The sequence below is a fragment of the Celeribacter sp. genome, from assembly GCF_048270365.1.
In the GTDB taxonomy this organism is placed as follows: Bacteria; Pseudomonadota; Alphaproteobacteria; order Rhodobacterales; family Rhodobacteraceae; genus Celeribacter.
Genome location: NZ_JBLWTA010000006.1, coordinates 1 through 227,019, shown reverse-complemented (window position 1 = coordinate 227,019; position 227,019 = coordinate 1). Strand labels below are relative to the sequence as shown.

Sequence of the window (227,019 nt, the reverse complement as noted above, 5' to 3'; positions counted from 1 at the left end):
GCACTGCTTGCCTTTACCCGCACCCGTCCGCAGGGCGAGATCGGTGACATCCTGATCCGTCGCGGCCGCTGACAAAATAAAAGAGGTTCCAAATGACCCAAGCCCCCCTTCTTGTCATCGCCGCTGGCGGCACCGGCGGACATATGTTCCCGGCGCAGTCTCTGGCCGAGGTGATGCTGGCGCGGGGGTGGCGGGTCAAACTTTCGACCGACGCCCGTGGCGCGCGCTACACCGGCGCCTTCCCGCAGGCGGTGGAGATCGAGGTCATGCCCTCGGCCACCTTCGCGCGCGGTGGCATTGCCGCCAAAGCGATGGTCCTGCCGCGCATCATGGGCGGCGTGTTCAAGGCCATGTCGAACTTCATGCGCGACAAGCCCGCCGTGGTGGTGGGCTTTGGCGGCTATCCGGCGATCCCGGCGGTGGCGGCGGCGACACTGATGAAACTGCCGCGCATGATCCACGAGCAAAACGGCATTCTGGGCCGGGTCAATCAGGTCTTTGCCAAACGCGTCGATAAGGTTGCCTGCGGCACATGGCCGACCACGCTGCCCGAGGGCGTCGAGGGCGTCTACACTGGCAATCCGGTGCGCGGCGCGATTTTGGAAAAATACGCAGCGCCCTACATTGTGCCCGGCGACTACCCGATGGAAATCCTGATCATGGGCGGCTCGCAAGGCGCGCGCATTCTCTCCGACGTGGTGCCCGAAGCCATCGCGCGCCTGCCGGAGCGGATGCTTGCCAACCTGCGCATCAGCCAACAGGCCCGCGCCGAAGACCTTGACCGCGTGGTCGCGTTTTACCAGACCCAAGGCATTCAGGCCGATGTGCAGACCTTCATCCACGACGTGCCGAAGCGCATGAGCGAGAGCCAATTGGTGATCACCCGCTCGGGCGCCTCGTCGGTGGCGGATGTCTCTGTGATCGGACGCCCTGCGATTTTCATCCCCTTCGCGGCGGCCACCGCAGACCACCAGACCGCGAACGCGCGCGGGCTCGTGGAGGCGAACGCGGCGATCATGATCCCCGAAAGCAAGCTGACGCCCGAGAGCCTCTCCGAGCAGATCGAAAACGTGCTGAGCCACCCCGACGGCGCCTTGATGATGGCGCAGGCGGCGCTTTCTGTGGCGAAGCCGCAAGCGGCCGAGGAATTGGCGGCGCTGGTCGAAGATCTGGCTTTCAAGACAAAATAACGATGCCAATTTAAGGCACGACAGACGAGTGAGACGATAAGATGAACGCGAGCGTAACCAAACTCCCCACCGAAATGGGCCCGATCCACTTTGTCGGCATCGGCGGCATTGGCATGTCCGGCATTGCCGAGGTGCTGTTGAACCATGGCTATCGGGTGCAGGGGTCGGATTTGAAGGCCTCGAAAATCACGGATCGTCTCAAGGAATTGGGCGCGGTGATCTATGAGGGCCAGCGCGCGGAAAACCTCGAAGACGCCGAGGTCGTGGTGATCTCAAGCGCGATCAAGCCGGGCAACCCGGAGCTGGACGCGGCGCGTCTCAAAGGCCTTCCGGTGGTGCGCCGCGCGGAGATGCTTGCCGAGCTTATGCGCCTCAAATCCAACGTCGCCGTTGCCGGCACCCACGGCAAGACGACGACCACCACGCTTGTGGCGGAATTGCTCGTGGCGGGCGGCATCGACCCGACGGTGATCAACGGCGGCATCATCCACGCTTATGGCTCGAACGCCCGGATGGGGCAGGGCGACTGGATGGTCGTCGAGGCCGATGAGAGCGACGGGACCTTCAACCGTCTCCCCGCCACCATCGCCATCGTCACCAACATCGACCCGGAGCATATGGAGCATTGGGGCACCATCGAGAAGTTGCGCGAAGGTTTCTACGATTTCGTCTCCGGCATTCCGTTTTACGGCCTCGCGGTCTGTTGCACCGATCACCCGGAGGTCCAGAGCCTCGTCGGCAAGATCACCGACCGCCGTGTCGTGACCTACGGCTTCAACGCCCAGGCCGATGTGCGGGCCGTCAATCTGACCTATCTGAAAGGTGTTGCGCAGTTCGACATCGTGCTGGCCGCCGAGGATATGGTGATCGAGGGCTGTACCCTGCCGATGCCGGGGGATCACAACGTGTCCAATGCTTTGGCCGCCGTCGCCGTCTCGCGCCATCTCGGTATGAAGGCCGAAGAGATCAAACAGGCCTTGGCCGCCTTCGGTGGTGTGAACCGTCGCTTCACTAAGGTTGGCGAGATCAATGGTGTCACGATCATTGACGATTATGGCCACCATCCGGTCGAGATTGCCGCCGTGCTGAAAGCCGCGCGTCAGGCCTCTGAAGGTCGCGTCATCGCTGTGCATCAGCCGCACCGTTATTCGCGTCTGCATAGCCTGTTCGACGATTTCTGCACCTGTTTCAACGAGGCCGATGTCGTCGGCATCGCCGAGGTTTACGCCGCGGGCGAGGAGCCGATCGAAGGCGCCTCGCGCGACGATCTGGTCGCAGGTCTCATCCGCCACGGCCACCGCCATGCGCGCGCTGTGACCTCCGAAGACGATCTGGTGCGTCTGGTGCGCGAACAGACCCGCGAGGGCGATATGGTCGTGTGCCTCGGAGCAGGGACGATTTCCGCCTGGGCGCACAACCTGCCGGAGCGGTTGTCAAAGGGCTGAGGGGCAAAAGGCTCAGCGCTGCTTTGTTCTGACGCAGAGACAGAGGGGCTGTTCCGGGCTAATCTTGGAACAACGTCTCTGGAGACCGCCATGTCCGACCATCTCAAACGCCGCATCGGCCCCGGATTGCTCACCGCTTACGGCGTGGGCGTCATGGTCGGTGCGGGGATTTATGTCCTCGTCGGTACAGTTGCGGCGCAGGCTGGGATTTACGCGCCCTTGGCCTTTTTGCTCGCGGGCCTGATCGCTGCGCCCTCCGCGCTGTCCTATGCCGAATTGTCCACCCGCATCCCAGAGGCGGCGGGCGAGGCGGCCTATGTCGAGGCGGGCACCGGATCGCGGGCTTTGGGCCTGATCGTCGGGCTTGCGATTGTTGCGGGCGGGACCCTGTCGGCCGCCGCCGTTCTCAGAGGTGGCGCGGGCTATCTCACGGGGTTCGTTGACATTCCCCTCAATCTCGCCGTCGTCGGGTTGGGCCTCATGCTTTTGGCCGTCGCCATCATCGGCGTGCTGGAAAGCCTCGCCATGGCGGCTCTTTTCACTGTGATCGAGGTCATCGGTCTGGCGCTCGTCGTCTGGGCCGGGTGGCAGGCGCCCGTGTCGCCGGATTTCACCGCCCCTGCCGCTCCGTATTTTTCCGGCATCGGTGTCGCTGCGACGCTCGCGTTCTTTGCCTTCATCGGCTTTGAGGACATTGTCAACATGGCCGAAGAGGTCAAACGCCCCGAGCGCAGCCTGCCCATCGCCATCATTGGCTCGCTGATCATCACCACGCTGCTCTACGCGGGCGTCACCGTCACCGCCGTGCGCGCCGTCCCGCTCGAAGACCTCGCCGCCTCCGAGCGTCCTTTGGCGCTGGTTTACGAGGCGGGTGGGGGGCATGCCGTCGTGCTGTCTGCCATCGCCGTCACCGCCGCCTTGAACGGGGTTCTGGCGCAGGTTGTGATGGCCGCGCGGGTATTGTTCGGCCTTGGTAAGCACGGCGGGCCGCTTGGGGTCTTCCGCCACGCTCACCCACGGTTCGGAACGCCGGTTCTGGCCACCGTCTTGATCGGCGCGGTGGTGATCGGCGCGGCGCTTGTGCTGCCGGTTTCCGATCTGGCGGGCGTGACGTCTACGATCCTTTTGGTGGTCTTCACGCTGGTGAACGGCGCGCTCATCCTTCTGAAACGCCAAAGTCCCAAAGCGCCCTTCCGTGTGGCCGCTTGGGTGCCCGTTGTGGGCCTGATCTTCGCGCTTTTGGCGCTCGTGGCGTTCGCCTTTGGGGCCGTCTCGTGAGGGCTTTGTCATGAAAGCCCTTGTTTCCTTCGTCGACAATCCCCTGATAGCGCTCGCATTATGGGCGCTTGCCACCATGGCGCTTGCTCCGTTACCCTTGCGCTACCAGATTCTCCCCGGATCAGCGCTTTTGCTCGTGCTGCCCGTGGTGCTCATCTGGACCGGGCTGACCTATGGGGTGTGGCCTGTGTTGATCGGTTTAGCTGCTGCCGTGTCTTTGTTTCGAAAGCCGCTCAAGGTGCTGTGGAGGCGTCTTGTGCGGGGGATCAAATAGGAAGTGGCCGCTATGACCCTGTCCCTCACTCTGGCCTGTTTTTGGGCCGTGCTCGCCAATGTGATCGCGATGTTCCCGTCGCGCCGCCACCATTGGCCCGCAGCCTATGTGCTGATCGCGCTGGGGGTTCCTCTTCTGGGATTTGTCACCTATGAGAACGGGCCATGGATCGGGCTTGTGGTGTTTGCCGCAGGCGTGTCGATCCTGCGCTGGCCTGTGGTTTACTTAGGCCGGTGGATCAGACGAACCTTGGCGCGAGGCCCCGCAGAATGACCTATCCCACCCCCCGTGGCAAACTGACCGAGAACCGTGCGCTCGCCGATCTCACATGGTTGCGTGTCGGCGGGCCTGCGGATGCTTTGTTTCAGCCGGCGGACCTTGAGGATTTGCAGAGTTTTCTCGCCGCTCTCGACCCCTCCGTCGCCGTCTTTCCGATGGGTGTCGGCTCGAACCTGATCGTGCGCGACGGGGGTATTCGCGCCGTGGTGATCCGCATGGGGCGGGGGTTTAATGGCATCGAGATCGAGGGCAATCGGGTGACCGCCGGTGTCGCCATGCTGGACGCCCATGTGGCGCGCAAAGCGGCGCAAGCCGGGTTGGACCTGACCTTCCTGCGCACCATTCCCGGCGCCATCGGCGGCGCTGTGCGGATGAATGCCGGGTGCTACGGGTCTTATGTGGCCGATCATTTCGTCTCCGCCAAAGCCGTGACGCGGGACGGCGATATGGTGACGCTCACTGCCGAAGACCTGAATTTCCAATACCGCCAGACCGACCTGCCAAAGGGCTATGTGATCGTCGAAGCCACGTTTGAGGCCGAACGCGGCAATCCCGCAGAGCTTGAGGCCCGCATGGTGGATCAACTCGCCCGCCGCGATGCCTCCCAGCCGACCAAAGAGCGCAGCGCAGGTTCGACGTTTCGCAACCCGGCGGGGTTCTCCTCGACGGGTAAGGCCGACGATGTGCATGATCTCAAGGCCTGGAAGGTGATCGACGACGCGGGCCTTCGGGGCTTTTCCATCGGCGGCGCGCAGATGAGCGAGATGCATTCCAACTTTATGATCAACACCGGTGAGGCCACAGCACAAGATCTCGAACTGTTGGGCGAGACGGTGCGAAAAAAAGTATTTCAAAACGCCGGTCTCGCGTTACAGTGGGAAATTAAGCGCATCGGCGAATTTTCTGGCGATCCGATCCCGGATGGCCTTGCCGAAGCACAGATTTCCGAGGCATAAGTGCCTTACGCGCTCAGGGCAGGGCGTGTTTTCCCGAAAGGGAGCAAATCAGACCCCGAAACGGGGCGATTTTTCAAAGGGTCACACAAGATGACCCGATATGAAAAGGGCCACATAAGATGGCCCAGTGTGTCACGGGTCGCGAAAAGACGATCCTGTAAATTTGAGGCGAGTGGACATGTCGAGCAGGCAGTCCCCGAAAGTCGCGGTCCTCAAAGGCGGTCCCTCTGCTGAACGCGAGGTGTCTTTGTCTTCCGGTCGCGAATGCGCAGAGGCGCTTCGGGGTGAAGGATTCGAAGTGGTTGAGATCGACGCAGGTGAAGACCTGTGCGCTGAGCTGACGGCGGCGGCGCCCGATGTCGTGTTCAACGCACTGCATGGTCGGTTCGGCGAAGACGGCTGTGTTCAGGGTCTGCTCGAATGGATGCGCCTTCCCTACACCCACTCCGGCGTGCTCTCTTCGGCTTTGGCCATGGATAAGGAAAAGACCAAAGAGGTCTACCGTGCCGCTGGCCTTCCGATCGTGCCCTCCAAACTGGCGTCCCGCTTTGAGGTCGAAGCCGGTCATGTGATGGCCCCGCCCTATGTGGTGAAACCCTATAACGAAGGCTCCTCGGTAGGTGTCTACATCGTGCGCGAGGGCTCCAACGCGCCGCGCCTGTCGGATGAGATGCCTGCGGTGGTCATGGTCGAGCAATATGCGCCGGGCCGCGAGCTGACCTGTTCGGTGATGGGCGACAAAGCGCTCTGCGTCACCGATATTCTCACCGATGGCTGGTATGACTACGAGGCGAAATACGCCACGGGCGGCTCGCGCCACGTCTGCCCCGCCGAAATCCCCGAAGAGATCGCAGCGGCCTGTCAGGACTACGCGCTCAAGGCGCATCAGGTGCTTGGCTGTCGCGGTGTGTCGCGGACGGATTTCCGTTGGGATGAAAGCAAAGGCCTCGACGGTCTGGTGCTTTTGGAAACCAACACCCAGCCGGGCATGACGCCGACCTCGCTGTCGCCGGAGCAGGCGCAAAAGAGCGGCATCACTTTTGGCCAGTTCTGCAAATGGATGGTGGAGGACGCCTCATGCGACCGATAGATCCCACTGAATTTGCCAAAGGCCCGACGCTTGGCGGCTCCGCCCGCGTGTCCGAAGCCGTTGCCCGCGCCATCCGTGCGCGCCGTGGTCAGGGCGGCGAGACGGAGAGCGCGCCGCAGCGTCCGCGTGACCCGGCGCCGTCGCGAACCGCCTACCGGATGAGCCGCCTCTGGCTCACGCCGTCGTTCCGCTTTTTCCTCCGCCGCATCGCGCCGATCGCGGCGGTCGCGGCCTGCATCGGGCTTTGGTTTGCGCCTGAAGACAACCGCGAGGCCTTCATGGGGCAGGTCATGGCGATCAAGGCCGAGGTCCAGAACCGCCCCGAGTTCATGGTCAAACTCATGGCCATCGACGGCGCCTCGGGCGAGCTGTCCGAAGACATTCGCGAAGTCATGGCCCAGGATTTTCCGGTGTCCTCCTTTGACCTCGATCTGCCGGGGCTTTTGGCGCAAGTCGAAAGCCTGGATGCGGTCGAAAGCGCCGGGCTGCACGTTCGTGCGGGCGGCATCTTGCAGGTCGACATTGTCGAGCGCACCCCCGCCGTGGTCTGGCGCTCCGATCTGGGGTTGGAGATGTTGGATGCCGAGGGGCACCGTGTTGCCGCCTTGGGCAGCCGTCTGGATCGTCCTGACCTGCCGTTGATTGCGGGCGAGGGGGCGGATCGCGTTGTGCCCGAAGCCATGGCGATCCTCAAATCCGCCGGTCCCCTGACACCGCGTCTGCGCGGGTTGGTGCGGGTGGGCGAGCGCCGCTGGAACCTCGTTTTGGACCGCGATCAGGTGATCCTCCTGCCGGAGGTCAAACCGCTGGGTGCGCTGGCGCAGGTGGTGGCGCTGGATCAGGCCAAAGATCTTTTGGGGCGTGACGTGGCCGTGGTCGACATGCGCCGTCCGACCCGACCGACCGTGCGTCTCACAGAGGCTGCACAAGACGAATTGAAACGCCTGCGGGGCGTCGAACTTGGAGTGTCTTATCGATGACCGATTTGTACGAAGCCCAACGGGCCATGCGGAACATGCGCAAAGCCGCCCTGCAACGCGGTGTGATTGCCATTCTCGATGTGGGCAGCTCGAAAATCGCCTGTCTGGTGCTGCGCTTTGACGGCGAGCGTTTCATGGGCGGCGATGGGGTCGGGGCCTTGGCCGGTCAATCGTCCTTCCGTGTCATCGGCGCCGCCACCACCCGCTCGCGCGGTGTGCGTTTTGGCGAGATCGAAGCCATGGCCGAAACCGAACGCGCCATCCGCACTGCCGTGCAGGCCGCGCAAAAGATGGCGCAGACCCGTGTGGATCACGTCATCGCCTGTTTCTCCGGCGGCAGCCCGCGCTCTTATGGCATCGCGGGGCAGGTCGAGGTCGAATATGACACCGTGTCGGAACAGGACGTCGCCCGCGTGCTCGCCTCTTCCGACGTGCCGGATTATGGCAACCACCGCGATGTGCTGCACGCCCAGCCGGTGAACTTTCAGCTCGATCACCGCTCCGGCCTCAAGGACCCGCGCGGTCAGATCGGCCAGAACCTCGCCGTCGACATGCATATGCTGACGGTGGACACGGCCACGATCCAGAACCTTCTCTATTGTATCAAACGCTGTGACCTCGAAGTCGCGGGTCTGGCCTCTGGCGCTTACGTGTCCGGCATTTCTGCTCTAGTGGAAGATGAACAGGAACTTGGTGCGGCCTGTATCGACATGGGGGGCGGCGCGACCGACGTGTCGATCTTTATGAAGAAACACATGATCTATGCGGATTCTGTGCGGATGGGCGGCGATCACGTCACCTCCGACATCGCGATGGGTCTGCAAATCCCGCTGGCCACCGCCGAGCGGATCAAGACCTTTTACGGCGGTATCGTCGCCACCGGCATGGACGACCGCGAGATGATCGAGGTCGGCAGCGATTGTGGCGATTGGGAGAAAGACCGCCGCACTGTGAGCCGTGCCGAGTTGATCGGCATCATCCGTCCGCGCGTCGAGGAAATCCTCGAAGGTGTGCGCGAATGTCTGGATGCTGCAGGGTTTGAACATATGCCCAGCCAACAGATCGTTCTGACGGGCGGGGCCTCGCAAATTCCGGGGCTTGATAGTCTTGCGCCGAAAATCCTTGGTCAGAATGTCCGCATCGGACGGCCTTTGCGGGTCCAAGGCCTGCCGCAGGCAGCCACGGGCGCGGCCTTTGCCTCCGCCGTCGGTCTGTGCCTCTTTGCCGCTAATCCGCAAGACGAATGGTGGGATTTTGAGATTCCTGCGGAACGCTATCCGGCGCGGTCCCTGAAACGTGCGGTGCGCTGGTTCAAAGACAATTGGTAAGCGGTTGCAGCCCCTATTGCAGGTCGTGCGGGGGCTGTGATAAACACTACATATAGGCAGAAGGCCCGGGAAACGGGTCGGTTAGACATAAGGCACAAGAGCAGTGCCCGGACATGACAGCGATGCTTTGCGGCATCTCAGGCCCTCTTTGTAGGGGGCGAGGGGGATCGCCTCTTTTTGTATGCCCGAATGGTTAACCGCTAAATCTGGCCTCATGCGCAAAATCCCGCCGAAAATAGCGGCATTATACCCCATATTTTGTGGCATTCCCGTGTTTTTGGGATGACGCCGTAGACGAAACCCCATAATATTAAGGGTGAATAGGTAAAGTTTGCCCCGATTCACGGGGCGGGGACATCGGGCGGTTTGGGCAGAATGTGCAAGCGCCCCGGCACGAGAGAAAGCAGGCGGTACACTCATGGCTTTGAATCTGACGATGCCCGAGCGGGACGAGTTGAAACCCAAGATCACGGTCTTCGGCGTTGGCGGCGCGGGCGGCAATGCGGTCAACAACATGATCGAAAAGGCGCTTGAGGGCGTCGAATTCGTCGTGGCGAACACCGACGCGCAGGCGCTGCAACACGCCAAGGCACAGGCCCGCATCCAAATGGGGCTGAAAGTGACCGAAGGTCTGGGCGCAGGTGCACGTCCTTCCGTGGGCGCCGCCGCAGCCGAGGAAAGCATCGAGGCCATCGTCGATCAACTGGCGGGCGCGCATATGTGCTTCATCACCGCCGGTATGGGCGGCGGCACCGGCACGGGCGCGGCTCCGATCATTGCGCAGGCCGCGCGTGAGCTGGGCGTTCTGACCGTTGGCGTTGTGACCAAACCCTTCCAATTCGAAGGCGCGAAACGTATGCGTCAGGCGGACGAGGGCGTCGAGCAGCTTCAGAAAATGGTCGACACGCTGATCGTGATCCCGAACCAGAACCTGTTCCGCCTCGCCAACGAGAAAACCACCTTTACCGAGGCCTTCTCCATGGCCGATGACGTGTTGTACCAAGGCGTCAAAGGCATCTCCGATCTCATGGTCCGTCCGGGCCTCATCAACCTCGACTTTGCCGATGTGCGTTCCGTGATGGACGAAATGGGCAAGGCGATGATGGGCACCGGCGAAGCCACCGGCGAAGATCGTGCCGTGCAAGCCGCCGAGAAAGCCATCGCCAACCCGCTTCTGGACGAGATTTCGCTCAAAGGCGCGAAAGGCGTGTTGATCAACATCACTGGCGGGCACGACCTGACGCTGTTCGAACTGGACGAAGCCGCCAACCGCATCCGCGAAGAGGTCGATCCGGAAGCCAACATCATCGTCGGCTCCACGCTCGACAACGACATGGACGGAGCGATGCGTGTGTCCGTCGTCGCCACTGGCATCGACGCCACCGTGGTTGCCGAAGTGCCGGTGCCGCGTCGCCGTCTGGCCGAGCCGCTGCAAGAGCCGACCGTTGTCGAGGAAAAGCTTGAGCAAGCCGCTCCCGCAGCTGTGGCTGCCGCCGCCGCTGTCGAGGCCGCTGCCTACGAAGAGCCGGCCCAGCCGACCCTTGATGTCTTCGATCCGCAGGCAACGCATGCCCGTACTGAGGTCCGCACCTCTGCGCCGGAAGAGAGCTTCCGTGCGCTCGACGACGATCTGCCGCCGCCGGCCTATCAGCCGCGTCCGCAGCCCGCGCCGCAACCGGCCATGCACGAACCGCAGGCCGATGCTTTCGTGGCACCCCGTGCGCCCGCTCCGGGCACGCCGTCGCCGGAAGCCATGGCCCGTCTTCAGGCCGCTGTCTCCAAACAGCCGCGCGCCGACGTGCGTCACGAGCAACAGCAACCGCGTTACGCCCAACCGGCGGCCCATCCCGCCGCAGAAGCCAAACCGGCCCGTTTCGGCATCAACTCCCTGATCGGTCGCATGACCGGCCATGGCGGCGAAGAAGAGGCGCGTCATCAGGCCGCTCTTGCCGCGCCCGCACCGCAACCGCAGCAGGCCCGTTTCGGTGCCCAGCCGCAGGTGCGTCCGCAGGTGCATCAGGCCTATGACGAGGATCAGGACCCGAACCCGGAGACTGACAAAATCGAAATCCCGGCCTTCCTGCGCCGTCAGGCGAACTGATATAAAGCTGTGATTGGGGGCCTTTGAGGCCGAATGACCCTAAAGCGTTTCTCAAAAAACTTGAGGCACTCAATTTTTGAGAAACGCAGCACTATCAATTCAGTGTGGCAACGTTTTTCGCTCAATCTGAAACAGATTAAACGAAAAACTCTTTAGGTCACAATCACAGATATTACAGACCCTAAAAGGCCGCCTTCGGGCGGTCTTTTTTATTTTAAAACAATGCATTGCCGCGTTGCGGCAAAATCCTGCGCGGTTTTTTGCCTCTGCTCAAAGGGAGATGTTTCAATCCGTTACAAAGATTGAGTTGAGGTGGGGCGGGGGGAATGGTTATTTCAATATCAACCAAGCCCGAAGTGTATTTGGGCAGAGGTGAATAAAAAGTTAAAACATGAGGCACAAAGTGCAGAGCACAGTCGCAAAAGAAATTCGGTTTGACGGGGTGGGTCTCCACTCCGGGACGCCTGCGTGCCTTGTGCTTTCGCCTGCACCTTCGGGGCATGGCATCGTCTTTGTGCGCTCTGATCTCACTGCTGACGTGAATGCCCGCATTCCCGCCCGCTGGGACGCTGTCGTTCCCTCGCAGCTTTGCACGCTCATTCGCAACGAAGATGGCGTCGAGCTGTCGACCATCGAACATATCATGGCCGCGCTGGCGGGCTGTGGCGTGACCAATGTCATTGTCTCTGTCGATGGTCCGGAAGTGCCGATCCTCGATGGTTCCGCTGCCCCCTTTGTCGATGGCATCTTGGCCACTGGCCTCGTGCGTCAGGACGGTCCGGCGCGGGCGCTGAAGATTCTGAAACCCGTCGAAGTTGAAACCGAGAGCGCCACCGCGCGCCTCGAACCTTCTGAGGCGATGGAAATCGAATTCCACATCGACTTCGCCGATCGCGCGATCGGTGTGCAGGACAAACATCTCGTGATGGCCAATGGCGCCTTCGTGCGTGAACTGTCGAATTGCCGCACCTTCTGCCGTCAGGCCGAGGTCGATATGATGCAGGCCAATGGTCTGGCTCTGGGCGGTGTCGCCGGTGAGAACGCCGTTGTCTTCGATGACGACAAGGTCAACGGCGGCCCCTCCGGTCTGCGCCATGCGGACGAGCCGGTGCGTCACAAGATGCTCGATGCTTTGGGCGATCTCTACCTTGCGGGTGCACCGATTCTGGGGCGCTACGTCGGTCAGAAATCCGGCCACGCTGTGACCAATGCGCTTCTGCGCAAACTCTTTGCCACGCCGGGGGCCTGGGCCTTTGTCACGGTGGACGCGAAAACCGCGAAACGCCTGCCGGGTGCCGGTGTCAGCCGCGCTGATCTGGCCTTTTGCGCCTGATCTTTCGGCTCATCTTTCGGCTTGGGCGAGCAACAGGATAGCCCCACATTCCCGCGCATTTTACGACGTGACGATCACGTGACGACTTTTCCCGTCTAAAGGCGTTTTGCCTCGGATTTTTCTGTGCTAGGAGTGTGGGCACGCCCCCAAGGAGGGGCGTGTGGAACGGTGAGGGTAGGGCCTTTCATGACGGCACGAAAAACAGGTCATTTCGCAGTAGTTGTTGGATTTTCCATGGCTTTTTTGACAGCCTGTGGGAACAATGCTCCGACGCGCGATTTGGAGGGCTACCCGGCCGAAGAGATCTACGCCCGCGCGGAATATGAGATCACGCAAAAAGATTACGGCGACGCTGCGCAGTATTTTGGCGAGGTCGAGCGGTTGTACCCCTATTCCGACTGGGCCAAACGTGCGCTGATCATGCAGGCCTTCTCCTATCACCGCGACAAGGATTACGAGAACGCCCGTGTTTCCGCGCAGCGTTTCCTCGATTTCTACCCCGCCGACGAAGATGCCGCCTATGCGCAATACCTTCTGGCGCTGTCCTATTATGACCAGATCGACGATGTGGGCCGCGATCAGGGCCTGACCTTCCAGGCGTTGCAAGCTCTGCGTGCCGTGATCGAGCGGTATCCCGACACCGAATATGCGCGCTCTGCGATTCTGAAATTCGATCTGGCCTTCGATCACCTTGCTGGCAAGGAGATGGAGATCGGGCGCTATTACCTCAAGCGCAAGCATTACGCCGCCGCCACCAATCGGTTCCGCGTCGTGGTGGAGCAATTCCAGACCACGCAACACACGCCGGAGGCGCTGCATCGCCTGGTCGAAAGCTATCTGGCGCTGGGTCTTGTGGAAGAGGCGCAGACCGCTGGTGCGATCCTCGGTCACAACTACCAGTCGACCGAGTGGTATCAGGACAGCTACAAATTGCTGACGGGGCAGGGGCTTGAGCCGAAAGCCTTTGAAAACAACTGGCTTGGCGCGATCTATCGTCAGATGATCCGCGGCGAATGGCTCTGAGGCTCACACAAAAATGCTAAGAAGTCTCGACATCCGGGACATGTTGATCATCGACCGGCTGGAACTTGAGTTTCAGCCGGGTCTCAACGTTTTGACCGGCGAGACCGGCGCGGGCAAATCCATTCTTCTCGACAGTCTCGGCTTTGTTCTGGGCTGGCGCGGGCGCGCCGATTTGGTGCGCGCGGGTGCCGCGCAGGGCGAGGTGACCGCCGTTTTCGACCTGCCGAAAGGCCACGATGCCGAAGAGGTCCTGACCGAACTGGGCATGGACACGGACGATGGCGAGCTGATCCTGCGCCGGGTGAATACGGCCGAGGGGCGCAAGACCGCCTGGGTCAATGACCGACGCGTGTCGGGCGATGTGCTGCGGCGTCTGTCCGAGGTTCTGGTCGAGCTGCATGGCCAGCATGACGACCGGGGACTGTTGAACCCGCGCGGGCATCGGGTGTTGCTCGACACCTTTGGTGGCGTGGACACGCTGTTGGCGGCGAGCCGGACTGCGTGGAAAACGCTGGCCTCGGCGCGCAAAGCGCTGGCTCTGGCAGAGGCTGAACAGGCCGCTCTGAAAGAGGAAGAAGAGTTCCTGCGCCACGCCGTGGGCGAGTTCGACGCGCTGGCGCCGGAGCCGGGCGAAGAGGCCAAATTGGATGCCGAACGCCGCCTCATGCAATCTGCGGAAAAGATCGCCGCAGATGTCGCCAAGGCGCATCAGGCGATCTCCTACGATGGTGGCGAGGGCATGTTGTCGGACGCGCTCAAATGGCTCGAAGGGGCTGCGGAAAAGGCCGATGGGCGGCTTGATAGCGCCATCGAGGCGCTTGGTCGGGCGCTCAATGAATTGGCCGAGGCGCAGTCTGATGTCGAAGAGTGCATCGAGTCCCTGCGCTTCAATCCGCATGAGTTGGAAAACCTCGAAGAGCGGCTTTTTGCCATCAGAGGCTTGGCGCGCAAGCACAATGTTCTGGCCGATGACCTGCCAGCATTGGGCGAGGAATTTCGCAGCAAACTCGCCGCGCTGGACAGTGGCGCAGGCGATTTGGCGGCGCTGGCCAAATCGGTGACACAGGCGGAAAGTGCCTATGATGCCGCAGCGTCGGTTCTGACCGAGGCACGCCAAAAGGCCGCGTCAGACCTCGACACCCTCATGGCCCGCGAATTGGCGCCTCTGAAAATGGAGCGCGCGGTCTTTGCGACCGAGATCAGCCAGGGCGAGCCGGGCGCGGAGGGCCGCGACGAGGTGTCCTTTACTGTTGCGACCAACCCGGGCGCACCGGCGGGGCCTCTGGGAAAGATCGCCTCCGGCGGCGAGCTGTCGCGGTTTTTGTTGGCGCTCAAGGTCTGTCTGACCCGTGACCAGACCGGGGTGACGATGATTTTCGACGAGATCGACCGCGGTGTCGGCGGCGCCACTGCCGATGCGGTCGGGCGACGCCTCAAGGCGCTCTCGGACGAGGGGCAGGTGTTGGTCGTGACCCACAGCCCGCAGGTGGCGGCACTTGGCGGCCATCATTGGCGCGTGTCGAAGCGGGTCGAGGGGGGCGTGACGCTCTCTGAGGTGACGCCGCTGGACGCGGGCGCGCGAGTCGATGAGCTGGCGCGGATGCTGTCGGGAGATACCATTTCTGACGCGGCGCGGGAGGCAGCGAGATCGCTTTTGGCAGGCTAAATCAGCAGCTTAACCACCTTAATCAATCTGTAGCATCTGTCTGTCACACTGGTGCCCGTGAAGGGTAGCGAGTTTTGGGCGCGGAGTTTTCCGCGCCCGTTTGCTTTTCCGGGTCTTCTTACGGCACCAACTTGCCGGGGTTCAGGATATTCGTCGGGTCCATCGCTGCTTTGAGCTGACCCATGATATCCCAGGCGGCGCCATGTTCTGCGGGCATCAGGCCCTTTTTGCCGATGCCGATGCCATGCTCGCCAGTGATGGTCCCGCCCAGTTTCAGCGCGCGTTCGGCCATCAGATGCGCCAGACGTTTGCCCTCTTTGATCTCGGCCTCGTCACTGGGGTCGACCAGCAGGATCGCGTGGAAATTGCCGTCGCCGACATGGCCCAAGATCGGCCCGTGAAGCGGCGAGGCGGCGATGTCGGCCCGGGTCTGTTCGACCGCTTCGGCCAGTTTCGAGATCGGCACACAGATGTCGGTGACCACCGCCTTCGCGCCTTGGCGTAGCGCCAGACAGGCCCAATAGGCATGGTGGCGCATGGTCCAGAGCGCGGTGCGATCTTCGGCCTTGGCGGCCCATTCGAAATCCGAGCCGCCGAAATCATGCACGATCTCGCCAAAGGTCTCGACCTGTTCGGCGACGGTGGCCTCTGAGCCGTGGAATTCGACGAAAAGATGCGGTTTCAGCGGGAAATCCGCGCCGGAATATTTGTTCACCGCATCGACACTTTCGGCGTCCAAGAACTCGATCCGCGCCATCGGCAGACCCATCTGGATCGTCGCGATCACGGCCTCGACAGCAGGGGTGATGTCGTCAAAGGCACAGACGGCGGCGGAGATTGCCTCAGGCTGACCATGGAGCCGCACGGTCATTTCGGTGATCAGCCCAAGCGTGCCCTCGGAGCCCACGAAAAGCGAGGTCAGGTCATAGCCCGCCGAGGATTTGCGCGCACGGCTTCCGGTGTGAATGATGGTGCCGTCGGCCAAAACGACCTGAAGCCCGATGACATTCTCTTTCATCGTACCATATTTTACCGCCGTGGTGCCCGACGCACGCGTCATCGCCATCCCGCCAAGCGACGCATTGGCGCCGGGATCGACCGGGAACATCAAGCCGGTGCTGCGCAGCTCGACATTCAACGCCTCGCGGGTGATGCCGGGCTGAACCACGGCGTCCATATCGGCGTCATTAACCCGCAGCACCCGGTTCATGCGGTTGAAATCCACCACCAGACCGCCGGTTGTCGCGAGTGTCTGACCCTCCAATGAGGTGCCCGCGCCAAAGGCGGTGACGGGCACACCATGGGCGTGGCAGATTTTCATGATCTCGGAGACTTCTGCAGTGGTCTCCGGATAGGCGACCGCTTCGGGTGGCGTGTGCGGGAACCAGGTCTCAGACAGGCCATGCTGATCGAGTTCGGACTTGGATCGGGTGAGCCGACCCTCTAGAACATGGGAAAGCGCGGCATAGGCTGTGTCAAACATGGGGACTCACTTGTCTGTTAAGGCCCGGCGACCATAAAGGAGGCGGGCAGTCAGGGAAAGCGGATGCGCATGGCTGGGCAGGTTTAGGTGACTGTCGTTGCCTCAGGTGCCGAAAGACACGCTGAAAGACAAGAGGGGGACAGCAGGCAGATGGCCGAAGACAAGACGGCATATCCGGCGAAAGCGTTTCAGGACATCCGTGAAGGCTTGATCGAGGCGCTCGATCTGATGCGCCGTCGTGGTCCGAGTCAGATTCAGTTCTGGTTCATCGCGCTTCTGATCGGGATTGCCTCGGGCTTTGCCGCGCTGTCGTTTCGCAAGGCGATCGATTATTTGCAGGGGCTGTTTTACGGCACACATGACCTACGCCACCTGCATAGTTTCGCAAGCGAGCTGCCTTGGTTCTGGGTGCTGCTTTTGCCAGTGTTTGGCGGGCTTTTGGTCGGCATCGTGTTGAACTGGTTCACGCCAGACGGCCGCGTGCGCTCGGTCGCCGATGTGATCGAGGGCGCCGCGATGAATGAGGGCCGGGTGGAGAAACGCGCAGGCCTTGCCTCCGCGCTGGCCTCTCTCATCACGCTTTCGACGGGCGGCTCTTCGGGGCGCGAAGGTCCTGTGGTGCACTTGGCAGGGGTGATTTCCACATGGGTGTCGAACCGGCTGCATGCCGATGGCATCACCGGGCGGGATCTCTTGGGCTGTGCCGTGGCCGCCGCCGTTTCCGCCTCGTTCAACGCGCCCATCGCGGGCGCCTTGTTCGCGCTCGAAGTGGTGCTGCGTCATTTCGCGGTGCATGCCTTTGCCCCGATTGCCATCGCCTCGGTGGCGGGCACGGTGATCAACCGGATGGAATTCGGCGGTGTCACCGAATTCACGCTGGCCGCCGAGGGCGCCCTGACGTTCTACGTCGAATTACCGGCCTTTTTGCTGCTCGGGCTTTTGTGCGGTCTGGTGGCCGTCCTGATGATGCGGACGATTTTCATGGCGGATGATTTCGGCACATGGGTGCAGGAAAAGCTGCACCTGCCGCCGGTGCTCAGACCCGCTTTCGCCGGGCTCTTGCTGGGCCTCATTGCCATCCAGTTTCCGCATATCATCGGGGTCGGCTATGAGACGACCTCCTACGCGCTCACCGGGCAGCTCTTGTTGTGGCAGGCGATGATTTACACGGTGATCAAGGTCATCGCCGTCTCCATCACCATGGCGGGGCGCATGGGTGGGGGGGTGTTTTCGCCGGCTCTGATGGTGGGGGCCTTGACCGGCCTGTCCTTTGGTCTTGTGGCGACCGCGATTTTTCCGACCGTCTCCGGCACTGCGACGCTCTACGCGCTTGCGGGCATGGGCGCTGTGGCGGCGGCCGTTCTGGGCGCGCCGATTTCCACCACTTTGATCGTTTTTGAACTCACCGGCGACTGGCAGACGGGGTTGGCCGTGATGGTCACCGTGTCCTTGTCCACCGCTTTGGCGTCGCGTTTGGTGGATCGCTCGTTCTTCCTCACACTTCTGGAGCGCCGCAACGTGCATCTGGCGGCGGGGCCTCAGGCCTACCTCCTGGCCACCGTCCGGGTGCATCAATGCTACCGCAAACCCGACGCCCCGCGTGCGGCCTCGGAAGACGCCTGCCGTGAGCTGATCGGGCAGGGGATTTACCTCTCGCCCAATGCCACGCTGGAAAAAGCCATGCCTTTGTTTGAAAAGAACAATCTGATCTTCATCCCTGTCGTGACCCTGCGCGAAGACACCGGCGCCGAGCTACACGGTGCTTTGTTTCAGGTCGATGCATTGCGGGTGTTTTCGCGTAAACTGGCGGAAACGGCGGCGGAAGAGCATTCGTAAACGCAAAACGCGGACCTTTTGGCCCGCGTTTTCAATGAGTATTTAGACCAAGAAAAAGCTCAAAGCTGTTCGACAGCGGCCTTTTGCGCGTAGAAGGCGATGTAGCCTTTGACCTCGGCGGCGACCTCATTGGGCTCTTCATAGCTCCAGGCGGCGTTTTCGATCACCACGGATTTGGTGTGAATGTCGAAATGCTTGGCCGTGCCTTTGAACGGGCAGGCCGCGACCGTGTCGGTCTCTTCCAGAAACGCCATGGCAAGGTCTTCGCGCGGGAAATAGATCACCGGCGGGTAATCGCCCTCGGTCAGCTCCAATGCATTGGCGGTTTCGCCCAGAACGGCCCCGCCCGCACGCACCACCCATTTGCCCGCAGCGGGGCGAATTTTGATGTGATCTCCCATGTCGTCGTCCTTTTTATTTGTGTTGCGCGCAGCTTAGCCCCTTTTGTCCCAAGCTGGAAGCCAGACGGGCCTGAAAACGTCCCGTCAAAACGTCTTATAAAGGGGCGCCAAAACGCAGTTTTGTCGGTTTCGACAAGGTTTTAGCAGGCTTTGCATGTCAGGTATATGTCAGACGGGTGCAACCGCTTGTCTCAGCCAGGTTTTGGCATGCTCTGAGACACGATCCTTGAGCTTGTCCCAGACCTCTTCGTGATAGGCGTTGATCCAATCCTGTTCCCAGGGCGCCAGCTCGTCGGCGAGGATCAGGCTACGGTCGATCGGCACCCAGGTGAGCGTCTCGAAACTTAGCATATCGCGCGGATCGGCATCGGTCAGCTCAGGCGCCTCTTGCACCACGATCAGGTTTTCGATGCGGATGCCGTAGGCCCCCTCGCGGTAATAGCCCGGCTCGTTCGACAGGATCATGCCTTCTTCAAGCGGCAACATCGAGAGGCGGGAAATCCGCTGCGGGCCTTCGTGGACCGACAGGTAAGCGCCGACGCCATGCCCCGTGCCGTGGTCAAAGTCGCGCCCCATCCGCCACAGAGGCGCCCGCGCCAGCGCATCGAGGTGCCCGCCCGCCACGCCGCGTGGAAAGCGCGCGGTGGAGATTGCGATCATGCCCTGCAACACGGCGGTGAAAGCGGCGCGTTCTTCGGCGCTCGGATCGCCCAAAGCAACCGTGCGGGTGATGTCGGTGGTGCCGTCCTGATACTGCGCGCCGCTGTCGATCAGAAGGAGTTCGCCCTCTTTCAGTGCGCGGTTCGTGTCGTCGGTCACCCGGTAATGCACGATGGCGCCATTGGGTCCGGAGCCGCAGATCGTGTCGAAAGAGATGTCCTTGAGTTTCCCCGTGGCGGCGCGGAAGGATTCGAGCTGTTTCACCACTTCGATCTCGGTCAGGTCCTCGGGCATCTGCTCGGACAGCCAGCTCAGGAATTCGACCATCGCAGCCCCATCTCTGAGATGTGCCTCGCGCGAACCGGCGATTTCCTCGGGCGTTTTGCAGGCTTTCGGCAGAATACAGGGGTCCGTGCCCTCAATGATTTCGGCGTGTTTCAGCATGGTCTTGACCGCGAAGGGCGCGCTACCGGGATCGACCAGCACGCGGCCCGTCAGCTCCTCCAACGCGGCCCCGAAGGCGGCACGTGGCAGGATGGAAATGCGCGGGTCCGGGCCGAGATGGGCATATTTCGTCGCATCGTCAAACAGCATCAGCCTCCCGGTCACGGTCAGAATGCCAAAGGCCTGCACCACCGGGTTATGCGCAATATCAGAGCCGCGAATGTTCAACAGCCACGACAGGCTGTCGGGCAGGGTAAGCACCACCGCCTCGGCGCCCTGTGCGGCCACCGCGTCGCCAATCTCCGCGAATTTCTCCTCGGAGGTTTTTCCCGTGAGCTCAAAGGGTTGTGTCGCCACCGGCTCAGAGGGACGTGCCGGGCGGTCGGTCCAGATTTTGTTCACCAGATTGCCCGTGGAAATCAACTCCTTGCCGCCGCCCGTCAGCATCTGACGCAGGCCCTCGACCTCACGGATCGTATGCAGCCACGGATCAAAGCCGATCTTTTCCGCCGTCTCGCCCAAAAGCCAGCCGCCCAAAGACGTCCCCGGCCAATCGACGTAATCGAAAATCTTCGGATCGCATTGCGCGCGCACCTGAACCGTATAACGCCCATCGGTGAACACGGCGGCGCGGCCCTTGAGCACCACGGCAAATCCGGCCGATCCGGTGAAGCCGGTGAGCCAAGCGAGGCGTTCATCACAAGGCGCGACATATTCGCCCTGATGCGCATCGGCACGCGGCACGAGAAAGGCGTCGAGCCCGGCCTCACTCATCTCTTGGCGCAGCGCGGTCACGCGCGGGGCGGCCTGGTCGGGGCGGGAGGTCACGTCAAAGCTTTGGAACATTTTTCAATGGTCCTTCATTGCAGTTAAAATACTCAAATAGCGCTCAAGAGGCGCGGCGCATGCCCATCACGCGCGCGCGGGCCCGCGGGTCGCTGTCGAACAGGGACGCGAGCTGCTCCGTCATCGCGCCGGCCAGTTGTTCGGCGTCGGTGATGGTCACGGCGCGGTCGTAGTAGCGCGTCACGTCATGGCCGATGCCGATGGCCAAAAGCTCCACCTGACGGCGTTTTTCGACCATGGCGATCACATCGCGCAGGTGTTTTTCCAGATAATTTGCGGGGTTGACCGACAGAGTGCTGTCATCGACCGGCGCGCCATCGGAGATCACCATGAGGATCTTGCGCGCCTCGGGACGCGCCGTGATCCGACGATGCGCCCATTCAAGCGCCTCTCCGTCGATGTTTTCTTTCAGCAAACCCTCTTTCATCATCAGGCCAAGATTGGCCCGCGTCCGACGCATCGGCGCGTCGGCGGATTTGTAGACGATGTGGCGCAGATCGTTCAACCGGCCCGGTTGTTGCGGGCGGCCTTGGCTCAGCCATTCCTCGCGCGCCAGCCCGCCTTTCCACGCCCGCGTGGTAAAGCCCAGCACCTCGACCTTGACGTTGCAACGCTCCAGCGTGCGGGCCAGCACATCGGCACAGATCGCGGCGATCGAGATCGGCCGCCCGCGCATCGAGCCGGAGTTGTCCAGCAAAAGCGTCACCACCGTGTCGCGAAATTCCGTGTCTTTTTCGACCTTGAACGACAGGGGCGTCGTCGGGTTCGCCACCACACGTGCCAGACGTCCGGCGTCCAAAATGCCCTCTTCGAGGTCGAACTCCCACGAGCGGTTTTGTTGCGCCTGAAGACGGCGCTGCAATTTGTTGGCCAGTCGCGAGACGGCGCCTTTCAGCGGCTCCAACTGCTGGTCGAGATAGGCGCGCAGGCGTTCCAATTCGGCGGGTTCCGCCAGTTCCTCGGCCATGATCTCTTCGTCATGCGCGGAGGTGAAAACCTGATAATTCGGGTCGGCGTCAGAGATGGGCGCGGGCTGCGGCGGCTCGACGTCGCTTTCGTCCTGCGGCAGCTCGACCTCTTCGGAAAATTCATCCTCGGCCATGTCGTCAGACGACGCGGTGGCCTCCTGCATGTCCTGCTGTTCTTCCTGGGTGTCCTCGGAGCTGGCCTCGTTCTCGTCCTCCTGCTCCTGCTCTTCGCCCTGGCTGTCCGGCTCTTCTTCCTGTTCCTCGGTCTCGGCGGATTGATCCTCTTCCGGGTCGGTCTGATCCGGGTCCTCGCCCAGCTGATCGCCATAGCCCAGCTCTTCGATCACCCGGCGGGCGAGGCGGGCAAAGCCTTTTTGATCTTCGAGCAGGCTGTCGAGGTCTTCGAAGGTGTCCGTGGTCTGGCCCTCGATGAAATCGCGCCACAGGTCGAGCACGTTGTCGGCGCCTTTGGGCATCTCCCGCCCGGTGGCTTTCTCGCGCAGGTAATAGCCCATCGCCTGGGCCAGCGGCGCGTCTTCGCGTTTGGAGATGCCGTCATAGCCACGACGCATGGCGTCATGGCCGATCTTGGCGTCGATGTTCTTGCCGGTGCCGGGCATGAACCGCGCACCTGCCGCCTCGCATCGCGCGGTTTCCAGCGCGTTGTAGATGTCATAGGCCATCTGTCCCGGGGGCGCGTAGCGTTGGAACGTCGCCTGATCGTGGAATTTATGGCGCAAAGCCAAAGCATCCGCCGTGCCGCGCGCAATCAGCACCTCGTCTTTCGACATCCGGCGCGACACCTGTGGCAGGCGCACGGTATCGCCAGAAATCCCCGAGGGATCCATCGAATAAGTGACGGTCAAATCACCATCGTCGGCAAGGACTTTCGTCGCTTCCGCGAGGGCTTTTTTAAACGGATCGGCAGGGTTGTCTGAGGACTTGGTCATAGGCTCGTTAAATCATGCGTTTCGAGGCCGGGCAAGTGAAAGCGGCGTGCAGCGATGCGACCGGGGATGCGCCGAAAAAAGCGCCAGTAGTCAAGGGCGTCGCAGGGGTGCACAGGCTTTGCAGCCCCCGCGCACACAATGCCGACTTGAAGCTTTTGTTCGTGCGGATTTATTTAGGGGCCAAGCCACATCACCTCCACCTCCTCCCAAGATGTGCGCATGTAAAAGGAAGTCCCTATGTCCAATCCGAAAATTGCCATTGTTATTGGCTCCATCCGTGATGCCCGTTTTGCCGACAAACCGGCGCAATGGCTGTTCGCAAAAGTGAAAGAACTCAGCACCGAGCTCGATTTCGATCTCGTCGATCTGAAAGATTACGAACTGCCGATGTTCAACGAGATGGCCTCGAACCTCTGGGTGCCGTCCACGGATGAAAAAGCCATCGCCTGGCAAGAAAAAATGGCTGAGTATGACGGCTATATCTTCCTGACGCCCGAGTACAACTCCTCGATCCCGGCGTCGCTGAAAAACGCGTTGGATCAGGCCGGCAAGGAATGGGTGCGCAAACCTGCCGCCGTCTTCGGCTACGGCTCCGTCGGTGGCGCACGTGCCGTCGAGCATCTGCGCGCTGTGGTGATCAACCTGCAGATGGTGCCGGTGCGTTCCGCCGTTTACATCTCCGGCTCCGACTTCTTCAAAGTTTCGCCGCTGGGCGCCAACGCCGAAATGTCCGAGATCGAAGCGGGCATTCTGCCCTCCGTCGAAGCGATGCTGGACGATCTGACCTGGTGGACCAAAGCCACGAAAACGGCGCGCGAGGCGTAAGACTTTCTAACGATGGTATAAACCACGCACATGTAAGGCAAAAAGGCCCGTCATTTTGGCGGGCCTTTTTACGTTTTGGGGGTAGGGGTTAGCCCCCGAGGAGCATTCCGCGACATTGCCGCATGTTCTCGGCGGCCAGCGCCTTGGCGCGGTCCGCCTCCTGCGGGTCAAAGGAAAACCGTGACACAGCCAGCAAGTCGCTCTGGGCCACATGGCCCGCGATGCGCAGCTCTTCATAGGCGGGCTCGGAGCCCGGCGACATGAGCGCCGCCAAAAGCTCCTGCATCGCCTGTTTCAAAGCATAGAGTTCCCGATCCTCATGATGTTGCGCCTCCGCCGACAGCCGTCCGGCGCAATAGGCGAATTGCCGGGCCAGAGGATCGTCGGCGGGCAGGGGGGCGGCACGCAGCGGTGCGGCAAAGGAGGCCATAAGACACAGAACCGCAGCCGTTTTTCCGATCCAGCCCAAGGGTTTGGAGCGGGTTTGGAAATGAGACACTGTGCGTGCGTGTCGTGTCATGGCCTTTGTCTGTCGTGGGAATGTTACATTGAGGCTAGGCGGGATTCGCCTTTCTGGCAAGAGTTTTGTATATACTTTGGCTATACCTTTCGGCTCAGCTCAAAATCAGGGCGCGGCACTGTGCGATCTCGACCTCGGCCCTTTGGCGGGCGATCGCGGCCTCTTCGGGCCGACTATTGAACCGCATCCGGGTCAGCAATTCGCTATGGGCAAATTTGGCGACCAGCCGCAAGTGCAGCACCTGGGCGCCCTCATCAACCGGGCTCACGGCCTCCAAAAGCGAGATCATCGCCAGCCGTTCGCGGGCGATCCGGTCGCTGTCCTCCTCGGCAAACATCCAACTGAATTCCAACTCCGCCGAAAACCGCCCGGCGCAATAGGCAAAGTCGCGCAACAGCGGGTCCGAGAGAGAGCTGTCCCGCGCCGTGAGGGCCGGGACGGGCTGGGCCGCAGTGAGGCTGATGACCAAAGCGGCGGTTATGACCGAGAGCCAACGCATGGGACCAGCGTGGCAGAAATTGGTTTCACGCCGATTAACCACAGCGTGCGTTGCGCCAATATCTTGATCCCAAAGAAAAAGCGGACCCGAAGGCCCGCTTTCAATCTCGAATATATGGCGCGTTTAACCCGCCACAGAGGCCGCCGACTCGGGCAGTTCCTCGTCAAAGCACCGCTGATAGAACTCGGCCACGGTCTGGCGCTCCAACTCATCGCATTTGTTGAGGAAGGTCAGGCGGAAGGCATAGCCGACATCGCGGAAAATCTCGGCGTTCTGCGCCCAGGTGATCACGGTCCGCGGGCTCATCACGGTCGAGAGATCGCCGTTCATGAAGGCCGTGCGGGTCAGGTCCGCGACGGTCACCATCTGGCTGATCGTCTTGCGGCCTTTTTCCGTGTTGTAATGCGGCGCCTTCGACAGAACGATGTTCGATTCCGCGTCGTGGCTCAGATAGTTGAGCGTCGCCACAAGGCTCCAGCGGTCCATCTGTGCCTGGTTGATCTGTTGCGTGCCGTGGTACAGGCCCGTCGTGTCGCCCAGACCCACGGTGTTCGCGGTGGCGAAGAGACGGAAATAGGGGTTCGGCGTGATGACTTCGTTCTGGTCGAGAAGCGTCAGCTTGCCGTCCGCTTCCAACACGCGCTGGATCACAAACATCACATCGGCGCGGCCCGCATCATATTCGTCGAAGACGATGGCGCAGGGATTGCGCAGCGCCCAGGGCAGGATGCCTTCCTGAAACACGGTGATCTGTTTGCCGTCCACGAGTTTGATCGCGTCCTTGCCGATCAGGTCGATCCGGCTGATGTGGCTGTCGAGGTTCACCCGCACCGACGGCCAGTTGAGGCGCGCCGCCACCTGTTCGATGTGGGTGGATTTGCCCGTGCCGTGATAGCCCTGAACCATCACGCGACGATTGTGGCTAAAACCCGCGAGGATCGCCATCGTGGTGTCCGGGTCGAATTTATAGGTCGGATCCATCGCAGGTACGCGGTCTGAGGCCTCGGCAAAGCCTTTCACCGTCATGTCGGTGTCGATGCCGAAAACATCGCGCACGGAAATGGTTTCGGTCGGTTTTGCGCTCGCGTCCATGATATTGCCCGTTCTGATTTCTCACTTACATGACTTCTTGCCCTGTCGAGGCGTCAGGTGCAAGGGGCAGTGCGCCGCAGAGTCACGCATTCTCCGAGGGCGCCCTGTGCAAAGCCTCACGACCCTGTGATGCGTTGTGATCTTCGCGCGGTGATCTGCCCTGTGATCCGTCCCGTAGCCTTTACAACCTCGACGCTGGGTCGGGGCATTTAAGGGAGAGACCTCATGAAACGCATTTTGATTGCCACCGCCACCGCGACGCTTCTGGCCACCACCGCATTTGCGGACGATCACATGGCCAAGAACCCGATGGTGGGCGGCGCCGAGATGTTCGCCGACAAAACCATCGTTGAAAATGCGGTGAATTCCGCCGACCACACCACGCTTGTGGCGGCCGTGCAGGCTGCGGGTCTTGTCGAGACGCTGTCGGGCGAAGGTCCGTTCACCGTCTTTGCGCCCACCAATGACGCCTTTGCGGCGCTGCCCGAGGGCACGGTCGAGACCCTCCTTGAGCCTGCAAACAAGGATCAGTTGACCAAAATCCTGACCTGCCACGTGGTCGCCGCTGACGTTATGTCCGAGGCGCTCGTCGGCATGATCGAAGACGACGGCGGCGTGCATGACGTGCCCACAGTCGGGGGCTGCACGCTCAAGGCTATGGTCAAGGACGGCATGGTGATGATCGAGGACGAACAGGGCAATGCCGCCACGGTGACCATCGCCGATGTGGATCAATCGAACGGCGTCATCCATGTGATCGACAAGGTGCTTTTGCCGGCCATGTAATCTCGCGCGGTTCATGCGGGGAGCGGGGTGCGTCTCAGGCGCATCCCGCTTTTTTATGTGCCTCTTTATGTGCTGCGGGTTGGCCTTTCGGGCGCTTCATGCCTACATACGTCCCAATGTAGTTTTTCTGTGGGGACAATGAGATGAGCGGTCTTCTGGCGCTTTTGGACGATGTCGCGGGGATCGCGAAAGTGGCGGCGGCCAATGTGGACGATGTCGCAACGCAGGCGGCGAAAGCCTCCGCCAAGGCCGCAGGCGCGGTGATCGACGACGCCGCCGTGACGCCGAAGTACGTCCATGGGTTCGCCCCCGCCCGCGAATTGCCCATCGTGGGCAAGATCGCTCTGGGCTCGATCCGCAACAAATTGCTGATCCTTCTGCCGCTGGCGCTTTTGCTGTCGAGTTTTGCGCCCTGGTTGATCATGCCGCTGTTGATGTTGGGCGGATCATACTTGTGTTTCGAGGGCGCCGAGAAGGTCTATCACCTGTTCAAACCCCACGCGCCCCATGCCGATGGCCAGCCCGCCAAGGGTGATCCGGCCCATCTCGAAGAGCAAAAGGTCGCGGGCGCGGTGAAGACCGATTTTATCCTGTCGGCGGAGATCATGACCATCATCCTCTCCGCCCTCGATCCGGGCCTTTCCATCTGGTTCGAGGCGGGCGCTCTGGCGCTTGCGGGCATCCTGATCACCGTGGTGGTCTATGGCAGCGTGGCGTTGATCGTCAAAGCGGACGACTTCGGGCTCTGGCTCGCGCGTGTCGGACGGCTCTCCGCCACCCGAGCCTTGGGACGTGGCATCGTGAAATTCATGCCGTTCCTGATGAAGCTTCTGATGATCGTCGGCACGGCGGCGATGATCTGGGTCGGGGGCTCCATCGTCATCCATGGCATGCACGAGCTGGGCCTGCATCGCCCCTATCAGGATATCCACGATATCGCCGAACTGGCCGCCCATGCGGTCGAAGGGGCCGCTGATTTCGTCAAATGGTTTGTCACCGCGTTTTTCGATGGCATCTTTGGCCTGATCTACGGGCTGATCCTGATTCCCATTGTGGCAAAAGTGATCAATCCGCTGATTGCGCTCTTCAAGAAAAAGCCCGCCACACCTGCCGGTCATTGATCTCAGGTCTTTAACGTCCTCCCCTTCAGTGCGGCGACGCTTGGGGGGAGGCCTGGTCTCACTTACAGGTCCTCGCGGAACTCGGGAATTTTCACCGCCTCGATGCGGGCTTTGAGAGCCGCTTTCTCGGCCGCTGCGGCCTCTGCGGGCATGGTGGAAACCATCGCCTCGAAGGACAGGGCATCTTCGGAAATTTCGAGCAATGTCGTGATCGCTTCGGCTTGCTCCGGCGTCAGGTCCTGCGCTGAGGGGGCGCGCATAAAGATCCTCATCTCTCCGTATAACCTCAGCATCGCTCTGGGATCCAAAGTGGCATCATTGAGCATATCCAAAAGCGTGTTGCGCATGAGAGAGGCGCAGGCTGTGCCATCATTGGCGTGGCACGGCAGGGAGCCGCGGGTGCTTTGTGACGTCGGCTTGACTGTTTTTAGGGTCGTACAGGCCAAAGCTCCGCCGCGCTGGCATTGATCCGTGAGCGTGGCGATCAAGGTGTCGGGGTCAGGATTTTGTGCCATGGCCTGACGCGTACAGCCCTCCATCACGCCAGCTTCACAAGACAAGCTCGCATAGCGCAAAGCTTTTGCATCGTTCTGCCGGGCCACGACACATTGCCGAGAGCCAGTGTACACGCCATTCTGTCTATAGACGTTGCATCGTCCAGTGGTCGTGGTCAGATACGTTTTGGCAACTTGCAGACAGGCCTCGCCATCGCTGTCGTTTTTACAACGCAAGATATTGGGACGAATGTTCTCGACATAATACGACACACGGATATCCGCGTCGCTAGAGGTATACCAAAAAAGCACGATCACGAGCACGCTGGCGACAAAACCGCTCAGAAGCGTTCTTCGCGCAGGGCTGCGGTCAATGCGCCGATATCTTCTATGCAGGATCACGGTGAGCGGGATCAATGCGACAATGCCTGCGAGAAGCGTAAATAAGATGAACATTGCAAAAAACACGGGCGGGCTCTCCTTGGAAATCTGTTGCGTGACCTAATATGTGAGCTGCGCGAAGGTCATCCGTGCGCGCCGGCCGATTTATTCTCATCACCACATAGAAAAAAAGGTGCGCCTTTCAGCGCACCGTTCTCATTGGCTTCAAAGTGTCATCACTTGAACCAGCGGCTTTCCTTGAGCTGATCCCAGGCCCAGACCACCTGTTGCAACTGCTCCTCTTGCGAACGGTCGCCGCCGTTCACGTCGGGGTGCAGCACCTTGATCAGGGCGCGATACTGTTTCTTGATCTCGGCCTTGGTCCAATGGTCCTTGGCCTCCAGAATCTCGATCGCCTGACGTTCGACCGGCGGCAATTTGCGGGTCGGCGCCGCCGGGTCCGATTTGCCCGGATTGCGCGTGGCATTCTCGCCCAGAACCTCATGGGCATCGTCGATGCCAAGACGTTCCCAGGCGCGTTGCTCGACCGATTTTTTGCCGAAAGGCTTGGTCGGGCGGTCGCCGGTCTGGGACGATTTATAGGCCGCATCCATCTCGGCTTCGGTCGCATTGGTGAAGAAATTCCACTGCAGATTATATTCGCGCACATGTTCCTTACAGAACCATTTGTACTCGTCGAGGTGATCCGGGGACCGGGGCGCACGATATTGGCCCGCTTCCTCACAGCCCTCCCATTCGCATTTGCGTTTGGAGGTCTCGAACGCGCCGGACATGCCTCTGCGGCCGCCGCGTCTGTTCTTTTTCGCGGACGATACTGACATATCAAAACCGAAGGGGTCTTTTTTATCCATCTGCCTCAACCTTTTCGACTCGGACGCAAGACTTTAGATGAGAACGGGAAAATGGAAAAGGGGCCGATGATGACAATTGCCGATCAAATGCGTGAACGTTTGCAAAATGCCTTTGCGCCCAGTGAGTTGCTGGTCGTGGATGATAGCGCGTCTCATGCGGGCCATGCCGGAAATCCGGGCGGCGACGGGGAGACCCATTTCAACGTGCGGATCAGATCAAGCGCCTTTGAGGGCCAGTCCCGCGTCGCGCGTCACCGCATGGTGCACAAAGCTCTGGGCGATCTGGTGCCCCGCATTCACGCCTTGGCGCTTGATCTGGATGTTTAAGCCCTGAGATCAGGACTCGCGGTCTTCGGCGATCTCTTCGGCCACATCGGGCGCAACCTTGCGGGCTTCGGCTCCGGCGCCTTTTTCGGCCTTCGCGGGGAAGGGCACGGAGGGCGGCGGCGTGGCGCGATCTGCGGCCAGCGTTTTGCGCGCAGGGGCGGTCTCGACCTCCGCGCCCTTCGTCTCAAGCGTGGCGGCCATCTCTGCGGCCGCGCTAAGCTCGCGGCGGAACACCAGAACCGTATGATAATTCACGGTTTTGGACGCGATCCCCGCGCGTTCTTCCATCGGCACCAGATCGGCGCGCAGATACTCCCAGCCCTCGCGACCTTTTTCGTTCAAAAGGCTTTGCATCGCCTGCGCGATCCGGGCTTCGGGCGTTTTCGCCGCTTTGGATTTCTCGCCTTTGCGCGGGGCGGGCAGGGTCAGATATTCGTAACGGGGCATCAGAGGGTCTCCTTGTTGCCCCCGGTGTAGCCGATCCCCGCAAGGGGTCAAGTGCGGCCCCATCACATACGCGTGGAACCGCTTTCCCGCACTCAAGGCGTAGCAAAGGTGCCGTATTCCGGCTTGTCGGTGGCAAAAACACCGAAATCGCTTTCGCGGCGGAAAATCAGCACGGCTTGTTTGCCCTCGACCCCGTTCAAGGTGAATTCGTCCGAGCGCAGATAGGTCCAGCCGTCGCCGGCCATGGCGTTCAAACGCACGGTGACGGCATCGGCAAGCCGCGCCTGTGGCGTCTGTGCGGCAGAACTGGCCTCGCCCTCATGAGGGGCGGGAATGGCGATATATTCGTAATGGGACATGGCGATCTCCTTCCTGTCATAGCCTTACGCGAGAGGGCTTAACGGAGGATTGACGCCGGTCTGTTGCGCTCAGGCGGCCTTGTTCGCCAGAGAAATCGACCGTCCGGCCTGTGCGGGTCGGGGCAGGGCAGAATGCGCCTGTTTCAGCCCTGCGAGATTGTCCGCGATCTCTGGCGGGAAGGGCACGACGCGCGGCCCTGACATGTCAATATGCAGGAGCAATTCCTCGGCGGTCGCCGCGATCCAGCCATCTTCGTGGTGGATTTCGTGGAAGAGCACCATGCGTTTCGCGTCAAAATCCAAAAGCTGCGTCTGCACCCGCACCCGGTCGCCGAGTTTCAGCTCGCGTTTGTAACAGATGTGCACCTCTGCGGTGTAGCTCGTGTGGCCTTTGGTCTTGGCGTAGGTCTCCCCCAGCCCGATCAGCGGGTACATCTGATCGCCGCCCAAATCCATGATCACGGCGTAATAGGCCATGTTGATGTGACCGTTGTAATCCACCCAGTCGGGGCGGACGTCGATCAGCGTGGAGATATGGGGCGCGGGGAGGGGAGCGGCGGGCATGAAGTGGGCTTTCTGTTGCGTTGCCCGCCAAGATCGGTGCTCAGCCATCGCAGGTCAAGCGGGGAAAAGGGGCGGTGGGCCGCCCCTTTCCGTCGTGCTCGTGGTTTCAGTGGCTGTGGCCCGCGCCCTCGATGATGGAGAGCGTGGGGGCCGGATGGGCCGGGCGCGCTTGGCCCTCTTGCGGCAGTTCGACCCAGGCGTTTTCGCCGCTCTCACAGGTCTGCACGACCGGGATATAAACCGTGTCCCCCGGCGCAAACGCATCGCTCACATAGCCGCGAAAGACGAATTCGTCGTATTGCCAGTCCTCAAGCGCCCCATTGGTCCATGTGATCGACTGTGCGCCCTCGCTTTTCGGGCCGTGATAGTCGTAGCTGCGCGCGTAGGGGCCGGTCTCGACCGAGACGTCCCAACCGGCTTTCGGCATCGGTTTGACCGACACGAGACCTTCCGGGATGTCGATCTTCACCGTGTGCGTGGCCTGCCCATCGCAGCCATGGCTGATGCGCATGACGAATTTGAACGTCGTCTCCGGAGCGGTCTCGCTCACGTCGAGAGAGGCATGTGCGGAGGCGGAGCCCGCCACAAAGGACAGGGCGAGTGCGGAAAGAACAGTGGTTTTTCATGATATGTCTCCTGAACCCGACGCCTTCATGTGCAACGGCGCGGGGGATTTGATGTCAAAGATGAGGGATCAGGAGATAAAGGGAGGTGCGCGGATCGGCGGCGTGGCGCCGGAAAACACCGCGTGCGGGAGGTTGGCGACGATCCGCGCCTGTTCGGTCCGATGGGACAGGCGCACCGGCAGAACGGGCTCTGTTGCGACCAACAGCGCCGCCGCGTGCAGCACGCAGAAGGGACAGACGGGGGCGGTGGCGCCGTGGTCCTCTTGGCCCGCACCGACGCCACAGATGTCGGACCAGCTCATGCCAGTCGGAAGCACCGCCGTGCTCAGCGGTCGCTCAGAGGCGATGAGGGCGGTTTGAAGTTGCGCGCCTGCGTGAACAATGCCCGCCGCCCAAAGGTGAACCGACAGCAGGCACAGGCCCAGCAGCCGGATCAACCCTTTGGGCAGGCGCATATCAGAGACCGAGTTTGGACTTGACCAGCTCGTCCACCGCTTTCGGGTTGGCCTTGCCGCCGGTGGCTTTCATCACCTGACCGACGAACCAGCCCGCGAGTTTCGGGTTGGCCTTTGCTTTCTCGACCTGCGCCGGGTTGGCGGCGATGATCTCGTCCACGGCGGCCTCGATGGCGCCCGTATCGGTCACCTGTTTCATGCCACGCGCTTCGACGATTTCCGCCGGATTGCCGCCCTCGGTGTAGACGATCTCGAAGAGGTCTTTGGCGATCTTGCCAGAGATCGTGTCCGCTTTGATCAGCTTGACGATTTCGCCCAATTGCTCCGGGCTGACCGGGCTTTCCGCGATGTCGGTGTCGTCCTTTTTCAGACGGCCGAACAGTTCGTTGATCACCCAGTTGGCCGACAGCTTGCCGTCTTCGCCGACAGCCACGACTTTCTCGAAAAAGTCCGCATTCACCGTGTCGGCGGTCAAGACGCCCGCGTCATACTCAGAGAGGCCGAAGTCTTTGACGAAACGTGCCTTTTTCTCATCCGGCAGCTCCGGCAGGCTTTTCGCGATGTCGTCCACCCACTCTTGTTCGATCTCCAAGGGCAGGAGGTCAGGGCATGGGAAGTAGCGATAATCGTGCGCCTCTTCTTTGGAGCGCATTGAACGGGTTTCGTTCTTCGCGGCATCGTAAAGACGGGTTTCCTGATCGACCGTGCCGCCGTCTTCGAGAATGGCGATCTGGCGGCGGGCCTCATAGTCGATGGCCATCTGGATAAACCGCGTGGAGTTCATGTTTTTGATCTCGCAACGTGTGCCGAGATGCGAGAAATCCTGCGTTTCCTGATACTTCTCATACTGGCCCGGACGGCACACGGACACGTTCACGTCAGCGCGCAGGTTGCCGTTCTGCATGTTTCCATCGCAGGTGCCCAAGTAGCGCAGAATCTGACGCAGTTTCAGCACATAGGCGGCGGCCTCTTCGGGTCCACGAATGTCGGGACGCGAAACGATCTCCATCAGCGCCACGCCGGTGCGGTTCAGGTCGACGAAAGACATCGTCGGGTCCATGTCGTGGATCGATTTGCCCGCGTCCTGTTCAAGGTGAATGCGCTCGATCCGCACCTTGCGGGCGATCCCGGGCTCCATATCGACCAGAACTTCGCCTTCGCCCACGATCGGATGATAAAGCTGGGAAATCTGATAGCCTTGGGGAAGGTCAGGGTAGAAATAGTTCTTACGATCAAAGGCCGAGAACAGGTTGATGTCGGCCTTGAGACCAAGCCCCGTGCGCACCGCCTGTTCGACGCAATATTCGTTGATCACCGGCAACATCCCCGGCATAGCCGCGTCCACGAAGGAGACGTTCGAGTTCGGCTCATTGCCGAATTGCGTCGACGCGCCGGAGAACAGCTTGGCCTCAGAGGCCACCTGGGCGTGAATCTCCATCCCGATGACGAGTTCCCAATCCTCTTTCGCACCCGCGATGGTTTTCACTTTCGGTGCGGCATATTCGAGATGGTCAAGCATGGGCGTGTCCCTGATCTGATCGAGCTTTTCTGGCGTTCTAGGCGGTCTCAGGCCCATGGGCAAGAGGGGGCGGGCGCTCGGGCTTTGCAAAGAGGGCTTTCCCGGGCATATATAGACAGCTTGCTGACAAAAGGTGATGTGGTGTGACGTCTGTGTCGAAAAGGATCGTTGGGGCTGCCTGCGCACTACTCATGAGTGCGGTCACATCTGTTTGGGCCCCTGTTTGGGCTTCTGACACCACCTCGACCATGTCCGCGCCGGTTTTGCCCATGTCGGCCAGCCCCGTGCCCCTCCCACGTCCCTATGAAATCCGCATGCCCAAGCTGCGCTGGAAAAATCAGGCGCGCGGCCCGGCGTGGACCCGTGCGGCGATGCGCGCGGTGGCCAGTCATGGGCAGGGGCTGATCAAAACCGTGCCGGGGGACATTCACAATTGGTGTCCGGGCTATGCCACACAAGACGAAAGCGGGCGTGCGGCGTTCTGGGCCGGGCTTCTCTCGACGCTCTCCTATCACGAAAGCACTTGGCGCGAGACGGCGGTCGGCGGGGGCGGGCAATGGTTCGGTCTGGTGCAGATCGCGCCGCCCACCGCGCGGCATTACAATTGTCGGGCGGGCACAGGCGAGGCGCTGAAAGACGGCGAGTTGAATCTGGCCTGTGCGGTCAGGATTATGAACAAAACCGTCGCCCGCGACCGGGTGGTCAGCCAAGGTATGCGCGGTGTCGCCGCGGATTGGGGGCCGTTTCATTCCAGCACCAAACGCGAAGACATGCGCCGCTGGTTGGCCGCGCAGCCGTTTTGCCGACCTATGCTGAAAAGCTCGCCGGTGCCTTTGTTGCGCCCGGTGTCTGAGGAGGGCGACTTGGGCTCTGACGTGAAAGCCGCGCTCAGCTCGCCTTTCTGAGCGACACATCGCGAAGGCCCCGAAGCGCCTTTGCCTCCCAGGATTTCAACTCGTACCGCGACAGCTCGGGCTGCGCGCTCTCGTATTCGAATTCCGGGAACAGCGTCAGGATTTCACACCGCGCCTCATCCGACACGGATTTCAGGGCTTCTTGGCCCGGATAAAGGCTTTCGGTCGGGCAGGCTTCGGCAAAGATGATTTGATGTGCGTCGAACAGCATGTGGTAATACTCCACCATACCGGTGCCATTGCCCCCCTCGACGATGCGGATGCTGTGATCGTTGACCAGGTGCTTGGCCGCGACCAAGACGTCGCGTTCGCCAAACAACACCTCGGCTTGCGGACCGCGCACCAGCATGCGGTGGTTCTGGCTCACCCACATGTCGCGCAAATTGCCGAGCGCGCCCATGCGGATCAGCACTGGTGCCAGCGCCCCCGTTGCGGGCACTTTGCGCGCGCCGATCCAGCGGATGGGCTGGGCCCCGTGATCCAGTGTGTTGACCAGATCGCCCTCTTTCAGCGTCTCGATAAAGCGCGGACCTTCGGGCGTGTCGATCAACGTGCCGCGGGTCAGGCAAACGGCGCCGTTGATGATCTCTTCGGCAAAGGTGTTGTTGTCGATGTTGAAATTGCCGTCGCCCTCATTGTCGACCACGCCATCGCCATCGTAATCCATGTCGGTCTCGTGATCGATCTGGATGATGGGATACAGATCGGTCAGGTCCTGACCCGGTGCGATCAACACGTTGTTGAGGCGCGGGCCCCCGTCGGAGGACACAAGCACATTGGCGTTGAAGCGCAAATAGGTGTCGCCCAGACCGGAGAGATCGCTTTGAATATTGGCCGTCTGGCCGGGGTTCATCGGCTCATAAGTGTAAAGCGCCGTGCCGTTCACGTAATCGGCGGGACTGTCATAGACGACGATGGAGGTGATCTGGCTGGACCCCGAAACTTCGCCATCCGTGACATTCTGGACGGTGATGACGATGACATCGTCTTCCTCGAACGGCATCGTGCCGTTGTGGATCATGATATGCCCGCCGTTGCCGCCGCTGCTGTTGGTGCCGACGGACACATTGTCGAGCAGCGAGCCGCCCATCACCAGAATTTCTTCAGTCGACATCGTGCAGGCCTTCTACTGGAGAGCGGAGGGCATGAGGCATCGCGTCTCCGCGCTTTGTGCGGGACGGTCCAAACTGTAGGGTCACGATGGGCAGGCCCATCACGATACATTCGTCTGTCGGCATGACTGCTCTCTGCCTGTATGTTCTGTCCGGCCAGGGCCGAACGATCTGCCTCGGGTGTCGCATCTTTAGATGGTGCAGATGCGGTCTTTTATTGTGCTCTGGTCAACGCCTTGTTTTTTCGCCTGTCCGGTGCTCTTTTGGACCTGAGACAGAGGTGGCGCTTGGCGCAGAGTATGACGGGGAGGAGGGCTTTCTGTCCAGCCCCGCTGCATTCAGCGCGCCGCAGCCGTGACCTTTGTGCCACCGCAGAGGCCAATCATCATCCGAGGAGGACCCCATGACCGCTTTGCGCCCCGATATCGACCCCGATGGATTGCTCGAATTCTCGGTCGTCTTCACCGACCGCTCGCTCAATCACATGTCGAAGGCCTTTCAGACCGTGATGACCGACATCCACGACACGCTCTGCGAGGTCTACAATGCCGACACCGCCGTGGTCGTCCCCGGCGGCGGCACCTATGCGATGGAGGCGGTCGCGCGCCAGATCGCGGGCGGCGAAGACGTCATGGTGATCCGCAACGGCTTTTTCTCTTTCCGCTGGTCGCAAATCTTCGAGGCGGGCGACATTCCGGCCTCGCAGACCGTGCTGAAAGCGCGCCGCACCGGAAATGAACCGACCTCCGCCTTCTTGCCCGCGCCCTTGGAAGAGGCCGTCGCCAAAATTCACGAGCTCAAACCCGCCGCTGTCTTCGCGCCCCATGTCGAAACCGCTTCCGGCATGATCCTGCCCGATGCCTATATCCGCGCACTCGCGGAGGCCGTGCATGAACACGGCGGGCTCATGGTGCTCGATTGTATCGCCTCGGGCTGTGCCTGGGTCGATATGAAGACGACCGGCGTCGATGTGCTGATCTCCGCGCCGCAAAAGGGCTGGTCGGCTCAGCCTTCTGCCGGGTTGGTGATGTTTTCGGAGCGCGGTGTCGAGGTGGTGAAATCCCGCCAAAGCTCGTCTTTCGCGATAGATCTCGGCAAATGGCTGACGATCATGGAGGCTTATATGGCCGGTGGTCATGCCTATCACGCCACCATGCCGACCGATGCGCTCCGCGCCTTCCGGGACGCCATGCTGGAAACCAAAGCCTACGGTTTCGCGAAACTCTCCGAAGCGCAATGGGAGCTGGGACGGCGTGTGCGTCACCTTTTGGCCGAGCGCGGTTTTAAATCCGTCGCGGCCGAAGGCGTCGAGGCGCCGGGCGTCGTGGTGTGCTACACGGACGATCCAATGATCAAAACCGGCGCGGCCTTTGCGGCCCATGGGGTGCAGATCGCGGCGGGCGTGCCGCTGCAATGCGATGAGGGCGAGGGGTTCTCGACCTTCCGTCTCGGGCTTTTCGGGCTCGATAAGCTCTATGACGTCGATGCCACGATTGCCCGATTGGAAGCGGCCTTGGACGCGGTGCAGGGCTAAGGGTTTCCTTTGTGCCCTAAATACTCATCCGGCCAAAAGGTTTTGAGTATTTGGGGCAGCAAAGGAAACCCACGCGATGCGTTTCAGCGCTTTCTCACGCGCTAACCTTAATCTGATTAACCTTAACGTGTGAGAAATATGAGGCAGTGGTGGCGGTAGAAAAGGGCGTGCCTTAGATCGGCCCGAGCCCCGCTTCCATTACCTTGCGCCGCACCGGGCGCAGGTCATGCACCGCTTTCAGCCCCAAAAGCCGCACCGCGCGCAGGATGTCGTCTTCAGATCGCACCACGCGGTTGAACAGATCGACCACCTTGGCTCGTGCGGCGATGTCGTGATGCCGGGTCTTGGCATAGGCATCCAGCATGGCCTGACCGCCAAGGTCGACCGGATCGTTCTCTGCCAGCGCCAGCAGCTCCGCCAGATCGTTCAAGGAGGTGTTCAGCCCCTGTGCCCCGATGGGCGGAAGCACATGCGCCGCCTCGGCGATCACCGCGACGCGTTCGCTCGACAGCCGGTCGGCGAGCTGGGTGATGATCGGGAAAATCCCCCGCCCGGACGCCAGTTCCAGCTTACCAAACAGCCCCGCAGAGCGCGTGGTCATCGTGGCGTTGAAGGCGTCGACGTCCATGTTCAACAGCTCGGTCGCATAGGGGCCTTTGTTCATCCAGACGATGGCAGAGGCATGTTTGCCGTCGATGTCGGCCAAGGGCACCATGGTGAACGGCCCGCCTTCGCGGTAGATCTCCGTCGAGACATTGTGATGCGGCAGCTCATGGGTGGCGGTGAAGGCCAGCGATTTCTGACCGTAGCGCGTGGTCTTGACGCCGATCCCCGCGGCCTCGCGCAGCGGCGAATTGCGCCCATCGGCGGCCACGACGAGTTTCGCGCGCAGGGTCGTGCCATCGGTCAGGGTGACGCGCGCCTCGCTGGTGCGGGTGAATAGGCTCTTGAACCCCACACCGTAGCGCAACTCGACATTCGGGATGTCGGGCACCGCACGGGCCAATTCGCGGCGGATCACCCAGTTTAGGAAATTCCAGCCAAAGGGCTCATCGCCGCTTTCGCGACCTTCGAATTGCCGCTCGGTGCGGATCACCGCAGGAGTGCCGTCTTCTCCGGGCAACGTGTCGACGATGCGCAGGGATTCGAGCGGCGTCGCATGGGGCGCCAGCGTGTCCCAGATGCCGATGCGTTGGAAAAGATCGCGCGCTGGGCGCAAAAAGGCGGTGGAGCGCAGGTCGGAACTCGCCTCGTCGCCTGTGATGACGGGCTCTGCGGGATCGACCATAAGGGTTTTGAACCCCGACGCCCCAAAGGCCGCCGCCGCGATCAGGCCCGCGATGCCGCCGCCAGAGACCAAGACATCAAAAGTGTCATTTGTCTGGGATGTCATGGCCGGATCTCCTCTGCATCTTCGGGCTTTGCCTCAGAGATAGGTGCAAAAGAGGGGATTGTCCAAGGGGCTACACGATCTGCGCGCCGCCCATTGGAACCGAAACTTAAGGCTCAGCGGCCCATGGTGAGCAGGATCAACACGAGGTAGATCACCGGCACGGTCGCCACGGCGGTCACGCCCAAAACCCAGGGGCCGATCGCGAAAGCGCCGTAGATGACAGCGGCCAGAACCGCGACAACCACCAACAAAAACAGAGCCACACCGCGCGGCGTTGCCTCGCCACCTTCATGGTGTTCATGGGCGTCGTGGGACGGGGTGATGTCGAGAGTGGCGTCAGTCATGTGCGTGCTCCGCGAGTGATGGGGTGCGTCTGTGTTGGATTTCGACCGGAGATACGTGAGGATGTGCCTGTCGTCACGGCGACGGTTTGACGCAGGCCATTGACTTGGATCAAGTGGGCTTGGGCGAAACTGCGGCAAAATTGCCGGGATCAGATCACATCAACTCGCGCAGGAAGCGCGCCAGATCGTTGGTGTGGTGATCGATATGGGGCGCAGGAGGCGCGAGGGGCGAGGGGGCGACATAGACCGTCTTCATGCCGAGCTTGTGGGGCACTTCGAGGTTGCGCGGATCGTCCTCGAACATCGCGGCCTCTGTCGGCGTGACGCCGTCGAGCCCCAGCACCGTGTCAAAGGCCTCTGCACGCGGTTTGGGATGAAACTCAGCATGTTCAATGCCATAGACCGCGTTGAAAATCCCGGTCAGCCCGCGCGCCTCAAGCACACGGTTCGCATAGGGCGCCGAGCCGTTGGTGTAGACAATCTTGCGCCCCGGCAGGTTGGTGATCGCGGCTTTGAGTTCCGCGTCAAATGTCAGGCCCGAAAAATCGATGTCATGCACATAGGTGAGATAGGGCAGCGGATCGGTGCCGTGTTTGGTCATCATGCCCGAAAGCGTGGTGCCGAATTCGCGCCAGTAGTCACTGCGCAGGCGGTTGGCCTCGTCCTGAGAGACATTCAATTCGCGCGCCACCCAATCGGTCATTTTGACCTCGATCTGGGAAAACAGCGCGGCTTCTGGCGGGTAAAGCGTGTTGTCGAGGTCGAAGACCCAGGTTTTCACGTGTGAGAAATGATCGGCTACCATGCGCCTGTGTTAAAAGCCCCCTTCGGCACATGCAAGCCGCCTCGTGTTAGCGCTTGATTGCGGGGGCACTGCATGGCTATGGTTTGGGCCTGCTCGGATGAACAAAACCCGCTGAGTCAAAAGTGAGCCAAAAGAGAGACCTGAGATGAAAGACCCGCGCGCGAGCCAGAAAGATGCCTATGGGCTGATCCTTGAGGCCATCGATACCGGCGTCTATCGCCCCGGTGACCGTCTGGTCGAAAGCGAGCTGGCGGAGCGGTTCGGTGTCTCGCGCACGCCAATCCGCGAGGCGTTGCAGCGGCTCGAGACCCAATCCATGCTCACCCGCGACGGGCGGTCTCTCATTGTGGCCTCTCTGGATCACAACCAGATGGCCGACCTCTATGTGGTGCGCACAGAGCTTGAAGGTCTGGCGGCGCGGCTGGCCGCGCGTCATGCCACCGCCGAAGAGGTCCGCGTGCTGCGCGATATGGTCGAGGCAGATCGCGCCCTCATCGGCCAGCCCGAGCCGATGTCACGCGCCAACCGCCGGTTCCACAAGCAAATTCACCTCGCGTCGCACAACAAATATCTCGTGCAACAGCTCGATCTCGTGCACCGCTCCATGGCGCTTTTGGCAACCACCTCTCTGGCCGCCGAAGGCCGCGGCGAAGAGGCGATCAAGGAGCACGATCTTATCGTTTCCGCCATCGAGGCGCGCGATGGGGAGGCGGCGCATAAGGCGCTTTCTGATCATATTTCGAAAGCTTTTGTCACCCGGCTGAAAATCGACGCGGAAAAAGTGCGTTAAGGGAAAGTGCCTTTAGGCACTGTCGCGACCTTTGTCGATTGGCGACACGCCCGGCACGAAGTCCGGTCTCTCGGCAAAGGCGGCCACATGCGCCCAGTCCGGTGCCCCCGGCGCGTTGACGGCGGGCGGTGGCGCAGGCGTTGTCAGCACGCCCAATTCTTCGGTTTGCTCTGGCGTCGGGCGGATGTCCGGCTGTGGTGCTGGACGCAGGCGCTCCGGGTCGAGGGCCACGGTCGCGGCGTCCATCGCGCGGCGCAGGGCGGGTGTTTGCGGCCCGCGTGACAAGTCCAGCCCAAAGGTCAATCGCCGTCCCGGAACCGGGGCCGAGCCGCCGCTTTCCGGTTGCAAGCCGTCAAAGACAAAGGGCCGCGCCGCTTCGGCCGCCTCGCGCAGAGGCATGGGGGCCTCGTCGCGGGTCGGGTAGAGGACAAGCGGCGCGCGCTTTTCATTCGCGGGGGCATTTCCGGGGGAGATAAGCGGCTTTTTCAAAACGAAAGGCGCGTTCTCGGCGGCCTCAGGGGCAATCGGGTCCGAGAGCACAAGGGGCGGCTCGGCCTCAGTTTCCTCATGAAAGCCGTGATCGTCGATGCCATGCGCGGTCTTATCCCAGTAATAGGGTTTCGACACGACCTCCCAGAGCCCCTTAAGTGCGGCGAGGGTTGCCAGCGGATAGTAGAAATGCAGCGTCGGCACCCAAGGCCAGAGCCATTTGTGTTTCGAGGTCGAGGTGGCGACCATGCTGGTGGCGATGGTGATCACTTCCGAGAACAGGAACACCGCGCCCAGAACCACCAAAAGATCATGCGGCAGCACCCCGCGCATCGGGTGCGGCAGGCCCAAGGGGAACATCCAGAAGGACCACAAAAACGGTGCCAGCACGAATTGCGACAAGGCGCCCAAGAACAGCGCCTGCACCCCGAAAAATCGCCACGGCCCCAGATCGCGCCAGAGCTTGCCGGGCTTTTGCATATGCATGGCGTAGGTCATCGCGTATCCCTTGAGCCAGCGCGAGCGCTGTTTAACCCAGGGCCAGAGACGGCAGTTGGCCTCTTCTTCGGTGACCGTATGCAACAATTCGGTGCGGTAGCCATGGCGCGCCAGACGGATGCCGAGATCGGCGTCCTCGGTCACGTTATGCGCGTCCCAACCACCGAGCTCCTCGATGGCATCGCGCCGGAAAAACAACGTGGTGCCGCCTAAGGGCACGGTCAGCCCCATTTTTTCATAGCCCGGAAGGATGACCCGGAACCAAGTCGCATATTCGACGGTAAAACAACGAGATAGCCAGTTGGTGCGGGCGTTGTAGAAATCCAGAATGCCCTGCACACAGGCGACTTTCGGATCGGCCTGGGCGAAATGCGCAGCGATTTTGTGGATCTGCTCAGGCTCGGGCGCGTCTTCGGCGTCATAGATGCCGACGATGGACCCGCGACAGAAATCCAGCGCGAAATTGAGCGCCCGCGGTTTGGTTTTGACCCCACCGCGCGGCACGATGATTTGCCGCATCCAACGCGGCAAATCGGTCCCTGCGATGGCCTCTTGGGTGACGGTGTCATCCTCTTCGACCACCAGACAGATGTCCAACAACTCGCGCGGATAATTCAGCCGGGACACGCGTTTGATCAGCCTCGTGGCGATCTCGCGCTCTTTGAACAAGGGCACCATGATCGACACGATGGGCAGGGCGGTTTTATTGCGTTTGCTTGCAAATGTGCTTTGCCGGGTCTTGGAATTTCTCGCCTGGGCAAAGGCGGCGGCGAGTTTGAGCGCGGTGGAGATCACCAGCGTGATCACCGCCCATGAGGTCAAAAGGATCGCCGCCGTCAGAGGCGAAATCAACGCGATGAGCAGGCCCAGAACCGCGAGAGACGACATGAGCCGCGTCAGCTTGCGAATGTCCATCTCGCGACAGCTCTCATGGGCCGCGACGCGGGTTTCGGCCTGTGACGCCAGACGTCGTTGACGTGATTTCAACAGCGCTTCGTGCAGCGCGGTTTCCGAGGTGACGGCCAGACGCACCGGGCCGAAAATCCCGGTCAAACGTGGGCGCAATTCCTCGAATTGTTCGGGACGACAGGAGGCGACCAGAACCGTGCCACCCGCCTGCCGCCAGGGCAAAATCCCACGCCGAAGGCATTCGTCGGCTCCGATGCGGTCGATGAGGCGCACATCGGGCGGGCTTTGATCAAAGCGGGCGATCTCGGCGTTGAACTGGCGGGCGAGTGCGGTGTAAAGCGCGCGCTCGCTGACCATGCCGTGGGCCAAAAGAATATCGCCGATCCGCGCGTCTTCACGTTGACGCATGGCGGCGGCGCGCACCAGATCGCCGGGGGCCAATTCACCCATCTCGACGAGGATTTGTCCGATCGGTTTGCGACTGCGGAGGCGCGGCGCGGGAGACGGGATCGGAGAGACGCGTTGAGTGGCAGACAGCACAAGAGGAGCCGCGGAGGTTCCGTGGCTTTTGAATGTCGGAAACTGTTGATGCCTGTCAAAGGACATCCGACCCCCGCTGTCTGCGGATCGGGCACATCCCGACCGCGTTTGGACACCTTGGAGGACGCTTGGTTAACAACGCGTTAACCGCGACTGTGAAAGTGGTAAATGCGGCGCTCAGGACACGAAAAAGGCGGGCAAAACCCGCCTTCTCTTAACCTTAATACCGTCCGCTCAGGCAGATCAGGCGGTTTCGCGCTCTGCCATAGCCGCCGCGAAGCGTTCGAACAGGTAGTAGCTGTCCATCGGACCCGGCGAGGCTTCGGGGTGGTATTGCACGGAGAACACCGGCTTGCCCTCGACCGCAATGCCGCAGTTGGAGCCGTCAAAGAGCGAGATATGCGTCTCTTTCACGCCCTGAGGCAGGCTCTGCGCGTCCACGGTGAAGCCGTGGTTCATCGAGGTGATTTCCACCTTTCCGGTGTCGAGATCTTTCACCGGATGGTTGGCGCCGTGGTGGCCGTGGTTCATCTTGATCGTCTTGGCACCCAATGCGAGGGCCAGCATCTGGTGACCGAGGCAAATGCCGAAAACCGGCAGGTCTTTGTCGAGCACACCTTTGATCATCGGCACGGCATATGCGCCGGTCGCCGCCGGATCGCCCGGACCGTTCGACAGGAACACACCGTCGGGATTATGGGCCAGAATCTCGTCTGCGGTGGCGGTGGCCGGAAGCACGGTCACGTCGCACCCGGCAGAGGCCAGACAGCGCAGGATGTTGCGTTTCGCGCCAAAGTCCACGGCCACAACCTTGAAGCCCTTGCCCTCACGTTTCGGGTAGCCATCCGGCCAAGCCCACCGCATCTCGTCCCACTGGTACGATTGCGCACAGGTGACGTCTTTGGCGAGGTCCAGCCCCACAAGACCGGAGAACTCGCGCGCCTGTTTGACCAAAGCTTCGATGTCGAACTTGCCTTCCGGGTCATGCGCGATGGCGACATGCGGCGCGCCCTGTTGACGGATCGCGCGTGTCAGACGGCGGGTGTCGATGCCACCCATGCCGATGCGACCGCGTTTCTCGAGCCAGGGACCAAGGTCTTCCTGCGCGCGCCAGTTCGACGGGTCGGTCGGGTCCCATTTGACCACCATACCGGCCGCGACCGGGTCCGTGGTCTCGTCATCCTCGGCGTTGACGCCGGTGTTGCCGATGTGCGGGAAGGTGAAGGTGACGATCTGTCCGGCGTAGGACGGATCGGTCATGATCTCCTGATAGCCGGTCATGGCGGTGTTGAAACACAGTTCTGCGGTGGTGGTTCCGGTCGCACCGAAGCCTTTCCCGTAGAAGACAGTGCCATCGGCCAAAGCCAGACAAGCGGTTGGATTTCCGGACTGTAGACCAGATGCCATGGCACGACTCTCCTATATGGGCAAAATTGGCCGGAACCTAAGGAAAGGGGCGGGCAGCGTCAAGCACTCGGGGGGCGATTTTGAGCTTAAATATAGAGTGTAATGATTTCAATTATTTATGGCATGTATCGCCGATGGTGAACGGTGCTTGAGCTTGGTCGCCTGTTTCGCTATGTTGGCGTCTTGCGACTTCACTAAAGCGTTTTGCGTTTTGTCTGAGGCAGGTCATCTGAGGCAGGTAAAAAGCGAAGCGCAGTGTTTGATATAACCGTAGTATGGCGTTTCCCGAAAAATCTGTCACTCAGGTTCTTCGTCAAACGCTTCAGGGGATGAGGCCCATATGGATATGCGAAGCCGGCTGAATGCCGCATTGAAAACGGCGATGAAGGAAAAGGACAGCGAGCGTCTGGCGACGCTGCGCCTGATCAACGCCGCCATCAAGGACCGCGAGATTGCGGCCCGTGGCGAGGGCGAGGATGTGGTTGTCTCTGACGACGACGTGCTGGGCATTCTCGGCAAGATGGTCAAACAACGTCAGGAAAGCGCAAAAGCCTTTGAAGAGGGCGCGCGTCTTGAGCTTGCGGAAAAAGAGCGGGCCGAGATTACGATCATCGAAGAATTCCTGCCGCGTCAGTTGAATGCCGACGAGGTCACCAAAGCCGTCGAAGACGCCATTTCTGAGACCGGCGCGGACAGCATCCGTGACATGGGCAAGGTGATGGGCGCTCTGAAGGCCAAATACACCGGCCAGATGGATTTCGGCGCTGCCGGGCCCATGGTCAAGGCACAGCTCGGCTGCTGAGGCGGTCAAAGCGTGTACATCATGAGAGGTCGCTTTCGGGCGGCCTTTTTTCATGCCTTGGGCGTTTGGAGTTTCCTTTCGCGCTGAATGCCGTATACCGCGACCCGTATCAAGTGAGGAGTTTTGCTATGAAAATGAAGATGTTGTGCGGCGCGGTGACCATGGGGGTTTTGGCGGGGTGCGATCCGACAAGCGTCACGCAATCGATGCACCCGGACTACGTCCGCCATGAGGTGACGTCGCAGGACGGCGAGAGCGAATATGCCTTTCTCTGTGCCCCACAATCGAATGAGGCGGCGACCAAAGCCCAGCTCGCAAAAGCGCGTCAGATGACGGATACCCATCTCGAAGCCAGCGCTGAGAGCATGTTTGAGCAGATGATGAGTGACGGTGATTTCACCACCTGGGACGCCTATAAGGTCACGCGCGACAGCCAGAAACAGGCGGATGTTTTCGTTAAGGCGCTGAAGGCCGAGACGGGCTGTGTCCTCGTCGAGGCGGAGTGATCTCGGCGCAGATCAGGCGCTTAATTCGACCGTTTTAGCTCTGACAACGTGGTCATGAGATCGCGATAAAGGCTTTGGCGCTCTTCCGGGCTGAGAAAAGCGCCAAGCTCCACCTCGCGCGTTTGAGCCGGTCCGCCACCTTTCATCGTAAGATACTGCTCCACCTTGCCCTCTTTCGGGTGGAGCGTCAGGCGCAGCCAATAGGGGTTGGCCTGCCATGTCAAAGCGGCGCCCTTTGCGGGCCAATGGGTCAGTTCCACACGATCGGGCCAGATCAGCATCTCTTCGCGCAGCCGGTCCCGGTCCGAACGCCTGAGCGCCACCCAAAGCGCCGCGAGTGCCGTCATCATGAAGATCAGCAGGACCCAAAAGGCGATGGTGCCGATGAAAGGCACCACGGGGATCAACCCGCCGCAGAACATGATCCAGATCGTGGCGGAAAAGCCTTTGCCCTTGAGCGAGCGATGCGGCCAGAGATCGAGCCGCAACACAGGCGCGTCCTCCTCAGGAGGCCGGGGCAGGGGCGTGATTTGATTGGGCGTCCAGCGATAGGGCATGGGGGAGATCGGTGCGTTTCCTTCACCTTAGGCCCTTCATGGCCACAGGGGAAGCGATGTCTTTGCGCCGCTCTATGAGGTGCGTGTGGTGGCCTGTGTCACAATGTCAGGCACCAGTCGCTATCCCCATCTTCGATCAGCATGCCGCGCGACTCGAAGGCGCCGATCCGCTCTGCGTCGAAAGCATAATAGGCTTTAATGCGTTGCGCCTGGGTGGCGTAAGCGCCGTTGCTGCCATGTTCGAGAATGGCCACGAACCCCGTCGAAGGGTGCGCGGGAAAAAGCGCTGCGGCGCTGGCTGCCTCCTGGCTGGTCCATTTGCAATGGGTGATGCGGTCGATTTCGGTGGCGAGCGCGTCGATCTGACTGCGCACGTTCATCGCGTCGGGATTGAAGAGCGGTTCCGGCGAGGTGATCAACATGGCGACACGGGTTTTGCCGTCGCGCGGGTCGTAGATTTTCGAGAATTGTGGCGGATGCCAATGGTCTGACACGAAGGTCGCCATGGGGGGCTCCCCGGTGTCTCGTGATTTAAAGAAAAACGCCAACATTCGCTTGCTCCTGACCGCTTGAGATCAAGGCTACTGAGGAAATCGGCGCAAACCGTGGCCGGTTGAGGGCAAAAGTTGCCCAATGTCTTAAACGGTTAACGGCGGATCGAGCGGGCTGCATGAAAAAGGCCCCGCATCTCTGCGAGGCCTCTCTTGATCCGGTGTGGCACTGTCTTAGTGCGAATGCTGGTGATCCCAGTCTTCGCGCTTCGGCAGCGTCTCGAACGTATGCTCCGGCGGCGGGGAGGGCAGGGTCCACTCCAGCGTGTCGGCATATTCGTTCCAGTAGTTGTTCTCGGTCACGCGACGGCCCGCAAAGAGCGTGTAGAACACGATGCCGATGAACAGGATGAAGGAGGCGAAGGACAAAAGCGCACCGTAAGAGGAGACTTTGTTCCACATCGCGAAGGCTTCCGGGTAGTCGATGTAACGACGCGGCATGCCCTGACGGCCCAAGAAGTGCTGCGGGAAGAAGGTCAGGTTCACGCCGATGAAGAAGAGCCAGAAGTGCAGCTTGCCCGCCCATTCCGGGTACTGACGGCCCGACATCTTGCCGATGTAGAAATAGATCCCGGCAAAGATGGTAAAGGCCGCCCCCATCGACATGGTGTAGTGGAAGTGAGCGACGACGTAATAAGTGTCGTGATAGGCCCGGTCCACACCCGCCTGAGACAGCACGATGCCGGTGACGCCACCGATGGTGAAAAGGATCAGGAAGCCGAAAGCGAAAAGCATCGGCGTCTTGAACTCGATGGAGCCGCCCCACATGGTGGCGATCCAGGAGAAGATTTTTACACCTGTCGGCACGGCGATGACCATGGTGGCCATCATGAAATAGCTCTGCTGCGTCAGCGACAGGCCCACGGTGTACATGTGGTGCGCCCAGACGACAAAACCCAGAACCCCGATCGCGATCAGCGCCCAGACCATCGGCAGGTAGCCGAACACCGCTTTGCGCGAGAAGGTCGCGATGATGTGCGAGATCAGGCCAAAGCCGGGCAGAACCACGATGTAGACTTCCGGGTGGCCGAAGAACCACAGGATGTGCTGGTAAAGGATCGGGTCACCACCGCCAGCGGGCTGGAAGAACGATGTGCCAAAGTTACGGTCGGTCAACAGCATGGTGATCGCGCCCGCCAGAACCGGCAGGGACAAAAGGATCAGCCAGGAGGTGACGAAAATCGACCAGGCAAAGAGCGGCACTTTGAACATGGTCATGCCCGGTGCGCGCATATTGAGCATGGTGGTGATCATGTTGATCGCGCCAAGGATCGACGAGGCGCCCGAGACGTGCACCGCAAAGATCGCCAGATCCATGGAATAGCCGCCCTCTGCGGTCGACAGCGGCGGATACAACACCCAGCCCACGCCGGAGCCCGACTGGTTGTTGCCACCCGGTGCAAACAGGGATGCGATCCCAAGCGCCACGCCACAGACATAGAGCCAGTAGGACAGGTTGTTCAGACGCGGGAACGCCATATCCGGCGCGCCGATTTGCAGCGGCATGAAATAGTTGCCGAAACCGCCGAACAACGCCGGGATCACCACGAAGAACATCATCAGAACGCCGTGATAGGTGATCATCACGTTCCAAAGATGCCCGTTCGGGTCACAGTTTTCGGCACCAAAGCCCGAAATCAGACGCGCGGCGGATTCGCCCGCTTCATTGAGACACATGAACTGAACGCCGGGCTCCATGAGCTCGAGGCGCATGTAGACGGTGAAACAGACCGAGATGAACCCCACGACGGCCGCCGTGAAGAGATACAAAATCCCGATGTCTTTATGGTTGGTGGACAGGAACCAGCGGGTAAAGAACCCCCGGTTGTCCTCGTGTTCATGCCCGTGAACGGCTGCGTCTGCCATGCGGTCCTCCCGACTAATGCGTGGTCATGCGTACAGTTTATGCGCTTGAAAGCGGTGTTGATGCGTCTCTCCGCCGCCCCCTTTTCGGGAGTCATATCGCGGAATTACCATTTGTCTTAGAGCTTCACGAAGACGAGAGCAATAATTTGGCGCATTTTGTCGCAATAAAAATGCAGCTTTGGGGCTTGAAACTTTTGTTTTGGCTCAGTTTGCCGGTCCGGAGGGTGTCTCGCTTGCGGTGGTTTCGGGCTTCGGCTTAAAGCGGTTCTGCTTAAACCTGTTTCCGGGTTTGAGCAGAACCGCAGTGCAACGTCGAAGCGGAGCGCGCGTTTCGGCTTTATGTGATAGATCAAGTTAAAGTCGAAACGCTTTAGGGTCGGCTTTTAACCGGAACCTGATCTGATGTTGTATTTCGCTTTTCGTCGTTTCGTCATTGCCAGCGGATTGACCAATCTGGCGGATGGGGTGGCCGTAGTGGCCTGGGCCTGGCTCACCTCTTTGCTGACCCGTGATCCTCTGATCATCGCGCTGGTGCCGGTGATGTTGCGCCTGCCGTGGTTTCTCTGTGCCATTCCTGCGGGGATCGTGACGGATCGGGTGGATCGGCGCCGGTTGATCGTGGCGATGGATGTACTGCGCGCCTTGGCCTTTGGTGGCACGGCTTTGGCGATTTTTTGGGCTCTGCCCTTGGCGGAGCCGCCCGACACAGGCCTGTCGTCACCTGCACTTTTCACCGTGTTGATCCTCGCGGCCTCCATCGTGGGGGTGGCCGAGGTTTTTCGCGACAATGCCGCCCAGACCATGCTGCCAAGCCTCGTGGCACATGACGATCTGGAACACGCCAACGGTCGGTTGTGGAGCGTCGAGATGGTCGGCAATGCCCTGATCGGTCCCGCTCTGGGCGCGTCGCTGTTGGCCTTCGCATTGCCTTTGCCATTTTTCGTCAACGCTTTGGCCTATCTGACGGCCATTTTCCTCGTCGCGGGCCTCAAAGGCACGTTTCGCCCGAAATCCAACGGCCCCCGCAACTGGCGTCGTGAACTCAAAGAGGGCTTCGCCTTTCTCAGAGACGCGCCGCTGTTGCGCGCACTGGCCTGGATCACCGGCTTTTGGAACCTGTTCTTTCACATGGTCCTGATCGCGCTGGTGCTGCATGTGCAGGAAAACCTCGGCGTCGAAGCGCAGGTCTACGGCCTGATCCTGACCGGCGGCGCCATCGGCGGTATTTTGGGCAGTTGGAGCGGCGGCTGGGTGGTCAAGCGTCTTGGCGCGGCCAAAACCGCGCAAATCTCGCTCATGGCTTCGGTGCCTGCGTTTCTGGCGATCGCCTTCGTGCCGGGGCCGGTGTCTTTGGCGCTCACACTCGGGGTGTTCGAATTCATGGGCATTCTGTGGAACACCGTCTCGGTGTCCTACCGCCAACGCACCATTCCCGACGCGCTTTTGGGCCGGGTCAACAGCCTCTATCGCCTCCTGGCCTGGGGGATGATGCCGGTCGGGTTGTTTTTGTCGGGCGTCATCGTGCGGCTGTTCGACGGGATCGTGCCAAGAGAGACCGCGCTGATCCTGCCGTTTCTCGTGGCCTCTTTCGGCGCATTTGTCCTCGGCCTGTTGGGCTGGCGGGTGCTGGGGCGCGGGTTTACCAGATCGCAGACCAGACCCTAGAAATGAAAAACGCCGCCCCCGAAGGAGCGGCGTCTTAAATGCTCACGCAGCAGGCGCTTATTCGGAAGCGGCTTCTTCTGCGGGGGCTTCTTCCATCTCCGCCGGTGCCTCTTCGGTCATTTCAGGCGCCGGAGCAACAGAGGCGAGGAAGGCCACGATGTTCGACGCGTCCTTGATCTTAAAGGTCATTTTCGAACGACCGGAGCCACCATGGGTGTCGATGAAGGCGGTCGGGTCCATGGCATATTCGACCAAGAGTTCCGGGGTCCAAACCATGCCGGTCTCGCCCACGGCGATGATACCGTCGCCGTATTTGAACCCGTCGACAGAGGCCACCGGACGGCCCACGACGCCGTAGAGGTTCGGGCCGGTCTTGCCGCCACGCACGATGGCTTCGCCCGCATCGTCCACAACCATGTGGCAGGCTTTGCATTTGTTGAATTCTTTCTCACCCACGGCAGGGTCGCCTTCGGCAACAGCAGCGGTGGAGGTTGCCAACAGGGCGGCGGCTGTGAAGGCAAAAAACTTATTCATAAGGGTCTCTCTCCCGATTCATGTGTCCCAACTCAGAATACCGAGTTTGACTGGTGTTACCAGCCCGGGCATCTCCTACTTTGATCTTACTCAAGTGCCGGGGCGCGTTTGGGCTTGATCGAGACGTTTGGCCGCAGGGTCACTCTGCAAAAACCGTCCCGAAGCTGCGTTTCAACGCCATATCCACGTCTTCCATCGTCACTGGCAGGCCGAGATCGACCAGAGATGTCACCCCATGCTCGCGAATGCCACAGGGCACGATGCCGTCGAAATGCGACAGATCCGGGTCGACGTTGATCGACAGCCCGTGAAACGACACCCATTTGCGGATGCGCAACCCGATCGCGGCCACCTTATCCTCGGGTTTCTGACCCAGTGCCGTGAGCTGTTTGTCATCGCGCACGACCCAAACGCCGACACGGCCTTCGCGGATCTCGCCCTTGATGTTGAACTCATCTAACGCGGCGATCACCCAGGCTTCCATGTCCTGCACGAATTTGCGTACGTCTTTCCCGCGTTTGCTCAGATCGAGCATCGCATAGGCCACGCGCTGGCCCGGACCGTGATAGGTGTATTGCCCGCCGCGCTTGCTCTCGTAGACCGGAAAGCGATCCGGATCGACAAGGTCCTCGCGCCGCGCAGAGGTCCCGGCCGTATAGAGCGGCGGATGTTCCACGAGCCAGATCAACTCATCGGCCTCGCCCTTGGCAATGGCCTCCGCGCGCGCCTCCATTTCGGCCACGGCCATGTCGTAATCCGTCAACCCGTCAGAGATTCGCCACTCGACCATATTGCGCCCGTCCTTGCCTGTGTCCGTTGCCTTGGCTCTGATCTAACGCGGCAAAGGCGCCGCGAAAAGGGGCAGGGGCTTTGCATTTTGAGAATTAAGGTCGGGTTTTCCATACCCCGTTGAGAGTTTCTTTAGGATTTGGCCAAAAACCTCTCAGAAGATCACGATCCGGTGATAGGCTTGGACATATGTGTAAAATGAGGGGGATCTCATGCGTATCAAATATTTCATCTCCGCGGCTCTGGCCTCTGCCCTGATGCTCGGAACCACGTCTCGTGTTCAGGCCGATGGCGGCGATTTCATTGCAGGGGCCGTGATCGGCGGCCTTCTGGGCGCGGCCAGTCAGCAACCGAAAAAGAAAACCACCACCTCGACGCGCAGCTATCGCCCGCGTCTGCCCTCCACGCAGGAAGGCAAGGAAATTCAGGCCTCGCTCAATTACTTCGGTTTCAACGCGGGCTCCGTCGATGGCCAGTTGGGGCAAAAAACCCGCAACGCCGTGTCTTCTTATCAGACCTATCTTGGCTATCCGGTGACCGGTCAGCTCTCGCCGTTTGAGCAGGAGTTGCTGATCTCGTCCTACAATCGCGCGCAGGCCGGGGGCATGCAAACGTCTCAGCTTGTGGCGGCCAGCCCAGATGGCACGCGCGGTCTTTTGAAGCAATACCGCTCCGAGATGGCCTCTGGCGGCGCCACTATGGCGGGCGCCCCGATGATGGCAGCACCCGGCACCACCGTGGTCGTGAACCCGGTGATGCCGCAAGGACAAGGAATGGGGCAGGGCACGTTGACAGCGGCCGCCCCTGCGCCGACCGCTCCTGCCGCAGGAGGCATGCCTGCTTTCGCCGCCGCCCAGCCGGAAGGCGCGATGCCGAGCTTCATGGGCAATGGCGCGACCGTGTCCTTGGCGTCGCATTGCAACAAGGTCTCCCTGATGACCAACACCAACGGCGGGTTCGTCACCGAGGCCTCCATGGCCGATCCCAACCAGGCGCTGAACGAACAATTCTGCCTGGCGCGCACCTATGCGATCAGCACCGGCGAGGATATGATTTCCAAGGTTCAGGGCTTTACCCCCGAACAAATCGCCCAGCAATGTCAGGGCTTTGCCCCCACGATGTCGTCGCAAGTCGCCGCCCTGTCGATCCAGCCGCGCGATCAGGTTTTGACCGACACTTCGGCTTTCGTGCTGAACTCCGGCATGTCGCCGGCGCAACTGGCCTCGACCGCGAAAATCTGTCTCTCCGTCGGCTATCGCACGGATGATATGGATGTGGCGTTGGCCTCGTCTCTGTTGCTCGTCGCCTTGGGTGAACGGGCGTACGGCGAGCTTTTGGGTCATCACCTGAGCCAAGGCGTCGGCGTCACCCGTCGCCCCGATCTGGCGCAGGCCTGGTATGGTGACAGCCTCTCCGCCATCGACGCCGGCATGCCCGCCGTCTTCGCGCCGGGGCAGCCTGAACGGCAGGGCCTCTTGCGCAAGGCCTCCATGTCCTTGAGCGGCGTGGTGATCCCGCAACCGGCCCCCGTGGTGCCCACCTCCGCACCCGCGCTGCCGAGCTTTGGTGTGACGGAATAAGTCTGGAAGTCTCTCGGGTTAAACCTCTAAGGCCGCCACGGGTTCTCCCATGGCGGCCTTTCTCATTCGCGCCCTGTAGACTGCGCAGCAAAGCGTCCACAAAAAAATCTGTCCGAGGGTCAATTTTCCTCTTTCCTTCCCCGAACCGCTTCGCTAAATAGCCCCTCACCAAGCCTAGACAGTGCGGTCGTGGCGGAATTGGTAGACGCGCAGCGTTGAGGTCGCTGTGGGGTAACTCCCGTGGAAGTTCGAGTCTTCTCGACCGCACCATTGGCTCTTTGCGAAAGCAAAGATGCCGAAACTCTCACAACGCTTTCATGTGTCAGTCGTTTTTGGAAAAAAACGATGAGAGCATTTGGGGCTAAGCTTTGCCTCTCTCCTGCACCAACATCATCTTCTGAAAGAAGATGATGGAACACACTCCCAAACATTAGCAGGCGGCAGTCGTTTTCGGCACGAAAACGATGAGAGCCTTTGTGCCCTTGAGTGCAGCCCACTCAACACCTCATCCCCCGCCATGCACCCAGACCAATGCCGCTTTGCGTGTTGGATCAAAGGCTTGAGGCCTCGTCTCTGGCGTGCCATTTGAAATCCATAGATCACAAGACAATGGACTTTCAAAATGTCAGACGCACATACACCCGAGGGCATGGAGCTGACGCTGCGCACGCTCGCGATGCCTGCCGACACCAATGCCGCGGGCGATATTTTCGGCGGATGGGTGATGAGCCAGATGGACCTCGCCGCCGCCATTCGCGCCAATGAGCGCTGTAACGGGCGCACGGTGACCATCGCGGCCAATGAAATCGTGTTCAAGAAACCGGTGAAAGTCGGCGATACGCTCTGCGTTTACACCGCCGTCGATCAGGTCGGGCGCAGCTCCATGGTGATCCGCATCGAGGTCTGGGCCCGGCGTGCCTATACGGCGCAGCGCGAACATGTGACCGAGGCGCGGTTCACCATGGTGGCCGTCGATGCAGAGGGCAAACCGCGCGAAGTTGGCCCGTCGCCGGAGCAGGTGTAACTCTTAGTCCAACGTGGTGAGCAGGGGCGTCAACGTGTCGATCCCGCTCACTGCCTCGCGCAATAGCGCGGCTTCGGGGCCGGTGTGTCGGGCCTGAAGCTTTACGAGCGTCGCGCGCGTCCGGGCCGGGTCTTCACGCAGATAGGCCAGGCGCATCAAGGCGGCCCGTGCGGCGCGACGATCGGAGTCGGAAATCGCCATTTCATGCGCTGCCATCCGGGGCTCCTCTTGATGTTCGGCCTCCCGATGGCACCACATCGCCGCATGACCAAGGTTCAACAGTGCCAAAGCGGCATCTTGCGCCTCGGTTTGCGCCCGCGCGGCGCGCTCGGAAAGGCGCACCAGACGCAGGGTCCGGTGATAGAGCCGCGCCTGCCAATGGCTGCGGGTTTGCAGCGCCTTCGGATCGGCGGCCAGATCGCTCAGATCATGTAGCATCGCGGTCATCAACGTGTCGAGACGGCGTTTCAGATTGGCGGGATAGATGGTCAGATAGGCCCCCATCGCGGCCACGGGGGCGGCGATCACGGCCAGACCGGCGGCGACGGAGGTCTCGAATGTGCCGGTCAGCGGCCAATGCGGCTGCGACATCAGCATCAGGACCATGTTGTAATCGAAACTCATCGCGACGGTTTTATGATGCGCCACGAACAGCGGCCCGATCAAAATGAGCGGCAGGGCGAAGAGGATCATCTGGGTCTCCGTCTCCGCCATCGGCCAGACCAGCCAGCGCAGGATCAAGGCGCCGATCACGCCGGCGAGTTGGCCTTGGAACACGGATTTCATCATCTGCGCGGGGTTCTCGAAGGTCGAAAACAGCGAGATCATCACCGACAGGCCCAAAAGCATGAAGGCGCCCACCGACCAGCCGGTCACCAGCCACAAGACGCCAAAAAGCAAAAGCGCGCCAAAGGCCCGTAGCCCCGCCTCGCGCGCGCCGGTCCAGTCCCGGTGCAAAACGACCGAGAGCGGCGCGAATTTGGCGGAGGCGGCAACGGACCGGCGTTCATGCGGATCGGCATGCCAATTGGCCAGCGCCGCGCCGGTGGTGTCGAGTGTCTCGCGCAGACGCGGCGACAGGCCGGGCGTCTCGGCGGAGGCTTTGAGGTCCGCGAGGGTCTCGGCGATGTTCTCGTCTGCCAGCGCGAGACTGGCCGCGCTCAGATGGCGGCGAAAGCCTTCGGGCTGGCTATCGCCATGTTTCCAAAGCAAAAGCGGGGTGGCGGCGATCAACAGCGTACGGGTGGCGCGGATGCTCTGACGCGAGCGGATGGAGCCTGCGGCATGCGGGTCCAGCCCCTCTTCGATGGCCGCGAGATCGGACAAAAGCTGGCGGCGACGCGTGTGCGACGGCGTGGCGGCGGCGGCCTCCGCGATCATATCGGTCAAAAGCGCGCGCACCTTTTGGCGCAGCTCGCCGGTGGCGGCCTTGGGCGCAAAGAGCGAGCCGATGAGGGTGGCGACGACGATGCCGGTCATGACAGTCGCCAGACGGTCGGCGCCGAGGCCCAGCACCTGATCCGGGTGAGCGGCGTCCAAAAGCGAGACCATGGCAGCGGTGTAACCGGCTAAAACTGTGCCATAGGCAACAAACCCACGCTGAAGATTGCCGATATAGGTACAGGCGCCGACCCAAAGCGCGAGGCCAATGACCAGAAGAGAGGGGTGAAGCTGCATCGACAGCACCAAAAGCACGCCCACGATCGTGCCGCTGATCGACCCCAGCCCCCGAAACAGGCTTTTCTCCCAAAGCTGGCCACGGGTCGGCTGCGAGGCGGCCCAGACCGTCATGGCGGACCATTGCGGATGCTCCAGCCCGATGAGCCAAGCGAGCACAAAGGCGATACAGGCCGCAATCGCGGTGCGGGCAGCAAAGCGCAGACGGGTGATGTCAAATCCATGGTTTGAAAGCCAGGAGAGGAGAGGGGCCATCATGTGTCTGCCTTCGTCGTCTGGGTGAGGGCGCGCTCGACCGTGATGTTGATCTTATCCATGGCACGGATCAGCGCGGCGACCTCTGTGTCGCTGAGATCGGTCAAAAGCGTGGCCTCGACGGCGTTCAAATGCGTCTTGATCCGGGCGACATCGGCGTGGCCTTCGGGCGTCAGATACAACAGCCGCGCGCGGCGGTCTTTAGGATCGACCCGGCGTTCGATCAGCCCGCGCTCGGAGAGAATGTCCAACAGACGCACGAGGCTTGAGGTGTCGAGCGCCAGTTGATCCGCCAGTTCTGTCTGGCTGATCCCGTCGCCCGCATCGAGATGCACCAAGGGCGCCCAGGTGGCATCGGTCAGCCCGGCCTCGGCCAGCTCGGCATGGATCACCTTGCGCCAGCGCCGCGACAGCGTGACGAATTGAAACCCGAAGAGGGTTTTGGCGGGGTCAGATTGGGGCAGGGTGGCGGGTGTCTGTGTCATAGATTGCATGTGCGTCAAAATGATTGGCATTGCAAACTATCTGCGTGCAAGTCGCCTGTGCATAGGATGCATGGCTCTTTTCGGGCGCGCCGGTTTCAAAGGCACCGGAAATCGCGTTACGCTGCGGTTATGTCCAAAAACTCTGACAGTCTCCCCCCTGACAATGTGCCGCTGGCCGTGGCGACGATTGTCGGGACCGTGTTTGCCCTGTCCTTGGGGGATGCCCTGATCAAGGCGCTTGGCGGCGCCGGTGGCATGGGGATTTGGCAGCTGTTTGCCCTGCGGTCCCTTCTGGCCTTTCCGGTTCTGCTGATCGGGGCTTGGAGCATGTTCGGGGCAAGCCGTTTGAGGCCGCGCGCGCTCCTCTGGATCGTGCTGCGCTCGCTGCTTTTGGTCGGCATGTGGATCGCCTATTACCTGTCGCTGCCGCTTTTGCCGCTGGCCGTTGCGGCGGCGGCTTATTACACCTTGCCGTTGTTCATCGTGGCCTTTGCTGCGCTCTTTGGCGGCGAAACGGTCGGGCGCCTGCAATGGGGCGGTGTCGCTTTGGGGTTTTTGGGCATCTTGTTGGTGCTCAGACCCGGAGGAGAGGCGTTTTCGTGGGCGGCGCTTTTGCCCATTCTCTCAGCGGTGCTTTACGCCGTGGCCATGATCTTGACGCGCACCAAATGCCGCTTTGAACACCCGGCGATCTTGGCTTTGGGTTTGAATGCCGCGTTCATTCTGGTGGGCGGCGCGGGGCTTTGGATCGGAAGCGGCATGACAGAGGAGATCCCCGGGTTTCTGACGCCGAAGTGGCAGGAGATGACCGGGACGCAATGGCGCAATCTGGTGCTTTTGGCCGGGCTTCTCCTTGTGGCTTCGGTGGGGACGGCGGTGGCCTATCAGGCGGCTTCGGCCTCGACCGTCGGCACTTTTGATTTTGCCTATGTCGGATTTGCAGTGATCTGGGGTGTGGTGATTTTCGACGAACGGCCGCAGGGGGCGGCCTTGGCTGGCATCGCGCTGATTGTCGTTGCGGGGGTCTTGGCCGTGCAAAGGCCAAAACCCAATTTGTCGTCACGCTAGACGCAGAGGAGGCCGGATTACGCCACCAAAAGCCCCGCCTCATGCGATTTGAGGCATTTGCGGGCGGTGTCGCCGTGATGCGTCGGCATGGAGCGCAGCTCCGGGAAGAGCGCAAACAATTCCTCGCGCGCCGGGTCCGTGACGCCGGTGAGCGAGTAATCCGAGACGTGGAAGCTTTCCGAGGCGGCTCCTTCGGCAAAGATCACCTCGTGGCGGTCGAACATCAGGTGGTAATAGGTCACCATGCCGCCCGGAAGTCCACTTTGAGCTTCGCGGATCGTCGTGCCGTTGATCAGGTGCTTGGCGGCGGCGAAGACCTCGGAAGTGCCGAACAGCATTTCCGAACGCCAGCCGTTCAACAGCATGCGGTGCTGTGGCGAAACGATCAGATCGCGGTCGTTGTTCAGGGCGCCCGCCTTGATCTCGATGGGCGCGAACCGACCCATGGCGGGCACCTCGCGCGCGCCGACCCAGCGCAGCGGTTGCACGCCGTTGTCCATGGTCAGCACCAGATCGCCGGGCTTCAGGTCCTCAACCGCACGGGCACCGTAGGGGGTCGCGATCCTTGTGCCCTTGCCGAAACAAATCACCGTTTCGATGTTGGTAAAGGTGATGACCGTGCCGTCGGCCAGCGTCAGAGATCCGCTTTCCGGGTCGTTTTCGTCATAGGCGATCGGTTTTGTCGACCAGTCGATGTCGAGGCCGGAGAGATCGAGCACATCGTTGTCGCCATCGCCCGGGTCCTCGGAGCCGTTGATGGTGATCGCATTGCCGTCCAGCAGGGCCGGGTCGATGATGATCGTATCATTGCCGGTGCCGGCGTAGATCGTGTCGCCGCCGCCCGCGTAGATCGTGTCGTTGCCCGCACCACCGTCGACGATGTCCGCCCCTTCGCCGCCGAAGATGGTGTCATCGCCTTCCTCGCCGAAGAGAATGTCGTCGCCGGTGCCGCCCAGAATGGTGTCGTCCCCTGCGCCGCCGTAGATCGTGTCGTTGCCCGCACCACCATCGAGGTAGTCGTCGAAATCGTTGACATTGGCGAGGTCGATATCGTCGATCAGGTCGTCGCCGTCGCCACCATAGACCGTGTCGCCTTCACCGGTTTCCGCGTTGCCCGAGCCGTAGAAAATCGTGTCGTTGCCGTCGCCGCCATCGATGGTGTCGGCGCCGGAGCCGCCTTCGATGTAGTCATCGCCCGCGCCGCCGTAGATTTCGTCGTCGCCCTCTTCGCCGTAAAGCTCGTCATCGCCGCCCGCGCCATCGAGGTAATCGTTGCCCGCGCCGCCGTAGAAAATGTTGGTAAAGGAATTTTCGCCATCGGTGCTTTCCCCGTCGAAGCCGATGAGCGTGTCGTCGTAATCCGACCCGATGAGGCCGTCGATGCCCGAACCGCTGTCGCCCTCGGCGTCGCCACCCGAGTATGTGCCAGTGCCGAGATCGACATTGACGCCTTCGGAGCTGTTGGAATAGTCGATCGTGTCCTGACCTGCGCCACCATCCATGTAGTCGGAGCCTTCGCCCCCGATGAAAGTGTCATCGCCGGCTTCGCCATACATCGTATCATTGCCGACGCCGCCTTCGATGATGTCATCGCCTGCGCCACCATAGATCACATCGTCGCCGAGGCCTGCGTCGATGGTGTCATCGCCGTCGCCCGCCTCAATGGTGTCATCGTATTCGGTCTGGATCACATCGAAGTTGACGTCGGAGATATGGATCGCCTGTTGCTGCGTGCCATTGTTGCCGTAGTCGATGGTGATGCTGGAGACGGGGCCGGGGATGGTCACGAGGATCGCGCCGGAGGCATCGTCGGGGTTGACGAAATTCGCATCCGCCGTGCCGGTCGCTGTGTCGCCAGAGACGCTGACCTCGCCCTCGGGCGTGATGGTCAAGGTGACGGTGTTGCCCTCGGCATCCACGGCTGTGATCGTGACCGTGTCAACGAAGGTATATGTGTCCAGGTCGGAAATACGGAAGGTAACGTTTTCCACCTCGCCCAGAACATCGCTTTGGGTCGAGGAGAAATCGAGCGTGACCGACGAGGTGTCTCCACTGTTGCCGGAGCCCCAGAGGCGCAGCGAGCTGTTGTCGGAGAAATCCCCGTTCTCCGTGTAGATGGTCTCGTTGGAAATGGTGCCGGTGTTGTTGCCGTTGGTTTCCGTATAGCCGATGTCGACCTGTACACCATTGATGACGGTGGACATGCCGCCCTCGATCGAGGAGTTGTCGGCGGCCAGATCGTCCCAGCTCAGCGTGCTCTCTAAGGTGGTGGTTCCATCGACCATTTCGCCATGCGGGTCGCCGGTGTAATTCGTGTCAATCGTGTCGTTGCCGTCCGTGCCGCTGACGACCCCGTCGGGCAACTCGGCGGTCGAGATGTAATCCGCATAGCTGAAACTCGGCGCCGTGCCGTTCGACGAGCCGGGATTGGAGTTGTAGTTAACGATCTGATATTGATGCCCGTCGATCAGCGGTTGTTCGGAGACGGTATAATTGCCGCGCGCGTCGCCGTCTTCGACCTCGAATTGGATGACCTGAAAGGTTTCGCCGGTGTTCAGATCCGTGACGGTCCAGACCAGTTCCGCATCGACATCCGCATTTGTCGAAGAATTGCCGCCGATGCTGACATTCGCCGTGGCGGTTTCGCCATAGCTCCCGCCTGCGTTGTCGTCTGTCAAAACAGCGTTGTTGTCTGTGACAGCTGCCGTGCCCGTAGGGCCGCCTCCGGAATAAGTAAAGCGGGATCCCGTCGTCGTGCTGAACACGCCGCTCGGGTTGAAATTATACACTTCCAGTTCATAAACGGGCATCGGATCACTCGTCTCAACTTGCTGGCCCGGTTGCCGCAAGGATCGTTTCACCTGCGTCCGGGCGTCTTGGTTAATGATGGCTTGAAAAACCGGATGCCGTTTCTTTGTGGCATAAATAGGGCAAGCTCGGGTCAAACCTATGAAAACACTCGGAGACCATGAGAATTGTTTCTTATCAAGAAGCAATGGACCGGGTGAGTTTCCAGACCGCTGTCTAGATCATTTTGGGGCCACTTTGCAAGTCACACATTGAGCTATCGTGGTGGTTCCGGCGTGTTTTTGAGGGCTTTTCGCCCCTGATTTTCGCCTCTGATTTTCGCTTCTGACTTTCTGTGCGAATTTGCCTCAAATGCGAGGTAAAAACGGTTTCCTCTTCAGGGAATGTAAGGGGTGCAGGGGTAAGATGCTCAAGACCTTTGAGGTTCGATACCCGGTGCAGGGCCGTGCAACAGGTGGCTCTGTCGCGTCCGCAGGTTTCGAAGCCAAGGGACAAATCAGGACGCTTGCGTCCGAATGGGTGATTTGCGGGTGGCCGTGATCGGTGGCCGTGATTGGTGACCGTGATTGGTGACCGTGAATATTTGGGACTGTTTCTATGCCGACGAACATGCTTCAAGGCTATAATATTTATGATTTTTCGACCTCGACAGGGTCGATCTATGTCGGCCCCGGCGATACGATTGCGCTCAATCCGGGATGGGATCCTTCCGTCAATTCTCTGTCTATCGCAGTCACCGATGACGATGCGGTCTTCGATGGCGACGAGTATGCCGATGAGACGGGCGATGATAGCTCGCAATCCGCCGTCATTCAGAACGCTTCAGGCACCACCCAGGCCTCCGGTCAGGCCTATCTGGACGAGCGCATCACACTCTCGGATGGCGAGGGCAACGTCATTCATGTCTACACGGTGGAAATCAACGGCACGCTTCAGGGGGTGATTTCAGACCCTGCGCTGGTGCCCGGCGTCACCTATACGGTCATCTCGATTGACAACGTCGATGCCGCCTCAGGCACCGCGCCGGCCTATGCCGATATCGCCACCTCGCACTATGACCCGGATCAGGGCGTCTATTACGATGGCGGCGCCAATGACGACAAGTTGACCACTGGCGCGGGCGACGACACGATTGAGGCGGGCGCGGGCGCCGACTGGGTCGAGGCAGAAGACGGCAACGACACCATCTACTACGGCGAAGGCGGCGCCACGCAGGCCGATGGCGACACGGTCTATGGTGGCGCGGGCGACGACATGATCGACGACGTGTCGGGCAGCACCTACACCTATGACGACACGCTCTACGGCGAGGCAGGCAACGACACGATCTACGCCGGCGGTGGCGACGACGAAGTCTACGGCGGTGATGACAACGACACCATTTACGGTGAGGCGGGTGACGACGAACTTTACGGCGATGCGGGCGACGACACCATCTATGGCGGGGACGGCTATGACCTGATCTGGGGCGGCGAGGGCAACGACTGGCTCTACGGCGGCAATCAGGACGACGTGCTTTACGGTGGTGCGGGCATCGACGTGCTGTTTGGCGATGCGGGCGACGACACGCTTTTGGGCGAGGCCGGGGACGACCACCTCTACGGTGGCTCTGGCACGGATACGCTGTCGGGCGGCGCAGGTAACGATACGTTTTATGTCACTGAGGCAAGTGAGTACGACTATCTCTATGGGGATGACGACTGGGATACGGTCGACTTTACCTATGCGACCGGATCGACCGGCGTCACGCTCACCTTCTCCGGCGACAATGCCTTTGACTACACGCTCGATGGCACCACAGCCGCCGGATCGGGCAATACGATGGAGTATTTCACCCTTACCAATGAAAGCGATGTGGTCGATGCCTCGAACGACGCCACCGGGGCGACCTATGTCATGTGGGGCGGCGGCGACACTTTCACCGGCGGGTCCGGCAATGAAAGCGTCTTCGGCGGCGATGGCAATGACAACATCTCAACTGGCGCTGGCGGAGACTTTGTCGACGGCGGTGCGGGGGATGACACCATTGACGGCGGCGTGGGCGATGACTGGCTGTCGGGGGGCGCCGGCAATGATACGATCTATGGCGGCATCGGAGATGACACCATTGAAGGTGGCGCGGGCAATGACGTGCTCTGGGGCGAAAGCGGTCAGGACAGCTTTCTCTTCTCCGACAATTGGGGGGCGGATACGGTCTATGGCGGCGGGCTTGGCATTGATCTCGACACGCTCGATTTTTCCAATGTCACCGTAGATGTCACCGTCACCTTCTCCGGTTGGGAGGATGGCACGGCCACCGATGGCATCAACACCGTCGGGTTCGACAATATCGAGGCCATAACGGGCGGCGCCGGCGACGACACGATTGACGCCTCTGCCGATGGCTCGGGGCTCGCGCTCGATGGCGGCGCGGGGGCGGATGCGATCACGGCCGGGTCGGGCGATGATACGATCACCGGCGGGGCTGGTGACGATACCATCACGGGCGGCGCGGGCGATGATACGATCTTTCTCGCGGACGGTTTCGGCAATGACACGATCACCGACTTCGATCTCTCCGATGGTGACGCGGACGGGTTCACGGCGGACCAGATCGACGTATCCGGCCTGACGGATGCGGAGGGCAATCCGATCAACGCCTGGGATGTCACGGTCTCCGACGATGGCTTTGGCAACGCGGTTCTGAGCTTTCCGAATGGCGAAAGCCTGACGCTCATGGGTGTGGCGCCGACACAGGTCGATAACGCGCCGGAGATGTACGCCATGGGCATCCCGTGCTTTACCTCGGGCACGCGGATCATGACGCCCTCGGGCGAACGCCTGGTCGAGGAGCTGCACGCAGGTGATCTGGTCTCTACGGTAGAGGCCGGGCCGCAGCCGCTGTTGTGGCATGGCCAAAGGCGGCTGGGGGAGAACATCCTCAAGGAACGGCCCGAACTTTTGCCGGTGCTGATCCGCGACGGCACCTTTGGCAACCGGGGCGATCTTTTGGTTTCGCCGCAACATGGCATGGTGGTCCCCGATCCGCGCGCAGGCGCAGGTCGGGTTTTGGCGCGTGCCGTGCATCTTTCGCGTTTGGGCGAAGACCGTATCCGGCGCGCGAAAGACCTAAAACATGTGACCTATCACCACCTGCTGCTGCCGCGCCACGCGACGATCCTCGCCAATGGGGCACTGACGGAAAGCCTCTATCCGGGACGCTTTGCGCTCTCGGGCTTCGACCGTGCGGCAAAGGCCGAAGTGTTCGACCTTTTCCCTGCGCTCAAAGCCATTTTGCACGCGCCCGACGCGGCGGAGCGGCTCTACGGGCCAAGCGCTTTGCCCTATCTTCGCGGCTCTGAAACGCGTCGATTGTCTCTCTTGGGGCTGCTGACGGCTGACGGGGCCTACGGCAGGATCGCGAGCCAGCACCAGATGGTCAGAAACGAGCCTGCCGTGCCGATCAACACCGAAGACGCCGCCACGCGTTTCGCCACGCCATACATGTTGGCAAAGAGATAGGCATTGATCCCCGGCGCCATGGCCGCGGTGATCGTGGCCGAACGTAGGGACGGGGTCGGCAGGTCAAAGACAAAATGCCCAAGCCCGTAGGCAATCATCGGGTGCAAGACCAAGGAGGCGGCGACAGCCCAAAGGATGATCCGCATATCGCCCTCAGGCTTATAGCGCAAAAGCACGCCACCCAGACCGAACAGCGCCGCGGGAATGGCCGCGCGGGTCATGAGGCCAACCGCATCCCAAACCGGCGCGGGCAGGGGGATTTGCGTTAGATTGACCGTCCAACCCGCCGCGATGCCGAGGATCAGAGGGTTGCGCAACACAGACCGCGCGATCTGCCGCATCAGGCCAAAGCCCGAGAGGCCCAGCCCCCGCGTCCGGGCAATCTCCATCGCGGCAATGCCGATGCCGTAAAGCAGCGGCGAATGGATCGAGATGATCGCGAAATTCCCGGCCAAGGCCGCCTCGCCATAGGCGCGTTCGGTGATCGGGATTCCGAGCAAAAGCGAGTTGGAAAACAAGCCGATAAACCCGATCGCCACCGCATCCGTCAGGTCGCGTTTGAACAGGTAGCGCGCGCCGAGAAAACAAAACAGCCCACCCGACAAAGCGCCCGCATAAAAGGAAATCAGGATCGGAGGGTGGAAATTCTGGCCCAGATCCATCCGCGCGATGCCGGAAAAGAGCAACAGCGGCACGGCGAAATTCTGGGCGAATTTCATCACGCTGTCGATCAACTCATCGCTGACCCAATCGAACCTGCGCGCCAGATAACCGTATCCGATCACCAGAAAGACGGGGAGAATGACGGTGATCAGGTCCTGCATCTCAGAGGTCTCCTGTGATCTCGATCACCATCCCGTCATGCGCGGGGGTGACGTGATCCGGGGTCTCCTCATCCACGGTCGCGTAGTCGATGTCGATGTGCATATTGGTCAGCACGGCTTGGCGGGGTTGGGCACGCGCGATCCAGTCGAGCGCCAATTCAAGATGGGCATGAGAGGGGTGCGGTGTATACCGCAGCGCGTCGATCACGAAAGTGTCGAGCCCCTGCATCGCGTCCCATGTCGCCTCATGGATCGCCAACACATCGGGGATATAGGCCAGATCGCCAATGCGGAAACCCTTGGCCTCGATCTGCCCGTGATTGACCTGCAAAGGCGTCAAGGTCACCGGACCGCCGGGGCCATCAATGGTGACCGGCCCGCGAATGGCATTCAGGTCCAGAATAGGCGGGTAGTTCGAGCCCGCAGGCTGCACAAAGGCATAGCCGAACCGCGCGATCAGGTCGTTCTCCGTCTCGCTGTCGGCATAGACTTTGACGCGCTCGCGCATGTTGAACACGATCTGGCGCAGATCATCGAGGCCATGCATGTGATCCGCGTGGGCATGGGTGAAGACCACGCCATCAAGCCGCTCCACACCCGCGTTCAGCAATTGCTGGCGCATGTCCGGCCCGGTGTCGATCAGCACCGTCGTCGTCCCACCCGGTCCGTCACGCTCGATCAATGCCGAACAGCGCATCCGGCGGTTTTTCGGGTTCTCGGGGTCGCAGGCGCCCCAAAGGTTGCCGATCCGTGGCACGCCGCCGGAGGAGCCGCAGCCCAATATGGTGAAGCGCGCGCTCATAAAACGGCCTTTGTAAACAGACGCTCGAAATTCGCCTCTGTCAGCGCCGCGAACTCGGCATAGTCCATCTCGAAGGTCTCGGCGGCGCGCTGGGCGGTGTGGGCCGTATACGCCGGTTCGTTGCGACGCCCGCGATGCGGTGGCGGCGCGAGGTAGGGGCTGTCGGTCTCGACCAGGATACGATCTCGCGGCACAGTGCGGAAAATCTCACGCAGCTCCTCAGAGCGCGGAAAGGCCGTGATGCCCGACATCGAAATGTAAAAGCCCCAGTCCATCGCCGCCAGCGCGAACTCCTTCGAAGCAGTGAAGCAGTGCAGCACGCAAGGATAGGCGCCTTTGCGATATTCCTCGCCCAAAATCTCCATCGCGTCCGCATCGGCGTCACGGGCGTGGATGATCAGCGGCAATTGCGTTTCGCGCGCCGCCTCGATGTGAATGCGCAGGCTCTCTTTTTGAATGTCGGCGCTCTCGGCGGTGTAGTGATAATCGAGGCCGGTTTCGCCGATGCCGACGAATTTCGGATGTTCGGCCAGCGCGACAAGTTCGTCCACTGTCGCCAGAGGTTCCTCGGCCGCCGACATCGGATGCGTGCCCGCCGCCCAGAACACCGGATCGAAGCGCTCGGAAATGGCTTTGACCTGATCCACCTGCCGCAGGCGGGTGCAGATCGTCACCATGCGATGCACGCCAGCGTCCACGGCGCGGGCGACAACCTCCGGCAATTCCTCGGAAAAATCCGGGAAGTCGAGGTGGCAATGGCTGTCTGTGATGCGGGTGGGAAGGCTCATGCGGTCTGCTCGTTCTTCGGACCGCAGGACATCATCGGCTGATGCGGGAGGCGGTGTCGTTGATCTTGAATACCATATCAAGGATCAGAGCGGCAGGGTCAAGGTTCACCGCCCTTGCATGTTGTGCCCGTGCGGAAAGCTCTTGCTGCAACACCGCCCAATCGCGGGCGGCAAAGCTGTCGGGCGCCAGTCGGGTCAAAAGCGCGGCTTCTCCCGGCGCGGCCTCGACAATCGGCGGACGCCCGGCACCGGCGCGCGCGAGCCGGGTCAGAAACCGGTCGATGAGACCCAGCGTCAGGTCATAGCGGTCGATGTTGGCGGCGCCCACGCAGCCCTCGGCGAGTTTCAGCGCCCGCGCCCGATCCAGTCGGGGCAGGGTGGAGAACAATTCCACCAGATCGCGGTACACATCCAGCCCGCCCAAATTCGTCAACCTCAACGCCTCCCCCACAGAGCCGGCGGACAATTCCGCCAATGCGTCTGACTGCTCTGCGGCATCGAACCCTGCCGCGTCAAGGGCTTGGGCCAAATCGGTGGGCTGGAGCGGCCCGAGGCGCAGCTCGCGGCAGCGGCTTCGGATCGTTGGCAAAAGCCGCGAGGGCTGGTGCGAGATCAGCAGGAGAAACGCGTCTTTCGGCGGCTCTTCGAGGGTCTTGAGCAGGGCATTGGCGGCGGAGACATTCATCTCATCGGCGCTGTCGACAATGACGACGCGGCGCCCGCCATCGGCGGCCGACATGTGAAAGAAGGAGTTGAGCTTGCGCACCTCTTCGACGGTGATCACTGTGCCGTGGCGGGATTTCTTGGCGTCCCATTCGCGGCGAATGAGGCACAGACGCGGTTCGGCCAGTTGCGCGGAGCGGCGATAGACCGGGTGGTCGTGAACCAAGTCGAGGCTGTCCGTCGGGGGCGGGACATCGCCAAACAACCCGCCTTCATCCTCCACCGGCTGCGCCAGCAAAAAACGCGCGATGCGCCAGGCGAGCGTGGCCTTGCCCACCCCGCGCGGGCCGGTGATCAGCCAGGCGTGATGCATCCGGTGCGAATTGAAAGCGTCGAGGAAATTTTCCTCCGCATGCGTCTGACCGAAGAGCGTCGAAGTCTTGCGCGGATGCGGGGCGCCCGGCGCGCAATCGGCCTCCGGCGCCATCTCCATTTCGCCAAGACTGCTCATGAGGACAGTTGCCCCGCAACGAGGGACAGAACCTCTTTGGCCACGACCTCGATCTCGCGCCCGGCGTCGATCACGGTGAACCGGTCATGCGCCCGCGCCAGATCGAGAAAGGCCGCGCGGCATTTTTCCTGAAAACCCTGCCCGAAATCTTCGAACCGCTCCTCGGAGGTCTGCCGCCCCTTGGCGCGCGCCAGCCCGATCGCCGGGTCCATGTCGAACAGCAGCGTCAGGTCCGGCTCGATCCCGATCATCTCATTATGAAGCCGGTTCACCTTGTCCTGCAAATCACCGCGCGTGACGCCCTGAAACACCCGCGTGCTGTCGGCAAAACGGTCACAGATGACGACTTTGCCAGCGGCGAGGGCGGGGCGGATGGTTTTTTCCAGATGATCACGACGGGCGGCGGTGAAAAGCAATATCTCGGTTTCCGCCGACCAGCGGTCCGGGTCGCCTTCGAGCACGAGGGAGCGGATTTCCTCCGCCCCCGGAGAGCCGCCCGGTTCGCGGGTGTGCACAACCTCATGACCCAAAGCCAGAAGACCCTCGGCCAAAAGCCGTGCTTGTGTCGATTTGCCGGACCCGTCGATGCCCTCGAAGCTGATGAACATGGCGCTCCCGTGTTCTCGCAGTTGGTTATTCGGCTACGGCCAGACCCGTTTGCCCTTCCAACTTGTCCTTAAGCACCATGAAGGCCGTGCGCAACCTCGGAGCCAATCCGCCGCGCGCAATCGAGCGGTCCGCGACCAAAGGGATACGCGCTTCGGGCAGGTCTTCGCGCGGGATCACCAGCTCGGCCAGCGTGTCGCCCTGGGTGATCGGGGCCTCAAAAGGGCCGGTGTAGATCACCTCACCCGAGAGTTTTTCCAACTGGCTGCCGGGCAGCAGGACGGAAATATCCTCGGCGGCGACAAGTCCCACCTCGGTCTGATCGCCCATCCAGACATTGGCACGGGCAAATTCATGGCCTTTTTCGGCGACGGATTTTTCGGCGAACTGGCGGAAGGCCCAGTTGACGATGCGTTCGCTTTCCTGCGCGCGGTCGGCCTCGGTCGCAAGACCGGAGAGCACAAATACCACCCGACGCGTGCCCTGCGTGGCGGAACCAACGAGACCATAGCCCGCCTCTTCGGTGTGGCCGGTTTTGAGACCATCGGCGCCAATGCCGAGTTTCAACAAGGGGTTGCGATTGTGACGGTTCTGCGGCGCCCGGTTGTCGTAGGGAAACTCATGCTGGCCGAAATAGCCGTAATACTCCGGGAATTCGGTGATGAAACGGATTGCCAATTTGCCCAGATCCTCGACCGACATGCGTTGGTTGGGGTTGGGCCAGCCGGAGGCATTGGCGAAGGTCGAATTTTCCAGACCCAAAACCCGCGCACGGTCGTTCATCAGACGCGCGAAATTGTCCTCGGTGCCCGCCAGCCCTTCGGCGACGACGACACAGGCGTCATTGCCGGACAGGACGATGATGCCCTGAATGAGTTCTTCGACGGACGGACGGTCGGTCTCGTTGAGGAACATGGTCGAACCGCCCATGTTTTTCGCCCGCGTCGAGACCGAAAACCGCGTGTCGAGCGTCACACGCCCATCGCGCAGCGCCTCGAACAGCATGTTGAGCGTCATCAGTTTCGACATGGAGGCGGGCGGCAGAGGTGTCTGAGCCTCTTTGTTCATCAAGACCGTTTCGGTCGTCAGGTCATAGACCCAAGCGGCGCGTGCGCGCGTTTCAAACGCGGCGGCGGGCAGGGTGAGGGTCAGGGTCAGAAAACCGGCTGTGAGGCTTTTGGCGATGAGGCGCAACATGGGGGCGGGGCGTCCTTTCGGGCGGGGCGTCTAGGGTGGTGGGGCAGGCCTCTCAGGCCCGCCCGGCTTTGTCTCTTAATGCGTTACGGCATAGGCGTCCGTGAAGCCCGCCTTTTTCACTTTTTCGAGAAGTGCCGCGCGTTCAGACGCGGTGGCGGCGGGGCCGACGACGACACGCCAGAAGTCTTTGCCGTTCGAACTGCCGGATTTTGTCGTCGCAACGATGCCTTGCGAGCCCAACATATCGACCGTGCGTTTGGCATTGGCCTCAATCGAGAAAATCCCGATCTGCAAATAGGCTTTCGAAAGACCAGAGGACGCGGGTTTCGGCGCCGCCGGTTTTGGGGCGCTCGCTGCCGGTGCCGTTGTCGGGGGGGCTGGCGGGGTGGCTGGTTTCACCGCAGGCGCATCGAGTGTGTCGAGCGTGGCCGCCGCATCGGCGATCGGATCGTCGAGCGAGGTCGCCGCGATGGTTTCCGTTTCTGCGAGGGTCTCGACGGTTTCCGGCGCTTGCGCGACTTCTTCGCGTCTGAGCGCGGTGATGTTCAACTCGGCCGGAGAGCCTGCCAGCATGCCAAGGGCTTCGGCAGCGTCAGAGGACACCTGAATGCCCGGCCCGGGCGAGGTGGCTTCGCGTTTGAACAACGCGCCGATGACGAATTTGCCGTTTTTCTCGTTGCGGATGATGACGCGCTCGGGATCGGTCACATCGGAATGCGCCACCCAGACACCGCCCAAAGACGGACGCCCGTCCCAAAGGCCCGTGTCCGTCACCTGAAACACATCCGGCGCCTCGACATCGCGTTCCACCAGTTTCGTGGAAGTCGAAGCCGCCTGCGCCCCTGCTGGCGCTTTCATCTTGTCGAAAAAGGATTGTCCGTCCTCGCACGCTGTCAGCGCGAGTGTGACCCCCACAAAGAGCGCAACGCGCGTCCCTTTACCCGTCATTCGCATGAGTATGCCCCTATATCACCCCTGATTTGCCCGGCATTTTTCTGTCGGGCTCAGGTTGCTCTGTCTGCTCATTTTATCTTTTGCCGTTTCGGGAGGAGAAAATCCCCTGTCGTCCCGAAAGGATTTGGCGACAGTCTAACGGTTCGCCCCCAAGCTGGAAAGCCCCGCATTGCGCAAGTGGCGGAAAATAGCACGGGGTGTGCGCGGGGGGTGCGCGAGGGCGTTGGGCAAAACAGGATGCATAAGATGGGTTTTAGAATCAAACCGAGGACGCTAATCCTGTCCGAACCCGCTCGGGGCATGCGCGTAGGAGGCTTGGCAGAGTGGTTGAATGCACCGGTCTTGAAAACCGACGGGCGTGAAAGCGTCCCCAGGGTTCGAATCCCTGAGCCTCCGCCAGCGTCTCTTTTGCAAGGCAGTAAGAGACCAACTACCACAGAGCCGACATGCCTGAGATGTTCTCTCGTCCTGCCAAATGGATTTTTGTGTCGCTTTGTGTTTGCAAGAATGGCGGGTTTGCAAGAGCGGCGCCAAAACTTGAGGACTGGGGTGTAAAGCCTTACTTTCGCAAGGCTTTACCGGCTTGAAGGCCTTCGGAAAAGGCGATGGCGATGCGGGCGAAGAGATCGTCTTCGGACGGATAGGCCGTTCGTCTGTAGGCCTCTTCCGCGCGCTGTTTTTCCAGCGTGGAGGCGCGCGTGCCTTGCGTGTTCAGCGCGATGATCACCAGTCCCACGCCGACATAGACCAGACCGATCACCAGCGCCGCAAACTGCGCATCACGCAGGGTGCTAAGCATGATCCAGGCGGCGACGGTCAAAAAACCAATGCCCACCGCCATGAGGATACCCCCCGCAGAAACCCAGGCCGCACGACATGCGCCCCGGGTCACCTGATGTTGCAATGCCGTCAGCATGAACAAACGCTCCTTACGAGCGGCGGCTGGCCAGAAGGCCGACCAGAAACCCAACACCTGCGGCGATGCCGACGGAGGCGGCGGGGTTTGCGCGGACGGTTTTCTCCGCACCGGCATAGGCGTCACGCGCCTGCTTGCGGGCGTAATCTGCGGTCTCGGCGCCTTTCTGTTTCGCGGCCTCAAAGCTCTCTTCGGCGGTGGCGCCGAGCTGTGCTTTCTGCGCGCGACCGTAATCGCCCATCACTTTGGTGAGCTCGGCGACATCCGCTTTCAGCGTTTCGATTTGAGCCGAGAGATCAGCAGAAGTCTGTTCGACGGCGCCATTGGTTTGAGCACGTGCCATGATCTTTCTCCTTTAGAATTTCAGTTGTCCCATCAACGCCTGAGCGCCGCGGAAGGTTCCGAAAAATATCTTTGGAACTTCGGGCCGGGCGGGGCCGTTATCCTCTCAGACCGCGCTTGATGAGCGCATGTATGAAATCGCTAATAAGGAGACTACCATGCTTGGTTGGGCACTAACTTTTCTTATCGTTGCGATTGTTGCCGGGGTTTTCGGTTTCGGTGGCATCGCGAGCGCTTCTGCCGGGATTGCGCAAATCCTGTTCTTCATCTTCATCGTCCTGTTTTTGCTGGCGATGGTCGCACGTGCTGTTCGGGGTAAGCCGCCGGTTTAACACCGGCGCATCCCCCAACATCACGCGAAGAATTTCATGAGAAAGGAGCACATTATGAAGGATGGTCTCGACACCACCCCCGAAGCCACCGAAGTCAACACAGGAGTTAAATCTCCGAAGGCTGTTGCGGACGGGCTTTCCCAAGTTTTGACAGACACTTACGCGCTTCTGTTGAAAACGCATATCTATCACTGGAACGTCGAAGGCCCGCTGTTCTACAGCGTCCACAATCTGACCGAAGAGCAATATGGCGCGCTGTTTGAGGCGACTGACGAGTTGGCCGAACGCATTCGTGCGTTGGGGCAACTGGCGCCCATGTCCATCGGCGACATTCTGGCGGGCACCAAGGTGCAGGATACGCCGAAATCGCCGAGCGCCACAGAGATGGTGGCCGATCTGGCGCAGGACCATGAACAGTTGGCCTCCCAGATGCACAAGTTGATCAAACTGGCGGAAGAGCACAATGACGACGTGACCGCCGATATGGCGACCGCGCGTGCAGCTTTTCACGAAAAGGCGGCCTGGATGCTTCGGGCGATTGCGAAGTCGTAATCGTTTGAAGATCGTAACGAAAAACGCCCCGTCGATCTCTCGGCGGGGCGTTTTGTTTGGCTTGATCTCAAGTTCAGGACACAAGCGTTTCCGTGCTGGCAAAGAACATCGCCTGCGACACGGCAGAGCGCACCTGATCTTCGCTATAGGGTTTGGTGATCACGAACGCCGGTTCCGGGCGGTCGCCGGTCAGAAGGCGCTCGGGGAAGGCGGTGATGAAGATCACCGGCACATCGCCCGAGGCGCGCAGAATGTCGTTCACCGCGTCGATGCCAGACGAGCCATCGGCCAGTTGGATGTCCGAGAGGATCAGATCCGGCTGGGTCTCTTTCGCCAGTTTCACCGCTTCGCTGGCGATGCTGGCAACACCGGTGATCTGGTGACCCATGTCGGCCACGATGCCTTGAAGATCGAGCGCGATGATCGCCTCGTCTTCGATCACCATGACACGGCCATTGATGCTTTCGGTCATTTCATTTTGGGCAACGTTCAACAGGTGCTCGACCTCATCGACATCGGTGCCCATGATTTCGGCCACCTCGTCGAGGGTGAATTCCTCGATGGTGTGAAGCAGCAAAGCCTCGCGGGTGTTGGGCGTCAGGCGACGCAAATGCGCCTGCGCACGCTTTGCGAGACCCGTCTCATCCTCGCCCGTCGGCGCGCCGGCGCTGGCCCAGATCAGGTGGAAAGCATGGAACAAAGCCACTTTCGGACTTTCGATCTCATCAAAGACGGAGCGGTCGCTCAAAAGCGCCTCAAGAGTCGTCGCCGCATATTTGTCCCCGGTCTGTTGATCCCCTGTCAACGCCCGCGCGTAACGACGCAGGTAGGGCAGAAGGCTGGCCACAATGAGGGACAGTTTCTTCTCTGTCGGAGCTGTCGACATATATTTTCGTCCTTTTTTTCGATTTCTCGGGAACCAAACGCCGCCGGAATGCGTTTGGTTCCCGAAAACGGTATAAAATTTTCAGAAAGCCCGCAGGATACGATCAGATGGGCCTGAGATGGGAAAGATAATGGCGCAACACAAACCAAAACATAATCTCGATGAGCAGATCGAGCTGAATTTGAAAAAAGTCTATCAGAAAACCCTCGACGAAGAGGTGCCTGACCGCTTCCTGGAGCTACTTGAACAGCTCAAGGAACAGGATGCGCGCAATGACCGGTAAATCCAGCTTGGCGCAGGAGGCGCCCCCGCTCGATCCGCGCGAAGAGATCGTCACGCATTTGCCTGCGATGCGGGCCTTTGCGCTCAGCCTCACGCGAAACCCGTCGCAGGCCGACGATCTGGTGCAGGACGCGGTGATCAAGGCGTGGAAAAATCTCGCCTCTTTTCAGGTTGGCACGAATATGCGGGCCTGGCTGTTCACCATTCTGCGCAACACGTTTTATTCCGATCGCCGCAAAAGCAAACGCGAGGTGCAGGACACGGATGGCGCCTTTGCCGCCACTTTGGCGAACAAACCCGACCATGACGGTCGTCTCGCCATGGCGGATTTCGAAGCGGCCTTTGTGCAGCTCAAATCCGAACAGCGCGAGGCTCTGATGCTCGTCGGCGCCATGGGCTTTTCCTATGAAGAGGCCGCCGAGACCTGTGAAGTGGCGGTGGGCACGATCAAGAGCCGGGTGAACCGCGCGCGTCAGGCCTTGAGCGCGCTGATGAACCTCGAAGAGGGCGAGCCCTTGGAGCTGACCGATCAACAGACATTGGCGGTGATGAGCACCAATATGCCGGGACGGGGGGACGCTGCGTGATCTGGCGCATGGTGCGTGCCCGCGTGGACGGGCTTGGCGTGCGTATTGCGGTTCTTCTGTCGATTGCGCTGTTTCCCATCGGCCTGATCGCCGTCTCCCTCACCCATCAATTCGCCAAAGCGGCGGATGAGCGCGCGCAGAGCAATCTGCTCGCGCTCACCGCGCAGGCGGCGGCGGGCGAGGAGGCCTTGATCCGCACGGGTTTTGGTACGGCGGAGGCTCTGGCCGCCGTCATGCCCTTTGTCGTCGCGGATGAAGACGCCTGTGACGGTGTGTTCTCGCAGTTCATTGAAAGCAATCCGTCGTTTTCCTTTGCAGGCTATATCAGCGCCGATGGGATTTTGGCCTGCGGCTCTGCGAATGCCGGGCAAGATTTCAAAAATCGCACCATTTACAAGAACATGATCGAGGCGCCTGAGCTCAGAAGCGATCTCGTTCTGGACGGTCAGGTCAGTCATCGCCAAGTGATCGTGCTCTCCGCGCCGGTCTTTGAGAATGGCGTCTTCGATGGCTATATCAGCGTCTCCCTGCCGCATGAAGACACCCGCATCAATCTCGAAAACGCGCCGGTCGACCGGCCTGTCGAACTGATCACCTTTAACGCAGAAGGCGAGGTGCTGAGTGCGTCTGGCGGGTTGGAAGACGTCGAAGCGCGCCTGCCGGAAGGTCGCCCTCTGGCCCATCTCACCGGGGAGTACCGCAGCTCTTTTTCGGGTGTGACCAATGATGGCGAGGAACGCGTCTTTGCCGTGGTGCCGATCCTCAAAGATCAGGTTTACGCCATCGGAAGCTGGCCGCGCGAGCGCCTCTCGGTGGCGCCGGGCTTTGCGATTGCGACACCGATGATCTTTCCCATCGCGATGTGGATCACCAGCCTCGGTGTGGCCTATTTCGCGGTTCACCGCCTCGCCATCAAACACATTCGCCATCTGAGCCGTGACATGCGCACCTTTGCGTCGATCCGACGCCACAATCCGCGCCGCAAGGACCCCGGACTGCCGCGCGAGCTGCGCGAAATCGAAGGGGCTTGGCATGATCTGGCGGAAACCGTGATCCGCGATGAGGCCGAACTTGAGGACACGATCCATGACAAATCGGTGCTCCTCAAGGAGGTGCATCATCGCGTCAAGAACAACCTGCAACTCATTGCTTCTATTGTGAATATGAAGGTTCGAAAGGCAAAGACGCCGGAGGCGCGCTTTGCCCTCAAAGAGGTGCAGGGCCGTGTGATGAGCATCGCCACCGTGCATCGCAGCCTCTATGAGACGACCACAGAGGGCCGGGTGCGCGCCGATCAACTGTTGCGCAGCACGGTCGGCAAGCTGGTCGATGCGGGCGTCGGCAATGAGATCAAACTGGAGAACACCCAGAGCTACGAGCCGATCACGCTTTACCCGGATCAGGCCGTGCCCTTGTCACTGTTGGCCACGGAGGCCACGACCAATGCTCTGAAATATGTGGGGCGGCCGAACGAGGGGCTGCCCTGTGTGGAGGTCAGCCTCACCCGTTTGGAACCTGAGATCGCCCGACTTTCCATTTCCAACAGCAAAGGTGCGCCGCTTTTGCCGCCGGAACAGATCAGTGGCACGGGGCTTGGCACAAGCCTGATTCAGGCTTTTGCACAGCAGCTCGGTGGTAAGCTCAAGGTCGAGGACGAAGAGGACCGCTACAGTGTCGTGATCGACTTCCCGATTGCCTCTTTCGATGAGGCCTCTGACGGTGGGTTCACGGAGGTGGAAGGCGACTGAAGGGTCGCCTTTCCCATTCTTTTCCGTAAGTTCTATTTCATGAGAAGGGGCGACTGGTTTTGTTTGGGCGGACCCAATCCGTCAAACACCGCCAGCCCCCAGACCAGGAGCGGAATGGCGATAAAGCCCCCCACCGGTCCCCAAAGCCAAAGCCAGAAACACAGCGACAGGAAGACCAGAAGCGGGTTCACCTGCATGTGGCGGCCCACGAGGGTCGGCGTGATGAACTGGCCCTCCAACATGTTGAGCGTGACAAATGTCGCGACAGGCGCCAGAGACATCGCCCCGTCAAAGGCGATGGTCCCGGCGACGACCAAGGACACGGCCACGGTCGCAGGGCCGATGTAGAGCAGGAAATTCATCACGGCGGCAATCGTCCCCCAAATCACCGGGCCGGGCAGGCCAAGCGCCCAAAAGGCGCCGGCGACGATGGCGCCGAAACAGGTGTTGATCAGGGTGATCGTCAGGAAATAGCGCGACACCTGCGCATCTGCATCGCGCAGACAGGCAGCGGAGGGGCCTTCGGGATGCAGTTTGGTGAGCCACTCATACATCTCGTCGCGCGACAAAAGGATAAAGAACATGGCGGCCGCGAAAAGCAGGATTTGCGCGATCAGCGAGGGCGCGGCGAACAAAGCGTCGCCCAGCGACGGCAAATTAACGGCGTCGCCTTCATCGCCGCCGCCATCGGGTGAGATCGTGTCCTGCACCTCTTTCGTCACATCGCTGATGCCACGAAACATGTCTTGCACCTGACTGATGGTCGCGCTCAATTCGTTTTTGATTTCAGGGATTTGCAAATAGGCGCGCTCGACCACGGGTTCCGCGATGAACACCAGAATGGCCAGAAGGCTCAGTACCGTGCCGAGGCTCAAAAGCGCACCGATTGCGGGTGGAAGGCCAAAGCGTTTCCAGAAGTTCGACAGCGGAGACAGCACCACCGCACAGACAAAGGCCAGGACAAAGGGCGCGAGCAGCGCCTGAGCCAGATTAAGTGCTATCACCCCGGCAATCAGCGCCAGGATCACCAAGGCCCAAGTCGCTGTCTCCGGGCGTCCCCGTTCGGTTTGCATCATGCTGTTCTCCTTATTCATGAAGGAACGCTCAAGTCTCTGTTCCGGTTCCGGGCGCGGGGCATTTGAACCGCCTCAAAAGACAGTTTTTTTGCTTTATGATCGTGTCGTCGGATCTATCATGATAAATGTCGGGACGCCCCAATTCGCCAGATCGAGACCTCGCAGATGACCACTCCCTCCGTGCCGCAAAATGGCACAGAAAACAGACCTCAGCCCCGTCGCTCGCGCCCTGTCAGGGTGGCCGAGGAGATCAAGGATTGGGTGGTCAAACGTGGTTTGCAGCCCGGCGATCGTCTGCCGGGCGAGGCGGAGCTGATCGCGCGTTTTGGCATGTCCAAGGGCACGATCCGCGAGGCCATGCGGTTGTTGCAGGCGCAGGGGCTCATCGAGACCAAAACGGGGCCGGGCGGTGGCAGTTTCGTGGGCGAAGTCTCCCGCGACCGGGCCAGCGCGCTCTTGGCGAATTACTTCTATTTCCGCGATGTGACGGTGGCCGACATCTATCAGGTCCGCATCGCTTTGGAGCCGGAGCTCGCCGCCAGTCTTGCCGGGCGTTTGAGCCCTGAGCAACTGGCTGAGCTCGAAGAGATCATGCAAGACTACGCTGGTCCTGCCGCCGATACAGAGGAAGAGCGCCGCCAACATGTATCTTCTTTGCGGTTTCACGCCCGCCTGTCGGATTTCGGCCAGAACGCGCTTTTGGGCTTTTTTATCGGCTTTATGGCCCAGATTTTGACCGATCTGACGGTCTATAAAAAGCTCTACGCCACGCCCAACGAAGACCTCTGGCGGCAGGGGCGTGATCACCAACTCGACCTCATTCGCGCGCTGAGAGACGGCGATGCGGAGGCCGCGCGGCGGATCATGAAAAGCCATATGGAGATGGCGAAAACCCGGATGGAGGCGCAGGAGGCCGAGGTGATGAAAGGCTTTATCGCCGAGTAGGGTTAGTCCGGGAAAGGAATGCCGCGCTCGCGGTCGTTCAGGGTCGGCACATAGGTCGTCCAGCGGGCGTAATCGCCGCTTGTGGCGCGGGCATAAAGTGCTGCGAGCGCCTCAAGCGGGGTTTCCGAATAATCGATGCGCAAACTCAGCGGCGGGCGATTCCGGCTGACCACCAAAAGGGCGGCGGAGAGCAATCCGCGACTGTCGCCGCCTGCGCGGGACGCGGCCGTGAGCGCCGCCATGAGACGTTGGGCGAGGGGGCCTTCGGTGGTTTCGAAACCGGTGAGACAGGCGTCCAGCACCGCCTCCGAGGACAAGAGATTTCCCGCGACAATCACATGCCGCCCCTGACGCGCGCCTGCGGTGGTGATGCTTTGGGCGCCGGTGAAAGAAGCCGTGCCGCCCATGAGATCAAGCGCGGACAATTGACGCTCATTGCGGCCCGTATCGGCCTGCGTCACAGTGCGCACAGCCTCTGCCGCCGTCTTGCCATTGCGCATCAGCGTGAGGACATCGGTGCCCCAGAACGTGCTGGGCAGGGAGCCTTGCGAGGCCGAAAGCCCCGATTCGGCGTCGCCCCGCAGCACCCAGCCACCGACGCAGAGGCTGCCCGTGGTGGCCGCCCCGCCATAAGCGCCCGTTTTTTCGTCAAAAGCCAGGATCGAGATTGTCATTCGGGTCTCCATGAAAAGGGAGGCTTGAATTTATCATGAAAATTTGGCCTCATCAATTTATCATGATAAATTATCCATTGCGCAAAACCGGGCGCAAAACAAGAGAGGAAACCCCATGTCACTCTTTCACGTCCCCCGCCACCTGACCCGCCGCGCGCTTCTGGGCGCGGGCACCGCGCTGGCTCTGACGCTCAGCCTGACCATGGGGATCTCCGGCGGCGCGCAGGCGCAAACCCCGCCCGGCGTGTTGATCGTCGGCCAGATCGCCGAGCCCAAGGCGCTCGACCCGGCCGCCGTCACCGCCGTGAACGACTTCCGCATTCTGATGAACGTCTACGACGGGCTCGTGCGCTACAAAGACGGCACGCTGGAGGTCGAACCGGCCTTGGCGACCGCTTGGGAGATCAGCGAGGACGGCACCGAATACACCTTCACCCTGCGCGAGGGGGTGACATTCCACGACGGCACGCCGTTTAATGCCGAGGCCGTGAAGTTCAATTTCGAGCGCATGCTCGATGAGAACCACCCCTATCACAACACCGGGCCGTTCCCCTTGGCCTTCTTCTTTTCCTCCGTCGACAGCGTCGAGGTGGTGGACGATCTGACGGTGAAATTCACTTTGAATGCGCCCTATGCGCCGTTCCTGTCCAATCTGGCCTATCCCACCGGCCTCATCGTCTCGCCCTCCGCCGTCGAGCAATATGGCGCCGAGTTTGGCCGCAACCCGTCCGGCACCGGGCCGTTCAAATTCGCCGAATGGCGGTCGAACGAGGCGGTGGTGATCGAGGCCAACCCCGATTATTGGGACGGCGCGCCGGCGCTTCAGGCCGTGGTGTTCCGTCCGATCACCGACGCCAACACCCGCACCGCCGAGATGCTGGCGGGCGGCATCGATTTGATGGTCGAAGTGCCGCCCGTGGCGCTGTCCGAATTCCAAAGCGACGCCTATCAGGTCTATGAACAAGCCGGCCCGCATGTCTGGTTCCTGATCCTGAACACCAAGGATGGCCCCTTTGCCGACGTCCGCGTGCGTCAGGCCGCCAACTATGCGGTGAACAAGGAGGCTTTGGTCAATGAGGTGCTCGAAGGCACGGCGGATGTCGCCGCTGGCCCCACGCCGCCTGCCTTCGCTTGGGCCTACAATGACGAGCTGTCGCCCTATCCCTATGATCCGGAGAAGGCCAAGTCCTTGCTGGCCGAGGCGGGCGCTGAGGGTGCCGAGCTGACGTTTTATGTGACCGAAGGCGGTTCGGGGATGCTTGATCCCATCGCCATGGGCACCGCCATTCAGGCCGATCTCGAGGCCGTGGGGTTCGATGTGAAAATCGAGACTTACGAGTGGAACACTTTCCTGGGCGAGGTGAACCCCGGCCTTGAGGGCAAGGCGGATATGGCCGAAATGGCCTGGATGACCAACGATCCCGACACGCTGCCCTTCCTCGCGCTGCGCACGGACGCCTGGCCCGAAGCGGGCGGGTTCAACTCCGGCTATTACTCCAATCCGAAGGTCGATGAATTGCTGGAAGCCGCGCGGGTTGCCACGGATCAGGACGAACGTGCTGCGCTCTACAAAGAGATGCAAACGATCGTGCAAGAGGACGCGCCTTGGGTCTTCGTCGCCAACTGGAAGCAGAACGCGGTCACCAGCGACAAGGTCGAAGGCTTTGCCCTGCAACCGTCTTTCTTCCTGCTGCTTGATGACGTCGTGAAGAACTGACGCGCGATAAAACCTGCGGGCGGCCCACGTCCGCAGGTTTTTTAGGGACATTCACACCGCAATTCGCCACTGCGGAGCCGCCACGGAACCGCCACAGGGAGCCGCGTATGACAGGCTATATTCTAAAACGACTTCTCTCGGCGATCCCGGTGCTGTTTGGCATCACGGTCATCGTCTTTCTGATCATGGCGCTCATCCCCGGCGACCCGGCCACCGCCATTTTGGGAAGCTACGCCACCCCCGAGAATGTCGCAAAACTGAACCGCGATCTGGGCCTCGATAAGCCATTGGTGCAGCAATATTTCATCTGGCTTGGCAATATGTTGCAGGGTGATTTCGGCACCTCTTTCGCGCTCAACCGCCCGGTGATCGACGAAGTTCTGGAGCGCTTCAACGGCACGTTGGTGCTGGCGGGCACGGCCTTTGTTCTTTGTTCCGTGTTGGGTGTCATGGCGGGGGTCATTTCGGCGGCCAATCAATACGGGCTGGCGGATAAGGCGATCACTTTCGTCGTGCTTTTGGGCATTTCGATCCCGTCGTTTTTCCTCGGCATGATGATGATCCTGTTTTTCGCCGTGAACCTGCGCTGGTTTCCGGTTTCCGGCATGTGGCCCATTTACGGTGATCGGACTTTGCCAGTGCTTCTGACCCATCTCGCCATGCCCGCCTTTGCCTTGGCCGTTGTCGCCACCGGCGTCGTCGCGCGGCTCTCGCGTTCGGCCATGCTCGAAGTGCTGCGACAGGATTTCATCCGCACCGCCCGGGCGAAAGGCGTGCATGAGCGCGGCGTGATCTGGCGCCATGCTTTGAAAGCCGCCATGGTTTCGATCATCCCGGTTCTGGGCATTCAGGCCGGTTTCGTGCTCTCCGGCGCGGTCTATATCGAGATCGTGTTCCAATGGCCGGGCGTCGGGCGGATGCTGGTCGATGCGATCCTCAAGCGTGACATTTTGCTGGTGCAAGGCGGGGTGGTCTTTGTCGCCGCCTGCTATGTGCTGTTCAACATCATGGTGGATGTGGCGCAGAGCCTGCTCGATCCGAGGATCAAGACATGACCTCCTTTCTCACCCTTCTGGCCCGCAACCGTCTGGCTTTGGCGGGGGGCATCGTGCTGTCGCTCGTCGTGCTCCTGGCGCTTTTGGCCCCGCTTTTGCCGCTCGCGGACCCGGATGTGACGCATACCTCGAACCGGTTCCAACCGATCTTTTCCGAGGGTGCTTTGCTCGGCACCGATCATCTCGGCCGCGATCTCTTGTCCCGGCTGATGTGGGGCACGCGGCTGTCGCTCGCGGTGGGGTTTGCCGCCGCCATCATCGCCGCCACGATTGGGGCAGGGATCGGCATCGTCGCGGGCTATTATGGCGGGCGGATCGACAATATCATCATGCGTGGCGTCGATATGTTGATGGCCTTTCCCTATATCCTCTTGGCGCTGGCCATCGTGGCCGCCCTCGGGCCGGGGTTGTTCAACGCGCTGATCGCTGTCTCCGCCGTCAACGTGCCCTTTTTCGCCCGCAACATTCGCGGCATCACCGTCGGCATCGCGCATAAGGAATTCGTCGATGCCGCCCGTCTTGCGGGCCTGTCCAACACGCGGATCATCCTGTCGGAAATTCTGCCCAATGTGATCCCGGTGATCGTCATCGCCATGTCTACCACCATCGGCTGGATGATTCTCGAGACCGCTGGCCTGTCGTTCCTCGGCCTCGGAAGCCAACCGCCGCAGGCCGATCTCGGGTCCATGCTGGGCGAGGCGCGTTCGGCGCTCATCACCAATCCGCACACCTCCATCGTGCCCGGCGTGATGATCCTGATCATCGTCATGTCGATCAACCTCTTGGGCGATGGGGTGCGCGATGCTTTGGACCCGCGTCTGAAGTCCGGCGCGCTGTCGCGTCCGATGGCCGCCACGCGTGTGGATCGCGCAGAGCAACCGCCCGCGCCGGAAGGGAAAGGCCTCTTGGAGGTCAAAGCTCTCGAAACCCAATTCCATATCAAGGACCGCATCTATCGCGCCGTGGGCGGCGTGGATCTGTCGGTGGAAAAGGGCGAATGCCTCGGCATCATCGGCGAAAGCGGCTCCGGCAAATCCGTGACGGCGCTTTCCATCATGGGCCTCGTCGCCTCGCCGCCCGGCGTGATCACCGGGGGTGCGGCCTATTATGAGGGCGAGGACCTGATCGGCGCGCCCTACAAGCGTCTGCGCGACATGCGGGGGCGCAATGTGTCCTATATTTTCCAAGACCCTCTGGCGACGCTGCACCCTCTGTACCGCGTGGGCGATCAGCTGATTGAGGCGATCCGTGCGCATCGGCCCATCGGGCGCGCGGCGGGCCGCGCCAAGGCCGTGGAATTGCTCAATGCCGTGCGCATCCCCAATGCCGAGAAACGCATCTCGGATTACCCGCATGAAATGTCGGGCGGCATGCGACAACGTGTCGGCATCGCGATGGCTTTGGCCAATGATCCCGACATCATCATCGCGGACGAACCGACCACCGCGCTTGACGTCACGGTGCAGGCGCAGGTGCTCACCATTCTTGATGATCTCAGGCGCTCGCGTGGCCTCGCCATCGTCTTTATCACGCATGATTTTGGCGTCGTGGCGCAGCTTTGCGACCGGGTTGCGGTGATGTATGCGGGGCGCGTGGTCGAGACGGGGCGCACAAGCGACATTCTGGAAGCCCCTCGTCATCCTTACACTGCGCGGCTCATGGCCTGTGTGCCGGAGCTTGGCGGCGGCAAGCGGCGGCTGGAGGCCATTCCCGGCCTGCCGCCTGTGGTCGACAAGCTGCCTGCGGGGTGCGCCTTTGCCGACCGTTGCGACCGGGCGCAGGACGCTTGTCGCCGTGAGGACATTGCACTGGCGCAGACCGGCCATCACGCCGTGCGCTGCCTGTATCCCGTGGCTCAGGAGGAGATCGCATGACCAACGCGCTCAAACTCACCGACCTGTCGAAAACCTTCCCGGTCGGTCGGTCGCTCTTTGGCAAATCCACCGGCTCGGTCAAGGCGGTGCATCCGCTGAGCCTCACGGTGGAGCAGGGGGAGACGCTGGGCATCGTCGGGGAATCCGGTTGCGGAAAATCGACGCTGGCGCGCATGCTCGTTGGGCTGTTGCCGCCGACCACGGGCCAGATCGAGATCGAAGGTGCCGCCTTGGATACCGCCGACCCGGCGGCTTTCGGCAAGCGCATCCAATATGTGTTCCAAGACCCGATTTCGTCGCTGAACCCGCGCAAGACCATTCGCCAGATCATGGAGGCGCCGCTCAAGCGCCTGCACCACATGGCGGCGGAGGCGCGGCGCCAACGGATTTCCGAGATTTTCGAAAGCGTCAATCTGCGCGAGGAATTCCTCGACCGTTACCCGCATGAATTCTCCGGTGGGCAGGCGCAGCGCATCGGCATCGCCCGCGCTTTGGCGGCGAACGCCCGTATCCTGATCCTGGATGAACCGGTCTCGGCTCTGGATGTCTCGGTGCAGGCGCAGGTGCTGAACCTCTTGGCCGATCTGCGCCGGAGCTTCGATCTGACCTACCTGTTCATCAGCCACGACCTGGCCGTGGTCGAAGCGGTCAGCGACCGGATCGCGGTTCTGTATTTCGGTTCTGTCGTGGAGGTTGGCCCCGCCGAAGAGGTCTTCGCCGCGCCCAAACACCCCTACACCAAATTGCTCGCCGACAGCGCGCCGGTGGTGGGGCGGGCTTTGACGCCGCCCGAGGCCGAGGGCACGGAACTGCCAGACCCGCTGAACCCGCCGCCGGGCTGTGCCTTTGCCGCACGTTGCCCGCGCGCCAGCGAGACATGCCGAGCGAGAGCACCTCGGCTCACCCCGGTCGGGGCAAGCTCAGAGGTGGCCTGTTTCCATCCGCTCTCAGAGTGAAACCGCCCTCTCAGGGCCTCTCTCAGGCAACTTCACCTTTCGGCGCGGCGACGCCCGCAGGCGTGTAGTTGAGAACCGGCGCGAGCCAGCGCTCGGCCACTTCGATGTCCATGCCTTTGCGGGCGGCGTAATCGGCGACCTGATCGCGTTCGACCTTGGCGACCCCGAAATAATAGGCGTCGGGGTGGCCCAGATAGAGGCCCGACACGGACGAGCCCGGCCACATCGCCATGCTTTCGGTCAGCTCGACCCCGGTGGCCGCTTCGGCGTCCAACAGGTTGAACAGCGTGACTTTTTCCGTGTGATCCGGCTGCGCAGGATAGCCCGGCGCGGGACGGATGCCGCGATACGGCTCGCCGATCAGCTCCTCGGGGCTGAAGGTCTCATCCGCCCCGTAGCCCCAATAGTCGCGCCGCACACGTTCGTGCAGAATCTCGGCCATGGCTTCGGCGTAGCGATCCGCGAGCGCCTTGACGAGGATCGACGAATAATTGTCATGCTCACGGTCAAAACGCTTGGCGATCTCCACTTCTTCGGGACCTGCCGTGACGACAAAGCCGCCGACATAATCCGCCGGTCCCCCTTCGGGAGCCACGAAATCCGACAGCGCGACATTGGGTTTGCCCGCGCGCTTCGCGTGTTGCTGGCGCAGGGTATGGAGCATGGCGAGCTCTTCCTTGCGGTCCTCGCCGGTGTAGAGCCGGATGTCGTCGCCCGTGGCATTGGCGGGCCAAAAGCCCACAACGGCGCGCGGCCCGAACCATTTTTCCTCGATGATCCGTTTGAGCATGGCTTGCGCATCGGCGAACAAGCCCCGCGCCGCTTCGCCCTGTTTCGGATCGTCAAGGATTTTCGGATAGACGCCTTTAAGCTCCCAGGTGCGGAAGAACGGCGTCCAGTCGATGTACTCGGCAATCTCCGCGAGGTCCCAATCCTCGATCACCTTTGCGCCAAAGAATTTCGGCGCATCGACCTTGTAATCGCTCCAGTCGATGGCAAAGGCGTTGCCGCGCGCGGTGGCCAGAGGCACGCGCAGTTTTTCGCGCTCGGAGCGTTCGTGGCGCTCGGCCACTTTGGCATATTCTTCTCGAATATCCGTGACATAGGAGGATTTGTTCGCAGCCGACAAGAGGTTGCCCACGACGCCGACCGCACGGCTGGCGTCCAGCACGTAGACCGCCGGACCCGAGTAGCGCGGGGCGATTTTCACCGCCGTGTGGACCTTTGATGTCGTTGCCCCGCCGATCAGAAGCGGAATGTGGAAATCCTCGCGCTCCATCTCGGCGGCCAGATGCACCATCTCGTCGAGGCTCGGCGTGATGAGGCCCGACAGGCCGATCACATCGACATTCTCCTCGCGCGCCACTTGCAGGATTTTCTGCGGCGGCACCATGACGCCGAGATCGACGATCTCATAGTTGTTGCACGCCAGAACGACGCCCACGATGTTCTTGCCGATGTCATGCACATCGCCCTTGACCGTCGCCATCAAAACCTTGCCCGCTGTCTGACGACCCTCGCCGCCATTGAGGCGTTTTTCCTCTTCCATATAGGGCAGGAGCACCGCGACCGCCTGTTTCATCACGCGGGCAGATTTCACCACCTGCGGCAGGAACATTTTGCCGGAACCAAAGAGATCGCCGACGACGTTCATGCCGTCCATCAGCGGGCCTTCGATCACATGGAGCGGACGCTCGGCGGCCTGACGGGCCTCTTCGGTGTCCGCCTCGATGAATTCGGTGATGCCGTTGACGAGCGCATGTTCGAGACGTTTCTCGACCGGCCACTCGCGCCACGCGAGATCGCGCACTTTCTCTTCGCGCTTGTCGCCGCGGAACCGGTCGGCGATGTCGAGCATGCGCTCGGTTGCCGTGCCGCCCGCTTTCGGCGCACGGTTCAGCACCACGTCTTCGCAGGCCTCGCGCAGCTCCGGGTCGATCTGGTCATACACCGCCAACTGACCGGCGTTGACGATGCCCATGTCCATCCCCGCCTTGATGGCGTGATAGAGAAAGACCGCATGCATCGCCTCGCGCACCGGTTCGTTGCCGCGGAAGCTGAAGGACAGGTTCGAGACGCCGCCGGAGATGTGACAATAGGGCAGGTTTTCCCGGATCCAACGCGTGGCTTCAATGAAATCGACGCCGTAATTGTCGTGCTCTTCGATCCCGGTGGCGACGGCAAAGACGTTCGGGTCGAAAATGATGTCTTCGGGCGGGAAACCCATTTCGTCCACGAGAATACGGTAGGCGCGGGCGCAAATCTCGGTCTTGCGCTCAAACGTGTCGGCCTGGCCCTGTTCGTCAAAGGCCATGACCACGACTGCCGCGCCATAGGCGAGACACAGCCCCGCGTGATGGCGGAACAACTCTTCGCCCTCTTTCAGAGAGATTGAGTTGACGACGGATTTGCCCTGAACGCATTGCAAACCGGCCTCGATCACCTCCCATTTCGAGCTGTCGATCATGATCGGCACGCGGGCGATGTCGGGCTCGGAGGCGATGAGGTTCAGAAACTCGATCATCGCCTGTTTTGAATCGATCAGACCCTCGTCCATGTTGATGTCGATGATCTGGGCGCCGTTCTCGACCTGATCACGGGCCACGTCGAGGGCGGTGGCGAAATCGCGGTTGACGATCAGCTTTTTGAACTTTGCGGAGCCCGTCACATTGGTGCGCTCGCCGACGTTCACGAAGGGAATATCGGGTGTCAAAACAAAGGGTTCGAGACCGGAAAGACGCAGGTAATGGCTCATGCGGAAATCTCCCGAGGGGCAAAAGAGGCGACGGCATCGGCGATGGCGGCGATGTGGTCCGGCGTGGTGCCACAGCAGCCGCCGACCACATTGACGAGACCCTCGCGGGCGAACTCGCCGACCTGTGCGGCGGTTTGTTCGGGCGTTTCGTCATATTGGCCGAAGGCATTGGGAAGGCCCGCGTTCGGATAGGCGCAGATCAGCGAAGAGCTGACCCCGGCCAACTCGGCAATGTGAGGCCGCATGGCGGCCGCGCCAAGCGCGCAGTTGAGGCCGACGGAGAAGGGGCGCGCGTGCATCACGGAATGCCAGAACGCCGTGGGGGTCTGGCCCGACAGGGTCCGGCCCGAAGCATCGGTGATCGTGCCGGAGATCATCACCGGAAGGCGCAGGCCCGCCTCGGCGAAGGCCTCGAAACTGGCAAAGATGGCGGCTTTGGCGTTCAGCGTGTCAAAGATCGTCTCGATCAGGATCAGGTCAGAGCCGCCGTCAATCAGGCCTTTGATCTGTTCGCCGTAAGCCACGCGCAGGTCGTTGAAACTCACCGCGCGGTAGCCCGGATCGTTCACATCGGGGCTGATCGAAGCGGTGCGGTTGGTCGGCCCCACGGCGCCCGCGACATAGCGTTTGCGACCGTCATGGGCCTCGGCGCGTTCGGCGGCGCGGCGCGCGACCTGAGCGCCTGCGACGTTCAGGTCATAGACCGCGTGTTCGAGGCCGTAATCCGCCTGTGCGATGGTGGTCGAGGAGAACGTGTTGGTCTCCATGATATCCGCGCCCGCCTTGGCGAAACGGTAATGGATTTCCTCGATCACAGACGGCTGGGTCAGGGACAACAGATCGTTGTTGCCCTGCTGTGGGTGATTGGATTTCAGATCATAGGACCCGTCGCCCTGGAAATCGTCCTCGGTGAGGCCAAAGGTCTGCACCTGCGTGCCCATGGCGCCGTCGAGAATGATGATCCGCTCTGCGGCGAGTTTGCGCAAGGCGGTGAGGCTGGGGGCATCTGGGAGAGAGAAATTGATCATGGCGCTCCTCGGGAACTGGGTGCGTTGGATTGCGTGCCACCCGCAAGCGCCGGATGCGCAAAAGGGGCGTTGGGGGGATATAGTCTCAGTTGAACATGAGCGGTAGCGAATAATTCTTAAGATAATGATGAGCGAAATTCATCTGGACGGCATGAGAGGAAGGCCCGCCTGTCCGATCCGCTCAAACTGCGCCTGAAGCGCGGGGGCGTCGAGATGCGTGCCGATCAGCACCAGCCGGGTGCTGGCCTGACCATTGGGCCAAGCCTCCAGCCGCTGTAGCGGGTAAAGCCGGTGGCCGACGGCATGGACCAGCGCCGGGGTGGTGGGGTCGTCGCTCAGCGCAACAAGACCCTTGATGCGCAAGAGACCGTTTTCGGGTCTGCGGCACAGGGCGCCCAGAAAGGCCAAAAGCGCGGCTTCGGGCAGGGGCGCCTCTGCGGTCAGGGTCAGCGCCGTGACATCGCCATGTCGGTTGAGATCGTGAAACGCCCCGCAGGCGTGGTCGTGATCGGCGGCGAGCCATGTGGCGACATCCTCGCCCTTGCCAAAGGCGGAATAGCTTCCGGCCTCAAGCAGCATGCCGGGGTCAAACGCGGGGTCCCCGGCCCGATGCACCTGTGCGGTGGCGTTCAGGGCGTGGAGCCGATCTGTCACCTCCGCCAGCGTCTCCGGCGTGACCTCATCGACATGGGTGAGCACGAGATGATCGGCAAAGGCGATCTGACGCAGGCTTTCGGGATGCTCAGCAAGTGCAACGTCAAGCCCCGCGACATCGACCACCGTGGTGACCGACGAGAGCCGAAACATGCGGGCGACCATGTGATCGCGCAAGCCCATGGCCGGAAGCCCGCCGGGAATGAGGCTGTTGAGGATCGGCGCGGGGTCCGCGAGACCGGTGGTCTCGACAATCACCCGCGAAAAGGCGGGGAGGCTGCCGTTTTGACGTCCGACCAACAGGCGCTCCAATGAACTGCGAAGATCGCTCCCGGCGGTGCAACAGATACAGCCCGAGGTGGTCACCATGACGCGTTCGGAGCCTTCGCCGACCAAATCCTTTGTGATCAGGTCCTGATCAATGGGGACGAGGCCGAATTCATTGATGATCAGCGCGGTGTCTTGAAAGCGCGGGTCCTGCAAGAGCCGGTTCAAAAGCGTGGTTTTGCCCGCGCCGAGAAAGCCGGTCAGGAGGTGGACGGGAAGCTGATCAGAGGAGGGGCGTGCCATGTGCGCAGTGTCTCACGAGGATGGCCTGGGGGCAAGCGGCGGCGGATCACCAAAAGGATCACCGGGCGGGCCAACACGTGAGTCTCAAACCCGCGCAAGCCGGACCAAACAGGCCCAAGACGTTCGCGTTGCGCTGGAAAACCAAGCATCAGCCCCCTCAAAACGCGCAAAATAAGGCGGCTTGGCGCGTTTTTAGGCACAAATGCCTCAAGAAAAGAGTGGGTCGGGCGGGAAACCTGCATGTAATGTCATAGAAGCATGCTTTTGTGATCGGGTGTCAGGCCCGCGTTCGGCGTGTAAGAAGAGTGATCTGAGTATGATGACGCCAGAGGGGACAATCTATCCCACCGCCCCCCGTCCGCCTCTGCGGGCAGGTCGGGGCAGGGCGCGCTATGAAGAAGGCTGGTTCGGGCTGAGTGCCAAGCTGCGCGATCATCTCTTGCTGACGCTCTGGCTGGTGGTGACCTTCAAACAATTCCCGATGGACGAGCTGATCCTCTATCCGCTGTCTCTGTATTTCGGCTACGCCTTTGTGCGCGACATCGACGAGCTTTTCCCGATTGTCGCGAAATCCTGGGTGCTGTTCCTGTTTCCGATCTGGTGCACGATGTCGGTGCTTTGGGGCGTCAACCCGAGCACCATTATCAAATCCGCCGCGCAGGGCTTTCTGACCGTGATGATTTGCTACTGCGTGGCGCTCAGGCTCGAGCGGCGCGATGTGCTTGTCTCGCTGGTCTTTGCGGCGGGGATCTTCGCCATCGCCTCGCTCATTTTGCCCGCGACCGGCGGCAAGGCTTCGCGCGGGGTCTTTGCTTCGAAAAACTCCATGGGTCTCAATATGGTGATCCTCTGGACGGCGGCGCTTTGCGTGACGCTCGACTATGGTCAACATCGCCTTATTCGCCTTGCTGCGGGCATTCTGGCGGCCTGTGCGCTGGCCTTGGTGTTCATTTCCAACTCCGCCACCGCCGTGCTTTTGGCCTTTGCGCTCATGTTGGTGATCCTCCTGTCGAAAATCCTCGAAGGCCGGGGGCTGTTTCATCCCGCCATTCTGATGATCCTGACCTTGGGGCTGAGCCTTTTGTTGATCGGCGCCTCTTTGGTGTTCTCCGCCGCAAATGTCGATGTGATTGGCCTTGTCCTCGATGAGTTCGGCAAGGACGCGACGCTGACCGGGCGCACCGTGCTTTGGGGCTATGCCTTTGAGCAGATTAAGGAACACCCGCTTTTGGGTGTGGGCCATGGCGGGTTCTGGAACCCGCGCGACTGGACCCATGTCTCGCGCAAGATTTTCATCGACTTCCACAAGGACTTCAACGCCTCCTTCACCTTTCACAACGCCTATCTTCAGACCGCTGTGCACCAAGGTCTGATCGGGCTGGGAATTGCGATCATGGCGTTTTTCTTTTCGATCTGGCAGGTCTTCGCCGCGATGATCCGCAAATGCGAGATGCCGCAGGCGTTTTTCGTGGGCATTGCTCTGATGATCCTGGCGCGCAACATGACGGAGCCGGGGCTGATGACGCCCTTCGCGCTCATGACGATGGTGCTCTACATGGGGGCGCTGATCGGGGTGCGGGAGCGGGTCTATGGCCCATCCTGACCGGGGTTTCGAGTGTTTTACTATGGTAAACAAATCCCTGTTACAGTCAGGTTTATATCGTGTGCAGAGGAAAATCGCCGCTCAAAAAATGAGCGTCACGGGAATTACCGGCCTTCGCGGGGGAAATTCCTTGATTGCGCATCGGCGGTTGAGAAAGCTGGTTGAGAAAGCTGAAGGTGAGGCCGGGGCGCATGTTGCGTGTCCGGCGTGGGGGTTGAGACATTGCGACGAGGCCAGCATCTGTGCGCTGGCCAGTGCAAGGGGCTTAGAGAGGGTGTGAGTATGAATCAGTATAGCGGTGTGCCGGCGTTGTCGAAAAAGGACTATGGGCCGCAAGATCACGCGTCGTCTCCATCGGAGTTCGAAGCCCCGAAAATGCACCTGAGCGATCTCATTCAACTGATCAAGGACGGGCGCAAGACCATCGCGATGTTTGCGGGCACGGCCATCGTTTTGACCGGTCTGTTGCTGTTGAATGCGACCCCGCGCTACGAGGCCATCTCTCAGATGCTCTTGGGCGAACAGGGATTGAGCGCGCAGAACAGTTTCGATCTGGTCGAGGAACAGAATCTCACGAGCTCGGTGATCGAGGGCGAGCTGGCCGTGCTGCGCTCGAACGTCTTGCTGCACCGGGTGGCGGAGCGGCTCGAGCTTGAGACCGTGCCGGAATTCAATCCCGCCGTATTGGATGGCGACGGCCCGTCTTTCATCGGCGGGCTCAAATCCTGGCTGAAATCTCTGGTTCCTGATTTCGACGCGGATCGCGGGGCTGAGATCGCAGAGGTTGAGAGCCAGATCTCCATGGCGGCCTCGGCGAGCGCCACGCAATTGGGCGAATATCGGGATATCGTCGGCAAGCTGCGCCGCTCTTTCTCGGTGCGTCAACAGGGCACATCCTATGTGGTGCAGGTGACGGCGGAGTCCGAGAACCCCGATCTGGCCGCCGCTTTGTCCAACACTTTGATGGACGAATATGTGAAATTCCTGACCGACAAACGCTTTGATGCGGCGCAGGAATTCACCCATTGGCTGGAGGTTCGGGTGAACGATCTAGCCGTGACACTCGAAGAATCCGAGCGCGCCGTGGTCGATTACCGCGCCCGGATGGAGGCCGATGCCGACAACCGCTCGCGTCTCGATCAGCAGATGACCGAACTGACCACGCGGCTCGTGCAACAGCGCGCCGAACTGGCCCAGATCAACGCGCTGCGTGACAAGATGAACGAGATGCTGGAGAACGACGGCCCGCTGGCCGCGCAGCTTTTGTCCTCGTCTGAAGAGATGGTCGAATATCGCAGCCAGATGTCGAGCCTGCGCCAGCGCGAGGCCAATGCGGTCGGTCGCTTTGGCGAGGATTCCGCACAGGTTGCCTCGATCCGTCGCACCATTGAACAGCTTGAAGACGCCATCGAAACCGAGGTGCGGCGCGAGTTGGACCGGCTGGAAAACCAGCGCGAGGTTCTGACCGTGGTCGTCGGTTCGATGGACAATTCGCTCTCGGAACTGTCGCGGCTCATGCTCAACCAGTCGGGCGAAGAAATCCAGCTGAGCCAGCTCAGACGCGTGGCCGATGCCAACCGTCAGGTCTATCAACAATTCCTCGGCCGCTTCAAAGAGCTGAGCGAATTGCAGAGCCTGCAAAGCCCGGATGCCGAGGTAATCTCCTACGCCAACCCGCCAAGTTCGCCGGTCTATCCGCGCCGCAAACTGTCGCTGATCCTCGCGGCCATCGGCGGCGTGTTCCTGGGCGTCGCTTATCTTTTGATCCGCAACATGCTGCCGCAGAAGCTTGGCTCGGAACAGCAATTGGCGCAGGGCACGGGCGTCGGTGTTTACGGCACGGTGAGTGGCGTCAGCGACGATTTGTTGCTCTATGATCTGTGCAGCAAGTTGAACAGCAAACCCGATAGCGATCTGGCGAAACAGGCGATGCGTCTGGCCAATAACGTCGATATGCGGGCAGGAGGGGCAGCGCGCACGATCCTTGTGAACTCGGACACCGACCGCATCGACCGGCTGCACACGGTGGTGATGCTGGCCTGGGCGCTGGCGCGCAAGGGCCGCAATTGCGTCTTCCTCGATGCCGACATCCGGGGCGCGCAGCTGTCGTCCAAACTGGAATATCTCAAACCGAAAGCGACCCTCGCCGATGTGCTCTACGGCAATGGCGCGGTCGAGGATGCGCTGACCCGGATGCCGCGGGTGGGGGCGTTTTTCATGCCGACCGAAACCATGACCGGCGCCAACCCCGCCGTGGTGTTCGACACGGAGAAATACCACGAGGTGATGCAGGCGCTTCTGGCCGAGGCTGACACGGTGATCATCGCGCCGCCCCCCGCCACGAGCTTTACCGAAGCCTATACGGCGACGGATGCGGTGGACGCGAACCTCTTTGTCGTCCGCGCAGGCACTTTGACGGCGTCTGAACTGAGCGAGCCTCTGACCATCGCGCAATCCGCCAAGGCGCAGAATTTCGGGTTGATCATGACGTCGGCGTGAGGGGGAGTGTTTCAGCGTCTTAAGACTTGTGAAATGATAACCCGTGGAGATTACAATGAATGCACAAAACCTTGGAGCAAACTATGTTTTGACGGCGCTCTTGCCGCGTTTGGAAAAACTTATGCCGGGTCTGCGCGAAGAGCTTTTGGCGGGCATCAAGGCAGACAAAGAGGCGATCAAAAAAAGCGGAAAACTGACCGCTGACGTTGAAGAAATCTTTTGCTCTGCGAAGAAAATCCTTGCGCATTCAGGGCATGAGAAATGAGTGCCGGAATACAGTAAACCTAAAGCATTTTTCGTTTAATCTGAATTAAATTGAGCGAAAAACGTTGCCATACTGAATTGATATTGCTGCGTTTCTCAAAAATTGAGTGCCTCAAGTTTTTGAGAAACGCTTTATACACATCTCTTTTACGAAAAAGACCACCGCGCGGTGGTCTTTTGAGTCTCATAGTGGCCGTTTCAGATTGTGAAGCGTCTCACAGCTCACAGTTCACACAGGGCCTTCGAAATCGCCAGAGAGACATTCTCGTTCTCGATGCCTTCCCAGCCCATGCTGGTGTCCGGCAACATGCCGAAGGGATCGGAGATATAGGCCTGAAGTGTCTGTTCGGTCCACACTCCGCCCAGTTTGTCCAAGGCGCCGGAGTAGCCTTCGAAGGGGCTGTTGCCCGGCTCGCGGCTACAGATGTTGTGCAGCGAGGGCCCCGCGCCATTGTCCACGCCTTCGAGCAGGCTATGGCATTGCAGACAGGCCGCCATGGTCCCGTCCGCCGCCGCCAGCACATCGGCGTCCGCGGCGTAAGTCGTCAACAGCTCGTCAAAGCGTGCCATCGGATCGGGGCCGGTGTCGGCGGTCAGGAACGACAGGCGGCGGTCGTCGGTGTAGAGCACGATGGTCTTGCCGCCGTGGATCGCATCCATATCGCGGATGCGCATATCCACGTTGATCGGCTCGACATAGATGCCGCGACCGTCCTCGATATGCACCCGATGCACCGCGCCGCTCAATGCGCCGACAAGGACGTCTCCGTCCCAGGCGTAATGGAAATTCTGCACCGCCAGCGCCGAGGAGGGCGCAATCGAGGGCACAAAGGCGATCACCGGTTTGTCGTAGCCGTCATGATTGGCGTGGCGGTCGCCGTTGCCCGCGGGCTGGCGGTTGTATTTCGTGCCAAAGCTCACCGCCGGAAAGCCGAAATTCGCGCCCTCGAACACGAGGTTCAACTCGTCACCGCCCTGCATCCCGTGGTCCGAGACCCAGATGCGCCCCTCTGCATCGACGCTCAGCCCTTGCGGGTTGCGCAGGCCCTTGGCCACGGGCGTCTTGTCGCCGCTCTCGATGTTGACCAAAAGGACCTTGCCATAATCCATATCGTCCGATTGGCCGATGGCATGGGTGAAATCGCGCTCTGCAAAGCGGTCGGCGCGCTCATAGGCGCCCGAGGACCAGGCGATGCGCCCGTCGGGCATCCGGTCCATCCGACCGCCCGCCTCAAGGCCGAACATGCCCTTGCCGGTGGTGAAAAGTTCAAGGCAGGGCTCGGTGCGCGCGATCACGATCCAATCGTCGGCTTCGGCATTCCACGTGGTCGGGTCCATGCCCTGAACAGCCAGACGCGCCATGGCGCTTCCAAAGCATTTCTGCTCCGGCAGCCATTCCGTGTAGGACAGCAACAGATAGCCCGCGCCCTCTTGCGCACGGGCGTAGTAAAAGATGTCGTTAAATCGCATCCAGTTGAAGTTGATCTCGATCTGGCCCAATTCGCCCGCGTCCACTTGCGCCTCAAGTGCCGCGCGGTGGTCATCGGGCGGCGCAACATTCAGCTCATGGACCACGGCGTCGGTGACCGAATACATCTTGCCGACGCGGTCGGTGACCAGAACCGTGTCTTCGCCGATGGTGCCAATGCCGCCCGCGAAATCCTTGGCCGAGGCAGGTAGAAAGATCGTCTCCTGCGACAGGATCGCCCGGTTGGTGACCCGACGCTCGGGCTCCGGTTCGGCGCCCGCGTTGAAGTAGGAATTGTACATCCCGTTCAACTTGTAATGAATTTGCGCCGGAAAACTGAACCGGTTCTGCATTTCCGTGTTGAGCGCATATCCCGCCCAAATCCCACCGCCGAACAGTCCGGCCAGACAGACAATGACCACAAGGGCCAGCGCCAAGATACGCTTTCGTGACATGTTTAATCCCCCGCCAAGATACTCATCACTCTACCACACCACAGGTACTCTGACTGTACGACGGATTGGTAACGAGGTGAACGCTCGTGAAATGCCGCCGGGGGTACAGCGTGAGTCGCCCGCGTCAGAGCCACAATCCTGTGACAATTTTGGGCGCTCCTTGAGCAAGTGGTCAAAAAGAAATCGCTTGGAGAAAGCCGTGAGCGCCAACAAGCCGCGCCACGGGGGGTGAGTCCTCGTGAAACTGGACGGAAAGGGCGGCTCTGCGTAGGCTTTTTCTGACGACAAGGGCCAAGACGCAAGATCGTTACGATCACTGTGTCATTCTAGACCTGTGCCATGTTGGACCTGTCGTTTGGCGATGCAGCGGGCTGGACCGGCATCGCATGTTTCTGAGTGTCTCTAAGAACAGTTTCAGTGGGGGGATCAACATGAATATGGCCAACAATGTTTCGGAGTCCGTCTCCGAAGCCTCGGTGGATGTCACGGCAAAGGCCGGTACAAAGGTGGCGGCCAAAACCGGCATCGCCTTTCTCGGCTGCGGCTATGTCGCGGATTTCTACCAACAGACCTATGCCAATCACAAAAACAGCCTGACGCTGCACGGCATCTGGGATCACGACAGGGCGCGGCTTGAAAAATTCGCCGCGTTTTACAAACTCGAGTGCTACGCCAGTTTCGAAGAGATGCTCGCGGACCCGGAGGTCGAGATCATCGTGAACCTCACCAACCCCCATGCGCATTACGCCACAAGCAAGCGCATTCTGGAGGCCGGGAAACACGTCTATTCCGAAAAGCCTCTGGCGATGGAGATCGACCAGGCGCGCGAATTGGTGGCGCTGGCCGAGGAGAAGGGGCTTCAGATCGTCTCCGCCCCCTCATCGGTTTTGGGCCCTGCGGCGCAGCGGCTCTGGCAGGCGGTGCGCGAGCGCGAATTGGGCACGCCGCGTCTGGTCTATGCCGAGATTGACGACGGGTTGATTCACAAGATGGGCTATGAGAATTGGCTCAGCTCATCGGGCACGCCCTGGCCCGCAAAGGATGAGTTTTACACCGGCTGCACACTGGAACATGCGGGTTATATGCTGAGCTGGCTGGTGGCGATGTTCGGCCCGGTCACAGAGGTCACGAGCTTTGCGAGCCTCTGTATCCCGGACAAGGGCGGCGACACGCCCGAGAATTACACCACGGCGGATTTCTCCTGCGCGCTTTTGCGGTTCGAGAGCGGCATGACTGCGCGTCTGACCAATTCCATCATCGCGCCGCATGATCATCGCTTGCGGATTTTCTGCGACGGGGGCGAGCTTTGCGCCCATGAGGTTTGGAACTTCCACACACATGTGGACGCCTATCCTCTGCCGCAAAACAAAATCCAGCGCGGGATGGAGAAATTCCTTCATATGCGGCCGAAACGCAAACTGGCGGTGGCGAAGAACCCGGAGACCAAATTCGCCGAGGGCGGCCATCCGATGGATTTTGTGCGGGGCGTGGCCGATATGGCGGCTGCCGTGCGTGAGGACCGCCCGGCGCGGCTGGGCGGGGCGTTCTCGCTGCATATCACCGAGGTGACGCTGGCGATTCAATATCCGGAGATTTACGGCACGCCCTATGTGCCGCAAAGTCGACCGGCGCCGATTGAGCCCGTGTGATATAATCTGCTGTGAGCGCGTGCGCGTCTACCGAAACTCGCTCTGAAACTCCGCCCATTTCGGCGCGAAATCTGCCTCCAGACGCGCCCGTGTCTTGGGCGGCAGTTCGGACGGCACTTTGAGCGGCTTGCGCAGCAGTTTCTTGCCCATGGCAATCACGCCCTTGGGCATGAGCATGTTCAGCCGGTCGTAGTATTTCCACCGTCGGAGCCGCGCCAAAAGTGCGCCGTCCATGCCTTGGTTCTCACGTTTGTGCAGCGCCTGTTGTTCTGAGAGCGCGGCCAAGGCCGTCTCGGACGCGTCGACATCCAGAAACTCAAGCACCTGCGCGTGGACCGTATCCTTGTCGGCCTTGTAGTCGTCCAGAAACAGCACCAAAATCTGATCGTCGGGGAAATGCTGGCGCAGGGTCTCGACCGTGGCGCCGTAATCACTTGTGCCGACAATCTCAGGCCATTTGTCGAGGGCCTCGTCAATCGGCACCACCTCGCGGGCATTGGACAGCATCTGGACGTAATGGCTTTCGATCCGGTCAATCGGGTTGCGCACCATCATGATGAGCTTGGCGTCTGGGATCGTGTCGGCGATCCGCTCCGCCGTGCGCTCGACGCAATGGGACATCGCGTAATCCGGCGTGCCCTCCATCAAAAGCGCACCGTCCGGGGCGGGGTCGAACAGGCTTTTGTACCACTCCATGTCCCGTTTGGTGAACAGGTCATTGAAGAAATGCGTTTCCTTCTTGGGATACATGTAGATGTCAGGGTGTCGCATCAAGGCACCGCAAAGCGTGGTGGTGCCGGATTTTGGGGTGCCGATCACGATGGCATGTGGAAGGTCGCGTTTCTTGTCCATAGGGTACATCTCCTAGGGGGTTAACTCCTGAAAAGAGGATTGAGGATTAGGCATGGGCTTAGTCTTTCCGATAAGCATCGCCACGATGAGCGGCCAGCGCGCGCTGGGCCATCTCATGCATGACGGCGGGTGGTTCAACGAAGGTGTCGCGGGGCAGGGCGGCCAGCGACCGGCGCAGCTCCAACATGGGGGAGGGATCATTCAACAGGTGCTGGACCAGCGGGATGAAATGATTTTCCACCGGATCGCCCACGATCAACCCGATGCCATGATCATGCAGCCATTTGGCGGTCTCTGTGCCCTCAGGCGCAAACGCCGGCACGCCGAAATAGCCGCCCTCATAGACCCGGTTGGGTAAAAGCCACAGCGAATTGAACCCCGCCTCATACCAATCGCCAGCCCAGACCAGATCGACCTCGCCGTAAATCTGGTTTAAATCCTCGGGCGCCTTGTAGCGGCCGTGATAGGTGATGTTGGGGAAGGGAGCGATTTCGCCTTCGAGATCGGGAATGACCGAGAGCGCCGGATAGCCGCGCAGCACGATCTCGACCGCATGGGGGAAATGTCGGGCGAGGTCTTTGAGCAACTCCAGCGAGCGCCGACAGCGCAGATTGCCGAACCAGCCGACGCGCAACCGCCCCGGAATATGCGGCAGGGCATGTTCTGGCCGCGGCCCGAAGGCGTCGCCCTCGATCAGCCGGTTCTCGATCAGCATGTGCTGATAGCACCCCGGATAGTAACGCCGGAAATGTTCCTCTTCGAAGCGCGGAGAGGAGACGACGATGAGATCGCTGGCCTCGACCAGCCGTTTCTCGAACTGACGGAACGCTTTTGCCGACAAGGCATCGCCCGCCAGCCGGTGGTGAATATCAAGGCATTCGTAGACCACGGGCACTGAGGATTTCATCAAGCGGCGCACCCTGAGCGCGGTCGCCAGCATGTCAAGATTGCGCGCATAGAACAGATCCGCCCTCTCCACAGTGGCGCGCTGGGCGAGCGCGGTTTTGGCGCCGGTAAAGATGGATTTGACCCGATGCACATAGTCATTGTCATGGGTCTCGCCCAGATCGACCCAATCGAAGGGCACGGGCGTGGCCTCGCCGCGTCGGGGCATGAAGCCGGTGACGTCAAACCCCGCCCGCTGCATCGCGATGGCGCGGCGGCGGACGGCGGAATCCTTGGCGTTATGGCCGAAAAAGGCGATATGTTTGATCTCACCGGACATCTCAGCGCCCCGCCTTGCGCGCCTGCGCGAGGCCGACCAGAAAGCCGATCCCCCAAGAGGTGTGCATCGCCGCCAGCGCCGGAAGCGCCACAAGACCGCAAAGCGCCTGATGCTTTTGCGCCATGAGGATCGCAACCCCGCTCAGGAGCAGCAGGTAGAAAACCGGCCAGATCAGCCCCAAAAGGCTAAAGGGCAGTATCAAAAGCGACAGCGCCAAAAGCAGCACATGCACCACCGGGATCATCTGGCGCGGCGCGGGCATATCGCCATGTTTCATGCAATTGCGCGCCCGCCCGACACCGTATTTGTAATATTGCCGCCACAGCCCGTGCAGGCTGTCGCGCGGGAAATAACCGATGCGAATGCTGGCATCGAGCCAGATTTTGCGCCGGGATGCGATGAGGCGGCGGTCGAACTCGGCGTCCTCATTGGCGATGAAACTGGTGTCATAGCCCCCGATGGCGCGAAAGGCGTCGAGGCGAAAAGCGGCGTGGTGACCATGCTCGACATAACCCGATTTGACGCCGCCGCGATGCGGTGAGCCGCCCGCGCCAAGCTTGCTGTCGGCGACAAAGGCTAGGCCGCGACGAAAACAATTCCCTTCCGCCACCGCATCCATCGGGATGACAATCGAGGCAATATCGGGTTGCCGGTCCAACTCGGCACACAGGCGCGAGATGAAATCGGACGGGTAGGCGGCATGGGCGTCACAGCGGATCGCGATGTCATAGGCCTCGAACTCCGGCGCCAGAAGCATGTTCATCGCATGGGCCTGAGTGCGTTTGGGATTGTGCCGCAATTCGAGATTGGGAAAGCGCGTGGCGAGGCCATCGACGATCCCCTGCGTGCCGTCGGTGGAGCCGCCATCGGCCACGATCACGCGAGCCTGCCCCGCCACCGCGTCCTGCGGCAAAAGTTGCGTTAGAACGGCCTCAATGTGTCGCGCCTCATTGAGGGTCGGGATCAGCACAATGATGCGGTCGGGCGGGGTCTTTACCATGCGTAGGCCTCCAGCGGCAGCCGGTCGCGTTCCGTGAGCGTCCGTCCGGTGGCGGTCGGGATCGACCAAGGCGGCAGGGCGGCCAAAAGGGCGGTGATCGCCAGCACCTCGGTGGGGTTTTTGCCCTTGATCGCCTCGCGCAGCCGCCAAACCGCCCCACGCGACAGCGCCCGAGCCAAGGATTTGCCCGCCGCCGCACGTTTCGAGATGTCGAGAATGCGTTTGCGCGTGGGGGTCTCAAACAGCTCCTGCGCGCCATGTTTGCCCGCCACGGCCCGGATCGCGATCCGGCATTCCTCGGGGCTTAAGGCCAATTCGGGACGGATCAGAACAGCCGCTTCGAAATCTTCGAGGGCTTGGCCCCAATCGCGCCGCCGGGCATAGACCGCGCCGCGCTGCAACAGGGCCGCGCGGGTGCATAGTTCCGGCGTGTCGCAGTCGAACATCGCCTCGTACAGAGACAAAGGAATACGGTCGCGCAGCCGTTCGAACACGACTTTGTCGGCGTTGCGCCACACATCGTCCGAGGATTTTGCGGCATGGCGTTGCCAGGCGGGGCCGCGCTCGCCGTCGTGTTTGCGTTGCAAAAACACCGTGTCCTCGATCACCTCCGCCGGGTAGCGCGCCATCAGCCGCACCGTCATGTCGTAATCGATCGAACGCGCCAGATCGACGGAGAAGGGCCCGACCTTGTCATAACAGGCGCGGCGCACCAGCGTGGCGTTTTGAAAAAAGAAGATGTCTTCGAGCACATGGCGCAGGGGGCTACCGGAGGTGAGGTTCGGCCAATAGCCCGCGTCGCTCAGCTCTTTTGCGCCACTTTCAGGCGCGGTGGAAAACCGATTGTGCGCGCCTGCGGCCAGGCCGACCTCGGGCTTTTTATCCAAGATGGCGGCCAGTTTTTGCGTCGCATCCGGCAGGGCGATATCATCATCGTCACAAATCCAGATATAATCACCTTGAGCCAGCTCCATGGCCTGATTCAATGCGGCGGACTTTCCGGCATTCTCTGCGCGCCGATAGTCGATCCTCGCGCCCTCATTGCGCAGATAGGGGGCTATGATGTCGGAAGTGTTGTCTGTTGAGCCGTCATCCCAGACGATGATCTGCGAGACTGCCCGTTTTTGCAGCAAAATCGCCTCGATCGCCTCGGCGAGAAGGGCCCCGCGATTAAAAGTTGGCACAAGCGCGGTAATTTGCGCAACCATAACAGTGTTCCCCCGTACAACATGGCCAGATGGTGTCTGGCTCTAGGTACTATGCTTAAAAGGTGACAAAGATGCATCTGCTTGCTCCTACGATAGATCGCCAGACGCACAGGGGGGCTGTTCCAACGGTGTCGTTGGGCATTTTCTGTGCGTTTTTGATGTCTTTGCCCGCAATAAAGCCGCTTTCGGCCCAATCCGTGGGCGTTTGGACGGCGGCACAAGAGGATGTGACGGACGATATGGCCCTCTCTGAGGTGCCGAATCCCGCGGGGCTTTCGGTGGTGTCTTCCGTGAATGAGGCTCAGAAAGGGTTTCTGGGCGTCGGCGATCAGGTTGCACTCAGCATCGTCATCTGGGAAGACGCGGAGTTGGAATATCGTCAATGGGAACCGGTTTCCGGCATCTATGCGGTCTCGGCGGAGGGCACGCTGACCCTGCCGCTGGTGGGGTCTCTCCCGGCGGTGAATGTGTCCCGCGAAGACCTGAGCCTTGAGGTCGCCGGGATTTTGCAGAACCGCGCGCAGATGGTCGAAACCCCCGTCGTCACCCTCAACATCACTGCCTACGCGCCGTTTTTCGTGTTGGGCGATGTGGCGCGTCCCGGCGAATTCGAGGCCCGGCCCGACCGCACCGTCTATCAAGCCTTCGCCATGGCGGGCGGTGCTCCGCGTCTGGCGGGTGGGCTTGATAGCAATGTGCGCAGCCTGATGATCGACAGCGGCACGCTCTCGCAACTGCGCCGCGAAATTCTGCGCGCGGAGGTCTCCGCCGCCCGCTATCGCGCCATGCGCGACGACGCCGAGATGATCACCTTGCCCGAAGACCTCACCCATCCCGACGGCGCCGCCGCGCTTCAACGGGTGATCGAGGGCGAGCAACAGCAACTCAATGCGCGGCGCGAGGCCAAAGCCTTGGAGGTCGAGAACCTCGAGGGCTTGAAAGCGCTGTTGAACACCGAGATCGCGAGCCTCGAGGAAAAGCTCGACGGGCTCTCGACCCAGATCGATCTGGCGCAGGAGAACCTCGACAATATGCTGTCTCTGAAGGAAAGCGGGCTGGCGCGGTCGGTGCAGATCCGCGACGCGCAGGAATCGCTTTTTGACGTGGAAAGCCAGCAGATTGACATCGAAACCGCGATTTTTCGCGCCCGCCAACGGCATCAGGAGGCTGAACGCGATATTCTGGCGCTGCGCTCACGCGACAAGGTCGAAGCCGCGCGCGAGCTTCAGGTCCTGCAAGGCGAGATCGAAGAGCTGCGCCTGCGCCGCGAAACCTACGGCGCGCTTGTGGAGGCGGCGGGGGGCGAATCCTCGACGCTGATGGATCAGGTCGCGACCTTTTATTTCCTGACCCGAAATGGCGATGCCGCAGGCGAAAAGCGCGTCGAGCCGGACACGTTGATCGGACGCGGAGATGTGCTGCGCGTGGAGCGTGTGGTGCTGGAAGGCGACGATCTGCCGGAGGTTCTGTCTGAGGCCGCGCCTGTGATCCGTTCGGAGGTGCAGGAAGAGGTTCAGCCCGAAACACAGGTCGTGACATCAGAGCATGATGTGAGCCTCAAAGGGCCGGGCGAGGGCATCAGGCCGCTGTTGCGGCAGGAATAATTGCCCCGACTTATCCGCCCCTTATCCGCCCGGCAGCCGTTTTCGAACGGCTTCCGAGAGTTTCGTCATCACAAGTTTGCGCGCTCTGGGGTTCGTGGCGCAGAGTTTTCCGGCGGCCATGATCTGGCGGTTTTTCAACTGGGTCATCACCACCTCCGCCGCCATCAGCGTCTCAAGATGCGTGCGGCGGATGTCGATCATCTGGGCCAGTCGTTCTGTGCGGGTGTCGGCGCCGGGCGCCAGAACTTTGGCTGCAAATTCCGCATCGGCCGCCAAAAGCGCCTCGATATATTTCGGCGGCACGGTGGCGGAGAGCGACCCTTCGGCCTGCTGATAGAGGTAGTCCGGCTCGGGCGCGATGATCACCTTGGCGCCCTCGGCAATCGCGGCGGCGATGATGTGATAGTCCTCACTGTTGCGCAGCGCGGGGTCATACCGTAGCCCAGTCTCCATCAAATATTCGCGCCGAAACAAAGGCTTGAGATAGCCCAGGCATTTCTCACCCGCCGTCATCTGGTTGCTGGCAAGGTAATCTTCGAGCGTCAGGTGATGCAGCGGGTCCACCTCGGAGGGTGTCAAAAATACGCCGCCATTCACCGGCACGCCGTGGATGTCGACACGGGTGAAATTGCCCAACACAATATCCGCATCCGCCGCCACCGCATGGTCCAACATCGTGGACAAACGCCCCGGCACCATGTCGTCATCGGCGTCTAAAACGGCGATCCAGTCGCCGGTGGCCGCCTCGATCGCCCGGTTGCGCGCGACGGACGGTCCGCCGTTTTGCGGCATCTGGATATATCGAACATCCGGGAAATCCCGCATGATTTGAGGGGTTTCGTCCGAGGATGCATCATCGACGACAAGGATCTCCGGCGTCAAACCGGATTGCGCGCGCGCCGATGCTATAGACTTGGGCAAAAAACGCGCTGCGTTATATGCCGCGATCATTATTGTGGTCTGCAGGTTCATGAACGCTTCCCTGCCTGAACAGCTGTGTTAACCTCTTACTCGTGTGTTCATTGTTAGGGTTCCCCCGTATGTCAGACAATCTGTACTTTCATTCTGACCGTAAAATCTTGCGCTCCTGCCTTATAATGTCGCTTTTCGCGGGCGCCGCATTGGTGTCGCAAGGCGCAGCGGCGCAGGAGGCGCCCGAATTGCAGGGGGAGCTTCCTCCGATCAGCGGATTCTTTCAGCTGTTCGAAACTGAGGCCGATTTGGGAGGATTCTACCTGTCGGATTTCGATTTCGGTGGCGACACCATGGTCACGGGCTATCGCCGCGACCGGATCGCCTATGATGCCGAGGCCAAGGAAGTGATCCTGAGCCTCTCGCCCGCGCCCGAAGGGTCGGAGAAAGCCTTTTGGGGCGCCGAGCTTCAGCGCGACGGCGGGCATGGCTATGGCGACTATGAGGTGGTGATGCAGCCCGCCAAAGCCGAGGGCGTGGTCTCGTCGTTCTTCACCTATACCGGCGGGACATTCGGCGATCCGCACCACGAGATCGACATCGAATTTTTGGGCAAGGATACGACGGGCCTCTATGCCAATATTTTCGTCGATGGCAAACAAATGCCGGGGCGGCACATTCCGCTGGGCTTTGATGCCTCCGAGGGCATGCATCTTTACCGTTTTGAGTGGCGGCCCGAGGGCGTGCGCTGGTTCGTGGATGGCAAAGAGATTTTCTACGCCGCGGCCTCTGAGACCGCGATGCCGCAGTTTCGTGGCAAGCTCTTCGCCAATATCTGGGCCGTCGCGGAATTGCAGGAGCCCTGGGCGGGCGAGGTCGATCCCGACACTAATGTCAAAGCGCGCTATGGCTGCATGTCCTATGTGCCTTTAGGGCGGGGCGGGTTGCAATGTCAGGACTTCGGGCCATGGACGACGGACCCGAGCGCGCCGGAGACGGCCTCCGAGGGGCACGAGGAGGGCTGATCCGTGGTCGAGACTGTGCAGATCGACGTCTCCGTCATTGTGGCCGCTTATAAATGTGTTGCAACGCTGGAACGCGCGGTGCGCACCTCTCTCGATCAGCCTGGTGTCACGGTCGAGGTGATCATCGTCGATGATGCCTCGCCGGATGACACGCTGGTTTTGGCGCGAAAATTGGCGGAGGCGCATGACAATGTGATCGCCCTGACCACGGGCGTGAACAAGGGCCCGTCAGGCGCGCGCAATATGGCGCTGGAGATCGCAAAAGGCACCTATGTCACCGTGCTCGACAGTGACGATTTCATGGAGGCGGGGCGTCTGGCGCGCATGATGGCGCAGGCCCGTGTGTTGCAGGCCACCATTCTGGCCGACGATCTCTATAAGGTGATAGAGGGCGATGAAGAGGGCCCGCGCACGCGCTTGTTGGATCTCCCGAAACCCGGTTCGGATAGCTTTGGGGTGGATCTTGCGGAATTCACGCGCGGCAATATGACGAGTTACAATGGCGCGCGCGGTGAGATGGGGTTTCTCAAGCCTTTGATTTTGAGAGACTTCCTTGAGGAACAATCCCTGCGCTACCACGAAGACATGCGGCTGGGCGAGGATTTCGCGCTCTATGCTGAGGCGCTCGCGGCAGGCGCGGCGTTTCAGATCGTCCCTCCCGCTGGATATTTCGCCGTGGTGCGTCCGGACTCTTTGAGCGGCTCGCATGGCGCCAAGGATCTGGACGCTCTGGCACGCCGGATCAAGGCCCTGCGCGATGCGGCGACCGGCCCGGCGCGCGACGCGCTTCAGGCGCTCTGGATTGATACGATGAAACGCTACAGCTGGGTGCGGTTGATCGATGCGGTCAAGGCACGTGATCTGGCCGAGATCGCAGCCTGTTTCAAAGCGCCCCCAAGTGTTTCAATTCATTTGATAAACTGTCTTGGTGAACAATTTGTCTTGCGCACCGGTAGATTACTTGGTCGGAGTACCTAAATAAAATTGTGGGTTGGTGGTGAAGTGATGGAGGTTCTGCGTCGTGAGCGCTGAAATTCGATGGGGTATTGTGGGCGCGGGCATGATCGCGCGGCGTTTCGTGACGGACATTGCCTTGTGCAGCGACAGCCGTCTGGCAGGCATCGCCTCGCGCGCCTTGGATCGCGCCGAAGCGCTGCGGGATTTCGCCGGTGTCGCGCCTGACAGCTGCCTCTGTTTTCAGGGCTACGAAGAGATGCTCGCCTCGCCCGAGATCGACGCGATCTACATCGCGCTGCCCACCGCTCTACATGCCGAGGCCACTTTGGCGGCGATTGCCCATGGCAAGCCGGTGCTTTGTGAAAAGCCTCTGGCGATGAACGCCGGCGAGGTCGAAGCCATCGCCAAGGCCGCGAAAGAGGCGGGCGTGCCGGTGATGGAGGCGGTCTGGACCCGCACCCTGCCGAATGTGCTTGAACTGCGTCGTCGTCTGGAGGCGGGCGAGATCGGCAGGCCTTTGCATCTGAATGCCACGTTGGGATTTCCGGTCGATGACAGCCCCCACAAAAGTGTCGCCGAGCCGTCTCTGGGCGGCGGCGTGATCCGCGATTTGGGGGTTTATCCTATTTCTTTGGCTCAGTTTTTCTTGGGCGATTTGAGCTATAGCGCCTCAGAGGTTCGCTATTCCGCGCGCGGCACGGATCGCGATATGTCAGCGGTGCTGCGCGGCGGTGCGGAGGGGGCTTGTCTTGTGACCCTCTCGGCCTCGCACAGCGGGCAATTGCCCAACCGGTTGGAGATCACCGGCACCAAGGGGCGGTTGTCCCTCGATGCGCCGTTCCTTTGTGGGCTGGGCGGTCGGATCACGCATTTCCCAGAGGTGAAGGAAAGCGCGGAGATGCCGGTCACGGCAGAGCCTGCGACCAGCACGCCGAAATCCGCGCCTCCCCGCAAACGCGGCCTCAAGGACAAGCTGAAGCAATCCTCTTTGGGGCGTGTGCTGCGTCGTTTTTTCCTCGACCGGGTGCGTCTCGAAGGCGCGCAGATCGGGTCGGTTTACGAAGGCTCGGGCCTGCAATTCCAGATCGACGAATTCTCCCGCATGCTGCACCGGGGCGAGACCGAATGTCAGCTGATGCGCCTGTCGGACAGCCTTTTGGTGGCGCAGCTTTTGGATCGGATTTCGGGTGGCAAAACGCCGGACTCCCTCCACGGGTTCAATGGCGCACAGGCCCCGACGCTTACGGCCATGCCCTCCGAATAAGCCCTCCGAGTAAGCCCTCGCATGTCCCACAGGGACATGGCTTCGTGAGATTTAGCTGTGGTATTTTTACGTTTTGCGATGTGCGATTGGTTGCGGATTGGTCGGGCGAGGCCGGTTTGCGCCCAATTTATGTGCTTTGAGAGGCCCGCAGAGAGCCGGTTTCGATCTCCGTTAGGGCGGGACCCAAAACTGTCGTATCTTTGAGATTGAAGCGCGTTAGACTTCTCGAAAGCGAAGTCGAGACGGATTTCGTCACGTGTTTCAGTGTTGCGTTCGGGCATGCCGGGCCTGTCGCAACCGCGTTGTGGTGTTTCCGGCAAGGGGGCTAAGCGTTTCGAAAGCGGCCAAGGCCGCACCGGAATGCAGTGTGGGTGATGAATAAAGAGACTTTCAAATATGCACGCGGAAGCACGGCGGCGGACAGTTGTCTGATCTCCATCGGCATTTGCACCTTTCGGCGTCCCGAACTGTTCGAAACCCTGACCTCGATTGGCAATCAGATCGTGCCGGATGGCTACACCATCGAGGTGATCGTCGCCGACAATGACGATGTCGCAGAGCTGGGTCCAAAGATCGCCATTGCGGCGCAGGATACGGGCCTCAACATCCGCTACCGTCCGGCGCCCGCGCGCAATATCGCGATTGCCCGCAACGCCTGTCTGGACGCTGCCGAGGGCGAAGCGCTGATTTTCATTGACGATGACGAAACCGCCGATCTCGGCTGGCTGGAGAATATGATCCGCTCTTGGCGACGCTCGGGCGCCAGTGTCATTTTCGGGCCGTCCTATGCGATCTACCCGGAGGAAACGCCGGAATGGATGATCGAGAACGACGTGCATTCCAACATTCCGCTGGACCGCGACGGGGTGGTGGAGACCGGCTATAGCTGCAATGTTTTGTTGGACTTGCGCAACGCCCGCGTGCGCGAGGCGCGGTTTGACGAGGCTTTTGGGCGCACCGGCGGCGAGGATACGGATTTCTTTTTCCGCCTGCACCGGCATGGCGTCGATATGGACATCACGCTCGATGCCAAGGTGCGTGAGCCCGTCGCTGAGAAACGCATGTCGAAAGACTGGGTGATGCGGCGACGGTTCAGCACCGGGCAGGCCTATGGGCATTGCGTGACCTCTGCGGGGCGCAATGCCCCGGTGGTCGAACGCGCGGCGCTTGTGCTGCGCTCTGGCGCCAAGAGTGCCTATTGCACGCTGCGCGCCGGGCTGACGATGTATCGCGAAAGCCAGTATCGGTTCTGGATGATGCGCGGGATTTTCCACGCAGGCGTTGCGCGCGGGGCCTGTGTGCCGCCGCAAACCCATCATTACGGGGGGGACGAGGCATGAGCCGCAAATCCGCCCCGAAAACCATTGCGCTGTTTTATGACGGCTATGAGACGCAGGCCAACGATGCCCCCTTTGGCCGCACCCGCTCGCATATTCGAAGCACCCTGCGGCAGGCCTATCGCCGCGCCAAGAACCTGCAACCCTACACCGGCTTCTACACCGCCTTTCTCAATCTCAAGCGCAGTCTCGAGGCCAGCGGTGTCACCATCCGGCTCAATGATTTTGCCTATGCCCGCGCCAATCCGACCATGCCCGTCGGGCTGACCGGGTTTCGCTCGGTCTATGAGAAGGTGCGCCTGCCAAATCCGGCGATGTTCGGCCCCGGCGAGGTGCCGGACCCGAACGATGCGATGCGCGTGGTCAAAAATTGCAACCTCAAGATCGTGACCCAGCCCTCTGAATGGTATTGCCAAATCTGGCGGCCCGTACTGGGCAATCGGGTCAAGCCGATGTTCGTCGGCCTCGACACCGACAACTGGCCCGACCTCTCGGCGCAGGACAAGGACATCGATGTGCTGATCTACGACAAGATCCGTTGGCACTATGATGAGCGCAAAGACGACCTTTTGGACCCGCTGATCGCGCATCTGGAGGCGCGTGGTCTGAGCTATCACATCCTGCGCTACGGGTTTCACCATCTGGGACAGTTCCGCGGCGCGCTGGCGCGGGCGCGCTCGATGGCGTTTTTGTGCGAACATGAAACTCAGGGGCTGGCCTATCAGGAGGCCATGTGTTCCGGCGTGCCGATTTTCGCCTGGGACGAGGGGCATCTCGTCGGCCCGCACGATCTGTCGATTGCGCCGCCGGGACTTGAGGTCTCGTCGGTGCCCTATTTCGATGAACGCTGCGGGATACGGTTCAAGCAGCCGGAACTGGTCGAGGCCTTTGATCGGTTCTGGGAACACCACGCGGGCTATGCGCCACGCGATTATGTTTGTGAGAACCTGTCGCTGGCGGCAGGGGCCAAGCGCTATCTGGAGCTGTTCCAGACGCTGGGCTGAATTTTCCTCTGGCTGATCCTCACTCTGACCCTCACCCTGGCTCTTACTGTGCGGCCATGCTCTTGTCTTTGTCGTCCGTTGTCGTCGCCGTTGCCGGCGTCGTCGCAGGCGACCAGGACGACCAGACCTCCGACAAATCCCGCCCCAAAAGCGCGTCCAGCCCCGCGTTGCGATCCGACAAAAGGCGCGAGAGATAGCGCGCGGTCTCGGGTTTCATTTCGGGCGGGCGATCGGCGGTGAGCAACAGCGGATTCACCTTGTGGAAATAGAATTGATACAGCCGGTTGGCGAGTTTCTCCCGCAGGCCGGTGTTGCGCCGCATATGCCCCATATAGCGCAACCGCGACACCCGCCGCCCGACCAGGGCGTTGACCCATTGCATGAGCTTGGGCTTGCCCGGGTAGCTCGTCTTGTTGAACCACAGCTCATAGCCCTCAAGCGAAAAGGGCGCGACGCCGATGAAATTTGCGATGCCGTCCATCACCGCTTGGCGGTCGGTTTTGAAGTCCTCCAAAAGCACGATATGCACCCGGTCGCGGCCCAACACGTCGATCCATTGCTGCAAATGCGGCGCATAGGTCGAACCTGCCACGATCTGGGGCAGGGCGGTCAAAGCGCCCTCGAATGACGCGGTGACCCGCATCATTTTCATCGCGTGCCAATACTCGGAATAGGCGCGTTTGACCGGATCGCGGAGCATGAAAATCACCTTCGCCTCCGGCAGCCGCTGTTTCACCCGATGCGCCACCATCGGCGAAAACAGATAGCGCGTGCTGTCCTCGCCCAGCAAAGCCATATCGCCCAAAGCCGCATATTTCGCCCGATACCAATCGCGCGTTTCGGCGTTCTCTGGCGACGGGTCGCGGTAATCGAGCCGCCCGCCGCGTTCGAAAAACAGGTCGGGCCAGTTGAACGGATCGTCGGCGTCGAAGTAGTTCACCTCATCCGTGGGAAAGGCGATCTCCGGGTGTTGATCGAGGATGAAGTGCAAAGAGGTGGTGCCGCATTTCGGCGCGCCCCCGATGATGAAATCGGGCTGGGGCGGGCGTTTCATCTCGGGGCTGGTCATCTTTACGCGTCACTCTCTTAAAAAGGGCCGAAGGCTTACGGTCCAACGGCGGGGCTTGCGGGGGTCAGAACCTGCGGTGTGTTGCGAAACACCGCGAGGGCGGATTTGGATTTCTGGCGGTCGATCAAAACCGTCAGGGCAATGCCAAGCGCGCCAAGGGCGGCGGCGATCAGGAAATAGGCCACATTCGGCAGATCGGTCAGATGCTCGATCCAAAGGTAGGTCACAGCCACGGCGGCTGCTACGAGGCTCGATGGGATCAACTGGGCCAGACAGCCTTTGAGTGTGATCGGGACAAGACGCGCGCCCAACTGCCAATGGCGCGGCACCATGATGAGGGACCAAAGCGTAAAGCTCAACGCCACCGCTTCGAGGCTGAATTGCAGCGCAATGAGCACCATGACGATGCGCAGGATCACGCCTTCGATCGAGGTGCGCAGCAAAAGATCGGTGTGCGACACGGCGCGAAACAGCGCCTGCATGAAAAAGATCGCGATGGCTTCCAACACCAGCCCGCCGATGGTCAGCGCGAAGAGCATCGCCACCGGCGTCCATTCCGGCGACAAGAGCACGGAGAACACCGGGCGGCCCGCCACCGCGACCATGGTCATCGAGGGGATCAACAGGACCGACAAAAGCCGCATCCCGGCATAATAGATGTCGCGCAGCTTTTCGGGCGATTTTTGCGCCTTCGACATGCGGACATAGATGACCGAGGACATCGGCCCCGCGAGGCCGAATTGCGGCAGGCGGTTGAACCGCTGTGCCATGGCGAAATAGCCGAGGGGGATCTGACCCAAGACGCGGGAGATCATCATGATCGGCAATTGCTGGCGGATCACGGTGAGAAAGGCGGAGGCCAGCGTGTCGCGCGCGTAGATCAAATGCGGACGCAAGCCTTGGGTCGAAAAGGCAAAGCTCGGGCGGAAGTGAGAGAGCATGAAAATCCCCACCATGCGCACGGCGGCCAGCATGACCTGTTGTCCGACAAGCGCCCAAACCCCCATGCCCGCCAGAGCCCCCGCGACCGCAAAGACGATGCCCGCCACGGTGGCGATCACCTGCACCTTGGCGATGCCGCTGTAATTCTCGCGCCGTTCGATCTCGGCATTGGGGGCGGCGGTGAGCGCATAAAACATCGGGATGACCGACATGACGAGCAGAAGCGGCACAAGCCGGTCGCTGTCGAAATAATGCGCGGCCAAGGGCGAGAGCCCGGCGACAAAGACCATACAGGCCACGCCTGCGCCGATCATCAGCCAGTTGACGGAGGACCATTCCACCTCATCGGCATCTTCGCGCCGGATCAAGGATCGCCCCATGCCGCCATCGCTGAGCGTATTGGCAAAGATCACCAGCGTCATGGCGAGGCCCATGAGACCGAAATCCTCGACGGTCAGCTGGCGTGCGAGAATAGGGAGGACGAGAATTTGCGAGATCGCGACAAAGCTGCGCGCCGAGATCAGGGACCCAACGCTGATGATGAAGCTCTTGAGCCCCGGTGTTTCCACTGAACCGTTCACTTGCCGTCTCTTCCACATAACACCGCGCGACTTCGAGGGCCGGAGCGCGCGGGACACCTTTAGAGTGTTCTATATTTGCACGAGACCAACAATAAAAAATGGCCTCAACAGTCCATATGACTGCGAAGCATGACATTCTTACTGCGTCTGGAAAAACAGCTTATTCGATTTGCGACTGAGGAAGAATTGAGCGCAACACGGATCAGTTGCGGTTGGCGAGGTAGCTCCCCAACAAGAAGACCACGATCAACACGGCACCGATCGCGCCATAGATCGGAATGGCCCAAAGAAGAGAGATGTCGAAGGACAGGAACAGGAGACCCGTGAAGATCAGCGCAAAGGGCAGGGCGAGAAGCGCGGCACCCTTGGCGGATGTCGTCGTTTTTGCGCCTTCCGAATTCTGTTGAACTGCGCGTTCGGTCTTGTCGGTTGAAAACTCAACTTTGGCCGTTTTGGACTTCACGAAATATTCCTTGTTATCGTACTCGCACTAAAGTGGGTCAGCATTCATCGCTGCGAGGCTGACATCACGTTGGTCACTTTGTCCCGTCTGTTGTCGCATGTTAGCGCAATGCGTCAGGGAAAACACTCGGTACTAAACACATTGATATTCATGCCATAGATCGGCTGCGAGGCCCAGACCATTCGCGATAAAGTTGTGCGATGCGCCGATTTTCGCCTTGGCTCTCTCATTATGCATGTATTGGCTTTGTTTGGGCCGAATTTGCGCGGTTTTGCACGATGTGAGGGACGGTTTTGCCAGAGGTGTGAGGGGCCGTTTTTCGCCGATGAGGTCTCGTTTGACCCAACGTCATTCTGTCGAGGGTGGCGTCTGGGCGCAGTCTTGGCCGAGGATTGATTCGCCGCAGTGCACACAGGCCTGCGAAAAAGGTCAGGGTTCACTTACCCATAGGTTGAGTGAGTTTCCGCGTCAGATTCATAAACGGTCTATTTTTTTGTCAGAAGAGGCTCTTTTTTGCGAGTTTTCGCCGATGCCAAGGAACGGCTAAAGGTTTTTTTCTGCAGGTGCGAAGGCGTCGGCGTTCGTTAAAATATTGTTAAATAAAGGTTAAAGATTGGTTAATGAGCGGGTGTCCCTGATTTCAAGCCAAAAATTGTTTTCTAGGCGATCAAATCCAATGAATTTAGCATGAAAGACATAAAAGTGGTGCATGTTGCGTCGGGCAGGCGCGTTAAGCGCAAATAGCACGAAAAGCCCCATGAGGTTTTCGAGACACAGGTGAAGGGGGGGCCCTTCTTGGAAAAGTTAACGCATTTGTGCGGGTGAGCGCACGTGCCCTTATGAGCTTATGAAGTGGATTGTTAAAATGTCGCAGATGGAACAGCAGGATTCCACCACACTCCCGCGTAACCAGTACTACTACAACATCGTGCCGATCTATGCAGGGGCCATGAAACGGGTCTTTGACATCGTTTTGTCGCTCTTGCTGCTTCCGATGATCGCGCCGCTCATCCTTCTACTTTGCCTCATGGTGTGCCGTGATGGCGGCTCCGGCTTCTTTGGACATGCCCGGGTGGGCAAGGGGGGGAAAACCTTTAAATGTTGGAAAATCCGCACCATGGTGACGGACTCCCAGGAACGCCTTGAGGCGCTGTTGAAATCCGATCCCGCGGCGCGTGCCGAATGGGAACAGGATCGCAAGCTGCGCAACGACCCGCGTGTCACGCCGCTGGGCAATTTCCTACGCAAATCCAGCCTCGATGAGTTGCCGCAGCTCTGGAATGTGCTTAAGGGCGAGATGAGCCTGATCGGCCCGCGCCCGGTGACGGAGCCCGAGCTGGTGATGTACGGCAAGGACGCCGTCATCTACGAAGCACTCCGCCCCGGTGTGACGGGCCTTTGGCAGGTGTCGGGCCGCAACGACGTGTCCTACAAGGAACGTGTCGAGTTGGACGTGCGCTACCACAACAAGATGTCGTTCATGCTGGACATGGAAATCCTGTTCCGCACGGCGAAATCGGTGGTGTCCCGCACCGGGTGCTGACGCAGCCACAGGTCAAAGATACCGGTAAATACCGGGAAGACCCGCCCTCAGTCTGAACCATCCGGTCATGGAGCGTCCTCCATGGCCGGATGTGTTTTATCAGCCCTCGCAAACGCGGCTCCTTCGACTGGACCCTCCCGCCAGAATGGTGTTGGCTGCGCCCTGAGAGGCCGTCAGAACGAAGGCGGCGAGAGAGAAGAGGCGCGGAACCGCATGAGACTTTCAGCGAAGATTGCGGCCTATGTCTTCAGCGGCTTCATGTCGGTCACTCCGCTCGCCGCGCAAGACACCCTGCGCATCGGCGTGCTGAGCTACCGCGCCGCAGAGCATTCTCTCGACCATTGGAAGGCCACCGAGCGCGCGCTGAACGCCGCTTTGCCGGACCATGTGTTCCAACTTGAGCCACTGGACCTTGCCGCGCTCGATAGGGCTCTGGCGGAGGAGGCGGTGGATTTCGTGATCACCAATCCGGGCCATTACGCGACGCTCGAATATGATCACCACATCAGCCGGATTGCCACGGCAGAGGGCGATTGGCCGGTGGCCTCGACGCTGGTCTCGACCGGCGGTGTGGACACCCTGACACAGCTCGCTGGCCAACGCCTCGCGGTCGTCTCGCCCGATGCTTTCGGCGGGTCTCAACTGGTCCGCGCCTTGATGCAGGACGTCGATGCCCGCCTTCCGGGGCAGGTCGAACTTTTGGTCACGGGCTATCCGATGCAACAGGTGGCCGAAGCGGTGCTGGACGGGCGCGCCGAGGCGGCGGTGCTGCGCGCTTGTCTGCTCGAAGACCTCAAAGCCGAAGATCCCGCGCGGTTTGCTACGCTTCAGCCCTTTGCCCTCAACGCGGAGGCCACCGAAGCCACCGGCTGCGCCACCTCCAGCGCGGTCTATCCCGGCTGGCCCTTTGCCAAGGCCCAACACACCTCGCCGGAGCTGGCCAAAGAGGTCGCTATCGCCTTGATGCAGATGAACGAGGGCAATCTCTGGACCGTGCCTTTGGATTACCAGCCGGTGCACGACCTGCTGCGTAAACTCCAGATCGGGCCCTACGCACGCACCGGGCCGGTGTCCCTGCGCGAATTCATCGCCGATTACCGCGAGTGGCTGATCGTGCTGGCCGCCGCGCTCGCCTTCTGGGCGCTCTATTCGGTGCGGATCGAAACGCTGGTGCGCCGCCGCACCCGGGCGCTCGACACGGCGAACGCCCAGCTCAAACAGGAAATGATCGACCGCCAACGCGCCGAGGCCGCCGACCGGCACCACCGGCGCGAGTTGGAACATGTGGCGCGGCTGTCCATTCTGGGCGAAATGGCCAGCTCCATCGCGCATGAGCTGAACCAGCCGCTGAGCGCGATCTCGAACTATGCCCAGGGCTGCTTGCTTCGGATAGAGGCCGGGCGGTTTGCCGAAGAGGATATGGTGACCGCCTCACGGGAAATGGCGGGGCAGGCGGATCGCGCCGCCACCGTGGTGAAACGCATCCGCGCCTTTGTGCGCAAACGCGAAAGCCAGATGGCGCCCGTTGATGTCCGGGCGCTGATCGAAGAAAGTGCCGCGCTTTATGCCGCGCCTGCCAATCGCGCGGGCGTCATCGTCGGGGTGCATGTGGCGGAGGAGCTGCCCACGGTCATGGCCGACCGGGTGCAATTGCAACAGGTGCTGTTGAACCTCGTGCAAAACGCCATCGACGCCATGGGCGACACCGATCCGGAGGCGCGCAGCCTCGACATTCGCGCCGCGCGCTATGACGATTTGAGCCGGGGGCCGGGGATCTGCCTCTCGGTGCGTGACCACGGCACGGGGATGACGGCGGAGGCGATGGACCATTTCGCGGAGGCCTTTTATACCACGAAACCTGAGGGGATCGGGTTGGGGCTCGCCCTGTCGCGCTCTATCGTTGAGGCCCACGGCGGCTGGATGCGCGCCGAAGCGCCCGCAAGCGGCCCCGGTTTGATGGTGCTGATCTGGTTGCCGATTGAGGAAGAAACATGAGCGAAACCGGCCTGATCCATATCGTCGATGACGACCGCGCGGTGCGTGACGGGCTTGGGTTTCTCTTGGGCTCTCTGGGCCTTGAGATCGCCACCCATGCGTCGGCTTTGGCCTTTCTCGATGCGCTCGATGCGGCTGCTCCTGTGGGTCCTGTGGGCTGCATCCTTGCCGATGTGCGGATGCCGGGGATGTCGGGGCTTGAGCTGTTGGACGAGCTGCAAAAGCGCAATTGTCTTTTGCCGGTCATCATGATCACCGGCCACGGCGATGTCCCGATGGCGGTGAAGGCGATGCGGGCAGGGGCCTTGGATTTCTTTGAAAAACCAGTGCAGGGCATGGCGCTGATCGACCGCCTCAAGGAAGCGCTTGAACTGAGCCGCACCCGTGCCGAGGCGGCCGGAGATCGCGCCGAGATTGCCTTGAGGATCGACAGCCTGACCGCGCGCGAGGCCGAAGTCGCCCGCGCCGTCGTGCGCGGCCTCCAGAACAAACAGATCGCGGTGGAGCTGGGCATCAGCCCGAAAACCGTGGAAATTCACCGCCATAACGCCATGGGTAAACTCGCCGCCACCAGCACGGCGGACATGGTGCGGCGGCTTGTCGCGGCGGGATGGGGCGAAACCTAGGGGAAAACCCCTAAGCCCCACGGGTTTCTGCCGATACCGCGCAAATTGCCCCGGACGTAGGGTCTGGCTGAGCCACAAGAAAGGATCAGCCAAATGGACACGACACGTCGCGGGTTTTTAGGAGCGATCGGACAGGTGACCATCGGCGCCGCGGCCTCTGTCGCGGGCGCCGGCCAATCCGCCAGCGCCGAAGGCACAGATGTCCCGCATTGGGGCATGGTGGTCGATCTCAGGAAATGCATCGGCTGCCAAGCCTGCACCGTCGCCTGTATCATGGAAAACGCGGTGCCCGAGGATGCGTTCCGCACCCATGTGTCGGTCTATGAATTGGTCAAGGACGGCCAAGACCCCGCGATGGTGATGCTGCCCCGGCTCTGCAACCATTGCGACGATCCGCCCTGCCTTCCGGTCTGTCCGGTCGAGGCGACGTTCAAGGCCGAGAATGGCGAGGTTCTGGTGGACGCGTCGAAATGCGTTGGCTGTGCCTACTGCGTGCAGGCCTGTCCCTATGACGCGCGCTTCATCAACCACGAAACCCAAGTGGCCGACAAATGCACCTTTTGTTTTCACCGCACGCAAGCGGGGCTTTTGCCCGCCTGTGTCGAAACCTGTGTCGGCGGCGCGCGCAACTTTGGCGATCTGAACGACCCGGAGAGCGAAGTCTCGAAAATGCTGCGCGACAATGAGGTCTCGGTTTTGCGCCCCGAGATGCACACCAACCCGAACGTCTATTACATCGGCCTCGATGACGTCCTCGATGGGCGTGTGGCGGGCGAAGCCGCCTATCATCCGGAAATGGCCGATACCGTGCAACACCATGGGGAGGGCCTGTGATGGAAACTCAAGTTCACGAACTCGTCGGCGCCGTACATGACGCCGCATGGCAGCCCTGGGCGGTGCAGTATTTCTTTCTCGTCGCTATTTCTGTCACCGCGCTTTTGATGGCGCTTCCGGGTTTTGTCTTTGGCAAATCCACCGACCTGCGCGCCGCGCGTCTGGCGCTTATGGTCGCCGTCACCACCGGCATCACCGCACCCATCGCGCTTTTGGCCGACCTGCACCAACCCTTCCGGTTCTGGGAGTTTTTCGTCTACACGCATAAAAGCTCGTGGATGGCTTGGGGCGCATGGATCGTGCCGTCTTATGTGGCCTTCTTGCTGCTGTTCGCCTGGGCGATCCACCGCCCTGAGTTTCACCGCATGGGGCAGGACGACTGGCGGTTCGCTTGGTTGTTCCGGCTGTTCTCCTTGGGCGGGTCCAACAATGGTTTCGCGCGTCCGCTCGGAATGCTGACCGGTCTCGCAGCTCTCGGCATCCTCGTCTACACCGGCTCCGAGGTGATGGTCGTGCGCGCCCGTCCGCTCTGGAACACGCCCTTCTTGCCGCTGCAATTTGCCGCCACAGGTGTCGTCGGCGCGCTGGGGATGATGTTGATCCTCGAACGTATGCTCTGCCGCGACGGCGCCTTGGAAGCCACGCTCAACCGCCGCCTTGCCTTGGCGCTGGCGCTTGTGGCCGCGCTCGGGGGGACATGGTTCGCTATCGCGATCTCCGGTGTCTCGCCGGTGCATTCCGAAGCGCTGGCCTCTGTCGCGGGCTTCCCGGTCTGGCAACAGATCGCGCTTTGGGGCGCAGCCTCCGTGGCGATCCCCTTTGTCCTCGCGCTCACCCTGCCGCGCAACACCGGGCTGATCACCGGGCTCATCGCGATCCACGCCGCATGGATGTTCCGCTGGACCGTGTTCATGGGCGGTCAGGCCGTCCCCAAGGTGGGCTCCGGCCTCTATGACGCGCTTATGCCCACAGGCATCGCAGGCCTCATGGGCGTCATCGGCACCTTCGGCCTCTGGGTGTTTCTGATGATCGTCTACACCACCTTTGTGCCTTGGTCGGTGGGCGCGGCGGACGCCACGCCGCCCGCGCCCACCCCCGACCAAGCCCCCCGTAAATCTGCCAGCCCTCAGGAGATCTGACATGACCAACCGTCGCAATATTCTCAAAGGTGTCGCAGCCGCAGGTGCGCTTGGCACATTCGGGGCAGGCTATGCCGAGACCGTCCAGAAACTCGCCCGAGGCAAATGGTCCGGGGAAAAGCCCCGCGACGAACATGTCGTGGGCAATTCGATCCCGCCGGAGTTCTCCGTCGATCCCGAAACCGGCGATGTGACGCTTAACCCGGATCAGGCGATGAGCTACACCATGTGCATCGGCTGCACGACCATGTGCGGCGTGCGGGTGCGGGTCGACAAGGCCAAAAACAAAGTGCTGCGCGTCGCGGGCAATCCCTATTCGCCGATGAGCACCGATCCCTTCATCCCCTACGAGTCCTCCGTGGCCGAAAGCTTTGCCGCCATGGCGCAGGCCGGGCCGGGGCAGGGGCTGACACGTCGCTCGACGGCCTGCGGGCGCGGCAATGCGGTGCTCGAACAGGTCGACAACCCGCGCCGGGTGTTGAAACCCTTGAAACGTGTCGGGCCGCGTGGCTCCGGCCAATGGCAGACCATCAGTTTCGAGCAACTGGTCGAAGAGGTCACAGAAGGCGGCGATCTCTTTGGCGAAGGCCCGGTCGCCGGTCTGCGCGAGATCCGTGATCTTGAGGCGCCTGCCTTGGAGGGGGCGCCCGAGTTCGGCTCGCGCGCCAACCACCTCGTCTGGATGAACTGCGTCGATGACGGGCGGGACAATTTCGTGCTGCGCTGGCTGAAACAAAGCTATGGCTCGAACAATTTCACCCGCCACGGCGCCTATTGCGGCGGCGCGTACCGCTCCGGGTCGGGCGCGATGTTCGGCGATTTCAAAGCCATGCCGCACGCCAAGCCCGATTTCTCCAACGTCGAATTCGTGATCTTTGCGGGCACGGCGCCCGGCAATGCCGGGAACCCGTTCAAACGCATCGGCACGCTGGTGGCCAAGGCCCGCGCCGATGGCGATCTGAGCTATGTCGTGGTCGATCCGATCCTCAACAATGCGCAAAACGGCCCTTCGGGCGAGCGCGCGCGCTGGCTCGCGATCAAACCCGGCACCGATGGCGCGATGGCCATGGCGATGATCCGCTGGATGTTCGAAAACGACCGCTATGATGCGAGCTATCTGGCGCAGCCCTCGAAAGCGGCGGCGGAGGCGGTGGGGGAGATGAGCTGGTCCAATGCCACCCATCTTGTGATCGTCGATGCCGATCATCCGCGTTTTGGTCATTGCCTGCGTGGGTCCGATATGGGGCTTGCGATCGAAGGCGAGGCCTATTCCGACACTGATCCTTTTATGATCTCTTCCGATACCGGCCCAGTTACCGGCCCTGTCCCTGCCGGCACCTCGGCCGCCCCTCTGTTCCACGAGGGGCTGGCCGAGACCCAAAACGGGCCTGTCGCGGTGAAAACTGCGCTCACGCTTCTGCGCGAAGAGGCCCTGTCGCAGGACATGGAAAGCTATGCCAAAGACTGCGGCATTCCGGTCGAGAAACTCATCGATCTGGCCCGCGAATTTACCAGCCACGGCCGCAAAGCCGCCGTCAGTTCCCATGGCGGTATGATGAACGGCTCGGGGTTCTACAACGCCTATGCGCTGATGATGCTCAATACGCTCATTGGTAACCTGAACTGGAAAGGCGGCACGATGATTGCGGGTGGCGGCTTCCCGGAAAACAAGGGCCCCGCTTACGATCTCGCAAGTTTTCCTGGCGCCGTGCAAGCCAAGGGTCTGCCGTTTGGTCGCAACGTGCCCTATGAGAGAACCTCTGAATTTAAAGCGAAAAAAGCCGCAGGCGCCGCTTATCCGGCGGAGGCACCTTGGTATCCCAACGCGCCGGGGCTTGCGACCGAGTGGATGTCGTCGCTGGTCACCGGCTACGCCTATAAGGCCGAAGCGCTCATCTTCCGCAACACCAACCCGATTTACGGCGTCCCCGGTGTGGCGCATCTGGTCGAAGAGATGAAAGACCCCGCCGTGGTGCCGCTGATCATCTCCATCGACCCGTTCATCAATGAGAGCACTGCGATCTCGGATTACATCGTGCCGGATTCGGTGATGTATGAGACTTGGGGGTTCACCAAGCCCTGGAGCGGCGTGGCGACCAAGGCGACGTGCGCCCGTTGGCCGGTCATCGAGCCGAAAATGGAACCCAATGCCGAAGGCGAGCGGGCGGGGATGGAGACCTTCCTCATTGCGGTCGCGAAACGCATGGGCTTGCCGGGCTTTGGTGACAACGCGATCCCGGACGCAGAGGGCACTCTGCATCCGCTGAACCGCGCCGAAGATTGGTATCTGCGGGGGGCGGTGAATGTGGCGATGATCGGCGCGCCGGTGTCGGATGCCACGGACGAAGACATCGCATTGTCCAACGTCGCGCGCATCGCCGATGATCTGAAAGCCACCCTGAAGCCTGAGGAATGGCGCAAAGCCGCAACGATTTTCGCCAAGGGTGGGCGCTATGAAAACATCACCCGCAGCTATCAGGGCGACAAGGCGACCTATGCCTTTAACCCGCCGATGCTGGTCTGGAACGAGGGACTGGGGAGTTTCCGCCGCGCCACCACAGGCACGCGGCTTCCGGGCACGCCCGCCTGGCGCGCGCCGGAGTTCTCTGACGGCTCAAAAGTCAGCGATCACTACCCGCGCGAAGATTGGCCCATTCAGGTGATCAGCTTCAAATCGCCTTTGCAAAACTCCTATTCCGTCGGCGCAAAATCCTTGCTGCGCATCGTGGCGTCGAACCCGGTGAACATCGGGCGCGATCTGGCGGCGGCGCATGGCATTCAGACCGGCGACATGATCCGGCTGACCACGCCGGGCGGGACGCTGGAAAGCGTCGCCGTGGTACGGGCGGGCGTCGCGCCCGACACGGTGGCGATTGAACATGGCTTTGGACATCGCGGCTTTGGGGCACAGGACATCACCATCGACGGGGCGACCATGCCGGGCGATCCGCGTCTGGCGGCGGGTGTGCTTTTGAATGATCTGGGCATGTTGGACCCGACACGCGCGAAGGCTGGCGTCTGGGTCGATCCGGTGTCGGGCACGGCGGTGCGCCACGGTTTGCCCGCCCGGATCGAGCGAATTTGAATGTCCATCAGAGACGGGGCCCCCTTGCGCGAAAGCCCTGCGCGCAAGGGGGGGTGTTTTAGTCTGTCACCAAGGATTTGGTGCGTTCCAGTGCCTCAGCGGCACGGTCCATGGCATTCATATGCTTGGCTTTTTCCAGCTGCGGAATTTCCACGCTCAGCACCGTGTCCGAGGGCAGCGCCTCGACCATGCCCTTGAGATCAATCCCCCCGTCGCCGGGCAAAAGCCGCGCGCCGCGGGCGATCTCGATCAACCCGGCGTCGCTTGGATCATAGGGCTTCGGCCCGTCGCAAATCTGGGCGTAATGGATCATCTCCGGCGGCAGATTGCGGATTTGCTCCACCGTGCCGCCCGCCCGATCCCAATGCAGCCCGTCGATCAACACGCCGCCGTTGCTTCGCCCTGCGGCGGTCACAATCGCCTGCGCTTCGGGCAGGGTCTTGACCCCGGTCCAAGGCATGAACTCCAAATCCCCGGTCAGACCATAGTCCGCCGCCAGATCGCAGAACGCGGCGAAGGTCTCGGTCAGGCGCGCGTGATCCGGGTCATCGCCCGCGACAAGCACGTTCTTGGCGCCAAGTCTTTGCCCAAGCGCCAGAAAATCGCGAAACCCCTCGACCTGCGTGTCGGGTTTCAACCGCGCGATCTCGATGTCGGCAATGCCGATGCCGGTCTCGTCGAGCGCCGCTTTGACGCGCGCCTCAAGGGCCGGGTCGGTCAAGATCGGGTAGGGCGCCTCCGTCGGGGCGGCGGGCAGAAACCGCAGCCCCACAAGATCATAGCCCGTCGCCGCCGCAATCTTCACAGCCTCGTCGGGCGGCACCTCATGCGTGGTCAGGAATGCCAATGAAAACAGATGCATCTGCGTCACGCCCCGATCATTTCAGCGGCGAGAACGGCAGCGGCATCGCCACGGCGCTGGTCATGTCTGGCGTCAGCCAGTCCGGGCCGCCTTTGGCCGGCCATTTGCCGTCGGCGACCGATTGGCTGCGGGCTTTCGTGCGCGCCTCAAGCGAGCTGTAGGGCCAGATTTGCGTGACGCGCGGGCTGCCATCCAGACCCCACATTGCAAGCGTCAGCGCAGAGTATTCGGAGCGCGCCGGAATGGCCTCGCGCCATTTGTCTTGCGTCACCGAGACGCCGTTGAGTTTGGCCTTATAGGTGCGGAATTCATAGACCGGACCGTAGCTGCCCGGCGTGACGGGCGGCAGGAAATCGAAGGCTTTGTAGCTGTCGAACCGCAGATCGACGAGATGCTCCATACACCCCATCGGATTGTCCGACATCACCGCACGTTCGCGCTCGGACATCATCTCATCAAGGCTGTCGAAGCTGCGCAGCACATAGACTTCGTTCAGATTGCCGATGTCGGTGCCAAAGGCGCCCAAGAGCGTGCCTTTGCCGGCGGCGAGCCAGTTTTGCAGGCCCTCAGAGGCCTTGCCCGCCCCGAAAATGACCGTCTTGAGGGTCGCGATTTCATAATAGCTCATCATGCTTCCTTTCTTTGGAGTTCAATGTCTTGCGAGGCCTCATCGAGACCTTTCACCGGCAGACCCGCCAGCCGCCGCGCGGTGACGTAGCCGAATGTCATCCCCGGCCCGAGCGTGATCCCGCCCGAGGGGTAATGCCCGCCCATGATCGAGGCGGCGTCATTGCCGATGGCGTAAAGCCCGCCGATGGGCGTGCCATCATTCGCGAGAACCTGCCCGTCAGCACCGGTCTTGATCCCCGCGAAGGTGCCAAGCGAGCCGGGGATCAGTTTGACGGCATAAAACGGGCCATGCTCCAGCGGCGCGAGCGAGGGGTTCGGACCTTTGTGTTTGGCCCAGCCAGAGACCCGGTTGTAGGGCGTCTCGCCCCGGTGAAACTCCGGATCGCGCCCGTCGCGGGCATGGGCGTTGAACCGCGTCACGCTTTGCTCCAGCGTCTCAGGCGGCAGGCCACATTTCACCGCCAAGTCCCGCAAGCTCCGCCCACGTTTCAGATAGCCCGAGCGCAGGAAAGGTCGGAGCGGGAAGGGAAAGGGTTTCGCCCAGCCGATGCCGAATTGCCGTTGTGCCTTGTGGTCACAGATCAACCACGCCTCGGGCGTCTCCTCTTCGGGGGTGACGGCCAAGAGTGTCTTGATAAAGTCGTGGTAGCTCACCGCCTCGTTGACGAAGCGTTTGCCATGGCTGTCGACCGCCAGAAATCCGGGTTTGCCGCGATCGACGAGATGGGGGAAATTCTTAAACCCGCCTTTGCCATCCGGCACCTGCGACACCGGCGCCCAGGCGGCGGGTTCGACAAGCGTCATGTCGATCTGCGCGCCGATGGTTTCCGCGATCCGTATCCCGTCGCCGGTGTTGGTGATAGGGGCGGCAGAGGCATGGGCGCGTTTGTCGAGATGGGCGAAATGCCCCTTTTGGCGGGTCGGATCATGCGGGAAACCGCCCGCCGCCAAGATCACCCCCTTGCGGACGGTGATCATCCGGTCGCGCCCGTGATGGCGCAGAGTGGCGCCCGTCACCTGAGCGTTCTCGACGATAAGATCGGTCACCGGGCAGTCGCTCCAAAGCGTCACACCGCGATCCGAGGCGGCTTTCAACAGCCGCGCGACCAAGGCATTGCCGCCCACCAACTGCAGGCTGCGGCCCTTGATGGCGAGATCAATGGCATGGCGCGCCAGGCGTTTGGTGACATGCCACATCGAGGCGGGCGCGCGCGTGGCGTTGAAGAAATGCGCCATATCCGCACCGCTGTTGATCGCCATGCCGCCCAAGGTCAGCACGTCACGCGGGGGGCGCAACTTGTCGATCAGCGGGCCAAGCGCGCGCCCGTCAACCGGCTCGGCGGTCACGGAGCGCCCGCCCTCCGCCGCGCCATCGTGATCGTAGAAATCCGGGATCTTATTGCCATCGCGCCAGACCATGGCACCGATGTCTTCGAGAAACCCGACCATCTCCGGGCCGTTTTCCAAGAACACCTCAAGGCGCGGATCATTCGCTCGGTTGCCCAACAGCGCGCGCAGATAGCGTCGCGGGCCCTCGGCCTCTTCAACAATGCCCGCCCGCACCGCCAATGGGTTGCGTGGCACCCAAAGCCAGCCGCCGGACCATGCCGACGTGCCGCCGAAAACTTCGGTTTTCTCCGCGACGAGCACATCCAAACCCGCCTCTTTCGCCGTGATCGCGGCACAAAGAGCCGCTGCGCCTGATCCCATGATCAGAACGTCGCAGGCCTGAACGCCCGCCATTTCACTGTCCATTGTTCTGCCTTGGTCTACATGCGCGGAAGGCGCCGCGCGTTCGGGTCAGAGGGCAGAACCGTGACGGTTCAGCCGGCCTGACGGGTTTCGGTTTTGGTTTCGGGCGCTTGCGTCCGGTTGCGATTAAAGAAAAACGACGCCTCAGAGGCGGCGCCGATTTCTTCGGCTGCTTCTTTCAGAAGCGGGAAAAACGCGTGCATTTGCTCAGGCGTGACGCGCACGGCAGGGCCCGCGATGGAGAGACATCCGATCACGGCACCGGTTTCACTTGAGCGGACCGGCATCGCCATGGCGCCCATTCCGGCGTGATAGCTGTCGACACTGACGGCATAGCCGCGCGCGCGGGCCTCTTCGACGGATTTGAGCACATCGGTGATGGTCGTCGGCGCGCTTGGCCCGGTGATGAAATCCGCAGTCAGCCCCTGCGCGCCGATTTTCGCCAGCACCTCTTCGTCGCTCATGGTCGAGAGCCAGGCTTGGCCACCGGCGGAACAGGCCAGATGCACCTTGATGCCTTGCTCGCGGCCCGGATCGTAGCGCAGCCCCGCAACTGCGCCCTGCGCCACGCCGACCCAGACGAGATCCTCGCCGTCGATCACCGACAGGCGCACCAGCTCGCGGGTGTCTGCGGCCAGACGTTCCAAAATGGGCTGCGTGATGTCGGGCACGCCGGTGCGGGCCAGAAAGGCCAGGCCGATGCCCGCCAGTTTGATGGTCAGCGCATAATCGCCCTGATTGCGCAACTGGCGCACATAGCCGTATTGCGACAGCTCCTTGAGCAGCCGATGCGCCGCCGAGGCTGGCATATCCAGCTCGCTCGCAATCAGGCTGACCTGCATCCCTTCGGGGTGTTTGCCCAGAAGTTCAAGGATCGCCAAGGTTCGCTCCATCACGCCAGACATAATCTTACTCCATCATCGCTTTCAGCTCAGATGCAGCGTTTTGCGGCAGCGGGTCAATGCGAGCAGGGCGATTTTCCGCAAGCGCGCGTCGAATGGCCTCGATCACGGCGATATTTGCGGCGCCATCGGCCAGAGCGATGCGCGGCGCCTCGTCACCTGTGATGACGGCGGCGAAATGGCGGATCTGTTCGACATAGCTGTCTTCGGCAGGGGCGCGCAGCGGATGATTGCCCTGCGCCACGGTCCAGTCGCGGGCACCCTCGTGGGTCCAGAACGCCAGATCGGGCAGGCTCATCCCCGCCTGCGTGCCGGAGAACATATGCGAGACGGCGGGCATGGCGGGAAACCGCGCCGGGTTCTCGCCCGCTGTCGTGTCCCAGCACCACGGGCCGACACCCGCATCCGTCAGCGAGACCGTGACCAAACCGCCGTCTGCGAGTTTGAGCAGGACGCTGGCCGTGTCCTCGACGTCAAACCCGCGTTGGCGATTGCTGGAGAGGGCAAAGACCTCCGTGATCTCGCCAAAGAGATGCCGCACGAGGTCGATCTCGTGAATGAGGTTGATCAGGATCGGCCCGCCCGCGCCCTTGTCGCGGCGCCAGGCGACGTCGAAATAACTGTCGGGTTTGTAGAGCGACGCCATGATGGTGCCGGACACCAGCGTGCCAAATCGACCCAGGTCGATGGCCTCTTTTGCGGCCTGAACGATCAGGTTGTGGCGGCGATGGTGGCCGACCAGACCGGGCACGCCCGTGCGTTCCGACAGGGCCACGAGATCTGCACAGGCGGCGGCATTTTCGCCCAGTGGCTTTTCGACCAGCACAGGAATGCCTGCGCCGATCAGCGTGGTGGCCTGCGGTACATGCAGCGCGTTGGGCGTGGCGATGATCGCACCGTCGATGTCTTTTGGCAGGTCTTCGATTTTGCTGAAATGCGGGCACTCCATCTCGGTTGCCAGCGCTTTTCCGGTCTCGAAAGGGTCCACGATCCCGGCAAGATCGGTCACAGCGCAGGCCCGAATCGCCACGGCATGTGTGCGCCCGATGGCGCCGCCACCAATCACCGCGATACGCGTGCGTTTCATGCTGTTTCTCCTCCCGAGAGATCGTTTGGGGGACCCGTTTTTGGTCCCTCTTGTTGCACTGACTATAGCAAGTCGAATTAAAAATAAAAGAAGTTTTAAAACTTGAAAGAGTTTCCAGAATCTATAATGCTTATGAAAAGCGGTCACGGATCGCAGTGCAGGCCCAAGCAAACGCTCCAGGTAGGTCGCCTGAAAAACGCATTTTAAAACATGGGTTTGCACTTAAGGGAGGAAGATATGAACACAGAATCGCGCGGAAAATCTCAAAGAGCGCCTCAGGTGAAATCCCTGCCAAAGGATGGCAGCTCTTATGATGTCGTCGTGTTGGGCGCGGGGGCCGCGGGCATGTCGGCGGCCACCTTTGCGGCGATGGAGGGCGGGCGCGTTCTCTTGGTCGAGCGCACCGAATATCTGGGCGGCACATCGGCCTTTTCCGCGGCCACAACATGGGTGCCCAACACGCGATTCCGCGACGAGCTTGGCGCCGAGGACAGCGAAGAGACTGTGTTGGGCTTTCTCGACCGTGCCGTCGGCAATCGCGCGCCGCGCGCCTTGCGCGAAGCCTTCGTCAAACGCGGACCGGAGGCCATTCACCGGCTCGAAGACGAGACCGACGTCAAATTCCGCGGGCGTCCATTTCACCCGGATTATTTGCACGAACTCGAAGGTTCGACCTCTTTTGGTCGCGCGCTGGAGCCTGAGCCCTTCGACGGGGCGCTCTTGGGCGATGACATCTGGCTGGTGCGCCCGCCGATCTCGGAGTTCACCATTTTGGGCGGGATGCAGATCGACCGCGACGACATTCCGCATCTTCTCAAGATGAAACAGAGCGCCCGTTCCATGGCCTATTCGATGCGCATCGTCGCGCGGTATTACCTGCGCAAATGGGCGCATGGCCGCGACACGCGGATGCTGATGGGGAACGCTCTGATCGGGCGCTTTCTCTATGAGGCGCGCAAACGCGGGGTGGAGATTGCCACGCAAACCAAAACCACCGGCCTGACGCCTCTGGGCGGCGGCGCCTATCAGCTCACTCTGGAGCAGGGCGGCAAGACGGTCACGGTGACAGCGAACAAAGGCGTCGTGCTGGCCTCTGGCGGCTTTGCCCGCCATCCGGTGAAGCGCCGCGAAATGCTGCCCGCGCCGGCACCGCGCGTCTCTCCGGCGGCTCCGGGTCACACGGGCGAGTTGCATGACATCGTGCTGGGCCTCGGCGCGCATTATTCCGACAGCTCGGCGCAGCCCTGTTACTGGGCGCCAGTGTCGATCCGCAAACGTAAGGACGGCACGGAGGCGGCGTTTCCGCATTTCGTGCTGGACCGTTCAAAGCCGGGGATTATTTCGGTCGGCAAGGATGGCAAACGCTTCGTCAATGAAAGCCGCAGCTATCACGAATTCGTCTCCGCCATGTATGCTGCCGACAAGGACGGTTCGCACATCCCGACCTATCTGATCGCGGATGCGGCAGCAGCCACGAAATACGGTATGGGGATGATCCATCCGGGCACGAAAGATTTCACGCCCTTCCTCGCCGACGGCTATCTGACCCAAGGGGCGACGCTGCGGGAATTGGCGCAAAAGCTGGGCATCGACAAAGCCAATCTGGTCGCCACTGTCGAGCGGTTCAATGCACTGGCCAAAACCGGCGTCGATGACGATTTCCATCGCGGCAAAACGGTGTATGAGCGCGCCAATGGCGACGCCACACATGGCCCGAACCCGACGCTGCGCCCGCTTGGGCCGGGGCCGTTTTATGCGGTGAAACTCTACCCAGGCGACATCGGCGCTGCGACCGGTCTGGTCACCGATGAAAACGCGCAGCTTTTGCATCAAGACGGCTCGGTGATCGAAGGGCTCTATGCCGCCGGTGCCGATATGAATTCGATCATGGGCGGGGTCTATCCGGGGCCGGGGATCACCATCGGGCCGGGCATCGTTTTTGGCTCCATCGCGGCGACCCATGCGATGCATCGCCAGATCGCCAGCCACGCGCGGAAAGCGTCATGAAGGGCTGGCGCGATCAACCTGTCCTCGTGACTGGCGGCACCGGGTTTCTGGGCGCTTTTGTGGCCCGGGAGCTGGTGGCGCAGGGGATGCGCCCGCGCCTCTTTGATCTCAAACCCGATGCACAGACGCTGGAGTTCGTCGCGCCGGGCCTGTCGCGACAGTGCGAGCTGATCGCGGGCGACGTGACAGACCGTGCAGCGGTGGCGGAGGCCATGGCGGGCTGCGGTGCGCTCATTCATCTTGCGGGGCTGATGACGGTGGATTGCAAAGCCGATCCCATCCGCGCCGCGCAGGTCAATCTGATCGGCGGGCAGACGGTGATTGCCGAGGCCGTGGCGGCGGGTGTCAGCCGCATGGCCTTTGCGTCCAGTTCGGCGGTCTACGGATCGGGGGAGGGCAGGCTGCCCCATCCGGAGACGCTCTACGGGGTGCATAAGCTCGCGATTGAAGGCATGGCGCGCTGTGCGGGGCTCGATCATGGCCTGCTGAGCGTCGGGTTTCGCCCCTATATCGTCTACGGTCCGGGCGAGAGCGCCGGGATCGCCGCGGGCCCCTCGATTGCATTGCGCGCGGCCGCACTTGGACAATCCGCGAAAATCGAGTTTTCTGGCGCCGTGGGATTTGTCCATGTGACGGATGTGGCGCGGGCCTTTGTGACGGGATTGTCCAATGCGGAAACGGGCGCGCCCTGTTTCGATCTGCATGGCGTCTCGGCAACTGTGGCAGAGTTTGTAACGCTTTTGACCCGGGCCGTGCCGGGGGCAAGGGTGGATGTCGAAGGTATGCCGTTGAAAACGCCTGAAATACTTCAGGGCGGGGCGCAGGCCGCATGGTTTGACGCGCTGCCGGTCACGGGGCTTGAGGAGGGGATCGATACCACGCTTGCGCATTGGAGGAATGCTGCAGCTGCAGCATGAGCGCGACGACAGGGATGTGACGGAGTGGGCGGCAAGGCTCTAACGAATTGTCCAACTTATCCGGGGCGCCGTCCATTCAGTGTTGGATCAAGGATTGCAATTTTAAACGAGAGGTGACGCCACGACAGGTGGCGTCAGGGAGGAAATGGGAATGGATGTCGAGCTGAACGGGGAAACCCGGCTCTATCCGATCGCGGGCGATCCGATCGCTCAGGTCAAATCGCCGGGGCTTTTGACGGGCATTCTGGTCGCACGCGGCCTCAACGCGCTTGTGCCGCCGATGCATGTGCTTCCGGACGACTATGCCGGTTTTGTCGCGATGATGAAACAGCTGCCCAATGTCGGTGGCCTGATCGCCACCGTGCCGCACAAACAGGCGACGTTGCCGCTCTGCGATCATCCGACGGAACGGGCCGTGTTCGCAGGCTCCGTCAATGTGATGAACAAACGCGAAGACGGCAGCTGGCAGGGCGATAACACCGATGGTCAGGGCTATATGAACGGCGTGGCCGACTGCGGCTTTGACATCAAAGATAAACGCGCGCTTTTGGTCGGTGTCGGCGGGGCGGGGGCGGCGATTGCCTATGAAATCCTCGCGCGCGGTGCCGCCTATCTGGCGATCCACGACGTCGACGAGACCCGCCGTGACGCCACGATTGCGCGGCTGTCTGACCGTTTTCCCGGCAAGGTCGGCGTCGGCAGTGCCGATCCGACGGGGTTCGATTTCATCGGCAACGCCACGCCCGTGGGCATGCGCGAGGGCGATCCTCTGCCCATCGAGGCGGAGAAATACGAGGCGCATCAATTCGTCGCCGACAGCATCACGAAACCGGAGATCACGCCGCAGCTTGCCATCGCACAGAGCAAGGGCTGCGCCATCATGCCGGGGCTCGGCATGTTCAACGCGCAGGCGGATCTTTTGGTCGACGTCATGACGGGGAGCGCGTGACGCCAAACGGGGACACGTCCCCTCATCAGCATCTATCAGGGAGGAGACCATGCTGAAATCACTACTGACAGGAACCGCACTGGCTGCGGGACTGGGGTTTGCCGCACAGGCGGAGACGGTTCACATCGCCAATATCGCCGAGCTTTCGGGGGCAGGTGCAGCAGCTGGGTCGGTTTGGGCCGACGGTGTGCATCTTGCCATCGATGAGATCAACGAGAGCGGCGGCATTTTGGGCATGAAAGTCGATATGCGCGAATACGACAGCCAGACTGATCCGCTGCAATCGCGCGCCTTGGTGCAAAAGGCCATCGATGAAGGGGCTTTTGCCTTGCTCGGCACGGTCTATTCGTCCTCGACCGTCGTCAACATGCTGGTCGCCCAGCAAAACGGCATCCCGCAGTTCACTGGCTCCGAGGCGCCGTCGATCACCGAAAAGGGCAATCCCTACATCTTCCGCACCACCTTTGGGGCGCAGAAAGGCATGCCGAAGATCGGCGCCTATCTCAAGGACACGCTGGGCGTGACCAAGATCGCCGTGGCCTGGGCCAACACCGAATACGGCAAAGGCGGCCACGATGCGTTTTCGGACGTGGCCGAAGAGATGGGCCTCGATATCGTCGCCGATGTGGCCTCTGAGCAGGGGCAGGCGGATTTCTCCGCCGATGTGCTCAAGATCAAGAACTCCGGCGCAGAGGCGGTCTTTGTCTATCTGACCGAAGAGGAGAGCGCGCGCTTTCTGATCGAGGCGGAAAAACAGGGGCTCGATGTGCCGAAAGTCGGCGACACGGTGCTGACCTCGCAAAAGGTCATCGACCTGGCGGGTGGCGCGGCCGAGGGCGCGCTTGGCCATGTCGGACTGTCCGCAGATGCGCCGGTGCCGCTGTTGCAGGAGATGGATGCGAAATTCACCGAACGCTTTGGCTATCGCCCGGATCACAACGCGATCAAGGGCTATATCGGTGCCTATTCGATCAAATACGGTGCTGAAATCGTTGGCGAAATCGACAGCCAGAAACTGACCGATGCGATGCATGGTCTGTGCCTCGATGCCGAGGAATACCCGGGCGTTCTGATGGACATTTGCTGGGATGAAAACGGCGAGGTGGCGCGCGAAAGCTTCATGGTGGAGGTCAAGAACGACGCGCAGGAGATCACCACCATTCTGCCGCCGAACTGAGGCGCCAGACGCAGCCGGAAAGATGAAGAATACCCTGTGCCGGGGACGGCGCAGGGGTCGCAGATCAGGACCCACGCACATCAAACGGGCCGACCTGCGTTATGAGGAGTGTTCTAGGGAGGAACCGATGATGAAACGCAACGTTTTGGCGGGCGTCAGCCTGACCGCGATGCTGATGACCGGAGGCGCATATGCCGACACGGTCAAGATCGCCAATATTTCCGAACTGTCCGGGGCAGGCGCCGCGGCGGGGACCGTCTGGGCCCATGGGGTCGATCTGGCGGTGGATGAGATCAACGAACATGGCGGTATTCTTGGCATGCAGGTCGAGATGCGCGAATACGACAGCCAGACCGACCCGCTGCAATCGCGCGCCTTGGTGCAAAAGGCCATCGACGAGGGCGCGTTTGCGCTTTTGGGCACGGTGTATTCGTCCTCGACCGTCGTCAACATGCTGGTGGCGCAACAAAACGGCATCCCGCAATTCACCGCCTCCGAGGCGCCGTCGATCACGCAAAAGGGCAATCCCTATATCTTTCGCACCAACTGGGGCGCGCACAAAGGCATGCCCAAAATCGGCGCCTATATGAGGGACCAGCTGAGCGTCGAGAATGTCGCCGTCGCCTGGGCCAACACTGAATTCGGCAAGGGCGGGCATGACAGCTTTGTCGAGATCGTCGAAGAGATGGGCCTCAAGGTCGTGGCCGATGTGCCGTCCGAGCAGGGCCAGGCGGATTTCTCCGCCGATGTGCTCCGGATCAAGAATTCCGGCGCTGAAGCGGTGTTTATTTACCTCACCCAAGAAGAGGCCGCGCGCTTTTTGATGGAGGCCACCAAGCAAGGCCTTGAGATCCCGAAAATCGGCGACAGCGTGTTGACCTCCGAGAAGGTGATCGAACTGGCTGGACCTGCCGCCAATGGCGCGAAAGGCCATGCGGCGCTGACCATCGCCGCCGATGAGCCGCGGGTTCAGGAATTTGCCGCTAAGTTCACCGACCGCTTTGGCTACAGCCCCGATTACAACGCGATGAAGGGCTATATCGGCGCCTACACGATCAAATACGCCACCGAAATGGTCGGCGAAGTGGACAGCCAGAAACTGGCTGACACGGTGCATGGGCTTTGCCTCGATGCCGAGGAATACCCCGGCGTTCTGATCGACATGTGCTGGGACGACACCGGGGAGGTGTCGCGCGAAAGCTATATGGTCGAAGTCGTCGATGGCCAGGAACAGGTGTCCGAGGTTCTCCCCGCGAACTGACGTTCGCACCTCCGGCGGCAGGACCGCCACGCCCTGTCCCGCGCGTCTCGTGGGGCAGGGTTACGTTTCACACAAATGAGAAGGACTGGCCATGGCCGAGCTTCTGCAAATCTTAGTCTCGGGACTGTCGGCGGGCGCGATCTACGCGCTGGCGGCTGTCGGCTTTACCCTGCTGTGGCAGGCGTCCCAAACCATCAACTTCGCGCAGGGCGAATTCGTCATGCTGCCCGCGTTCTTTGTGCTGGCGGGCATGACCATTTTCGGCCTGCCGCTTTGGGCCGCGATCCTGACCGCACTTGTGCTGTCGCTGATCATTCTGGGCGCGATGTTCAAGAAACTGATCGTCGAGCCGATGTTGCCGCATGGCACGCTGCCGCTGGTGATCGCCACCATCGCGCTTGGCATTCTGATGAAGGAAAGCGTCAAGGAGTTCTACTCCGCACAGGGCCAGCCCTTTCCGCCGCTTTTCCCGCAGCATGTGATCAACTTCTTCGGCGCCTCGATCTCCATTCAGGACATCTGCAACCTCGTTGTGGCCTTCGCCGCGATCATTTCGCTGCAGCTGTTTCTGGGCCGCACCCGCACTGGCCGCGCCATGCAGGCGACCGCTCAGGACCCACGCGTGGCCGAAATTCTCGGCGTCGATGTGAAAAAGATGGTGATGTACACCTTCCTGATCAACGGCGCGCTGGCGGCCATTGCCTCGATCCTGATTTCTCCGGTCTATCTGGCGAAATTCTCCAATGGTGAGACGCTTGGCATGATCGCCTTCATCGCGGCCATCGTCGGCGGGTTCAACCAGATCAAGGGGGCGCTTTTGGGCGGCCTTCTGATCGGGGTGATCGACAACCTCGCCGCCGTTTACGTTTCCGCCGAATACCGCACGGCGATCCCGCTCATCCTTTTGATCGTCATCATCATGGTGCGCCCGCAAGGCATCTTGGGCACGCCCGAAGGGAGGACCGTATGACCGCGCTCCGTCTGCTTTTTCTCGTTGCTTTTGGCCTCGCGCTGTTCATCGCGCCTTTGGGGCAGGGCAATTACATCATCTATGTTCTGTGCTCCTGGCTGATCTTCTCGATCTCCGCCATGGGCCTCAACCTCACCCTTGGCTACGCCGGTCAAATCAGCCTCGCACAGGCCGCTTTCATGGGCATCGGCGCCTATATCACGGCGCTTTTGACCATGGCGGGGGTGCATTGGATCGTTGCTGTTTTCTGTTCGATTGGCGCAAGCTTTGTGATCGGGCTGGTGCTGGGCTACCCGGCGCTGCGCGTTCAACACCACTTCCTCGCCTTCGTGACGCTGGCTTTCACCACGCTGGTGTTCCTCGTGCTGCGCAATGAGGACTGGCTCACCGGTGGCTCTCTGGGCCTCGTCGGCATCCCGCGTCCGGTGTTCGGGCCGTTCGACACGATGAAGCAACTGCCGTTCTACTATTTCACCGTGGTCTGTTTTCTGATCACCGCAGGCGTCATGGCGTGGATGTTGCATTCGCCCTGGGGCCGCGCCTTCAAGGCGCTGCGCGAGAACCCGATCCGGGCCAATTCTTTGGGGCTGAACACCACGCGGATGACGCTTTTGGCCTTTGCCATCGGTTCCGCCATGGGGGGGCTGGCGGGCGCGTTGCAAGCCCCACTGGTGCAGTTCATCGAACCCGGTTCTTTCACTCTGATCCTGTCCCTGAAGATCCTGTTGATGGTGATTGTGGGCGGCTCCGGCTATTTCTTCGGGCCGATCCTTGGCGCAGGCCTTGTGGTGCTCTTGCCGGAAATGCTGCGCTTCACCGATGGCTATTACCTGATCATCTATGCGCTTCTCGTGCTGGTGGTGATGATCTTCTCTCCGCATGGGCTCATCGGACTTGGCCAGAAACTTTTCTCCTCCTTCAAGCCGCGTGAAGAGCGGGGCGATCTCAAACAGGGAGCACAATTGTGATGCACAGCGATACGGTTCTGTCCGTTCAGGACATCAACAAACATTTCGGTCCCATCCGTGCCGTCAATGGTGTGAGTTTCGAGGTGCAAAAGGGCGAAATCCTTGGCCTTATCGGCCCCAACGGCTCCGGCAAATCGACGCTCTTCAACTGCATCTTGGGTCAGCTCACGCCCACCTCGGGCGGGGTGCAGATCAACGGCAAATCCGTGGCGGGCGCTCAGGCGCATGAGCTGAGCAAACTGGGCATTGGCCGGACGTTTCAACAGCTGTCTGTGTTTCCCGAAATGACGGTGATCGAAAACATTATCATGGCGGGCCAAGAGCATAAGGGCACCATGCTCACGCGTCTGTTTGGCAAATCCGACGCAGGGCTGACCGGCGAGGCGGAGGAAATGATCCGTTTCTTCCGGCTCGAACACCTGCGTGACGAGAAAGCCGGGTCTTTGTCCTACGGGCAACAGAAACTGCTGGATGCCGCCATGGCCTTTATGGCCGGGCCGGAGATCGTGCTTTTGGACGAACCGGCAGGCGGCGTGAACTTGACGATGCTTCAGTATCTGAAAGAACGCCTGATCACCTACAACCGCGAACACGGCACGACCTTTGTCGTGATCGAGCACAACATGGAATTCGTCATGTCGCTCTGCACGCGGATTATCGTGCTGGCCGAGGGGCAGATCATCGCCGAGGGCAGCCCCGACGAGATCCGTTCCAACCAGCAAGTCATCGACGCATATCTGGGAGGCTGACCATGTCTGCAATGCTTGAACTCAAAAACCTCTACGGCGGTTACGGCAAGATCACGATCCTCAACGGCACCACCTTTTCGATCCCGCGCGGCACGATCACCACGGTGATCGGTCCCAATGGCGCGGGCAAATCGACGGTGTTCAAAGCCATCTTCGGCATGCTCGACATCCACTCGGGCCAGATCATTTTCGATGGTGAGGATGTCACGCGGTCGTCGCCCAAACAGATGATCGGCCATGGTGTCACCTACGTGCCGCAGGGCCGCAATGTGATCCCGCAGCTCTCCGTTTGGCACAATCTGGAGATGGGCGGCATCACCTCCAACGATCAGGCCAGCGTCAAGCGCCGGATGGAATTGGTGATGGATCAATTCCCGATGTTGCGCCAGTTCAAGGACCGCAAGGCGATCGAACTGTCTGGCGGGCAACAGAAACAACTCGAGATCGCGCGCTCTCTCTTGCTCGATCCGAAACTGGTGCTCATTGACGAGCCGTCCATTGGCCTGTCGCCCAATCTGGTGCAGGAGGTCTTCGAGACGCTCAAGACGCTGCGCGACGAAGGTGTCACCATCTTGATGGTCGAACAAAACGCCAAGGCGGCGCTGGCGATGTCGGATGACGGGATCGTTTTGGAACTGGGCCAGATGCGGATGCACGACAAGGCCGACAAGCTTTTGGCCGACCCGAAGGTCGGCCAACTGTTCCTGGGTGGTCATATGGAGGAGGTGGCCTGAGCCACCTCCCACATCTATGTCACTCGGTAAAACCGGGACGGGGGACGCTGCCCATCAGGGTCTGGCTCAAGCCCCCGTCCACCACAATGTCCTGACCATTGATATAGCTGGCGCGGTCCGAGGCAAGGAAGGCGCTGGCATTTGCCATGTCTTCTGCGGCGCCGATCCGGCCGGTGGGCACGCGGCGCTCGCGGGCGGCTTTGACCTCCGTGTTGGCGTAGAACGGCTCCGACATGGGCGTGAGCACCAGACCGGGCGACACCACATTCGAGCGCACCCCCTTGGGACCCCACTCATAGGCCAGGGTGCGCGACAGCATCGCGACACCGGCCTTGCCTGGCGAATAGGCGCCGGAGAAGGGCTGGGGCTGGCTCGCCGAGATCGACGCCACGTGAATGAGCGCGCCTTTGCCCTTGGCGATCATCTGTGCGCCAAAGGCTTGCGCGGTGATGAAACAACCATCGAGATTGACCCGCAGCATCGCCTGCCAGTCCTCCAGCGCCAATTCTTCCAAGGGGCCGGGGCGCAGGATTCCGGCGTTGTTCACCAAGACATCCGCACCGCCCAGCTTGGCGATCTGCGTCGCCGCCTTGGCGACCGAGGCCGGATCGGAGACGTCACAGCCAAAGCCATAGCCGTCCAGCTCATGCGCCGCCGCCTCGGCATCCTCGGCGCGGTAGTCGAGGGCCACCACCGTGGCCCCCAGTTCTTTGAAGGTCGCAAGCATCGACCGGCCAATACCGCCCGAACCGCCGGTCACAACAGCGATTTTCCCTGTGAAATCAATCCAGCCCATTTACGCCACTCCTGCCAGATGACGGCCCGTGATATAGCCGAAAGTCAAAGCCGGCCCGAGGGTGATCCCCGCGCCCGGATAGTTGCCTCCCATGATCGAGGCGCGGTCGTTGCCCACCGCAAACAGCCCTGCAATCGGCGTGCCTTCGGTGTCCATGACTTGGCCTTCGACCGTCGTCGTCAGCCCGTCAAAGGTGCCCAGATCGCCCATGATCACCTTGAGCGCGTAATAGGGGCCTTGCGCGACCGGCGCGACGCAGGGGTTCGGTTTGACCTCCGGGTCGGCCAGGTAGCGGTTGAAGGCCGTGCTGCCACGCCCGAACTCCGGGTCCTCGCCGCGCACCGCGTCTTTGTTGTAAGCGGCAATCGTGGCCTTCAGGCCCGCTGCATCAATGCCGGCCTTCTGAGCCAACTCATCGAGCGTCTTGCCGGTGACGAGGTAGCCATTCTTCAGATAGGGCGCGAGCGGCACCGGCGCGGGTTTGGCAAAGCCCAGACCGTATTTGCGAATGGTCGGACGGTCGGCGATCAGCCAGCAAGCGGTCTCTTTTTGCCCCTCGCAGGCCTTGATCAATGCCGCGCCCACGTCGTGATAGCTCTCGCTTTCATTGGTGAAGCGTTTGCCATTTGCCAGCACGCCGATGATCCCCGGTTTGTAACGGTCCAAGAGATGCGGAAAGGCCTTGTAGCCGCCTTTGGAGGGCACTTTCGACACGGGCATCCAGGCGGACGTTTCCGGGAAATTCACCTCGAACTTGCCGCCCACGGCGCGGCCAAGGTCGATCCCGTCGCCGGTGTTGTCCTCCGGCACGGGCGACAGGTGTTCGCCACCGCGTTTGAGATGCGGGTAGGCCGCGCGGATTTTCTCGACATCGTGCGCAAAACCACCTGCGGCCAGCACGACGCCTTTGGACGCGCGCACAGTCACGACACCCATCTCGCCCTTGACCTTCGCGCCAACGACGGCGCCGTTTTCAGCCAAAAGCTCGGTCGCGGGGCTGTCGGTGTAGATCGGAATCCCGAGATCGAAACAGCTTTTCGCCAGCCGCGCGGCCAGTGCATTGCCCGAGGTCACATGCGTGCCGCGACCGTAGCGCGCGACTTCGGCGGCATGCGCGGCAAGCCGTTTGGTGACATAAGCAAAAGAGCCGATGCTTTTGGTCGCGTTGAAGAAATGTTTGATGTCGGCGTTCGAGGAATTGAACATCATCCCCATGAAGGTGATCGTCGACAGCGGCGGACGCAGACGTTTGAGGTTCGCGCCCAGACCGCTGGTGTCATAGGGCGCCGCCGTAATCGACCGTCCGACCTGCGCGCCGCCCGGCGCGTCGGGGTGATAGTCCGGGTAGAGCGAGGGCACGAATTTGACTTCGGTCTCGCGCTCGAAAAATTCCACCGCCTTGGCGCCGTTTTCGAGATAGGCGTCGACCGCCTCGGCTTCGAAAAAATTGCCGGTCTCGGATTTCATATACTCCCGCGCGCGCTCGACGTCTCCGGGCGCGCAATGTGCGTTTCCGGGAATCCAGAGAACCCCGCCCGAAAAGGCGGTGGTGCCGCCGAAGACCGGCGCTTTTTCGATGATGATCACATCGAGGCCATTTTTCTTAGCGGTGATCGCCGTGGACATGCCACCGGCCCCCGATCCGATCACCAAGACATCGCAGTGCGTGCCATCCTTGAGACGGTCTTGCATCTTATCTCCTCCAGTTGTGCGGCGCATCCTCGCCGCCTCCCTGTGTCGAGATATGCCAATCCAGACCGCGCACGCGAATGGACGGACGCCGAAATTCATTGCACTATTGTTCATCGCAGTCGGAAGAGGAGCCGCCTGCCAGAAGGAGGAGGAAGAGGATGCTGCACGCACATGAGCAGTTGATTCCACGTATTTATCTCTACGGAGAGGAGCTTTCCGAGGTCGAATTGGACTTTGTCCATGTCGAACCGATCCGGGAACGTTCGGGCGCCAACGATTGGACAATTCGTCCGCACGCGCATCCCGATCACATCCAGCTTTTGTTCGTCGAACATGGCGGTGGCGAGATCCGGATCGAGGCGCAGACCTATCAGATTCCGGTCCCCGCCGTGGTGGTGATCCCGGTGGCGATGGTGCATGAAATCCGTTTTCTGCCCGGCACCGACGGCCATGTCATCACCGCCGCCTGTTCCTACGCCAAGGCGATGACCCAAGGCGATGCCCGTTATGGCGAGGCGCTGGCGCATCCCGCAGTCTATCCGCTGGGTGAGGACCCGGCCAATTGCGGCGCGCTCAAGGAGAGTTTCGAATGGATGCGCCGCGAATACGTCTGGACCGCACCGGGACGCCGCATGGCGATCAAGGCGCAGTTTCAGCGCATTCTCGTCGCCCTGATGCGGCTACGCGCCGAAGCCGGAAGCGTCGATCCCCAGCGAGTGGATCGCGACTACGATCTTTTGTGTCGCTACCGAGAGCTGCTTGAGGCGCATTTCAAAAGCGAGAAGGCGTTGGAGTTCTATGCCTCGAAACTCGGTGTGTCGATCCAGCGGCTGAACCTCGCCTGCAAGGCCCGCGCCGACAAAACCGCTTCGCAGCTTTTGCACGAACGCGTGGTGATCGAGGCGAAGCGCTGTCTGATCTATATGACGATGACGGTGGCCGAAGTGGGCTATGATCTGGGGTTCGAAGACCCGGCCTATTTCTCGCGTTTCTTCTCGCAACGCGTCGGCGTGCCGCCGGGCGCCTATCGCGAAACCTGTCTTGCGGAGCGGCGTCAGAATTGAGGGAATTGTTCAAGTCAAACCCGGTAATCTCCATGGTTTTCGCGGAAAAAGTGCGGGAATTGTCCAACTCATTGAGCTGAGAGGGAGAGTGGTATGATCCATGAATTGCGCGCCTATGATTTGAAACCCGGCATGGGGCCAGCCTATTTGTCGCTTTTCATGCGGCAAGGCATCGGCGCCGTGACGCGGCATTTGCCGATGGCGGGCTATTGGCTGACAGACACCGGTGCGCTCAACCGGCTCTATCATCTGTGGATCTACGAAAGTCTTGAGGAACGCGCGGCGGCGCGGGTGGGGCTTGGCGCGGATCGTGATTGGACGGAGGGGTTCGTGCCCGAAGGCTTTCCGATGATCGTCACCCAGCGCAACATGCTGATGGAGCGTTTGGAGGGCAATGCGATGCTCGATGCTGCCGAAGACGGACGTAAAACCCATCACCCGAATGCGCCGGACGCGCCGGTGTTCGGTGAGGCGATGCAAGGCCTGACATTTGGGGCAGGCGCGAGCTGCGATCAGCCGCTCGTCGGCCGCTGGCGGGTGATCTCCGGCGAAACGCCGGGCGAGATCGTGACGCTGTGGGGCGGCGATCCGATGGCGAGCGCCAAAGGGGCCGCCCGCCATGAAATCATCCGCCCGATCTCAGTTTCGCCGCTGCGTTAAAGGTCGTCCGCCGCGCCATAGGCCATCCAACCGGCATCGACGGAGAGTACCGATCCGGTGATCGCAGAGGCGGCATCCGAGGCGAGAAATGCAATCGCCTCGGCAATTTCACGCGGTTCGATCATCCGGCCCAAAGGCACGCGGCGCAAAATCTTGGCCTCGTCCAAAAGTCCGTCCTTGATCAACCCGCGCACCAGATCGGTGGCCACATAACCGGGCGCGACCGCGTTGACGCGAATGCCGCTGCGGCCCCATTCCGAGGCCATGGATTTCGTCATCGCCACCAGGCCCGCCTTGGCCGCGCCATAGGAATTGCGCCGGGGCAGGCCGGTGAGGGCGGCGATGGAGGCCAGATTGATGATCGCGCCGCCGCCGTTGCCTTGCATGCGTTTGGCCACCTCGCGCGCCATGAGAAATCCGCCCGCAACATGGATGTCGAGCATTCTTCGGACGTGCGCGAGGCTTTGCTCGGTGGTCGGCAGGTTCACGTCGCCAATGCCGGCGTTGTTGACCAGAATGTCGATGCCGCCGACCTCTGTGAGCGCTGCGATCACGCCCTCCTCATCGGTGACATCGACGGCGAGGCCGAGGTGATCGGGGCCAAGGCGCGCGGCGCTCTCGACCGCCAAATCGCCGTTCAGATCGAGGATCGCCACCCGAGCACCGCGGGCCGCGAAGACGTCGCAAACCGCCAGCCCGATCCCCGATGCGCCGCCTGTCACAACGGCGGTTTTGCCTTTGAATCTCATATGGATACACCTCCCTTTTGTCGCGATTTTGCGCGCGATCAGACGCCCGCGCGATGCACAGGACTTGGGAATTCTTGCAGAAAACCGAAAACTCTAACCGGCCTAGGGATATGTCCATTGCCCGCGTCAGGCCGGTCTGAAAGTCTCGCCCGCAAACGCATATAAGACGGAGGACAAATCATGCGCATCATGTTGACCGGTGGAAGCGAAGGGATCGGGGGCGCGACCCTGCGCCAAATGGCGCGCGAGGCACAAGCGCGCGGCGAGGCGGTGAAAATCGTCACCACGGCCTCGGGCCGCAAACCGGCCCCTGCTGAGTTGATCGCAGAGTTGGAAAGCCTCGGCGCCGAGGTTCTGTTCCTGACGGGCGATCTGGGGGACGCGGAGGTGGCCAAAGACATTGCCGCGAAATCGCTGGAATTCCTGGGCGGTCTCGATCTGTTTGTGTCGAACGCAGGCGCCGGAAAACCCGCGCCGCTGGCCGAGCAATCGCTCGACGAATGGGACCGGATGTTCAACCTCAACGTCCGCTCGACCTTTGTGCTCGCGCAGGCGTTCTACCCGGCGCTCAAGACGTCCAAGGGCAGCATCGTAGTCGTCGCCTCCATGTCCGGCATGCAGGCGCATCTGGGGCAGGCGGCCTATGCGCCCGCCAAGGCGGCGGTGATTTCGCTGGTGGAAAATCTGGCCATGGAATGGGCGCCCGACGGCATTCGGGTCAACGCGGTGGCGCCGGGGATGATCCGCACGCCTTTGACGGCGGCGATCTACGCCAAGGAAGGTCTGGAAGAGGCCCGCGCCAAACGCGTGCCGTTGGGCCGTGTCGGCCTGCCCGAAGACATTGCGGCGGTGATCGCGTTTTTGGCCTCTAAGGGCGCGGGCTATGTCACCGGCCAGACGATCCTGGCCGATGGCGGTGTCTGTGCGACGGGGCTCAACAACCTGCCGAGCTGACGCGGTCGGGGCGGCTTACGCCTCGCCCGACAAAAGCGCGGCATTGCCGCCCGCCGCCGTGGTGTCGACACAGAGGTGACGCTCATGCAGCACATGGGCGGCATCTGGCGCCGTCGTCACGAGCGGCAGGATCGCGCCCAGACGCTGGGACAAAGCTTGGCCATAGGCGCGGGCTTTCTCCGCATCGCCCCACCAGATCACGCCGCCGAACCCCTCGATGGTTTTGAGCGCGTGGGTGGGGGCGAGGCCCTCGGCTATGACCGCAAGCCCGCCCAGATCGGTGACGGCCTTGGCCTGCGCCTCTGCTGTGGCGCGCCCCGGTCCCAGACAGAGGAACGGCGGACGGGCATGGGTCGAGAGCGTGTTGGCCTCACCGGTCGGCCCGGGCAATTGCTCTTTCGACAAAGGCTCTTCGGAGCGGGGCGTCGCGGTGATCGCACGCTGAAGGGCAGCGGCATCGGTGGCTTGGTCCCAGACCTCAGTGGAGGCCACAGACGGCGCGGCACAGAAGCGGTTGAGGTAGAGCGGCCCCCCGGCTTTCGGACCTGTGCCCGACAGGCCTTCGCCGCCGAAGGGTTGTGAGCCTACGATGGCACCGATCTGGTTGCGGTTCACATAGAGGTTGCCGACATGCAGCGCATCGCAGACCTGTTGCACCCGATCGTCGATCCGCGTGTGCAGCCCGAAGGTCAGGCCATAACCGGTGGCGTTGATCGTCTCGATCACCTTGCCCAAATCTCGCGCCTTATAACTCGCGATATGAAGCACCGGGCCAAAGACCTCGCGCTCGAGGCTTTCGATGCCTGCGACCTGAACGAGCGCCGGGGCGACAAAGGTGCCTTCGGTGGGCGCCGTCAAGCGGTGCAACACGCGGTTCCCGGCGGCATCGACATAGGCTTTGATCTGGTCGCGCGCCTCACGGTCGATGACCGGGCCGACATCGGTCGAAAGCAGCCAGGGGTTGCCTACGGACAGCTCGTCCATCGCGCCTTTGATCATCTCTATGAGAGCGGGGGCGATGTCCTCTTGCACATAGAGACATCTGAGCGCCGAACAGCGCTGGCCCGCCGATTGAAACGCCGAGGCAACGATGTCGCGCACGGCTTGCTCGGGCAGGGCGGTGCTGTCGACGATCATGGCGTTCAACCCGCCGGTTTCCGCGATCAAAGGCGCGCCGGGGGCAAGGTTGGCGGCCATGGCGCGGCGGATCACCTGCGCGGTGTCGGTGGAGCCGGTGAAGACCACGCCGTCGATGCGCGCGTCCGAGGTCAGAGCGGCGCCCACGGTCGGGCCATCGCCGGGCAAGAGTTGCATAGCCGTCACCGGTACGCCCGCCTCATGCAAAAGCCCAACGGCCAGCGCGGCGATCAGCGGGGTTTGCTCGGCGGGTTTCGCCAGAACCGCATTGCCCATGGCAAGTGCTGCCGAGATTTGCCCGGTAAAAATCGCCAGCGGGAAGTTCCACGGCGAAATCGCGGTCACGCGGCCCAGAGGTTTGGCCTCGGCACGACGCTCGGCCTCATCGGCATAATAGCGCAGGAAATCCACCGCTTCGCGCAGCTCGCCCACCGCATCGGGCAGGTTTTTCCCGGCCTCATACGCCAGAACGGCGAAGATTTTGCCAAAATTGGCCTCGTAAAGATCGGCGGCGCGGCGCAGCACAGCGGCGCGTTCCGACACGGGGGCGTCCCAAAGCGCAGCGGCGTCCAAAGCGCGGGAGACGGTCTCTGCATCGGCTTGCACAACCTCGCCAACGGTCTCGCCTGTGGCGGGGTTCACGACCGGGGCGGGCGTGCCAGTGGCCTCGCCCGCAATCATCGGCGCGGCGTTGAACACGAACGCGGCCTCCCGCGCGGCCTCGATCCGGGCCAGCGTGTCCTCGTCTTTGAGGTCGAACCCTTTGGAATTGTCACGCGCGCCGAAAATCTCGGAGGGCTGCACGAGGCCTGCCGGGGCCTGCGCATTGAGGACGGAGACGAACGGGTCGAGGGCGATCTCCTCGGGCGTGACGTTTTCATCGACGATCTGGTTCACGAAGGACGAGTTCGCGCCATTCTCCAGCAGACGCCGCACGAGATAGGCCAAAAGGTCCTGATGCTTTCCGACGGGGGCGTAGATGCGGCACCGCGTGGCTTCGTCTTTCAGCACGATGTCATGCAGACGTTCGCCCATGCCGTGCAGGCGTTGGAATTCAAAGGCGGGGTTTCCTGCCTCGCGCGCGAGTTCGAGGATCGCGGCCACCGTATGGGCGTTGTGCCCGGCGAATTGCGGATAGATCCGGTCGCTGTAGGACAGGAGTTTCTTGGCGTTGGCGATATAGCTGACGTCGGTCGCGTCCTTTGTGGTGAAAAGCGGAAAACCGGGATGGCCCTCGACCTGCGCGAGTTTCATTTCCGTGTCCCAATAGGCGCCTTTGACAAGGCGGACCATGAGCTTGCGGTCCAGATCGACGGCGGTCTGATAGAGCCAATCGAGCGTTTGCCCCGCACGTTTGCCATAGGCTTGGACCACGACGCCAAAGCCGTCCCAACCGGCGAGCTCCTCATCTTCAAGCGTGGCACGGATGACACGGAGCGACAGCGTGAGCCGCGCCTGTTCCTCGGCGTCGATGTTGAAGCCCATGCCAGCGGCGCGGGCCTGACGGGCGAGGGCGCGCAGCACAGGCACAAGCTCGGCCATGACGCGGGCCTCTTGGGCGACGTCATAGCGCGGATGCAGGGCGGAGAGTTTCACCGAAATGCCGGGATTGTCGGCGACGGAGCCTTTGGTGCAGCCCTTGGCAATTGCGGTCATCGCGTCGGAATAGGCTTTGGCATAGGCGTCCGCGTCCGCCTGGGTCATCGCCGCTTCGCCCAGCATGTCGTAGCTGTAGGTGTAGCCTTTGGCCTCTTGGCCTTTGGCGCGAGTCATGGCGGCCTCGATGGTCTGGCCCAGCACGAATTGCTGGCCCATTTCCTTCATCGCGCGCGAGACGGCGGTGCGGATCACCGGCTCGCCCATGCGTTTGACGAGGCCTCGGAGCGTGCCGGCCACACCGCTGCCCGGTTTCTCGTCATCCAGCACGCGGCCGGTGAGCATCAAGGCCCAGGTCGAGGCGTTGACCATGGCCGAGGACGAATGCCCCATATGCTCGCCCCAATCCGACGGCGCGACCTTATCCTCGATGAGATCGTCGATGGTCTCGCGGTCCGGCACCCGCAGCATCGCCTCTGCCAGACACATGAGCGCCACGCCTTCGCGGGTCGAAAGCCCGTATTCGGCGAGGAAATGTTCCATCAGCGTGGGGGCGGATTCCTTGCGGATGCGGCGGACAAGCTCGGTGGCGCGGGTGGTGATCAGGGCGCGCTGTGCCTCGGGCAGGGCGGCCTCATGGATCAAAGCGTCCAGCACATCGGCTTCGGGGGCGAATTTGGTGGTGGACAGAGAGGACATCAAGTCCGTCAGGGAAAGCGGGTGGCCCATCTGCGTAATCCTAAAAAGAGAGGGTGCGTTTCTTTCACTATACAGGAATTGAACTTTATCTTTTTCCCATTATTGTGTTCTAGGCGCATCTAAGCGACCAAAGAATGTGGATTTTGTGGTGCAATGGAAAAAGAGCTCGATCGTTACGACCGGAAGATTCTCGACTGTCTGGCCACCGACGCCCGAATGTCATTGACCGAGTTGAGCCAAAGGGTTGGCCTGTCCAAGAACCCGGTGGCGCTTCGGGTCAAGGCGTTGGAGCAGGCGGGGGTCATCGTCGGCTATCGCGCGATCCTGTCGACGCAGCGGCTGGGGCTGAGCCATGTGTCCTTTGTCGAGGTCAAGTTGGACGACACGCGCGATGCGGCGCTCAGTAAATTCAACGCGGCGGTGAAAAACGTGCCGGAGATCGCCGAATGCCACATGATCGCGGGCAATTTCGATTACCTGCTCAAAGTGCGCACAGGCTCGATGGAGTCCTATCGCGAGGTCATGGGCCGCAAAATCTCCAGCCTGCCGCATGTGCAATCCACCTCGACCTTCGTGGCGATGGAAGCGGTGGTGGAGCAAACCAACCCACCGCTGCCGGAGGCGTGACAGGGCGCTGAGGCTCAGACCTTCTTCTGGCTCATCAGCGTTTTGAGATATGTGCCATAGGCGGTTTTCTGGAACATCTCGGCATGTTTCGCCATCTGCGCGTCGTCGATCCAGCCCTGGGTATAGGCAATCTCTTCGGGACAGCCTGATTGCATCCCCTGACGCAGCGCCAGTGTTCGAACGAAGTTGCCCGCGTCCAACAGCGAGCCATGGGTGCCGGTGTCGAGCCACGCATAGCCACGCCCCATGCGTTCCACGGACAACGTGCCGTCTTTGAGATAGCTTTCCAAAAGCGTGACGATCTCCAATTCGCCCCGCGCAGAGGGTTTGACCTCCCGCGCCCGACGCGGCGCATCGCCGTCGAGGAAATAAAGCCCGGTGACGGCGTAATTCGACGGCGGCACCTCGGGCTTCTCAACGATCTCCTCGACCCGGCCGTCGCGGTCGAATTTCACCACGCCGTAGCGCTCGGGGTCGGCGACGTGATAGCCAAAGACTGTGCCGCCCGTGCCGCGCGCATCTGCGGCGGCCAGCATTTCCGGCAGGCCGTGACCGAAAAAGATATTGTCGCCCAGAACCATCGCAGAAGGCGCACCATCGAGGAAGTTCTCTGCCAAGAGATAGGCCTGCGCCAGCCCGTCGGGGGAGGGCTGTGCGATATAGGTGAGCGACAAGCCCCATTGGCTGCCGTCGCCCAAAAGATGTTGGAACTGGTGCTGATCTTCGGGCGTGGTGATCACCGCGATCTCGCGAATGCCCGCCAGCATCAGGACCGACAAGGGATAGTAGATCATCGGCTTGTCATAGACCGGCATGAGCTGTTTCGACACCGCCATGGTCAATGGATAAAGCCGCGTGCCGGAGCCGCCTGCGAGGATAATGCCTTTGCGGTCGGTCATTTTTGCACCTCAAGATCGCTGAGCACCAGAGCCAGCTCTTCGCGCCAGTCGGGGCGCGGGATGCCAAAGACGGCCTCGGTCGTGCGACAGTCGAGGCGGCTGTTGGCGGGGCGGGCGGCAGGCGTCGGGTAGTCGCAGCTTGGGATGTCCTGCACGGCGATGTATTTGCCGCTTTGGGCGAAAATCTCGCGGGCGAAGTCGGCCCAGCTCACATCCGGCGTGCCGCTGAAATGATAGGTTCCGGCCACGCCCTCGTCCCGTTTCAACCGCTCGGCGATGGCGACACAGGTATGCGCGATGGCACGCGCAGAGGTCGGGCCGCCGATCTGATCGGCAACCACCGTCAGACTGTCGCGGGTCTCTGCGAGGCGCAGCATGGTTTTGACGAAGTTGTTACCGTGCGCCGAGAACACCCAAGACGTGCGCAGGATCGCAAAGGCACCGCGCGCCGCGCGCACGCCGTCTTCGCCCGCAAGTTTTGTGCGACCATATGCGCCCAAAGGCCCGGTCGGATGATCCGGCGCAAAACCGGTCTCGCCCGCGCCGTCAAACACGTAATCCGTCGAAATTTGCACGAAAGGAATGCCCAGCTCGGCACAGGCCTCGGCCATGGCGGTGGGGGCGGCGGCGTTGATCAGATGGGCGAGGTCTTCTTCCTCTTCGGCCTTGTCCACGGCGGTGTAGGCGGCGGCATTGATCACCGCATCGGGTTTGAGATCCCGAATTTTTTGCGCGCAGGACGCGGGGTCGCTCAGATCGGCCTCCGCGCGGCCCAGGAATGTGGCCTTGGGCAGGAGCCGCGCAAGCTCTGTCGCCACCTGTCCGGATTTGCCGAAAACAATCATGCCTTTACTCCCAAACGTTCCCCGACGCCGTGGCGATTTTGCAGCGCGCGCCACCACGCTTCGTTGTCGAGATACCACTCCACCGTCTGCCGCAGGCCCTGCTCGACCGTCACGGAAGGGCGCCAGCCAAGCTCGTCGCGGATGCGGGTCGGATCAATCGCGTAGCGCGCGTCATGGCCGGGGCGGTCGGTGACAAAGGTGATCTGATCGGCGTAGGACCCGGTGTCCTTCGGGCGCTTTTCATCGAGAATGGCGCAGAGCGTTTGCACCAGCTCAAGATTGCTCCGCTCGTTCTCGCCACCGATGTTGTAACTGCGCCCGATCTCGCCTTTTTCCACCACGAGCAAAAGCGCGTCGGCGTGATCCTCGACATAGAGCCAGTCGCGAATGTTGGACCCGTCGCCGTAGATCGGCAGCGGCTTGCCGGCCAAAGCGTTGAGGATGATCACCGGGATCAGTTTTTCGGGGAAATGATAGGGCCCGTAATTGTTCGAGCAATTGGTCAAGACCACGGGCAGCCCGTAGGTCTCATGCCATGCACGCACCAGATGGTCCGAGCTGGCTTTCGACGCCGAATAGGGCGTGTCTTCGGTGAATTGCACGGATTTGTCGGCAGGCAGAGAGCCGAACACCTCGTCGGTGGAGATGTGATGAAAGCGGAACGCCTCAGGCTTGCGCGCATCCACCGCCACGTCGAAAATCCGACCCCGGCCACAGCGCACGAGCTTGCCCTGCGCATGCGGTGGGCTTTGCTGTGCTGGGAGGCAAGATGATCACACGGCGCAAGCGGCGCGTGATGGGGGCCAAATACGACCGGCTCTGGGCCGAGACCCGCGCTTTGCCGATCTCGCGTCTGCTCTGGCCGCTGTCCTCGAAGGTGATCCTGCGTCTTTTGGTGGGGATTTTGCTCTATGGCGGTTTGATCATGGCCCACGGGCCGGTGATCGGCGTCAGCCCGCTGTTTTGAGGCGAAGACCCGCCTGATATTCGAAAGCGCCTGCATAAAACATTCATACTCTGCGCCTAAAGCGTTTCTACATAAACCTGAGTCAGGTTTGAGCAGAAACGCAGTACAGCGTCAAAGCGGAGCGGGCATTTCGACTTTATGTGATAACTCAAGTTAAAGTCGAAACGCTTTAGGAAGGGGGAGAGGAAAGACGATGCGGCGGGTTTTGGCCGAGATCAATGCACATCTGCTGCGGGAACAGGCGATGTCCGGGCGCAGATGTCTTCAAATGTTCGATTAGGATGCAAATGCCGCACCGCAGCCAGAAAACGAAGAGGGCCACCTTGCCATAGCGAAACTTTAGGTCTTAGCTGGTGAGGAAACAGTGTCTTACGAGTGTTCTCCCCCTCTCTTTTAGTCATAAGGTGATCCATGGTGCGAACTGCCCAGACCCCGAATTTCCGCGACGCCCTTCTTCAACATCTCACCTACACGATGGGCAAGGACCCGGAGCATGCGCAGTTCTTCGATTGGCGGATGGCCTTGAGCCATGCGATCCGCGACCGGATTGTCGACACCTGGGTCGCCTCGACGCGCAAGACCTACGAAGAGGACGGCAAACGGGTCTATTACCTGTCGATGGAATTCCTGATCGGGCGGCTTTTGGAAGACGGGATTTTCAACCTCGATATGGTCGAAGAGGTGAAAGAGGCGCTTGAGAGCTTCGGCATGGACATGCGCACCATTCTGGATGACGAACCGGATGCGGCGCTTGGGAATGGCGGGCTTGGGAGGCTTGCGGCCTGTTTCCTCGACAGCCTCTCGACGCTGGGCTGTCCGGCCTATGGCTATGGCATCCGCTACGAGAACGGGCTGTTCAAACAGAGCTTTGTCGAGGGCCGTCAGGTCGAAAGCCCGGAGACCTGGCTCCAGGAGCCGCACCCGTGGGAATTCGAGCGCCCGGAAGTGCGCATCAACATCGGGTTCGGTGGCGATGTCGCCTATGAGAATGGCAAGCCGATCTGGCGTCCCTCCGAGATGATTCAGGCCGAAGCCTTTGACACCCCCATCGTCGGCTGGCAGGGACGCTGGGCCAACACGCTGCGCCTCTGGTCGGGCCGCGCGGTCGATCCCTTTGATCTGGACCTGTTCAACTCCGGCGATTTTGCCGCAGCTTCCGAACACGAGGCGCTGGCGCGGACCATCTCGCGCGTGCTCTACCCGGAGGACAGCAACGAAGCGGGCAAGGAGCTGCGCCTCAAGCAGGAATATTTCTTCTCCGCCGCCTCGATCCGCGACATCCTGCGCCGTTTTGACAGCCATCATAACGATTTGAAACTGCTGCCGAAAAAGATCGCGATCCAGCTCAACGACACGCATCCGGCGATTGCCGGGCCAGAGTTGCTCCGCATCCTGCATGACGAACGGGGCCTGTCCTTCGAAGAGGCGCTTGAGATCGTGCATGGCTGTATCAACTACACCAACCACACGCTTCTGCCGGAGGCTTTGGAGCGGTGGGACGAGCGCCTGTTCGGGCGTCTTTTGCCGCGTCACATCGACATCATCAACCGCATCGATGACGCCCATTACCGCGCCAATCCGCACCGCACGCTCTCGTCGCGCTCCGACGGTCAGGTCAAGATGGGCGAGCTGTCCTTCATCATGGCCAACAAGGTGAACGGCGTCTCCGCGCTGCACTCCGATCTGATGAAAAAGACTGTGTTCAAGGAACTCAATGCGCTGCACCCCGAGCGGATCGTCAATCAGACCAACGGCGTGACCCCGCGCCGCTGGCTGCATTCTTGCAATCCGGGTCTCTCGGGGCTGATCACGGAGACCATCGGTAGAGAGTGGATTGCGGATCTTGAGCAGTTGAAAAAGCTGGAACCCGCCATTGAGGACGCGGGCTGGCTCGACCGGTTCATGGGCGTGAAATCCGCCAATAAAGCCGCGCTTTGCGACTATGTGGCGGAGGCGCATGGCCTCAAACTCAACCCCGACGCCATGTTCGACATCCAGATCAAGCGGATGCACGAATACAAACGCCAGCACCTCAATATCTTGGAGACCATCGCCCATTGGCAGGAAATCAAGGACAACCCGAACGCCGATTGGGCGCCGCGGGTCAAGATTTTCGCGGGCAAGGCGGCGCAGGGCTATTACTTTGCAAAAGACATCATCCGGCTGATCAACGACGTCGCCAAACTGGTCAACTCTGATGCCGCGACGCGCGATGTGTTGCAGGTCGTGTTCCTGCCGAACTACAACGTCACGCTGGCCGAACGTCTGGTGCCTGCCGCCGATCTGTCTGAACAAATCTCGACAGCAGGCAAGGAGGCCTCCGGCACCGGCAATATGAAATTTGCGCTGAATGGCGCGCCCACCATCGGGACGCTCGATGGCGCCAATGTGGAAATTCGCGACCATGTCGGCGAAGAGAATTTCTTTCTTTTCGGCATGTTGGCCGATGAGGTCATGCAGCGCCGGATGATCCACGATCACGCGCAACAGGCGATCCATGCCGACCCGCGTCTGGGCCGCGCTTTGCAGGCGCTCAGAGACGGCACCTTCAGCCCCGAAGATCCGGGCCGCTACACCCATATCGCCGACAATCTGACCTGGTCGGATTACTTCCTCGTCTGCTCCGATTTCACCGACTATTGGCGCGCCCAACGGGAGGTGGACAAAGCCTATCTGGACCCCAAATCCTGGGCCAAAATGGCGGCTCTGAACACCGCGCGCTCGGGCTGGTTCTCCTCTGATCGCACAATCCGCGGTTACATGTGCGATATTTGGGGAGCTGAAAGTCTTCTTACGTAAAATCAAAGGATTGTGCGGGGGTCCGAATCCTTTAAGCTTGCCGTGAACAAAGGAATTTCGCATGGCTCCGGCACAAGATCACGACTTTGCAGACGCGAAGACATTGTCTCAGATGTGTGAGGGGCGTTTCGACGATCCCTTCGCCATTTTGGGGCCGCACAAAAAGGGCCGGGTGCGGTTTGTGACCGCCTTCGATCCGGGCGCAGAGGAGATCACCGCGCTCTCAGACGGCAAACGCTATCCGCTGGCGCCGGTGACCGGCTACGCGGGGCTGTTCCACGGCAAAGTCTCTGGCACCAAACCCTACCTGCTCGAAGGGCGGCACGGCTCGGTGATCTGGACCATCGAGGACGCCTATCGGTTTGGTCCTGTTCTGGGCGAGATCGACGAATACCTTCTGGGCGAGGGCACGCATCACCACATCTGGAAGTCGCTTGGCGCCCATGTGATGGAACATGAAGGCGCGGAAGGCACGCATTTCGCGGTCTGGGCGCCCAACGCGCGGCGCGTCTCTTTGGTGGGCGATTTCAACGCCTGGGACGGACGCCGTCACGTGATGCGCCGTCGCGGCGCCACAGGCGTGTGGGAGATTTTCATGCCCGGCGTCGGCGAGGGTACGGCCTATAAGTTCGAGGTGATCGGCGCTTACGGCGAGGTGCATCTCAAGGCCGACCCCGTCGGTTTTGGCAGCCAGCACCCGCCGGAAACGGCCTCCGTGGTGCGCGACATCAAGGGGTACGGCTGGTCCGATGACACCTGGCTTGAGACCCGCCAATCGGTGCAGACCCGCGACAAGCCGATCTCGATCTACGAGGTGCAGCTTGGGTCGTGGAAGCACAAGGAAAACGCTTACGGCGGCGCGCGCCCGATCTCTTACAAAGAGGCGGCGGTGGAGCTGGTGGGTTACGCCAAAGACATGGGCTTCACCCATATCGAGCTGATGCCGATCTCGGAATATCCCTTTGACGGCTCCTGGGGCTATCAACCCGTGGGGCTTTTCGCGCCCACCGTGCGTTTCGGTCCGCCGCATGAGTTCCGCGATCTGGTGAACGCGGCGCATGAGGCGGGGCTTGGCATCCTGATCGACTGGGTGCCGGGGCATTTCCCGACGGACAGCCATGGGTTAGGGCAATTCGACGGCACGGCTTTGTACGAACATGCCGACCCGCGCGAGGGCTTCCATCAGGATTGGAACACGCTGATCTACAACTATGGCCGCACGGAGGTGGCCAATTTCCTGACTTCCAACGCACTCTATTGGTTCGAGGAATATCACATCGACGGGCTGCGTGTGGATGCGGTCGCCTCGATGATCTACCGCGATTATTCGCGCGAAGAGGGCCAGTGGATCCCGAACGCCCAAGGCGGGCGCGAGAATTTCGAAGCCATCTCGATGCTGCAAACCATGAACACGCTGACCTATGGCGAGGTGCCGGGGATCATGACCGTGGCCGAGGAAAGCACGGCCTATGCGGGTGTCTCCGCGCCGGTGGAGACGGGCGGGCTTGGGTTCGGGTTCAAATGGAACATGGGCTGGATGAACGATACGCTGGACTACATGTCCCGCGAGCCGATCCACCGCAAATATCACCACCACCAGATGACCTTTGGCCTGCATTACGCCTTCTCCGAGAATTTCATCCTGCCGATCAGCCACGACGAAGTGGTCCATGGCAAGAAATCCATGCTCTCGAAAATGCCGGGGGATGAATGGGAGAAATTCGCCAACCTGCGCGCTTACTACGGCTTTATGTGGGCGCATCCGGGCAAGAAGCTTTTGTTCATGGGGCAGGAATTCGCCCAATGGCAGGAGTGGAACCATGAGAAAGAGATCGAATGGGGCTGTTTGGGCTATCATATGCATGAGGGCGTCCAAAGCCTCGTGCGCGATCTGAACCATCTCTATCAGGGCACGCCCGCGCTTTACGCCAAAGATTGCGAAGGCGACGGGTTCCAGTGGATCGAGGCCAACGATGCCGAGGCGTCGATCTATGCCTGGGTCCGGCGCGGCAAACCGGGCGATCCTGAGGTGGTCGTGGTCTGCAATTTCACGCCGGTGGAGCGCATGGCCTACAAACTCGGCTTCCCGATGGAAGGCCGCTGGCAGGAGGCGCTGAACTCGGATTCAGAGAACTACGGCGGCGGCGGGCGCGGCAATATGGGCGGGGTCACCGCCACGCGTGAGGATCAGGACTGGCAGGGCCAACCTGCCGCGGCCACGATTTGCGTGCCGCCGCTCTCGACATTGATTTTTATTAAGGATGGGGCGTGACCCGTCAGGGACACGTGAGAGGAGAAACAGATGCCACATACGCGCAATAGGCTCTCTGGTCGCACCGTCGCCTTCGTGCTCGCGGGCGGACGCGGCTCGCGGCTCAAGGAGTTGACCAACGAACGGGTGAAACCCGCCGTCTATTTCGGCGGCAAGAACCGGATCGTCGATTTCGCGCTCTCGAACGCGCTGAATTCCGGCATTCGCAAGATGGCGATCGCCACGCAGTATAAGGCGCATTCGCTCATTCGCCACATCCAGCGCGGCTGGACGTTCTTCCGCGCCGAGCGCAACGAATTTCTCGACATCCTGCCCGCGTCCCAACGTTACGAGGAAAGCACCTGGTATCGCGGCACGGCGGATGCGGTGGCGCAAAACATCGACATCATCGACAGTTACGACGTGGATTACATCCTGATCCTCGCGGGCGACCACATCTATAAAATGGATTATGAAATCATGATCCGCCAGCATGTGGACACCGGCGCGGATGTCACCGTCGGCTGCCTCACAGTGGACCGCAAAGAGGCCTCGGCCTTTGGCGTCATGGGCGTCGACGAGAAGGACCGTATCACGACGTTTCTGGAAAAACCCGCCGATCCACCCGCCATTCCGGGCGATGAGACGAAATCTCTGGCCTCGATGGGCATCTATGTCTTCAACTGGAAATTCCTGCGCGAACGCCTGCTCGAAGATATGGAAGACCCGCATTCAAGCCACGATTTCGGCAACGATCTGATCCCCGAACTGGTCTCGAAAGGCAAGGCGCAGGCACATCGTTTCACTGACAGTTGCGTGCGCCACCCGGATGCGCCCGCCTATTGGCGCGACGTGGGTACGATTGATGCCTATTGGAAGGCCAATATCGACCTGACCGATTTCACCCCGGAACTGGATATGTGGGACAAAGAGTGGCCGATCTGGACCTATTCGGAGAACACGCCGCCTGCGAAATTCATCCACGACCGGCCTGACCGCCGCGGCTCTGCGGTGAGTTCCATGGTCTCGGGCGGCTGCATCATCTCGGGGACGGAAATCCGCGAAAGCCTGTTGTTCACCCATGTGATGACCAATTCCTATTCTTCGCTGGAACGCGCTGTCGTCTTGCCAAAGGCCTATATTTCGCGGCATTGCCGGTTGAAAAACGTGGTCATTGATCGCGGCGTGCATGTGCCCGAGGGCCTCGTCGTAGGCGAGGACCCGGAGGTCGATGCCAAGTGGTTCCGCGTCTCGCCCGGTGGCGTGACGCTGATCACCCAAGAGATGATCGACGCGAGGGCCAGAGGATAATGGCGACCGAAGCGATGATCCGCGTTCTCTCTGTCACGTCCGAATGTGTGCCGCTGGTGAAAACCGGCGGCTTGGCCGATGTGGCGGGGGCTTTGCCCGGCGCTTTGGCGCCTCTGGGCGTCGAGATGCGCACGCTTTTGCCGGGCTACCGCACCGTTTTGGAGGCGCAGCCCGAGGCCGAAACCGTCTTCGAGGTCTGGGACCTCTTCGGCGGTTTTGCCCGCATCCGACGTGGCACGCTAGGCGATCAGGTGCTCTACATCTTGGATGCGCCGCATCTCTATGACCGCGACGGCTCGCTTTACATCGGTCCCGATGGGCACGACTGGGGCGACAATGCGCAACGCTTTGCCGCGCTCTCTCTGGCCGCCACGATGATCGCCGCGCATGGCATCGAAGACTGGGTCCCGCAGGCGATCCATATGCACGATTGGCAGGCGGGTCTGACGCCCATTTACCTGCGCGAACTGGGCGCCGCCGAGCGGGTCAAAACGCTGATGACCATCCACAACGTCGCCTTTCAGGGCTGTTTCGGCGCTGATATGATCGCGACGCTGGGCCTGCCGCCGCAGGGGTTCACCGAGGGCGGCTATGAATATTGGGGGCAAATCTCGACGCTGAAAGCCGGGATCATGACCTCGACCAAGGTGACGACCGTCTCGCCGACCTATGCGCGCGAGCTGATGGATGGGGCGTTCGGTCTGGGGATGGAGGGCGTTCTGGCTTCTCGTGGAGCGGATTTTTCCGGCATTCTCAACGGGATCGACCTCGATCTCTGGAAGCCCTCCTACAAATCGCCCAAGGGCAAGGACAAACACAAGGCCGCGCTGCGTGAGGAATTACACCTGCCGGACAGTGACGGTCCCCTGTGTGTGGTGATCTCGCGGCTGACTGGGCAAAAGGGCTTTGATCTCTTGCTTGAGGCGCTGCCGAGCCTGTTGGAGCAGGGCGGTCAACTGGCGCTTTTGGGCTCGGGCGAGCCGCATTTCGAGGCCGCATTTCGCAATGCCGCAGAGAAATATCCGGGCGTCGCCGTGCGCATCGGTTATGACGAAGCCTTCGCGCGCCGTCTCATCGAAGGCGGTGATGCGATCCTCGTGCCCTCGCGCTTTGAGCCCTGTGGTCTGACCCAGATGTACGGGTTGCGGTTCGGGACGATCCCGGTGGTGACGCTCACCGGCGGGCTGGCCGACACGGTGATCAACGCCAATCCTGCCGCGCTTTCGGCGGGCGTGGCAACCGGTCTGCAAGTCTATCCGCTGACCAAAGAGGCGCTTTCGATGGGGCTGACCCGGCTTTGCGATCTTTACCGCGACAAAGACGTCTGGTCGCAGATGATGAAAAACGCCATGGCGCAACCGGTCGGTTGGGACACCTCGGCCAAGGCCTATGCGGCGCTCTTCCAACAGATGGTTGAGAACGATAGCGAGGACGCCCGCGCATGAGTTCTTTGACGATCCTCGGCGGCCATGCCGCGCCTTTGGGTGCGACGTTTGATGGCGAGGGCGTCAATTTTGCGGTCTTCTCCGAACATGCCCACCGCATCACGCTTTGCCTCTTTTCGCCGGACGGGCGGGTGGAAACGCATCGCCTCGATCTGCCGGAACGTGATGGCGATGTCTGGCACGGCTATGTGCCGGGGTTGCGTCCCGGTCAGCTCTACGGGCTGCGCGCCGACGGGCCCTATGCGCCCTATGAGGGGCATCGGTTCAACTACAACAAGCTGTTGCTCGACCCCTACGCCAAACGGCTGACCCGGCATCTCGACTGGCATGACGCGGTGATGGGCTACAAGGTCGGGGACAAAGAGGTCGATCTGTCCTTCGATAAACGCGATTCCGCGCGTTACATGCCGCGCTGTGTGGTCGAGGATGTGCTCTTTGCCTGGGGTCGGGACAAGGCGCCGCGCACGTCGACCTCGAAATCGGTGATCTACGAGGCCCATGTCAAAGGCCTGACGCAGCTCCACCCGGATGTGCAGCACAAGGGCAAATTTCTGGGTCTCGCCTCTGATGCGATCCTCGATCATCTGGTGAAACTCGGCGTCACGGCGATCGAACTTTTGCCCGCGCAGGCCTTTTTGAATGACCGCTTTCTCGTCGAGAAGGGCCTCGTGAATTACTGGGGCTATCAAACGCTTGGCTTCTTCGCGCCCGATCCGCGCTACCTTGCTCACGACCAGATCGCCGAGTTCCAACACATGGTCGCGCGGCTGCATTCCGCGAATATCGAAGTGATCATGGATGTGGTCTACAACCACACGGGCGAGGGCAACGAATTAGGCCCGACTTTGTCGTTTCGCGGCCTCGACAACCGAAGCTATTACCGCCTCGCCGAAAATCCGCGCCATTACATCAATGACACCGGCACCGGCAACACGCTCAACATCGACCATCCGATGGTGCTGCGGATGGTGTTGGACAGCTTGCGGTATTGGGTCGAGGAAATGCATGTCGATGGCTTCCGTTTCGATCTTTGCACCACTTTGGGGCGCACACCGACCGGGTTTGACCGGGGCGCCAGTTTTTTCGATGCGATCCGTCAGGACCCGGTGCTGACCCGCGTGAAACTCATCGCCGAGCCTTGGGACATCGGCCCCGGTGGCTACCGGGTGGGGGGCTTTCCGCCGCCGTTTCTGGAATGGAACGACAAGTTTCGCGATGGTATCCGGCGGTTCTGGCGCGGGGACGCGGGGCATGTTGCAGTGCTGGCCGACCGCATCACCGGATCTGCGCTGCAATTCGACCATTCGGGGCGGCCCGCCACAAGTTCCGTCAATTTCGTCACCGCGCACGACGGGTTCACGCTCACGGATGTGGTCAGCTACACCCAGAAACACAATGAGGCCAATGGCGAGGGCAATCGCGACGGCCATGGTGACAACGCCTCGGACAATATGGGCGTCGAAGGCCCCACCGACGATCCCGCGATCCTTGCGGCCCGCGCGCAACGGCGGCGCAACCTCTTGGCGACCGTGATGTTTTCGCAAGGCACGCCGATGCTTTTGGCCGGTGACGAGTTGGGCAACAGCCAAAAGGGCAACAACAACGCCTATTGTCAGGACAATGAGATCGGCTGGATCGACTGGTCGCAATCCGATCCCGAATTCCTCGATTTCGTGCGCCGCCTGATCGCGTTCCGGCGTGAACACCCGATCCTGCGTCAAAAACGGTTCCTGCACGCCCGAGAACGTATCGTGGACGGTATCGAGGATCTGTTCTGGTGGCGGGCCAATGGCGCGCCGATGACGGATGCCGATTGGGCCTGGTCCGATCTGAAAACACTTTGCGTCGAAATGCGGATCGCCTCGGGCACGCCGGCCTATGCGCAGCGCGAAGAGGCTTTGTTCCTGATTTTCAACCGTGGCCCTGCGGTGCCTGTCCAGCTTCCGGCCTGCCCGGATGGGCGGCGCTGGCGGCTTTGGATCGACACAGCGCACCTGGAGATCGACGGCGAAGTGGTCGACGCGACGATACAGGCCGCCTGCGAGAGCACATTGGTTCTGGAACTGGAGGCCTATAATGACTGATCTGCGCCTCGAATTGGCCTATGCCCGTGGCATTCACGCCAATTATTACGACCAGATGGGGGTCTATCATGAGACCTCCGTGGAGACCGCGGTGGCGCTTCTGGGCGCGCTGGGGATCAAGGCCGACACGGAGGCCGAGGCCCGCGCGCATCTCGACGCGGGCGACGCTTGGCTGCCGTGGGACATCGTGTTCGAGGCGGGGACAAAGCCCTGGGTCGACATCGGTGAGGCCGCGTGGCGGCTCAGCTTTGAAGACGGCACAAAGACCGAGGGGCGGGGGGCTGGAAGCCTGCCGGTGGTGCCTTTGGGCATCCATCACCTCTTGGCCGATCTGCCGCATGGCACCCAGCGGATCACGCTTTTGGCCGCGCCTGCGACCATTCCCTTGCCGGAGCGCGCCTGGGGCATGACCGTGCCGCTTTATGCGCTTTCTCCCGAGGGCATCGGTTCCTATGACGACCTTCTGCCCTTGGTGCAGGGGCTTGGCGAAAGAGGCGGCAGTTTTCTGGGCATGAATCCGGTGCATGCGGGGTTTCCCGCCGATCCCGGCCTCTTTAGCCCCTATACGCCGTCGCATCGTCGCCGTCTCAATGTGCTGCATCTGAAGACCTCTGGCGGGGCGTCTGACCCTCTTGTCGACTATGAAAACGACGGCCCGGCGCGGCTCGGGGCGCTGCGCGAGGCGTTTGAAAAGGACAAGGCTTCCAAAGCGTTCACGGCCTATCTTGAGGCCGAGGGGCGGTCCTTGGAAACCTTTGCCCTGCATCAGGCGCTGTCGGATCGCTTCGGGCCATTCTGGTCGGGTTGGCCGGAGGCCTATCAGGACCCCGAAAGCGCGGAGTGCACCGCCGCGCGGGCCGAGTTGCAAGTCGAGATCGGCTTTCACAGCTGGCTGCAATGGCGGGCCGAGGCGGCCCTCACAGAGGCGCAGGCGCAGGCCAAAGCGGCGGGGATGACCCATGGGCTTTATGTCGATCTGGCGGTCGGCACCCATCCGCATGGCGCCGAAACCTGGGAAGATCGCGACAGCTTTGCCTTTGGGGCGTCCTTGGGCGCGCCGCCCGATGCGTTCTCATCCGAGGGGCAGAACTGGGGCCTCGCACCGTTCAATCCGATCACGCTTCGGGACAAGGCTTATGCGCCTTTGGCGGAAACCTTCGCGCGGCAACTGCGCGTTTCCGGCATGCTGCGGGTCGATCACATCCTTGGGTTTGAGCGCACTTTTTGGGTGCCGCAAAACGCGCCCGGCTCCTATGTGACCATGCCGCGGGATTCCATGCTCGCGGTTGCCCGGATCGAAGCGGCGCGTGGCAATGGCGGCGCGGGCGGGATCATCATTGGCGAGGATCTGGGCAATATCCCCGATGGCTTGCGCGATGCGCTGGCGGGGTCGGGGGTCTTGGGCTGTCGCGTGGCGATGTTTGAGCGCTGGCAATGGGACGACCCGGAATTCAAACCGCCGCAGGATTATGACGAGGCAGCGATTGCTTCGTTTTCGACCCATGATCTGCCGACCTGGATGGGCTGGCGTCAAGGCGCCGACATCACGGCGCGCGCCCGCATCGGCAGCCTCGACAATGCCCAGACCTCGCAAGATCAGGGTCACCGCGCCCGCGAGGTCGAGGCGCTTGATAGGCTTTTGCCCGAGGTGGGACTGAGCACCGGTCAGGATGCGCTGCATGGCTTTTTGGCCCGCACGCCCTCGCGCCTTGTCGCCGTGCAAGCCGAAGTGATTCTTGATATGGTGGATCAACAGAACCTGCCGGGGACCACCAGTGAATACCCAAATTGGCGGCTCAGGCTGCCGGGCGGCGCCAAGGCGCTGGCCAAACATAAGAAACTGGATCGCGTGGCCGAGATCATGCGCCAGAACGACCGATAAAAAGACCGAAGAGAGGAACAACACGCCATGACCCGCCAAGTGGTTGCCACGACCCCCATCGAAGGCCAGAAACCCGGCACCTCCGGGCTGCGCAAGAAAACGCCTGTCTTCATGCAGCCGCATTACCTCGAAAACTTCGTTCAGGCGATTTTCAACGGCACGGGCGGCGCAGAGGACAAGACCTATGTTTTGGGCGGGGACGGGCGCTATTTCAACGAACGCGCCGCTCAGGTGATCCTGCGCATGGCGGCGGCCAATGGCGCGAAAAAGGTCATCATCGGCCAGAATGCGCTTTTGTCCACGCCGGCGGCTTCGAACCTCATTCGCACGCGCGGCACGGACGGTGGCATCATCATGTCCGCCTCGCACAATCCGGGCGGCCCGACCGAAGATTTCGGCGTCAAGTTTAACACCGCGAACGGTGGCCCGGCGGCGGAGAATATCACCCAGCGTATTTTCGAAGAGACGCAGAGCCTGAGTGAATATGCGATCTGCGAGGCGCAGGATGTCGACTTGTCGAAACTGGGCGTGACGACGATCTTTGGCATGGAGGTTGAGGTGATCGACCCGGTCGCGGATTATCATCTGATGATGGAAGAAATCTTTGATTTCGAAGCGATCCGCGATCTGTTTGCCTCCGGCTTTACGCTTCGGTTCGATGCGATGCATGCGATCACCGGGCCTTATGCCAAAGCCATTCTCGAGGGCTCTTTGGGGGCGCCCGAGGGATCGGTCGTCAACGCCGTGCCTTTGCCGGATTTCGGCGGCGGACACCCGGACCCGAACCCGATCTGGGCCAAGGAGCTGATGGATCTGATGTTCTCGTCGGATGCGCCCGACTTTGGCGCGGCCTCGGACGGCGATGGAGATCGCAACATGATCGTCGGCCGCAACGCCTATGTCACGCCCTCGGACAGCCTCGCCGTTCTGGCCGCCAACGCCTCTCTGGTGCCTGGCTACAAGGACGGGCTTAAGGGCGTGGCGCGCTCCATGCCGACGTCCCGCGCGCTGGACCGTGTGGCCCATGCCGCTGGGATCGAATGCTATGAGACGCCGACGGGGTGGAAATTCTTCGGCAACCTTTTGGATGCGGGGCGCGCGACGCTTTGTGGTGAGGAAAGTGCGGGCACAGGCTCGGATCACGTGCGCGAAAAAGACGGGCTTTGGGCCGTGCTCTTTTGGCTCAACGTGCTGGCCGCGCGCGATCAAAGCGTGGCCGAGATCATGGCCGATCACTGGGCCAAATTCGGGCGCAACTACTATTCGCGCCATGATTACGAGGCGGTGGACAGCGATGCGGCCAATGGTTTGATGGACGCGCTGCGGACGCGTCTGCCGAACCTGCCGGGGCGGGTGATCGAGGGGATGACCATCGAGACCGCCGATGAGTTCGCCTATGACGATCCGGTCGATGGCTCGCGCTCCGAAGGCCAGGGCATTCGCATCCTCTTCACCGACGGCGGGCGCATCGTGTTCCGCCTGTCGGGCACGGGCACCGAGGGCGCGACGATCCGGGTCTATCTGGAGAGGGTCGAAACCAAGGCGGCGGCGTTGCAGGACAACCCGCAGAACGCGCTGTCGGGGATCATCTCGGCGGCGGATAAGCTGGCGGAAATTCGCAGCCGCACCGGGCGCAATGCGCCCGACGTCATAACATGAGCGCAACGCGCCCGACGTCATAACATGAGCGCAATGCATCGGATGTGATCACCTGATGTGAGCGACAGAGAAGGATTGAAGGCCGGGGATCGTCCCGGCCTTTTTTAATTTGCGAGGAAGGGAATGGGCAGGCCAAAGGTCTCGGCCAACAACACGAAGTTGAGGCCCAAAACCGCGCAGGCGCCCAAGACGGCCAGCACGCGCAACACCGGCCCGATCCGAAACGCGCCCATCACGTCGCGACGCGCCGAGAAATACAAGAGCGCCAGCATCGGCACGGGTAGGGCGATGGAGAGCACGACCTGCGACATCACCAAAGCTTCGGTGGCGTTCACCCCCATGGCGACCACGGCAAAGGCGGGGACCATGGTGATCAGACGTCGAAGCCAGATCGGGATGCGGATGTGCAGGAAGCCTTGCATGATCATCTGACCGGCCATGGTGCCCACCACCGACGAAGAAATGCCCGAAGCAATCAGCGAGGTCAGGAAAATCGCGGCGGCGGCGGCGCCCAAAAGCGGCGTGAGCGTATGGTAGGCGGTCTCGATCTCGGCCACCTCGGAATGGCCTTGGTGAAAGGCGCTGGCGGCCATCATCACCATGGCCATATTGACCATGCCAGCAACGGCAAGGGCCAGTACCACCTCAGTGTTGGAATAGCTCAACACGCGCCGCCGGTCATTGTCGTCCCGCATTACGGCGCGCGATTGCGTCAGGCCGGAGTGCAGGTAGATCGCGTGGGGCATCACGGTCGCACCGATGATGCCAACGGCGATGGTCAGCGCCGCCGCATCGGGCAGATTGGGCGTCACAAGACCGGTCGCCGTGGCGCCCCAATCGATGGGGGCGATGAGAATTTCGGCGAGATAACAGAGGCCAATGAGACCGACCATGGCGCCGATGATCAACTCCATCGGACGAAACCCGCGGCCCTCGAAAATCAGGATGCCATAGGTCACAATCGCGGTGATCCCCATGCCGATGATCAGCGGCAGGTTGAACAATAGCGCCAAACCAATCGCTCCCCCCAGAAATTCCGCGAGATCGGTGGCCATCGCGGCCACCTCGCTCACCGCCCACATCACCCAGACCAGAGGCCGGGGCAGGTGATCGCGGGACAGCTCGGCGAGGTTCTTGCCGGTGACGATGCCAAGCCGCGCAGAGAGCGCCTGAAACAGCATGGCGATGAGGTTGGCGAGGAGCACGATCCACAGAAGCGTATAGCCATACCCCGCGCCGGCCTGAATGTTCGTCGCGTAATTGCCGGGGTCCATATAGGCGACAGAGGCGATGATCGCAGGACCGGCAAAAAGCAGACGGCTGCGCCAGCCGTGGCGTTGTCCGGTGAGGACGGCGGTGATGCCGTTTTGGGTTCTGCGCGTCAGGTCTTGGCGGCTTGTGGGGTGCCGTGTGGAGTTTTGCATCGGACTCACATCTATTGCCTAATGGATGATATATAGCCTATGCTATATTAAAATCAATCGAAGTTTTCGCAAGTGCAGCAAAAGGGGAGAGGCGATGACAGACATGGATCAGGCGGATCGCTTTGCCCGCGCGCGGGAGGCGCAATCCGTGGCCCTCATCGAGGATTACGTCGAGATGATCGGCGATCTGATCGCGGAGCTGGGCGAGGCGCGGGTGGCGGACATCGCCGAACGCATGGGCGTGGCGCAACCGACCGCGACCAAGGCGATTGCGCGGCTCAAACGCGACGGCTTTGCCACCGCGCGGCCTTACCGCGGCGTCTTCCTGACCGAAGAGGGCGCAGAGCTGGCCGACCGGGTGCGGACGCGGCACCGCACCGTGGTGGCGCTTTTGAGGGCGGTGGGCGTGCCCGAGGACGTGGCGGAGCTTGATGCCGAAGGGATCGAACATCACGTCTCGGAACAATCGCTCAAAGCCTTTGAGCGGTTTTTGAAACGCCAATAAGCACAGGATCAGAAACGAAAAAGGCCGGGCATTGTGCCCGGCCTTTTGTTGTTTTGTGGTGCGGATCAGGCCAGTTTCTTTTTGCTGCCGAAGATCTTGGTGATGATCACAAAGAACAGCGGCACGAAAAGGATGCCCAGAACCGTGCCGGTGATGGTGCCGCCGAGCACGGCTGCGCCCACGGCCATCCGGCCACCGGCGCCTGCGCCCGTGGACAGAACCAGCGGCACAACGCCCAAGGAGAAGGCCATGGAGGTCATGACGATCGGGCGGAAACGCTGTTTCGCGGCGGTCAGCACAGACTCAAGTAGATCATGCCCGGCCTCAACCTGTTCTTTTGCGAACTCGACGATCAGAATGGCGTTCTTGCCGGTCAGACCGATCACGGTCAAAAGACCCACTTGGAAGAACACACCGTTCTGGAAGCCGAAATGCCAGGCGGTGAAGAGCGTGCCCAAGATCCCCACCGGCATGGCGAGCATGACGGAGAAGGGGATCGCCCAGCTTTCATAAAGCGCCGCGAGACAGAAGAAGATCGCAGCCAGTGAGAGCATGTAGAGCATTGGCGCCTGCGAGCCGGATTCACGTTCCTCGAGCGACAGGCCGGTCCAGGCGACCGAAAAGTTGCCGGGGATTTGCGCCACGAGGCTCTCGATTTCGGCCATGGCTTCGCCGGTGGAGACGCCCGGGGCAGGGGAGCCCTGAATCTGCATCGACGGCGTGCCGTTGTAGCGGTTCAGACCCTGCGGACCGTAGATCCAGCGCTCGGAGGTGAAGTTCGAGAACGGCACCAACTCGCCGGAGCTGTTGCGGACCCGCCATTTCTGCAAGTCACTCGGGGTCGCCCGGGACTCGGCCTCACCCTGCACATAGACGCGCTTGGTGCGGCCCTGGTCGTTGAAGTCGTTGACGTAGGAGCCAGCCATCGCGATCGACAAGGTGTTGCCGACCTCGGAGGGATCAACCCCCATGGCACCTGCCGCACGCCAGTCGATGTCCAGTTTGAACTGGGTCGCATCCTCAAGACCCGAGGGGCGCACAGAGGCGATCAGCGGGCTTTGTGTGGCCATGCCCAAAAGCTGGTTGCGGGCGTCCAAAAGCTGTTCGTGGCTCTGACCGGCCGGGGCCTGAAGATAGAAGTCAAAGCCCGAGACGTTGCCCAGTTCGATCACCGCAGGCGGCACGATGGGGAAGGCCATGGCTTCTTGGATGCCCATCATCGCCGGGAAGGCACGACCCGCCATGGCTTGCACGGATTGCTGCGCTTCGGGGCGTTCCTCCCAGTCCTTGAGACGCACAAAGGCGAGGCCGTTGTTTTGTCCCACACCGGCGAAGGAGAAGCCGACGACGGAGAAGACCGAGTCCACATTGTCGCTCTCGGCGGAGAGGAAATAGTCGCGGAGCTGATCGGTGGCGGCCTGAGTGTTCTCTGCGGTCGAGCCCGACGGGCCCTGCACGAGCGTCATCATGATGCCCTGATCCTCATCGGGCAAAAAGCCCGTGGGGGTCTGCATGAACAGCCAGACGATGCCACCGCCCATGAGGGCATAGACCGCCACCATGCGCAGCGGACGGCGGATGATGTAGCCGACCGTACCGCCGTAGCCGCCGGAGAGCTTGTCGAAGGCCTTGTTGAACCAGCCGAACGGGCCGCGCGCCGTGTGATGCACGTCCTTGCCGCGCAGAAGCGTCGCACAGAGCGCGGGCGTCAGCGTCAAGGCCACCAGCACGGAGAGCATCATCGCGGAGACGATGGTGATCGAGAACTGGCGATAGATCACGCCGGTGGAGCCGCCGAAGAAGGCCATGGGCACGAACACGGCGGAAAGCACAAGTGCGATGCCGACCAATGCGCCGGTGATCTGGCCCATGGATTTCTTGGTCGCTTCACGGGGCCCGAGGCCCTCTTCTTCCATGATGCGTTCGACGTTTTCCACCACCACGATGGCGTCATCGACCAACAGACCGATGGCCAGCACCATGGCGAGCATCGTAAGGACGTTGATCGAGAACCCGAAGGCCGAGAGGATCGCGAAGGTGCCGAGGATCACGACCGGCACGGCGAGCGTCGGAATGAGCGTCGCGCGCAGGTTTTGCAGGAACAGAAGCATCACGAAGAACACCAGGATGATGGCTTCGATCAGGGTTTTCTGCACCTCGTGAATCGAGATCTCGATGAAGGGTGTGGTGTCGTAAGGGATCACATAGGTCATGCCCTCGGGGAAATATTCGGCATATTCCTCGACCATCTCGCGCACACGGTGTGAAGTGTCGAGCGCGTTGGCGCCCGGTGCCAGCTGGATCGCCATGCCGGAGGCCGGTTTGCCGTTATATTCCGCGATGGTCATGTAGTTCTCCGCGCCGACTTCGACACGGGCCACATCTTCGAGCAGCACAAGCCCGCCGCCCTGTTCCGAGCGCAGGATGATGTTGCGGAAATCTTCCGGGGTCTCCAAGAGGGACTGCGCCGTGATCGTGGCGGTAAAGGCCTGACCGTCAGGCGACGGCATGGAGCCGAAAGAGCCAGCGGAAATCTGTGCGTTATAGCCGGAGATTGCACCGGTCACATCCGTCGGCGTCATGTCAAACGCGGCAAGTTTCGACGGATCGAGCCAGATGCGCATGGCGTATTTCGCGCCAAACACCTGTGTGCCACCCACGCCTTCGATCCGGCTGAAGGCATCCACGAGGTTGGAGTTCAGATAGTCCGAGAGGTCGGACTGATCCATGCTGCCGTCCTCGGAAATCACCCCGATCACCATGAGGAAGCCGGCGGAGGATTTCTGCACCGTCACACCCTGACGTTGCACCGCATCGGGCAGCAAAGCTGTGGCCTGTGACAGTTTGTTCTGCACCTGCACCTGCGCGATGTCCGGGTCGGTGCCGGTCTCAAAGGTCAGCGTGATCGAGGCCGAGCCAGAGGAGGTCGAGCTGGAGGACATGTAGCGCATGCCATCGAGACCCGTCATCTGTTGTTCGATGATTTGGGTCACGGTGTTCGCCACGGTTTCCGCCGACGCCCCCGGATAGGTGGCGTTGACGGACACGGAGGGCGGTGCGATCTGCGGATATTGCGCCACGGGCAGGGTGAAGATCGACAAGACGCCGATCCCCATGATCAAGATAGAAATCACCCAGGCAAAGACCGGGCGGTCGATGAAAAAACGAGCCATATTATCAGGTCCTTATCGGGTTATTCGCTGGCTTCGGGCGCGTCGGCGGCATCCATGGCTGCCTCGGGTGCGACCGGCGCGTCAGCGCTTTGTTCTTGCGGGGCTACGGTGGCGCCCGGAGCGGCTTTTTGCAGACCGGTCACAATGACCCGGTCTCCTGCGCTGACACCGCCGGTGACAACCCAATTCGCGCCTTGGTCGTTTTCCACATCCAGAATGCGTTGTTCGACCACATTCTCGGCATTCACCACCAAAGCCATCGGACGGCCGCGGCGATCGCGGCTGACGGCTTCTTGTGGCACCAGCACGGCATTGGGCACAACGCCCTGCGGCATCTCGACCTGCACATACATGCCCGGCAACAGGAAATGCTCCGGGTTCGGGAAGGACAGGCGCAACACGGTCGTGCCGGTGTCCTCGTTGACATAGGGTTCGGCGGCGGAAAGTTCGCCGCTGTATTCATAGGTCTCCCCATCGGACAGAGTCAGGGAAACGCTTTGGTCATATTCTTCGACCGTATCAATGTCAGAGCCGCTCCGGCGCCAACGCAGAATGTCTGCGGCCGCTTGGGTCACGTCCACATAGATCGGGTCGAGCGCCCGGATCGTCGTCAGGGCACTGGCCTGACCGGCGGTCACCAGCGCGCCCTGTGTGATTTCACTAAAGCCGGTGACGCCAGAGATCGGCGCGCGAATTTGCGTGCGGTCCAGATCGATCTCAGCGGACAGAAGATTGGCTTCGGCCACTTTCACGGCGGCTGCGGCGGAATCGCGGGCGGCGATGGCGCTGTCGAGGTTCTGCTGTGCGACCACGTTGCGGGTGCGCAGCTCTTCTTGACGGTTGTATTCGATCTCCGCCGATTTCAGCGCCGCTTTCGCCTGTGCGAGGCTGGCCTCTGCGACGGCTTTTTGTGCCTCATAGGTGGCCGCATCGATTTGATAGAGCGGATCGCCCTCGGAAACCGTGCTGCCCTCGCGGAACAGGCGCGACTGGATGATGCCGCTGACCTGCGGGCGCACTTCGGCCTCAGACGAGGCCGCAACACGGCCCGGCAGCGGTGCCGACAGTGTCACATCCTTGGCCTCCAGCGTGACGACGGTCACGGGGCTCGGCGGGGGCGCGTCCTGAGCCAGCGCCGGGGCGGCCAGTGCGAGCACCTGCGTGAGGGCGAGAGCGGGCAGGGCCCGGCGCAAAGAGGGTGAAAAACGGCTGTGCATGAGGGTCTCCGACGAAAACAGCCCGGTCTTTGATGGACCGGGGGAAGGGATGCGGGCGCAGGGGCCAGCGAATTCTATGACATTTTTGTATGTCAAACGTGCGTCACATGTGATTTTACGAGTTGTGCTTGAATTTCGATTAAAGAAACCCGATAGTTTTGTAAAGCGGTGCCATAGCTTGTCGCTGTGCGCCACCGCTCAATAGGGTGTGGGGTGCTGCAGATGACAAAAAAACAGGCAACTGAGAGCTTTTGCGGTGGTGGCCCCGCCGCGCGGCGTCGTGGGCGTCCGGTGCAAATGGATATGGCGGCGCGCGAGGAGCGTATTCTCGAAGCCGCCAGCTCGTTGTTGACCGAAGGTGGGTTCGATCATGTCACCATGGCGGCCATTGCTCGTCGTGCGGGCATGTCGAAGCGCACGCTTTATGAACATTTCGAAAGCCACGAAGCCCTGTTGGGAAGTGTCATTTCGCGCATGGGGGAGCGGATTTTTCGCCCGCTCCGCACCGAGGATGAGGGGCGTTCGCTGACGGAGCGGTTGCAGATTTTGCTGACCCTGAACAAGCCGCCGGGGGCCGAGAACAGCAAGCTGGAATTCCTTCGCACCCTGATTGCGCGGGCGCAGACCTATCCGACGCTGTCGCGGCAATTGCTTGAGAACGGGCGAGGGCGGTTGATCGGCCATGTCTCCGAAGAGCTGGCCCGCGCAAGCAAGGCTGGCGAGATCGAACTTGCCCCCGACTCTGCCGCGCTTGCTGCGGAAATGTTGGTCAATTTGACCTTCGAGGACCCGGTGCCGCGGCTGTTGCTGTGCGTCGAGTGCGATCCCTCGCCGGAAGAAATGGCGCAGCGCCGCGATCTAGCGATTTCGCTGTTTCTCCACGGCTGCGGTGCGAAAAACTTGGGCGTCTCTGACTGAAAATGAGGCAGGCGGGGCTACGTGTCGGCCCATCTGTCGAAATCGCGGGCCTTTGCCGTCTCGCGCGGTAAGGTCTCGTGACGGACGACAGAGACGAGACACGACATGAGCGCCTATTCCTGCACGCTTGGCGGCGAAAACTTTCGGTTCAAAACCCTCGCGGAGGTCATGGCCAAGGCCACGCCCGCGCGGTCTGGCGATGCTTTGGCCGGGCTGATTGCCGAGAGTGATGTGGCGCGTGTGGCGGCGCAAATGATGCTGGCCGATCTGCCTTTGAAAGCCTTCCTCGCAGAGCTGTTGATCCCCTATGAAGATGACGAGGTCACGCGTCTGATTGTCGACAGTCACGACGCCGAAGCCTTTGCAATCGTGTCACATATGACCGTCGGCCAGTTCCGCGATTGGCTGCTCTCAGATGCCGCCACGCCTGCCGCACTTAAGGCGCTCGCCCCGGGGCTGATGCCCGAAATGGCCGCCGCCGTGTCAAAACTCATGCGCAACCGTGACCTCATTGCTGTGGCGCGCAAAATTACCGTCGTGACCGCCTTTCGCAGCACGCTGGGCCTTGAAGGTCGTATCGGCTCGCGCCTGCAACCGAACCACCCGGCGGATGACCTGAAAGGTATCGTTGCCTCGACGCTCGACGGGCTGTCCTATGCGGTGGGGGATGCGGTGATCGGCATCAACCCGGCGACCGACAATATCCCGACCGCGATGACGTTGTTGTCGATGCTCGATGACCTGCGCCGCCGATACGACATTCCCACGCAAAGCTGCGTGCTGACCCATGTCACCAACTCCATCGCGATCATCGAACGCGGTGCGCCTTTGGATTTGGTGTTCCAATCCGTCGCGGGCACTGAGGCCGCGAATGAGGGGTTTGGCGTGACGCTTGCGATGCTGAAAGAGGCCCATGAGGCGGCATTGTCTCTGAACCGGGGCACGGTCGGCCAGAACGTGATGTATTTCGAAACCGGGCAGGGCAGTGCCTTGTCTGCCGAAGCGCATCATGGCATCGACCAACAGACGCTGGAGGCGCGCGCCTATGCCGTCTGTCGCGCCTATGATCCGTTGATCGTCAACACGGTGGTGGGTTTCATCGGGCCTGAGTACCTCTATGACGGCAAGGAGATCATCCGCGCCGGTCTCGAAGATGTGTTTTGCGGCAAACTTCTCGGACTGCCGATGGGGTGCGACGTCTGTTATACGAACCACGCCGAGGCCGATCAGAACGACATGGACGTCTTGATGACGCTCTTGGCCAACGCCCGCGCGCAATTCCTGATCGGGGTGCCGGGCGCCGATGACATCATGCTGAATTACCAGAGCCTGTCTTTTCACGACATCGCCTATCTGCGTAACTCTTTGGGCCTTAAAGCGGCGCCGGAGTTTGAGGCCTGGTTGGAGGCGATGGGATTAATATCTGACTCAGGTCAGTTAATGGAAAATACCCTCGCCACCGCCCGACTTTTGGAGGCGGCGCAATGAGTGATGTCGTCAAAGACAAATGGGCCAAGCTCCGCGCCGCTACGCCCGCGCGGATCGGTTTGGGACGCTCTGGGGCCGGGCTGCCGACCGGGGCCAATCTCGAGTTCCAATTCGCCCATGCCCGTGCCCGTGATGCGGTGCATTCGGCATTGGATGTGGCGACTCTGGAGGCGGAGCTTGCACCCTTCGAGGTGATCCGCGTCACCTCCGCAGCGATGGATCGTGCGAGTTACCTGCGCCGCCCGGACCTTGGTCGCAAACTCGGTGTGGCTGAGGCGGAGAAACTCAACGCCAGACCGCCCTGCGACGTGGCCTTCGTCATTGCCGACGGCCTCTCCTCGGCGGCGGTACAGGCCCATGCCGCGGCTGTCGTGCATGCCGCCAGCGCCAAACTCGACGGCCTCACCCTTGGCCCCGTCACGATTGTCACCCAAGCCCGTGTCGCCATCGGGGACGAGATCGGCGCAGCTTTGGGCGCGCGTCTCGTGGTGCTTCTGGTCGGCGAACGTCCCGGCCTCACGGTGGCCGACAGCCTCGGCGCTTATCTGACCTACGGCCCGAAACCCGGCACAAAAGACAGCCAGCGCAACTGCCTGTCGAACATTCACGGCAAAGGCGGCATGAGCTATGATCAAGCCGCCGCTAAGATCGCATGGCTCACCCGCGCAGCACTTGAGCGCGGGCTGACCGGCACCGGTCTTAAGGAAGAAAGTGGGTTGCTTGAAACAGAAAATGCCCCGCTGATCGACGGGGCATAATCCATATTTATCAACCTATTGCGCGAGTGTCTTGCATCGCCGCCGCAACGGTCGTCAGACCATTGTCCACCGCGTCCAGAATGCGGTCGATGTCATCGGCTTTCGAGATCAAGGCCGGCGAGAAGCACAGCGTGTTGTTGAAGCCCGGCACAGACCGGTTGGTCGCGCCGATGATCACGCCCTGCTTGTCGCATTCGGCCACGACCGCCTGCACCAGCTTTTCATTGAGCGGCTCTTTCGTCTCGCGATCCGCCACCAGTTCGGCGCCGCAGAACAGGCCAAGGCCGCGGGTGTTGCCGATGAGCGCATGTTTGTCCATCAGCGCGTCGAGCCCGTCCATCATGCGCTGGCCCATCACCTTGGTGTTGTCCAAAAGGCCCTCTTCCTCGATGATCGCCACGTTCTCGATCGCCGCCGCAGGCCCGCCGGTGCAGCCGCCAAAAGTCGAGATGTCGCGGAAATAATTCAGCGGGTCGTCGGCGTTGTCTTTGAACATGCCGAACACCTCGTCGGTGGTCAGCATCACGGCGATGGCGGCATAGCCGGAGGCGACGCCTTTCGCGGTGGTCACGAAATCCGGTTTGATGCCGTAGTTCTGATAGCCGAACCACTCGCCCGTGCGCCCCATGCCACAGACAACCTCGTCGATGTGCAAGAGGATGTCGTATTTTGTGCAGATCTCCTGCACCTTCTCCCAGTAACCTTGCGGGGGCACGATCACGCCACCACCCGCCGTCACCGGCTCAAGGCAAAGCGCCCCCACGGTGTCCGGGCCTTCGCGCAGGATCACCTCTTCGATGGCCTCAGCGGCGCGTTCGCCATAATTCTCGACGTCCCACTGTTTGCGGTACTCAAGGCAATGCGGCACCTCGACGAAATCCGGCACGAAGGGGCCGTAATGCGTGGCGCGTTGTTGCTGGCCGCAAGCGGACAGAGTGGCCACGGTGGTGCCGTGGTAATCGCGGTCGCGGTAGAGGATTTTCGATTTCTTGCCGCCATAGCGCTGCGCAGAAATCTGACGCACCATTTTGAAAGCCTTTTCATTGGCTTCCGAGCCGGAATTGCAGTAATACATACGCGAAAGACCCGGCGTTTTCGCGGTCAGAATCTCGGCAAATTTCGCACCGGGAACAGAGCCCGCTGAGCCTGCGAAATAGTTCATCTTGATCAGCTGATCGCGCACCGCATTGGCGATCCGTTCGCGGCCATAGCCGACATTCACCGTCCAGACACCGCCGGAAACCGCATCCAGAAATTCGCGCCCGTTCTGGTCCCAAACGGACATGCCCTTGCCCTCGACAATGATCCGCGGATCACGGCTGTCCAACAGCTGGTGCTGGAACATATGGTGCCAGACGTGGGCGCGGTCGGCCTCGACGATGGCGGAGAGATCATTGTCATGCATTGGGGGAACTCCATTCTTGACCTGACAAAGCAGGCGTGCGCGAGCGGTCATAATCTCAGTCAAAAGCAATTATAAGGGCAGATCAATGGCAGTGACTATCTGGACTCATTTTTTCCATTCACTGGCACCTTTGCCGTCGCCGTTTTTGCGGCGAGGAAAGGGGTATGACATATAATTTCACCCCTCCCGCCGACGCCGTGGCCGCAATTGCCGCCTATCGCAACCTCAACCTCGTGGGCGGCGCGCGGGTCTCCGTGGATCGGGGCCTCGACGTGTTGAACCCGGCGACGGGCGCGGTTTTGGGCCAGGCGGCGGCTTCCGGTGTAGCGGAGACCGAGGCGGCGGTTGCGGCGGCGAAAGCGGCCGGTCCGGGCTGGGCCGCAACGCCCGCGCGCGAACGCGGCAAGGCGGTGGCCGCCGGTGGACGGGCACTCTTGGAGCATTTCGAGATTGTGGCGCAGGTTCTTGCCCGTGAGACAGGAAAAGCGATCCGCACGGAATGCAGGGGCGAGGTGAAGACCGCCGCAGATATCCTTGAATTCTATGGCGGATTAGGCTCCGAGCTCAAGGGCGAAACCATCCCCTTCAACCCGCGCATGCTGACCATGACCACCTGTGAACCTCTGGGCGTGGTCGCGGCCATCGTGCCGTGGAACGTGCCCTTGGTGTTGATGATGCTGAAGATCGCACCTGCGCTGGTGGCGGGCAATACGGTGGTGGTGAAGGCGTCTGAGGAGGCACCTTTCGCCACATTTCTGGCCGCCGAGATCCTCATGCAATTCCTGCCTGACGGCGTTTTGAATGTGATCAACGGCACCGGCGCAGAGTGCGGCGCAGCGCTGAGCGCACATGCGGATGTCGCCAAAATCACCTTCACCGGCTCGGAGGCCGTGGGCGAAACCGTCTACAAAGCGGGGGCCGCGCGCATCGTGCCGGTGTCTTTGGAATTGGGCGGAAAATCTCCGATGATCGTTTGCGACGACGCCCATCTGGACAAGGCGGTGGCGGGGGCCATTTCGGGCATGCGCTTCACGCGGCAGGGGCAAAGCTGTACGGCGTCCTCGCGCATCTATGTACATGAGAGTCTCTATGAGGACTTCCTCGCGGCTTTGGTCAAAGAACTGAATACCCTCAAAATCGGCGATCCGCTGGATGAGGCGACCGACATCGGGACGATCATCAACGCCAAACAGGCCGCCATTGTCGCAGGCTATGTGGCGCAAGCCGCGGGCACAGAGGGCGCGCGTGTGATCCGCTGCGGCACGCTGCCCGAAGGCGCCGATCTGACCCCCGACCTCTTTGCCCTGCCGACACTTTTGCTCGATTTGCCCGAGGATCATCCTTGCGTACAGAACGAGATTTTCGGCCCTGTCGCGGTCATTCAAAAATGGTCCGACTATGAGGATGTGATCGCGAAAGCCAACGACAGCCGCTATGGGCTTGCCGCGACTGTGTGGACCCAAAACCTGTCGCGCGCTTTGGATGCCACGTCGCGGCTCAACGCGGGCTATGTGCAGGTGAACCAGAACCTGACAATTCAGCCCAACGTCTCCTATGGTGGATTTGGGCGGTCTGGTTTGGGCAAGGAGGCGTCGCTGGAGGCGATGCTGGCGCATTTCACGCGCTCGAAGACGATTGTCATTGCAATGGATTAAAATTCACGCGGGATCTAGGCGCTCTGCGCCGCCGCGTGATCGCCTCACTAAGATGCCAGCCCCTCAATCACGCCCCGCAACTCCGCAATCCCCGGCGCGATCTTGTCAAAGTCAATCGCGCCGAAACCGAGCCGCAGCCGGTTGCGCGGTGCATCTGCCCGCAGGTAATGCGGCGTGCCGTCCTCGACCAGAACGCCGCGCGCCTCGGCCTGTTCCTTGACCAATCCCGCCTCGACGCCTTCGGGCAGGGTGATCCAGACGCCCGAGCCGCCGGTGGTCATGGTCACCTCGCAACCGGGCAATTGCCGGTCGATCTCGCGCAGCATTTCGCGCCATTTCTCGGCCATCCCGCGCCGATGCCGTCGGATGTGGGCGTCGTAATGGCCCTCCGAGAGAAACAGCGCCATGGCGCGTTGTGCCAGAGCCGAAGGGTGGCGATACATCAGCCGACGCAGGTGACGCAGCTCGCGGATCACCTCGCGGTCGGCGGCAATGAACCCCAGTCGGATGCCGGGAAACAGCGGTTTCGTCAGCGAGCCGATATGGATCACCCGCCCCGTGGCATCGAGCGCCTTGAGCGTCGGGTGCTGGGCGCCGACAAAGTTTAGCTCATGCTCGTAATCGTCCTCAATGATGAGGAAATCCTGTGCGGCGGCGGCCTCCAGAATGGCCAGGCGGCGTTCCATCGGCATGGTGATATTGGTCGGGCTCTGGTGCCCCGGCGTCAGGTATACCATATCCGCCTCGGCCAAGTCCGGGCCGGGTTTCAAGCCCTTGCGATCCACCGGGACGGGCACGACGCGGGCGCCTTGGGCGGCAAAGATGTTGCGCGCATCGACATAGCCGGGGTCCTCGATGACAATGCTGCGCCCGGGCGCCAGAAACAGGTTGGCGACCATCCAGATCGCGTTTTGCGCGCCCACGGTGATCAGCAATTCATCGGGTTCGGCGCGAAAGCCGCGCTGGGGCAGGATGCGGCGCGAAATCTGGTCGAGCAAAAGCGGATCGTCGGCGTCGACCCGGTCGTCTGCCCAGGTGCCGACATGGCGCGTCGTGCCCGCCCGGCGCAGGCAATCGCGCCAACGCGCGACAGAGACCTCGTCGCGTCCGACCTGACCATAGAGAAACGGGTAGGGGAAGTGTCGCCAGTCTTTGCGCTTGTCGATGTTCATCTGGTCGGAAAACCGGCGCGGCAGAAAGCGGTTGAAATCGGGGGGCGTGCCGCCAGAACTTTGACGGCGCGGGGGCGCGACGTTGAGTTTTTCGCGGACGAAATTCTCGTCGATAAAATAGCCGCGCCGGGGTTTTGCGGTGATGAACCCGTCCTGATGCAGCCGGTCGTAGACAATCGAGATCGTGTTGCGCGAGACCTTGAGGGTCTTGGCAAATTCGCGCGATGAGGGAAGTGGATCGACAGGCGAGAGCGCGCCGTCGAGAATGGCCTGAATGAGGCGCTCCTGAATCTGATGCTGAAGCGAGGCGCTTTGGTCAAAGCCCTGTTCAAAATAGCGGTCCAGCATCCTCTGTCTCTTTCGCTCAGGGGCCTCCGGCCCGTTTCGCTCCTGCCAGTGTGGCGGGCGCTCTCCTTGCGTCAACGCCACTCTATTGTGCAGCGTGGTGCCGTCCAGAGGGGAAAGCGCCTCTGGTCCTATAGTTTGCCCCTTCTGGCTCTAAATTGAGCAGAAGCGGCCCTCCTAGGCTTTTGCCAGAGCGGTCTCTGATCCGTTTCGGGCCAGAAGACCGCCGCATAACAAAAAGTTCACGGCAAAACGTTCACGGGGAGTGACATGACGACATTCAAAACCAACAGCCGCACCAAAACCGGTCTCAAGCGCCGCAGCTTTCTCAAAGGCACCGCTACCCTCATGGGCGGCCTCGCGGCGCCCGCCATCGTGAGCCGGTCTGCACTTGCGTCTTCGGGCGAGATCAACGTGATGATGTGGTCCGATTACCTGCCGGAAAGCTTCGTGACGGCGTTCGAGGGCTCGACCGGCATCAAGCTGAACTTCACCGGCATTGGTTCCAACGAGGAGATCATCAACAAACTCAAAGCCACGGGAGGCGAAGGATTCGACATCGTCTCACCGACCGTCAACCGCAACCTTTTGTGGGCGGAGCTGGGCCTGTTGCAGCCCTTCGACATGACGAAAATCGCCATTGAAAAGGTCAACCCGGCGATGGCTCTGGGCGAAAAACACTGGAACTTCGGCGATGAAGGCACGTTTTGGGTGCCGCATATCTGGGGCACGGAAGGCGTCGCGTGGCGCACCGATATGTTCACACCTGCGGGCGAGTTCCCGTCCTATTACGACATCTGGGACGACGCCAACGCGGGCAAAACCATGGGGCGCGGCCATTCTATGTTGTTGGGCCTTGGCCTTGGCATGGAACGCCTCGGGATGATGGAGCCGGGCTCGATGTGGGCGGCCTATGAGACGCCCGAGAAGATGACCGAGGTCTGGACCATTTTGATCGAGCACGCGATTGAAAAGAAAGGCAATATCAAGCTGATCTGGAACGATGCCGACACTCAGAAGAACGGTCTTTTGAACGAGGGCGTCATCGTCGGCCAGACTTGGGACGGTCCGCCGATCGCGCTGAAAAACGAAGGCGAGCCGGTGATGTACCGTGCGCCGGTCGAGGGCGCGATGGCTTGGGTCGATGGCATGGCGATGCCGACGGGGGCGACCAATATCGAACAGGCCTATGCCTTCATCGAGGCCTGCTACAACCCCGAATGGGCCGGTGAGGCGATCAAGACTCATGGCTACAACTCGCCCGTACTGGGTGCGGATGCCTTTGGCGGTGAGATCTATGCCAAAAACTTCGCCGACGCCTATCCGGGTGAGGCTTTGGGCAACCTCAACGCCTGGCCGGCAGAGGCGCCGTGGTATTCGGAAATGCGCACCGAATTCACCAATAAATTCCTCTCCGCGTAACTCCACGATCAGGCCCCGTGCGGACATGCGCGGGGCCTTTTCACCTTCAATTCATAAGAGAGGCAACATGCCCGACCAGACCTCCGACCAGACCCCAGACCGTTCCGTCCTCCTCGATCACGTTTCCATCCGCTTTGGCAATTTCACCGCCGTCGACAATGCCAATCTGAAAATCAATTCCGGCGAATTCTTTTCCTTTCTCGGGCCTTCGGGGTGCGGCAAAACCACGATGCTGCGCTGTATTTCCGGCTTTTCCGAGCCGACCGAGGGCAAGGTTTTGATCGGGGGCAAGGATATGGCAGGCGTGGGGCCGAACAAACGTCCGACCGCGTTGATTTTCCAACATCTGGCGCTGTTTCCATTGATGACTGTGGCGGAGAATATCGCTTTTCCGTTGGAAGTGCGGGGCGTCTCCAAGAAAGAGCGGCGCAAAAAGGCGGACGAATTGTTGGACATGATCGCCCTGCCGGGGATCGGGGACAAGAAGGTCTCGGAACTCTCCGGTGGCCAGAAGCAGCGCGTGGCGATTGCCCGCGCGCTGGCCGTTGAGCCGGATATTTTGCTCTTGGACGAGCCTTTGTCGGCGCTCGATCTCAAACTGCGCCAGCACATGCGCACGGAGCTGCGCGCCATTCAAAAGCAGGTTGGAGTGACCTTCATCTACATCACCCACGACCAAGGCGAGGCTTTGACCATGTCCGACCGTGTCGCCGTGATGAGCCGGGGGGTGATCGAACAGGTGGGCGAGCCGGACCGCATCTATAATCGGCCTCGCTCTGCTTTTGTGGCCTCTTTCGTAGGCGAAAACAACGTGTTGCAGGGCGTCATTAAGGGGCAGTCGGGCGAGACCGCCGCGCTTGAGACCCCGATGGGCACCTTTGAGGCGCGCGTCGGCGGTGGGCGCAAATACAAAGCGGGTGACGAGGCGCTTTTGTTTGTGCGCCCCGAGCAGATGATCCCCGGCGCGACAGAGAACGCCTTTCACGCCACGCTCACGCGGCAGGAATTCGAAGGTGCGACCAACCACATCTTCGCAAAAGCAAGCGATACCGAATTGCGCATCTCTATGGTCAACGCAGGTCTCGCAGGCAGCTTGCCGGGGCAGGGCGAAAGCCTGTCTCTGGGCTTCGCGCCGATGAACGGCACCATCCTTCCCGTCGGGCATATCGCGAGTGAATCATGAAACAGGTCAAACTCGCCTACACCACCTTGCTCGCCAAACACGGCATGGGCGCGGCGCTTTTTATCGCCATCGCGGTGACGCTTTGGGTTGTCGTCTTCATCACCCTGCCGCAGCTGTCGATGCTGGATTATTCCTTCCGCTTCAACCTGCCGGTCGATCAGCTCGGCACAGAGGCGGATCACTACACGCTGGAGCAATATCGCAGCTTTTTCTTCAACAGTGACGGTTCGATCAACACGCTCGACATCACGATCCTGATCCGCACGCTCATTGCGGCGCTGATCGTGACGATGATTGATGTGATCATCTGCTATCCCATCGCCTATATCCTCGCGCATGGCGCCAAAGGTGTGGCCGCGCGGCTCATGGTGATCGGGCTGATCATTCCCTATTGGATCAATGAGATTCTGCGCGCTTTTGCCTTTCGTGTGCTCTTTGGCTCCACGGGTGTGGTCAACACTTGGGGCATGCAAATGGGGCTGTGGGACGCGCCGGTGGATTTCATCCGCGCCGATGTGGCGCTCTATTGTGGCCTTGCCTACGCCTATATCCTGTTGATGGTTTTTCCGATGTACAACGCCATTGAGGCGCTGGATCACACCCAGGTCGAAGCCGCCCGCGACATGGGCGCGCCTCTCTGGCGGGTGCATTGGCGGGTGGTCCTGCCGATGGCGAAACCCGGCATTGTCTCGGGGGCGACCATGGTCTTTATGCTGACCGCAGGGGCACTGGCCGCGCCGCAGATTTTGGGCGGGCCGTCGTCTTTGTGGTTCACGCAGCTCATCTATCAGTGGTTTAACGAGTCCTCCAACTGGCCCAGAGGCTCGGCCTATGCCGTTGTCCTGTTGGTGACCTGTATCAGTTTCGTTTTGCTGATGATGCGGGTGTTTAAGGTTTCCGTCGGGGAGATTGGCAAATGAACAGGCATACGCTTTTCGGCGGCGCCTATGCGCTTGCGTTTTTCTCCTTTCTCTTCGGGCCGCTGGTCATCATGGCGACGACGGCCTTCAACTCCTCGCGCTTTCCGCGTGTGGCGCCTTGGGAGTGTTTCACCACCGGCTGGTTTGGCGAGTTGTTCGGCAATGCGCGGTTGATGGAAGGCTTGATGAACTCTGTGATCATCGGGGTGGGTGTGGTGGCCTTAGCCGTGCCCATCGGGCTGGCGGGGGCTTTGGCCTTGTCCGAACTGCCTGCAAAGCTGCGCTCGATGCTGTACACGGTCTTGATCCTGCCGATCCTGATCCCCGGCGTCGTCTTGGGGATTTCGACCATCGTGCTTTGGGGCCAGATCACGCGGGGCACGGGCGCGGGGTTCTTGTATAACGGGTATTTCCTGACCATCGTGGGCCAGATCACCTTTGTCTCGGCCTATGCCATGTTGGTGTTCATCGCGCGACTGCAACGCTTTGACGCGACCCAGACCGAAGCCGCGCTTGATCTCGGCGCCACACCGGGGCAGGCGTTTCGCAAAATCCTCTTGCCCTTCATGGCGCCCGCCATTGGCTCGGCGGCGTTCATCACGCTTTTGGCCTCCTTCGAGAACTACAACACCACGGTCTTTACGGTTCTCTCGGAGAGTACCTTCACCACGGCCTTGGCGTCCAAAGTGCGCCACGGCACGGACCCGTCCTTGTCGGCCTTGGCGGTGATCATCATCACGCTGACGCTGGTGGGCGCGCTCACCAACGAGGCCTATCAGCGCCGAAAAGAGGCCGAAGTCCGGGGCCGCCTGTCCCGCTCACCGCTTTATGCCAATCCGGTGACCCGTACTTTGACCCATCCCAGCGTGGTTTTCGCGATCCTCGTGACGGTGATCGGCGGGATCACATATGCAGGCTCGCAATATGACAGCTCGGTCTGTGAGGCTGCTGTGTTGCAGGAGAAGCTGGATCGTCAGGAAGAGCTGCGGGCCGAGCAACGGGCGAGGATCGAAGCGCAGGAGGCGGAGCAGGGCGTGACCGTGCCGAAACCGGACAGTGCCTTTGGCGGGGCCTTTGGGGGCGTCGGGACACCAGCCGCTCCGGCGGCTCCGAAACCCGAAAGCCCCTCGGCCTTTGGTGGGGCATTCGGCGGGATCAGCGCGCCTGAAGTGGAGGAATAGGAAAGGGGGCCAATGGGCCCCCTTTTTCTTCACGCGGAACAAGGCCAAAGGCCGCCGCGTGATCACCTGACCGTCCGGCGGGCAGGTGATTTGCGATCTTCAGACCCTCGGTCGGACTTTGCCCGGACCTTGCTGGCATAAAGTGCTCCGTCGCAAAGCTGGGTCATCAGCCCCCGGTCAGGCGATCACACGGCTCTTCACTCTGGAATCGTCCGCGCATAGCCTTCGGTCGACAAGTCCCGAAGCTCTTTCAGCATCTCGACAAACCCCGCCACCTGATGCGCACAGGTCGCGGCGCCTTTTTCAGCCGTCGCCAGATGCGCCTCGCCCACCGTGCCTTTCGGGTTCAGATCCTTCGACACCCAAGCCAAATTCACCGGACCAATCGGAGAAATCGGTGCGGTCTCCGCCGTCGAGCGGAAATCCTCGGCCTTCTCCATATCCACCAGATGCGGTTTGAAATGCAGCATCAAGGAGGTCTCAAGATCGCCGCCATGGATGCCGTAGCTGTTTTCCTGCGCGGAATACATGCCCTCCGGTTTGCCGAAATTGCCCCATTGGCATTTCACGACCATCATGCCCGCCTGCACCCGCAGCTCGCGGCCCAGAATGGAGATCAGGTCGAGATTGCCGCCATGGGAATTGACGATCACCATTTTCTTGAGGCCCGCGCGGGCGACAGACAGCCCGATCTCGGTCCAGGCGTCGAGCGCGGTTTTGGCCGTGTAGGTCAGCGTGCCCTTGGCGTGGATGTGTTCGTTCGATTTGCCCACCGCCTGTACCGGCAGGATCAGGATGTCCACGTCCTCGGGGCAGGTGGCGCGAAGCCGCGCCAGCATGCCCTCGTTGATGTAGGTGTCGACGCCCACGGGCAGGTGGGGGCCATGCTGTTCCACGGCCGCCGTGGGCAGGATGACGATGGTTTTCTCGGGATCGAAGTCCTTGAACTCAGTGGTGCGGAACTCCGCCCAGTCGAAACGTCTCATGTGATGTCCTTAGGTGTGTAGGTCGCGTCCAATCGCGACCGCAGATAATCGGCGCCGGTGACGGCGGGGTATTTGGCCGCGCCCGTGCCCGGCAGGGCGGTGATCACGCTGTCGGGGTTCGGATCGAGGAAAAAGGCGATGGAGCGGCGGGCGGTTTTGGGAGGCAACACCCGGTGCGGGGTCGAGACATAAATGTCATTCGACCAACGCATCAGGCAGTCGCCGATGTTGACCACGTAAGCCCCCGGCACATGCGGCACGTCGATCCAGTCGCCGCCACGCGGTTTGACTTGTAGGCCTCCGACGCCATCGGTCATCAAGAGCGTCACAGATCCGTAATCCGTATGCGCACCTGCGCCGATGCCGTCTCCGTCGGGCGCCGCCGGGTAGGAGAGCACGCGCAGCGTCGCCATGGGTTCAGTGAAATGCGGTGGGAAGTAGCCCTCGGGCAGGTTCAAATCCATCTCGAACGCGCGGTGCAGCGCGACCGAGAGGTGCAACACGGCGTCGTAGTAATCGAGCATTGTGTCGCGGAAGCCGGGCACCTCCGGCCAGACATTCACGCCACGAAACGGCTCACCTTTGAGGACACGCGGGTCATCCGCGGGCAGGTCGAAACCGACGTTAAAGGCCTCTTTGCGGTCCATCTGGCCGGAGGTTTCATCCAAGGCCTCAGACCCCTGACAGGCCCAGCCCCGGTTGTGCGGGTTGCCCCGGATGTCGATTTTGGATTTTTCCGAGACGGGCAGCGCGAAAAATGCGTCGCCCTTGGCAAAGACATCTTTGACCAAATCCTCGGGGATGCCGTGGTTCGACACGAGGAAAAACCCGGTGTCGCGGCTGGCCTTCCCGAGGTCCTGCACAAAGCCATCGACGTCTGCGCCTGTGGCAAAGCGGCTCCAGTCGAGAACGGGAATGTCCATTTATCCCTCCTTCGGCGCAGGCGCGGCGATCAATTTATCCAGTCGCTTTTGCACCCGTATCAGATGTTTGGCGCGACTCTCGGGCGTCGAACTGTCCATCAGGAAATGCGCCGCAAAGGCGGTTTTGCACCGTTTGGCCAAGATCACCCGAAGCCCGCGCATGAGCGTGCGTTTTCCGGGTGCTCCGACAAAGAAGGTCAGCCAGCGCGAGGCGCCGCAGGTGGTGAAAACGCCCAGTTTGGTGATGTGGGTCAGGCCGGGTTTGATGTCATCGCCTTCCTTTTGCGGCATGATGAAGGCCACGCCTGACACCATGGTGCGGTCGAGCCAGCCCTTGAGCATGGCGGGCAAGCCGTACCACCAAGTCGGATAGACGAAAATCAGGCTGTCGCACCATTCAAGGTCCGTGCAATCGCGGTCCACGAGGGTGCGGTTTTCCGGCACGTTTTCGTAGATTTCATGCTCATGGGCGGAGAGCACCGGATCGAAGCCCTCCGCGTAGAGATCGCGCAGGCGATACTCGACGCCAGCGGTTTCAAGGCGCGCGACCACGAGGTCGCGAATGCCGCGGTTAAACGAGGTCTCGCGCGGGTGACAATAGATGACGAGGGCGCGTTTCATGAGGTCTGTCCAAATGAGCTGAGGGCTGCGCCTGCCTGGGCGGGCGCAGAATGCGCCTGCCGGGGGGCAGGCAGGCGCAGCCCGGCGTTGCCGGGCAAACAGAGGATGAATTGCATCACATCGCCTCCATCTCGCGCCGCACCCGTTCCAGATGCGCTTTGAGTTTCGGCTCTTCGTTGCGGTTCATGTCATAACACGCGATGTATTTCTTCTTCGGCATGCCGCAGGCATACCACACCGGCCGCGTGACGCATTTGCGGGGCGGATCGCCGTTCATCATCGCGCGCCACCGCGTGCCGCCATAGGTCGTGCAGGCGTAGAGTTTCTTGATGTTGGTCAGCCCCGGACGCACCTTGCCGTCTTTTAGTTTGAACGACACACCGGGAAGGAAAATCCGGTCGAGAAAGCCCTTGAGGATCGCCGGATAGCCGAAATTCCACACCGGGAAGACCATGACCAGCGCGTCGGCGGCCTGTAGCCGTTCGACATAGGCGCGCACCGGTTCGATATTGGCGGGTTCGTCGTGATAACCGCGCCGGTCGTCGATGGTGAGCACCGGTTGAAAGCCCTCGACGTTGAGATCGCAATCGTCGACCTCCCAGCCGGATTTGGTGAGCGTCTCCACGACCACCTCATGCACCGCCGCGTTGAAACTCTCGGGGCAGGGGTGGGCGTAGAGGACGAGAACGCGGCCCTTACTCATTCTGTGGTCTCCGGTTTCGGCGTTATCTTGGCGTAGGAATACATCTCCGCGTAGTCGAAATTCGGCTCGTCCCAAGCGATCATTTTGCCGGGGTTCAAGAGGCCTTTGGGGTCCGCCTCGCGTTTGAAATCGAGCTGGCGTTTGTCCGTGGACTGACGCCCGCCTTCTTCCAAGGTGTAGCGATGCGGGTTGAAGATCATGCAGTCCATCGCCTCATGTTTGGCGACCAGATCGTCGAGCTGCGCTTTGTCTTTGGGGAAGACAATCGGCAGGCCCGCAAAGGAAATCCCGGCGCCTTCGCGCATCACTTCGAGGTGCATGTAGAGATCGTCCTTGAAGGCCTCATAGGCGCGCACGACCTTTTCGATGTCCCCGCCGTAGCGGACCTGAAGATAGGTCAGGTCTTTCTGGAATTTGAGCGCGCGCAGCGTGGTGTGGTTCCAGCCATATTCATAGACCGGGCCGGGGTGGCGATCCCACTCCACGTTGTCAGAACGATAGATCACCTCGGCGCCCTCATAGCGGTCCAAAAGGGTCTGGAACCCCGCTATGGAGTGCGGCGCGACCATGAGGCCGCAGAGGTGGTCATTCTCGGTGACATGGGCCTTCACACGCTGAAAATACTTATGCGCGATGGGGGCGGCGTAGACGGAGGCGAGCTTGATCAGAATGCCCGGCTCGGAGGTCAAAGCACCTGCGAATTCGGTCGCCATGCGAAAGGTGTCAAAGCGCACGAACATCTCGACCCACTCATAGGCGGGGGCGAGCGGCATTTCGATCTCGGTGATGATGCCGTTGGTGCCATAGGCATGTGAGACGCGGTGCAGTTCCTCGCCGGTGAACTCAAGCGCACGGGGCTCGGCCTCCATGGTGATCACCCGCAGGCGGTCGATATTGCCGAGATCACGCAGGGCGCCCCAATTGGCCGATCCGACGCCGCCGGAGCCACCCGCGATAAAGCCGCCAAGCGAGGCCTGCGAATAGGTCGAGGGGAACATGCGCAGTTCCTGACCCGATTTTTGTTTCAACTCAGCGTCCATCTCCTTGATGATGATGCCGGGTTCGGCGACGACATAGCCCGCGCCGATCTCCTTGATCTTGTTCATCTTTGTCAGATGCATGACACAGCCGCCGGCCAAAGGCATGGCCTGACCGTAGTTGCCGGTGCCGCCGCCGCGACAGGTGACGGGGACGTCATGGGCGTAACAGGTCTTGAGGACCTCGATCACCTCGGCCTCGGAGGTCGGGTTGACCACGAAATCAGCCTGAAGGTGGTCCATCTCGGCCTTGAGGACCGGCGAGTACCAAAAGAAGTCGCGCGATTTGTTGCGGACGGTGGCGGGGTTTTCTTCGATGTCCAGATGGGACAGGGCGGCCATGGCCGCAGCGGAATTCTTGTTCATGATATTAGCTCACGATCTCATCAAGTTCAGAGTAAGACGGTAGGGTGCGCTCAATGGGATCTCCGTCCCGCAGCACCACCCTGTCGGATTGCGGTCGGGCGAACAGCTCGGTCCAGCCGCGTGCGTTGCAAATGACCAGATCGGCGGGGGCGCCCACCGTCAGGCTCGGAGTGTCAAACCCACAGGCCCGCGCCGGATTGGTCAGAAAGGCGTTCACCCAAGGCACATCGGTGTGGTCGAGGTGGCAAATTCGCGTCGCTTCGCGCATCACCTCGATCATGTCGAGATCGCCATAGGCGTAGAACGGATCGCGGGTGTTGTCCGAGGCGAAGGAGACATTGACCCCCGCCGTGTTCAGCTCATGCGCCATGGTCACGCCACGCCAACGGGGCGTGCGGCCTTTGTAACGGTCTTGCAGATACATGTTGCACATCGGCAGGGAGACGACGTTGAGACCGGCCTTTGCGACAAGCGCGATGATCTCATCGGCCACCTCGTCGGGCATCACCGAAATGGAACAGCAATGGCCCACGGTGACGCGGTTTTTAAAGCCCAGCTCAATCACCGTCTCCGCAATCGTGCGCAGTGTGTCAGAGGTGGGGTCGTCGGTCTCGTCCACATGGAAATCGACGTCGAGATCATACATCACCGCGAAGTGGAAGAAATCCAACAAACGCTCTTTTAGATCCGGCACCGGGTAGGTGACAGAGCCCAAGATTTGCCCGGCGTCCGCGACGATTTTCGCAATGGCCGGGAAGTCGCCCTGATCCTTGAAAATCTTGTCGATGGCCACCAGACAGGAGGCCTGTAGCTCGATCTTTCCGGCCCATTTGTCTTGCATCCGTTTGACCACTCCAAAGGACGAAGACGCCAGCGCATCAAGGCTGTCGATATGGGTGCGGATGGCTTTGGTGCCATGGGCATAGGCGCAGCGCAGCGCGAAATCCATCCGGGCTTCGACATCCGCTGCGGTCCAATTGGCGTGATCCGCGTGAACGGTCTCCAACGCCCCCATAAAGGAGCCATCGGGGTTCGAGGCGCGCGGCCAGATGTGACCCTTGTCGAGATGCGTGTGCATATCGACGAAGGCCGGAAAGACCATCGCCCCTTTCATATCGATCACGGTTTCGACCGGTTGCCCAGCGTCCGTTTGCGTGATCTTTCCATTTGTGATCGTGAGATCGGTGTTGATGAGGTCCCCGGATTGGCCGATGAGGCTGGCCGGGACCGTGACATTTCGAAGTGTCTTCGCGCCGCTGGGCAGAACGCAAAAGCTCATATAAGTCCTTATGACTCCCGTTTGATCGCACTTTCGTGCCATTTGTGCAGCAATGCATGAGAGAGCAAAGAGGCTGCGGTGAAGATCACGACACCTGTCGCCGCGATCAGAAGAAGGGCCGCGAACATGCGCGGAATGTTGAGGCGATACCCGGCCTCAAGGATGCGAAACGCAAGCCCCGATCCGATGCCACCGGTGCCCGCGACATATTCGGCCACCACGGCCCCGATCAGGGACAGGCCACCGGCGATGCGAAGCCCGCCCAGAAAGTAGGGCAGAGCGGTCGGCAGTTGCAAATAGCGCAGCCGTTGCCACCGCGTGGCGCCATAGATTTTGTAAAGATCGCGCAGGTTGTGGTCGGTCGAATTGAGGCCGAGTGTCGTGTTCGACAGGATCGGGAAAAACGCCACGATCCAGGCACACAAGAGCAGCCCCGCGATCCGACTGTCGACATAGATGAAGATCAGGGGCGCGATCGAGACCACCGGCGTCACCTGCAAGATGACGGCGAAGGGGTAGAACGACATCTCGAAATAGCGCGACTGGGTGAAGAGGATCGCGAGACCCACGCCACCGATCACCGCGACGGCCAAAGCCGCGAGGGTGATTTTGAGTGTCACAATCAGAGCGTCTGAGAGCATGCCCCAATCCTGGATCAGCGTCTCAAGCACCAATCCCGGCCCCGGCAAGATGTAATGCGGAATATTGTTCCACACCACCATGCGGTCCCAGAGGAAAACCGCCAGCGCAATCACCACCACGGGGAGGACCCATTTGGCGATCTTTTCGCGCTTTTCTGCACGGGCGTAGCGCAGCTCTTCTTCGTCCACGATGGATGCGGTGTTCATATCTGTCGTGCTCATGCCGAGGCCCTCGCGCCATGTTCATTCATTGCGCCATGCAGCGCCTCAGAAGCCTTGCGGCACAGTTCCGCGTAGTCTGCAGAGGTGCGGAATTCCTCGGTGCGCGGGTAGGGGGCGTCGACCGTGACTTCGGACGACACCCGACCGGGGCGCGCCGCCATGACGACGATGCGGTCCGACAGGAAGACGCTCTCAAACACCGAGTGGGTGACGAAAATCACCGTGCATTTCAATTTGTCGCGCAGCTCCAACAGGTCGTTGTTCAGCTTGTGACGAGTGATCTCGTCCAAGGCCGCGAAAGGCTCATCCATCAGGATCAGGCGAGGCTCGGTCACCAGCGAGCGCGCGATGGAGACGCGCATTTTCATGCCGCCCGACAGCTCGCGCGGGTAGCTCTTTTGGAACTTCTCCAAGCCCACCATCTTGAGTGCCCACATGATCTCGTCTTGGACATCCGCGATGGATTTGCCGCGCAGTCGGAAGGGCAGCCAGACGTTCTGTTCGACCGTGGCCCAGGGCATCAGCGTCGGTTCCTGAAACACCACGCCCAGATCGCCGGAGTTTTGCCCGCCTTCCCAGTTGATATGCCCGGAGGTCGGGCGCATCAGCCCGGAAATCAGCCGCAAAGCCGTGGATTTGCCACAGCCCGACGGTCCCAAAAGCGAAATGAAATCGCCTTGGTTCACGGTAAGATTCATATCCTTGAGCGCCACGACCGTACCGCCGAAGACCTTGTCCACATTGGACATCTCCAACAGTTTGTCGCGTTGGCCCATGGGGGGAATGGAAGAAGGGAGGGTCATGTGCGTCTTTCGAAATCAAAGGAGGCGAGGGCGGTAAAAAGCGGGGGCCGCCCTCGCTATGTCTTTGGGAAGTGGATCTTATTTCAGGTCCATGCCGACTTTTGCGTTGGTGAAGTCCAACGTGTAGGCGGCGGAGTAATCCAGCCCGGCCTCAATGACGCCCGCGTCGACCATCTTGTCGTAGAAATCCGCAATCTTCTCGTCGGTCATCGCCCCGATGCCCCGCTCAAGCGCGTCGCCGCTGTCGACGATGCCTTCGGATTTCATCTTCTCAATCGCGAAATCGATCTTGTCCTGCGTCATGTCCGGGTTGTCGGCCATGATCATCTCATTGGCGGCGGAGTTGTCGTTATAGAGGTAGTTGTACCATCCGATCGCCGAGCCATCGACGAAACATTTCACCGCCTCGGGGCTCTCGTCGATGGTCTTTTGCATCGTCTCGATGGTGGTCGCATAGGTCGAATAACCGGCGTCCGCGATCAGGAAGACGTCGGGGGTAAAACCGCCCTCTTTCTCGATCACATAGGGCTCCGACGACAGGAACCCCTGCATGGATTTCGTCTCATCGGCGAGGAAGGGCGCCGGGTTGAACGTGTAGGGCTCGCGCTGTTCGACCGTGAAGCCGTAAGCGGCGATCATCCACTGATAGTAAGACGCAAAACCGTTGTCGCCGATCAAAAGCGTGGTTTTCTTCAGGTCTTCGAACGTCTCGGCCACACCCGGATGCGCGATGATCACCTGCGGGTGTTTCTGGAAGGTGGCGGCCACGGCCACGACCGGAATGCCCTCTTTGGCGGCGTTGAAGGCCTGCAACAGATCGCCGCCCATGTGGAACTGAATGCGATCCGCCATCATCAGCGCACGGTTGTTCACCTGCGGGCCGCCGGGCTGAATGGTGACGTCGAGGCCACACTCCGCATAGGTGCCGTCGGCCACGGCTTGGTAATAGCCGCCGTGCTCGGCCTGCGCCAACCAGTTGGTGCCGAAAGAGACCGGGGTGAGGTCTTGAGCCATGGCTCCGGTGAGCGCAATGGTGGACGTGGTCGCGGCAAGGGTCAGCCCCGCGAGGACGCGTTTCATGGTCATGTAAATTCTCCGTGGGTGAAATTCCGACCCCCACGTTAGTGAGCCTCATGGAGAGAGAGCAGCAGGCGCGGGGCGGGTTCTTGTGCACAATCTGCAAATGCCGAAATAGAGGGCGAAATTCTGGCCGATTGGTCAAATATCAGGCGTTGGGTGGGAAAATCGGATGCGGAATTGTACACAATGGCGGCGCTCAAGGCCCAGGACTGGCATCACAAAACGGCCATTTGGCGAATCTGACAGAGACTCATCCCCGGAGCATTCCATGCACAAAGCCCTGACCCCATCCTCCATCGCCGCGCCCTTTGGTGCCTATTCGCATGGCATCGCCTCCGCCCCCGCAGGGCAGATCATCGTGACGTCAGGTCAACTTGGTCTGGCGCCCGATGGCACCTGTCCCGAAGGCGTCAAAGCCCAAGCAGAACAGTGTTTCGCCAATATCGACGCGATTTTGCAGGAGGCGGGCGTGAGCCGTGACACGGTGGTGCGCGTGAGCGGCTTTGTGACTGCCCGCGAGGACTTTCCGACCTATATGGCGGTGCGCGATGCCTGGCTGGCGGATGTGGCGGTGAAACCCGCCTCGACGCTTTTGATCGTCACCGGGTTTACCCGCGAAGAGTTCAAGGTCGAGGTCGAGGTGACGGCGGTGGTGCCTGCTTAATTTGCAGCCACGGCGCGTGCCTGTTTTTTCGGCTTTCGCGCGGCTCAGCCCTTAAAATCCGGGTTTGGCATCGGGTTCGACCAAGCCCGTTTGCCTGCCCGGTCCATCACAGTGATCCGAATCCAAGGGCTTTTGTGAAACCGCATCAAAGGCACCTCGGCGCGGGTCAGGCTTTCGCCATGCAGTGCCATTGCTGCCGAGCCGTGGCCTTGGACGATGACCGAAGAGACCGCGCTACAGTCCACGGTAACGGCTTTCTCTGTCACCTCGATCTGGCGCAGTTCCGGGCCTTGGCTGCTATAAAACTCGCCGCGTTTGAGCGCCGCTAACAGGGCCTCGGGGGTGAGTGTTTCCGCTTTGACCATGACCCAGCCGCCGAAGTGATCGGGTTCGGTGAAATGCGCGTCATCGGTGGCAATTACCGTCAGGTCGCGACCCTCGGACAACAACAGATCGGCATAAAACGCCCCATCCGCCCGGTCGCACCCCATGGCGCAGCCGTGGTTGTAAATCTCGACCGCATGGGCCGCCTCAATTGAGCGCGCATCGGAAAGGCTCATCCCCGACCACTGCGGATGCGCGACGGCAACGAAAGCGCCCGCATCGCGTGCCCGCTGCGCCAACTCCGGTCCGCTTTCCTGACCGTCCACAGGGACAAAGGCCGGGGAATGCGAGCGGGCGAACTCCAAGGGCAGCCCGACCGCAAGAATGTGCCACAGCTCGCCATTCTCCATCGCGCCGGAATGCAGCTCGGCGCCGAAGAGCGTCGTAAATCCCTCGTCGCGAAAGGCGGTCGTGTCCACCAGAGGATAGTCATAGAGGCCGACGAAATGGTCCGTCAGGGCAATGAAATCATAGCCTTCCGCCTTATAGCGGCGGCAGACCTCGGCAGGGTCCAGCGCGCCGTCAGAGCGGTTCGAATGGGTGTGCAGATTGCCGCGATAGAAACGGCCGGGGGCGGTGAAGGCGGATGGGATCATGGCAGGCTCCATTGGTCATACGCGGGTTTAGGAGCAGCGCGTGACATCACCGTGACAGAGTAGCAAAACCCCGTCGCGGGTCATGGAGCCAGAAGCCGAAAATGTTAGGGTCAGAGCTTGACGCCCATGCGTTTGAGCACCGGGGCCCATTGCTCTTTCATCGGCGCGTATTTCGCCTGGCTCTGGTCGAAAATCGATAGCCCTTCGCGCGCCAGATCGACATAGGCGGCGCGTTCGGAAATCATCGTGACGATCTCCTGCCCGTTGGCCTCGAGAAACTCTTTCAACAACCGCCCATCCTTGCGCCGCGGGTCGATGCGCGACCCGATGGGGAGGATGTCGACTTTCTCCTTACGGATGCGTTTCAGATCACGCAGCGTTTTCAGAAACCCTTTGACCGCCAGCTCGTCGAACATCGAGGGCATCACCGGCGTGACCATGAAATCGGCCTCTTTCAGAAAGGGTTTGGCGTCCTCCGCCTCAAGCCCCGCGCCGCTGTCGATCACCAGCCATTCGGTCTTTTTCGGCACCGAGGGCTGTGCTTCCCCGGACCAATCGAGCACCGGGATATGCGCGGCATAGGCCGAGCGGCGTTTGCCCCACATCCGGGCGGATTGCTGCGGATCGGCATCGGCCAGCGCGACCTTGCGCCCTGCGGCTTTGAGGGCGGCCGCGAGCGTGATCGCTGTCATCGTCTTGCCGGAGCCACCTTTGCTGTTGGCGACGAGAAGCGTCTTCACGGGTCACGATCCTTTCTTGGAATTCTTCTTGAGGAATTTTCGGATATGGTCGCGCAATTCGCGCGAGGCGGAGGTGTCCATATCTTCGCAAAGCGCCACGAACTCATCCCTGTCCGCCTTTGGCAGGCGGATGATCAGGGTGCTGTCTTTCTTGGTCTTGGGCGACATGGTGCCATCCTGTTTTGCCTATACGCTGTATATACGCGTCAAAGCGGGGGTCAAGAGAGGGTCAGCGTTTTTTACACGTTTTTTCCGGTCTTTTTCGATGCTTACAACAAGGCGACCGCGACACGGAGGAAGCGGAAAAATCAATAAGACTTTGGTCGCGGATCAGACCCCATTTGAGCGTATCACCTCGTCATAGATTTTCTCAAGGTCTGTGTGTTGCGGGGCATCTTTATGGCCTGGAAAACGTCACGCCTTTGTCAACAGTGCCTCGATTGCGCCGGTTCTGTTTGTAGAAAAACATACCCTTGGGCGCGAAAGCCTGTTTCCGCATGGTGGCGAAACGGGTTAGGACGAAAGCACCAAGTTGTCCCGCATTCAGAAAGGCCGACCATGCCCCAAGCCGCTATCCTCGTCTCCGCCCCCTATTTTACCGCAGACGAACTTGCCCGGATCGAGGATGTGGGGGAGGTGGTCTATGCGGGCACCCCCGACGAGCGCGCCGCTTTGTCCGAAGAGGCGCGGATGGGCGTGCGTGCCATCGCGAACAAGGGGCACAAAACCCTCGACGGGGCGCAGATGGATCTGTTTCCGAACCTCGAAATTATTTCGCAGTTTGGCGTCGGTTATGATGCCATCGACGTGGCGGCGGCCACTGCGCGGGGCATTACGGTGACCAACACGCCGGATGTCTTGAACGAAGATGTGGCCGATCTGGCGCTGGCGATGATGCTCGCCTGGTCGCGTGAGATCGTCCGTGGCGACGGCTGGGTGCGGGACGGCACTTGGGGCAAGGGTAAGGATTTGCCTTTAAACCGCAAAATGTCCGGTGCCCCTGTGGGGATCGCGGGCATGGGCCGTATCGGGCGCGCCATCGCGGACCGTTGCGCGGGTTTTGGCATGCCGGTGCATTACACCTCGCGCAGCGCAAAGGACACGCCGGAGGGTTGGACCTATCATGGCGAAGACGTCGTGGCGCTCGCTGAGGCGGTTGATTGGCTGGTCGTGGCTGTGGTCGGTGGGGAAAACACCAAAGGCTATCTCTCGCGTGAGGCGATCCGGGCGCTCGGTCCCCGAGGTGTGGTGATCAACATCGCACGCGGCACCTGTATCGATGAAGATGCGCTGATCGAGGCCTTGGAAGCGGGCGACATCGCGGGGGCGGGGCTTGATGTTTTTTACAATGAGCCACATGTGAACCCGCGTCTGATCGCGCTTCCAAATGTGCTTTTACAACCGCATCAGGCCTCCTCTACCGTGGAAACCCGCCGGGATATGTCGATGCTGCAATGTGCCAATCTGACCGCCTATTTCGCGGGCGCGCCCCTGCCGACTCCGGTGAATTGACGCGCGCGCTCATGGCAGCGGTCATGGCAAAAGACCCACACCTGTGCAAAGTTGTGCGATTTTTGAACGAAAACCTGTTTCACGGCGTTTCACAAAGGGCTTTAAGGGGCTCATACGTATGAGAAGACTGCGAAAGGACGAAGGTCGATGAAATATCTGCTCTTGGTGGGGGGGCTTTTGGCCTTGGCGGGGTGTGAGGCTCCTTTGACATCCGAAGGCTATCTTCAGGAGTTGCCTGAAGGTCTGACAGAGGTGGCTGCGCCGAACCAGAATTTGGCGGCTGTACAGATCAACCCGGAAGATGGCTGTTACTGGTATCGTCACGACGGCCCGGTCGAGACGACCTTGTTGCCGCTGCGTGCGAAAAACGGTCGCCCGATCTGCACTGCGGCACCGGCGACGCTTGAAACCGCGATGTGATCCCCTTCACATGACGACATAAAAAAGGCAGGCGTAAGAGCCTGCCTTTTTTGTTCTGTTCGGTGCTCTGAATTGAATTGGGTGCGGCTTAGCTGGTCGCGGTCACGTAATGCTCTGCCGGGTAGAGATGCGCGGTTACGCCGGTGTTTGCCCGGTCATAAAGATCAATGACATGCGCCATCACCATGCGCACACAACCGGAGCTGGCGCGAGTGCCGATGGACCGCGGGTAGGGCGTGCCGTGGATGCGCAGATAGGTGTCGCGATTGCCGACATAGAGATAAAGCGCGCGAGACCCCAAGGCGTTGCGCGGACCCGGGTCCATGCCGTCGGCAAATTGCGCGTAGGTTTCCGGCTCGCGTTTGATCATCGCGGGGGTCGGCGTCCAGCTCGGCCATTTCGCCTTGCGGCGGATCGTGTAGGTGCCGGGCGTGTAAAGCCCGTCCCGCCCGATCGCCACGCCGTAGCGCATCGCGGTGCCGCCGTCTTCGACGAGGTAGAGGTAGCGCGCAACGGCATCGACATGGATGTCGCCCGTCCGCAGACCGTCTTTCGCCTCGACGCGACGCGGCAAGAACCGGCTGTGCAGACCCCAAGGGTTCGTGGTCTCGAGGTTGAAATCCGCAGGCGTCACCTGCGCATCCCAGCGGTCCCAATCGCTTTTGGTGGCGGCCATGGCGGGCGTGGCAGCCACTGTTCCAAGTGCCGTGGCGCTAAACAGCGCGGTGGAGGTTTGGATGAAATGGCGACGGGTTAACATGACGAATTCCTTTACGACTGAGCAGAGCGTAGTGATGGATGAGGTGGCAGCCTCGAATTTCACCTTCCTAGGTCAAACACATAAAAACGCAAGCTGTTCCGGCAGAGGAGTCACTTTTACGTGTGAGTTTTCAGGATGTTTTCGAAATACGTGACCGATTTGAGGCAAAATATCGGCCCTGCGCAGGCCTGTGGGGCACGCGAAATTGCTGAGTCCATGGGCGATAGGGATCGCTCAATTGGTTTAACGATTAAAGAAAATTCTATTATCTGACTTTGGTCATCTATGTTTTCTGACCAAGGTCAGAGGTCTCAAAATGACCCTCGTTCCCATCACTTGGTTCGGGTCCGGACCTTTTTCCAGTTCGTCAAATTCCTCATAGATGCGGTATTTGTCGAGACCGCCCGATTGCTCCCGCTCCAAAATCTCCGCAGCTTATTCGGGACGCCTTTGGGTGGGCTGACGATAGCGCAGCTCGTCGTCAGCGTCGCGATATACGAGGACTTCGGCGTGATGCGGTCATCGCGCGCCGCCATGATTTTCTTGCCTCTTTAATTGAAGCGAAATGTCGCAGGGGATGGGCATCTTCGGGCGTTACGCAGGATACTTGCGTTTGGGGTGTAGGGTTCGGGCTTTACTTTTATGCTGAATTTAAATAAATGACTGGTCAGTTAGTTAATGTCATTACAACTCGGGAGGTCCGGATGTCCGAAGACACAACGCCAGAGGCGGCCCCCAAATTCCGCCGCCGCAAAGAGGCGCGCCCGGATGAAATCCTCGACGCCGCCTTGGACCTCTTTGTTGAGAAGGGGTTCGACCGCACAAGGGTCGAGGATATCGCCACGCGGGCGGGGGTCTCGAAAGGCGCGGTCTATCTCTATTTTTCTTCGAAAGACGCGGTGATCGAGGCGCTGGTAGACCGGGCTGTCGGTGTGATCGTGGGCGAGGTGGTCGACCAGATCGGCGGCTTTCAAGGCGATCCGCGCGAGATCCTGCGCCAGATCGCGCCTCTGTTCATGGCGCGCATGTCCGACCCGCGCATTCTGGCCGTGCCGAAGCTGGTGATCCGCGAGGCGCCAACCCATCCAAAGCTTGCCACGATGTATCGCGAGCGCGTCATCGGGCGTGCCTTGCCCGCGCTGGTTGCGCTGTTTCGGCAGGGCATGGAGGGCGGCTATATTCGTAAAGTTGACCCGGAGATGGCCGTCCGCTGTGTGCTTGGACCGTTTCTAATGCATGTGCTTTTGGCGGATGTGTTCGACATCTGGCCCGACAGTGACGCGCCCAATGATCGGCCCAAAGATCTGCGCATTCCCGATCTGATCGACACCCATCTGACCCTGCTCTTTGCGGGCTTGGAGCCTCTCCCCACCGATCCTCATACCGAAAAGGAGCCGCAAAATGGCTGATCTTCCAAGCTGGCTGACCTCTGTCATCGCGGCGATCTACCCCGGGTTTCTCGACACGCCGCCCTATGTCTATGACGGCTACATCGAGGGCGATTTCACCTATGCGGCGCCGGCTTCGGGCGGGCGGATCGACACCATCGCGGTCTCCGAGGGCGATCATGTCGCCAAAGGCGCGCTGATTTTTGCTTTGGACGACGACCAGACCCGTGCCGCACTTCGTTCGGCTGAGGCGCAATTGGCGCAGGCCGAGGCGCAGTTTGAGAACCTCTCGACCGGCTCGCGGCAGGCGGAAACGGATGTGATCCGGGCGTCGCTTAATCAGGCGCGCGTGGCGCTGGACATCGCGCAGACCCGGCTGACGCGCTCGGAAACGCTTTTGGCCCGAGGCGCCACGACACAGGCCACGGTGGACGATCAACAGGCCGCCGTGGATGAGGCGCAGGCGGCGGTGACGCGGCTTGAGGCCGAATTGAAAGTGGCTGAATTGCCTGCCCGCGATGCCGAACGGTTGGCGGCCGAGGCGGCGGTAGATGCGGCGCGCGCGCAGGTCGATCTGGCGCGCTCCGATCTGGACGACCGCAAGGTCTACGCGCCGGTCACGGGCCAAGTGGAAAAGGTGTTCTTCGAGGCGGGCGAGGTGGCCGCCAGCGGTGCGCCCGTGGTGTCGCTTTTGCCGCCGGGACAGATGACCGCGCTGTTTTTCGTGCCCGAATATGAGCGCGCCGATCTGAGCCCCGGTGATGTTGTCGCGCTGTCCTGCGAGGGCTGCGCGCCGGGGCTCAGCGCCAAGATCACAAGGCTGGCCTCTGACCCGCAATACACGCCGCCGATCCTTTACACCAAGGCCGAACGCGGGCGGCTCGTCTACCGCATCGAGGCCGAGGTGATCGACCCGCAGGGCGTGTTGCCGGGCCAGCCGATCACGGTCGATGCCTCCGCCGCTGTGGAGGAGTGAAGCATGGAGGATGTCGCCATTTCCGTCACCGGCCTGACCAAGGTTTTTGGTGACCGCAAAGTCGTCGATGACTTCGATATGGAGGTCAAAAAGGGCGCGATTTATGGCTTTCTCGGGCCGAACGGATCGGGCAAAACCACGACGATCCGCATGATGTGCGGGCTTTTGACGCCGGATGGCGGCGCGGGGCAGTGCCTTGGTCTCGACATTCTCAATGAGAGCCGCGAGATCAAGAAACGCGTCGGTTACATGACTCAGAAGTTTTCGCTCTACGAAGACCTGACCATCGCCGAGAACCTCGATTTCGTCGCGCGGATGTTCGGGATGCCGGGGCGCAAGCGTCTGGTCGAAGAGGCGGTGCGCGATCTGGGGCTTGAGGGCCGGGCGGGGCAACTGGCGGGCACGCTCTCAGGTGGCTGGAAACAGCGGTTGGCGCTGGCCGCCTGTATGATCCACAATCCCGATCTCTTGCTTCTGGACGAGCCGACCGCCGGGGTGGACCCCAAGGCGCGGCGGGATTTCTGGGATGAAATCAGACGTTTGGCGGCCAAAGGTGTGACGGTTCTGGTGTCCACTCATTATATGGACGAGGCGGTGCAATGCGATCACATCGCCTATATCGCCTATGGCAAAAAGCTGATCGATGGCGCGGCGGAAGACATTCCGACGACCATCGGGTTGTCGACCTATGTGGTGAAAGGTCCCGATCTGAGTGCCTTGGAGGAGCGGCTGAAGCACGAAGACGGCGCCGGGCAGGTGATCCGTTTCGGTGCGGAGCTGCATGTATCGGGAACGGACAAGCCCGCGCTTGATGCTTTGGCGGCGCGCGAGGCGGATGGGGACTACGACTGGCAGGCGAAAAAGGCCGGTCTTGAAGAGGCGTTTATCTATCTCATGGCCGGCGCGAAGGACAATTTCGGTGCGGCCCCGGAGGAGGTCCAATGAACCGTCTGTTTTCATGGACCCGCTTTCTAGGCGTGCTGATCAAGGAATTCATCCAGATGAAGCGCGACCGCGTCACTTTCGCGATGATGATCGGCATGCCGGTGATGCAGCTATTGCTCTTTGGCTACGCGATCGACACGGACCCGCACAATCTGCCGACGCTGATCGAGGTGGCGGATGAGAGCCCCGTGGTGCGCAGCCTGACGGCGGCGATGGACACCTCGGATTACTTCGATTTCATTGGCATTGTGACCTCTGAGTTAGAGAGCGCCGAGGCGTTGAAAGACGGCACCGCAACGGTGATCCTGACCGTGCCGCCGGGGTTTGAGCGCGACATGATCCGGGGGCTAAGCCCACAGATTTTGCTGACCGTCGATGCCTCCGATCCGGTGGCGGCGGGCGGTGCGATTGGCGCGATGAACGGCGTGGTTGAAACCGCGATGAAACAAAGCCTGTCGGGGCCTTTGTCTTTCGCGGCAGGTTCCGAGCCGCCGTTCGAGATGGTGGTGCACAGGGCGTTCAATCCGTCGGAAGAAACCTCGATCAACATCGTGCCGGGGCTATTGGCGGTGATCCTGTCGATGACGATGATCCTGATCACCGCCGTGGCCATCGTGCGTGAGACCGAAAAAGGCACGATGGAAAGCCTGATCGCGACGCCCGTGACCGCCTCTGAGGTGATGCTGGGCAAGATTTTGCCCTATGTTTTCGTGGGATACGTCCAGACCTTCGTGTTTCTGATCGCTGCGCGGGTGCTGTTCAACGTGCCGTTTTCCGGCTCGTTTCTGGCGTTCTTCTTGGGCTTTAATCTCTATATCATCGTCAATCTCGCCATCGGATTTCTGGTCTCGACCGTGGCGCGCACGCAGATGCAGGCGATGCAATTGTCGTTTTTCACTATCCTTCCAACGGTTCTTTTGTCCGGCTTCATGTTCCCGTTTTCCGCTATGCCCGGCTGGGCGCAGAGCCTCGGCACGGCGATTCCCGCAACGCATTTCCTGCGCCTCGTGCGCAAGGTGATGCTCAAGGGCGGGGGGCTGCCGGAGGTGGCGGGGAATATGGCGGCGATCGCGGTGATCCTTGTGGTCGTTGTGGCGATTGCTTTGCGGCGGTATCGGCAAACGCTTGACTAAACGGCAAAAAAAAGAGGGTCATGCGATTTGCGCAGGCCCTCTGACGCATCTGTCATATTCCTATTAAAACAATCAGGATTGACATATCTTACCAAAGAAGTCAGTTAATCCCTTGTAGAGTGTCAGGCGTGTCACGGCACGTAGATTGGAAGGCCCCGCCGTTAGGACCAAGGCGGGGGAGACAGAGGGACAAAACCACATGAAACGTATGATGACGGCCATGATCGCAGCCACGCTTCCGGCCGCCGCTTTTGCGGGCGAAGCCGAAGTTGTGAGCAACTATGCCGACATGGCCCACGCCGTCTATGGCGATAGCCTGATCAAGGCGCAGGAATTGGACGCCGCCATCGCGGATTTCGTCGCGTCCCCCTCCGATCTGACGCTGGCCGCTGCCAAAGCCGCATGGCTCGAGGCCCGCGTGCCCTACCAGCAATCCGAGGTTTACCGTTTCGGCAACGCCATCGTCGACGATTGGGAGGGCAAGGTGAACGCTTGGCCTTTGGACGAGGGTCTGATCGACTATGTGGATGGCTCCTACGGCGGTGCGACCGACGAGAACCCGCTGGCCGCTCTGAACGTCATCGCTACGCCGTCTTTCGAACTTTCCGGTGAAACCGTGGACGCCTCCGCGATCACGCCTGAGTTTCTTGCCGAGACGCTGCACGAGGCCGATGAGGTCGAGGCCAATGTGGCGACCGGCTATCACGCCATCGAATTCCTGCTCTGGGGTCAGGACCTGAACGGCACCGATCACGGTGCGGGCGCACGTCCTTACACCGATTACCTGACGGGTGAGGATTGCACCGGCGGCAACTGTGAGCGTCGTGCGGAATACCTTGTCTCCGCGACCAAACTTTTGGTTTCCGATCTGGAATGGATCACCGAACAATGGGCCGAAGGCGGCGAAGCACGTGCGGCTGTCGTGGACGATCCGGCCGCGGGCATCACCGCGATGCTCACCGGCATGGGCTCGCTGTCCTACGGCGAACAGGCGGGCGAACGCATGAAGCTTGGCGTCATGCTGAACGACCCCGAAGAAGAGCACGATTGCTTCTCCGACAACACCCACAACTCGCATTTCTATGACGGCATGGGCATCCACAATGTCTATTTCGGCAAATACATGCGCGTCGATGGCACGCAGGTGAAAGGCGAGAGCCTCGCGAGCCTTTTGGCCGAGAAAGACGCTGGCCTCTCGAACGATCTGGGCCACGCTCTGGACCACACCATGGCCGAGCTGGGCGAGATCAAGGCGGCGGCTGAATCCGGGTTCTCCTATGACCAGATGCTGGCACGCGGCAATGAAGCGGGCGAAGAGCTGATCATGTCCGCCGTCGATGCGCTGGTCGCCCAGACCCGCGAGATTGAGCGTGCCGTGAGCGTTTTGTCCGCCTCCGAGATCGAAGTCGAAGGCTCCGACAGCCTCGACAACCCGGACGCTGTTTTCCAGTAAATACACTTCGGGGCGGCGCATCGAGCGCCGCCTTTTCCCACTCCAACGAGAGCCGAGATCATGATCGTCTGTTCCTGTAACGCCATCACCGACCGCGACATCCATGCCGCCATCGACTGGATGCGGGCCTCTGACCCTGAGACGATCATCACCCCCGGCAAAGTTTACCGCGCTCTGGGGAAATCCCCCGATTGCGGCAACTGCATGTCGCTTTTCCTTTCCTCTATGCGTCAGAATGATAACCTCAAGGTGCCTGCCGAATTGCGCGGGCTGAAAGACCACCGCAAAAGAGGATAATCCCATGAAAGGCGACGCCAAGGTCATTGAGTACCTGAACGCAGCACTCCGGTCCGAACTGACCGCCGTTTCCCAATACTGGCTGCACTTCCGACTTCAGGCCGATTGGGGTCTGGCGAAAATGGCCAAGAAATCGCGCGAGGAAAGCATCGAAGAGATGAACCACGCCGATAAGCTGATCGACCGGATCATCTTTCTCGAAGGCCACCCGAATTTGCAAAAGCTCGACCCCCTGCGGATCGGCGAAACCCCGAAAGAAACGCTCGAGGCGGATCTCGCCGGCGAGCAGGACGCGCTGAAACTCTACAATGAGGCGCGCAGCTATTGTGAATCTGTCGGCGACCATGTGTCGAAATCGCTGTTCGAAGAGTTGATCGCCGACGAGGAAGGCCATGTTGATTTTCTCGAAACCCAGCTCGACCTCTACGCCCGTCTTGGCGAGCAAGGCTATGCGCTGCTCAACGCGGCGCCCATGGACGAAGCCGAGTAAGGCCTATTTGCTTTTGGCCCTGTCCCTTATGGGGCAGGGTGCCTTTGCCGACCAACTTCTGCTTCCTGGCCCGACAACTGATCCGCATCTGTCCACCGTACCCCGTACGGCGGCCGAGCGTGCGCGGATTGCCGCCGTCATCGCACCTACGGCGGATTTCACCAAACCCGAAGCCTTCGAGACCAACCAAGGCGGCGCGGGCACCGTCGCCGATCCGGGCGATGACACGGCGTTCTCCTTGCCGCCCGCGACGCTGCCCTTCGAGCAGAAACTCGATTTCGAACTGGGCAATGCGCTCTTTGCCAAGCTCTGGGTCTCCTCGCCGTCCTCCACCAAAGCCTCCGACGGTTTGGGGCCGCTTTATAATGCGCGCTCCTGCCAGCGTTGCCACGTCAACGACGGGCGCGGCCATCCGCCGGAGCACGGGGACGACGACCGCACCTCGATGTTCCTGCGCCTCTCGGTGCCTGCGGGTGACGCGCCTCTGAGTGAGCTTGAGACCTATCTGGCCAAACTCGACGGGCAGAGCGCCACGCCACGCACCCGCCCCGTGCCGGGCTATGGCGGCCAGTTGCAGGACCTGGCGCTGGTTGGTTTCGCCCCCGAAGGCCGGATGGAGATCAGCTATCAGGAGATTCCTATCACCTTGTCGGGCGGTGAGGTGGTGAGCCTGCGACACCCGACGTACAGCATCAGCAATCCGGGGTACGGGCCTCTGCCCGACGAGTTGCAACTCTCTCCTCGGATCGCCAATCCGATGATCGGGCTGGGGCTTTTGGAGGCGATTCCCTCCGAAGACATTCTCGCACTGGCCGACCCCGAGGATCGTGACGGTGACGGCATCTCCGGGCGGCCCAACATGGTCTGGTCACGGCATTTTGATGCGCCCATGTTGGGGCGGTTCGGCTGGAAAGCGGGCGAGCCGACAGTCGAAGAACAATCCGCTGCGGCCTTTCACGGCGACATCGGCATTTCCTCTCCGCTCTTCCGCGCGCCTGCGGGCGATTGCACGGCGGAACAGGTGGACTGCCTCGCGGCTCCCCACGGCGCGGGCGACGTGCGCGGCGATGAGATCGACCAGACCGGCATGGATTTGGTGACGTTTTACGCCCGAAACTTGGCGGTGCCCATGCGTCGCGACGTGGATGATCCAGAGGTCCTGCGCGGCAAAGAGATGTTCTCCGAGGCCGGATGCGCCGCCTGCCATACCCCGAAATACGTCACCGCGCGGCTCACAGACAAGGACGACGCCCCACGCTCGTTCCAACTGATCTGGCCCTACACCGACCTGTTGCTCCATGACATGGGCGAGGGGTTGGCCGATCATCGCCCCGAACATCGCGCCACCGGCCGGGAGTGGCGCACGGCGCCTTTGTGGGGGATCGGTTTGACGGCGCGCGTTTCAGGGCCTACGACCTACCTTCATGACGGACGTGCGCGCACGCTCTTGGAAGCGGTGCTCTGGCATGGCGGCGAGGCCCAAAGGGCCCGCGACGCCGTGGTGGAGATGCCCTCTGAGGATCGCGCCGCACTCCTTCGTTTTCTCGAAAGCCTCTAGGGGAACCCACATGCGTTATTTCACGGCTCTTTGCTTTTCTCTGGCCCTATCTGTGCCTCTGGCGCCTGCCATGGCCACGCCCTTGGACGAAGCGTTGAGCCGCGCGGTGAATCAGCACACCATCCCTGCGGTGGACCGCTTTGATGTCGCGACGGCGTTTCTGGCGGATGTCACTGAGGCCAATTGCCTGCCGGGCAATGTGAAACCCGCCTATGACGTGGCTTTTGATGCCTGGATGGGGCTGCAACATCTGCATATGGGGCCGATTGAGAAAAACGGCCGCATCCTCGCCATCGCCTTTTGGCCCGACAAAAAGGGCATGATCCCGCGCACGCTTTCGGGCTATATCGCGGATCGGGACCCTGTGGTCGAGACGCCCGAGGCCTTCGCCGACGCCTCCATCGCCGTGCGCGGTCTCTTTGCGCTGGAATATATGCTGTTTGACGATCAGTTCGACGGCTATGCCGACGATAGCTATTCCTGCCACCTCGTCCAAGCCATCACCCACGACCTGCACCGAATGGCGGCGGAGATCAAAGAGGAATGGATCGCGCCCGACGGGTTCGCCCAGACGCTTTTGATGGCCGGGGAGGCGCCTCAGCCGCTTTATCTGACGCAAGAGGAAAGCGTTCAGGCACTTTACACCATGCTGCTTTCGTCTTTGGAAAACACCAAGGATCAGCGCATCGGACGGCCCATCGGCACCTTTGACAAACCGCGTCCCGAACGCGCCGAGGCGCGCCGCTCCGGTCGCTCCGAGCGCAATGTGATCCTGCAACTCGAAGCCGCCCGCGATCTGGCGCGGAACCTTGCGCCGGGCGAGATGCCGCTCTCGGAGGAGGCTTTCGCGAAAACCATCGCCCTGACGGAGGCGCTGAATGATCCGTCTTTCGCGGGCGCGGGCGATCCTATGGGGCGGTTGAAGATCGAGATCATCGGCCAGAATATCACCGGACTGATGGGCAATCTCGCCAATGAGGTCGGCGCCCCCCTGGGGGTCTCCGCCGGGTTCAATTCCTCTGATGGCGACTAAGGGCGGCGATTGAAATCCGCCGTTTCCTCAATAAAAACAAGAAACTGGAAATATTCCTATGAGCACACGTCGTAACTTTCTCAAGGCGGCTCTGGCCGCAACTCTCGTGCCCCGCCTGAGCTGGGCCGATGCCGGATCGCCCGCCTTTCTTGGTGCGGCCAAGGACACCAATGGCGATTACGCGCTTTACGGGTTGGACGCGGCAGCCCAGATTCTGTTCCGCGCGCCTTTGCCCGCCCGCGGCCACGCCGCCGCCGCCCATCCGACCAAGCCTGAGGCCGTGGCCTTTGCCCGTCGTCCAGGCACTTTTGCCGTCGTGGTGAACTGTGCCACCGGCAAGATCACCCATCGTCTGGATGCCCCCGAGGGTCGGCATTTCATGGGGCATGGGTTGTTCGTGAACGAGGGTGCGCTTTTGGTGACGCCGGAGAACAATTACGCCGAGAAAAAGGGCGTTTTGGGCATTTGGGATCGCGCCAAGGGCTATGCCCGCGTTGGTGAAGTCGCCACACACGGCATCGGTCCGCATGACATCCGCGCGCTCTCTGATGGCACTTTGGTGGTCGCCAATGGGGGCATCTTCACACACCCGGAGATTGGCGAGGGGCGGCAAAAGCTCAACATCGACGAGATGGAGCCCTCGCTTGCCTATCTCTCGGCGAGTTTTGCCCTCGAAGAAAAGCTGGTTCTGGCGCCCGAGCTGCATCAGAACTCGATCCGCCACCTCGCGATCGGCGCGGACGATCAGGTCGCCTTTGCCATGCAGTGGGAAGGCGATGAGACGGAGGTGGTGCCTTTGATCGGGTTGCATCGCCGCGGCGAAGAGGTGCGTTTGCCCGAGGCCGATATGGCCGAACAATATGCGATGAAGGGCTACGCGGGTTCGATTGCTTTTGCAGGCGATGGCTCCGAGGAGGCAATCACTTCGCCGCGCGGCGGTCGGATGCATCGTTTTGCGCCCGATGGCACCTTCTTGGGCGCCGTGCTGCGCGGGGACATTTGCGGGTTGGCGCCGATGGGCGACGGCTATCTCGGCTCCGACGGCTTTGGCGCGCTTTTGGCGCTGAAAGAGGGCATGTCGCCTCTGAACGCCGTGCCGGGTCTGGCCTGGGACAATCACTTGGTGGCTTTGCCGTCCTTGGTGGGGTGACCTGTCATGTAATCACGGGTCGATAAAATTTTACGAAAATTTTGTCTAAATTTGAGGCAAAGCGGCAACACCTCTGATTTTGCCGCTTTGTCCAACATGGTTACCAGAGCATGAATTTCTCATAAGTAACTGTTTTTTTATGATTTTTCGTGGAGTGATCCGTGTATGTTCACAGTTCGCTGCCGAGAAGGTGAGCGCTGATTTCCGAGACAGGTCCCGGGTGCTCTTGCAGCCCCCCCGGTCCGCTACTAAGACTTGGGTAACACTTCCGCGCTAACACATCAGACGACACAACAGGCAGGGCCCGATGAAAGATCCGATTGATACCTATATGAACACGCTCGTTCCCATGGTGGTCGAGCAGACGAGCCGCGGCGAACGCGCCTACGACATCTTCTCGCGCCTCCTCAAAGAGCGCATCATCTTCCTTAACGGCCCGGTGCATGATGGCATGTCGTCGCTGATCTGCGCCCAGCTTCTGTTCCTTGAGGCGGAAAACCCGAAAAAAGAAATCGCCATGTATATCAATAGCCCGGGCGGTGTCGTGACCTCCGGCCTGTCGATCTACGACACGATGCAATACATCCGTCCGAAGGTGTCGACTCTGGTGATGGGGCAGGCGGCCTCCATGGGCTCGCTGCTTTTGACCGCTGGCGAAAAAGGGATGCGTTTCTCGCTGCCCAACTCCCGCGTCATGGTGCACCAGCCCTCCGGTGGTTACCAAGGTCAGGCGACCGACATCATGATCCACGCGCAAGAGACCCAAAAGCTCAAGGATCGTCTGAACCAGATCTACGTGAAGCACACGGGTCAGGAATTCCAGACCATCGTCGATGCGCTTGAGCGTGACAATTTCATGTCGCCCGAAGACGCCAAAGACTTCGGTCTGATCGACGAGATCGTCGAAAGCCGCGCGCCGCTCGCGGAATAAAATGATGGGCGTCTCGGCCTGATCGGGCCGATGCGCCCTCTCTTCAATCTCGGGGAGAGCCGTCAAATCGGGTGTTGGGGCAGAGAGATTTTGCCATTGTGCCCGAAAAACGGCTGTCCTACACTCTGTCAAATATCGCTCTTTGACCGGCTGGCCCCCGATGGGCCTATAGGTCAAAGCACAACGCAAGAGAGCCTGAGGCTCAGGGGAATGTGATGAGCAATTCGTCCGGTGGTGACAGCAAAAACACGCTCTACTGCTCGTTCTGCGGCAAGAGCCAGCACGAGGTGCGCAAACTGATTGCGGGGCCGACCGTGTTCATCTGTGACGAATGCGTCGAGTTGTGCATGGATATCATCCGCGAGGAGACCAAGACCTCGGGTCTGAAATCCTCCGAAGGCGTGCCGTCGCCGAAAGAGATTTGCCAGGTTCTTGATGATTATGTCATCGGCCAGGCGACCGCGAAACGCGTGCTCTCGGTGGCTGTGCACAACCATTACAAGCGTCTCAACCACGCCGCCAAAGGCGCGGGCGACATTGAGCTTGCGAAGTCGAACATCCTGCTGATCGGCCCGACCGGTTGCGGTAAAACGCTTTTGGCCCAGACGCTGGCGCGCATCCTCGATGTGCCCTTCACCATGGCCGATGCCACCACGCTGACTGAGGCGGGGTATGTGGGCGAGGATGTCGAAAACATCATTCTCAAGCTTTTGCAGGCGTCTGAGTATAACGTCGAACGTGCGCAACGCGGCATCGTCTACATCGATGAGGTCGACAAGATCACGCGCAAATCCGACAACCCCTCGATCACCCGCGACGTGTCGGGCGAGGGCGTGCAGCAGGCTTTGCTGAAAATCATGGAAGGCACCGTCGCCTCCGTGCCGCCGCAGGGCGGGCGCAAGCATCCGCAGCAAGAATTCCTGCAAGTCGACACCACGAACATCCTGTTCATCTGTGGGGGCGCCTTTGCCGGCCTCGACCGCATCATCGCGCAGCGCAACAAAGGCACCGCGATGGGCTTTGGCGCCGATGTCAAAAATGATGACGACCGTGGTGTCGGCGAGATGTTCAAAGAACTCGAGCCCGAAGATCTGCTGAAATTCGGCCTGATCCCGGAATTCGTCGGACGTCTGCCGGTTCTGGCGACGCTCGAAGATCTCGATGAGGACGCGTTGGTCACCATCTTGACACAGCCGAAAAACGCTCTGGTGAAACAGTATCAGCGTCTGTTCGAGTTGGAAGACACCGATCTGACCTTCACCGAAGAGGCGCTCACCGCCATCGCCAAACGCGCCATCGAGCGCAAAACCGGCGCGCGTGGTCTGCGTTCGATCCTCGAAGACATCCTGCTGGACACGATGTTCGAGCTTCCGGGCATGGACAATGTGACCGAAGTGGTCGTCAACGAAGAGGCTGTGATGTCCGAGGCGAAGCCTCTGATGATCTATTCCGAGGACGACGCCAAGGAAAAGACCGCGTCCTAAGGGATACGTCCGAACGATCTGAAAGCCCCGCTGCGGTTCCCGTCGGCGGGGCTTTGCTTTGCCACCGGAATGTGAAGCGGATTTCAGCAGGAAAAGGCAGGGCGGGCAGCGGCTGCCCTCTGGACCTCCGCGTCCGGATGGTTCATAGAAAGAACCAAGCGAAATTCGAAAGGTGACACCGTCATGGGGATTTTGAACACGGCACTGCGGGCGTTGATCTGGTGGAAAGGTCAAACTATCGGTACGCAGCTTTTCACATGGCGTCACGGCATCAAAGTCGGCGAAGATGCTCAGGGCAATGCCTTTTACCGCAACAAAGACGATAGCCGTCGCTGGGTGATCTACAATGGCGATGTCGAAGCCTCCCGGGTCAGCCCGGACTGGCACGGCTGGCTGCACCACACCTTCGCGAACCACCCGGGTCATGAGGCGCTTGAGCACAAGATTTGGGAAAAAGAACACGTCGAAAACCTGACTGGCACCGTGGCCGCCTATGCGCCGGCGGGCTCGATCCGTCAGGCCAAGCCGATTGAGCGGCGCGATTACGAGGCGTGGCAGCCCGAATAATGGCCGAAAATCCGACAGAAGTTGCGGTGGGCGCAGGCGTTGTGGCGCTGGCCTTGGGGTTTCTGGTCTATGCGGGCCAGATCACCGGGTTCGGCGCGGGCGCGTCCGAGCACTACCAACTCACCGCTTCCTTCCGCTCTGCCGAAGGCATCTCGACCGGCACCGATGTGCGTCTCGCTGGCGTCAAGATCGGCACGGTCACGGCGCTCGATCTCAACCGCGATACCTTCCGCGCCGAAGCCAAACTGACGCTCGACGGCGATGTTGCGCTGCCGGATGACACAGCGGCGATGATCTCGTCCGAGGGGCTTCTGGGGGGCAATTTCGTCGAACTCGTGCCCGGCGGATCGATGTTCAATTTCGAGGACGGCCAAGTGATCGCGGACACCCAAGGCTCCGTGAGCCTGATCAACCTCCTGCTAAAATTCGTGACCGGCAGCGGTGACGATGGGGCCACGGAATGATCCGTCGCGCGGCCTTCATCGCAGCCATGGTCTTGAGCACGCCCGCCTGGGCGCAGGACGGCGGGTTCAACGACGATCTGGAAACCGGTCTCGATGAGATCATCATCCAACCCTTGGAAGAGGGGGGCGAGGTTGGCGGTTTTGGGGCTGGTGGGTTGTCGCTTGAAGACCTGCAAAACCTGCCCAATGAGGGCTTTCAGCAAGAGCTGAAGGACATCACCACCGAGTTGCAGGAAAATGTTGTCTCCGCCTCCGGCGCCACGGTGCGCGCGCTCGATAAGCTGACCGGCCAAGTCGCCGATCTGACACTAGAGACCGGTGGCGCGCAGGTTTTCGGCCGGATCGAGGTGTTTCTGGGCGATTGCCGCTACCCAGAGGACAACCCCTCGGGCAATGCCTATGCCTATCTCGTGGTCCGCGCCCAAGGCGACGAGGCCCCTGTGTTTTCGGGCTGGATGGTCGCCTCAAGCCCGGCTTTGAACGCCATGGACCACCCGCGTTACGACATCTGGCCCCTGAGCTGCAGCACGTCCTGAGGCGTCAAGCGCTCCGTGTGAGCCGTGAAATTTGCCCGTGTTGTCAAGGTGTTGCTCAGGAGTGAGCGATACTGCGAGCGGGGAATTTCGATGCCGCCGAGGCTGGCGAGATGCTCGGTCAGGAATTGCGTGTCGAAGAGCGTGAAGCCTGAGCGTTTGAGGTGCGCGACCAGATAGGCCAGCACGATTTTTGAGGCACTGGGCACGCGCGAGAACATGCTTTCGCCGAAAAATGCCGTGCCCAAAGCTAAACCATAAGTGCCACCCACAAGCCGATCCCCGTCCCAAAGCTCGACAGAATGGCCAAAGCCCATCTCGTGCAGCTCGGTATAAAGTTCGAAAATCGTATCGTTGATCCAGGTTTCGTCGCGGTCCGCACATCCCTCCATCACGGCCTCAAAAGCCTGATCGAAACTCACACGATAGCGGTCCTGCCGGATCAGCCGGGCGAGTGAGCGCGAGATGTGAAACCCGTTCAAAGGGATGATGCCGCGCTCGCGGGGATCGACCCAAAAGAGGCTCTCATCCTCGCGCGATTCCGCCATGGGAAAGACCCCATTGGCATAGGCTTGCAGGATCAATTCCGGGGTGAGTTCGATGTGGTTCATGGCGGCAAATGTGACGTGGGTGAGGGCAAAAGAAAAGGCCGCGATGAACGCGGCCTTTCAAACAGTGTTGAGCGATCAGATCAACCCAGATTGGCCTCAAGCCATTTTTCCAGCCAGTGGATGTTGTAATTGCCCGTGAGCACATCCTCTTCCTGCAACAACGCGTGGAACAGCGGGATCGTGGTGTCGACACCATCGACGATCAGCTCGCCCAGAGCGCGGTTGAGGCGCGCCAGAGCTTCGGGCCGGTCGCGACCATGCACGATCAGCTTGCCGATCAAACTGTCGTAATAGGGCGGGATCGAATAGCCATCATAAAGCCCGGAATCCATCCGAACACCCAGACCGCCCGGCGCGTGATATTGCGTGATCTTGCCGGGGCAGGGCGTGAAGTTCGGCAGCTTCTCTGCGTTGATCCGCACCTCGATGGCATGACCGTCCAGCAGCAACTCGTCCTGCGTGAAGGACAGCTTTTCGCCGGAGGCGACGCGAATTTGTTCGCGTACGAGGTCCTGGCGGAAGATCGCCTCGGTCACCGGGTGTTCCACCTGAAGGCGGGTGTTCATCTCGATGAAATAGAACTCGCCGTCCTCGTAGAGAAACTCGATGGTGCCCGCGCCCTTATAGCCCATCTCTGCGATGGCATTGGCGCAGATGCCGCCGATACGGGCGCGCTCTTCTGGGGTGATCGAGGGGCCGGGGGCTTCTTCGAAAACCTTCTGGTGACGCCGCTGCAAGGAACAGTCGCGCTCGCCAAGGTGGACACCGCCGCCCTGACCGTCGCCGAAGACCTGCACTTCGATGTGACGCGGCTTCTGGAGATATTTCTCCATGTAAACCTCGTCATTGCCGAAAGCGGCTTTCGCCTCGGAGCGCGCGGTGCGGAAGGCAACCTCAAGCTCGGCTTCGTTCAGCGCGACTTTCATGCCGCGACCGCCACCACCGGCGGTTGCTTTGATGATGACCGGATAGCCCATGGAGGCGGCCGCTTTTTTCGCGGCATCGACATCGGCGATACCGCCTTTGGAGCCGGGCACCACGGGGATGCCCAGTTTCTCGGCGGTCTCTTTCGCGGTGATCTTGTCGCCCATCTGGCGGATGTGCTCGGCGGAGGGCCCGATGAAGGTCAGGTCGTGATCTTCGACGATCTGCACGAAAGCGGCGTTCTCAGACAGAAAGCCATAGCCCGGATGGATCGCCTGCGCGCCGGTGATTTCACAGGCCGCGATGATGGCCGGGAAGTTCAGGTAGGACTGCGCCGAGCTGTTCGGGCCGATACAGACGGCCTCGTCGGCCATCCGCACATGCATGGCGTCCGCGTCCGCCGTCGAGTGGACGGCCACCGATTGGATGCCCATCTCACGACAGGCGCGGATCACCCGCAACGCGATCTCGCCACGGTTGGCGATGAGGATTTTATCGAACATCGACAAACCCCTTATTCGATGATCATCAGAGGGGCGCCGAATTCGACCGGGGTGCCGTCGTCCACGAGGACGCGTTTCACGGTCCCGGATTTCGGAGCGGGGATGTGGTTCATGGTCTTCATGGCTTCGACGATCAGAACGGTCTGACCTTCGGAAACCTTGTCGCCCACTTTCACGAAGGGCGCGGCACCCGGTTCAGCGGCGAGATAGGCGGTGCCGACCATCGGAGAGGGCACGGCATTCGGATCGTTGGCCGGATCACCTGCGTCGGCAGCGGGGGCCGCGGGTGCGGCTGCTGCGGCCACCGGAGCGGCGGCGACAGGCGCGGGGGCTGCTGCGGCCACGGTCTGAATGACCTGAGGGGCGGCGCGGCTCACGCGGACGTTGAGGCTGTCATTGTCGCCATATTCGCGCATGACTTCGAGTTCGGTGAGCTCGTTGGCGCTCAGGAGTTCTGCCAATGCCTGAATGAAAGCCACGTCGGCGTCGTTTTGCTTTGTCATATGTTCAACTCGGTTTTGGGCCGCTCAGGTCTCGTTTGGGTGCCAGATGTGGCAGGTCCGTTCGAGCCCGGGCTGATTGATCTTCTGCGTTCGTATATAGGCCTTGTGACGTTGCGTGAAAACCCGATAACCGCCCCTGACCCGGGGAGAATGGCGCAAACTCTGCCTATGTTTTGGGCGCTCGCGCATGATTATGCGGCGTGAAGAGCGGGATAAGACCGAAAATAACCGGATCATAAATTTTACCACTTGATAAAAAATTGAAGCCTGCCACGCTCGAGTCACCAATAAAAGCAAGCCAACAGGGAGCAAGCCCGATGACCAACAGCCCGCTGACGCCCGGCATCACCGCCGGACGCCTGCCCGAGGAGAGCTATGCCGCGCAGTTTTCCGATCTGCACCCGGTGCTCGACGATCACGAGGCGCTCGTCGCCGCAGACCGGTGTTATTTCTGCCATGACGCGCCTTGCATGACGGCGTGCCCGACCTCGATCGACGTGCCCCTGTTCATCCGCCAGATCATGACCGGGACGCCCGAGGCGGCGGCCAAGACAATTTTCGACCAGAATATTCTGGGCGGCATGTGCGCGCGGGTCTGTCCGACGGAGACGCTTTGCGAAGAGGTCTGTGTGCGCGAGATCGCAGAGGGCAAACCCGTCGAGATCGGCCGTCTGCAACGCTACGCGACCGACGCGTTGATGGCGAAGGGCGTGCATCCCTACACCCGCGCCGAGGCGACCGGTAAAACCGTGGCCGTTGTGGGCGCAGGCCCTGCGGGTCTGGCGGCGGCGCATCGTCTGGCGATGAAGGGCCACGACGTGGTGATCTTCGACGCGCGCCCGAAATCCGGGGGCCTCAATGAATATGGCATCGCGTCCTACAAGGCGCCCGAGGGCTACGCCCAGAAAGAGGTCGATTGGCTGATGCAGATCGGCGGGATCACGGTCGAGACAGGCAAGAAACTCGGTGACGGTCTGACGCTTGAGGGGCTGAAGGCCGACTATGATGCGGTGTTCCTCGCCATCGGTTTGGCGGGCGTCAATGCGCTCCGCGCCGAGGGCGAAGAGACCGACGGCGTGCTCGATGCGGTGGAGTTCATCTCTGAACTGCGTCAGGCCGAAGACCTCTCGAAACTGCCGGTGGGCCGCAATGTCGTGGTGATCGGCGGCGGGATGACCGCCGTGGACGCCGCCGTGCAGGCGAAACTTCTGGGCGCGCAGAACGTCTCGATGGTCTATCGCCGGGGCCGCGCCAGCATGTCGGCGTCCGAGTATGAACAGGAACTCGCCGCCTCGAAAGGCGTGCAGATTTTCTACAACGCGGCCCCCGTGGCGGTCTACGGCGAGGGCGCGGTCGAGGAGGTCGAGTTCGAATATACCTCCGAGGAGGGCGGCAGCCTGAAAGGCACCGGCGAGACCTTCCGCTTGCCTGCCGATCAGCTGTTCAAGGCCATCGGCCAGACGCTCGACGGTGCGCCGGAGGGGATCGAAATCACCGGCGGAAAGATCGCGGTCGATGCCGTGGGGCGCACCTCGATTGCGGGCGTCTGGGCCGGGGGCGATTGTGCCTCGGGCGGCGAAGACCTGACCGTGACCGCGGTGTCCGAAGGACGCGACGCCGCCGAAGACATCCACGCCAAGCTGATGGAGGGCTGAGCCATGGCCGATTTGACAAGCACCTTTTGTGGCATCACAAGCCCGAACCCCTTTTGGCTGGCCTCCGCGCCGCCGACCGACAAGGAATACAACGTCCGCCGCGCCTTTGAGGCCGGGTGGGGCGGTGTGGTCTGGAAGACCCTCGGCGAAGAAGGTCCGCCGGTCGTCAACGTCAACGGGCCGCGCTATGGGGCCATTCACGGCGCCGACCGGCGGTTGCTGGGGCTCAACAACATCGAGCTGATCACCGACCGCCCGCTGGAGGTGAACCTCGAAGAGATGACGCGGGTGAAAAAGGACTATCCGGATCGGGCGTTGATTGCCTCCGTGATGGTGCCCTGTGACGCGGAGAGCTGGAAATCGATCATTCCGCGCATTGCTGAGACGGGCTGCGACGGGTTCGAGCTAAACTTTGGCTGTCCGCATGGCATGGCCGAGCGCGGCATGGGCTCCGCCGTGGGGCAGGTGCCGGAATATATTGAAATGGTGACGCGGTGGTGCAAGGAGGCGACCGACCTTCCGGTGATCGTGAAACTGACGCCCAACATCACCAATGTGCTGTACCCGGCGGAGGCCGCGCTTAGAGGCGGCGCCGATGCGGTCAGCCTGATCAACACGATCAACTCGATCACCTCTGTGAACCTCGACGCGTTTTCGCCCGAGCCGATGATCGACGGCAAGGGCACCCACGGCGGCTATTGCGGCCCGGCGGTGAAGCCGATTGCGATGAATATGGTGGCGGAAATTGCCCGCAACCCGGCGACGGCGAAACTGCCGATTTCGGGCATTGGCGGTGTGACCACCTGGCGCGATGCGGCGGAGTTCATGGCGCTTGGCGCGGGTAATGTCCAGGTGTGCACGGCGGCGATGACCTATGGCTTCAAGATCGTCGAAGAGATGATTTCGGGGCTGAGCCAATACCTCGATGAAAAGGAAATGGCGCTGTCTGATCTTGTTGGCAAGGCCACGCCCAACGTGACGGATTGGCAGTACCTCAACCTCAACCACGTCACCAAAGCGGTGATCAATCAGGACGATTGCATCAACTGCGGACGCTGTTATGCGGCCTGCGAGGACACTTCGCACCAGGCCATTGAGATGAGCCCGGATCGCACCTTTACCGTCAAGGACGATGAATGTGTGGCCTGTAATCTTTGTGTCAATGTCTGTCCGATCGAGGGCTGTATCACTATGAAAACGCTTGAAAAAGGCGAGATGGATGAACGGACGGGCAAGCCGGTGGGCGATTATGCCAACTGGACGACGCATCCGAACAACGTCGCGGCTGTTTCCGCAGAGTGATGCGGGATTTGTCGGCTGATTTCGGTCAGCCGACAGCCGATGAGGCACTCCCAATGCCCCGGACCCTACGAAACGCAGCCGGGGCAAGACATCAGAACAGGCCCCGAGACACTCTCGGGGTTTGTTTTTTATCGTCTCTGACATTTCGGACGGCAAAGCTCCGCAAGGTCACCCGCTGGCACGGTGATCAGGGTCGATTTCCATTTTGAAAATTGCGCCATCCTGGCGCCACAGGTTTAGAGGATCACGACGTCAGCCGTCAAAAGGTGTCCTCTGAACCGCCGCCGGGCCGGAGAGCCGGGCTTCTGGGTCAATGGCCTCCGCAGGCGCATCGCTCAGCGCCATCACCTCTTCGGTGGCCATATCTTTTGCGCTTTCCTCAGAGGCGTTTGTCGCCGCCTCGACGGGCGCGGTCGCCTCCGCACCCTCTGCCTTCGCCGCATTTCTCGGCGCAATCGCCGCCTCATCTTCGGCTTGCGTGCGTTTTGCGGCGATCTCGGCAATCGTGTTGCGCAGATCGAGCTCCACCTCAAGGACAGAGGCCTGAAACGCAGGCGTCGGCCCGGTCAGGATGTCTTCGGGAAGTTCCGTTTTATCGGTGTCATATTCAGATGTCATCGCGCGCTCGGACGCGGTGACGGAGGAGGCGTCAGACGCCTCGTCAATCTTGTAAGACAGGATATCGCCATTCTGGCCGGGAAGCTCGTTCCCCTTTGTATATGTTGCCGTTCCGTTCAGCGCGGTTTCCGCGATCTGAGGAACGTCTGGCTTCGGCGGATCTGGCGGTTGTCTGAATGCAAATCCACCACCTCCGAAAGCCGGCACGCCCGCGATATTGGTCATGCTAAGCTCCTTTTCTCAGGAGCCCCCACCATCTTTCTTTATAAAACGTTATGGTTTTTGAAAGGTTAATACCCACGGGTATTTTGATGTATGGTTAAGATCCGGTTTAGAACCTCAGACTGGCGTCAGCATCCGGCGGAACAGCGTGTCGAGATAGGCCGCCGCATCCTCGAAATGCGCGTCGCCTTCGGGGCGCAGGATCGCACGCACCTGCGCATCGAAATCGGCGTAGTGCTGAGTCGTGGACCAGATCGAGAAAATCAGGTGATAGGGATCGACCGGCGCCAGCGCGCCCGAGGCGATCCAGCCGTCGATGACCTGAGCCTTTTCATCCACAAGGCTTTTCAATTCGCCCTCGATCTTGTCCATGATATTGGGCGCGCCCTGGACGATCTCATTGGCGAACAAACGGCTCTCGCGGGGGTACTCGCGGGCCATCTCGAGTTTGCGCAAAACATAGGCGAGAAGCTCTTCGACCGGCTCACCGTCTGCCTCGATTTTACGCAGAGGATCGAGCCAATTCTGCATCAGCTCATCGATCAAGGCCCGGTGGATCGCCACTTTCGAGGGGAAATAATAGAGCAGATTGGGCTTTGACAGCCCCGCCGCCTTGGCGATCTGATCGAGGGTGGAGCCGCGAAAGCCATGTTGTGAAAACACATCCAAAGCCGCTTCTAGGATGGTTTCCGTGTTCTTTTTCTGAATGCGTGTGCGCGGTTGTCGTCCGGGCATGTGTCGCTCGATTCCCATTTCCATCCTGCCTTCTAGCGCTTGTTGCTCTATATTTGCTAAAAAAAACGCCAAATCGAAGTCTGAATTGCCTTAAATCCGCACTTGATGCAAGTTTGCATGGGTTTTAGGCGTTTGCTCTGTTTCGCGTCTGCGCGCGGTGCTGCTAGGGTGCTCTTGACCAAATGGTCAAACTTGAGGGCCAGACTTGAGGGTCTGAGGCGGGCCGCATCTGTTCGGACACAGGCAATGCCGCCAACCCAAAGTTGGACCCAGATCATTTGGGACAGGACAGATTTATGGAAAGGAAACCCCATGGCCGCCGCTGGTGAGAACCTCAAGATCAACTCCGAACGTCTCTGGGACAGTTTGATGGAGATGGCGAAGATCGGGCCGGGGATTGCGGGCGGCTGTAACCGCCAGACGCTGACCGACGAAGACGCCGAAGGGCGCAAGCTGTTTCAATCGTGGTGCGAAGCGGCGGGGATGACGATGGGCGTCGATGCCATGGGCACGATGTTCATGACCCGCGAAGGCACCGATCCCGACGCACTGCCGGTCTACGTCGGCTCCCATCTCGACACTCAGCCCACGGGCGGCAAATACGACGGGGTTCTGGGCGTCCTTGGCGCGCTCGAAGCCGTGCGGACGATGAACGATCTCGGCATCAAGACGAAACACCCGATCGTGGTCACCAACTGGGCCAATGAAGAGGGCGCGCGCTTTGCACCTGCGATGCTGGCCTCGGGCGTGTTCGCCGGCAAGCTCGATCTGGATTACGCCTACGGGCGCACGGACCTTGAGGGCAAGACCTATGGTGAGGAACTGGCCCGCATCGGTTGGAAAGGCGATGAAGAGGTCGGCGCGCGCAAGATGCATGCGTACTATGAGCTGCACATCGAACAGGGGCCGATTTTGGAGGCCGAGGGCAAGGACATCGGCGTCGTCACCCATTGTCAGGGCCTGTGGTGGCTCGAATTTACGCTCACCGGCAAAGAGGCGCACACCGGGTCCACGCCAATGGCCATGCGCACCAACGCAGGCCTCGCCATGGCGCGGATTTTGGAGATGGTGCAAGAGGTCGCAATGGATCACCAACCGAACGCCGTGGGCGGTGTCGGCCAGATGCAATTCACACCGAATTCGCGCAACGTGTTGCCGGGCACGGTGGTGTTCACGGTCGACATCCGCACGCCGGACATCACCAAACTGACCTCCATGCGCAGCCAGATCGAAGAGCGTGCGGCGAAGATTTGCGAAGAGATCGGCGTGGGCTGTTCTGTGGAACCCGTCGGCCATTTCGACCCGGTGACCTTCACGCCGGAGCTGGTGTCCAATGTCCGTAAAGCTGCGGAAACGCTGGGTTATTCGCATATGGACATCGTCTCGGGCGCCGGTCACGACGCCTGTTGGGCCGCCGCTGTGGCGCCCACGACGATGATCATGTGCCCCTGTGTCGATGGTCTGTCGCACAACGAGGCCGAAGAGATCAGCCCGGAATGGGCGGCTGCGGGGACCGATGTGCTGTTGCATGCGGTCTTGGAAACCGCTGAAATCGTGGAATGAGTATTTGAGTCAAGAAGAAGCAGGAGCGCGCCGGGGATAAGGCGCGCCGCTTTTGCCAACAAGGAGAGAGTTATGAGCAAGGTGATCAAAGGCGGTACGGTTGTCACCGCCGATCTGACCTATAAGGCCGATGTGAAAATCGAGGATGGCAAGATCGTCGAGATCGGGCCGGACCTGACGGGCGATGAAATCCTCGATGCGGAGGGCTGTTATGTGATGCCGGGCGGGATCGACCCGCATACGCATTTGGAAATGCCTTTCATGGGCACGCATTCCTCGGATGATTTCTACGCCGGCACCCGCGCAGCTCTGGCGGGTGGCACGACCATGGTCGTCGATTTCGCACTGCCCGATCCGGGGCAGTCGCTTTTGGATGCGATCAAGGTCTGGGACAATAAATCGGCGCGGGCCTGTTGCGACTACTCTTTCCACATGGCGATCACCTGGTGGGGCGAGCAGGTTTTCGATGAGATGAAGATCATCACCGAAGAAAAAGGCATCAACACGTTCAAGCACTTCATGGCCTACAAGGGCTCTTTGATGGTGAACGATGACGAGATGTTCGCCTCTTTCAAACGCTGCGCCGAGCTGGGTGCGACGCCTTTGGTCCATGCCGAGAACGGCGATCTAGTGGCCGAGATGACGACGAAATTGCTGGCCGAGGGCAACACCGGCCCGGAGGCGCACGCCTATTCACGGCCCTCTCAGGTCGAGGGCGAGGCCACCAACCGCGCGATCATGATCGCCGACATGGCGGGCGCGCCGCTTTACGTGGTGCACACCTCCTGCGAAGAAGCGCACGAAGCCATTCGCCGCGCCAAGATGAACGGCAAACGCGTTTGGGGCGAGCCGCTGATCCAGCATCTTGTGTTGGACGAGAGCGAGTATTTCAACGAGGACTGGGACCATGCCGCGCGTCGCGTGATGTCGCCACCGTTCCGCAACAAAAAGCATCAGGACAGCCTTTGGGCGGGCCTCGCTTCGGGCACGCTGTCCTGTGTGGCGACCGACCACTGTGCCTTTACGACGGAGCAGAAACGCTACGGGGTTGGTGATTTCTCGAAAATCCCGAACGGGACGGGCGGTTTGGAAGATCGCTTGCCGGTGCTCTGGACCATGGGGGTCGAGACGGGCCGCATCACGATGAATGAATTTGTCGCTGTAACCTCCACGAATATCGCGAAAATCCTGAACTGCTATCCGCAAAAAGGCGCGGTTCTGGTGGGGGCGGATGCCGATCTGATCGTGATGGATCCGACCATGTCGAAAACCATCAAGGCGGAGACACAGGCGTCTTCGATCGACTATAACGTCTTCGAAGGGATCGAGGTCACGGCGCTGCCGCGTTACGTCTTGACCCGCGGTTATGTGGCGGTCGACAAGGGCGAGCTGAAGGCCAAGGAAGGCCACGGAGACTTCGTCGCCCGCGACCCGAATGCGACGGTGAACAAGGCGCTGTCGAAGTGGAAAGAACTGACCGCACCGCGTCCGGTGGAACGCGCTGGTATTCCAGTGACCGGCGTCTGAGCCAAACGGCGAAAAAGGATGGGGCCTTCTCAGGCCCGCCCGCACAACAGGGGACAGACCGCGAAAACGCGGCGAGTATAAAGACATTAGCCAATGAAAAAGCCAGTCATCGACGCGCAGAACGTCGATCTTACCTTTCAGACCAACGACGGACCCGTACATGCGCTCAAGGACGTCAATCTCCAGATCGAAAAGGGGGATTTCGTGTCCTTCATCGGGCCGTCGGGCTGTGGCAAAACCACATTCCTGCGCTGTATCGCCGGGCTTGAGACGCCGACGGGCGGCACGCTGACGGTCAACGGGTTGACGCCCGAAGAGGCCCGAAAATCAAGGTCTTACGGCTATGTTTTTCAGGCGGCGGGGCTGTATCCGTGGCGCACGATTGCGGGCAACATCAAGCTGCCGCTGGAGATCATGGACTTCCCGAAAGCGGAGATGGACAAGAGGGTCGAGAAGGTGCTCGATCTGGTGGACCTCAGGGGCTTTGGCAGGAAATATCCGTGGCAGCTTTCGGGGGGGATGCAGCAACGCGCCTCGATTGCCCGTGCGCTGGCCTTTGATGCCGAGATTCTGTTGATGGACGAACCCTTTGGCGCGCTTGACGAGATCGTCCGCGACAAACTGAACGAAGAGGTCCTCAAACTCTGGGCTGCGACCAACAAGACCATCGGTTTCGTGACCCACTCGATCCCCGAGGCGGTGTATCTGTCGACCAAGATCGTCGTCATGTCCCCACGCCCCGGCCGGATCACCGATGTGATCGAAAGCCCGCTGCCAAAAGAGCGACCGCTCGACATCCGCGACACACCGGAATTCATCGAGATTGCGCATCGGGTTCGGGACGGCCTCCGTGCGGGACATGACGTATGAGTAAAATCATTCCCGTCCTGACTGTCCTCATTGCGCTCATCGTCATCTGGTACGCTGCCGCCGTGAAGATGAACAGCACATGGACCTATGATCAGGCCGAACGCGCCGGCACCGAGGTCACGTTTTCCGAACTGATCACCGACACCATGTCGCAAAAACGCCCGCTCTTGCCCGCGCCGCATCAGATCGTGGCTGAGCTTTGGGACACCACGATTGAGAAGAAAATCACCTCGAAACGCTCGATGGTTTATCAAGGCTCTATCACGCTCAAGACCACGCTTCTGGGCTTTGGTTTTGGCATCGTGATCGGTATTGCGCTTGCCACTGTCATCGTTTTGAGCCGCATCGGGCGGTTGACGCTCATGCCTTGGGCGATCATTTCCCAGACCATTCCGATTGTGGCCTTGGCGCCGATCATCGTCGTGCTGTCGAACGCGGTCGGCACTGGCACGCTGATGGTGCCCAAGGCGATCATCGCCGCTTATCTGAGCTTTTATCCGGTGCTGGTTTCCATGGTCAAAGGCTTGCAAAGCCCCGATCAGATGCAACTCGATCTGTTGAAAACCTACGGCGCGAGCCAGAGCGAAGTGTTCTGGAAACTGCGCCTGCCGTCGTCGATGCCCTATTTCTTTGCCTCGCTCAAAGTCTCCGTCGCCGCCGCTTTTGTCGGTGCCGTGGTGGCGGAACTTTCCACTTCGGCGATTGCGGGGCTTGGCGCGCGGATGTTGATCGGATCGCAGTTCGGCGAGCCGATGATCATGTGGGCGGCGCTGTTTGCGGCGGCGATTCTGGCCGCGATCCTGATTTTCCTCGTCGGCGGGTTTGAAAAATTCGCGCGCAATCTGATGGGAGGGCCTGCGGTATGAGACCTGACACGACGTTCGAGAAAATCGCATGGCCTCTGGGTTTCGGCCTTTTGGTGCTGGTCCTTTGGGAGGTCATCGTGCGCGTCTTTGGCGTCTCTCCCGCGATCCTGCCGCCGCCCTCAGCGATTGCCGTCGCCATTGCCGGGTCGCTGCCGATCCTCTGGCAAGATTGGGTGCAAACTGTGGTCAAAGGGGCCTTGAACGGCCTCTGGATGGGCACTTTGGCGGCGCTCATTTTGGCGCTGATCATCGACCGCTTTGACTTCCTGAAACGCGGCCTCATGCCGGTGGCGAATTTCTTTGCCGCGCTGCCCATTGTGGGCCTCGCGCCCATCATGGTGATGTGGTTCGGCTTTGACTGGCATTCAAAGGCCGCAGTGGTCGCCATCATGGTGTTTTTTCCCATGTTGGTGAACATCTTAGGCGGTTTGGCCGCGGTCGATCCGATGCACCGCGACCTGATGCGCACCTATGGCGCGACACATATTCAAACGCTCCATAAATTGCGCGGACCAGCGGCGCTTCCTTTCCTGTTCAACGGGTTGAAAATCGCCACCTCTCTGGCGCTCATTGGGGCGATTGTTGCTGAATATTTTGGCTCTCCGATCCGGGGCATGGGCTTTCGCATCACGACAGAGATGGGACGCTTGGCAACGGACATGGTTTGGGCTGAGATTGTGGTGTCTGCCGTCACCGGGACCGCACTTTACGGTCTGGTTGCGGGCATCGAAAAACGGGTGACCTTCTGGCACCCCTCACAACGCGGGTAACCTTTGCGGGTAACCTCGCGCAATACAAGGTACGGGGGAAAAATCCTCGGCCGAAAGACACAACTTGGAGGTTGTAAGACTATGAAAAAGCTACTGACGAGCGCCGCTGCTCTGGCCGCTATTGGCTCTGGCGCCTTCGCCGCAGATGACGTGACGCTTCAGCTCAAATGGGTCACTCAGGCTCAATTCGCGGGCTATTACGTGGCGCTGGAGAAAGGCTTTTACGAGGAAGCCGATCTCAATGTGACGATCAAACCGGGCGGCCCGGATGTGGCCCCGGTGCAGGTGCTTTTGGGCGGTGGCGCCGATGTCATGGTTGATTGGATGCCGTCGGCTCTGGCCGCGCGTGAAAACGGCGCGCCGGTGGTGAACATCGCGCAGCCCTACAAATCGTCCGGCATGATGCTGACCTGTCTGAAAGAAACCGGCATCACCGGCCCCGAAGATTTCCCGGGCAAGACGCTGGGCGTTTGGTTCTACGGCAACGAATATCCGTTCCTCTCGTGGATGGGCAAACTCGACATCCCGACGGACGGGTCCGAGGGCGGTGTGACGGTCTTGAAACAAGGCTTCAACGTCGATCCGCTGTTGCAAAAACAGGCCGCCTGTATCTCCACCATGACCTATAACGAGTATTGGCAGGTGATCGACGCCGGCATTTCCGCCGACGATCTCGTGACCTTCAAATACGAAGACCAAGGCGTTGCGACGCTCGAAGACGGGCTTTACGTGCTCGAAGACAGCCTGACCGACGAGGCGTTCAAGGATAAGATGGCCCGTTTCGTCGCCGCCTCCATGGAGGGCTGGAAATACGCCGAAGAGAACCCGGAAGAGGCCGCCGAGATCGTGCTTGAGTATGATGAAACCGGCGCGCAGACCATGGAGCATCAAGTCCGTATGATGACCGAAGTGGCCAAGCTGACCGCAGGCTCCAACGGCGCGCTGGACGTGGCCGATTATGAGCGGACCGTCGAGTCTCTGTTGTCCGGTGGTTCCGATCCGGTGATCACCAAGGCACCGGAAGGCGCCTATACGCTTGAGATCACGGACGCTGCACTGAACTAAAGCGTTTTTCGTTTAATCTGTTTCAGATTGAGCGAAAAACGTTGCCACACTGAATTGATATTGCTGCGTTTCTTAAAAATTGAGTGCCTCAAGTTTTTTGAGAAACGCTTTAAGCGCGTTCAGTTTATCGCACATAAAACCCCGCCCCGGAGCAGATCCGGGGCGGGGCTTGCATGTCCCGAGGCAGGGAGGGACATACGTTCGAAAGATTACGAATTCATCGCTTGTTCGAGCGTCAGGTCACCTTCGACCTCTTCGTAATCCGCAAGGTTCACATCCGGCATCGCCTTCAGCTCTTCTTCGGTCGCGCCTTGGATCATCACGCTGTTCTCGTCGATCATGGAGAACTGGTCGATTTCGATCAGCACGTCATGTTCGGCAATGCCGAGGAAGCCGCCGACACCCACGATCGCCTTGGTTTCACCCTCGGCCATCACGATGGCGTCGATCTCGCCGATATCTTCACCGGATTCGGTCAGAACCTGCGTGCCGACGATTTCGGACACGGTTTCCTGACCAAAGGTCTCAAGTGCGGCGGCGACATTTTGCGCCCCTTCTTGGGTCGCGTCCCAAGCCTCATTGGCGGTGTCAGCCGTGGCATCGGCCACATCGGAGGCGGTGTCTTCGGCGCCGTCAACGGCGTTGTCCATGGTGCCATCGGCGCTCTCCATGGCGTCGTCCACAGCCGGTGCTTCCATGGTGGTGTCGCTCTGCATGGTCACGCCGTCCTCAGACACGGTCGCATCGGTCTCGCTGGTCATTTCGGCAAAGACCGGAGTTGCGGCAAGGCCAATCACAGCGGCGGTGGTCATCAGTTTCTGCGTCAGGGTTTTCATTTCTATTCTCCTCTCAGTCATGCGTTTGCATGTGGTATGGAGAGACAATGAAATCGGCCCGGTGGAAGTTCCTGAGAAAATCGAAAATGTCTTTGGTTTTTTGAAAAATGACATATAAATCAATTTGATAGCCTATTGTTTTTCTTTAGGTGTTTCTGAGAATGCAGCATTTAAGGCCGTCAGGATTTTATAAAATCCCCGAATTTCTTCTTCCGTGAACCCCTGTGCGAAGGCGTCGATCTCCTGCATCTCGCGCCTACGGATTGACAGGATTTGCGCGCGCGACGGCGACGTGAGCCGGTAAAACTTCGAGGCGCGATGCGCGGGGTTTTCCTCGGTCTCAAGTTTGCCCTCCGCCACCAGCGACTTGAGCTCACGCCCGACGAATTGCCGGGTGACGTCGAGATGCGCGGTGATCTGTGGGGCGGTGGCGTGATCGAGTGCCAACAACACCTCCAAGATCGCCCGCTGGCCGACCGTGATCCCGGTGCCTTGCAGATCGTGTTCCACCCTTGCGGTGATGTTGCGCAGCAGCGGGCGGGTCAGTTGAATTCCGGCGTAAAGCTGGTCTGCCGGGCGCATGTCGCTCCTCGTCGTGTCGGACATCGAAATCTCCTTTCTTGTGTTGTAGGGCGGTATGTCTTAATCTGTCAACTCAGTTGACGATTCCTTTTGGCAGATGTGGAGGTCCGATGATGAAATGGTCGACGCTCAGTGAAAGACAAATTCTGAAGGCCAAGGCCGAAGGTCAGCTCGACAATTTGAAGGGGGCGGGCAAGCCGTTGAACATGCAAAGCGGCACGGACAGCGATGCGGCGGGCTTTCGCATCATGGCCGAGGCGGGGGTCGTCCCGCGCGAATTCGAGTTGCGCAAAGAGATCGAGGCACTGACTGCGCAGCTTCGTGATACGGTCGAGGCGGAGGCCCGCAAAGAGCTGATCCGCCAGATCGCGCAGGTGCAGCTCCGGCTCGACGTCGAGGTCGAGGCCCGGCGCAAATATTATCGCAGTTCCTGACCCTAGATGAGTGCCGCGGGCGCGAGGCGCCGCGCCGTGGCACCGCTGCGCAGTTTGAACCGCGCCAGATCGGGCGCCTTGGCCGTGTCCAATGTGCCCAGATCGAGCCGTATCACGCCCTCCGCCTTGAGCCGCTGCATCGCTTCCCAAAGGATCAGGTTGTGGGCGTTTGATGTGCGTCCCTCCGGACCGCTATGGCCAATCTGATAGGTCGCCGTGTTGCCATGGACGACAAAGAGCATTTGCGCATCTAAGGCGGTGAACAGGCGCAAAGATCGTGGCGCAACCTCTTGCAGGGCAAGGGTGAACTCCGGGGGAAGCGCACGGTATTTGCCCGCAGCCTGACGGTCTTTTTCGGCCTGCAACAGTGGCATGAGAGCCACGGGTGTCGCCTCTAGCCGCGCCACTTTGAGCCGCGTCGCCTCGGCCTTTTTCAACCCGTTGCGCCATTTGCCGTTCATCTGCGCCCTGAGTTCCGAAAGGCTTGGCGTCAGATCCAGTTCTGCAATTTCGGGCGGTGCAGAGAGAGATAGTCGTTTGAGGCGCTCTTCGGGGGAGGCCAGTTTCACCCCTTTGGGAAGGGCGCGACGCAGGCCGCGCAGCGCTGTTGTACGTGTCGCCGTGTCGATGTCAAAAAACAGCGGGCCTCTGGTGATGAGGCTTGTGCGCAGGCCGAACATGGGCCGCAGCACGACCTGTGCCAGAGCGACAGGCGTGTCACCGTCAAAAACGCAAAACCGTTTCACCTCGCGCCCGACACGTTTGGCGGCGTCGCCATAGAGCCAACGCTGGGGCAGGGGCGCCATGATCTGATCCGCCAGCGCCTCCCATGCTTTTTGAGTCTCGATCTCACACACATCCATAGGTTTATGCGTGGCACAACAGGGTTAACAAACCCTTCAGAGGCACCGGTTTTGGAGACTGTAAAAATTTAACTGAATGTCACAGAGCAGGAGGGTCCCGTTAACCAAAGCGGAAGGTTCCGGGCGCAAGATCGGGTCACTTTAAGAGGAAAACCCATGCAACATTCCCGTTTCCCACGCAATCTGACAGAGGTCGCCTGTTTGTTGCAGGTTTGGACTGTACATCCCCGCGCGGGCCTGTCCGCCCGTTGGACGCGCAGTGTTTCGCGCTGACGGCTCAGGTGTAAATGAAAAGCCCGCCCCATGTGTGCGGGCGGGCTTTGTGATTTTGCAAAATTAGTTCGCCATGCGAACTTTGAGCATTATGCGCTCAGATTATACAGCGAATTCGCAATCAGCTCCTCGACGACAGCAGGCTCAGCCAGCGTGGAGGTGTCACCCAAGGATCCGGTGTCGTTCTCGGCGATCTTGCGCAGGATGCGGCGCATGATTTTACCCGAACGGGTTTTCGGCAGGCCCGGGGCCCATTGGATGAAGTCCGGTTTGGCGATCGGGCCGATTTCGGTGCGGACCCATTTTTCCAGCTCGACGCGCAGCTCGTCGGTTGGCTCCACATCGTTCATCAGCGTCACATAGGCGTAGATGCCCTGGCCCTTGAGCTCATGCGGCATGCCGACGACCGCCGCTTCGGCGACTTTGGCGTGGGCGACCAGCGCGCTTTCGACCTCGGCCGTGCCCATGCGGTGGCCGGAGACGTTGATCACATCGTCGACGCGGCCGGTGATCCAGTAGTAGCCATCCGCATCGCGGCGGCAGCCGTCGCCGGAGAAGTAATAGCCTTTGTACTGCTGGAAATAAGTCTCTTG

Annotated in this window: 203 protein-coding genes, 2 tRNA genes and 1 pseudogene (1 of these 206 only partly in view); 114 read left to right on the top strand and 92 right to left on the bottom strand. The window is 60.9% G+C overall.

The window, feature by feature from the left end; genetic code table 11:
• From ACN0X0_RS10645 to recN, 14 genes are all read left to right on the top strand, one after another.
• Positions 1–72 carry the final stretch of a peptidoglycan glycosyltransferase FtsW gene (locus tag ACN0X0_RS10645; RefSeq protein ID WP_417261577.1) on the top strand. 1,098 nt of this gene lie to the left of the window's left edge, so the window shows 72 of its 1,170 coding nt (coding positions 1,099–1,170); its start codon lies beyond the left edge, outside the window; its stop codon occupies positions 70–72.
• Between the two features lie 20 nt (positions 73–92).
• Positions 93–1,190, top strand: a complete 1,098-nt coding sequence (murG, locus tag ACN0X0_RS10640) for an undecaprenyldiphospho-muramoylpentapeptide beta-N-acetylglucosaminyltransferase (RefSeq protein ID WP_417279138.1) — start codon at positions 93–95, stop codon at positions 1,188–1,190.
• Positions 1,191–1,231: 41 nt separating this feature from the next.
• Positions 1,232–2,635: a UDP-N-acetylmuramate--L-alanine ligase gene (gene murC, locus ACN0X0_RS10635; protein ID WP_417279137.1), complete on the top strand. Its 1,404-nt coding sequence runs from the start codon at positions 1,232–1,234 to the stop codon at positions 2,633–2,635.
• A 90-nt stretch (positions 2,636–2,725) separates the two neighbouring features.
• Positions 2,726–3,913 carry an APC family permease gene (locus ACN0X0_RS10630; protein WP_417279136.1) on the top strand — a complete coding sequence of 396 codons (1,188 nt, stop codon included), beginning with the start codon at positions 2,726–2,728 and terminating at the stop codon, positions 3,911–3,913.
• A gap of 10 nt (positions 3,914–3,923) precedes the next feature.
• Entirely contained in the window at positions 3,924–4,187 is a 264-nt protein-coding gene (locus ACN0X0_RS10625; RefSeq protein ID WP_321364140.1) for a DUF2484 family protein, read from the top strand.
• Positions 4,188–4,199: 12 nt separating this feature from the next.
• Positions 4,200–4,460, top strand: coding sequence for a DUF2484 family protein (locus ACN0X0_RS10620; protein WP_417261581.1), 261 nt, complete (start codon positions 4,200–4,202; stop codon positions 4,458–4,460).
• Positions 4,457–5,422, top strand: coding sequence for a UDP-N-acetylmuramate dehydrogenase (gene murB, locus ACN0X0_RS10615; RefSeq protein ID WP_417279135.1), 966 nt, complete (start codon positions 4,457–4,459; stop codon positions 5,420–5,422). The genes ACN0X0_RS10620 and murB overlap by 4 nt, the downstream gene beginning before the upstream one ends.
• Before the next feature lie 178 nt (positions 5,423–5,600).
• Complete coding sequence (locus ACN0X0_RS10610) at positions 5,601–6,512, top strand: D-alanine--D-alanine ligase (protein ID WP_417279134.1); 912 nt, start codon at positions 5,601–5,603, stop codon at positions 6,510–6,512.
• Complete coding sequence (locus ACN0X0_RS10605; protein ID WP_417279133.1) at positions 6,500–7,492, top strand: cell division protein FtsQ/DivIB; 993 nt, start codon at positions 6,500–6,502, stop codon at positions 7,490–7,492. Before ACN0X0_RS10610 ends, ACN0X0_RS10605 begins: the two co-directional genes overlap by 13 nt.
• On the top strand, positions 7,489–8,820 hold the full coding sequence (ftsA, locus tag ACN0X0_RS10600) for a cell division protein FtsA (RefSeq protein ID WP_226550002.1): 1,332 nt from the start codon (positions 7,489–7,491) through the stop codon (positions 8,818–8,820). Before ACN0X0_RS10605 ends, ftsA begins: the two co-directional genes overlap by 4 nt.
• 418 nt (positions 8,821–9,238) lie before the next feature.
• A complete protein-coding gene (gene ftsZ, locus ACN0X0_RS10595) occupies positions 9,239–10,921 on the top strand; it encodes a cell division protein FtsZ (protein ID WP_417279132.1) in 1,683 nt (560 codons plus the stop codon).
• 391 nt (positions 10,922–11,312) lie between these two features.
• Positions 11,313–12,254, top strand: coding sequence for a UDP-3-O-acyl-N-acetylglucosamine deacetylase (gene lpxC / locus ACN0X0_RS10590; RefSeq protein ID WP_417279131.1), 942 nt, complete (start codon positions 11,313–11,315; stop codon positions 12,252–12,254).
• A 186-nt stretch (positions 12,255–12,440) separates the two neighbouring features.
• Positions 12,441–13,277, top strand: coding sequence for an outer membrane protein assembly factor BamD (locus tag ACN0X0_RS10585; RefSeq protein WP_417261588.1), 837 nt, complete (start codon positions 12,441–12,443; stop codon positions 13,275–13,277).
• Positions 13,278–13,290: 13 nt separating this feature from the next.
• Positions 13,291–14,943 carry a DNA repair protein RecN gene (recN, locus tag ACN0X0_RS10580; protein WP_417279130.1) on the top strand — a complete coding sequence of 551 codons (1,653 nt, stop codon included), beginning with the start codon at positions 13,291–13,293 and terminating at the stop codon, positions 14,941–14,943.
• 118 nt (positions 14,944–15,061) lie between these two features.
• Here the strand turns inward: recN and ACN0X0_RS10575 are convergent, their stop codons facing one another.
• Positions 15,062–16,426: an FAD-binding oxidoreductase gene (locus ACN0X0_RS10575; RefSeq protein WP_417279129.1), complete on the bottom strand. Its 1,365-nt coding sequence runs from the start codon at positions 16,424–16,426 to the stop codon at positions 15,062–15,064.
• 150 nt (positions 16,427–16,576) lie between these two features.
• Between ACN0X0_RS10575 and ACN0X0_RS10570 the strand changes: the two genes are divergently transcribed.
• A complete protein-coding gene (locus tag ACN0X0_RS10570; RefSeq protein ID WP_417279128.1) occupies positions 16,577–18,262 on the top strand; it encodes a chloride channel protein in 1,686 nt (561 codons plus the stop codon).
• Between the two features lie 59 nt (positions 18,263–18,321).
• Here the strand turns inward: ACN0X0_RS10570 and ACN0X0_RS10565 are convergent, their stop codons facing one another.
• From ACN0X0_RS10565 to cobT, 3 genes are all read right to left on the bottom strand, one after another.
• On the bottom strand, positions 18,322–18,663 hold the full coding sequence (locus ACN0X0_RS10565; RefSeq protein ID WP_226550016.1) for a DUF427 domain-containing protein: 342 nt from the start codon (positions 18,661–18,663) through the stop codon (positions 18,322–18,324).
• A gap of 168 nt (positions 18,664–18,831) precedes the next feature.
• Positions 18,832–20,613 carry an aminopeptidase P family protein gene (locus tag ACN0X0_RS10560; protein WP_417279127.1) on the bottom strand — a complete coding sequence of 594 codons (1,782 nt, stop codon included), beginning with the start codon at positions 20,611–20,613 and terminating at the stop codon, positions 18,832–18,834.
• Between the two features lie 43 nt (positions 20,614–20,656).
• Entirely contained in the window at positions 20,657–22,531 is a 1,875-nt protein-coding gene (gene cobT / locus ACN0X0_RS10555) for a cobaltochelatase subunit CobT (protein ID WP_417279126.1), read from the bottom strand.
• A 237-nt stretch (positions 22,532–22,768) separates the two neighbouring features.
• Here cobT and ACN0X0_RS10550 point away from each other — a divergent pair, with 237 nt between their 5' ends.
• Positions 22,769–23,356 (top strand): NADPH-dependent FMN reductase, encoded by a 588-nt coding sequence (locus tag ACN0X0_RS10550; protein WP_417279125.1) that lies wholly within the window; start codon positions 22,769–22,771, stop codon positions 23,354–23,356.
• A gap of 88 nt (positions 23,357–23,444) precedes the next feature.
• Here the strand turns inward: ACN0X0_RS10550 and ACN0X0_RS10545 are convergent, their stop codons facing one another.
• From ACN0X0_RS10545 to cobS, 3 genes are all read right to left on the bottom strand, one after another.
• Positions 23,445–23,876, bottom strand: coding sequence for a hypothetical protein (locus ACN0X0_RS10545; RefSeq protein ID WP_417279124.1), 432 nt, complete (start codon positions 23,874–23,876; stop codon positions 23,445–23,447).
• 94 nt (positions 23,877–23,970) lie between these two features.
• Positions 23,971–24,375 carry a hypothetical protein gene (locus ACN0X0_RS10540; RefSeq protein WP_417279123.1) on the bottom strand — a complete coding sequence of 135 codons (405 nt, stop codon included), beginning with the start codon at positions 24,373–24,375 and terminating at the stop codon, positions 23,971–23,973.
• A gap of 123 nt (positions 24,376–24,498) precedes the next feature.
• The gene (gene cobS, locus ACN0X0_RS10535) at positions 24,499–25,467 is read right to left on the bottom strand and encodes a cobaltochelatase subunit CobS (protein ID WP_417261597.1); all 969 of its coding nucleotides are present in this window, start codon (positions 25,465–25,467) and stop codon (positions 24,499–24,501) included.
• A 225-nt stretch (positions 25,468–25,692) separates the two neighbouring features.
• On the opposite strand from cobS, the gene ACN0X0_RS10530 reads away from it, so the two are divergent.
• Both ACN0X0_RS10530 and ACN0X0_RS10525 read left to right on the top strand, forming a co-directional pair.
• A complete protein-coding gene (locus ACN0X0_RS10530; RefSeq protein ID WP_417279122.1) occupies positions 25,693–26,253 on the top strand; it encodes a fasciclin domain-containing protein in 561 nt (186 codons plus the stop codon).
• A 143-nt stretch (positions 26,254–26,396) separates the two neighbouring features.
• Positions 26,397–27,374, top strand: a complete 978-nt coding sequence (locus ACN0X0_RS10525; RefSeq protein WP_417279121.1) for a DUF808 domain-containing protein — start codon at positions 26,397–26,399, stop codon at positions 27,372–27,374.
• Positions 27,375–27,436: 62 nt separating this feature from the next.
• On the opposite strand, the gene ACN0X0_RS10520 is transcribed toward ACN0X0_RS10525, so the two are convergent.
• Positions 27,437–28,336, bottom strand: a complete 900-nt coding sequence (locus ACN0X0_RS10520; protein WP_417279120.1) for a hypothetical protein — start codon at positions 28,334–28,336, stop codon at positions 27,437–27,439.
• A 149-nt stretch (positions 28,337–28,485) separates the two neighbouring features.
• Positions 28,486–29,121, bottom strand: coding sequence for a J domain-containing protein (locus ACN0X0_RS10515; RefSeq protein ID WP_226550028.1), 636 nt, complete (start codon positions 29,119–29,121; stop codon positions 28,486–28,488).
• A gap of 69 nt (positions 29,122–29,190) precedes the next feature.
• On the opposite strand from ACN0X0_RS10515, the gene ACN0X0_RS10510 reads away from it, so the two are divergent.
• Positions 29,191–29,448, top strand: a complete 258-nt coding sequence (locus ACN0X0_RS10510) for a BolA family protein (RefSeq protein ID WP_219783896.1) — start codon at positions 29,191–29,193, stop codon at positions 29,446–29,448.
• A 9-nt stretch (positions 29,449–29,457) separates the two neighbouring features.
• On the opposite strand, the gene ACN0X0_RS10505 is transcribed toward ACN0X0_RS10510, so the two are convergent.
• The 6 genes from ACN0X0_RS10505 to gatB all read right to left on the bottom strand — a co-directional run bounded on the left by ACN0X0_RS10505 (position 29,458) and on the right by gatB (position 33,418).
• Complete coding sequence (locus ACN0X0_RS10505) at positions 29,458–29,895, bottom strand: DUF4177 domain-containing protein (RefSeq protein ID WP_417279119.1); 438 nt, start codon at positions 29,893–29,895, stop codon at positions 29,458–29,460.
• 92 nt (positions 29,896–29,987) lie between these two features.
• Positions 29,988–30,254, bottom strand: coding sequence for a hypothetical protein (locus ACN0X0_RS10500; protein WP_226550032.1), 267 nt, complete (start codon positions 30,252–30,254; stop codon positions 29,988–29,990).
• 69 nt (positions 30,255–30,323) lie between these two features.
• Positions 30,324–30,818 (bottom strand): thioesterase family protein, encoded by a 495-nt coding sequence (locus tag ACN0X0_RS10495; RefSeq protein WP_417279118.1) that lies wholly within the window; start codon positions 30,816–30,818, stop codon positions 30,324–30,326.
• 106 nt (positions 30,819–30,924) lie between these two features.
• Positions 30,925–31,404, bottom strand: a complete 480-nt coding sequence (locus ACN0X0_RS10490) for a YcnI family protein (protein ID WP_417279117.1) — start codon at positions 31,402–31,404, stop codon at positions 30,925–30,927.
• Positions 31,405–31,512: 108 nt separating this feature from the next.
• Positions 31,513–31,899, bottom strand: coding sequence for a hypothetical protein (locus tag ACN0X0_RS10485; RefSeq protein ID WP_417279116.1), 387 nt, complete (start codon positions 31,897–31,899; stop codon positions 31,513–31,515).
• Position 31,900: 1 nt separating this feature from the next.
• Complete coding sequence (gatB, locus tag ACN0X0_RS10480; protein WP_417279115.1) at positions 31,901–33,418, bottom strand: Asp-tRNA(Asn)/Glu-tRNA(Gln) amidotransferase subunit GatB; 1,518 nt, start codon at positions 33,416–33,418, stop codon at positions 31,901–31,903.
• Between the two features lie 191 nt (positions 33,419–33,609).
• Here gatB and ACN0X0_RS10475 point away from each other — a divergent pair, with 191 nt between their 5' ends.
• Positions 33,610–34,323, top strand: a complete 714-nt coding sequence (locus tag ACN0X0_RS10475; RefSeq protein ID WP_417279114.1) for a transglycosylase SLT domain-containing protein — start codon at positions 33,610–33,612, stop codon at positions 34,321–34,323.
• Here the strand turns inward: ACN0X0_RS10475 and ACN0X0_RS10470 are convergent.
• Positions 34,307–35,446, bottom strand: coding sequence for a Hint domain-containing protein (locus ACN0X0_RS10470; RefSeq protein ID WP_417279113.1), 1,140 nt, complete (start codon positions 35,444–35,446; stop codon positions 34,307–34,309). The two genes, ACN0X0_RS10475 and ACN0X0_RS10470, sit on opposite strands and share 17 nt — an antisense overlap.
• Positions 35,447–35,847: 401 nt before the next feature.
• Between ACN0X0_RS10470 and ACN0X0_RS10465 the strand changes: the two genes are divergently transcribed.
• On the top strand, positions 35,848–36,978 hold the full coding sequence (locus ACN0X0_RS10465; RefSeq protein WP_417279112.1) for an aminotransferase class V-fold PLP-dependent enzyme: 1,131 nt from the start codon (positions 35,848–35,850) through the stop codon (positions 36,976–36,978).
• A gap of 172 nt (positions 36,979–37,150) precedes the next feature.
• On the opposite strand, the gene ACN0X0_RS10460 is transcribed toward ACN0X0_RS10465, so the two are convergent.
• The 3 genes from ACN0X0_RS10460 to ACN0X0_RS10450 all read right to left on the bottom strand — a co-directional run bounded on the left by ACN0X0_RS10460 (position 37,151) and on the right by ACN0X0_RS10450 (position 39,520).
• On the bottom strand, positions 37,151–38,371 hold the full coding sequence (locus ACN0X0_RS10460) for an FAD-dependent monooxygenase (protein ID WP_417279111.1): 1,221 nt from the start codon (positions 38,369–38,371) through the stop codon (positions 37,151–37,153).
• Positions 38,372–38,484: 113 nt separating this feature from the next.
• Positions 38,485–38,715, bottom strand: a complete 231-nt coding sequence (locus ACN0X0_RS10455) for a hypothetical protein (RefSeq protein ID WP_417261611.1) — start codon at positions 38,713–38,715, stop codon at positions 38,485–38,487.
• Between the two features lie 154 nt (positions 38,716–38,869).
• Positions 38,870–39,520 carry a pyrimidine 5'-nucleotidase gene (locus ACN0X0_RS10450; protein ID WP_417261612.1) on the bottom strand — a complete coding sequence of 217 codons (651 nt, stop codon included), beginning with the start codon at positions 39,518–39,520 and terminating at the stop codon, positions 38,870–38,872.
• 145 nt (positions 39,521–39,665) lie between these two features.
• Here ACN0X0_RS10450 and ACN0X0_RS10445 point away from each other — a divergent pair, with 145 nt between their 5' ends.
• Positions 39,666–40,310, top strand: coding sequence for a GntR family transcriptional regulator (locus ACN0X0_RS10445; RefSeq protein ID WP_226550047.1), 645 nt, complete (start codon positions 39,666–39,668; stop codon positions 40,308–40,310).
• Between the two features lie 12 nt (positions 40,311–40,322).
• Here ACN0X0_RS10445 and ACN0X0_RS10440 read toward each other — a convergent pair whose 3' ends face one another.
• Together ACN0X0_RS10440 and carA are read right to left on the bottom strand one after the other, a co-directional pair.
• Complete coding sequence (locus tag ACN0X0_RS10440) at positions 40,323–42,746, bottom strand: glycosyltransferase family 2 protein (protein ID WP_417279110.1); 2,424 nt, start codon at positions 42,744–42,746, stop codon at positions 40,323–40,325.
• Between the two features lie 243 nt (positions 42,747–42,989).
• A complete protein-coding gene (carA, locus tag ACN0X0_RS10435; protein ID WP_417279109.1) occupies positions 42,990–44,153 on the bottom strand; it encodes a glutamine-hydrolyzing carbamoyl-phosphate synthase small subunit in 1,164 nt (387 codons plus the stop codon).
• Positions 44,154–44,493: 340 nt separating this feature from the next.
• Between carA and ACN0X0_RS10430 the strand changes: the two genes are divergently transcribed.
• On the top strand, positions 44,494–44,955 hold the full coding sequence (locus ACN0X0_RS10430; RefSeq protein ID WP_417261615.1) for a GatB/YqeY domain-containing protein: 462 nt from the start codon (positions 44,494–44,496) through the stop codon (positions 44,953–44,955).
• Positions 44,956–45,083: 128 nt separating this feature from the next.
• Positions 45,084–45,461, top strand: a complete 378-nt coding sequence (locus ACN0X0_RS10425; protein ID WP_417279108.1) for a hypothetical protein — start codon at positions 45,084–45,086, stop codon at positions 45,459–45,461.
• A gap of 20 nt (positions 45,462–45,481) precedes the next feature.
• Here ACN0X0_RS10425 and ACN0X0_RS10420 read toward each other — a convergent pair whose 3' ends face one another.
• From ACN0X0_RS10420 to ACN0X0_RS10410, 3 genes are all read right to left on the bottom strand, one after another.
• Entirely contained in the window at positions 45,482–46,018 is a 537-nt protein-coding gene (locus tag ACN0X0_RS10420) for a DUF2244 domain-containing protein (protein WP_417279107.1), read from the bottom strand.
• Between the two features lie 98 nt (positions 46,019–46,116).
• Entirely contained in the window at positions 46,117–46,524 is a 408-nt protein-coding gene (locus ACN0X0_RS10415) for a hypothetical protein (protein ID WP_417261618.1), read from the bottom strand.
• Positions 46,525–46,743: 219 nt separating this feature from the next.
• Positions 46,744–48,435: a cytochrome c oxidase subunit 1 gene (locus ACN0X0_RS10410; protein WP_417261619.1), complete on the bottom strand. Its 1,692-nt coding sequence runs from the start codon at positions 48,433–48,435 to the stop codon at positions 46,744–46,746.
• A 402-nt stretch (positions 48,436–48,837) separates the two neighbouring features.
• On the opposite strand from ACN0X0_RS10410, the gene ACN0X0_RS10405 reads away from it, so the two are divergent.
• A complete protein-coding gene (locus tag ACN0X0_RS10405) occupies positions 48,838–50,100 on the top strand; it encodes an MFS transporter (RefSeq protein ID WP_417279106.1) in 1,263 nt (420 codons plus the stop codon).
• Between the two features lie 57 nt (positions 50,101–50,157).
• On the opposite strand, the gene ACN0X0_RS10400 is transcribed toward ACN0X0_RS10405, so the two are convergent.
• Both ACN0X0_RS10400 and lipB read right to left on the bottom strand, forming a co-directional pair.
• Entirely contained in the window at positions 50,158–50,634 is a 477-nt protein-coding gene (locus tag ACN0X0_RS10400; protein WP_417279105.1) for a c-type cytochrome, read from the bottom strand.
• 139 nt (positions 50,635–50,773) lie between these two features.
• Positions 50,774–51,466 (bottom strand): lipoyl(octanoyl) transferase LipB, encoded by a 693-nt coding sequence (gene lipB / locus ACN0X0_RS10395; RefSeq protein WP_417279160.1) that lies wholly within the window; start codon positions 51,464–51,466, stop codon positions 50,774–50,776.
• Between the two features lie 169 nt (positions 51,467–51,635).
• On the opposite strand from lipB, the gene ACN0X0_RS10390 reads away from it, so the two are divergent.
• The 3 genes from ACN0X0_RS10390 (at position 51,636) to ACN0X0_RS10380 (ending at position 54,027) form a co-directional block, all read left to right on the top strand.
• Entirely contained in the window at positions 51,636–53,003 is a 1,368-nt protein-coding gene (locus ACN0X0_RS10390; protein WP_417279104.1) for a peptidoglycan-binding domain-containing protein, read from the top strand.
• 183 nt (positions 53,004–53,186) lie between these two features.
• Positions 53,187–53,273: transfer RNA gene (locus ACN0X0_RS10385), tRNA-Leu, on the top strand.
• A 352-nt stretch (positions 53,274–53,625) separates the two neighbouring features.
• Complete coding sequence (locus ACN0X0_RS10380) at positions 53,626–54,027, top strand: acyl-CoA thioesterase (RefSeq protein WP_417279103.1); 402 nt, start codon at positions 53,626–53,628, stop codon at positions 54,025–54,027.
• 3 nt (positions 54,028–54,030) lie between these two features.
• Here ACN0X0_RS10380 and ACN0X0_RS10375 read toward each other — a convergent pair whose 3' ends face one another.
• Together ACN0X0_RS10375 and ACN0X0_RS10370 are read right to left on the bottom strand one after the other, a co-directional pair.
• Complete coding sequence (locus ACN0X0_RS10375) at positions 54,031–55,962, bottom strand: FUSC family protein (protein ID WP_417279102.1); 1,932 nt, start codon at positions 55,960–55,962, stop codon at positions 54,031–54,033.
• On the bottom strand, positions 55,959–56,444 hold the full coding sequence (locus ACN0X0_RS10370; RefSeq protein ID WP_417279101.1) for a MarR family winged helix-turn-helix transcriptional regulator: 486 nt from the start codon (positions 56,442–56,444) through the stop codon (positions 55,959–55,961). Before ACN0X0_RS10370 ends, ACN0X0_RS10375 begins: the two co-directional genes overlap by 4 nt.
• A gap of 129 nt (positions 56,445–56,573) precedes the next feature.
• Between ACN0X0_RS10370 and ACN0X0_RS10365 the strand changes: the two genes are divergently transcribed.
• Positions 56,574–57,512, top strand: a complete 939-nt coding sequence (locus ACN0X0_RS10365) for a DMT family transporter (RefSeq protein ID WP_417279100.1) — start codon at positions 56,574–56,576, stop codon at positions 57,510–57,512.
• A gap of 17 nt (positions 57,513–57,529) precedes the next feature.
• Here ACN0X0_RS10365 and ACN0X0_RS10360 read toward each other — a convergent pair whose 3' ends face one another.
• The gene (locus tag ACN0X0_RS10360) at positions 57,530–60,322 is read right to left on the bottom strand and encodes a Hint domain-containing protein (protein ID WP_417279099.1); all 2,793 of its coding nucleotides are present in this window, start codon (positions 60,320–60,322) and stop codon (positions 57,530–57,532) included.
• 595 nt (positions 60,323–60,917) lie between these two features.
• Here ACN0X0_RS10360 and ACN0X0_RS10355 point away from each other — a divergent pair.
• Positions 60,918–63,821, top strand: a complete 2,904-nt coding sequence (locus ACN0X0_RS10355) for a Hint domain-containing protein (RefSeq protein ID WP_417279098.1) — start codon at positions 60,918–60,920, stop codon at positions 63,819–63,821.
• Here ACN0X0_RS10355 and ACN0X0_RS10350 read toward each other — a convergent pair.
• The 7 genes from ACN0X0_RS10350 to ACN0X0_RS10320 form a co-directional block, all read right to left on the bottom strand.
• Positions 63,707–64,645, bottom strand: a complete 939-nt coding sequence (locus tag ACN0X0_RS10350) for an AEC family transporter (protein ID WP_417279097.1) — start codon at positions 64,643–64,645, stop codon at positions 63,707–63,709. The genes ACN0X0_RS10355 and ACN0X0_RS10350 overlap by 115 nt on opposite strands.
• 1 nt (position 64,646) lies before the next feature.
• Positions 64,647–65,447, bottom strand: coding sequence for an MBL fold metallo-hydrolase (locus ACN0X0_RS10345; RefSeq protein WP_417279096.1), 801 nt, complete (start codon positions 65,445–65,447; stop codon positions 64,647–64,649).
• Positions 65,444–66,235 (bottom strand): TatD family hydrolase, encoded by a 792-nt coding sequence (locus ACN0X0_RS10340; protein WP_417279095.1) that lies wholly within the window; start codon positions 66,233–66,235, stop codon positions 65,444–65,446. Before ACN0X0_RS10340 ends, ACN0X0_RS10345 begins: the two co-directional genes overlap by 4 nt.
• A gap of 31 nt (positions 66,236–66,266) precedes the next feature.
• A complete protein-coding gene (locus ACN0X0_RS10335) occupies positions 66,267–67,409 on the bottom strand; it encodes a DNA polymerase III subunit delta' (RefSeq protein ID WP_417279094.1) in 1,143 nt (380 codons plus the stop codon).
• Entirely contained in the window at positions 67,406–68,017 is a 612-nt protein-coding gene (tmk, locus tag ACN0X0_RS10330) for a dTMP kinase (RefSeq protein ID WP_417279093.1), read from the bottom strand. The genes ACN0X0_RS10335 and tmk overlap by 4 nt, the downstream gene beginning before the upstream one ends.
• 25 nt (positions 68,018–68,042) lie before the next feature.
• Positions 68,043–69,212, bottom strand: coding sequence for a D-alanyl-D-alanine carboxypeptidase family protein (locus ACN0X0_RS10325; protein WP_417261634.1), 1,170 nt, complete (start codon positions 69,210–69,212; stop codon positions 68,043–68,045).
• Between the two features lie 75 nt (positions 69,213–69,287).
• Positions 69,288–70,160 (bottom strand): SPOR domain-containing protein, encoded by an 873-nt coding sequence (locus ACN0X0_RS10320; protein WP_417279092.1) that lies wholly within the window; start codon positions 70,158–70,160, stop codon positions 69,288–69,290.
• Between the two features lie 315 nt (positions 70,161–70,475).
• Between ACN0X0_RS10320 and ACN0X0_RS10315 the strand changes: the two genes are divergently transcribed.
• Positions 70,476–70,565, top strand: a tRNA-Ser gene (locus tag ACN0X0_RS10315).
• Between the two features lie 160 nt (positions 70,566–70,725).
• Here ACN0X0_RS10315 and ACN0X0_RS10310 read toward each other — a convergent pair.
• Together ACN0X0_RS10310 and ACN0X0_RS10305 are read right to left on the bottom strand one after the other, a co-directional pair.
• Positions 70,726–71,082, bottom strand: a complete 357-nt coding sequence (locus ACN0X0_RS10310) for a phage holin family protein (RefSeq protein WP_417279091.1) — start codon at positions 71,080–71,082, stop codon at positions 70,726–70,728.
• A 13-nt stretch (positions 71,083–71,095) separates the two neighbouring features.
• Positions 71,096–71,425 carry a DUF883 family protein gene (locus ACN0X0_RS10305; protein WP_417261707.1) on the bottom strand — a complete coding sequence of 110 codons (330 nt, stop codon included), beginning with the start codon at positions 71,423–71,425 and terminating at the stop codon, positions 71,096–71,098.
• Between the two features lie 157 nt (positions 71,426–71,582).
• Here ACN0X0_RS10305 and ACN0X0_RS10300 point away from each other — a divergent pair, with 157 nt between their 5' ends.
• Both ACN0X0_RS10300 and ACN0X0_RS10295 read left to right on the top strand, forming a co-directional pair.
• Positions 71,583–71,756 (top strand): DUF1328 domain-containing protein, encoded by a 174-nt coding sequence (locus ACN0X0_RS10300; RefSeq protein ID WP_226550082.1) that lies wholly within the window; start codon positions 71,583–71,585, stop codon positions 71,754–71,756.
• A 54-nt stretch (positions 71,757–71,810) separates the two neighbouring features.
• Complete coding sequence (locus tag ACN0X0_RS10295) at positions 71,811–72,308, top strand: Dps family protein (RefSeq protein WP_417279090.1); 498 nt, start codon at positions 71,811–71,813, stop codon at positions 72,306–72,308.
• 73 nt (positions 72,309–72,381) lie between these two features.
• Here the strand turns inward: ACN0X0_RS10295 and ACN0X0_RS10290 are convergent, their stop codons facing one another.
• Complete coding sequence (locus ACN0X0_RS10290; protein WP_226550087.1) at positions 72,382–73,194, bottom strand: response regulator; 813 nt, start codon at positions 73,192–73,194, stop codon at positions 72,382–72,384.
• Between the two features lie 130 nt (positions 73,195–73,324).
• Here ACN0X0_RS10290 and ACN0X0_RS10285 point away from each other — a divergent pair, with 130 nt between their 5' ends.
• Genes ACN0X0_RS10285 through ACN0X0_RS10275 form a run of 3 tightly spaced genes read left to right on the top strand, consistent with a single transcriptional unit; the run spans position 73,325 to position 75,811 of the window.
• Positions 73,325–73,477: a NepR family anti-sigma factor gene (locus ACN0X0_RS10285; RefSeq protein ID WP_417261710.1), complete on the top strand. Its 153-nt coding sequence runs from the start codon at positions 73,325–73,327 to the stop codon at positions 73,475–73,477.
• A complete protein-coding gene (locus ACN0X0_RS10280) occupies positions 73,467–74,063 on the top strand; it encodes an RNA polymerase sigma factor (RefSeq protein ID WP_417261711.1) in 597 nt (198 codons plus the stop codon). Before ACN0X0_RS10285 ends, ACN0X0_RS10280 begins: the two co-directional genes overlap by 11 nt.
• Entirely contained in the window at positions 74,060–75,811 is a 1,752-nt protein-coding gene (locus ACN0X0_RS10275) for a histidine kinase dimerization/phosphoacceptor domain -containing protein (RefSeq protein WP_417279089.1), read from the top strand. The genes ACN0X0_RS10280 and ACN0X0_RS10275 overlap by 4 nt, the downstream gene beginning before the upstream one ends.
• 32 nt (positions 75,812–75,843) lie before the next feature.
• On the opposite strand, the gene ACN0X0_RS10270 is transcribed toward ACN0X0_RS10275, so the two are convergent.
• Positions 75,844–76,887 carry an AI-2E family transporter gene (locus ACN0X0_RS10270; protein WP_417279088.1) on the bottom strand — a complete coding sequence of 348 codons (1,044 nt, stop codon included), beginning with the start codon at positions 76,885–76,887 and terminating at the stop codon, positions 75,844–75,846.
• Between the two features lie 165 nt (positions 76,888–77,052).
• Here ACN0X0_RS10270 and ACN0X0_RS10265 point away from each other — a divergent pair, with 165 nt between their 5' ends.
• A complete protein-coding gene (locus tag ACN0X0_RS10265) occupies positions 77,053–77,832 on the top strand; it encodes a FadR/GntR family transcriptional regulator (RefSeq protein WP_417279087.1) in 780 nt (259 codons plus the stop codon).
• A 2-nt stretch (positions 77,833–77,834) separates the two neighbouring features.
• Here ACN0X0_RS10265 and ACN0X0_RS10260 read toward each other — a convergent pair whose 3' ends face one another.
• The gene (locus ACN0X0_RS10260; RefSeq protein WP_417279086.1) at positions 77,835–78,506 is read right to left on the bottom strand and encodes a DUF1028 domain-containing protein; all 672 of its coding nucleotides are present in this window, start codon (positions 78,504–78,506) and stop codon (positions 77,835–77,837) included.
• Between the two features lie 115 nt (positions 78,507–78,621).
• On the opposite strand from ACN0X0_RS10260, the gene ACN0X0_RS10255 reads away from it, so the two are divergent.
• From ACN0X0_RS10255 to ACN0X0_RS10240, 4 genes are all read left to right on the top strand, one after another.
• Complete coding sequence (locus tag ACN0X0_RS10255; protein ID WP_417279085.1) at positions 78,622–80,223, top strand: ABC transporter substrate-binding protein; 1,602 nt, start codon at positions 78,622–78,624, stop codon at positions 80,221–80,223.
• Positions 80,224–80,330: 107 nt separating this feature from the next.
• Entirely contained in the window at positions 80,331–81,278 is a 948-nt protein-coding gene (locus ACN0X0_RS10250) for an ABC transporter permease (RefSeq protein ID WP_417279084.1), read from the top strand.
• Positions 81,275–83,152: a dipeptide/oligopeptide/nickel ABC transporter permease/ATP-binding protein gene (locus ACN0X0_RS10245; protein WP_417279083.1), complete on the top strand. Its 1,878-nt coding sequence runs from the start codon at positions 81,275–81,277 to the stop codon at positions 83,150–83,152. Before ACN0X0_RS10250 ends, ACN0X0_RS10245 begins: the two co-directional genes overlap by 4 nt.
• Positions 83,149–84,108, top strand: a complete 960-nt coding sequence (locus ACN0X0_RS10240) for an ABC transporter ATP-binding protein (RefSeq protein WP_417279082.1) — start codon at positions 83,149–83,151, stop codon at positions 84,106–84,108. The genes ACN0X0_RS10245 and ACN0X0_RS10240 overlap by 4 nt, the downstream gene beginning before the upstream one ends.
• A 22-nt stretch (positions 84,109–84,130) precedes the next feature.
• Here ACN0X0_RS10240 and metH read toward each other — a convergent pair whose 3' ends face one another.
• From metH to ACN0X0_RS10225, 3 genes are all read right to left on the bottom strand, one after another.
• Positions 84,131–86,863 (bottom strand): methionine synthase, encoded by a 2,733-nt coding sequence (gene metH / locus ACN0X0_RS10235; RefSeq protein ID WP_417279081.1) that lies wholly within the window; start codon positions 86,861–86,863, stop codon positions 84,131–84,133.
• Positions 86,860–87,891 (bottom strand): homocysteine S-methyltransferase family protein, encoded by a 1,032-nt coding sequence (locus ACN0X0_RS10230; protein WP_417279080.1) that lies wholly within the window; start codon positions 87,889–87,891, stop codon positions 86,860–86,862. The genes metH and ACN0X0_RS10230 overlap by 4 nt, the downstream gene beginning before the upstream one ends.
• Before the next feature lie 138 nt (positions 87,892–88,029).
• Complete coding sequence (locus ACN0X0_RS10225) at positions 88,030–89,115, bottom strand: CobW family GTP-binding protein (RefSeq protein WP_417279079.1); 1,086 nt, start codon at positions 89,113–89,115, stop codon at positions 88,030–88,032.
• A gap of 316 nt (positions 89,116–89,431) precedes the next feature.
• Here ACN0X0_RS10225 and ACN0X0_RS10220 point away from each other — a divergent pair, with 316 nt between their 5' ends.
• The 3 genes from ACN0X0_RS10220 (at position 89,432) to ACN0X0_RS10210 (ending at position 93,482) form a co-directional block, all read left to right on the top strand.
• Positions 89,432–90,718 (top strand): O-antigen ligase family protein, encoded by a 1,287-nt coding sequence (locus ACN0X0_RS10220; RefSeq protein ID WP_417279078.1) that lies wholly within the window; start codon positions 89,432–89,434, stop codon positions 90,716–90,718.
• Between the two features lie 282 nt (positions 90,719–91,000).
• Entirely contained in the window at positions 91,001–93,217 is a 2,217-nt protein-coding gene (locus ACN0X0_RS10215; RefSeq protein WP_417261725.1) for a GumC family protein, read from the top strand.
• Between the two features lie 55 nt (positions 93,218–93,272).
• Positions 93,273–93,482, top strand: coding sequence for a hypothetical protein (locus ACN0X0_RS10210; RefSeq protein ID WP_417279077.1), 210 nt, complete (start codon positions 93,273–93,275; stop codon positions 93,480–93,482).
• Positions 93,483–93,703: 221 nt separating this feature from the next.
• On the opposite strand, the gene ACN0X0_RS10205 is transcribed toward ACN0X0_RS10210, so the two are convergent.
• Complete coding sequence (locus ACN0X0_RS10205; RefSeq protein ID WP_417279076.1) at positions 93,704–95,404, bottom strand: PQQ-dependent sugar dehydrogenase; 1,701 nt, start codon at positions 95,402–95,404, stop codon at positions 93,704–93,706.
• 431 nt (positions 95,405–95,835) lie between these two features.
• Between ACN0X0_RS10205 and ACN0X0_RS10200 the strand changes: the two genes are divergently transcribed.
• Complete coding sequence (locus ACN0X0_RS10200; protein ID WP_417279075.1) at positions 95,836–97,053, top strand: Gfo/Idh/MocA family protein; 1,218 nt, start codon at positions 95,836–95,838, stop codon at positions 97,051–97,053.
• 27 nt (positions 97,054–97,080) lie between these two features.
• Here the strand turns inward: ACN0X0_RS10200 and ACN0X0_RS10195 are convergent, their stop codons facing one another.
• From ACN0X0_RS10195 to ACN0X0_RS10180, 4 genes are read right to left on the bottom strand one after another with little or no spacing between them, the layout of a single operon-like run.
• Positions 97,081–97,905: a sulfotransferase family protein gene (locus tag ACN0X0_RS10195; protein ID WP_417261729.1), complete on the bottom strand. Its 825-nt coding sequence runs from the start codon at positions 97,903–97,905 to the stop codon at positions 97,081–97,083.
• Between the two features lie 58 nt (positions 97,906–97,963).
• Positions 97,964–99,130: a glycosyltransferase gene (locus tag ACN0X0_RS10190; RefSeq protein ID WP_417279074.1), complete on the bottom strand. Its 1,167-nt coding sequence runs from the start codon at positions 99,128–99,130 to the stop codon at positions 97,964–97,966.
• A 1-nt stretch (position 99,131) separates the two neighbouring features.
• Complete coding sequence (locus tag ACN0X0_RS10185) at positions 99,132–100,130, bottom strand: glycosyltransferase family 2 protein (RefSeq protein WP_417279073.1); 999 nt, start codon at positions 100,128–100,130, stop codon at positions 99,132–99,134.
• Positions 100,124–101,338 carry a glycosyltransferase family 2 protein gene (locus tag ACN0X0_RS10180; RefSeq protein WP_417279072.1) on the bottom strand — a complete coding sequence of 405 codons (1,215 nt, stop codon included), beginning with the start codon at positions 101,336–101,338 and terminating at the stop codon, positions 100,124–100,126. Before ACN0X0_RS10180 ends, ACN0X0_RS10185 begins: the two co-directional genes overlap by 7 nt.
• A gap of 158 nt (positions 101,339–101,496) precedes the next feature.
• On the opposite strand from ACN0X0_RS10180, the gene ACN0X0_RS10175 reads away from it, so the two are divergent.
• Entirely contained in the window at positions 101,497–102,942 is a 1,446-nt protein-coding gene (locus tag ACN0X0_RS10175) for a polysaccharide biosynthesis/export family protein (RefSeq protein WP_417279071.1), read from the top strand.
• 21 nt (positions 102,943–102,963) lie between these two features.
• Here the strand turns inward: ACN0X0_RS10175 and ACN0X0_RS10170 are convergent, their stop codons facing one another.
• Positions 102,964–103,914 (bottom strand): glycosyltransferase family 2 protein, encoded by a 951-nt coding sequence (locus ACN0X0_RS10170; RefSeq protein WP_417279070.1) that lies wholly within the window; start codon positions 103,912–103,914, stop codon positions 102,964–102,966.
• Positions 103,915–104,039: 125 nt separating this feature from the next.
• Between ACN0X0_RS10170 and ACN0X0_RS10165 the strand changes: the two genes are divergently transcribed.
• The 5 genes from ACN0X0_RS10165 to ACN0X0_RS10145 all read left to right on the top strand — a co-directional run bounded on the left by ACN0X0_RS10165 (position 104,040) and on the right by ACN0X0_RS10145 (position 109,441).
• On the top strand, positions 104,040–104,879 hold the full coding sequence (locus ACN0X0_RS10165; RefSeq protein ID WP_417279069.1) for a family 16 glycosylhydrolase: 840 nt from the start codon (positions 104,040–104,042) through the stop codon (positions 104,877–104,879).
• Between the two features lie 3 nt (positions 104,880–104,882).
• Complete coding sequence (locus ACN0X0_RS10160) at positions 104,883–105,857, top strand: glycosyltransferase family 2 protein (protein WP_417279068.1); 975 nt, start codon at positions 104,883–104,885, stop codon at positions 105,855–105,857.
• A gap of 43 nt (positions 105,858–105,900) precedes the next feature.
• On the top strand, positions 105,901–107,100 hold the full coding sequence (locus ACN0X0_RS10155) for a Gfo/Idh/MocA family protein (protein ID WP_417279067.1): 1,200 nt from the start codon (positions 105,901–105,903) through the stop codon (positions 107,098–107,100).
• 374 nt (positions 107,101–107,474) lie between these two features.
• Complete coding sequence (locus tag ACN0X0_RS10150) at positions 107,475–108,440, top strand: glycosyltransferase family 2 protein (RefSeq protein WP_417279066.1); 966 nt, start codon at positions 107,475–107,477, stop codon at positions 108,438–108,440.
• Complete coding sequence (locus tag ACN0X0_RS10145) at positions 108,437–109,441, top strand: glycosyltransferase (protein ID WP_417279065.1); 1,005 nt, start codon at positions 108,437–108,439, stop codon at positions 109,439–109,441. Before ACN0X0_RS10150 ends, ACN0X0_RS10145 begins: the two co-directional genes overlap by 4 nt.
• A gap of 43 nt (positions 109,442–109,484) precedes the next feature.
• Here ACN0X0_RS10145 and ACN0X0_RS10140 read toward each other — a convergent pair whose 3' ends face one another.
• The 3 genes from ACN0X0_RS10140 to ACN0X0_RS10130 form a co-directional block, all read right to left on the bottom strand.
• Positions 109,485–110,510: a sulfotransferase family protein gene (locus ACN0X0_RS10140; RefSeq protein WP_417279064.1), complete on the bottom strand. Its 1,026-nt coding sequence runs from the start codon at positions 110,508–110,510 to the stop codon at positions 109,485–109,487.
• Between the two features lie 35 nt (positions 110,511–110,545).
• Positions 110,546–112,033 carry a lipopolysaccharide biosynthesis protein gene (locus ACN0X0_RS10135; protein WP_417279063.1) on the bottom strand — a complete coding sequence of 496 codons (1,488 nt, stop codon included), beginning with the start codon at positions 112,031–112,033 and terminating at the stop codon, positions 110,546–110,548.
• 202 nt (positions 112,034–112,235) lie between these two features.
• On the bottom strand, positions 112,236–112,496 hold the full coding sequence (locus ACN0X0_RS10130) for a hypothetical protein (RefSeq protein WP_417279062.1): 261 nt from the start codon (positions 112,494–112,496) through the stop codon (positions 112,236–112,238).
• 865 nt (positions 112,497–113,361) lie between these two features.
• Here ACN0X0_RS10130 and ACN0X0_RS10125 point away from each other — a divergent pair.
• The 6 genes from ACN0X0_RS10125 to ACN0X0_RS10100 all read left to right on the top strand — a co-directional run bounded on the left by ACN0X0_RS10125 (position 113,362) and on the right by ACN0X0_RS10100 (position 121,718).
• Positions 113,362–114,039 (top strand): sugar transferase, encoded by a 678-nt coding sequence (locus ACN0X0_RS10125; protein ID WP_417261743.1) that lies wholly within the window; start codon positions 113,362–113,364, stop codon positions 114,037–114,039.
• A 213-nt stretch (positions 114,040–114,252) separates the two neighbouring features.
• Positions 114,253–116,034, top strand: a complete 1,782-nt coding sequence (locus tag ACN0X0_RS10120) for a sensor histidine kinase (RefSeq protein WP_417279061.1) — start codon at positions 114,253–114,255, stop codon at positions 116,032–116,034.
• Positions 116,031–116,660 carry a response regulator transcription factor gene (locus ACN0X0_RS10115; RefSeq protein ID WP_417279060.1) on the top strand — a complete coding sequence of 210 codons (630 nt, stop codon included), beginning with the start codon at positions 116,031–116,033 and terminating at the stop codon, positions 116,658–116,660. The genes ACN0X0_RS10120 and ACN0X0_RS10115 overlap by 4 nt, the downstream gene beginning before the upstream one ends.
• Before the next feature lie 93 nt (positions 116,661–116,753).
• Positions 116,754–117,494 (top strand): sulfate reduction electron transfer complex DsrMKJOP subunit DsrO, encoded by a 741-nt coding sequence (gene dsrO / locus ACN0X0_RS10110; RefSeq protein WP_417279059.1) that lies wholly within the window; start codon positions 116,754–116,756, stop codon positions 117,492–117,494.
• Positions 117,494–118,633, top strand: a complete 1,140-nt coding sequence (gene nrfD, locus ACN0X0_RS10105) for an NrfD/PsrC family molybdoenzyme membrane anchor subunit (RefSeq protein ID WP_417279058.1) — start codon at positions 117,494–117,496, stop codon at positions 118,631–118,633. Before dsrO ends, nrfD begins: the two co-directional genes overlap by 1 nt.
• A gap of 1 nt (position 118,634) precedes the next feature.
• Positions 118,635–121,718, top strand: coding sequence for a molybdopterin dinucleotide binding domain-containing protein (locus ACN0X0_RS10100; RefSeq protein ID WP_417279057.1), 3,084 nt, complete (start codon positions 118,635–118,637; stop codon positions 121,716–121,718).
• Positions 121,719–121,776: 58 nt separating this feature from the next.
• Here the strand turns inward: ACN0X0_RS10100 and ACN0X0_RS10095 are convergent, their stop codons facing one another.
• The 5 genes from ACN0X0_RS10095 to ACN0X0_RS10075 form a co-directional block, all read right to left on the bottom strand.
• Complete coding sequence (locus tag ACN0X0_RS10095) at positions 121,777–122,580, bottom strand: sugar phosphate isomerase/epimerase family protein (RefSeq protein ID WP_417279159.1); 804 nt, start codon at positions 122,578–122,580, stop codon at positions 121,777–121,779.
• A gap of 16 nt (positions 122,581–122,596) precedes the next feature.
• Positions 122,597–123,208 carry an NIPSNAP family protein gene (locus ACN0X0_RS10090; protein ID WP_417279056.1) on the bottom strand — a complete coding sequence of 204 codons (612 nt, stop codon included), beginning with the start codon at positions 123,206–123,208 and terminating at the stop codon, positions 122,597–122,599.
• Positions 123,208–124,965: an FAD-dependent oxidoreductase gene (locus tag ACN0X0_RS10085; protein ID WP_417279055.1), complete on the bottom strand. Its 1,758-nt coding sequence runs from the start codon at positions 124,963–124,965 to the stop codon at positions 123,208–123,210. The genes ACN0X0_RS10090 and ACN0X0_RS10085 overlap by 1 nt, the downstream gene beginning before the upstream one ends.
• Positions 124,966–125,033: 68 nt before the next feature.
• Positions 125,034–125,867 carry an IclR family transcriptional regulator gene (locus ACN0X0_RS10080; RefSeq protein WP_417279054.1) on the bottom strand — a complete coding sequence of 278 codons (834 nt, stop codon included), beginning with the start codon at positions 125,865–125,867 and terminating at the stop codon, positions 125,034–125,036.
• A gap of 4 nt (positions 125,868–125,871) precedes the next feature.
• Positions 125,872–126,951: a Gfo/Idh/MocA family protein gene (locus tag ACN0X0_RS10075; protein WP_417279053.1), complete on the bottom strand. Its 1,080-nt coding sequence runs from the start codon at positions 126,949–126,951 to the stop codon at positions 125,872–125,874.
• A 237-nt stretch (positions 126,952–127,188) separates the two neighbouring features.
• Here ACN0X0_RS10075 and ACN0X0_RS10070 point away from each other — a divergent pair, with 237 nt between their 5' ends.
• The 9 genes from ACN0X0_RS10070 (at position 127,189) to ACN0X0_RS10030 (ending at position 136,683) form a co-directional block, all read left to right on the top strand.
• Positions 127,189–128,958, top strand: a complete 1,770-nt coding sequence (locus ACN0X0_RS10070) for an FAD-dependent oxidoreductase (protein WP_417279052.1) — start codon at positions 127,189–127,191, stop codon at positions 128,956–128,958.
• Entirely contained in the window at positions 128,955–129,875 is a 921-nt protein-coding gene (locus ACN0X0_RS10065) for an NAD-dependent epimerase/dehydratase family protein (protein WP_417279051.1), read from the top strand. The genes ACN0X0_RS10070 and ACN0X0_RS10065 overlap by 4 nt, the downstream gene beginning before the upstream one ends.
• 151 nt (positions 129,876–130,026) lie before the next feature.
• Entirely contained in the window at positions 130,027–130,824 is a 798-nt protein-coding gene (locus tag ACN0X0_RS10060; protein ID WP_417279050.1) for a shikimate dehydrogenase family protein, read from the top strand.
• 49 nt (positions 130,825–130,873) lie between these two features.
• Entirely contained in the window at positions 130,874–132,001 is a 1,128-nt protein-coding gene (locus ACN0X0_RS10055) for an ABC transporter substrate-binding protein (RefSeq protein ID WP_417279049.1), read from the top strand.
• Positions 132,002–132,128: 127 nt separating this feature from the next.
• Positions 132,129–133,262, top strand: coding sequence for an ABC transporter substrate-binding protein (locus ACN0X0_RS10050; protein WP_417279048.1), 1,134 nt, complete (start codon positions 132,129–132,131; stop codon positions 133,260–133,262).
• 91 nt (positions 133,263–133,353) lie between these two features.
• Positions 133,354–134,232: a branched-chain amino acid ABC transporter permease gene (locus tag ACN0X0_RS10045; RefSeq protein WP_417279047.1), complete on the top strand. Its 879-nt coding sequence runs from the start codon at positions 133,354–133,356 to the stop codon at positions 134,230–134,232.
• Entirely contained in the window at positions 134,229–135,200 is a 972-nt protein-coding gene (locus tag ACN0X0_RS10040) for a branched-chain amino acid ABC transporter permease (RefSeq protein WP_417279046.1), read from the top strand. The genes ACN0X0_RS10045 and ACN0X0_RS10040 overlap by 4 nt, the downstream gene beginning before the upstream one ends.
• Positions 135,200–135,949 (top strand): ABC transporter ATP-binding protein, encoded by a 750-nt coding sequence (locus tag ACN0X0_RS10035; RefSeq protein WP_226550351.1) that lies wholly within the window; start codon positions 135,200–135,202, stop codon positions 135,947–135,949. Before ACN0X0_RS10040 ends, ACN0X0_RS10035 begins: the two co-directional genes overlap by 1 nt.
• Positions 135,950–135,951: 2 nt before the next feature.
• A complete protein-coding gene (locus ACN0X0_RS10030; RefSeq protein ID WP_226550190.1) occupies positions 135,952–136,683 on the top strand; it encodes an ABC transporter ATP-binding protein in 732 nt (243 codons plus the stop codon).
• 19 nt (positions 136,684–136,702) lie between these two features.
• On the opposite strand, the gene ACN0X0_RS10025 is transcribed toward ACN0X0_RS10030, so the two are convergent.
• The gene (locus ACN0X0_RS10025; protein ID WP_417279045.1) at positions 136,703–137,479 is read right to left on the bottom strand and encodes an SDR family NAD(P)-dependent oxidoreductase; all 777 of its coding nucleotides are present in this window, start codon (positions 137,477–137,479) and stop codon (positions 136,703–136,705) included.
• The gene (locus ACN0X0_RS10020) at positions 137,480–139,171 is read right to left on the bottom strand and encodes an FAD-dependent oxidoreductase (protein WP_417279044.1); all 1,692 of its coding nucleotides are present in this window, start codon (positions 139,169–139,171) and stop codon (positions 137,480–137,482) included.
• A 158-nt stretch (positions 139,172–139,329) separates the two neighbouring features.
• Here ACN0X0_RS10020 and ACN0X0_RS10015 point away from each other — a divergent pair, with 158 nt between their 5' ends.
• Positions 139,330–140,235, top strand: a complete 906-nt coding sequence (locus ACN0X0_RS10015; RefSeq protein ID WP_417279043.1) for a helix-turn-helix domain-containing protein — start codon at positions 139,330–139,332, stop codon at positions 140,233–140,235.
• Positions 140,236–140,328: 93 nt separating this feature from the next.
• Positions 140,329–140,895, top strand: coding sequence for an NIPSNAP family protein (locus ACN0X0_RS10010; RefSeq protein WP_417279042.1), 567 nt, complete (start codon positions 140,329–140,331; stop codon positions 140,893–140,895).
• Here ACN0X0_RS10010 and ACN0X0_RS10005 read toward each other — a convergent pair.
• A complete protein-coding gene (locus tag ACN0X0_RS10005) occupies positions 140,892–141,644 on the bottom strand; it encodes an SDR family NAD(P)-dependent oxidoreductase (protein WP_417279041.1) in 753 nt (250 codons plus the stop codon). The genes ACN0X0_RS10010 and ACN0X0_RS10005 overlap by 4 nt on opposite strands.
• 180 nt (positions 141,645–141,824) lie before the next feature.
• Between ACN0X0_RS10005 and ACN0X0_RS10000 the strand changes: the two genes are divergently transcribed.
• A complete protein-coding gene (locus ACN0X0_RS10000) occupies positions 141,825–142,598 on the top strand; it encodes an SDR family NAD(P)-dependent oxidoreductase (protein ID WP_417279040.1) in 774 nt (257 codons plus the stop codon).
• A gap of 15 nt (positions 142,599–142,613) precedes the next feature.
• Here the strand turns inward: ACN0X0_RS10000 and putA are convergent, their stop codons facing one another.
• Positions 142,614–146,060 carry a bifunctional proline dehydrogenase/L-glutamate gamma-semialdehyde dehydrogenase PutA gene (gene putA, locus ACN0X0_RS09995; protein WP_417279039.1) on the bottom strand — a complete coding sequence of 1,149 codons (3,447 nt, stop codon included), beginning with the start codon at positions 146,058–146,060 and terminating at the stop codon, positions 142,614–142,616.
• Between the two features lie 123 nt (positions 146,061–146,183).
• Between putA and ACN0X0_RS09990 the strand changes: the two genes are divergently transcribed.
• On the top strand, positions 146,184–146,657 hold the full coding sequence (locus ACN0X0_RS09990; RefSeq protein WP_417279038.1) for an Lrp/AsnC family transcriptional regulator: 474 nt from the start codon (positions 146,184–146,186) through the stop codon (positions 146,655–146,657).
• A gap of 14 nt (positions 146,658–146,671) precedes the next feature.
• Here ACN0X0_RS09990 and rfbA read toward each other — a convergent pair whose 3' ends face one another.
• The 3 genes and pseudogenes from rfbA to ACN0X0_RS09975 form a co-directional block, all read right to left on the bottom strand.
• Positions 146,672–147,556, bottom strand: a complete 885-nt coding sequence (gene rfbA, locus ACN0X0_RS09985) for a glucose-1-phosphate thymidylyltransferase RfbA (RefSeq protein WP_417279037.1) — start codon at positions 147,554–147,556, stop codon at positions 146,672–146,674.
• The gene (gene rfbD, locus ACN0X0_RS09980) at positions 147,553–148,401 is read right to left on the bottom strand and encodes a dTDP-4-dehydrorhamnose reductase (RefSeq protein ID WP_417279036.1); all 849 of its coding nucleotides are present in this window, start codon (positions 148,399–148,401) and stop codon (positions 147,553–147,555) included. Before rfbD ends, rfbA begins: the two co-directional genes overlap by 4 nt.
• Positions 148,398–149,141, bottom strand: a pseudogene (locus ACN0X0_RS09975) (GDP-mannose 4,6-dehydratase); the annotation flags it as partial. The gene rfbD and the pseudogene ACN0X0_RS09975, both read right to left, overlap by 4 nt.
• Positions 149,142–149,170: 29 nt before the next feature.
• Between ACN0X0_RS09975 and ACN0X0_RS09970 the strand changes: the two are divergent.
• From ACN0X0_RS09970 to ACN0X0_RS09935, 8 genes are all read left to right on the top strand, one after another.
• Positions 149,171–149,368 carry a hypothetical protein gene (locus tag ACN0X0_RS09970; protein ID WP_417279035.1) on the top strand — a complete coding sequence of 66 codons (198 nt, stop codon included), beginning with the start codon at positions 149,171–149,173 and terminating at the stop codon, positions 149,366–149,368.
• A 411-nt stretch (positions 149,369–149,779) separates the two neighbouring features.
• Positions 149,780–152,167, top strand: a complete 2,388-nt coding sequence (locus ACN0X0_RS09965; protein ID WP_417279034.1) for a glycogen/starch/alpha-glucan phosphorylase — start codon at positions 149,780–149,782, stop codon at positions 152,165–152,167.
• A gap of 61 nt (positions 152,168–152,228) precedes the next feature.
• A complete protein-coding gene (gene glgB / locus ACN0X0_RS09960; protein WP_417279033.1) occupies positions 152,229–154,439 on the top strand; it encodes a 1,4-alpha-glucan branching protein GlgB in 2,211 nt (736 codons plus the stop codon).
• Positions 154,440–154,469: 30 nt separating this feature from the next.
• The gene (glgC, locus tag ACN0X0_RS09955) at positions 154,470–155,729 is read left to right on the top strand and encodes a glucose-1-phosphate adenylyltransferase (protein ID WP_417279032.1); all 1,260 of its coding nucleotides are present in this window, start codon (positions 154,470–154,472) and stop codon (positions 155,727–155,729) included.
• A gap of 14 nt (positions 155,730–155,743) precedes the next feature.
• Entirely contained in the window at positions 155,744–157,174 is a 1,431-nt protein-coding gene (glgA, locus tag ACN0X0_RS09950) for a glycogen synthase GlgA (RefSeq protein WP_417279158.1), read from the top strand.
• On the top strand, positions 157,171–159,258 hold the full coding sequence (gene glgX, locus ACN0X0_RS09945; RefSeq protein WP_417279031.1) for a glycogen debranching protein GlgX: 2,088 nt from the start codon (positions 157,171–157,173) through the stop codon (positions 159,256–159,258). The genes glgA and glgX overlap by 4 nt, the downstream gene beginning before the upstream one ends.
• Positions 159,251–161,140: a 4-alpha-glucanotransferase gene (gene malQ / locus ACN0X0_RS09940; protein WP_417279030.1), complete on the top strand. Its 1,890-nt coding sequence runs from the start codon at positions 159,251–159,253 to the stop codon at positions 161,138–161,140. Before glgX ends, malQ begins: the two co-directional genes overlap by 8 nt.
• A 27-nt stretch (positions 161,141–161,167) precedes the next feature.
• Positions 161,168–162,799, top strand: coding sequence for an alpha-D-glucose phosphate-specific phosphoglucomutase (locus ACN0X0_RS09935; protein ID WP_417279029.1), 1,632 nt, complete (start codon positions 161,168–161,170; stop codon positions 162,797–162,799).
• Positions 162,800–162,903: 104 nt separating this feature from the next.
• Here the strand turns inward: ACN0X0_RS09935 and ACN0X0_RS09930 are convergent, their stop codons facing one another.
• Positions 162,904–164,223, bottom strand: coding sequence for an Nramp family divalent metal transporter (locus ACN0X0_RS09930; protein ID WP_417279028.1), 1,320 nt, complete (start codon positions 164,221–164,223; stop codon positions 162,904–162,906).
• A gap of 94 nt (positions 164,224–164,317) precedes the next feature.
• Between ACN0X0_RS09930 and mntR the strand changes: the two genes are divergently transcribed.
• Positions 164,318–164,728 carry a manganese-binding transcriptional regulator MntR gene (gene mntR, locus ACN0X0_RS09925; protein ID WP_417279027.1) on the top strand — a complete coding sequence of 137 codons (411 nt, stop codon included), beginning with the start codon at positions 164,318–164,320 and terminating at the stop codon, positions 164,726–164,728.
• Between the two features lie 65 nt (positions 164,729–164,793).
• Here the strand turns inward: mntR and ACN0X0_RS09920 are convergent, their stop codons facing one another.
• Both ACN0X0_RS09920 and ACN0X0_RS09915 read right to left on the bottom strand, forming a co-directional pair.
• Complete coding sequence (locus tag ACN0X0_RS09920) at positions 164,794–167,901, bottom strand: efflux RND transporter permease subunit (protein WP_417279026.1); 3,108 nt, start codon at positions 167,899–167,901, stop codon at positions 164,794–164,796.
• A 20-nt stretch (positions 167,902–167,921) separates the two neighbouring features.
• Entirely contained in the window at positions 167,922–169,118 is a 1,197-nt protein-coding gene (locus ACN0X0_RS09915) for an efflux RND transporter periplasmic adaptor subunit (RefSeq protein WP_417263956.1), read from the bottom strand.
• A 222-nt stretch (positions 169,119–169,340) separates the two neighbouring features.
• On the opposite strand from ACN0X0_RS09915, the gene ACN0X0_RS09910 reads away from it, so the two are divergent.
• The 3 genes from ACN0X0_RS09910 to eutC all read left to right on the top strand — a co-directional run bounded on the left by ACN0X0_RS09910 (position 169,341) and on the right by eutC (position 172,282).
• A complete protein-coding gene (locus ACN0X0_RS09910) occupies positions 169,341–170,036 on the top strand; it encodes a TetR/AcrR family transcriptional regulator (RefSeq protein ID WP_417279025.1) in 696 nt (231 codons plus the stop codon).
• A gap of 105 nt (positions 170,037–170,141) precedes the next feature.
• Complete coding sequence (locus ACN0X0_RS09905; protein ID WP_417279024.1) at positions 170,142–171,524, top strand: ethanolamine ammonia-lyase subunit EutB; 1,383 nt, start codon at positions 170,142–170,144, stop codon at positions 171,522–171,524.
• A complete protein-coding gene (gene eutC / locus ACN0X0_RS09900) occupies positions 171,521–172,282 on the top strand; it encodes an ethanolamine ammonia-lyase subunit EutC (RefSeq protein WP_417279023.1) in 762 nt (253 codons plus the stop codon). The genes ACN0X0_RS09905 and eutC overlap by 4 nt, the downstream gene beginning before the upstream one ends.
• Before the next feature lie 10 nt (positions 172,283–172,292).
• On the opposite strand, the gene ACN0X0_RS09895 is transcribed toward eutC, so the two are convergent.
• Positions 172,293–173,687 (bottom strand): aspartate aminotransferase family protein, encoded by a 1,395-nt coding sequence (locus ACN0X0_RS09895; RefSeq protein ID WP_417279022.1) that lies wholly within the window; start codon positions 173,685–173,687, stop codon positions 172,293–172,295.
• A gap of 164 nt (positions 173,688–173,851) precedes the next feature.
• Between ACN0X0_RS09895 and ACN0X0_RS09890 the strand changes: the two genes are divergently transcribed.
• Positions 173,852–175,342, top strand: a complete 1,491-nt coding sequence (locus tag ACN0X0_RS09890; RefSeq protein ID WP_417279021.1) for an aldehyde dehydrogenase family protein — start codon at positions 173,852–173,854, stop codon at positions 175,340–175,342.
• 47 nt (positions 175,343–175,389) lie between these two features.
• Here ACN0X0_RS09890 and ACN0X0_RS09885 read toward each other — a convergent pair whose 3' ends face one another.
• On the bottom strand, positions 175,390–176,862 hold the full coding sequence (locus ACN0X0_RS09885) for a PLP-dependent aminotransferase family protein (RefSeq protein ID WP_417279020.1): 1,473 nt from the start codon (positions 176,860–176,862) through the stop codon (positions 175,390–175,392).
• Between the two features lie 267 nt (positions 176,863–177,129).
• On the opposite strand from ACN0X0_RS09885, the gene ACN0X0_RS09880 reads away from it, so the two are divergent.
• The 4 genes from ACN0X0_RS09880 (at position 177,130) to ACN0X0_RS09865 (ending at position 181,565) form a co-directional block, all read left to right on the top strand.
• The gene (locus tag ACN0X0_RS09880) at positions 177,130–178,281 is read left to right on the top strand and encodes an extracellular solute-binding protein (protein ID WP_417279019.1); all 1,152 of its coding nucleotides are present in this window, start codon (positions 177,130–177,132) and stop codon (positions 178,279–178,281) included.
• A 67-nt stretch (positions 178,282–178,348) separates the two neighbouring features.
• On the top strand, positions 178,349–179,464 hold the full coding sequence (locus ACN0X0_RS09875) for an ABC transporter ATP-binding protein (protein WP_417279018.1): 1,116 nt from the start codon (positions 178,349–178,351) through the stop codon (positions 179,462–179,464).
• A complete protein-coding gene (locus ACN0X0_RS09870) occupies positions 179,461–180,384 on the top strand; it encodes an ABC transporter permease (protein ID WP_417279017.1) in 924 nt (307 codons plus the stop codon). Before ACN0X0_RS09875 ends, ACN0X0_RS09870 begins: the two co-directional genes overlap by 4 nt.
• On the top strand, positions 180,381–181,565 hold the full coding sequence (locus ACN0X0_RS09865) for an ABC transporter permease (protein ID WP_417279016.1): 1,185 nt from the start codon (positions 180,381–180,383) through the stop codon (positions 181,563–181,565). Before ACN0X0_RS09870 ends, ACN0X0_RS09865 begins: the two co-directional genes overlap by 4 nt.
• 197 nt (positions 181,566–181,762) lie before the next feature.
• Here ACN0X0_RS09865 and ACN0X0_RS09860 read toward each other — a convergent pair whose 3' ends face one another.
• From ACN0X0_RS09860 to ACN0X0_RS09820, 9 genes are all read right to left on the bottom strand, one after another.
• Positions 181,763–182,551 (bottom strand): creatininase family protein, encoded by a 789-nt coding sequence (locus ACN0X0_RS09860; RefSeq protein WP_417279015.1) that lies wholly within the window; start codon positions 182,549–182,551, stop codon positions 181,763–181,765.
• Positions 182,548–183,474 (bottom strand): isopenicillin N synthase family dioxygenase, encoded by a 927-nt coding sequence (locus ACN0X0_RS09855; protein WP_417279014.1) that lies wholly within the window; start codon positions 183,472–183,474, stop codon positions 182,548–182,550. The genes ACN0X0_RS09860 and ACN0X0_RS09855 overlap by 4 nt, the downstream gene beginning before the upstream one ends.
• Positions 183,475–184,095, bottom strand: coding sequence for an NAD(P)H-dependent oxidoreductase (locus ACN0X0_RS09850; protein WP_417279013.1), 621 nt, complete (start codon positions 184,093–184,095; stop codon positions 183,475–183,477).
• A gap of 115 nt (positions 184,096–184,210) precedes the next feature.
• A complete protein-coding gene (locus ACN0X0_RS09845) occupies positions 184,211–184,798 on the bottom strand; it encodes an NAD(P)H-dependent oxidoreductase (protein ID WP_417263970.1) in 588 nt (195 codons plus the stop codon).
• Positions 184,795–186,201: an FAD-binding oxidoreductase gene (locus ACN0X0_RS09840; protein ID WP_417279012.1), complete on the bottom strand. Its 1,407-nt coding sequence runs from the start codon at positions 186,199–186,201 to the stop codon at positions 184,795–184,797. The genes ACN0X0_RS09845 and ACN0X0_RS09840 overlap by 4 nt, the downstream gene beginning before the upstream one ends.
• 4 nt (positions 186,202–186,205) lie before the next feature.
• Positions 186,206–187,480, bottom strand: a complete 1,275-nt coding sequence (locus tag ACN0X0_RS09835; RefSeq protein ID WP_417279011.1) for a cytosine deaminase — start codon at positions 187,478–187,480, stop codon at positions 186,206–186,208.
• Positions 187,481–187,488: 8 nt separating this feature from the next.
• A complete protein-coding gene (locus tag ACN0X0_RS09830) occupies positions 187,489–188,343 on the bottom strand; it encodes an ABC transporter permease (RefSeq protein ID WP_417279010.1) in 855 nt (284 codons plus the stop codon).
• Positions 188,340–189,146, bottom strand: a complete 807-nt coding sequence (locus ACN0X0_RS09825; protein WP_417279009.1) for an ABC transporter ATP-binding protein — start codon at positions 189,144–189,146, stop codon at positions 188,340–188,342. The genes ACN0X0_RS09830 and ACN0X0_RS09825 overlap by 4 nt, the downstream gene beginning before the upstream one ends.
• Before the next feature lie 78 nt (positions 189,147–189,224).
• Complete coding sequence (locus ACN0X0_RS09820; RefSeq protein ID WP_417279008.1) at positions 189,225–190,232, bottom strand: ABC transporter substrate-binding protein; 1,008 nt, start codon at positions 190,230–190,232, stop codon at positions 189,225–189,227.
• Between the two features lie 262 nt (positions 190,233–190,494).
• Here ACN0X0_RS09820 and ACN0X0_RS09815 point away from each other — a divergent pair, with 262 nt between their 5' ends.
• On the top strand, positions 190,495–190,890 hold the full coding sequence (locus ACN0X0_RS09815; protein ID WP_417279007.1) for a RidA family protein: 396 nt from the start codon (positions 190,495–190,497) through the stop codon (positions 190,888–190,890).
• A 44-nt stretch (positions 190,891–190,934) separates the two neighbouring features.
• On the opposite strand, the gene ACN0X0_RS09810 is transcribed toward ACN0X0_RS09815, so the two are convergent.
• From ACN0X0_RS09810 to ACN0X0_RS09800, 3 genes are all read right to left on the bottom strand, one after another.
• The gene (locus ACN0X0_RS09810; RefSeq protein WP_417279006.1) at positions 190,935–191,870 is read right to left on the bottom strand and encodes a PHP domain-containing protein; all 936 of its coding nucleotides are present in this window, start codon (positions 191,868–191,870) and stop codon (positions 190,935–190,937) included.
• A gap of 110 nt (positions 191,871–191,980) precedes the next feature.
• The gene (locus ACN0X0_RS09805; protein ID WP_417279005.1) at positions 191,981–192,610 is read right to left on the bottom strand and encodes an AAA family ATPase; all 630 of its coding nucleotides are present in this window, start codon (positions 192,608–192,610) and stop codon (positions 191,981–191,983) included.
• A 3-nt stretch (positions 192,611–192,613) separates the two neighbouring features.
• On the bottom strand, positions 192,614–192,778 hold the full coding sequence (locus ACN0X0_RS09800) for a hypothetical protein (RefSeq protein ID WP_417263979.1): 165 nt from the start codon (positions 192,776–192,778) through the stop codon (positions 192,614–192,616).
• Positions 192,779–193,168: 390 nt separating this feature from the next.
• Here ACN0X0_RS09800 and ACN0X0_RS09795 point away from each other — a divergent pair, with 390 nt between their 5' ends.
• Positions 193,169–194,122, top strand: a complete 954-nt coding sequence (locus tag ACN0X0_RS09795; protein WP_417279004.1) for a 2-hydroxyacid dehydrogenase — start codon at positions 193,169–193,171, stop codon at positions 194,120–194,122.
• 147 nt (positions 194,123–194,269) lie between these two features.
• Positions 194,270–194,542, top strand: a complete 273-nt coding sequence (locus tag ACN0X0_RS09790) for a hypothetical protein (RefSeq protein ID WP_417263981.1) — start codon at positions 194,270–194,272, stop codon at positions 194,540–194,542.
• A gap of 88 nt (positions 194,543–194,630) precedes the next feature.
• Here ACN0X0_RS09790 and ACN0X0_RS09785 read toward each other — a convergent pair whose 3' ends face one another.
• Positions 194,631–195,302, bottom strand: coding sequence for a L,D-transpeptidase (locus tag ACN0X0_RS09785; protein WP_417279003.1), 672 nt, complete (start codon positions 195,300–195,302; stop codon positions 194,631–194,633).
• A gap of 704 nt (positions 195,303–196,006) precedes the next feature.
• Here ACN0X0_RS09785 and ACN0X0_RS09780 point away from each other — a divergent pair.
• The 15 genes from ACN0X0_RS09780 to ACN0X0_RS09710 all read left to right on the top strand — a co-directional run bounded on the left by ACN0X0_RS09780 (position 196,007) and on the right by ACN0X0_RS09710 (position 209,707).
• Positions 196,007–196,711: a TetR/AcrR family transcriptional regulator gene (locus ACN0X0_RS09780; RefSeq protein ID WP_417279002.1), complete on the top strand. Its 705-nt coding sequence runs from the start codon at positions 196,007–196,009 to the stop codon at positions 196,709–196,711.
• The gene (locus tag ACN0X0_RS09775) at positions 196,704–197,666 is read left to right on the top strand and encodes an HlyD family secretion protein (protein WP_417279001.1); all 963 of its coding nucleotides are present in this window, start codon (positions 196,704–196,706) and stop codon (positions 197,664–197,666) included. Before ACN0X0_RS09780 ends, ACN0X0_RS09775 begins: the two co-directional genes overlap by 8 nt.
• Positions 197,667–197,669: 3 nt before the next feature.
• Positions 197,670–198,611, top strand: coding sequence for an ABC transporter ATP-binding protein (locus tag ACN0X0_RS09770; RefSeq protein WP_417279000.1), 942 nt, complete (start codon positions 197,670–197,672; stop codon positions 198,609–198,611).
• Entirely contained in the window at positions 198,608–199,744 is a 1,137-nt protein-coding gene (locus tag ACN0X0_RS09765; RefSeq protein ID WP_417278999.1) for an ABC transporter permease, read from the top strand. The genes ACN0X0_RS09770 and ACN0X0_RS09765 overlap by 4 nt, the downstream gene beginning before the upstream one ends.
• 199 nt (positions 199,745–199,943) lie before the next feature.
• The gene (locus ACN0X0_RS09760) at positions 199,944–201,197 is read left to right on the top strand and encodes an imelysin family protein (protein ID WP_417278998.1); all 1,254 of its coding nucleotides are present in this window, start codon (positions 199,944–199,946) and stop codon (positions 201,195–201,197) included.
• A gap of 60 nt (positions 201,198–201,257) precedes the next feature.
• The gene (locus tag ACN0X0_RS09755) at positions 201,258–201,494 is read left to right on the top strand and encodes a (2Fe-2S)-binding protein (protein WP_417278997.1); all 237 of its coding nucleotides are present in this window, start codon (positions 201,258–201,260) and stop codon (positions 201,492–201,494) included.
• A 4-nt stretch (positions 201,495–201,498) separates the two neighbouring features.
• Positions 201,499–201,984, top strand: a complete 486-nt coding sequence (gene bfr, locus ACN0X0_RS09750) for a bacterioferritin (RefSeq protein WP_417278996.1) — start codon at positions 201,499–201,501, stop codon at positions 201,982–201,984.
• Positions 201,985–202,012: 28 nt separating this feature from the next.
• The gene (locus tag ACN0X0_RS09745; protein WP_417279157.1) at positions 202,013–203,542 is read left to right on the top strand and encodes a di-heme oxidoredictase family protein; all 1,530 of its coding nucleotides are present in this window, start codon (positions 202,013–202,015) and stop codon (positions 203,540–203,542) included.
• Positions 203,543–203,552: 10 nt separating this feature from the next.
• Entirely contained in the window at positions 203,553–204,575 is a 1,023-nt protein-coding gene (locus tag ACN0X0_RS09740; protein WP_417278995.1) for an imelysin family protein, read from the top strand.
• 58 nt (positions 204,576–204,633) lie between these two features.
• Entirely contained in the window at positions 204,634–205,725 is a 1,092-nt protein-coding gene (locus ACN0X0_RS09735) for a DUF1513 domain-containing protein (RefSeq protein WP_417278994.1), read from the top strand.
• Between the two features lie 307 nt (positions 205,726–206,032).
• Positions 206,033–206,656 (top strand): ATP-dependent Clp protease proteolytic subunit, encoded by a 624-nt coding sequence (locus ACN0X0_RS09730; protein ID WP_226550294.1) that lies wholly within the window; start codon positions 206,033–206,035, stop codon positions 206,654–206,656.
• Between the two features lie 215 nt (positions 206,657–206,871).
• The gene (gene clpX / locus ACN0X0_RS09725) at positions 206,872–208,140 is read left to right on the top strand and encodes an ATP-dependent Clp protease ATP-binding subunit ClpX (RefSeq protein WP_417264357.1); all 1,269 of its coding nucleotides are present in this window, start codon (positions 206,872–206,874) and stop codon (positions 208,138–208,140) included.
• 183 nt (positions 208,141–208,323) lie between these two features.
• On the top strand, positions 208,324–208,707 hold the full coding sequence (locus tag ACN0X0_RS09720; RefSeq protein ID WP_417264358.1) for an NADH:ubiquinone oxidoreductase subunit NDUFA12: 384 nt from the start codon (positions 208,324–208,326) through the stop codon (positions 208,705–208,707).
• Entirely contained in the window at positions 208,707–209,171 is a 465-nt protein-coding gene (gene mlaD, locus ACN0X0_RS09715) for an outer membrane lipid asymmetry maintenance protein MlaD (protein WP_417264359.1), read from the top strand. The genes ACN0X0_RS09720 and mlaD overlap by 1 nt, the downstream gene beginning before the upstream one ends.
• Positions 209,168–209,707: a DUF2155 domain-containing protein gene (locus tag ACN0X0_RS09710; RefSeq protein ID WP_417278993.1), complete on the top strand. Its 540-nt coding sequence runs from the start codon at positions 209,168–209,170 to the stop codon at positions 209,705–209,707. Before mlaD ends, ACN0X0_RS09710 begins: the two co-directional genes overlap by 4 nt.
• Here ACN0X0_RS09710 and aat read toward each other — a convergent pair.
• From aat to accB, 3 genes are all read right to left on the bottom strand, one after another.
• Positions 209,671–210,315 (bottom strand): leucyl/phenylalanyl-tRNA--protein transferase, encoded by a 645-nt coding sequence (aat, locus tag ACN0X0_RS09705; protein ID WP_417278992.1) that lies wholly within the window; start codon positions 210,313–210,315, stop codon positions 209,671–209,673. The two genes, ACN0X0_RS09710 and aat, sit on opposite strands and share 37 nt — an antisense overlap.
• Positions 210,316–210,395: 80 nt before the next feature.
• Positions 210,396–211,742 carry an acetyl-CoA carboxylase biotin carboxylase subunit gene (gene accC, locus ACN0X0_RS09700; protein WP_417264362.1) on the bottom strand — a complete coding sequence of 449 codons (1,347 nt, stop codon included), beginning with the start codon at positions 211,740–211,742 and terminating at the stop codon, positions 210,396–210,398.
• Positions 211,743–211,753: 11 nt separating this feature from the next.
• Complete coding sequence (gene accB / locus ACN0X0_RS09695; protein ID WP_417278991.1) at positions 211,754–212,245, bottom strand: acetyl-CoA carboxylase biotin carboxyl carrier protein; 492 nt, start codon at positions 212,243–212,245, stop codon at positions 211,754–211,756.
• Positions 212,246–212,562: 317 nt separating this feature from the next.
• Between accB and ACN0X0_RS09690 the strand changes: the two genes are divergently transcribed.
• Positions 212,563–213,900 (top strand): NAD(P)-dependent oxidoreductase, encoded by a 1,338-nt coding sequence (locus ACN0X0_RS09690; protein WP_417278990.1) that lies wholly within the window; start codon positions 212,563–212,565, stop codon positions 213,898–213,900.
• A gap of 3 nt (positions 213,901–213,903) precedes the next feature.
• On the top strand, positions 213,904–215,202 hold the full coding sequence (preA, locus tag ACN0X0_RS09685; protein ID WP_417278989.1) for an NAD-dependent dihydropyrimidine dehydrogenase subunit PreA: 1,299 nt from the start codon (positions 213,904–213,906) through the stop codon (positions 215,200–215,202).
• Between the two features lie 252 nt (positions 215,203–215,454).
• On the opposite strand, the gene ACN0X0_RS09680 is transcribed toward preA, so the two are convergent.
• Complete coding sequence (locus ACN0X0_RS09680; RefSeq protein ID WP_417278988.1) at positions 215,455–216,045, bottom strand: hypothetical protein; 591 nt, start codon at positions 216,043–216,045, stop codon at positions 215,455–215,457.
• A 114-nt stretch (positions 216,046–216,159) separates the two neighbouring features.
• On the bottom strand, positions 216,160–216,777 hold the full coding sequence (locus tag ACN0X0_RS09675; RefSeq protein WP_417264367.1) for a TetR family transcriptional regulator C-terminal domain-containing protein: 618 nt from the start codon (positions 216,775–216,777) through the stop codon (positions 216,160–216,162).
• A gap of 312 nt (positions 216,778–217,089) precedes the next feature.
• On the opposite strand from ACN0X0_RS09675, the gene ACN0X0_RS09670 reads away from it, so the two are divergent.
• The 6 genes from ACN0X0_RS09670 to ACN0X0_RS09645 all read left to right on the top strand — a co-directional run bounded on the left by ACN0X0_RS09670 (position 217,090) and on the right by ACN0X0_RS09645 (position 223,438).
• Positions 217,090–218,340, top strand: coding sequence for a Zn-dependent hydrolase (locus ACN0X0_RS09670; protein ID WP_417278987.1), 1,251 nt, complete (start codon positions 217,090–217,092; stop codon positions 218,338–218,340).
• 72 nt (positions 218,341–218,412) lie between these two features.
• Positions 218,413–219,867, top strand: a complete 1,455-nt coding sequence (hydA, locus tag ACN0X0_RS09665; protein ID WP_417278986.1) for a dihydropyrimidinase — start codon at positions 218,413–218,415, stop codon at positions 219,865–219,867.
• 93 nt (positions 219,868–219,960) lie between these two features.
• Positions 219,961–220,737, top strand: a complete 777-nt coding sequence (locus ACN0X0_RS09660) for an ABC transporter ATP-binding protein (RefSeq protein WP_417278985.1) — start codon at positions 219,961–219,963, stop codon at positions 220,735–220,737.
• The gene (locus ACN0X0_RS09655) at positions 220,734–221,603 is read left to right on the top strand and encodes an ABC transporter permease (RefSeq protein ID WP_417264371.1); all 870 of its coding nucleotides are present in this window, start codon (positions 220,734–220,736) and stop codon (positions 221,601–221,603) included. Before ACN0X0_RS09660 ends, ACN0X0_RS09655 begins: the two co-directional genes overlap by 4 nt.
• Positions 221,600–222,373 carry an ABC transporter permease gene (locus ACN0X0_RS09650; protein WP_417278984.1) on the top strand — a complete coding sequence of 258 codons (774 nt, stop codon included), beginning with the start codon at positions 221,600–221,602 and terminating at the stop codon, positions 222,371–222,373. The genes ACN0X0_RS09655 and ACN0X0_RS09650 overlap by 4 nt, the downstream gene beginning before the upstream one ends.
• A gap of 81 nt (positions 222,374–222,454) precedes the next feature.
• The gene (locus ACN0X0_RS09645; protein ID WP_417264373.1) at positions 222,455–223,438 is read left to right on the top strand and encodes an ABC transporter substrate-binding protein; all 984 of its coding nucleotides are present in this window, start codon (positions 222,455–222,457) and stop codon (positions 223,436–223,438) included.
• Between the two features lie 209 nt (positions 223,439–223,647).
• On the opposite strand, the gene ACN0X0_RS09640 is transcribed toward ACN0X0_RS09645, so the two are convergent.
• Both ACN0X0_RS09640 and ACN0X0_RS09635 read right to left on the bottom strand, forming a co-directional pair.
• Positions 223,648–224,274: a PRC-barrel domain-containing protein gene (locus tag ACN0X0_RS09640; protein ID WP_417264374.1), complete on the bottom strand. Its 627-nt coding sequence runs from the start codon at positions 224,272–224,274 to the stop codon at positions 223,648–223,650.
• A gap of 132 nt (positions 224,275–224,406) precedes the next feature.
• A complete protein-coding gene (locus ACN0X0_RS09635) occupies positions 224,407–224,880 on the bottom strand; it encodes a MarR family winged helix-turn-helix transcriptional regulator (protein ID WP_417278983.1) in 474 nt (157 codons plus the stop codon).
• Positions 224,881–224,966: 86 nt separating this feature from the next.
• Here ACN0X0_RS09635 and ACN0X0_RS09630 point away from each other — a divergent pair, with 86 nt between their 5' ends.
• Positions 224,967–225,290 (top strand): DUF1992 domain-containing protein, encoded by a 324-nt coding sequence (locus ACN0X0_RS09630; protein ID WP_417278982.1) that lies wholly within the window; start codon positions 224,967–224,969, stop codon positions 225,288–225,290.
• A gap of 2 nt (positions 225,291–225,292) precedes the next feature.
• On the opposite strand, the gene ACN0X0_RS09625 is transcribed toward ACN0X0_RS09630, so the two are convergent.
• Positions 225,293–226,096 carry a GNAT family N-acetyltransferase gene (locus ACN0X0_RS09625; RefSeq protein WP_417278981.1) on the bottom strand — a complete coding sequence of 268 codons (804 nt, stop codon included), beginning with the start codon at positions 226,094–226,096 and terminating at the stop codon, positions 225,293–225,295.
• A 419-nt stretch (positions 226,097–226,515) separates the two neighbouring features.
• On the bottom strand, positions 226,516–227,019 hold a 504-nt coding region (locus ACN0X0_RS09620; RefSeq protein WP_417278980.1), incomplete at its 5' end, for an AMP-binding enzyme.

Coding starts and splice junctions, on each gene's coding strand:
- murG (WP_417279138.1), top strand. CDS start 93: ATGACCCAAGCCCCCCTTCTTGTCATCGCCGCTGGCGGCACCGGCGGA.
- murC (WP_417279137.1), top strand. CDS start 1,232: ATGAACGCGAGCGTAACCAAACTCCCCACCGAAATGGGCCCGATCCAC.
- ACN0X0_RS10630 (WP_417279136.1), top strand. CDS start 2,726: ATGTCCGACCATCTCAAACGCCGCATCGGCCCCGGATTGCTCACCGCT.
- ACN0X0_RS10625 (WP_321364140.1), top strand. CDS start 3,924: ATGAAAGCCCTTGTTTCCTTCGTCGACAATCCCCTGATAGCGCTCGCA.
- ACN0X0_RS10620 (WP_417261581.1), top strand. CDS start 4,200: ATGACCCTGTCCCTCACTCTGGCCTGTTTTTGGGCCGTGCTCGCCAAT.
- murB (WP_417279135.1), top strand. CDS start 4,457: ATGACCTATCCCACCCCCCGTGGCAAACTGACCGAGAACCGTGCGCTC.
- ACN0X0_RS10610 (WP_417279134.1), top strand. CDS start 5,601: ATGTCGAGCAGGCAGTCCCCGAAAGTCGCGGTCCTCAAAGGCGGTCCC.
- ACN0X0_RS10605 (WP_417279133.1), top strand. CDS start 6,500: ATGCGACCGATAGATCCCACTGAATTTGCCAAAGGCCCGACGCTTGGC.
- ftsA (WP_226550002.1), top strand. CDS start 7,489: ATGACCGATTTGTACGAAGCCCAACGGGCCATGCGGAACATGCGCAAA.
- ftsZ (WP_417279132.1), top strand. CDS start 9,239: ATGGCTTTGAATCTGACGATGCCCGAGCGGGACGAGTTGAAACCCAAG.
- lpxC (WP_417279131.1), top strand. CDS start 11,313: ATGAGGCACAAAGTGCAGAGCACAGTCGCAAAAGAAATTCGGTTTGAC.
- ACN0X0_RS10585 (WP_417261588.1), top strand. CDS start 12,441: ATGACGGCACGAAAAACAGGTCATTTCGCAGTAGTTGTTGGATTTTCC.
- recN (WP_417279130.1), top strand. CDS start 13,291: ATGCTAAGAAGTCTCGACATCCGGGACATGTTGATCATCGACCGGCTG.
- ACN0X0_RS10575 (WP_417279129.1), bottom strand. CDS start 16,426: ATGTTTGACACAGCCTATGCCGCGCTTTCCCATGTTCTAGAGGGTCGG.
- ACN0X0_RS10570 (WP_417279128.1), top strand. CDS start 16,577: ATGGCCGAAGACAAGACGGCATATCCGGCGAAAGCGTTTCAGGACATC.
- ACN0X0_RS10565 (WP_226550016.1), bottom strand. CDS start 18,663: ATGGGAGATCACATCAAAATTCGCCCCGCTGCGGGCAAATGGGTGGTG.
- ACN0X0_RS10560 (WP_417279127.1), bottom strand. CDS start 20,613: ATGTTCCAAAGCTTTGACGTGACCTCCCGCCCCGACCAGGCCGCCCCG.
- cobT (WP_417279126.1), bottom strand. CDS start 22,531: ATGACCAAGTCCTCAGACAACCCTGCCGATCCGTTTAAAAAAGCCCTC.
- ACN0X0_RS10550 (WP_417279125.1), top strand. CDS start 22,769: ATGTCCAATCCGAAAATTGCCATTGTTATTGGCTCCATCCGTGATGCC.
- ACN0X0_RS10545 (WP_417279124.1), bottom strand. CDS start 23,876: ATGACACGACACGCACGCACAGTGTCTCATTTCCAAACCCGCTCCAAA.
- ACN0X0_RS10540 (WP_417279123.1), bottom strand. CDS start 24,375: ATGCGTTGGCTCTCGGTCATAACCGCCGCTTTGGTCATCAGCCTCACT.
- cobS (WP_417261597.1), bottom strand. CDS start 25,467: ATGGACGCGAGCGCAAAACCGACCGAAACCATTTCCGTGCGCGATGTT.
- ACN0X0_RS10530 (WP_417279122.1), top strand. CDS start 25,693: ATGAAACGCATTTTGATTGCCACCGCCACCGCGACGCTTCTGGCCACC.
- ACN0X0_RS10525 (WP_417279121.1), top strand. CDS start 26,397: ATGAGCGGTCTTCTGGCGCTTTTGGACGATGTCGCGGGGATCGCGAAA.
- ACN0X0_RS10515 (WP_226550028.1), bottom strand. CDS start 29,121: ATGGATAAAAAAGACCCCTTCGGTTTTGATATGTCAGTATCGTCCGCG.
- ACN0X0_RS10510 (WP_219783896.1), top strand. CDS start 29,191: ATGACAATTGCCGATCAAATGCGTGAACGTTTGCAAAATGCCTTTGCG.
- ACN0X0_RS10505 (WP_417279119.1), bottom strand. CDS start 29,895: ATGCCCCGTTACGAATATCTGACCCTGCCCGCCCCGCGCAAAGGCGAG.
- ACN0X0_RS10500 (WP_226550032.1), bottom strand. CDS start 30,254: ATGTCCCATTACGAATATATCGCCATTCCCGCCCCTCATGAGGGCGAG.
- ACN0X0_RS10495 (WP_417279118.1), bottom strand. CDS start 30,818: ATGCCCGCCGCTCCCCTCCCCGCGCCCCATATCTCCACGCTGATCGAC.
- ACN0X0_RS10485 (WP_417279116.1), bottom strand. CDS start 31,899: ATGCGCCTGCCCAAAGGGTTGATCCGGCTGCTGGGCCTGTGCCTGCTG.
- gatB (WP_417279115.1), bottom strand. CDS start 33,418: ATGCTTGACCATCTCGAATATGCCGCACCGAAAGTGAAAACCATCGCG.
- ACN0X0_RS10475 (WP_417279114.1), top strand. CDS start 33,610: ATGAGTGCGGTCACATCTGTTTGGGCCCCTGTTTGGGCTTCTGACACC.
- ACN0X0_RS10470 (WP_417279113.1), bottom strand. CDS start 35,446: ATGTCGACTGAAGAAATTCTGGTGATGGGCGGCTCGCTGCTCGACAAT.
- ACN0X0_RS10465 (WP_417279112.1), top strand. CDS start 35,848: ATGACCGCTTTGCGCCCCGATATCGACCCCGATGGATTGCTCGAATTC.
- ACN0X0_RS10460 (WP_417279111.1), bottom strand. CDS start 38,371: ATGACATCCCAGACAAATGACACTTTTGATGTCTTGGTCTCTGGCGGC.
- ACN0X0_RS10455 (WP_417261611.1), bottom strand. CDS start 38,715: ATGACTGACGCCACTCTCGACATCACCCCGTCCCACGACGCCCATGAA.
- ACN0X0_RS10450 (WP_417261612.1), bottom strand. CDS start 39,520: ATGGTAGCCGATCATTTCTCACACGTGAAAACCTGGGTCTTCGACCTC.
- ACN0X0_RS10445 (WP_226550047.1), top strand. CDS start 39,666: ATGAAAGACCCGCGCGCGAGCCAGAAAGATGCCTATGGGCTGATCCTT.
- carA (WP_417279109.1), bottom strand. CDS start 44,153: ATGGCATCTGGTCTACAGTCCGGAAATCCAACCGCTTGTCTGGCTTTG.
- ACN0X0_RS10430 (WP_417261615.1), top strand. CDS start 44,494: ATGGATATGCGAAGCCGGCTGAATGCCGCATTGAAAACGGCGATGAAG.
- ACN0X0_RS10425 (WP_417279108.1), top strand. CDS start 45,084: ATGAAAATGAAGATGTTGTGCGGCGCGGTGACCATGGGGGTTTTGGCG.
- ACN0X0_RS10420 (WP_417279107.1), bottom strand. CDS start 46,018: ATGCCCTATCGCTGGACGCCCAATCAAATCACGCCCCTGCCCCGGCCT.
- ACN0X0_RS10415 (WP_417261618.1), bottom strand. CDS start 46,524: ATGGCGACCTTCGTGTCAGACCATTGGCATCCGCCACAATTCTCGAAA.
- ACN0X0_RS10410 (WP_417261619.1), bottom strand. CDS start 48,435: ATGGCAGACGCAGCCGTTCACGGGCATGAACACGAGGACAACCGGGGG.
- ACN0X0_RS10405 (WP_417279106.1), top strand. CDS start 48,838: ATGTTGTATTTCGCTTTTCGTCGTTTCGTCATTGCCAGCGGATTGACC.
- ACN0X0_RS10400 (WP_417279105.1), bottom strand. CDS start 50,634: ATGAATAAGTTTTTTGCCTTCACAGCCGCCGCCCTGTTGGCAACCTCC.
- ACN0X0_RS10390 (WP_417279104.1), top strand. CDS start 51,636: ATGCGTATCAAATATTTCATCTCCGCGGCTCTGGCCTCTGCCCTGATG.
- ACN0X0_RS10380 (WP_417279103.1), top strand. CDS start 53,626: ATGTCAGACGCACATACACCCGAGGGCATGGAGCTGACGCTGCGCACG.
- ACN0X0_RS10375 (WP_417279102.1), bottom strand. CDS start 55,962: ATGATGGCCCCTCTCCTCTCCTGGCTTTCAAACCATGGATTTGACATC.
- ACN0X0_RS10370 (WP_417279101.1), bottom strand. CDS start 56,444: ATGACACAGACACCCGCCACCCTGCCCCAATCTGACCCCGCCAAAACC.
- ACN0X0_RS10365 (WP_417279100.1), top strand. CDS start 56,574: ATGTCCAAAAACTCTGACAGTCTCCCCCCTGACAATGTGCCGCTGGCC.
- ACN0X0_RS10360 (WP_417279099.1), bottom strand. CDS start 60,322: ATGCCCGTTTATGAACTGGAAGTGTATAATTTCAACCCGAGCGGCGTG.
- ACN0X0_RS10355 (WP_417279098.1), top strand. CDS start 60,918: ATGCCGACGAACATGCTTCAAGGCTATAATATTTATGATTTTTCGACC.
- ACN0X0_RS10350 (WP_417279097.1), bottom strand. CDS start 64,645: ATGCAGGACCTGATCACCGTCATTCTCCCCGTCTTTCTGGTGATCGGA.
- ACN0X0_RS10345 (WP_417279096.1), bottom strand. CDS start 65,447: ATGAGCGCGCGCTTCACCATATTGGGCTGCGGCTCCTCCGGCGGCGTG.
- ACN0X0_RS10340 (WP_417279095.1), bottom strand. CDS start 66,235: ATGAGCCTTCCCACCCGCATCACAGACAGCCATTGCCACCTCGACTTC.
- ACN0X0_RS10335 (WP_417279094.1), bottom strand. CDS start 67,409: ATGAGCAGTCTTGGCGAAATGGAGATGGCGCCGGAGGCCGATTGCGCG.
- tmk (WP_417279093.1), bottom strand. CDS start 68,017: ATGTTCATCAGCTTCGAGGGCATCGACGGGTCCGGCAAATCGACACAA.
- ACN0X0_RS10325 (WP_417261634.1), bottom strand. CDS start 69,212: ATGTTGCGCCTCATCGCCAAAAGCCTCACAGCCGGTTTTCTGACCCTG.
- ACN0X0_RS10320 (WP_417279092.1), bottom strand. CDS start 70,160: ATGACGGGTAAAGGGACGCGCGTTGCGCTCTTTGTGGGGGTCACACTC.
- ACN0X0_RS10310 (WP_417279091.1), bottom strand. CDS start 71,082: ATGCTGACGGCATTGCAACATCAGGTGACCCGGGGCGCATGTCGTGCG.
- ACN0X0_RS10305 (WP_417261707.1), bottom strand. CDS start 71,425: ATGGCACGTGCTCAAACCAATGGCGCCGTCGAACAGACTTCTGCTGAT.
- ACN0X0_RS10300 (WP_226550082.1), top strand. CDS start 71,583: ATGCTTGGTTGGGCACTAACTTTTCTTATCGTTGCGATTGTTGCCGGG.
- ACN0X0_RS10295 (WP_417279090.1), top strand. CDS start 71,811: ATGAAGGATGGTCTCGACACCACCCCCGAAGCCACCGAAGTCAACACA.
- ACN0X0_RS10290 (WP_226550087.1), bottom strand. CDS start 73,194: ATGTCGACAGCTCCGACAGAGAAGAAACTGTCCCTCATTGTGGCCAGC.
- ACN0X0_RS10285 (WP_417261710.1), top strand. CDS start 73,325: ATGGCGCAACACAAACCAAAACATAATCTCGATGAGCAGATCGAGCTG.
- ACN0X0_RS10280 (WP_417261711.1), top strand. CDS start 73,467: ATGACCGGTAAATCCAGCTTGGCGCAGGAGGCGCCCCCGCTCGATCCG.
- ACN0X0_RS10270 (WP_417279088.1), bottom strand. CDS start 76,887: ATGATGCAAACCGAACGGGGACGCCCGGAGACAGCGACTTGGGCCTTG.
- ACN0X0_RS10265 (WP_417279087.1), top strand. CDS start 77,053: ATGACCACTCCCTCCGTGCCGCAAAATGGCACAGAAAACAGACCTCAG.
- ACN0X0_RS10260 (WP_417279086.1), bottom strand. CDS start 78,506: ATGACAATCTCGATCCTGGCTTTTGACGAAAAAACGGGCGCTTATGGC.
- ACN0X0_RS10255 (WP_417279085.1), top strand. CDS start 78,622: ATGTCACTCTTTCACGTCCCCCGCCACCTGACCCGCCGCGCGCTTCTG.
- ACN0X0_RS10250 (WP_417279084.1), top strand. CDS start 80,331: ATGACAGGCTATATTCTAAAACGACTTCTCTCGGCGATCCCGGTGCTG.
- ACN0X0_RS10245 (WP_417279083.1), top strand. CDS start 81,275: ATGACCTCCTTTCTCACCCTTCTGGCCCGCAACCGTCTGGCTTTGGCG.
- ACN0X0_RS10240 (WP_417279082.1), top strand. CDS start 83,149: ATGACCAACGCGCTCAAACTCACCGACCTGTCGAAAACCTTCCCGGTC.
- metH (WP_417279081.1), bottom strand. CDS start 86,863: ATGAGCCATTACCTGCGTCTTTCCGGTCTCGAACCCTTTGTTTTGACA.
- ACN0X0_RS10230 (WP_417279080.1), bottom strand. CDS start 87,891: ATGATCAATTTCTCTCTCCCAGATGCCCCCAGCCTCACCGCCTTGCGC.
- ACN0X0_RS10225 (WP_417279079.1), bottom strand. CDS start 89,115: ATGGCACGCCCCTCCTCTGATCAGCTTCCCGTCCACCTCCTGACCGGC.
- ACN0X0_RS10220 (WP_417279078.1), top strand. CDS start 89,432: ATGATGACGCCAGAGGGGACAATCTATCCCACCGCCCCCCGTCCGCCT.
- ACN0X0_RS10215 (WP_417261725.1), top strand. CDS start 91,001: ATGAATCAGTATAGCGGTGTGCCGGCGTTGTCGAAAAAGGACTATGGG.
- ACN0X0_RS10210 (WP_417279077.1), top strand. CDS start 93,273: ATGAATGCACAAAACCTTGGAGCAAACTATGTTTTGACGGCGCTCTTG.
- ACN0X0_RS10205 (WP_417279076.1), bottom strand. CDS start 95,404: ATGTCACGAAAGCGTATCTTGGCGCTGGCCCTTGTGGTCATTGTCTGT.
- ACN0X0_RS10200 (WP_417279075.1), top strand. CDS start 95,836: ATGAATATGGCCAACAATGTTTCGGAGTCCGTCTCCGAAGCCTCGGTG.
- ACN0X0_RS10195 (WP_417261729.1), bottom strand. CDS start 97,905: ATGGACAAGAAACGCGACCTTCCACATGCCATCGTGATCGGCACCCCA.
- ACN0X0_RS10190 (WP_417279074.1), bottom strand. CDS start 99,130: ATGTCCGGTGAGATCAAACATATCGCCTTTTTCGGCCATAACGCCAAG.
- ACN0X0_RS10185 (WP_417279073.1), bottom strand. CDS start 100,130: ATGGTAAAGACCCCGCCCGACCGCATCATTGTGCTGATCCCGACCCTC.
- ACN0X0_RS10180 (WP_417279072.1), bottom strand. CDS start 101,338: ATGGTTGCGCAAATTACCGCGCTTGTGCCAACTTTTAATCGCGGGGCC.
- ACN0X0_RS10175 (WP_417279071.1), top strand. CDS start 101,497: ATGTCTTTGCCCGCAATAAAGCCGCTTTCGGCCCAATCCGTGGGCGTT.
- ACN0X0_RS10170 (WP_417279070.1), bottom strand. CDS start 103,914: ATGAACCTGCAGACCACAATAATGATCGCGGCATATAACGCAGCGCGT.
- ACN0X0_RS10165 (WP_417279069.1), top strand. CDS start 104,040: ATGTCGCTTTTCGCGGGCGCCGCATTGGTGTCGCAAGGCGCAGCGGCG.
- ACN0X0_RS10150 (WP_417279066.1), top strand. CDS start 107,475: ATGAATAAAGAGACTTTCAAATATGCACGCGGAAGCACGGCGGCGGAC.
- ACN0X0_RS10145 (WP_417279065.1), top strand. CDS start 108,437: ATGAGCCGCAAATCCGCCCCGAAAACCATTGCGCTGTTTTATGACGGC.
- ACN0X0_RS10140 (WP_417279064.1), bottom strand. CDS start 110,510: ATGACCAGCCCCGAGATGAAACGCCCGCCCCAGCCCGATTTCATCATC.
- ACN0X0_RS10125 (WP_417261743.1), top strand. CDS start 113,362: ATGTCGCAGATGGAACAGCAGGATTCCACCACACTCCCGCGTAACCAG.
- ACN0X0_RS10120 (WP_417279061.1), top strand. CDS start 114,253: ATGAGACTTTCAGCGAAGATTGCGGCCTATGTCTTCAGCGGCTTCATG.
- ACN0X0_RS10115 (WP_417279060.1), top strand. CDS start 116,031: ATGAGCGAAACCGGCCTGATCCATATCGTCGATGACGACCGCGCGGTG.
- dsrO (WP_417279059.1), top strand. CDS start 116,754: ATGGACACGACACGTCGCGGGTTTTTAGGAGCGATCGGACAGGTGACC.
- nrfD (WP_417279058.1), top strand. CDS start 117,494: ATGGAAACTCAAGTTCACGAACTCGTCGGCGCCGTACATGACGCCGCA.
- ACN0X0_RS10100 (WP_417279057.1), top strand. CDS start 118,635: ATGACCAACCGTCGCAATATTCTCAAAGGTGTCGCAGCCGCAGGTGCG.
- ACN0X0_RS10095 (WP_417279159.1), bottom strand. CDS start 122,580: ATGCATCTGTTTTCATTGGCATTCCTGACCACGCATGAGGTGCCGCCC.
- ACN0X0_RS10090 (WP_417279056.1), bottom strand. CDS start 123,208: ATGAGCTATTATGAAATCGCGACCCTCAAGACGGTCATTTTCGGGGCG.
- ACN0X0_RS10085 (WP_417279055.1), bottom strand. CDS start 124,965: ATGGACAGTGAAATGGCGGGCGTTCAGGCCTGCGACGTTCTGATCATG.
- ACN0X0_RS10080 (WP_417279054.1), bottom strand. CDS start 125,867: ATGTCTGGCGTGATGGAGCGAACCTTGGCGATCCTTGAACTTCTGGGC.
- ACN0X0_RS10075 (WP_417279053.1), bottom strand. CDS start 126,951: ATGAAACGCACGCGTATCGCGGTGATTGGTGGCGGCGCCATCGGGCGC.
- ACN0X0_RS10070 (WP_417279052.1), top strand. CDS start 127,189: ATGAACACAGAATCGCGCGGAAAATCTCAAAGAGCGCCTCAGGTGAAA.
- ACN0X0_RS10065 (WP_417279051.1), top strand. CDS start 128,955: ATGAAGGGCTGGCGCGATCAACCTGTCCTCGTGACTGGCGGCACCGGG.
- ACN0X0_RS10060 (WP_417279050.1), top strand. CDS start 130,027: ATGGATGTCGAGCTGAACGGGGAAACCCGGCTCTATCCGATCGCGGGC.
- ACN0X0_RS10055 (WP_417279049.1), top strand. CDS start 130,874: ATGCTGAAATCACTACTGACAGGAACCGCACTGGCTGCGGGACTGGGG.
- ACN0X0_RS10050 (WP_417279048.1), top strand. CDS start 132,129: ATGATGAAACGCAACGTTTTGGCGGGCGTCAGCCTGACCGCGATGCTG.
- ACN0X0_RS10045 (WP_417279047.1), top strand. CDS start 133,354: ATGGCCGAGCTTCTGCAAATCTTAGTCTCGGGACTGTCGGCGGGCGCG.
- ACN0X0_RS10040 (WP_417279046.1), top strand. CDS start 134,229: ATGACCGCGCTCCGTCTGCTTTTTCTCGTTGCTTTTGGCCTCGCGCTG.
- ACN0X0_RS10035 (WP_226550351.1), top strand. CDS start 135,200: ATGCACAGCGATACGGTTCTGTCCGTTCAGGACATCAACAAACATTTC.
- ACN0X0_RS10030 (WP_226550190.1), top strand. CDS start 135,952: ATGTCTGCAATGCTTGAACTCAAAAACCTCTACGGCGGTTACGGCAAG.
- ACN0X0_RS10025 (WP_417279045.1), bottom strand. CDS start 137,479: ATGGGCTGGATTGATTTCACAGGGAAAATCGCTGTTGTGACCGGCGGT.
- ACN0X0_RS10020 (WP_417279044.1), bottom strand. CDS start 139,171: ATGCAAGACCGTCTCAAGGATGGCACGCACTGCGATGTCTTGGTGATC.
- ACN0X0_RS10015 (WP_417279043.1), top strand. CDS start 139,330: ATGCTGCACGCACATGAGCAGTTGATTCCACGTATTTATCTCTACGGA.
- ACN0X0_RS10010 (WP_417279042.1), top strand. CDS start 140,329: ATGATCCATGAATTGCGCGCCTATGATTTGAAACCCGGCATGGGGCCA.
- ACN0X0_RS10005 (WP_417279041.1), bottom strand. CDS start 141,644: ATGAGATTCAAAGGCAAAACCGCCGTTGTGACAGGCGGCGCATCGGGG.
- ACN0X0_RS10000 (WP_417279040.1), top strand. CDS start 141,825: ATGCGCATCATGTTGACCGGTGGAAGCGAAGGGATCGGGGGCGCGACC.
- putA (WP_417279039.1), bottom strand. CDS start 146,060: ATGGGCCACCCGCTTTCCCTGACGGACTTGATGTCCTCTCTGTCCACC.
- ACN0X0_RS09990 (WP_417279038.1), top strand. CDS start 146,184: ATGGAAAAAGAGCTCGATCGTTACGACCGGAAGATTCTCGACTGTCTG.
- rfbA (WP_417279037.1), bottom strand. CDS start 147,556: ATGACCGACCGCAAAGGCATTATCCTCGCAGGCGGCTCCGGCACGCGG.
- rfbD (WP_417279036.1), bottom strand. CDS start 148,401: ATGATTGTTTTCGGCAAATCCGGACAGGTGGCGACAGAGCTTGCGCGG.
- ACN0X0_RS09970 (WP_417279035.1), top strand. CDS start 149,171: ATGATCACACGGCGCAAGCGGCGCGTGATGGGGGCCAAATACGACCGG.
- ACN0X0_RS09965 (WP_417279034.1), top strand. CDS start 149,780: ATGGTGCGAACTGCCCAGACCCCGAATTTCCGCGACGCCCTTCTTCAA.
- glgB (WP_417279033.1), top strand. CDS start 152,229: ATGGCTCCGGCACAAGATCACGACTTTGCAGACGCGAAGACATTGTCT.
- glgC (WP_417279032.1), top strand. CDS start 154,470: ATGCCACATACGCGCAATAGGCTCTCTGGTCGCACCGTCGCCTTCGTG.
- glgA (WP_417279158.1), top strand. CDS start 155,744: ATGATCCGCGTTCTCTCTGTCACGTCCGAATGTGTGCCGCTGGTGAAA.
- glgX (WP_417279031.1), top strand. CDS start 157,171: ATGAGTTCTTTGACGATCCTCGGCGGCCATGCCGCGCCTTTGGGTGCG.
- malQ (WP_417279030.1), top strand. CDS start 159,251: ATGACTGATCTGCGCCTCGAATTGGCCTATGCCCGTGGCATTCACGCC.
- ACN0X0_RS09935 (WP_417279029.1), top strand. CDS start 161,168: ATGACCCGCCAAGTGGTTGCCACGACCCCCATCGAAGGCCAGAAACCC.
- ACN0X0_RS09930 (WP_417279028.1), bottom strand. CDS start 164,223: ATGCAAAACTCCACACGGCACCCCACAAGCCGCCAAGACCTGACGCGC.
- mntR (WP_417279027.1), top strand. CDS start 164,318: ATGACAGACATGGATCAGGCGGATCGCTTTGCCCGCGCGCGGGAGGCG.
- ACN0X0_RS09920 (WP_417279026.1), bottom strand. CDS start 167,901: ATGGCTCGTTTTTTCATCGACCGCCCGGTCTTTGCCTGGGTGATTTCT.
- ACN0X0_RS09915 (WP_417263956.1), bottom strand. CDS start 169,118: ATGCACAGCCGTTTTTCACCCTCTTTGCGCCGGGCCCTGCCCGCTCTC.
- ACN0X0_RS09910 (WP_417279025.1), top strand. CDS start 169,341: ATGACAAAAAAACAGGCAACTGAGAGCTTTTGCGGTGGTGGCCCCGCC.
- ACN0X0_RS09905 (WP_417279024.1), top strand. CDS start 170,142: ATGAGCGCCTATTCCTGCACGCTTGGCGGCGAAAACTTTCGGTTCAAA.
- eutC (WP_417279023.1), top strand. CDS start 171,521: ATGAGTGATGTCGTCAAAGACAAATGGGCCAAGCTCCGCGCCGCTACG.
- ACN0X0_RS09895 (WP_417279022.1), bottom strand. CDS start 173,687: ATGCATGACAATGATCTCTCCGCCATCGTCGAGGCCGACCGCGCCCAC.
- ACN0X0_RS09890 (WP_417279021.1), top strand. CDS start 173,852: ATGACATATAATTTCACCCCTCCCGCCGACGCCGTGGCCGCAATTGCC.
- ACN0X0_RS09885 (WP_417279020.1), bottom strand. CDS start 176,862: ATGCTGGACCGCTATTTTGAACAGGGCTTTGACCAAAGCGCCTCGCTT.
- ACN0X0_RS09880 (WP_417279019.1), top strand. CDS start 177,130: ATGACGACATTCAAAACCAACAGCCGCACCAAAACCGGTCTCAAGCGC.
- ACN0X0_RS09875 (WP_417279018.1), top strand. CDS start 178,349: ATGCCCGACCAGACCTCCGACCAGACCCCAGACCGTTCCGTCCTCCTC.
- ACN0X0_RS09870 (WP_417279017.1), top strand. CDS start 179,461: ATGAAACAGGTCAAACTCGCCTACACCACCTTGCTCGCCAAACACGGC.
- ACN0X0_RS09865 (WP_417279016.1), top strand. CDS start 180,381: ATGAACAGGCATACGCTTTTCGGCGGCGCCTATGCGCTTGCGTTTTTC.
- ACN0X0_RS09860 (WP_417279015.1), bottom strand. CDS start 182,551: ATGAGACGTTTCGACTGGGCGGAGTTCCGCACCACTGAGTTCAAGGAC.
- ACN0X0_RS09855 (WP_417279014.1), bottom strand. CDS start 183,474: ATGGACATTCCCGTTCTCGACTGGAGCCGCTTTGCCACAGGCGCAGAC.
- ACN0X0_RS09850 (WP_417279013.1), bottom strand. CDS start 184,095: ATGAAACGCGCCCTCGTCATCTATTGTCACCCGCGCGAGACCTCGTTT.
- ACN0X0_RS09845 (WP_417263970.1), bottom strand. CDS start 184,798: ATGAGTAAGGGCCGCGTTCTCGTCCTCTACGCCCACCCCTGCCCCGAG.
- ACN0X0_RS09840 (WP_417279012.1), bottom strand. CDS start 186,201: ATGAACAAGAATTCCGCTGCGGCCATGGCCGCCCTGTCCCATCTGGAC.
- ACN0X0_RS09835 (WP_417279011.1), bottom strand. CDS start 187,480: ATGAGCTTTTGCGTTCTGCCCAGCGGCGCGAAGACACTTCGAAATGTC.
- ACN0X0_RS09830 (WP_417279010.1), bottom strand. CDS start 188,343: ATGAGCACGACAGATATGAACACCGCATCCATCGTGGACGAAGAAGAG.
- ACN0X0_RS09825 (WP_417279009.1), bottom strand. CDS start 189,146: ATGACCCTCCCTTCTTCCATTCCCCCCATGGGCCAACGCGACAAACTG.
- ACN0X0_RS09820 (WP_417279008.1), bottom strand. CDS start 190,232: ATGACCATGAAACGCGTCCTCGCGGGGCTGACCCTTGCCGCGACCACG.
- ACN0X0_RS09815 (WP_417279007.1), top strand. CDS start 190,495: ATGCACAAAGCCCTGACCCCATCCTCCATCGCCGCGCCCTTTGGTGCC.
- ACN0X0_RS09810 (WP_417279006.1), bottom strand. CDS start 191,870: ATGATCCCATCCGCCTTCACCGCCCCCGGCCGTTTCTATCGCGGCAAT.
- ACN0X0_RS09800 (WP_417263979.1), bottom strand. CDS start 192,778: ATGTCGCCCAAGACCAAGAAAGACAGCACCCTGATCATCCGCCTGCCA.
- ACN0X0_RS09795 (WP_417279004.1), top strand. CDS start 193,169: ATGCCCCAAGCCGCTATCCTCGTCTCCGCCCCCTATTTTACCGCAGAC.
- ACN0X0_RS09790 (WP_417263981.1), top strand. CDS start 194,270: ATGAAATATCTGCTCTTGGTGGGGGGGCTTTTGGCCTTGGCGGGGTGT.
- ACN0X0_RS09785 (WP_417279003.1), bottom strand. CDS start 195,302: ATGTTAACCCGTCGCCATTTCATCCAAACCTCCACCGCGCTGTTTAGC.
- ACN0X0_RS09780 (WP_417279002.1), top strand. CDS start 196,007: ATGTCCGAAGACACAACGCCAGAGGCGGCCCCCAAATTCCGCCGCCGC.
- ACN0X0_RS09775 (WP_417279001.1), top strand. CDS start 196,704: ATGGCTGATCTTCCAAGCTGGCTGACCTCTGTCATCGCGGCGATCTAC.
- ACN0X0_RS09770 (WP_417279000.1), top strand. CDS start 197,670: ATGGAGGATGTCGCCATTTCCGTCACCGGCCTGACCAAGGTTTTTGGT.
- ACN0X0_RS09765 (WP_417278999.1), top strand. CDS start 198,608: ATGAACCGTCTGTTTTCATGGACCCGCTTTCTAGGCGTGCTGATCAAG.
- ACN0X0_RS09760 (WP_417278998.1), top strand. CDS start 199,944: ATGAAACGTATGATGACGGCCATGATCGCAGCCACGCTTCCGGCCGCC.
- ACN0X0_RS09755 (WP_417278997.1), top strand. CDS start 201,258: ATGATCGTCTGTTCCTGTAACGCCATCACCGACCGCGACATCCATGCC.
- bfr (WP_417278996.1), top strand. CDS start 201,499: ATGAAAGGCGACGCCAAGGTCATTGAGTACCTGAACGCAGCACTCCGG.
- ACN0X0_RS09745 (WP_417279157.1), top strand. CDS start 202,013: ATGGGGCAGGGTGCCTTTGCCGACCAACTTCTGCTTCCTGGCCCGACA.
- ACN0X0_RS09740 (WP_417278995.1), top strand. CDS start 203,553: ATGCGTTATTTCACGGCTCTTTGCTTTTCTCTGGCCCTATCTGTGCCT.
- ACN0X0_RS09735 (WP_417278994.1), top strand. CDS start 204,634: ATGAGCACACGTCGTAACTTTCTCAAGGCGGCTCTGGCCGCAACTCTC.
- ACN0X0_RS09730 (WP_226550294.1), top strand. CDS start 206,033: ATGAAAGATCCGATTGATACCTATATGAACACGCTCGTTCCCATGGTG.
- clpX (WP_417264357.1), top strand. CDS start 206,872: ATGAGCAATTCGTCCGGTGGTGACAGCAAAAACACGCTCTACTGCTCG.
- ACN0X0_RS09720 (WP_417264358.1), top strand. CDS start 208,324: ATGGGGATTTTGAACACGGCACTGCGGGCGTTGATCTGGTGGAAAGGT.
- mlaD (WP_417264359.1), top strand. CDS start 208,707: ATGGCCGAAAATCCGACAGAAGTTGCGGTGGGCGCAGGCGTTGTGGCG.
- ACN0X0_RS09710 (WP_417278993.1), top strand. CDS start 209,168: ATGATCCGTCGCGCGGCCTTCATCGCAGCCATGGTCTTGAGCACGCCC.
- aat (WP_417278992.1), bottom strand. CDS start 210,315: ATGAACCACATCGAACTCACCCCGGAATTGATCCTGCAAGCCTATGCC.
- accC (WP_417264362.1), bottom strand. CDS start 211,742: ATGTTCGATAAAATCCTCATCGCCAACCGTGGCGAGATCGCGTTGCGG.
- accB (WP_417278991.1), bottom strand. CDS start 212,245: ATGACAAAGCAAAACGACGCCGACGTGGCTTTCATTCAGGCATTGGCA.
- ACN0X0_RS09690 (WP_417278990.1), top strand. CDS start 212,563: ATGACCAACAGCCCGCTGACGCCCGGCATCACCGCCGGACGCCTGCCC.
- preA (WP_417278989.1), top strand. CDS start 213,904: ATGGCCGATTTGACAAGCACCTTTTGTGGCATCACAAGCCCGAACCCC.
- ACN0X0_RS09680 (WP_417278988.1), bottom strand. CDS start 216,045: ATGACCAATATCGCGGGCGTGCCGGCTTTCGGAGGTGGTGGATTTGCA.
- ACN0X0_RS09675 (WP_417264367.1), bottom strand. CDS start 216,777: ATGCCCGGACGACAACCGCGCACACGCATTCAGAAAAAGAACACGGAA.
- ACN0X0_RS09670 (WP_417278987.1), top strand. CDS start 217,090: ATGGCCGCCGCTGGTGAGAACCTCAAGATCAACTCCGAACGTCTCTGG.
- hydA (WP_417278986.1), top strand. CDS start 218,413: ATGAGCAAGGTGATCAAAGGCGGTACGGTTGTCACCGCCGATCTGACC.
- ACN0X0_RS09660 (WP_417278985.1), top strand. CDS start 219,961: ATGAAAAAGCCAGTCATCGACGCGCAGAACGTCGATCTTACCTTTCAG.
- ACN0X0_RS09655 (WP_417264371.1), top strand. CDS start 220,734: ATGAGTAAAATCATTCCCGTCCTGACTGTCCTCATTGCGCTCATCGTC.
- ACN0X0_RS09650 (WP_417278984.1), top strand. CDS start 221,600: ATGAGACCTGACACGACGTTCGAGAAAATCGCATGGCCTCTGGGTTTC.
- ACN0X0_RS09645 (WP_417264373.1), top strand. CDS start 222,455: ATGAAAAAGCTACTGACGAGCGCCGCTGCTCTGGCCGCTATTGGCTCT.
- ACN0X0_RS09640 (WP_417264374.1), bottom strand. CDS start 224,274: ATGAAAACCCTGACGCAGAAACTGATGACCACCGCCGCTGTGATTGGC.
- ACN0X0_RS09635 (WP_417278983.1), bottom strand. CDS start 224,880: ATGTCCGACACGACGAGGAGCGACATGCGCCCGGCAGACCAGCTTTAC.
- ACN0X0_RS09630 (WP_417278982.1), top strand. CDS start 224,967: ATGATGAAATGGTCGACGCTCAGTGAAAGACAAATTCTGAAGGCCAAG.
- ACN0X0_RS09625 (WP_417278981.1), bottom strand. CDS start 226,096: ATGGCGCCCCTGCCCCAGCGTTGGCTCTATGGCGACGCCGCCAAACGT.